The organism is Nocardia aurantia, from assembly GCF_009604425.1.
In the GTDB taxonomy this organism is placed as follows: domain Bacteria; phylum Actinomycetota; class Actinomycetes; order Mycobacteriales; family Mycobacteriaceae; genus Nocardia; species Nocardia aurantia.
The window spans coordinates 229,494-460,179 of record NZ_WEGI01000006.1 but is presented as its reverse complement, the minus strand read 5'-3'; the positions used below and the strand labels follow the sequence as shown (position 1 = coordinate 460,179).

The window sequence follows — 230,686 nt, the reverse complement described above, 5'->3', positions numbered from 1 at the left end:
GTGAACCCGTCGTAGAGCTGCGCGACGTCGACGTCGTCGGGGCGCAACGTGGTTCGCGTCCACAGGTGCGCGGCGGGGCCCAGCACCTGGGGTTCGTGGGTCAGTGTCGACTGGTCCCAGTCGATGCGTTCCACGATCTGGGTGCCGACCGCCTCCACCAGCACCGGCTTCACCGGCAGGTCGGCGACGGTGTCGATCGCGGAGACGATCACCGCGACCGCGCCGTCGCACGGCACGTCGCAGTCGTAGAGACCGAACGGGGTGGTGACCGGGCGCGCGGACAGGTAGTCGTCCATCGTCATCGGATCCCGGTAGATCGCAGTCGGATTCAGCTCGGCGTTGGCGCGCTGGTTCAGCGCGATCCAGCCGAGGGTCTCCTTGGTGGTGCCGTACCGGTGGAAGTGCCGCTGCGCGTTCTGCGCCAGCGTGTGCGCGGCGGACGAGGCGCCGAACGGGTACAGGTAGCTGCCGGTGCGGCCACCGCGGCCGGCCCGGATCTTGCCCTGCCGCATCAGGTCCGTGAAGGTGGCCTCCCACAGCGTGCGGAAACACAGCACGTGCCGGGCCATTCCGGTGGCGACGGCCATCATGGCCGCGGTCACCGAGCCGCTGGGGCCGAAGCTCTCCATGCCGCCGTTGTGCCAGGTGGGCCGCAGGCCGAGCGCGGCCTCGAGCGCGGTGACGCCGCCCTCGTTGAAGCCGCCCATCTCACCGCCGCCAGGATACGTTGCCAGGCCGTCGATGTCGGCCATCGTCAGGCCCGCGTCGGCGACCGCGCGCTCGCAGGCCTCGACGGTCAGCGCCAGGGCCGGGCGCATCAGCCGGCGGCCGATCTGCGACATGCCGATCCCGGTGAGCGCGACCTTGTCCTCGAATTTGTCCTGCGACAGCATCGGCCGGATGTGCTTGCCGAAATCCTGCGGTTCGATCTCGTCGCGCGGCAACGGATCCGGTTGCGCCGGTTGCTCGGCGGCGAGCAGGAACATCGGCAGCCACACGTCCTCGTGCTGCTCGAAGACGACCTCGACGCGCTGCCCGAGCTCCAACTGCTCCGGGTCGGCGTCGATGATGTTGGTGGTCAACCGGATCCGCGGATCGTCGGTGAGCGCGACCTGCGCGATGACGAACGGGGTCGGGACACCCGGCAGCGGGAACCGGTGGTTGATCGTGAATCCGGCGAGGGTGCCGGTGCCGGAGACGACGCGCACGCCCATGTCGTGTCCGTGGCAGTACCGGCAGACCGGCTGCGGCGGATGGATCAGGGACTCGCAGGAACGGCACTCCTGGATACGCAGTTGCCCGTCTTCGCCCGAGGTCCAGAAGAACTCGTTCAACAGGGTCAGCTGCGGCAGGGGACGCCCCGATGCGTCGGCCATGTCGTCTCCTCACTCGTTCGTGTGCGTGGATCGCCCCGTCGCCGCCGCGGCACGAACCGCGGCGGCGACGGGGCGAACGGGGCAGATCAGATCTGCGCCTGGTCCTTGCGGACGGTCACCGGCTCGGCGAGCTGCTGCTCGTCACAGATCTGCTGGAGCTTCTCCAGCGTCTCGTCCAGTCCGGCACCGATTCTCGGTCCCGGGGTGAACGTGGCCGGCAGGTGCCGCATGCCCTGGATGACGCCGATGGTGTCGTAGTGCACCGTCGCCGCCTCGTCGCAGACGTAGTCGGGCATCCGGTCCAGCACGGCCAGCAGCATCCGCTTGAACACCATGCGGGCCATGTTCGACCCGATGCACCGGTGGACGCCGAGACCGAAGCTGTAGTGGCGGTTACCCTTCCGCTCCATATCGATCTCGTCGGGATTCTCGAAGACCGAGGGATCCCGGTTCGCCATCGCCCAGGACAGCCACAGCCGCTCGCCCTCCTTGAACTGCTTGCCCGCGACCTCGACGTCGGCGTCGAAGGTGCGACCGTCGCCGGGGGCGGGCGTGTAGTAGCGGAGGAACTCCTCGGTGGCCGAGTCCAGAATCAGATCCCGTTCCTTGCTGAGCAATTCGCGGCTGTCCGGATTCTGGCCCAGGTACTCCAGGGAGTGGGCCGTCAGCGCGGTGGTGGTGTCGAAACCGCCACCGATGATCAGGCCCAGCATGCCCAGCGCCTCCACGTCGGGGAGGGGCTCGCCGTTCATGGTGGACTGGGCGACGGCCTTGATCATGCCCGGACGCGGATTCTGCTTCACCTCGAAGTAATTGGCGAGCAGATCCCGGCCCATCTCGGTGTGCAGGGCGGTGACTCGATCGATATCGGGCGAATCCGGCGGGGTGTACACGGCGGCGTGCACCGGCTCGTTGTAGACGACCCACTTCTTCAGCGGAATGCCGAGCATCGCCAGAGTGAGCACCGCCGGAACGATATTCGCCAGCTCGTCGACGAAGTCGATCCGGCCGCTCTCGATCTTCTCGTCGAGAGCGGCGCGAACGACCTCGTCCACGAACGGAATCCACCGATTCACCGCTGCCGGTGAGAGATACGGGTTGAGCGCGCCCCGCAGCTCCTTGTGCTCCGACCCGTCCATCTCCAGGATCCCGCCGCGCACGCCACGAGCACGCGCCGGGGTCGGAATCGAGATGCCCTTGTATCCGCGGCGGGTGCCGTCGAAATCGTTCTCGTTGGAGACGTGGGGGCAGCGGGCGAGTTCGAAGACCTCGCGGTTACCCGCCGCGACCCAGTGCCCGTCGTAGGTCTCCGACCACGCGACGGGGCACTTCTCCTGCATTTCGCGGGTGATATCGCTGAACTGCTCGCGATATTCCGCGGTGTGCCGATCGAAATGGAACGTCGGCTGTCGGTGTGCGGCCTGCTCGGTCACGGCGGGGCCGTTCTCCACGGTCACTGCTTGTCCTCTCAGTAGATGGAGATGGCCTGTTCCGGGCAGGAGTGCACGGCCTCGCGGACCGCGTCCTCCTGATCGGCGGGCACGTCTTCGCTCACCGGGGTCGAGTGACCGTCGATGTCACTGAGCTGGAACGCCTTCGGAGCGATCATGGCGCAGAGCGTGTGGCCCTGGCAGCGCTCCGGATCGACACGAACCTTCATCCATCTCTCCTAGACGTGGTAGTCGTACCACTTGAGGTAGCCACCGGCGTCCACCCGCTGCTGGGTGCCGGTGACGAACCGGGACTCGTCGGAGGCGAGGAACAGCACCATGTTGCTGATCTCCTCCGGCTCGATCCACGGCACCGGCATCGCCTGCTGCACGTAGAACGCCGGGGTCGCGTCCTCCTTGGTGGGGTGCTCCAGATCGGGCCGGAACGACTGGTACATCGGCTCGCTCTGCAACATGGGGGTGTTGCAGTTGGTCGGATGCACGACATTGGCCCGGATCTTGCGCGCGGCGAGATGGGTGGCGATGTCGTTGATGTACTGCGACAGCAGCCGCTTCGCCACCATGTAGGCGACGCCGCCCGGATCGGTGCCGACCTGCGGCTTGTTGGAGGCATCCATCAGCGCGGCGGTGGAACCGGTCGCGATGATCGAGGCGCCCTCGTCCAGGTACGGCAGTGCGGCCTGCACGGCGTTGATGACGCCGATCAGGTTGGTGTCGATGACATCCGACCACGCCTGCCACGCCGGGTTGCCCTTCATGCCGGCGATGCCGGCCTGGGCGACCACGATGTCCAGGCGGCCGAGCTCGGCGACGCCGCGCTCCAGCACGGCCTTCAGCGCCGGCGCCTCACGGACGTCGGCCTGCTCGGCGTGGATGCGGCGGCCGGTCTTCTCGACCAGGCGCACGGTCTCCTCGAGATCCTCCGGCCGCGACAGCGGGTACTGGATCGTCTCGATCTGCTTGCAGATGTCGATGGCGATGATGTCCGCGCCCTCTTCGGCCAGCTTGACCGCATGGCTGCGGCCCTGACCGCGCCCGGCGCCGGTGACGAAGGCGACCTTGCCCTCAACGCGTCCCACGGCTTGTCCTTTCCTTGTTCCTTATTGGACTGCCCACCTGAAAAGCTCAGTGGGAGAAGGGGTTACGTGTTGCGGCCGCCATTGACGCCGAGGATCTGCCCGGTGATGTACCCGGCGTCCTCGGAGACGAGGAAGGCGACGGCGGCGGCGATGTCGGCGGGCTTGCCGACCCGGCGCACCGGGGTGCGCTCGACGTGCTCGTCGATGGTCCCGCCGAGCAGGCCCTTCTCCTCCGAGCGCCGCAGCATGGGGGTGTCGATGAACCCCGGCGGCACCGCGTTCACCGTGATCCCGTGCGGACCCAATTCCAGCGCAAGGGATTTGGTGAGGCCGTTGACCGCCGACTTGGCCGCCACGTAGGCGGCCATGAACGGCTGGCCGGAATGCGTGCTCGAGGACGAGATGTTGACGATGCGTCCCCAGCCGGCCTCCAGCATGTCCGGCAGGACGGCCTGCACGCCGTGGAAGACGCCGTGCAGGTTGATGTCGATGATCCGCTCCCACTCCTCGAAGCTGAGGTTGCGGAAGCGGCGGTACTTCTCCATACCGGCGCCGTTGACCAGCACCGTGATCGGGCCCAGCTTGTTCCGGATCGAGGTGACCGCGGACGCGATCTCCTCGACGTTCGTCACATCGGCGCGATAAGCCAGATCGTCTGTCTCCGAAGGGTTCAGGTCGAGGATGGCGACATTGAAACCGTCGGCCCGCAGGCGCTCGACGATTCCCGCGCCGATACCCGACGCACCGCCGGTGACAATGGCAGTCTTGTCCGTCATGCCCAGGGTTCCTCTCCAGCGATGGTCGTGCGATGCATGGTCCGCTCGGATTTCGGGTCGTACGGCAGCGCGCGGTGCAGCATGCCGGTGTTGTCCCAGATCACGACGTCGCCCACGGTCCAGTCGTGGGTGTAGCGGAAGCGTTCCTGGGTGGTCCACTCCAGGAGTTCGTCGAGCAGCTCGCGGCTCTCCCCGGGCTCCATGCCCACGATGTGATCGGCGGTGGCGCCGATGACCAGGGAGCGGCGGCCGTCGGCGCGGTGCCACACCAGATCGGTCTCGTGGGTGGGCAGCCGCCGCCAGTCGGCCAGCTGCGCGTCGGTCGGCTCCGGATTGACCAGGCGCTGCGCGGCTTCGAAGCTGTGCACCACGCGCAGCCCGTCGTAGCGCTTCTTCTGCTCGTCGGTCATCGCCTCGTAGGCGGCGTAGGTGCTCGCGAATTCGGTACCGCCGCCGATCATCGCGACGTGGCGCGCGGTCAGCATGGTCGCCTTCGCCGGGACGTCATTGGTCGTGTCGTCGATATGCCAGCACAGGGTGCCCCGGAGATAATCCGCGGCGGGAGTCTTGGCGGGGTCCAGGGATACGGTGAAGACCTCCCGGCCGTGCGGCGCCAGCACCGTGCCGAGCCTGCGGCTGAACGCCACTTGTGCCTCGTCGTCGAGGTGCAGGCCGCGGATGAGCAGCACACCGCGCCATTTCAGCGCCTCCAGGCACCGGGTGATCACGGCGTCGTCGAGGCCTTCGACGCCGGTCACCTCCACCCCTAAGGCGGGGCTCAGTGCTGTAGTGTCGATCACAAGAATCTCCCTTTCGGATGTGAGAACCGTACTCTCGCGCGGAATGGCTACGCAAGGGCTGGCGCGATCTCACCGTCGAATAGCCGCGGAGATGCGGCGACGGCGAAATCGGCGGTCGTCGGCGGGGGTGTCGCGGGTCCTGGATTGTTGCTAGAGTCCGCCGCAGACGAATGTATCATTCTCCAATAACGAGAATGATGTTTCCATGTTGGAGGAGACGGGATGCCATCTCAGGACACAGCGGCGGCGACCTCGCCCGATGCCGCGATCAGCGCGGCGCCGGACGATGTGGTGAAGCGGTTGCTGATCGACGGACAACTGGTCACCGCCGAGCGCACGTTCCCTTCGATCAATCCGGCCACCGGTGAGATCTTCGGATATGCGCCGGATGCCTCGGTCGAACAGGCCGAGCAGGCGATCCTGGCCGCGCGCCGCGCCTTCGACACCACCGACTGGTCCACGAACGTCGCGTTCCGGCAGCGCTGCCTGGAGCAGCTGTATCAGGCGCTGCGCGACGACGTCGAGGAACTGCGGGAGCTGACCATCACCGAGGTCGGCGCCACGGTGGTGCTCACCAAGGGAAATCAGCTGGAGATCCCGATCGAGATCGTCCGCTACTACGCGGATCTGCTGAAGACCTATTCCTTCACCGAGGATCTCGGCGTCGTGGACGTGCGCGGCACCAAGCACCACCGCTGGCTGGAGAAGGAGGCGGGCGGCGTGGTCGCCGCGATCGCCGCCTACAACTACCCGCATCAGCTGGCGCTGGCCAAGCTGGCCCCGGCGCTGGCCGCGGGCTGCACGGTCGTGCTCAAGGGCGCGCCCGACACCCCGCTGTCCACGCTGGCCCTCGGCGAGATCATCGCCAGGACCGATATCCCGGCCGGCGTCGTGAACGTGCTCGGCGGCACCGAGATCGCCGTGGGCGAGCTGCTGACCACCCATCCGGCGGTCGACGCGGTGACCTTCACCGGCTCCACCCCGGTGGGCCGGAAGATCATGGCGGCGGCCAGCGATACCCTCAAGCGGGTGTTCCTGGAGCTGGGTGGCAAGTCGGCGGCGGTCGTGCTCGACGACGCCGATTTCCAGCAGGCCGCGCAGTTCGTCGGCTTCTCCATCGTCACGCACGCCGGCCAGGGCTGCGCGCTCACCAGCCGCATGCTGGTCCCGCGGCAGCACCACGACGAGATCGTCGAGCTGGTCAAGGCCAACTTCGGCATGGTCCGCTACGGCGACCCGCACAACCCCAAGACCTATATGGGCCCGCTGATCAGCGAGAAGCAGCGCGACAAGGTCGACGGCCTGGTACAGCGCGCGGTCGCCGAGGGCGCGACGCTCGCCTTCGGCGGTGAGAAGGTCGAGCCGGGCTTCTTCTACCAGCCGACCCTGCTCGCGAACGTCCACCCGGACAGCGAGATCGCGCAGGAGGAGGTGTTCGGCCCGGTGCTGGCCGTCATCCCGTTCGACGACGACGATGACGCCGTCGCGATCGCCAACAACTCGCAGTACGGCCTGTCCGGCGGCGTGTTCTCCGGCGATCAGGAGCGGGCGAAGGCCGTGGCGCGGCGCATCCGCACCGGCACCTTCAGCATCAACGGCGGCAACTACTTCTCCGCCGACGTGCCCTTCGGCGGTTTCAAGCAGTCCGGGATCGGCCGGGAGAGCGGTATCGCCGGTATGGAAGAGTTCCTGGAGATCAAGGCCCTGGCGGAGGTGGCCCAGAATGTCTGACAACGAACAGCCCGAGCGCAGCGGCCCGCTGGCCGGGATCCGCGTCCTCGAGGTCGCGATGTACGGCTTCGTGCCGTCGGCCGGTGCGGTGCTCTCGGATTGGGGCGCCGACGTCATCAAGGTCGAGCACGCGGTGACCGGCGATCCGCAACGCGGCCTGCGGCAGATCGGCAAGTTCAAGGTCGAGGGCGATCCGAATCCGAACGTCGAGCACGCCAACCGCGGCAAGCGCAGCATCGGCGTCGACATGTCGAATCCCGAGGGGCGGGCGGTGATCCACGAGCTGGCCAAGACCGCCGACGTGTTCCTCACCAGCTTCCTGCCCGCGCACCGGACCAAGTTCGGCATCGATGTCGACGACATCCGCGCGATCAACCCGAAGATCGTCTACGCCCGGGGCAGCGCGCTCGGTCCGCGCGGCGCGGAGTCCGGCAAGGGCGGTTTCGACATGACCGCGTACTGGTGCCGCGGCTCGGTCGCCGCGACCATCACGCCGCCGAACGTGGACGGCATGATCAACCCGCCCGGTCCGGCCTTCGGCGACACCATCTCCGGCACCAACCTGGCCGGCGGTATCGCCGCGGCGCTGCTGAAACGGGAACGCACCGGCGAGCCGTCGGTGGTCGACGTGTCGCTGCTGTCCAGCGGCCTGTGGTCGATGGGGCACACCATCGCGCTGTCGGCCTACGTGAAGGAGCCGCTGCAGGCCCCGCCGGTCGGTTCGCACGGCGCGCCGACCAATCCGCTGTCCGGGCTGTACGCCACCAAGGACGGCCGGTACCTGTCGTTCGTCATGTTGCAGCCCACCAAGTTCTGGGGCGACGTGGCCCGGCACATCGGCCGCCCGGAGCTCGCCGACGACCCGCGGTTCGCCACCGCGGCCTCGATCGCGGAGAACACCGAGGCGGGCGTGGCGATCCTGCGCGAGGCCATCGGGTCCCGCACCCTCGCCGAGTGGACCGAGAAGCTCGCCACCCTGTCCGGCCCCTGGGCGCCGGTGCAGGACGCGCTGCAGGCGGTCGACGATCCGCAGGTGCGGGCCAACGAATTCGTCCGGCAGGCAGGCGATCTCACGCTCGTCGCCAGCCCGGTGCAGTTCGACGTCACCGCGCCGGAGCTGCGGCCCGGGCCGGAGTTCGCCGCCCAGACCGAGGAGGTCCTGCTGGAACTCGGCCTGGACTGGGACCGGATCATCGCCCTCAAAACAGCGGGCGCGATCACTTAAGCCGCTGGGGAAGTCGCCATGCCGTACATCGCTTCGATAGGTACCTATCTGCCCTGCTGGGGCAGCCCGCACGCGCGCGTGCCCGGTGACGACGAGGATGCCATCACCCTCGCCGTCGAGGCCGGGCGTGCCGCGCTGGCCGGCGCCACGGCGGAGCGGGTCGTCCTGGTCAGCCGGGATCTGCCGCTGCTGGAGAGCAGCAACGCGGCGGTCCTGCTGGCCGGGCTCGGCCTGGACCCGGAACTGGAGGTGACCGAGCGGCTCGGCGGTGCGCCCGCCACGCTCGACGCGCTCAGTTCCGCCCGTCCCCGCACCCTGATCATCGGGGTGGACACCGATCCGGCCGGCGCCGCCGCCGCGCTGGTGGGGGAGCGGGGGCTACAGGTACGCACGGCCGCCCGGATCGCGCGCAGCCTGCCGGTCCGGACCCGCAACGCGGTCGGTATCCACGATTACGGCGATCCGCGACTGCTGCACGAGCGCGGCCTGATCGCCTCGCTCACCGCGGCCTGGGTCGACACCCCCGCGGCGGTCGCGGGGGTGGAGCACCGGGAGGCGGCGGCGCTGTGCGTCGGCGAACCGGCCCGGTTGCCCACCCTGGGCGCCAGCTCCGGCCTGTTCGCGCTCGCCGCGATGGCCGAATGGGGTCACACCGGACTGCTGGCCGGCATCGAGCAGGCCAGCCTGTCGGGAGTGACCGTCGCCGACGGGGTCCCGGCCGTGCACCGGCACGAGCCGGCCGCGCGGCCGGTGCCGGACGGTTTCGTGGTGCCCGGCGGCGACATCCCGATCTCGCTGGCCGCCTACGAGCGGGCCTTCGAGGCGAAGGTGCGCTGGGAGGCCGGAAAGCATTCCGGCAGTGCCGAATTGGACTTCCCGCCGCGTTACCGGGTCGGCGGCGACGGCACCCTGAGCACCGACTACACGCTGGTGCCGTTGCCGCGTACCGGCACCGTGTACACCGGTGTCACCGTGCAGGTTCCGGTGCCCGGACTGCGCAGCCCGTATTCGCTGGTGATCGTCGAACTCGACGACGTCGGCGTGCGCGCGCTGGTGAAGGTGACCGGCGCCGATCCCGGCGTTGTCGGCATCGGCGACCGCGGCCGGATGGTGTTGCGCCGGGTGGCGATTCGTTCCGGGGTGCCGGACTACGGCTACGCGTTCGAACCCGAGCTGGAAGGGGCGTCCTCTTGAGGAAGGTTGCCATCGTCGGCGCCGGAATGACGGCGTTCGCCGAGCATTTCGCGCTGGGCATCAAGGATCTGCTGCCGATGGCGTACTCGGAGTGCGCCGCCAGCGTCGACAAGGGTCTGGCCAAGACGGATGTGCAGGCGGCCTGGTTCGGCGCCATGGGCACCACCGACGGTTTCGCCTCCGGCATCCTCGCGGATGCGCTGGGGCTGCCCGACATTCCGGTCACCCGCATCGAGAACTCCTGTGCCACCGGCAATGACGCGATCCGCAACGCCCTGTTCGGAATCGCCTCGGGCGCTTTCGATGTGGCGCTCGTGGTGGGCGCGGACAAGGTCCGCGAGACCCCGTCGAAGAATCTGGTCTGGGAGTGGGAGGCGATGACCCGGGACCAGGCCTGGGACTACCCGCTGGGCCTGATCGCCCCCGCCGGTTTCGCCCTGCACGTGGCCCGCTACCTGCACGAGTCGCCCGCCACCCGTGAGCACATGGCCCAGGTGGCGGTGAAGAACCATCGGCACGGTGTGCGCAATCCCAAGGCGCGCTTGCGGTTCGAGGTCACCCTCGAACAGGTGCTGCAGGCCCCGACGGTGGCGTCGCCGTTCGGCCTCTACGACTGCGCCCCGCAGAGCGACGGCGCCGCCGCCGTCCTGCTGGCGGCGGCGGACGTGGCCGATCGCTACACCGATCGCCCGGTCTGGGTGCGCGGTGTCGGCCTGGGCCTGGATTCGGTGATGCACCAGCACAAGCGGGACATGACGACGTTCCCTGCGACCGTGCGCGCCGCGAAACAGGCGTTCGCGATGGCCGGGCTGACCCCGGGCGACGTGGACGTCGCCGAGGTGCACGACTATTTCACCGGCATCGAGTTGATGAGCTACGAGGATCTCGGCTTCGCCGACCGGTTCGAGGGCTACAAGCTGCTGGAGGCCGGGGTGACCTCCGTCGGCGGCGCGCTCCCGGTGAATCCCAGTGGCGGCCTGAAGACCAAGGGCCACCCGCCGGGGGCGACCGGCGTGGCCCAGTGCGTGGAACTGTTCCAGCAGCTGCGCGGCGAGGCCGCCAACCAGGTCGAGGGGGCCCGGATCGGCCTGGCGCACAACCTCGGTGGACCCACCGCGGTGTCGGCGGTCACGCTGCTGTCCGGCCCCGAGGAGTAGCGCCGACCGATCGGACCTCCCGATCGTATTGATCGCGATACGCGACCCCGATCGGTTCGAGGGCTGCAAGCTGCCGGAAGCCGGGTCACCTCGGTCGGCGGCGCGCTGCCGGGAAGCCGGGGCGGCGCACCCGATGTCGGGCCCGGGTGTCGCACCGGAAACGGCCGGGTCCACGGCGGCGCGACGGAACGACCGGGGCCGGGCCGGTGAAAGGCTCGTGAACAGCTGATTCGCCGGTCCAGGAAATCGCCCGGTCGGTCGGTTGGGCGTTCGGGTGGCCCGACAGCCGGGGCTGGACGGGCGCCGCCGGATCGGTCAGAATCGGGCGGTTCGGACGTATTTGTGCAGGATGGTGTGAAGTGTCGGGCGACCGGCGGCCGCGCTGGGGGAGCGCGCAGAGATTCGACCGCCGCAGGTTTCTCGGAATGAGTGCCTTAGCGGGTGCTTCGGTGTTGGCGGCTTCCGCCGCGCCGCGGCCGGTGATTCCCGCAGCGCCGCGGTCTGCGGTCGTCGATGCGACCGGCCCTGCGGTGGGGCCGCACGTGCGGACGTCGGTCGGAACGGTCCGGGGCCGGATGGAGGACGATATCGCGGTGTTCCGCGGGATCCCCTTCGCCGCGGCACCGGTGGGGGAGCGGCGATTCCAGGCCCCGGCGGCACATCCGGGCTGGTCCGGGGTGCGTGATGCCGGGGAGTTCGGGCCGCCACCGCCTGCGGTGTCGGGCAGTGTGCAGAACATCGCCGCGAATTCCGGTGCGGCAGCCGATGAATGGCTCACCGTCAACGTGTGGTCGCCCGACCTTCGCGCCCGTGGCCGGCCGGTGCTGGTGTGGATCTACGGCGGGGCCTGGTCCGGCGGCGCGGCGAGCCTGCCGGCCTACGACGGTCACCGCCTGGCCGCGCGCGGGGCGGTGGTGGTCGGTATCAACTATCGCGTCGGCGCCGAGGGCTTCCTGCACATGGCCGGCGCCCCGGACAACCGGGGACTGCTCGACCAGATCGCGGGCCTGGCCTGGGTGCGCGACAACATCGCGGCCTTCGGCGGCGACCCCGGGCGGGTCACGGTGTTCGGTCAGTCGGCCGGCGCCGGATCGATCGCCTGCCTGCTGGCGATGCCGGCCGCGTCCGGGCTGTTCCATGGCGCGATCTGCCAGAGCGTCCCGCTGTCGTCGCAGCGGCCCGAACTGGCCCGCGATATCGCGGATGTGCTTGCCGCCCGGCTGAACCGGAAGGCGACCGCGGCGGACCTCGGCACGCTGTCACCCACGGCACTGGCGGCGGGGGTATGGGCGGCGGCTCGCGACGGCGCCGCGAACCGGGCGCGCTGGGGGCCCGGGGTGGCGGTGACGGTCTTCCATCCCGTGGTCGACGGCGACGTGTTGCCGGAGGCGCCGCATCACGCGCTGGCCCGCGGCGCGAGCCGGGACATCCCGCTGATCGTGGGCCACACCCGCGACGAGTACCGGGTGTATCTGGCCGGTGCGGTCCAGCAGGTGGCCGCCGTCCGCACCGACGAGGCGCTGCGGCAGCTCGCACCGGTGGCCGACGGCGTGCGGGCCTATCGCGCGGCATATCCCGGTATCGCCGAGGGACAGCTGTACGAGATCGTGCATTCGGATTTCTATTACCGGATGCCGAGCCTGTTTCTGGCGCGGGCGCACACCCGCGGCGGCGGTACGTCGTATCTGTACGAATTCCGGGACGAGCGCACCGCGGGCGGTTCCGGGCACGGCGCCGAGGTGCCGCTGGTATTCGGCACCGGCCGACCGGATCCCGCCGCGGCGGTACTCGGCGAGCAACTGCGCGACGCGTGGATCTCGTTCGCCGCGAACGGTTCTCCCGGCTGGCCGGCGTACGGGCCGGACGCGGAACAGACCCGGCTGTTCGATATCGTGTCCGGCACCGGCCGCTATCCCGAGCAGGCGTCCGCGCGAATCTGGGCGGACCACCCGTTCGACCCGGTGAAAGCACCGGCACAACCCATCCGGTGACACTCGCGAGTGTGACGCGTGGCACGCCGGCAATGACCCGGTGAATTGTCGCCAAAACATTTGGCATAATTGCCTACAAAACGTGATCGTGGGGAGCACCAAGACGTGTCGGTGTCGGATATTCGCGAGTTGCAACGCGGGACGCAGGGCAAGGCCATTGCCGCCGAACGGCTCCGCCGTGCCATCCGGGCCGGCGAGGTGGCCCCCGGGCAGCGGCTGGTCGAGGCCGAACTCGTCGAACAGTTCGGCGTCACCCGCGGCAGCGTCCGCTCCGCGATCGATGAACTGACCGCCGAGGGCCTGATCGAGCGCATCCACAATCGGGGCGCCCGGGTGCGCGCGGTGTCGCGCCGCCAAGCCGTGGAGATCCTGGAGTGCCGCAAGGTCCTGGAAGGACTCATCGCGGCGAAGGCGGCCGAGCGCGCCACCCCCGCCGACAAGGAGCGGCTGCGTGACTATTCCGAGCGGCTGTCGACCGCGGTGCGCGACGGCGAGCCGCTGAAGTACTCGAGCCTGAACCACGAACTGCACGCCGTGCTGCGCGAGATCGCCGGGCAGAACGCCGCCGCCGACCTGATCTCCCGCCTGAACGCCCAGATCGTGCGGCACCAGTTCCAGGTCGCGTTGCTGCCCGGTCGCCCGCAGGTCTCCCTGGGTGAACATGTCGCGGTCGTCGACGCGGTCATCGCGGGCGACGCCGACGCGGCCGAGCGGGCGATGCGCGACCACCTCGACAGTGTGATCAAGGCACTCGCCCAGTTCGATTGATCCGTCGCAATCGCGTCGGATGCGGTTCCACCGCACGCATTTTCACCCCGGCCGGGCTTACGCGGTCCGCGTGACCGTGGAGCCCGATCGGCTGTTCGGACACGGACCGGGCGAACCCGGCCGGTAGGCCGCGAGGTCGGTCGTCGAGCCGATCGACGGAGTCGGCTGGGTGCGGCCGATGCGGGGCGCAGTCGGCTGAGTGAAGCCGGTGTCGAAGACGCAGCTGGTCGGATGGAGCTGTTCGAGCGGGGCTTGGTTGCGAGCTGGGCGGGCGGTTTCCGTCCGGTTCCAGTCGCTGGGCTACGGCGGGCCGATGATTCGACGGCAGGCGGTCCAGTCGGCCGCTGCCGGACAGGTCCGCCGATCATGTCGGTCGTAGCGGCGCGTGTCGGCGGTCCGCAACGTTCGGACCGGTGTGAACGCCTACCCCAGGGACTCAGTCGACGAAATTGTTGACAATCCTGCGGACACGCGCCTAACGTCGATGCGGAATGTGAGGCGCGCACTGTGTGCGCGCTCCGGTGCCCGATCGGCACCGGATCTCAGCGACGAGTCGAGGTGGGGCCTGTGCCGGGGAACGCGGTGGACGCGGCGGCGGATGGTGCGCCGCTGCGGGTGGCGGTGCTCGGACTGGGCGAGGCCGGATCCGCGTTCGCCCGCGATCTGGTCGCGGCCGGGGCCGATGTACGCGGATACGACCCGAAGGTCGCCGCACCCGCCGGGGTGCGGCTCCGGGAAAGCGATGCAGACGCAGTCCGCGATGCCGACCTCGTCTTCGATCTGACCACCGGCGACGAGGCCGAGGCCGCCACGCGCGCGGCCCTGCCCGGCCTGTCGCCCGGCACGCTGTGGGCGGAGGCCAACACGGTCTCCCCGGCGCTCAAGGTGCGGTTGGCCGAATTGCTCGACGGGACCGGCGCTTCGCTGGTCGATGTCGCGATCATGGCGCCCGTGCCGGGCAAGGGCCTGCGCGTGCCGATGTACGTCTCCGGCCCCGACGCCGACCGCTTCCGCACGATGCTCGCACCCTACGACGTCGTCGTCGAGCACATGCCCGGCCCGGTCGGAGTGGCGAGTTCGCGCAAACTCCTGCGCAGTGTCGTCTACAAGGGCCTGGCCGCCGCGATCGTCGAGGCGATGGCCGGTGCCCGCGCCGCCGGCTGCGAGGACTGGTTCCACGAGCATCTCACCACCGAATTCATCCGGTTCGAGCCCGAGATGGTCGACCGCTTCATCGAGGGCAGCTACACCCACGCGGTGCGCCGCGCAGAGGAAATGGCCGCTGCCGCAGAACAATTGACCGACCTCGGGATCGAGCCGCGCATCACGGCCGCCACCCGGGACTCGCTGCGCGCCCTCGCCGCGGGCACCGGCCCCGAAGCGCTCCCCGATGCCCGGCAGCACGGTGACACCGCGCCGACAGCCAGCGCCGCCGGTGCCGTGCCCAGACCGGCTGTCGCCGGCCAGGTCCCGCGACCGGCTGCCGCCGATGCGGAGAATGCGACGGTCCTCACGTCCCGGCGGGACGCGGCGAGTTCCGGGGAGCGGTCGACCGCTGCCGTGCTGCCGGAGGCGGCGGGTTGCGGGGACGGACCGGCTGCCGTCGAGCGACCGCAGATCGCGGGCTCCGGATAATGCCCCGTTCGGGTCGCTGAAACGTGGTCCGGCAGGTCCCCGCCGGATCGCATTCGGGTGGGGCCCGGCGGTGCGGATGAGGGCACGCCGGGCCTCACTCGAGGCCTGATGTGCAGACAATATCGTCGACGCCGAGGACAGCCGAGCGCTGCCGGCGGCAGAACACAGGAGGACATCATGAAGTCGGTCGTCGTGACCGATCCGCCGCGGGCCGCGCTCGCGGACGCCACCACGCTCGGTGAATACGGCACGGCCACCGTGCACGAGGCCGCGGGCCGGATCGGCTACCTCGGCCCCCGGTTGCGGCCCGCGTGGCCCGGCGCCCGCATCGGCGGGACCGCGGTGACCGTGTTGTGCTGGCCCGGCGACAATTTGATGATCCATGTCGCGGTCGAGCAGTGCCGTGCGGGCGACATCCTGGTCGTCGCCACCAACTCGCCGTCGTCCGACGGCCTGTTCGGTGAGCTGTTCGCCACCGCGTTGCAGCAGCGCGGGGTGCGCGGTGTGGTGCTGTCCTGCGGTGTGCGCGACGTCGCCGAACTGCGCGAGATGGGCTTCCCGGCCTGGTCGACGGCGGTCAGCGCGCAGGGTTCGGTGAAGGCCACCGCCGGCGCGGTCAATGTGCCGATCGTGGTGGAGGGCCAGGTGATTCATCCGGGTGACGTGATCGTCGCCGACGACGACGGCGTGGCCGTGGTGGCCCGCGCGACCGTTCCCGCGGTGCTCGAGGCCTCGCAGGCCCGGCTGGAGAAGGAGGAGCGCAACCGGCAGGCGTTCCGCCGCGGTGAACTGGGCCTGGACATCTACGGTATGCGCGCGAAGCTGCCCGATTTCGGCATCTCCTACGTCTCCTACGCGGATCACGTTGCGGGGGAGCCGAAGTGAAAGACCGGTCCGTGGCCGACGGGATCCCCGGTCTGTGGATGCGCGGCGGCACCTCGAAAGGCGGATACTTCCGCGCCGAGGATCTGCCCGCGGATCCGGCGGCTCGCGACGACCTGCTCCTGCGCATCATGGGCACCCCCGACCCGCGGCAGATCGACGGCCTCGGCGGCGCGACCTCGCTGACCAGCAAGGTCGCCGTGGTGTCACCCTCACAACGGCCCGGCGTCGACGTCGACTACCTGTTCCTGCAACTCGGCGTCGACAAGCCGACGGTCTCGGACAAGCAGAACTGCGGCAACATCCTCGCTGCGGTGGGACAGTTCGCGGTCGAAACCGGACTGGCCGGGATCGCGGCGGACGCCGAAACCTGTTCGGTGCGAATCTATCTCGTCAACTCCGACAGTATCGCCACCGCGACCTTCCCGGTCCGCGACGGCCGCCCGGTCTACGACGGCGACACCGCGATCGACGGCGTGCCGGGTACGGCGGCGCCGGTGCTGCTGGCCTTCGAGGACATCGCGGGCTCGGCCACCGCGGGCCTGTTCCCGACCGGGCGGATCCGCGACGAGATCGACGGCGTCGAGATCACCTGCGTGGACAACGGCATGCCGGTCGTGGTGGCCGAGGCGGCGGCGTTCGGGCTCACCGGCGCCGAGACCCATGCCGAACTGGCCGCCGACGCCGCGCTGCTGGAGCGCGTGGACGGGTTGCGGCGCAAGGCCGCCGCGCTGATGGGCCTCGGCGATGTGGCGGAATCGTCGGTGCCGAAGACGATCCTGGTTTCCCCCGGCCGCGCCGGCGGCCACGTCGGCACCCGCTCGTTCATCCCGGTGCAGCCGCACACCGCGGTCGGGGTGTTCGCGGCGATCAGCGCGGTCACCGCGTTGATGACGCCCGGCGCGGTCGGGCACGAGCTCACCGAGACCTGGCCGGCCGGGCTGTCCCGGGTGGATGTGGAGCATCCGTCGGGTCATCTGCTGGTCGACATCGAGCTGGACACCACCGTCACCCCGCCGGTCGTGCACCGGGCCGGCGTGGTGCGCACCGCCCGGAAGTTGTTCGCCGGGACGGTATTTCCCCGTGCCGCCACCGAGCGTGCCTGAACCGCAACACTTTTCCCGAGAAAGACTTGTCATTATGGCCCCCGGTCACGAGATCGCGCATCTGGCGCACGTCACGCTGCTCACCCCGACTCTCGAGGAGAGCGTCCGCTTCTTCACCGATTTCCTCGGGCTGGAGGTGGTCGGGCGTGACGGCGACGACGTCTATCTGCACGCCTGGGACGACTACGTGCACCACAGCCTGACGCTGCGCGGGCACCGGCACGCGGGCATCGCCCGGACCACGTTGCGCGCGTTCGGCCCGGAGCAACTGGAACGGCGGGTGGCGGCGCTGGAGGCGGCCGGTCGCGGAATCGGCTGGGTGGACGGCGAACCCGGCTTCGGCCGCACCTATCTGTTCACCGATCCGGACGGCCACGAGTTCGGTGTCTTCTACGACGCCGACTGGTACGAGCCCAGCGACGAGAGCCGGCCGGCGCTGAAGAATCAGGCCGCGAAATATCCCAGCGGCGGCGTCCCGGCCCGGCGGCTGGACCACGTGAACTTCCTCGGGCAGGTGCCGGTGGACAACCGGGACTTCCTGGCGGACGCGCTCGGCGCGATGACCACCGAGCAGATCGTGCTGAACGACGGCACCGTCGCGGCCGCCTGGACCACGTTCGGGAACAAGAGCTACGACCTGGTGTACACGAAGGACAATCTCGGCCTGTCCGGCCGGCTGCACCACATCGCCTTCGCCGCCGACAGCCGCGCGGACATCCTGCGCGCCTGCGACGTCGCCCTGGACCAGGGCGTGTTCATCGAGACCGGCCCGCACAAGCACGCCATCCAGCAGACCTTCTTCCTCTACGTGTACGAGCCCGGCGGCAATCGCATCGAACTGTGCAACGCCGGCGCCCGGCTGATCCTCGCGCCGGACTGGAAGCGGGTCGACTGGACCGAACTCGAGCGGGCCAAGGGCCAGGCGTGGGGCCTGAAGACCATCGAGTCCTTCCACACCCACGGCACCCCCACGGCGGCCGAACTGGACCACGAGGCGGAACTCGCGGGAACCGATCGGGCATAATTCGCTGGTAGATAGCTGTAGGCGTCGCCGGGTATCCGGCGGCGCCTCCCGTGTATGCGGACAACTGCATTGTCAACAATTGTGTTCATGGTCTTGCGCGCAATCTCGGACACAATATAGCCTCACTCGCAGTTGCTCGTTTCCTGAGGAAAGGGACAGGGTTGTCCTCGTTAGATCTGCGTGGCGGCGCATCACCCGCCGTCGGCCGGCTGGCCACCCGCGTCATCGCGGTGTGCTGGTTCCTGGTCCTTCTGGACGGCCTGGACCTGTTCGTCTACGGCGCGGTGCTGCCGGGAGTCTTCGACGACAAGGCGTTTCACCTGACCAAGGCCGCCGGTGGCGACATCGGTAGTTTCACCAATCTCGGCATGCTGCTCGGCGCGCTGACCGCCGGTCTGCTCAACGACCGCATCGGCCGCCGGTTGCCGCTGATGGGTGGCGTCACGATCTTCGCGCTCGCCTCCGCCGGCGCCGCGGCCGCGCACACCGTGCCCATATTCGGCGTCGCCCGGTTCATCTCCGGCTACGGTCTGGGCGTCCTGCTGCCCACCTGCCTCGCGCTGGTCCAGGAGTTCGCGCCGACGGCCCAGAAGAACCTCGCGGTGACCTTCGTGATGACGGCCCACCAGGCCGGCGGCGCGCTGGCCGGCGGACTGGCCCTGTCGGTGGTGCACCACCTGGGCTGGCGTTCGGTCTATTGGTTCGGCGCGCTCCCGTTGCTGGCCGTCCCGTTGATCTGGGCCCTGCTGCCCGAGTCGATGACCTTCCTGATCAGTAGCGGCCGCACCGCGCAGGCGAAGGCCCAGGCCGCGAAATACGGTGTGCCCCTGGAGTTCTACGCGCCCGAGGCCGGCGGTGAGAAGCGCCGCGGCGACGTCCGGCAGCTGTTCACCCGCCCCGTGTGGGGCACCACGCTGCTGTTCTGGGTGGCATCCTTCTTCGGCCTGCTGCTGGTCTACGGCATGAACACATGGCTGCCGACGATGATGCGCGGCCACGGCTACAACCTCGGCTCGGCCATCAGCTTCCTGCTGGTGATCAACCTCGGCGGCATCGTCGGCATGCTGGTCGCGGGCCCGCTGGCCGACCGCTTCGGCCCGCGCCGGGTCGCCCTGATCTGGTTCTCCTGCACCGCGATCGGCGTCGCGCTGCTGGCGGCGCACACCTCACAGTTCGTCACCTACGTGATCGTGTTCGTGACCGGTGGCTTCCTGTTCAGCGCGCAGACACTGATCTACGCGGGCACCAGCACCTACTATCTGCCGAGCGTGCGGGCCACCGCCCTGGGCTGGGTGTCCAGCGTCGGCCGGTGGGGCTCGATCTTCGGCCCCTGGTTCGGCGGTGTGCTGCTCTCGCACGGCTTCGACACGGCCGGATTCTGGGTGTTCGCGATCGCGGCAGTGGTCGCGGTGGTGATGATCTCCTTCGTCCGCCGCAACCCGGAAGTGGACGGCTGAGTCTTCGGCCTCCGCTCCGCTCCGGCGGGTTCGCGGCCCCTGAGTCTCGATCCTTCCCTCCTCCGCTCAGTCGCTGCGCTCCCTCGCTCCGTCGGTCCAGGATCGAGACGGGCCGCGAACAGCCGGGTGAGCCGACGGGGCGAACCGGCCGCTTCAGTGGGCTGGTCGCCGGAGGAAAAGCCGAGTCGTAGGGCAACCTTCGCAGGCGGGTTCGAGAATCCGGGCCACTCTGGGTCTATGGTGCTGTCGAGCCGATTGCGGTCCTGGGGGCGCGTCGGCCGGTCGGCTCCACTCTCGACACAGGCAGGTAGGCAGCATGCAGGGTTTCCCCGGTCCGCAGCGGATGCGGTGGCTCGTGCTGGTCGCGGCCGCCCTGACCGGCGTGCTGGTGGCGGTCACCGGGTGCTCGTCCGGCCATGCCCCGGCCCCGCCGCCCGCCTCGCCCGGGGTGACGACCGCGCCCCCGGCCCCGCCGCCGTCGGTGCCGCGACTGGCCGCGGGGGAGGAACTGCCGGTACAGATTCCGCGGATGGGCTGTCCCGACCTGAGCACCCACGACTTCAGCCGGCTGACCGAGGGCGCGGTCTCGATCGCGCTGGCGACGATGGTGTCGAAGAGTGACAGCACCCCTTACGACTACTGCCAGGTGGTCGGCTTCGTGGAACCGCAGATCGGATTCGAGCTGCGACTGCCGACCACCACCTACCGCGGCCGCTACCTGCAACAGGGTTGTGGCGGCTACTGCGGCGTGATCAACCTGGCGCTGCGGTCACCGATCAGCACCGGCTGCGCGCCGCTGACCGACGGCACCATGGTGGTCGGCCAGGACGACCAGGGCCACCGCGACACCGGTCCGGTCGACGTCTGGGCCACCGATCCACAACTGAAGGTCGATTTCGGCTACCGCTCCGAGCATGTCTTCGCCGCCGCCGCGAAGGCCGTGATCACCGCGTTCTACGGTGCGGCGCCGCGCTATTCGTATTACGACGGCTGCTCCGACGGTGGCCGCGAAGCCCTGATGGAGGCGCAGCGCTACCCCACCGACTTCGACGGCGTCCTGGCCGGCGCGGCCGCCTTCAACCAGACCGCGCTGAACGGTTTCGAGGAGGCGTACCTGTCGACGGTCGACTTCCGGCCCGACGGTTCGGTGATCCTGCCCGCCGCCAAGGTGGACGTGCTGCACGACGCGGTGATCCGGGAGTGTGCCGATCCCGATCTCGGCGCCGGCACCATCCAGGATCCGCGCTCGTGCGATTTCGATCCGGGCAGTATCGCGTGCCCCGACGGGCCGGACCGTCCCGACTGCCTGACCGGCGAACAGGTCGACGTGGTGCGCAAGATCTACACCGGCGTGGTCGATTCCGGTGGCACTCACCTGTACACCGGCGGCGAAGCGATCGGCTCCGAACCGCAATGGGTGGGCCTGATCGTCCCGCGCGACGGCCAGCGCCGCGAACAGATCCTGACATACCGCATCGGTGCCGGCTTCCTGCGCTGGCTCGGCACCTGGAAACCCGACCCGGGCAAGGTGATCGACGAATCGGTCTTCACCGTCGACAACCTGAAGGGCTACCTGGAATCGGTCGGCGGCCTCTACGACGCCACCGATCCCGACCTGTCCGCCTTCGCGCAGCGCGGCGGCAAACTCATCCAGTGGCACGGCTGGTCCGACGGCTACATCCCCCCGGTGGGCTCGATTACGTACCGCCAGGCCGTGATCGACAAACTCGGCAAGCAGATCGCCGACGGCTTCTACCGCCTCTACATGTTCCCCGGCATGTTCCACTGCCAGGGTGGCTACGGCCCCAGCCACACCGACCTGTTGACCCCCCTGCTCGACTGGACCGAACGCGACCGGACCCCCAACGCCGTGATCGCCACCAAGACCACCGCCGACAGCGACGGCCGCACCGCCACCAGTGGCCCTCTCACGCAACAGGATCCGAACGCCCGCCCCGTCACCGCCCGCCCGGTCTACCCGTACCCCACCCAGACCGCGTACAAGGGCTCCGGCGACCGCAACAACGCCGCCAACTACGCCGCGATCCTTCCCCAGCCCCACGACGACCACTACAAATGGGGCGGCGGCGATTTCCGCTCCGGCTACCAACTCTGGTGCACCTCCGACGGTCGCGAACTGTCCTGCAATCGCACCCACCCGTAGAAGTCGACCCGTGTCCGCCGAACCGTCTGTGTGACAAGCAATTCCGATCGGCCTCGGCGGACGTCGCAGCGCGACGGGTCAGGCGGAGGCGGACCCGGATGTCCGCCATCGCGCCGATCCCGCCCCCGTGAGCTGATCGATCGCGACATCGCGTCCGGTCGACACCATCAGCAGAGCGGCGACCGAACCCTCGATGACCGGACCGTCACCGGCCATCCACTCGGTGTCGGTGGCCGCGAGCCGGTAACCGTCGAATCGCTTGCGGGCGTGGGACGGCGCGCGGGTGTGCCAGAGCCGGTCCAGCGCGCATCGCGCGGCGGCGACCGGCACGGTGCGCACGAGTCCCAGCGGTACCGCGATGTCCTGCCCGTGTACCAGAACATCCATGAGCCGATCGTCCGGAGTCGTGCCGGCCGGAGTGGCGCGAGCGCCAACGGTGTCGCGGAGCTCGGCGAGAAGCTGGGCGCTGGTGCGAGTGCCGGCGCGCCGGATGGCGGTATCCCGGATCGCCCGATCGAGATTGCCACGGGCACGCGCCACATTGAACAGCAGCCACCCGATCGTCGGCCGGGACGACAACACCAGATGCGCGACGACATCGCGCACCCGCCAGTCGTCACACAGCGACGGCCGATCCCAATCGCTTTCGGGCAGCGCCGCGAGCATCTCGGCAAGGCTTGCGCGTTCGGCGTCGACCGCCGCCCAGATCTGCTCGGTGGTCATCGATGTAGCGGACATCCGCGTAGCTCCTTCTCCCGGTGCGTGTTCCAGTAGGGTAGGAATTCCAGCCGGGTGGAGGTTCCAGCAATTGTGACCGAGCTCATACGTCGCGATCAGCTGATCGGTATCGGCGAACTGGGCCGCCTGACCGATATACCGGTGCGCACCATCCGCTTCTACTGCGACGAAGGCCTGATCCACCCCCGCCGCAGCACCGGCAACCACCGCCTGTTCGATCAGGCGGCAGTGGACCGGCTGAGGTCGGTGCGCCGCCTGCGCGCACTGGGCCTCGGCCTGACCACGATCACCGCCGTCCTGAACGACGAGGTACCGATCAAGGATGCTCTTGCCGCCGAACAAGCCACGCTGAACGCCGAACTGAACGAACTGCTCTGGCGCCGAGCCTCTTTGGCCGCGGCACACGACGCGTCACCGGCCACCCGAACCGAACGCCTGGACCTACTCACCGCTATGGGTGACCGGCACCGCGCACACGACACTCTCGTCACATTCTGGCGCGCGCAACTGACGGCCGCCCCGGCGACCATGTTCGACGGCTTCGTCACCATGAACATCCCGAATCCACCAGTGAACCCGACCCCCGAGCAGGTGCTCGCTTACGCCGAACTGGTCTGCGCCGCAACCGATCCCGCATTGGCCCCGGCGATCTCGCGCCAGCTGTGGCGATCCGACCCCGCCGCAATCCGTCACCCTCGGCAACTCCTCACCGGACTCGCCGAAGCCTGCGCAGCCGTGGACCCACTCCTCACCGCCGGCATCCCACCCCGGCCGGGACCCGAACTGGACCGCTTCGTCGCCGCCCACGCCACCGCCCGCCGCGAAGCCGACACCCCCGGCTTCCGGCAACGAATCCTGCACAGCGCGAACGATGCCGACCCGCGCATCCGCCGATACTGGACCCTGACCGACAGAACCATTACGACGACAACCACCGGAGCCGCTTTGAATTGGCTGCACCGAGCCTTGGCGCAAATCTGACCGAGAAGCAGATGTGCCACGCCGGAAAACAGCGGTGCACCTGTTCAACGTGGCGCGAGGTCACCTGAGTATCTCATCAACTTCTCTCACCTTGAAAGCACGCTCCATCCACTTGTTGAGTTGGTCGACATCGGTGCAGGACCTGATTCGGTGCTCGTCGCTGGCGCAATACTCTATGTGGAGGAGTCTGAGGATCATCAGGACAACCTCCGCGAGAATCGCGGCCCTGGCTTGGTCGTCGGTCAGGAGTGCGGCTCTGCCGGCGATTCTACCGGCGCTGTGAAGGCCCCGGGCAAAATCGCTCCGGTAGTGCCATTCAGGGTCGCTCAAATTTTCTCCAGAATTCTCGTACGGTACCGCTCGAGGTGCTGATTGGTTTGTGCCGCACCGAGTTACGGTGAATTATTCGAACCGTGCAGCACCCAAGCTGAATATTCGATTCAGCACATCGAAACAACGGTGCCCCGCCGAAGCGTCGGCGAGGCACAGTGTTTCGAGTGGGTGGGTGGTTACGCGAACAGTTCTTCGGCTGTTGCCGCGTCGACGGCACGTGCGACCCACTTGTCGAGTTGGTCGGGGTCAGTGCAGGACCTGATTCGCTGCTCGTCGCTGTCGGAAACCGCTACGTGGCGGTATTTGAGGAACATGAGGATCGCTTCGGCTTTGCCCTCGGCTTTGCCCTCGGCTTTGCCCTCGGCGACGTAGCCCTGCGCGAAGTCGGTCTGGTAGCGATACACGCTGGCAGTCATTTTTTCCCTCCAGAGATTCCGAGCGGGGCCGGTCAATGCGTCGAGGACTCCATCAGCATACGCTTGCGCGCGCTGTGGGGTGGTCGCCGCCAACTTCGCCAGCTCGGTGCCGAGATGATCGAGTGCGGCATTGATATCGGGATCGTTGGCATGCCCTATTGCGGCCAGAACCGCCAGTTCGGGCTCGCCGGTCGTGTCGGTGTACTTGATCTTCAACCTTCGTGGCGTGGTGACCAGAGGCGACCAGAATGATTGCGGCTGGCCGGTGTCTATGCGCATGCGACACTGTTCGGCCGTCGTCTCGGTCGGGCTGACCACCAGCAGAGTGGTGGGACAGCGGTAGCGGTGGCGGATCCGGGCGTGGTACAGCGGCCAGACCCAGCGCTTGTTGGTGTCCGACTTGCGCTGCACCTCGATGACCACAGCCCAGATCGGCGGTCGGTCGGATTGTTCGTGCAAATGGATTATGACGGCGTCGCTTTTGCGGACCGTGGGTTGCGGGGCTATCTCGGTCGCATCCTCGGAACCCGATACCGCGGTCGAGTAGCTCGGCACCTCGACGCCGAGGTACCGCCGGAGGAGTAGCGCCGCCAAATCCGTGTTGGACCGGAAGAGGTGTATCAGGAATTCGTGCTGGAGTGTGTTGGCCACGGCCGGGGACTGTATACCGACTCGGCCGGTTTGCGCCAATTGTATTGTGTGCGAAAGTGTTTGAAACGAAAAAGGCAATTGGGAATGTGTGCGAGCGAATATTCGTGCTGTGCCCACGCGCATCATGAGACGACTGTGCCCCACCGAAATGATCGATGGGGCACCGTCTTTCGGGGAAACCCGCGAGAGTGCGGGATCAGTGTTGCGGAGCCGGAGGGGCGTGCCCGGACTGGATTTCGTTGAATTTCTGAGCGGTGACGGCGAGACCGACCGGGAGGCCGACGGCGACGCTGCCGATCATGCCGCCGAAGGCGGCGGTGGTGGCGGCGCCGGCGAGGCAGCCGCCGATCATGCCGGGGACGGTCAGGGCGGCGGCGGACATCACGGTTGCCATGCTGCCCAGGGTGATCGCGCCGATCGGGCAGCCGACGACGGTGCCGATCAGAGCGCCCGCGGTGCCGCCGACGCCGGCGGCCAGGCCGGTGTAGGCGCCGGCCGCGTGCCAGGCGGCGTTCAGGTTGCCGAGCGGGTCACCCGGGTTGGCGACCGGTTCGGGCGCGGCTGTGCCGGCGGCGATGTCGGTGTTGTTCGCGACCGTTTCCAGGGGGGCGCCGAGCATCGGGACACCGGCGGCGTCCTGCACCGCGACCTGGCCGTCGCGGGTGGTCACCGTGCCCGCGGGAGTGGCGAGGACCGAGGAGCCGTCGGAGGCGGCGCCGGTGAAGGAGACACCGGGGGCCACCTGGACGGTCAGTTTGTCGGTGTCGGTGGACTGGGTGGCGTCGGCGTGGGCGGCGCCACCGGCGACCGTCAGGGCGACGGCGGCGAGCGCGGTCACCGCCACCGTGTGCGTGATGTGCTTCATTGCAGGCTCTTTCGCGGTGGGACTACTGGTTGGTGGTGAGCGGGGCCGAGATCAGGCCCTCGGAGTGCAGGTGGTTGTACTGCTGGCCCGCCGCGTCGGCCAGCGCCGGGAATCCGGTGATCGCGCCGGCGAAGGTGCCGCCGAGACCGCCGAGGGTCACGCCGCCGAGGATGCAGCCGCCGACCACGCCGACCGGGGTCAGCGCACCGGCCGACACCAGGGCGGTGAGGGTGCCGCCGGTGATCGCGCCGAGTGGGCAGCCGATCACCACGCCCGCGGCGGTGCCGAACAGGGTGCCGTCGTGATTGGCGTTGCTGAACGCGCCGGTCAGCGCGCCGACCGCCTTGTCGTATTCGGCCTCGGGGTTCACGGCAGCGGGTCCGGCATCGGGTCTGCCCGGATCGGCGACGGTACCGGCGTCACGGCCCGTGACGGCTTCCGGGTCTGCGACGGTGCCGGGGTCGGCAACCGTGGCCGGGCCGGGGTCGGCAATTGCGAGGGGGCCAGCGTCGGCAATAGCGGCCTGGGTGTCGACGACGGTTACCACGCCGGTGTCGGGAGTGGCGGAGGCCAGGATCGGCGCCGGGGCGGGAGCGGCCGAGGCGGCGCCCATCGCACCGGCCGTGGCGGCGATGGCCAGGGTGGCGATCGCCGTGGCCCGGGAGATGCTGTGCATAACTCCTCATCTCTTTCTTCTCGAGGTTCCCGGTCCGGCACGGCCGGGAAGTTCGGATCGCCCCTTCGCTCGGGAATGCCGGGGGCATCGGGACGCGTCTGTACACCGCCGGATCGCGGGTTCGCGTCGGCGTGCGTGAAAGGAAGTGTGGCGTCAGGGTTTTCGAATATTCGGCTACGACGATTCTGGAAGGGAATCGGGCCGCGCATATCCGGGTCGGCCGTATTCGGTGAAACCGCCGGGACGCCAGGGGAATCGGGGGATCGGACGGTCCGGGAACCGGATCAGTTCCGGCCGCCCATCCGATCCTCGTCGGTCAGGTGTTCCACGGTGATTCCGGTGTCGGTGAAGGTCCGGGTCACATGACCCGAGGTGTACACCCACAGAATGCGCAACGGCGTATCGCCGACATTGCGGAACAGATGCGGCAGCGGCGACGGGATATAGGTGGTGTCGTATCGGGTCAGCCGGGTCACCTCGCCCTCGACCACGACCTCCGCCTCGCCGTCGAGAATCGTGACGTGCTCGTCACAGTTGTGCGAGTGCAGTGGCGCGCCCGACCCGACAGGATAGACACTGATGCCGCTGGTGATTGTGTTCTCGCCGGCCGCGGCGGCCGTGGTCACCAGCGGCGTGGTGACGACCGCGCCGCCGCGGTCCAGCAATGGCACCTCGGCCGCCTTGATGATCACCGTCACGGTTACCGCCTTCCGATTGCGTTCGATGCCGTCCGATGCTAGAGCGGCGCACCTGTACCGAACCGGTGACGGGCATCACCAGTAGTGCAGTCTTACCTTGCACCGATCGATCTGTTTCCCGCGCAATGCCCGGCATACCGTCGTGCCACAGCAACTCACCCGAGTGATCGGGCTCACGACGAAAGGGCACGGACATGAGGCTCCCCATCATCGCCGCCACGGAGATGACCGAGCGGCAGCAGGAGATCGCGTCGCGGATCGCCGGTCGTCGTGGCGCGGTGCGCGGCCCGTTCCGGGTCTGGCTGAACAGCCCCGAACTCTGCGAGAAGGTCGAGGCGCTCGGCGCGTTCTGCCGATTCGAATCCAGCCTTCCGCCGCATCTGCGCGAATTGTCGCTGCTGCTGGCCGCGCGGAACTGGGATGCGCAGTATTCCTGGAACGCGCACGTGGACAAGGCGATCGAATCCGGCGTGCCGGCCGAGGTCGTCGCGGCGATCGCCGAGAAACGGGAGCCGGTCTTCGACAACGCCGCCGATGCCGCGTTCTACCGGTTCGCCACCGAGATTCTGACGAATCATTTCGTGGGTGACGAAACCTTCGCGGCCGCCCTCGCGCATTTCGGTGCGCAGGGTCTGGTCGACACGATCGGCGCGCTCGGCAATTTCACCATGCTCGGCATGTGCCTCAACGCTTTTCAGGTCGATCTGCAGGCCGGCCGCACCCCGCCGTTCCCGGACATCCGCGGCTACGAACGGGTGACCGAGGCCGTCGCGGTCGGAGCGGGAGCGCCGGAATGACCCCGGTGTCCCCCAGCACGCTCGACCGGGAGGACACCGTGACCGCCGCACCCGCGACGACTGCCACACCGGCGACCGATACCGCCGTGGTCCGCCTGCGCGAGGTCTGTAAAAGCTTCGGCGGCGCGGTCGCCCTGAACAACGTCAGTCTCGATCTGTATCCCGGCGAGGTGCACGCGCTGATGGGGATGAACGGCGCGGGCAAATCGACGCTGGTGAAGGTGCTCTCCGGGGTGCACGGTCCGGATTCCGGCCGGATCGAGGTGGCCGGTCGGCCGCAGTCGGCGTGGAGTACCCGCCGCGCGCGGCGTCAAGGTGTGTCGATCGTGCCGCAGCGGCGCGAACTCGTCCTCGGCCTGACCGTCGCGGAGAACATCATGCTCGGCGACCTGCCCACCCGGCGATCCGTGGTGCGCTGGTCGTCGGTGACCGAGATCGCCCGGAACGCCTTGGCGCAGTTGGGGATCGACATCGACGTGACCCGGCCGGCGGGGGAGTTGACCGTCGCCGAGCAGACCATGGTCGAGGTGGCCCGCGAGGTGCGTCGCGGCGGCCGGGTGCTGATCCTGGACGAGCCCACCGCCTGTCTGGGCGCGGCGGCCGCCGCGCAGATCCGCGCGCTGGTGCGCCGGTTGCGCGACAGCGGGGTCGCGGTGGTGTTCATCTCGCACTACATCGACGAGGTGCTGGCGATCGCGGACCGGGTGACCGTGCTGCGGGAGGGCGCCGTGGTCACGAGCTATCCGGTCGGGGCGACCGACGAGGCGGGCCTGGTCCGCGACATGGTCGGCCGCGATGTGGTCTCGGTGCGCCCGGCCCGCGCGCCCGCACGGGACGAGATCGGTTTGCGGATAAGGGATCTGAGCCAGGGCCGGTTCCTGGACGGTTTCGACGTGGACGTGCGCGACGGCGAGATCGTCGCGGTGCTGGGCCCCGCCGGTGACGGCCAGTCGCGGCTGTTCGATCTGTTGTCGGGCCGGCGGCGGCCGGACCGGGGAACCCTGACCGTGGGCGGGAAGCGCGTGCCGCCCGGCCGGGTCGGCCGCTCGCTGGCCAGCGGATTGCGTTGCGTGACAGGCGATCGCCGCCGCCTCGGCCTGGTTCCCGAACTGTCGGTGGACGAGAACCTGGTGCTGGCCGAGGATCGGCTGGCCGGGCGGGTCGTGCAGCGCTGGGACCGGCTGGGCCGCCGCGCCGCCGCACTGCGTGACGAGTACCGGGTGGTCTCGCTGACCAGAAACCCTGCGGTGGACCGGCTTTCCGGTGGCAATCAGCAGAAGGTGTTGCTGGCCAAGTGGTTCGCCACCGAGCCGGCGGCCTGCCTGCTGGAGGACCCGACCAACGGCGTCGACATCGCCGCCATGGCCGAGATCCACACGCTCATCGACCGGCTCGCCGAACGCGGCGCGGCCGTGCTACTGGCCTCCTCGTCCTGCGACGAGGTGATGCGGCTGGCCGACCGCGTGATCATCGTCCGCGACGGGCGGGCGATCGCGGAACACAAGATCGACGACATCACTCGCGACGAGCTGATCGCCGCGGTTCTCGGAGGAGAAGGGGCATGAGCGGTCAAGGGCCGACGGCGGCAGCGGAGCGTAACCATGGAGGCCCTCCGTCCATGCCCGATGGATACAGCGTGAGCATCGGCGCTCAGGTGGGACAGCACGACAACTCCCACACGGGGGAGAGGGCCGCCGCGCCGGGGAAGGGGACCGGCGCGCCGGGGAAGGGGACCGGCGCGGCGGGGAACGGGAGCGGTGAGCCGGGGAAGGGGACCGGCGCGGCGGGCATCGCCGGCCCTCGCCGCCGGCCGTCCCTGCCGCACGTCCCGCACGCGGGCCTGCTGGTGGTCTTGGTCCTGATCGTGGTCTTCGCGGTCACCCAGACCGACGCCTTTCTCACCTCCACCAACCTGATCAACGTGCTGCGGCAGGTCAGCGTGGTCGCGGTGATCGCCGCGGGCCTGACCCTGCTGATGACGGCCGGCGGGATGGACTTCTCGATGGGCAGCAATGTCTCGGTTACCACGGCGGTGGCGGCCCAACTGGTCTCCCACGGACATTCGCCCTGGCTGGCGATCGTCGTGGCGATGGCGTTGTCCATCGCGATCGGCCTGGTCAACGGGCTGGTCGTGACGTACACCGCGGTGGCGCCGTTCGTCGCCACGCTGGCCAGTGCCACCATGCTGGACGGCCTCGCCCTGCTGATCATCAACGGCCTGAGCATCTCCATCGGCACCAGACTGTCCTGGCTGGGCAACGGCAAGACCTTCGGCCTGCCGCACCTGCTGATCGTGGCGGTGATCGTGCTCGCGCTGACCGCATTCGTGATGCGCTACACCAGCTTCGGCCGCGACGCCTTCGCCATCGGCGGCAACGAGGACGTGGCGCGGCTGTCCGGCATCCGGGTCTCGCGCGACAAGCTGCTGCTGTACGCGCTGGCCGGTGGCCTGTCCGGGCTGGCCGGGATCATGCTGCTGTCGCGGCTGGCGGCCTCGAGTCCCGGCACCGGCGGTCTCACCCTGCAATTGACCGCAGTGGCCGCGGTGGTCATCGGCGGCACCTCGCTGGCCGGTGGCAAGGGCAGCATTCCCGGCACCGTGCTCGGCGTGGTGCTGCTCGGCGTGGTCGCGAATGTGCTGAACCTGCTGCAGATTTCGAGCTTCTACCAGCAGATCTCGGTCGGCGCGGTACTGCTCGTCGCCGCGATCGCGAATCTGCTGCAACGCCGCCGGTCCTGAAGTCCCGGCCCGCCCGGAATCCACCGCGGGCCCGAAAACCTCCCGATCCCTTCGTAATTCCCTCCCTGTTCGACCGTGAAAGGCGCAATGATGCCCTCTCCCACCCTGTTCCGTTCCGTCGGCGCGCTCGCGGCCGTCGCGAGTTCGGTCGTCCTGCTCGCCGGCTGCGGTCCGGCCACGAGCGACGGCACCACGCTCGGCTTCGTCAACGGCGCCAACACCGAATTCCACGTCTGCCTGGAGCGGGCGATCAACGCCGAGGCCGGTGCCGAGAACGCGAAGGTGATCTCCGCGAACTCCAATCAGGACCCGGCCAAGGAACTGTCCAACATCGAGGACATGATCTCGCGCAACGTGCGGGCGCTGATCGTGCAGACGGTGAACGTGGACGCGCTGAAGGGTGATATCGACAAGGCAAAGAGTGCGAACATCCCGATCTACCTCACCTCGGTCCTGCCCGGCGACACCGGCAGCATCCTCGGCGCGGCCGTGGTCGACCTGAAGCAGGTCGGCGCGCTCGACGCGGGCTGGGTGGCCGGGGACGCGGGCGGCGCGCCGGCCGAGGCCGCGGTGATCGCCGGCGCCCCGGGCGCCGCGTCCGACCTGCTGGTGGGTGGATTCACGGCGGCGCTGCCGGCGAATGTGAAGGTGGTCGCCACTCAGCCGGGAATGTTCAATCGGTCGAAGGCCCAGGATGTCGCGGAGAACATGATCCAGGCGCATCCGGATCTGAAGTACGCCTTCGTCGCCAACGAGGACATGGCCTTCGGCGCGCAGCAGGCGTTCCGGGCGGCCGGCAAGAACGTGAAGATCGTGACCGTCAACGGCACCGACGAGGGCCTGGCGGCGGTGCGGAGCGGACAGTTCGCCGCCACGGTCGCCAACTCGGCCACCCTGATCGGGCAGACCGCGGTCAAGGACACCCTGGCGTTGCTGAACAAGCAGAACGTGGACAAGGTCGCGCGGATCCCGCTGACGCTGATCACCAAGGACAATCTCGACCAGGCGCTGCAGTACTGCCTGAAGTCCTGATCGGGAGTCGGAAAACCGGTCTCGACCTGGGAAGCTGCGACTTCCTCGAGAACCGGACGAATGTAAACAAAATTGCTCGAAATTAGGGTAGCCTAGTGATCCAGCACACGACCGGCGATCGCTGCGGGTGTGCTGGGCGCGGGTGCCGATCGGGTGGTGTTCGCGTGCTGGAACCGTGGCGGGCACCCTCTCGGGAGGGCATCGTGGCCCGCCGGGAAAGGTGTCATGGATCGTCTGCTCGTCATGCGCAGCTTCGTCACGGTGGCGAAGATCGGAAGTTTCAGCGGTGCCGCCAAGGTCCTCGGATCCTCGGGGTCGCTGATCTCACGGCACGTCGCCGATCTGGAGAAACAAGTGGGCGTGCGGCTGGTGAATCGCACGGCCCGTTCGGTCAGCCTGACCGAACCCGGTGTCCGCTACAGCGCCTTCGCGCAGCGCATTCTCGACGAGCTGGATGCCGAGGACGCGAATATCGCCCATCTGCACGATCGCGCCGAGGGCACCCTGTCGATCATCTGCCCCAAATGGATCGGCGGCCTGGATCTCGGCGACGCCATCGCGGCATTCTCCGTGGCGCATCCCAAGATTCACGTGCGATTCGAACTCGGCGGCATGTCCGACCGCACCTACGATTTTCTGGACAGCGGTTTCGATGTCGCCTTCCACACCCGCGATCTGCGCGATTCCAGTGTGCGACTGAAGAAGATCGCCTCGCTGCCGTTCGTATTGTGCGCCTCGCCGGGATATCTGGACGCGCACGGCAGGCTCACCCACCCCAACGAACTCAACGACCACGACTGCGTGGTGCACGAGAACGCCCCGGTGTGGCGAATCGGCAAGGGACACACCAGCACACTGCACAAGATCCGCAACGTCGTGTTCACCTCGAACTCCTACATCGCCATCCAGAAGGCGGCCGTGCACGGCCGCGGTATCGCGCTGATCCCGCACCGGCCCGCAGTGGAGGATCTGGACACCGGCGCGCTGGAGATCCTGCTGCCGGAGATTCCCATTCCGGAGCGGTCGCTGTACGCGATCTACGGTCCGGCGGCCCAGGCGCCGCGCAAGGTCGAGGTGTTCCTGGAATTCCTCGCCACCTGGTTCTCCGAGAATCCGATCCCGGCGTTCGAGGTCTGATTCCCCCGCCGGCCGCGACCGTCCGGTGGACGCACGACGCAAACAACGATTGCGGTGCGAGGGCTAGGTGACCGTCCGGCGAATTCCTACGATCGAACACGTGCCGATGAATTCGCCGGCACCTCCGCAGGAAGGTTTATCGCGTGGGAATCCAGCGTATCGAGTCCGCGCTCTACAGCGTCGCGGACCTGGACGAGTGCGTGCGTTTCTTCGACGATTTCGGCCTCGACCGCGCCGAGCGGGACGAGACCGGGGTGGTCTTCGAGACGCTCACCGGACAGACGCTGCGCCTGACCACCGCGGCCGATCCGGCGCTGCCGGCGCCGCTGGAACGGACCCCGACCATCCGCGAGGTGGTGTGGGGCGTCGACACCGCCGCCGGCCTGGCGGATCTGGTGGCCGCGGTGGCGGTGGACCGCGCGGTGCGCGAGACCGGCGCCGGTCCGGACACGGTGTACCACTTCGCCGACGAGACCGGCTTCGGCGTCGGCCTCACCCTGGCCCGGCCGCGCGCGCAGGCCCCGGAACCGCGCGCCGCCAACGTGTCCGGGACGGTGACCCGGTGGAACGGCCCGCTGCACAGTGTCGGCCGGGTCCGCCCGCTGCGGATGTGCCATGTGGCGCTGAACATTCCGAAGGCGGGCCGGGAGGCGGCGGTCGCCTTCTACGTCGACCGGCTGCGCTTCCGGCCCACCGACATCGTGAAACCGATGGGGGTGTTCATGCAGGCCGAGGGCGACGACGATCAGCACAACTTCCTGCTGTGCCATCGCCCGGACCGGGCCGGGGTCAACCACATCGCCTACGAGGTACCGGGTTTCGACGACGTGATCGAGGGCGGCAATCACATGATCGAGCGCGGCTGGCAGGAGGCGCGGCGGCTGGGCCGGCACACGGTGGGCTCCAACGTGTTCCGCTTCCTGCACGCCCCCTGTGGTGGCCGGGTCGAATACGCCGCCGATATGGACCGGGTGGACGCCGGTTACGAGACCCGCGTCCACGAAGAGACTCCGCCGCACCACATCTGGGTGCTGCGCACCAACCGCGACAACGCCGATCCGGCGCCGGCGTGACCCGCGCGGCGCTGCGTCCGACGCGAGAGAGAAGTCAGCACATGACCGTTGAGTATCCGCAGTTGCAGTTGTACATCGCCGGCGAGTGGGTCGACGGCGGGACCGGGCAGACCGCGCCGGTGATCGCCCCGGCGACCGAGGAGATCCTCGGCCACGTGCCGCTGGCGACGGCCGCCGACCTGGATCGCGCATTGGCCGCTGCCGCAACCGGTTTCCCGTTGTGGCGGGACACCCCTATCGTCCGCCGGACCGCGATCCTGCGCGCCGCCGCCGAACTGCTGACCCGCCGCGCCGACCGGGTCGCCCGGGTGATGACGCTGGAGCAGGGTAAGCCGTTCGGCGAGGCGCGCGGAGAGGTGCTGCGGGTCGCGGACGCGCTGCGCTGGGACGCCGAGGACGCGCGCCGGCACTACGGCCGGATCATCCCGTCCGAGCCGGGCACCGTGCTGTCGGTGCGGCACGAGCCGATCGGCCCGGTCGCCGCGTTCACGCCGTGGAACTTCCCGGCCGGTTCGCCGATGCGCAAGATCGCGGCCGCGCTGTCGGCCGGCTGCTCGATCGTGATCAAGGCGTCGGAGGAAACCGCCGGTACCGCCGTCGAATTGGTGCGCTGCTTCGCCGAGGCCGGTGTGCCCGAAGGGGTTTTGAACCTGGTGTTCGGTGAGCCGGCCGAGGTGTCGGCCCACCTGATCGCCTCGCCGGTGATCCGGCTGGTCGCCTTCACCGGTTCGGTGCCGGTCGGCAAGCTGCTGGCCGTGCGGGCCGGTCGCGAGATGAAGCCGACGCTGATGGAACTCGGTGGGCACGCGCCGGTCATCGTGGCCGCCGACGCCGACCCGGTCGCCGCCGCCAAGCGGGCCGCGTTCGCGAAATTCGTCAACGCCGGTCAGGTGTGCACCTCGCCGAGTCGATTCCTGGTGCACCACAGCGTGTTCGACGCGTTCACCGACACGTTCGTCGCGGCCGCCGAGGCGGTGGTGGTGGGCGACGGACTCCACGAGGGCGTCACCATGGGCCCGCTGGCCAACGAGCGGCGGCTGAAGGCGATGGACGAATTCGTCGGCGACGCGATCGCGCGCGGCGCGACGGTCCGCACCGGCGGCCACCGCCTGGACCGGCCCGGTTACTTCTTCGCCCCGACCGTGCTCACCGAGGTCCCGCTGGACGCGAAGATCATGGTGGACGAGCCGTTCGGCCCGCTGGCGCCGATCGTGCCGTTCACCGACCTGGACGAGGCGCTGGCGATCGCCAACTCGCTGCCCTACGGCCTGGCCGCCTACGGCTTCACGAATTCCGCGGCCACCGCGGAGCGGCTGGTCACCGGCTTCGAGGCCGGCATCCTCTCGATCAACCACTGCGGCGGCTCGGTGCACGAGGCGCCGTCGGGTGGGGTGAAGGAGAGCGGTCACGGCAAGGAGGGCGGCCCCGAGGGGCTCGAGGCGTACCTCGTCACCAAGCGCGTGTCGCACAAACTGGCGCTCTGAGGTACGAGATGCGTTATTGCCGTGTGGAAGTCGACGGCCGGCCGATGTCCGGCCGGGTGGACGCCGACCGGATCGTGCTGCTGGACCGCTCCCCGCTGGACGGCGCGCCGGCCGAGATCGGCGTCACCGTCGCGCTGGACACCGCGGTATTCCTGCCGCCGGTCATCCCGCCGGTGTTCTACGCCGTCGGCCTGAACTACAAGAGTCACATCGAACACGCGCTGGAGCACGGCTACCCGGCCGCCGCCGTGCCGCAACGGCCCGAGGTCGGCTACCGCGCGCAGAACGCGCTCACCGGCCACCGCGCCCCGATCGTGAAACCCGTTGACGTACAGGGGCGTTTCGAGGCGGAGGGGGAGGTGGTCGCGGTGATCGGCCGCCCCCTGCGCCGCGCCTCCTATGACGAGGCGCGCGACGCGATCTTCGGCTGGACCATCGGCAACGACGTGAGCGCGCGGGAATGGCAGCACGCCGACCGCTCGTTCTGGCGCAGCAAGAACGCCGACACCTTCAAGCCGATGGGGCCGTGGATCGAGACCGAGGTCGACCCGCTCGCCCAGACCACCACCATCCGCGTCGATGGTGGCGTCGAGGTCGAATTCCCTACCGGGGCAATGATCTTCGACCCGTACGAATACCTCGTCGAAACCTCGCGGTACATCACGCTGCAACCCGGCGACGTGCTCTGGATGGGTGCCGACGGCACCTGTCAGCTGAATCCCGGCGCCACCGTGGACGTCGAGGTGAGCGGGATCGGCATTCTGTCCAATCCCGTTGTCGCAGAAGAGAATATCGACACAGAAAGGTGCCGACCGTGACCGATGATGCCACCGTCGCCGAAACGACCGCGGTCGAGCCCAACGGCAGGATCCGGTACATCCACCACGTCAACTTCCCGACCACCGACATCCAGCGCACCAAACAGTGGTACTCGAAGGTGTTCGGGTTCAAGGGGATCATCCCCAAGAGCAACACCCGGGTGCTGCTGATGACCCTCGGCACCTTCGATCTGCACTTCACCCCGGTGGAGGAGATGGACCGGATGGCGCCGTACCACTTCGCCGTCGAGGTCGACGACTGGGACGGATTTCTGGCCCACCTGAAGCAGATCGGCGTCCGGCACACCCGCCCGGTGCGGCGGCCGGAGAACAACTCGCTGTTCTGCTACATCCACGATCCCGACCACACCATGATCGAGCTGGTCTACCACGCCAACCGTCCGGAATGAATCGGTAACGGCCACAAGGAGAATCAACATGCCGAAAGTCGTCACCCCGGACGGCACCAGTATCTACTACGAACGCCACGGCGCGGGCCCGGTGCTGTTCTTCGTACAGGGATCCGGTGGCCACCACGCGATCTGGTACCAGCAGGTGGTCGAACTGCGCGAGCGCTACACCGTCGTCACCATCGATCTGCGCGGATTCGGTAACTCCGACAAGTCGATGGCGGGTTTCGACGGCCAGGACTTCCCCGGCGACATCGTCGCCGTGCTGGAGGCCGAGGATCTGCGCGATGTCGTGCTGATCGGCCAGTCCGTCGGTTCGGTGGCCGCGCTGAAGGCCGCGCTCCTGCGCCCGGAGCGGGTATCCGGCGTCGTGCTCGGACATTCGCTCGGCGGCATCCAGCATCCGGAACTATCGGAACTCGTTGCGGCGCAACGGGCCGAGGCCGACAAGCTGCCGGTGATCGACCGGCTGATGAGCAAGCGCTTCCAGGAGAACGAGCGCGCGAAGCTGTTCCTGTTCCAGCAGATGGGCACCTTCAACGTCGCGACCATGGCCGATCTGCGCAACCTGTCGGCCAACGGCCCGAGCCTCGACGAGATCGCCGCCTCCGGTCTGGACATCACCTTCCTGGCCGGCGACCAGGACGCGGTGCTGTGGCCGCAGACCGTCCGCCGCGCACACGAACTGCTGCCCGGCTCGCGGCTGACGATCGTCCCCGGCGGCCCGCACTCGATGTACTGGGAACGCCCGGACCTGTACAACGCCGCCGTCGTCCGCATCCGGGAAGCCGTCTCACAGAAGGTGACCGCACACCGATGACGAAACTCACCACCGCCGAGGTCGACCTGATCATGGCCGAGACCGTGAAACGCGGTGCGGCGCTGGGCAAGGCGCTCAGCATCGCCGTGGTCGACGCGGGCGGCTACATCCTCCAGGTCAAGCGCACCGACGGCGCCCGGGTACTGACCCCCGGCATCGCCATCTCCAAGGCGCACAGCGCCGCGGTGATGGAGCGCCCCACTCGCAACCTGCACGCCTGGGCAGAGTCGAATCCCGGTTTCTTCGACAAGCTTTCGCACCTGAGCCTGTACCCGATCGTCGCGACCGAGGGCGGGGTCACGATCAAGCGCGACGGCGAAGTGCTCGGCGGCCTCGGGATCTCCGGCGGCACCCCCGACGAGGACGAGACCACCTGCAACGAGGTGCTCGAGGCGCTCGGCTACGAACTGGTCTTCCGCGCCTGGGGACAGTCGGCGCAGCAGATCGACGAGCAGGGGGAGGCGAAGTAATGGCCGACACCTACAAATTCCGAATCGACCACCACGGCAGCCTGATTCGCCCCGCGGAGTTGCTCGCCGCCCGCGCCCGCTACGAGGCGCGCGAAATCGGCGACGGCGACCTGCGTTCCGTCGAGGACCACGCGATCGCGGACGCGGTCCGGTTGCAGCGCTCGGTCTGGTTGTCGGTGATCACCGACGGCGATTTCCGGCGCGAGGACTTCCGCGGCGCGATCCTGGACACCGTCGGCGGCTTCCGTCGCGGTGACGACACCGACCAGCACGGCTACCGCCGCTGGACCGCCGTCGGCACCCCCCGGTCCGCGGGACCGGCCGACGATGTCGCCGCCCTCGCCGCCCTGGCGGTGGCCCCCGGCCCCGGCGTGGCGACCCCGGTCAAGGTCACCCTGCCGTCGCCGGCCTTCCTGGCCGCCCGCACCTTCGACCCGGAGCACCCGGGCCCGTGGGGGAGCGCCCAGGAGCTCGGCGAGGCACTGGCGGCGATCGTCCGCGCCGAGATCGAAGCGGTGATCGCCAACGGCGCCAAGCTGATTCAGCTGAACAACCCGGCATACGCCCGCGCCCTGTTCGCCCGAGGCACCGACACCCTCCCCCTCGACGACGCGATAGCCGTCGACACCCTCGCGGTGCGCCTCGACGCCAAACCGGCGGACGTCCGCATCGGCCTGAACCCGACCCACCGCGCGGCGGACCCGGTCGACAAGGCGGTCGCCGAGCGGTTGTTCGCCGAACTCCCGGTGGACCGCTGGGTGCTGCCCTACCACGCCGGCACCGACGCCGAGACGGACCTGCTGCGCGCGGTGCCCGCCGACCGTGACGCCTGCCTGGGCATCGTCGACGCCGAGAACCCCGAACTGGAGGACGTCGACGACATCATGCGCCGCATCGATATTGCCGCCGATCTGAAGGATGTCGAGGACCTCGCGGTCAGCCCCAACCGCGGCTTCGCCGACGTCGCCGCGACCCCCCGCCTCACCGCGGAAGAGCAGCGCCGCAAGCTGATTCACGTCGAAACCATCGCGCGCATGACCTGGGGCAACGAGCTCTAGGAACGGACGCCCCGGGCCCGACGCGCATCCTCGGGGCGGCCTCGCCGCGACTCGTGCCGCCCATCGGCCGCGGTCCGGCCGGACCGGCTGCGCGGCAGATGCTCGTGCCGCGATCTGCGGTTGTGCCGGGCGGGTTCGTGCTGCGCGAGCCCGGTCTCGCCTGGACCGGGCTCGCGCGGTAGCCGACCGTCCCGGACGGCATGGTCAAGGGGGCCGAGAGGGGCCGCGATCGACCGATCGCGGCCACTCTTCCATTCCGCCGCGATCCCTTCCGGATAACAGCTGAGCACGCCATCCGCGGAATGTCCCGGAAAGTCGGTATCGTCCCCTCCTGATCGGACGGTGGATACGCCGGAAACCGGTCGGCGGCACGAGAAATTGGCGGCGGAATCCACGACGGAGGTGCGTCCCGATGGGCTTGGCGAACGCGATCGACTGGCCGGCGGAATATCTACCCGGCCTGACCGACAATTTCGTGTCCAACGAGATTATCGTGGCGGGCCCCACGGCCGCCGACATCTGGCCGTATCTGGCCGACACTACGAAATGGCACACCTATTACGACAACGCCTCCGACATCACCTTCCCCGACGGCGGCGGCCCGATCCTCACCGAAGGCCTGCGATTCTCCTTCGCCACCTTCGGTTTCCCGCCCTTGGACGCCCGGGTCACCGAATGCGTCCCCCCGGCTCCCGCCACCCCCGCCCGCCTGGCCTGGACCGCCCATCAGGACGGCCCGCCCGAATCCCGTCTGGACGTCCTGCACGCCTGGCTCCTGGAGGACCTCCCCGGCGGCCGCGTCCGCATCCTCACCCAGGAATCCCAAAAAGGCGCCCCCGCAGCCGAATTGGCCCGGCAACACCCCAACCCCATGCTCAACGGCCACCAGGACTGGGTCGACGGCCTGATCCGCGCCGCCACCGGTGCGACCGCGGTCAGATAGCGTCGAGATCGGCGAACGGCACAACGACTTCGAACGGGTCGCTCAGACAGAGCGTGTCCTGATGAGTCGCCACGAGCCGATACGTATTGCTCGCCCGATCGAGCCGGTGCTCCTGAATGATCTTCGCCTTGCGCTCGGTGTCGAGATGGACGACGAGGTAGATCGGAATACCCTCGTCGGCGTATTCAGCTACCTTGTCGACCGTTTCGACATAACCGAATCCCGGCGAGACGACCTCGGCGACGAGCAGGACCTCGGAGGTGATGAGGTCGCGATCGTCGTGAAAGCACTGGTGCAGAGCCACAGCCGGTCGGCGGAACGAGAAACTCCGGCCGGTCGGCCGATCCCGGCGGAAGTGCATCTCGAAATCGGTCACCACTCGAGTGCGCAGTTCGGTCGGTCGGTTCGCGTCCAGGGCCTGTGCCAGACGTCGGGCCACAATACTGTGCTCGACTTCGCCTCGGCGGCAGAACATTACGTGCCCGTCGATCACTTCCAGCGACCTGCGGGTCTCCTCGGGGAGTGCCGCGTAGATCTCCTCGGTGAGCCGCAGCGACGCGGAGTCGGTGGTCCACACCGGCAGGGCGGTCATGGCGGGAGCATAACGTGCCGGGTTGAAGGCGACTGCGAGCTGCAGGGTGTACGGGACCGCCACAGCCGGCCGTGCTGTGACGGCGCCTGCGGGCCGATGTGCTGCGACGCGGCTCAGTCCAGCACGCTCCCGAAGCTCACCACTCGCTCGGTCAGGCGGGGGAATATCGTGCCGAGAATGTGTTCGGCGAAGTGTGGTGTGTTCTTGTGGGCCTCGAATCCGGATTCGTCGGCATATTGTTCGTAGATGGTGAATATCGCCGGGTCGGCCGGGTCGGTGTGCAGTATGTAGAGTAGGTTTCCCGGTTCCCGCAAGGTATGTGTGCGCATTTTTTCCAGCGCGGCACGGACTACTGCGGTATCCTCGGGCGCCACTCGGTAGCGGGCGATCACGGCATAGGGCACGGATACTCCTTCGTCGAACGTGCGATCCTCGCCGATTCCATCACGGCGGGAGCCGAATACAGGGTGCGGAGCCTGCAAGCAATGGATGCTCCCCGGACCGTGGTGGATACCGGACACGGTTTCTTATCGTGACCCGACGATGCGTGCTTCCCGCGTATTCATCCCGACGAGTTTCCGAAGGAGCGGCGATGCCCGTGCAGTCCGTGGAGTCGAACCGGACCTTGATCGGTGGGCAGTGGGTCGGGGCGGAGGACGGGATCGACGTGTTCGATCCGACCGACGTGCGGACGCCGATCGCGCGAATTCCGGCGCTCACCGTCGATGACGTGCGCGCCGCCTACGATGCCGCCGAGCGTGGCTTCGCGGTGTGGAAGGCGACCTCGCCGTTCGAGCGGGCGAAGGTGCTCATCCGGGCCGCGGGGCTGCTGCGGGAGCGGACCGGGGAGATCGCCGCCGACGTCACCGCCGAGAACGGGAAGACGCGCGCCGAAGCCACCGGTGAGGTAGGCAAGGCCGCGGATTTCCTGGAGTATTTCGCGGGGATCGCGCGGGCCGGGTACGGCACGCTGCTGCACGACGCGCGGCCGGACACCAAGGCGGGTTTCCAGCGGGAGCCGATCGGCGTGGTGCTGGCTATCACGCCGTGGAACGATCCGCTGATCACCCCGGCCCGGAAGCTGGCGCCCGCGCTGGCGGCCGGGAATGCCGCGGTGTTCAAGCCCGCCACCGAAACCCCTTTGTCCGGACTGCATTTCGCGCGGGCGCTGCACGACGCCGGGCTGCCCGCCGGCGTACTCAACGTGATCACCGGCCGCACTTCGCAATTGGCGGACGCGCTGCTGGACGATCCGCGGATCGCGGCGGTCACCTTCACCGGCAGCAATGCGGTGGGGGAGGCGTTACGGGTCCGGGTGGCCGCGCGCAACGTGCGATTCCAGGGTGAACTCGGCGGCAAGAACGCCTCGGTGGTGCTCGCCGACGCCGATCTGGAGTATGCCGCGACGACCGTCGTGGCGGCGGCGTTCGGGCAGGCCGGGCAGCGCTGCACCGCCACCAGCCGGGTGCTGGTGGAGCGGGCGGTGCACGATCGGTTCGCGGAACTGCTGCGCGAGCGGGTGGCGGCGCTGCGGGTCGGTCCCGGCTCCGCACCGGACACCGTGGTCGGACCGCTCACCAGTGCGGGACACCGCGACGGGGTGCTGGCCGCGATCGACAAGGCGGTCGACCAGGGCGCCCGGATCGATGTCGGCGGTACCGTGCCCGCGGACGACGCGCTCGCGCACGGCTGCTACGTGGTCCCGACCCTGCTCTCCGATGTCACCGCCGAGATGGACGTGTGGCGCGAGGAGGTGTTCGGCCCGGTGCTGGCACTGTGCCCGGTCGATGATCTGGACCAGGCCATCGCGGCGGTCAACGATTCCGATTTCGGTTTGGCCGCAGCGGTTTTCACCACCGGTCTGGCGGCCGCGCACCGGTTCGTCGACGAGGTGGAGACCGGGCAGGTGGCGGTCAACACCACCACCCCCGGCTGGGATGTGCACATGCCGTTCGGCGGATTCCGCGATTCCGGATCCCCGTTCAAGGAGCAGGGCGAGGAGGTATTGCGCTTCTACACCCGCGTGAAGACCTTCGCGATTCATTTCTGACCGCAGGAGCGGGTATGTCCCGGCCGTTCCGGGAGAATCCTGCCGAGTCGGAGAAATGTGGCGAGAGAGGACAACGTTTCATGGCTGAGGAAACCATCGGCATCATCGGCGCGGGCATCGTGGGCCTGGCGATCGGCCGGGAATTGACCCGGCGCCGGCCCGGCGCGCGGATCGTGATCGTGGAGAAGGAGGATCGGGTCGCGGTCCATCAGACCGGTCACAATTCCGGTGTCGTGCACGCCGGAATCTATTACACCCCTGGTAGTTTGAAGGCGACGCTGTGCAGCCGGGGGCGGGACCTGTTGCGCGAGTATTGCGCCGCGCGGGAGTTGCCCTACGACGAGGTCGGCAAACTGGTGGTTGCGATCGACGAGGACGACGTGGCCCGCATGGACGCGCTCGCCGATCGCGCGGGTGCCAACGCGGTGCCCGGCCTGCGCCGCGTCGGCGCCGCCGAGATCCGCGAGATCGAGCCGCACGCAACGGGTTTGGCGGCGTTGTACTCGCCGCACACGGCGATCACCGACTACACCCGGATCGCCGAGGCGTTCGCCGAGGACATCCGGCGGGCCGGCGGGGAGGTGCGACTCGGGTTCGAGGTGACCGGGATCCGCAACGTCCCCAACGGTTTACAGATCGCCTCGGCCACCGACGTGGTCCACGTGAACAGCCTGATCGTCTGCGCGGGCCTGCACAGCGACGCCGTCGCCGGCCTGGCCGGCGACACCCCGGGCCCTCGCATCATCCCGTTCCGCGGCGAGTACATGCTGCTGAAACCGGAGAAGGAGGCCATGATTCGCGGCCTGATCTATCCGGTGCCGGACCCGCGCTACCCGTTCCTCGGCGTCCATTTCACCCGCCGGGTCTCGGGCGAGGTGGAGGTGGGGCCGAACGCGGTGCTCGCCTACGCCCGCGAGGGCTATCGGCGGTCCACGGTGTCGGCGCGCGATCTGGCCGGTATCGCGGCCTGGCCCGGTTTCTGGCGAATGGCCCGGCAGCACTGGCTGACCGGTATCAGGGAAATGTACGGCTCGTTCTCGATGCGGGCCTACATGAAAGGCGCGCGGAAATACGTCCCGGAGATCGGCGTCCGCGACGTCGTGCGCGGCGGCGCGGGCGTGCGCGCCCAGGCGCTCGACGCCGACGGGTCGCTGGTGGACGATTTCCGCATCCATCGGCTCGGCCCCCTCACCGCCGTCCGTAATGCGCCGTCGCCCGCGGCCACCTCGTGCATGGCGATCGCGGAATACGTGGTCGACGTCATCGACGGCAAGAAAATACCCGCATAACGCGCAACAACCGTTTGCATTCCGCGGACTCCACGGCCGGTATTTTTCCGGCTAACGTCCGAATTGCCGCCGAAGCGAATTCATTCGGTCCCGGCAAGAGCCCGACACGAAGCGAGGAGAACAATGTTCGTCGTCGACACCCAGGTCCACATCTGGAAAGAGGAAACCCCCGATCGGCCGTGGGTGCCCGGCGCGCGCGAGCGGATTCGGCTCAACGGCCACCGCGAGGAGGCCTTCAGCTACGAGGAATGCCTGGCGCTGATGGACGAGGCCGGCGTCAACCGGGCCCTCATCGTGCCGCCGTCCTGGGAGGGCGACCGCATCGACTACGCCCTCGAGGCGTGCGAGGCGCATCCGGACCGCTTCGGCATCATGGCCCGCATCCCGCAGAACGACCCGGTCGAGGGCACCCGGTTGCTGCGCGAATACGCCGAGAACCCGCACGTGAAGGGCACCCGGCTGACCTTCCACCGGCCGCAGGACCGCAACTGGATGATCGACGGCACCAACGACTGGTACTGGCCGGTCGCCGAGGAGCTGAACATCCCGACGATGGTGCACGCGCCGGTCTGGAAGGCCGAACTCGGCGCCATCGCGGAGAAGCACCCGGGCCTGAAGATCATCATCGACCACATGGGCATCATGGCGCGCTGCGTCGACGACGCCATCGGCTACTGGGTCGCGGAAACCGCCGACCTGCACAACCATCCGAACATCTACGTGAAAGTGTCCGCGCTGCCGGGTTATTCGACCCAGCCGTTCCCGAACCTGAACATCGAGAAGTACGTGCGCGAGATGGTCGACAAGATGGGCCCGCAGCACTGCTTCTGGGGTACCGACATCACCCGCCTGCTCGGCCACGGGCTCAGCTACACCGACACGATCGAGCAGTTCACCAAGCATTTCGACTTCTCGCCCGAGGAGCTCGAGTGGATCATGGGCCGCGGCATCAGCGAATGCCTCGGCTGGCCGATCGAGGGCTGACCCACCGACCGCGACTACCGGAACAGGATTCGATGTGACCAGCGACAACTACACCCCCGACGGCGGCGACGCGGTCATCGCCGCCTTCGACGCGATCGGTTCGGACTACATCTTCTGCGCCTCCGGTTCGGAGTGGGCGCCGGTGTGGGAGTCGCTGGCGCGGCGGCACCGCGACGGCCTGCCGGCGCCGCGCTACCTGGACCTGCTGCACGAGACCGTGGCCGTGGGCATGGCCACCGGCTACGGTCTGGTGACCCGCCGGGCCCAGGGCGTGCTGCTGCACGCGGGCCCCGGCCTGTTGCAGGGGTCGATGGCGGTGCACGGCGCGCTGCTGGCCGGCGTGCCGATGGTGGTGGCCTCCTCGGAGTCGATCACCTACGGCGACGGCCCCGGCCCGGATCCGGGGGGTCAGTGGTACCGCAACCTGTCCTTCGTCGGCGGGATGCAGAGCATCGCGGCGCCGTTCACCAAGTGGGCCAACCAGGTCGGTTCGGTGTCGATCCTGCCCACGATGATCACCCGCGCCGCGGAACTGGCGCAGCGGGCCCCCGCCGGTCCGGTCTACCTCGACATCCCGGTCGAGGTGCTGCTCGACCCGTGGACCGGACCGGAGCCGAAACCGCTGGTGGCCAAGGGTTCCCATGTCAGCGCCACCGACGAGACGCAGCGGGTGCTGGATCTGCTGGCGCGAGCGGAGAATCCGGTGATCGTCACCGAGACCACCGGCCGCGAGCCCGGCGGCCTGCAGGCGCTGGTGGAATTCGCGGAGGCGTTGCGGATCCCGGTGATCGAGCCGAGTTCCGCTGTGTGCGCGAACTTCCCGCGCACCCACGAACTGCACGCCGGTGGCGACATCGGCCCGTTCCTGGACACCGCGGACCTGATCCTGCTGGTGAACTGCCGGGCTCCGTTCTACCCGCCGAGCCGGCGCCCGGCGAAGGCGACCGTCGTTGTGCTGGACGAGGTTCCGCAGCGGCCGCACATCGTCTACCAGGTGCTGTTCGCCGACGTCTATCTGGAGGGCGGGGTCGCCGCCACCCTGCGCGCGCTGGCCGGGCTGGCCCGCGAACAGGGCCTGACGGCCGCGGCTCTCGAAAGCACGCGGCGGGCAACACAATTGGCGCGGCACGCGGACGAGGTGCAGGCGATCGAACAGGCCGAGGCCCGCGCCGAGGCGGCGACCGCGATCGATCCGGTGCTGGTGGCCGCCACGTTGCGCCGGCTGCTCGCCGGCGAGGACCCGATCGTGGTGGACGAGACCATCACCCACAGCCGGGTGGTGCAGCGGCACCTGCGCCGCGAGACCCCCGACTCCTACTTCTACGTGCAGGGCGGTCTCGGCCAGGGCATCGCCGTGGCGCTCGGCGTGAAGCTGGCCGCCCCCGGCCGGACGGTGGTCTTCACCGTCGGTGACGGGTCCTACCTGTACAACCCGATCGTGCAGTCGCTGCACGCGTCCAAGGCCCACGACCTGCCGGTGCTGATCGTGGTGTTCAACAACGCGAAATACCTGTCGATGCAGATGAACCATCTGCGGTTCTATCCCGACGGCGCCGCGGTCGAGACCGGCGAATGGCTCGGCGTGGATCTGTCCACCCAGCCGGATCCGGCCCGGTTCGCCGAGCCGTTCGACTTCCACACCGAGAACGTCGATGCGGCAAGCGATCTCGAAGCCGCCCTGGACCGCGCGCTGAAATCCGTGCGCGGCGGCACCACCGCCGTCGTCAACGTCGCCGTCTCCCGCTGATCCCATCCGGAGTGTGATATCCGTGCCCCCAGCCAAAGTCGTCGTTCCCGCCCCGGAACTGACCACCTTCTTCGCCGAATTGTTCACCCGCGCCGGCACTTCCGCCGAGCACGCCGCCACCGTCGCCGAGGTGCTGGCGTGGGCCAGCCTGCGCGGCGTCGACTCGCACGGCGCCTCCCGGGTGCCGCGCTACCTGGAACTGCTGGATTCCGGTGAGGCGAACAAGAACCCGGACCTGCGGATCCGGTCCACCGCGGCCGCCGTCGCCGTGATCGACGCCGACCGCGCCCCCGGCCCGGTCGCGCTCACCGCGGCCGCCGACGAGGCGATCGCCCGCGCCCGCACCACCGGCATCGCGGCGGTCGGCGTCCGCCGCACCGTGCACACCGGCGCCATCGGCTACTACACCTCCCGCATCGCCGAGGCCGGCCTGATCGGCATCGGTTTCGTCGCGGGCATGCCGAACATGAGCTACACCGGCGTCAAGGGCGCCGCGGTCGCCACCAGCCCGCTCGCCATCGCCGTCCCCGCCGCCGTCCACAGCACCCCGCTGCTGGACATGGCGACCGCCGGCATCGCCCTCGGCAAGATCGCCCAATTCCGCAACGCCGGAAAGCAATTGCCGGAGGGCACCGCCGCCACCGCCGACGGCACCCCCACCACCGACCCCACCCTCGCGAAGATGCCCCTGCCGCTCGGCGGCGCCAAGGGCGCGGGCATGTCCCTGCTGTTCGAACTGCTGACCAGCGTCCTGGTCGGCGCGCCGATCCTCTCCTCCTTCCACAGCGACGACCCAGACGGCCGCGTCCACCGCCAGAACGCCCTGATCATCGCTCTGGACCCGGCCGCCTTCGGCGACCCGGCACAGTTCATCGCCGCCGTCGACACCACCCTCGACACCCTGAAATCCCTGCCCCGCGCCGACGAACAGACCGACATCCGCTACCCCGGCGAATCCTCCTCGGCCACAGCGCAACACCGCGCCACCACCGGAATCCCGGTCGCCGCCAAGGTCTGGGCGGAATTAGAGACCGCCGCCGAGAAACTCGGTGTCACAGTGCCCGCACCGGCGGGCTGAGTTCTCGCTCGCGATGGTGGTGGAGGTACCATAGCCATATGGTCATGAAGAAGACCACTGTGATGGTCGATGAAGAGGATCTTGCCCTGTTGAAGCAGGCCGCCGCTCGGGAAGGCCGGTCGGAGTCCGAGTACCTGCGGGAAGCTTTTCACCTGGTCGCACAGCGTGCTCGGCGCTGGTCCGAGGACTGGGACATTCCGGTGGTCGATTTCGGTCGGCCGATATCGGCCGAGGAGGTCCATCAGACCGTCACCGATGTCATTTCGGAGCGACATACGCGTCCAGCGCGCGAATGATCGTCATCGGCGACACATCGGGATTGGTCGCGGCATTCAATCCGAGCGATCCCGAGAGCGCCACGGCCCGTGTCACATTGGACCGCGCGGCGCTCACGGTGGTCTCGCCGTTGGTCCTGTTGGAGATCGAACACATCGTTACGCGGAATGTCGGTAGGCAGGCCGCATACCGCGTCGATGACTGGTTGTTGCGCGCGGAGGCCATCGGGCGCATCGAGTTGCCCGTGATCGCGGCGAGTACCTTTCGCCGGAGCCGGTCGATCCAGGAGCGCTACGCTGCGCTGTCGCTCGATCTGACCGATGCCACCAACGTGGTACTTGCGGAGATCTACGAGACCGATGCTGTGTTGACGCTGGATCGCAAGGGCTTTCGAGCGATCACTCCGTTGACGGAACATCCGGCCTTCCGATTGCTGCCCGACGACCTTTGACATAGGGCAACCGCGGCTGGCCTGGACACTATGTCCGGTGCGGCGACGTGAGTTTTGTCTCCGGCCCCAGCCGACGGGAATCGGCCCTGTGCCAGTGGCGTTGCGCGGAACAGGCGCCGGGTGCGGCGCGCGATGAGGTTTGTGGAGGTAGCGGGTTGGTCAGCACGGCGGCGGATCGGGTGTCGGATCGAGTGGCGCGGGAACATGCCGTGTCGACGTGGGCGCCGCTCTCGTCCCCGCTGTACCGGGCGCTGTGGATCGCGCAGATGGTGTCGAATCTCGGGACCTGGATGCAGACGGTCGGAGCGCAGTGGTTGCTGGTGGACAAGCCGCACGCGGCCGTGCTGGTGTCACTGGTGCAGGCCGCGACCACGCTGCCGGTGATGTTGCTGGTGGTGCCGTCGGGGGTGCTCGCGGATCTGCTGGATCGACGGCGGCTGCTGCTCGCCGCGCAGACCGCGATGGCGGTCCTCGCCGTGGTGCTGACCGTCGTCACCGCCGTCGGGCACACCACGCCGCTGGTCCTGCTGTCACTGCTGTTCCTGCTCGGGTGCGGTCAGGCGCTGGTGTCCCCGTCGTGGCAGGCCATCCAGCCGGAACTGGTGCCGCGCAGGCAGATTCCCGCCGCCGCCTCGCTGAGCAGTATGAACATCAACAGCGCGCGGGCGATCGGGCCGGCGCTGGCGGGTGTCCTGGTGTCGCTGGCCGGACCGACCGTGGTGTTCGGGCTCAACGCCCTGTCCTTCATCGGCATCGTGGCGGTGCTGTTCCGGTGGCGGCGGCCCATCGTCGCGCGTGACCTGCCTGCCGAGCGCCCGCTGCCGGCACTGCGCGCCGGACTGCGGTTCATCCGCTCGTCGCCCTCGATCCGGCGGGTGCTGTTGCGCTCGATCCTGTTCATCTTCCCGGCCAGCGCGGTGTGGTCGCTGCTCGCGGTGGTCGCCCACGACCGGCTCGCGCTCGGCTCCGGCGGATACGGCGTGCTGCTGAGCGCGCTCGGCGCCGGCGCGGTGCTCGGCGCGACCCAGATCGGCCGGTTGCGGCGTGTGCTGAGTACCACCGGGTTGCTGGCCCTGGCGGGTGTCCTGTTCGGCATCGGCGCGCTGGCCGCCGCCCTGGTCCCGTATCCGCCGCTGGTATGGCTGGGACTGCTATTCGCGGGCCTGGCCTGGATGGTCTCGATGTCGACCATGAACTCCTCGATGCAGTTGCTGCTCCCGGGCTGGGTGCGCGCCCGCGGACTGTCCATGTTTCAACTCGTGCTGATGGGCGGCCAGGCGATCGGCGCGCTGGTGTGGGGCGCGGTCGCCGGCACGGTCGGTCTCGTGCCGACCCTGCTGGTCAGCGCCGGACTGCTCGGCCTGTGCGCGCTGAGCACGCGCTGGTGGCCGGTCCGGGTCACCTCGCTGGACACCCGGCACGCGGAATTCTGGCCGGAACCGGCGATGGTCGTCGAACCCGAGCCGCGGGACGGACCGGTGCTGGTCCTGCGCACCTATCAGGTGCCCGCCGAACAGGCCGCCGACTTCACCGCCGCGATGGCCCGCGTCAGCCGCTCCCGGCAGCGCACCGGCGCCTCGCGCTGGCAGCTGTACCGGGATATCGGGGCCACCGACCGCTATATCGAGGCGTTCGTGGTGCGCTCCTGGGAGGAGCACATGCATCAGCAGCACGTCCGGCTGACCGCCCTCGACGAGTCCGCGGAGAAGCGCGTCGAGCAGTACACCGTGGGCGAGACCCGGACCATGCATCTGATCGCCGAACCGGTCGACGACATCCGCCCGGCCCGCCGCGGACTGTCGATCTCCCGCGCCCGCCACGATCGGGCCGAAGTGCTGAACCAGCGACACTGACCGCGCAGCGACGGCCTGTCCCGGTCCGCGGGCGTTGCAGAATGGGGAAATGGTTTCGGAATCGCGACGGCGGATCGAGGTGGCGGCGGCGGGGTTGCTGGCCCGGCACGGGTATCACGGGTTCGGGTTGAAGAAGTTGAGCGAGGCGGCCGGGCTGCCGTACGGGTCGATCTACCACCACTTCCCGGGTGGTAAGGAGGAGATCGCCATCGCGGCGATCACCGGGACGGGGGTGCTCTCGGGGCGGATGATCGCGGCGGCGCCCCGTGAGGTGTTCGCGACGACCGCCGCCCTGTTCGAGTTCATGGCGGGCAAACTGGGTGTCTCTGACTTCGCCGAGGGGTGTCCGGTGGGTACGCCCGCTCTGGACGGCGGCAGCGATGTGGCGGCGGTTCGTGCGGCCTGCGTGGCGGCATTCGAGGTGATGGAGCGGGCGTACGCGTCGCTGCTCGCGGATCTCGGGGTCGACGCCGACCGGGCTCGGGAGGTCGCGACGACCGTGGTGGCCGCCTACGAAGGGGCGACGATCCTGGCGCGGGTGCGGCAGTCGGACGCGCCGTTGCGCACGGTGGCCGAGGGGATGGAGCGGTTGATCCGAATAACGCTGGCCGAGGCCGGAATCGGGGAGCGATCCGCCCCGCGACCTTGACTGGAAAGAACGTTCTAGCGAGACTGTGGTCCATGAAGCGTTTGATGCTGACCGGACCGGGCGGGCTGGCCTGGGAAGAGACCACCGCTCCCGTGCTCACCGGCCCGGAACAGGCGCTGGTGCGCCCGGTCGCCCTGGCCACCTGCGATATCGATCGAGCGGTCTTGCGGGGCGCCTACCCCCTGCCGGGGCCCTATCCGTTCGGGCACGAGGGGGTGGCCGAGGTCGTCGCGGTCGGGGAGGAGGTGCGCCGGATCGCGGTCGGCGACCACGTCGTGGTGCCGTTCCAGATATCCTGCGGCACCTGTCCGGCCTGCCGGCGCGGGCGCACCGGCAATTGCGCGAGTCATCCGCGGATGTCGACGTTCGGCCTCGGCGCGCTGGGCGGGCTGGACTGGGGCGGGTTGTGGGCCGACCTGGCGCTGATACCACACGCCGACGCCATGCTGGTCCCGGTGCCCGCCGGAGTCGATCCCGCCGTCGTGGCCAGTGTCAGCGACAATGTTCCCGACGGCTACCGGGCCGTCGGGCCGCAGCTGGACGCCGACCCCGGCGCCGAAGTCCTGGTGCTCGGTGGTCCCGGTGCGCAGTCCATCGGACTCTACGCCGCCGGGCTCGCGGTCGCGCTGGGATCCGATCGCGTTGTCTACCTGGATGATTCGATCGAGCGCCTGGAGATCGCGCGCGCCCTGGGGGCCGAGGCCGTGGAGGGGGCGGCTGATACCCGGGTGGGCCGGTTCCCGATCACGGTGGAGGCCGGTGGCGGTACGACGGCGTTGCGCGCCGCGATCGACGCCACCGCCGCGGACGGCCGATGCACCAGTGTCAGTGTGCATCTGGGCGATGTCCCGCTGCCGATGCTCGCGATGTACTCGCGCTGCTGCACCCTGCACACCGGCCGCGCGCACGTCCGTGCCGCCATCCCGCGGGTCCTGGATCTGGTCGCGGCGGGTCGTTTCGATCCGTCGGTGGTCACCACCGTCACCACCACCTGGGAAGACGCCGTCGACGCGCTGCTCGAAACCCCGATCAAACTCGTCGCCACCCGCTGAGGATTCGACTCAGAATTCGTCGGCGCAGCCGCAGGAACCGCGCCGGGTCAGTTCGGCGGTCAGCCGCGTCACGCCGGGGTGGGTGGTGCGGCTGCCGATCTGTTCCAGCAGGAGGTCGACGGCCAGTTCGCCCATCCGGCGGGTGGGCTGGACCATCGTGGTGAGTCCGGGGCGGGTGTAGCGGGCGTACTCGATGCCGTCGAAGGCCACGACCGCCAGGTCGTCGGGAACCCGCAGCCCGGCATCGTGGGCGGCGCGCAGCATGCCCATCGCCTGGAGGTCGCTGGTGACGAAGACCGCGGTGGGGCGCGGGGCGGCGGCGGTGAGTTCGGCCAGCGCGTGGTAGCCCGCGGCTCCGCCGAAATCCGCGCGGAGCAGCGGGCCCTCCGGTAATCCGGCCTCCGCCAGGGCATTTCGGTAACCCAGTACTCGGTCCTCGGCGGTGGACACGTGCGGGCCGCTGAGGCAGGCGATCACGCGGTGACCGTGTTCGATCAAGTGCGCCACGGCATCTCGCGCGCCGGTCACCGAATCACACATCACGTGAGCACATCTCGTCGGATCGATGATGCGGTCGACCGCGACCAGCGCCATGTCCGACTCCTCGCAGGCGTCGGCGACGCCGGTCTCCCACGACGACGAGATCGCCAGCAGCCCTTCGACTCTGCGGTCGATGAAGGTGCGGACGTAGGCGCGCTCGCGTTCCTCGTCGCCGGCGGCGTTGCCGACGAACAGCGGATAGCCGCGGGCGAAGGCCGCCGCCTCGATCACCGCCGACAGTTCGGCGAAGAACGGGTTCGCGCCGTCGGGGATGACCATGCCCAGCGCGTGCCCGCGGTTCATCCGCAGGCTGCGCGCGGACACGTTCGGCCGGTAGCCCAGTTCGGCGATGGCCGCCTCGATGCGGGCACGGGTCGCGGGCGCGACCTGGCGCGGTCCGCCGTTGATCACGTAGCTGACCAAGGCGGGCGACGTACCGGCCAGCCGAGCGACGTCGGCTCGTGTGATTGCCATCGCGATCTTCCCTTCGCTGGATCCCACCCATCCAAGCATCGGATCGCCGCCGTGGCTGGTGAGGTCGATCACACGCGAAAGATTGCCTGCGACTCCAGGTTTCAGGTGTTGCGACCCCCGTTCACACCGATCACCTGACCGGTGATGTACCCGGCCTCCTCGGAACAGAGGAAGGCGCAGGCCGCGGCGATGTCGTCGGGCCGGCCCGCCCGCCGCACCGGGGTGCGGTCGGCGTGCTGGTCGACGGTGCCGCCGAGCAGGCCGTGCTCCTCGGAGTCGCGCAGCATCGGGGTGTCCACGAACCCGGGCGGGATCGTGTTCACGGTGATGCCGGCCGGACCCAGTTCCAGCGCAAGGGATTTCGTGAGACCGATCAATCCGGCCTTGGACGCCACGTAGTGCGTCATGAACTGCTGACCGGACTGCGCGCTGGAGGATGAGATGTTCACCACTCGGCCCCAGCCGGCGGCCACCATGTCCGGCACGACGGCCTGGGTGAGGTAGAACGGCCCACTGAGGTTGATCGCGAGGATGCGGTCCCACTCGTCGTCGGAGATGTTGAGAAACCGCTTGAATCCGGTGATTCCGGCGTTGTTGACGAGCACGGTCGCCGGACCGGCGGTGTCGCGCACGTGCCGCACCGCCGCGTTCACCTGTGCCCGGTCGGAGACGTCCACGCCGCCGAGAGCCGCGGCCCGGTGGCCCTTTTCGGTGATTTCGGCCGTGACCCGTTCGGCCGCTTCGGCATTCAGGTCCAGCACCGTGACGAGCATGCCGTCCTCGGCCAGCCGGTGCGCGATGGCGCGGCCGATCCCGGAGCCGCCGCCGGTGACGATCGCGGAGGTCATGCCACCGCCTCCTCGCCGGCCAGCGAGGTGCGGTGCATCAGGCGCGCCGAATGCTCGCCGTACGGGCGGGCCCGGTGCAGCATCCCGGTGTTGTCCCAGATCACGAGATCGCCCACCCGCCAACGGTGCCGGAGCACGAAGCGGGGCTGGGTCGCCCAGTCCAGCAACCGGTCCAGCAGTGCGCGGCCCTCGGCAGGATCCCGGCCGACCACCTCGTCCGCCGTGGAGCCCAGCACCATCGACCGGCGGCCGGAGCGCCGGGTCCACACCAGCGGATGTTCGCGAGAGGGGTTGCGGTCCCAGGCGGCTCGCTCCTTCGGCGACGGATCCGGGTACACCAGCAGTTGCGAGGCGGCGAAGCTGTGCACCACCCGCAGGTCGTCCAGTTCGGCCTTCTCCGAGTCGGGCAGGGCTTCGTAGGCGGCGTAGGTGTTGGCGAATTCGGTGTCGCCGGTGTCGTCGTCGGCGATCTGCCGGGCGGTCAGCAGGGTCGCCTTGTCGGGCACCGCGGCGGTGGTTCCGTCGATGTGCCAGAAGAAGGTGCCCTCCCGGTATGCCGCCAATTTGCTCTTGGAGGCGTCACGGGTGACCTTCTGGATCTCCGGATGCCTCGGGTCGCCACCCATCGGCAGGGGCACCACATCGCCCAGCAATCTGCTGAAGGCGACGAGTTCGTCGTCGTCGAGATGGGCTTCCCGATAGATCACCACGCCGCGGCGTTCCAGCGCGTCCAGACATTCGGCGGCCACGCCGGGGTCGACCAGCCGGCCCCCGGACAGGCCGTTGATCTCCACCCCGGTCGTGGGCGTCAATTCGGTGACGGTGTGTCCCATATCCGCCTCACACCGCGGGTTCGGAGACGGTGTCGAAGAACGAGGCGCCGGAATCGGGGATCCGCGGCTGTTTGAACACGTTCACCGGATAGGAGACCATCACCAGCGAGTACATCAGCCGCAGCAGCCGGGTTTCGGCGTCGGGCAGTTCGTTCAGGTCGAACGTGTTGAGATATTCGATGGCTTCCTCGGCGCGCGCGGCGATCGCGTCGTAGAACGCGTCGAGTTCTTCGATGGTGCTCGCCAGGCGGGTGTCGTAGCGTTCCTGGCGCGTGGCCTTGGCCCATGTCGGGACCCAGGGCTCGAGTTCGCTGAATGCTGCGGGGAGAATCGCGGTCGTCATCGCCTGCTCCTATTTCTTGCCGAGAGCCCGGTGGGCGGCCACCGTGTCCCGGACGACCTTGTGGAAGTTGCGGATCATCAATTCCTGATCCGACAAGTGGAATTGCCGGTTCGCGCGGGTCGCCAGCGCGGAATGCGTGGCCTCGACGGTGTTCGAGTCCTGCATCGCGAATTCGATGGTGGTCTGCGCGACCATCTCCTGCGCGATCCGTTCGGCGGCGTTGCGCGGGGGCTTGAAGTAGATGTCGAGCTCGTAGCTGTGCGAGCCGACCGACTCCGGCCAGTACTGGTAGGTGATGTAGAAACCGCGCGCCCAGATCTGCACCGAGAAGTTCGGGAACAACCAATAGGCGTCGTTGCTCCACGACTTGATCCCGCCCGGATTCAGCACGCTCGGCAGCTCACCGAGGTCCGGGATGTCGTCGGGTCCGAACAGGCCGGCGCGGAACAGCTTGTAGATCCAGCGCTGATCCCGTTTCGCGGGGCCGAGTTCGCCGGGTTTGCGCGGCGGCAGCGGCGGCGGGCCGGGCACCGAATTCAGCATGTGCGAGGTGAACAGGTCGTAGTAGTAGGCGTCCGGCGGCGGCACCAGTTTCTCCGCCTTCGACACGTCGGGGTTGATGAACCGGCCGTGCACGTACGGCGGGTGGTACCACTCCAGAATGGTGTCGATCGACAGCTTCCAGTTGCCCTTGACCCGGGTCTTGTAGGCATACCGCTCGGTCATCTGCTCGAACGGGTAGCTCTCCACCTCGCTGAACTTCGGGCCGAGGGCCGTGCGCAGCGGCTGGGCGTGCGGATCGAAATTCACGAAGACGAACCCGCCCCAGGTGTCGCAGTGCAACTGCGGCATGCCGAGGGAATCCTTGTCCAGGTCGAAGAACTGGTCCTCGTTGGTGACGTGCGCGACCTTACCGTCGAGCCCGTAGCGCCAGCCGTGGTATTTGCAGGTGAACTGGCGGCAGGAGCCCGCGGTCTCCTCGGCCGGATGTTCCTGCCACACCACCTTGTTGCCGCGGTGCGCGCACACATTGTGCAGCGCCTTCACGGTGCCGTCGGCCTGCCGCACGATCACGATCGAGCCGAGGCCCGCCAGTTCGCGGGTGAAGTAGCTGCCGGTGCGCGGAAGCTGTTCCATCCGGCCGACCTTCAGCCAGGACCGCTTGAACACCGCCTCCCGCTCGGCGAGGAAGAACTCCTCGGACACCGCGTCGTCGTAATCGACCGGGCCGGTGCCCAGTTCCGGATATTCGGGCGTGAACTTGCCACGCCCGGTGGCGAGTTTTTCCTGAATTGCCATGACACAACCTTTCTTTCGTCGTGGTTGGAGAGAATCGGCTCAGATGACGCCGGCGTCGCGCAGGCGGGTGATCTCCGCCGCGTCGCGATGCAGCAATTCGGCCAGCACCGCATCGGTGTCGGCCCCGAGGGCCGGTCCCAGCCAGCGGATCTCGCCGGGAGTATCGGACAGCGCGGGAATCACGCTCGGCACCGCCAGCGGCCCGATGCGGGATTCGGCGGTGGTGATGGTGCCGCGGTGGGCGAACTGCGGATCGTCGAAGATGTCCGCGATCGAATTCAGCGGTCCCGCGGGCACTTCGGCCGCCCGGCAGCGGGCCAGCGCCTCGTCCCGGGTCAGGCCGCCCGCCCAGGCGGTGACCAGGGCGTTCACCTCGTCCCGCGCCGCGAGGCGGGAAGCCTTGGGCCCGAATCGGTCCGGATCGGCCAGCGCGGGATCACCCATGGCGCGGGCCAATCGGGCGAACATCTCGTCGTTGGAGCACGCGATCGCGATCCAGCGATCGTCGGCGGTGCGATAGTGACTGTGCGGCACCACGTTCACGGTGTCCGCGCCCATCCGCTCCCGCACGAAGCCGAACTGCTGGTAGGCCGGCGCGATCTCGTCCAGCACCCGGAAGATCGGCTCGTACAACGCCATGTCGACGCACTGGCCTGCTCCGGTGGCCTCCCGGGCCCGCAACGCCAGCAGCACCCCGACCACCCCGTAGAGCCCGGCCAGGTAGTCGCCGAGCGAGGTGGAGCCGGGCGTCACCGGCGGTCCGGCGGGTTCGCCCGCCAGCAGCGACAATCCGGCGTAGGCGTGCGCGACCCGGGCGAAGCCGGGCTGATCGGCCAGCGGCCCGGACTGCCCGTAGGCGGACATGCGCAGCAGGATCGTGCGCGGGTTGATCGCCTGGATCTCCGGAAAGCTCAGCCCCCAGCGTTCCAGCACGCCGGGACGGAAGTTCTCGATCACCACATCGGCGTCGGCGACCAACTCCCGCAACAGTTCCCGGCCGCGCGGGTCGGCCAGGTTCAGCGTCACCGAGCGTTTGTTGCGGGCCTCCGACAGCCACACCAGGGTGTCGCCGCAGTCGGTCTCGGTGCCGAAGCGGCGCAGATGGTCACCGCTGCCGGGACGTTCGATCTTGACGACGTCCGCCCCGAACTCGCCCAGCACCGTCGCGCAGAACGGCCCGGCGATATAGGTGCCCAGGTCCAGGACCCGGACCCCGTCGAGCGCATGCATGTCACAAGCCTTCCGGCACAGTCGGTTTCGTCAGCCCTGCGGTCCGGGTTCGCCCTCGCCGCTCCACGGCTTGTCGTTCCACGCGCGGTCCAGCGGCTCCATCCGGCCACCGGCCGGGAAGAAGGCGCGCTGCGCGTAGGTCTCGAGGCCGATGCCGGCGTTCATCTGGTCGAGGAACGCCTTCTTGAGTTCGTGGGTGAACAGCTGACGGGTGTAGCGCAGCGTCAGCGGCGGCCGCTTCACCAGGTCGCGGGCCAGTTCCCAGGCCCGGTCCAGCAGTTGGTCCTTCGGATGCACCTCGGCGACCGCACCCCAGTCCAGGGCCTCCCGCGCCGACAGCTTCTTGCCGGTCAGCAGCAGGTATCGGCCGCGGTTGTGGCCGACCAGGAAGTTCCAGATCACGTGCTGCCCGTCGCCGGGCACCTGTCCGCGCGGGAAGTGCGAGACGTCCTGGAACCAGGCGTCCTCGGCGGCCAGCACGATGTCGCCCATCAGCGGGACCTCGGAGTGGATGTTGCAGGGCCCGTTGACCGCGCTGATCATCGGCACGTCCACGCTCAGCACGTTGAACATGAGATTGCGGTTGTACCAAGCCTTCTCGTCCAGCTTCCACAACCCGCGCTCACCGGGCATGGCCTGGTAGATCGGCGGGTCGATGAGCGACCCGTCGGGCATGAAACCCCAGTCGGCGTTGTAGTTCTCGCCGGTGCCGGTGTGGATCAGCACCTTGATCTCGCGGTCGCCCGCGACGTCGGCGAACGCGTCGGCCATGTCGTCGTGCGACTTCCAGTCCCAGACCAGGGATCCGCCGTCGGTGTGGCACTGCATGAACAGGATGCCGTCCGCGTCCAGTTCGAACTTGTAGTTCGCGTAGCGGTCCTTGTACTCGCTGTACCGCGTCCTCTTGACCATATCGGTCCTTCCATCGATTCCGGGTTGTCGTCGTGCGCCGGCTATTTGCCGGTGAGCAACTCGACGACCGGTGCGAACGCCGCGTATTCGGTCTGTTGCACCGTGATGTAGTTGGCGCCGTACATTTCTCGGCGTTCCAGCAGCTGGTCGACGACCTCCTCGACAGTGCCGGCCAGCACGTTCGGGTGGTCCGCGAGGCCGTCCGCCGGCGTCCGCAACATGGTCGCGAGCCCGGACAGCGCGGCGGCGGGATCGGTCGTGATCGTGGTGAAGAACGGCGAACTCTCGATGTCGATCTCGCCGAAGCGATCTCCGGCCGCGGCGCGGACGAAGTCGAGCCGCCGGACCGCCTCCTGCTGCGGGGTGCGGCCCGCCGCGTCGACCGCGTCGAAGGGCACATTGCTGATGCTGGCGATATCGGCCTCGCGGCCGGCCAGCGACAGCACCCGGCGGCGGCTTCCCCCGATCATGATCGGCGGATGCGGGCGCTGCACCGGCAGCGGCAGACCCGCGTAGCCCTGCGCGGTCACATGCTCGCCGGTGAGGTCGAGTTGTTCACCAGAGCAGTGCGCCTTGAACAGCTCGACGACCTCCTCGAGCTTCGAGATCCGTTGCGCCCCCGACTCGTACGGAATGCCCATGGCCCGGTACTCCGGCGCGCTCCAGCCGCCGCCGATGCCGAATTCCAGGCGGCCGTCGGAGAGCCGGTCGAGGGTGGTCGCCTCCTTCATCAGCACGCCCGGCACGTGGTAGTCGGCGCAGAACACGCGGCAGCCGACCCGCAGCGTGGTGGTCACCGCGGCCGCCACGGCCATCGCGGCGATGGGCGCGAGGTGCTGAGGTGGCCAGCGCGCTTCCTTGGCGGCGGGCCCCCTGCCCAGGTAGTGATCGGCGAGGAACAGCGTCGAGTAGCCGAGTTCCTCGATCTGCTGTGCGGTGTCGCGCCATTCGGTGGCCGAGGTGGCACGCGTCGCCTGGACGGCGAAGCGGAACGGTCTGGTCATGACGGTTGCCTTCGTTCGCGATTCGGATGCGGCATCAGCGGGCGACGTAGCCGCCGTCGACCGGGATCGCCGCCCCGGTCACGAACGACGATTCGTCGCTGGCGAGAAAGAGTGCGGCAGAAGCCAATTCGCCGGGCAGACCCCACCGGTTCATCGGTTGCGGCGGAACCATGTCGGTCGGCGGGACGCTGTCGTCGCCCGCGCCGGCCAGGCCGGTCCACGTCATGCCGGGACAGATCGCGTTCACCCGGATGCCCTGCTTCGCGTAGTCCAGCGCCGCGGACTTGGTGAGTTGCACGACACCGCCTTTCGCGGCGGCGTAGTGTGCGAGGTTCTTCCAGCCGACCAGCGCCGACGCGGAGGCGGTGTTGATCACCGAGCCGCCGCCGGAGGCCAGCATCGCCGGGATGCCGAACTTCATGCCGAGGAAGGCGCCCTTGAGGTTCACGGCCACGACGGTGTCGAAGGCGTCCTCGTCGAGCTCCGCCAGCGGCCCGCGCTGCCCGCTCATCCCCGCGTTGTTGAACAGCACGTCCAGGCGCCCGTAGGTGTTGACGGCGAGCTCGATCATGGCCCGGACCTCGGCGGAGTTCGCCACGTCCACGCGCACAGCGACCGCCGCCGGGCCGGGGAGCGCAACTCCGTGCCCGCCGACGATGCTGTGCGCTTCGGTGGCGGTGACGCCATCGGCGCTGGTGGCGATGGCGCCGTGCGTGCCGGTGGCGGTGGCGGTGGTGCTCCGCGGATCGGTGGCGGTGCCCTGCGCGTCCGCCGAGTTGCCGGGCGGCGCGGCGGCGGCGCTGCCGTGGGCACCGGTTTCGCCCGGACTGTGGATGTCAGCGGCGGCGCGGATCTCGGCGGCCGTCTTCTCCTCGCGGCCACTGATATCCGCGCACACCACCCGCGCGCCCTCGCGGGCGAACAGCAGCGCCGTCGCCCGGCCGATGCCGGATCCGGCGCCGGTGATCACCGCGACCCGCCCGGCGAGCCGTCCCGTACCCGCGCTCATCGCACGCCTCCGTCGGTCAATTCGGCCTTGCGCAAGACGTTTTCGGCCAGGCGCAGATGCCCGGCGTCGACCAGTTGCCCGTCCTGCCCGAGCGCCCCCACGCCGCCGGTCTGCGCGGCGCGGTAACCGTCGACCAGTGCCCGTGCGTGCTCGACCTCCGCCGGCGTGGGCGTGAACACGTCGTTGGCGATCGGCACCTGGACGGGGTGGATCGCCCACTTGCCGTCGAAGCCGAACAGCGCGGCGTGGCCGGCGTCGGCGCGGTAGCCGTCGGTATCGCCGTAGTCGGGGTAGGGGGAGTCGATCGCGTCGATGCCCGCCGCGCGGGCCGCGGCCAGCACCTGCATCCGCGCGAAATGCCAGAAGTCGCCCGGATACGCGCCGGCCGACGGCCGGAAATTGCCGCCGACCCGGGCGTGCAGGGCGGCCGACAGGTCGCCGACGCCGAAGATCATCGCCTCCAGCCGCGGCGACGCCTTCGCGATTTCGGCCGCCGCGAGCAGGCCGTCGGCCTCCTCGATCAGCACTTCCAGGCCGATCGGCTTCGTCAGGCCGAGCTTGGTCTCGAGCTGGGTGAGCATGACGTCCACCCACCAGACGTCCCGGGCGCTGCGCGCCTTCGGCACGATGATCACGTCGAGCGCCTCCCGCGCCCCGGTGACCACCTCGATGAGATCGTCGTGGCACCAAGGAGTGTCGAGGCCGTTGATGCGCACCGCGCGGGTGGTGCGCCCCCAGTCCAGTTCGGTGAAGGCGCGCACCGCGATTCCGCGCGCGGCCGCCTTCATCGACGGTGCGCAGGCGTCCTCCAGATCCAGGAACACCAGATCCGCGTCCGATCGCGCGGCGGCCGCGCACATCGACTCGTTGCTCGCCGGGGTGGCCAATTCGGATCGCCGGGCCCGGGGCGGTCGCCGTCCTGCATCGACGGTTGCTATGCGATCGCTTAATCCCGCGGGTTCGCCCGTGGGCCGGGGACGCTCGACTGCGGTCATCGGACCGGTCCTCCATCTGAGCTGAATTATGTTGCCGGACAACGGTTCACGGCTGTCGGCGGGATATCGACGGCCGATCCGGACCGCAGGGGGGCGGGACGGGGGCTGTCGGCCGTTTACTATGCAAGTGTTTAACACCGGGGGAGCGAGGTTGTCAAGGATCACACCGGCCGCGCGGGCGCTATCGGAATCCGGAACTGCCTGCACACGCCCCGTTCGCGGCGGTAGGGTGGGCGCTGTGACCGGCTCCGGGCCGGGCGGGGGGAAGCGACTGCTAGTCGATCGCCTAATGATAGATTCGACGAATGACGAGCACCGGGAACAGCGGCGCCGCGACAGCTGGGCACGACCAGGGGGTTCGATGAGTACACCGCGCAAGCGCCGCCGCGAGGGCGACACCGAGACACGTGATCAGTTGATCGCGGCCACCGCCGACATCATGCTCGAGGAGGGCTACGCCGCGGCCACCTCGCGCCGGGTGGCGGCGAAGGCCGGTGTCAATCCGGCCCTCGTCTACTACTACTTCCCGACCATGGACGATTTGTTCCTGGCCGTGTTCCGCCGCGGCGCGGAAGCGAATCTGGAACGCCAGCGCAAGGCCCTGGCCTCCGACAATCCGATGCGCGCGCTGTGGGAGGTGGCCACCGATCCGCACGGCACCGCGATGCTCATGGAATTCATGGCACTGTCCAATCACCGCAAGGACATCCGCGCCGAATTCGCCACGTACGCACAGCGATACCGGGAAAGTCAGATCGCCGCGCTCACGGTGATCATGCGCGGCCACGGCGTCGACCTCGACGCGCTGCCGCCCACGCTCCTGTCGGTGATGATCTCCAGCCTCGGCGCCACCCTCGTGAACGAGGCCACCCTCGGCATCGATCTGGGTCATCGGGATCTGGTGGAATTCGCGGAGGATTTCGTGCGGGTCTTCGAGGGCGTTCCGTGGTCGCGGACCGGCGGCCTGCCGGCCGGGTCGCGCGCGATCGGCGCCGAATCGGAGCCGGCGGCCGGCTGACGGCCCGGGTATCGGCGGGCAATTGTTTCGCCGCTAGAATCGCGGACATGCGGACTGCGGTGATTCGAATCAAGGTGGACCCGGCTCGGGAACTCACACCGGAACTGCTGTCGGAGCGCACCGACGCCTTTGCCGGGCAGGCGCCGCGGCACGGTATGGAGGTCTTCGAACGGCCGTCCGATCCGCGCCGGGAAATGCAGGTTCTGATGATCGGCAGCGACGGCGCCGCATTGCAGTCGGCGGTCACGAAATTATGCGTCGAAACCTTTCTGACCAGCCCGGAACCGGGGCCGGTCACCTTTATCAGCCGCGGCACCGACGACGATGTCCGCGGCGTCCTGGCCGGTTTCGGAATCAGCGGCGATATTTCCCGGGCGGATTCCGATGACGGTTTCGACGTGGTCACCGTGCGTATCGCCGCGAACGATCTGGCGCGCATTCCGGAAAGCCGCATCCATACCGCGCTCGAGGCCTCGCTGAACTGCGAGGTGAATATCGTCGAGGTGTGAGCGGCCGGGGCGATTCGGCCCCGGCCCTCGAATGTCCGGAATTCAGCTGCGCGCGAGGAAATCCAGAATCGGCGGCGCCGCCTGCACCCAGGTGTCGAATCCGCCGACGTCCTCGCCGCGGGCCCGCGCCTCGGTGGCGCGCTCCCAGGCGTCCTCCGGCCACGGCGGGTCGATCACCTCGGATCCGTCGATCAGGCAGTGCACCTCGAGCGAGGTGCGCTTGGGGTGGTCGTAGTCGTCCTTGCCGCCGCGGATGATCAGCGTCGGAACCCGGATGTCGGCGAACCGGTCGTCCGGCACGCCCGGGATGGTCTGGCCGGGCTTCGGCACGTAGGCCTCCAGCCAGCGCAGCATCAGCCGGTTGAACTCGGCGCGGTCCTGGTTCAGGATCCGCTCCCGGTTCTTGGGATTCGCCTCGATCAGCGTCTGCCATTCGGGCAGTGCCGCAACGGCTTCCATGCCCGACGACCGCACCGCCAGCAGAGTCGGCACCACATAGTAGGAGCCGAGCACGAACTGGCCCTGCACCCCGCCGACGATGTTCCACAGCACCAGTTTCCGGACCAGATCCGGGTGTTCGACCGTGGTGACGATGGAGTCGCGCGCGCCACCGGACCCACCGGCCAGGATCACCGGCCCGGTGTCCAGCGTGCGGAGCAGTTCACCCAGAACCGCTGCGCGCATGTGGGATTCGGTCGGCCCGAAGAACTGGACATCCGAGACGCCACAATTGGGCCGGTCCCACAACAGGACCCGGTAGCCACCGGCGACGAGCCCCTCGGCCAGCGGCCGCACCCCGCGAAAGTCCTTGCTGAACCGGCCACCCGGCGTGAGGACGATGAGATCGCCGCTGTCCCCGAGGATTTCGTATTCGACGTTGCCCCCGAGGATCTCGACCGAGGGCATCAGGCGGGCTCCCCGACGATCATCCGCACCGAGGTCTTGTCGATGGTGTCCGGCAGCGGGCCGAAATCGCCGTTGCGGGTGCGCACGCCGATCTCCTTGATCAGGCTGTCGATGTCGCCGTCGACCTCGTAGGTGGTGAGGTACTCGGGCCGCTTCTCCTCGGCGCCGACCGGGCGCAACCGGATCCGGGTGGCCGCGGTGACTGCCGGGATCTTCAACATGTCGGGGATGTGCACCCCCGTGTACCACTCGTTGAACTCGTCCTCTTTACCCGCGATCGGTGAAGCGAAGACAAGGAACTGCATGGGGTTCTCCCTCCAGCAACGTCGCCGAATAGGGCCATATGCCCTGTTCGAATACGCTACTTGCCGGTGATGAGAATCTCAATACGCATACAAGCGAACGACAATCTCGCAGGTAGGGGCGCTGCTGGGCCGCCGCGGCCGGGCCGCGGGAGGGAGCCCGTCGGCACCGACTGTTGAATGAGGTAAGGATTTCGAAGGAGGTGGTCGGGTGGTGAGCCGTGGCCGGCCGGGGGTGCCCGGATCGTTGCTGGTGGTGCTCGCGCTGTTGTCGGCGCTGGCGCCGTTCTCCATCGACATGTACCTCCCGGCGTTCACCCGGCTGGCCGCCGACCTGCACACCAGCGCCGCGAGTGTCCAGCTCACCCTGACCACCTTCCTGATCGGCCTGGCCCTGGGCCAGCTGGTGATCGGCCCGCTGTCGGACCGCCTCGGCCGCCGCCGCCCGCTGCTGATCGGCAGCGCGATCGCCCTGCTGGCCACCCTGGTCTGCGCCCTCGCCCCGAACATCTGGGTCCTGATCGCGGCGCGCTTCGTCCAGGGCTTCACCGGCGCCGCGGGCATCGTGATCAGCCGTGCCGTCGCCGCCGACCGGACCGCCGGAGCCGCCGCGGCCCGCATCTTCACCCTGTTCGCGAGCCTGAGCGGCTTCGCCCCCGTGGTGGCGCCGCTGCTCGGCGGCGCGCTGGCCCCGCACGGATGGCGACTCGAGTTCTGGGTGCTCGCCGCGATCTACGCGGTGATGTTCGCGGGCGCGCTGCTGGTGGTGCCGGAATCGCTCGCCCCCGAACGCCGCCACACCGGCGGTTTCACCAGCACCACCCGCGCGATCGCCGCCCTGCTCACCGACCGCGGCTACCTCGGCTACACCCTCGCCTTCGCCCTCGGCTTCGGCGCCCTGATGGCCTACATCTCCGCGTCCCCGTTCGTGATCCAGAACGTGCTCGGCCTGTCGACCACCGAGTACACGGTCGTCTTCGCCACCAACGCCCTCGGCATGGTCGTCGTCGGCGCACTGGCCTCCAGACTGACCGCCCGCGTCCGCGCGGAGGTCCTGCTGACCGTCGGCCAGCTGGTCATGTTCGGTTTCGGCGTGCTCGTTCTGATCCTGCTGCTGGCCGGCGCCCCCGCCGCCGCGGTCCTCCCCGCCCTGTTCGTGCAGGTCGCCGCCTTCCCCCTGATCGCCGGCAACGCCACCGCCCTCGCCGTCGGCCTCGCCCCGCACGCCAAGGGCACCGCCAGCGCCCTGATGGGCGCCCTCCAATTCACCCTCGGCGCCCTGGTCTCGCCCCTGGTCGGCCTCGGCGGTTCGGCCACCGGAATCCCGATGGCCGTCACCGTCGTCGCCAGCGCAGCGCTCGGACTGACCGCCCGCCTGCTCACGATCCGCGCCGGGCGCCCCGAACCGGTCCCCGCGGCCCACTGAGCAGTGGGTCGGTGCCACGAGCGGAATACGCCGTCGCCTCGCGTCCGATTCGCCGGGACTGTGGACCGCGCCCGGCACGAGCGGCGCGCCTTGTGAACTGACCCATGAGCCGGTGCTCGGGCGTATGCGGCCGGCCCGCCGGGAATCGGTGACCGGGCGGAATCGGTGCCGATCGGGTATCGGTCCGTGCGTGATCGGTGTTGGACGGGCATCACCTCAGGGGCTAATTTCGGGCGTGATCCCGCGCGGCCGTGACCGGCCCGCTCACCTCGCAGGAAGTTGACGATGACCGTTTCCGTCGGAGTGCCCGTCGTCACCGGGATGCGGGTCGTGCCGGTGGCCGGGCACGACAGTATGTTGCTGAATCTCAGTGGGGCGCATGGTCCTTACTTCACCCGGAATCTGGTGATCGTCGAGGACTCCGAGGGGAATACCGGGCTCGGTGAGGTGCCGGGTGGGGATGCGATCCGGCGGACGCTCGAGGAGGCGCGGCCTTTGGTGATCGGGCGGCGGGTCGGGGATCACCATGCGGTGCTCGCGGAGATGCGGCGGGTGTTCGGGGGGCGCGATGCCGGTGGGCGGGGTGCGCAGACCTTCGATCTGCGGGTCGCGGTGCACGCGGTGACGGCGGTCGAGTCGGCGTTGCTGGATCTGCTCGGGCGGCATCTCGGGTTGCCGGTGGCGGCGTTGCTCGGGGACGGGCGGCAGCGGGATCGGGTGCGGGCGTTGGGGTATCTGTTCTTCGTCGGGGATCGGAACCGGACCGATCTCGGCTATCGAGGGCCGGGCGACGAGGCCGCGGACGCCGACGAGTGGATGCGGTTGCGGCACGAGCAGGCGCTCGGTCCGGAGGCGGTGGTCCGGCTGGCCGAGGCCGCGCACGCCCGGTACGGGTTCGACGACTTCAAACTGAAGGGCGGCGTGCTGGCCGGGGCGGCGGAGGCCGAGGTGGTCCGGGCGCTGGCCGAACGGTTCCCGGCCGCCCGGGTGACGCTCGACCCGAACGGGGGGTGGCTGCTGCGGGACGCGATTGCGCTGGGGCGGCAGTTGGCCGATGTGCTCGCCTACGCCGAGGATCCGGTGGGGGCCGAGGACGGGTACTCGGGCCGGGAGGTGATGGCGGAGTTCAAGCGCGCCACCGGGTTGCGGACGGCCACCAACATGATCGCCACCGACTGGCGGGAGCTCGGCCACGCGGTGAAGGCCGACGCGGTCGACATCCCGCTGGCCGATCCGCATTTCTGGACCATGCACGGCTCGGTGCGGGTCGCGCAGCTGTGCCAGGCGTGGGGGCTGACCTGGGGGTCGCACTCCAACAACCACTTCGACGTGTCGCTGGCGATGTTCACCCAGGTCGCCGCCGCCGCGCCGGGCGATATCACGGCCATCGACACCCACTGGATCTGGCAGGACGGCCAGCGGCTCACCGTCGAGCCGCCGGTGATCAGCGGCGGATACCTCACGGTCGGCGACGCGCCGGGGCTCGGGGTGGAGCTCGATCCGGAGCGGGTCGCCGCCGCGCACGAGCTGTATCTGCGGGAGGGTCTCGGCGGTCGCGACGACGCCGTCGCCATGCGGTACCTGGTGCCAGGTTGGCGATTCGACAGCAAGCGGCCGGCGCTCTGCCGGGACTGATCGTCCGGGGAATTCGGCACCGAATCGGCATGGCCGCCAAGACAATCGAGTTCGTGGGCCTCGTGGTGTCCGCCGCCTCATACGACCGCGAAGGGTCCGGAGGCAGCGGCGTCGCGGACACCGTCCATGCCGGCCCGATGTCCGGGGAAGCCGAATATGCTCGCGCCCAGGAAGTTCCGGAATCCGGCCGGGTTCAGCCGAGCGCGGCGACGACCTCCCGGGCCATGGCCTGCTCACCGAGCGCGTTGGGATGCAGCGGCGCGATCGACGGCGTGCCGAACGACGGGATCAGCCCGTTCACCCACTGCTGCGCGGGAGCCGCGCACATGTCGTGACCCACGCTGGGCGCGGCGGTGTCGACGTACCGGGCGTCGTGCCGGGCCGCGGCGGTGCGCAGCAGATCGTTGAGGCGGTCGAGCACACCGCGCAGGTAGTCCACGTCGGCGGGCCAGACCGGTTGCTGCGGGCAGCCGCCGGGCGGGGAGACGGTCGGATACCCCACGACCACCACGGTGGCCCGGGGCGCGCGGGCGTGGATGTCGTCGAGCGCGCGGCCGTAGGTCGGAATCAGCGCGGTCAGCCGATCGCCCATCCCGTCGCCGCCGCCGGCGGTGAACGCCGCGGTGCACGACCGGCCGAAGGGCTGCGGCAGCGCGTTGAAGCAGTGCAGCGCCTGCCCCGCGAGCCCGATGTCGTTGCCGCCCATGGTCATCGTGACCAGGGTGGTGTCGGGGGTGACCGCGTCGAGCTGCGGCGGGCTCGCCGCGCCGCGGCCCGTCACCGGCGGCTGCGGGCGGTACAGGTTCGACAGGGTGGCGCCCCCGCAGGTCGCGTCGTGGAAGGTGCCCGCGTGCAGTTGCGCGGCGACCAGCGTGGGGTAGTCCACCTGCGATCGCATGCAGGTGTCCAGATCGCGTTCGGGGAAGATGCCCGCGCCGGCCGCGAACGAATCACCCAGTGCCACATAGTGGATCGCGGCCTCGTCGGCCGCGGCGGGACCGGCGAGCGCGGCGCCGCCGAGGGTCAGCGCGGCCGCCGCGGCCGTGTGCGCCAGCCGGCGCGTGATCGGTGTCGTGCTGCCGTGCATGCGCATTCGATCCCTACCGTTCGGTGTGCCGATGTGCAGTATGCCGAGTATGGGCGTTCCGCTCCAGCGGCCATCGGACATTCTCATCGTGGCGCGACGGACTTCACATCCGCGCCGGCGCCGGGCACGCCGAGCGTGGCGTCGTCGAAGCCGGATCGCAGCGCGGACAGCGCGGCGTCGAGGTAGACGATGAGGTCGGCCTCGGCCTCGGCCACCCACCGGTCGTAGGCGGCCCGGCACACTGCCAGCGTCGCGCGGCCGACGGCGAGCGCGGCCAGCGAATCCGGCGAGCCGCCGGTGCGCTGCGCGACGAATTCGCTGATCGCGCGCTCCCAGGCGTCGTAGTGCACGGCCGCGCTGGCGGCCAGTTCCGGCACCGATCCGAGCAGGCCGACCCGCGCACGCAGTTCCGGCACGTCCTCGGCGCTGTAGCTGTTGGCGGCGAGGACGGCCCGGCGTACCGCGTCCATCACCGACAGCTCGGCCGGCGATTCGGCGAGCAGGGTGCGGATGGTCGTGACTTCCTGGTCGAACTCGTTCAGCAGCACCGCCGCCTTCGACTCGAAGTAGCGGAAGAACGTGCGGGGGCTGACCCCGGCGGCGGCCGCGATCTGGTCGACCGTGGTCTCCTCGAAACCCTGCTCGGCGAACAGCCGCAGCGCGATGAGCTCGAGGTTGCGGTTGCTCGTCCGCCGGGGACGGCCGCGGGACCCGGGTCTTGTTTCTGTCACGTTGTGACATTATCTTACGAAGAGAACATGATTACCGTCACACGCGAAAAAGGAGGCCGACATGGCTGAGAACAAGGTCGACCAATCCACCGAACTGCTCGACGACCTGCTGGTCGAAGAGGTGTCGATCGACGGAATGTGCGGTGTCTACTGACCTGGACGCCGCCGCGGGCGCTGCCCCGGCGGCGCCCGCCCCGTTCGACCTCGAGGCCGCCTGGCAGGTGTCGGAGCTGGTGTCGATCCGGCCCGAACGGTTCGGCGCGATGCTCTACCACTTCGGGAACCGGCGGCTGTCCTTCCTGAAGAACCGCACGTTGTTCACGGTCCTGCAGGGCCTGGCCGAATCGGCCACCGCCCGGGACGCCTGTCTGGCGGCCGGGCTCACCGAGGCCGACCTGCCCGTCTACCGCACCGCCCTCGCCGCCCTCGCGGCCTCCGACATGATCCGGGAAAGGACCGATCCGCAGTGACCGCCACCCCGCTGCCCCTGGTCGAACAATTCCAGTTCGGGCTCGAATCGCCCATCTGCCTGACCTGGGAACTGACCTACGCCTGCAACCTGTCCTGTGTGCACTGCCTGTCCAGCTCGGGCCGGCGCGATCCGCGGGAACTGACCACCGCCGAATGCAAGTCGCTGATCGATGAGTTCGAGCGGATGCAGGTGTTCTACGTCAACATCGGCGGCGGGGAACCGACCGTGCGCCCGGACTTCTGGGAACTGGTCGACTACGCGACCGATCACCATGTCGGAGTCAAGTTCTCCACCAACGGTATTCGCATCACCGACGAGGCGGCCCGCAAGGTCGCCGGCAACAGCTATGTGGACGTGCAGATCTCGCTGGACGGCGCCACCGCGGAGATCAACGACGCGGTGCGCGGCGCGGGTTCGTACGCCACCTCGATGCGCGCGCTGGACCGGCTGGCCGCCGCGGGCGCGAAGGACATGAAGCTGTCGGTCGTGATGACCCGGCACAATGTCGGCCAGCTCGACGAATTCGCCGCCATCGCCGACCGTTACGGCGCGCAGCTGCGCCTGACCCGCCTGCGCCCCTCCGGTCGCGGCGCCGACGTGTGGGACGACCTGCACCTGCTGCCGGCCCAGCAGCGCGAGCTGTACGACTGGCTGCTCGGCCACGGCGAGCGGGTGCTGACCGGCGACTCCTTCTTCCACCTCGCGGGTTACGGCGAATCGCTGCCCGGCCTGAACCTGTGCGGCGCCGGCCGCGTGGTCTGCCTGGTCGATCCGGTCGGCGACGTGTACGCCTGCCCGTTCGCCATCCACGACAACTTCCTCGCTGGAAATGTCCGCGACACGGGCGGTTTCGAGCAGGTCTGGCGCGAATCGGAGCTGTTCACCGAGCTGCGCCGGCCGCAGACCGGCGGCGCCTGCACCTCCTGCTCCGCCTACGACAGCTGCCGCGGCGGCTGCATGGCCGCCAAATTCTTCACCGGCCTGCCGCTGGACGGGCCGGACCCGGAATGTGTTCGCGGACACGGCGAATCGGCCCTGGCCAATGCCGACCGGACCGATGCCCCCAAGCCCACCGGCGACCACTCGCATCGCGGCAAGAAGGTCACCCTCGGCCTGCCCGGTATGCCGCAGCGCGCCTGCGACGAGAACCCGCTGGCGGACTTCGCGGCCGGCCTGGTCGACACCGGTACCCGGAGCTGAATCATGTCCCGTCCCTCCGGTTCCGCCGTCCTGGCCGTGACCACCGCTGTCGCCCTCTCGGGTTCCGGTGCGGCCCTGGACAGTTCGGCAGCGGTGCTGTCGAACCTGGTGGAGCCGGGGAGCGGGTCATGACCCGCTTGGCCGACCTGACCTGGACCGATGTTCGCGACCGGGCGGCGGCGGGTGCGTTGCTGGCGGTGCCGATCGGCGCCACCGAACAGCACGGACCGCATCTGCCGCTGAGCACCGACACGGATATCGCTGTGGCCCTGTGCGATCGGCTCGCGCGGGCCCGCGACGACGTGCTGGTCGCACCGCCGGTCGCCTACGGCTCCAGCGGCGAGCACGCCGGATTCCCCGGCACCCTGTCGATCGGCCTCGAAGCGACCGAACTGCTGCTGCTGGAGCTCGGCCGGTCCGCCTGCGACACCTTCGATCACCTGTTGTTCGTCTCGGCACACGGCGGCAACACCACTCCGGTCGCTCGTGCCGTGGCCCGGCTGCGTGCGGAAACCCGTGACGTGCAAGTCTTCTCGCCGCGCTGGTCCGGCGACCCGCATGCGGGCCGCACCGAGACCGCGCTGCTGCTGGCATTGCGGCCGGAGGCGGTCCGGTCCGCCCGCGCGGTCCCCGGCAACACCAGGCCGCTCGCCGAACTGATGCCGGACCTCCGCTCCGGAGGTGTTCTCGCCGTGAGCGAGTCGGGGATCCTCGGCGACCCCACCGGCGCCACCGCCGCCGAGGGCCACACCCTGCTCGACACCCTGACCACCACACTGCTCCGGGAGGTGACCACATGGCGCGAACCATCCGCCGCCTGACGCACCGCACCGACGTGCCGACCGCTCGGGACACCGGGGCCGGGATCGGCCGATCCGAGGTCCCGGGCAAGCGCACCGGATCGCGACAGCGCCCCGGGTACCGCGCCGCCGGGTGGACCGCCGGGCGGTGCATCGAGGGCCGAACCGAATGCGCGGCACGCGAATCGTGGCCGTTCGCGAGCGGGCCGGGATCGACCGCGATCGATCCGGCGTCAACGGTGGCCGTGCTCGCCGGTCCGCCCGCGGCGTGCCGATCCGTGGCCGCGGCATGCGCGCACGGGCCGCGCGGTAGCGGGGGCGCGCCCGTCGCGACGCGGCTGCTCAGCCGTGACGAATTCCCGATGCTGCCGAGGGCGGATCGGAGTCGAGCAGCGCAGTCGAAGCGATCCGGTCGACTGCGCCACGAACGCTGTGGGTGGCGGCTTTCGACCATGTCTCCGCCGAGGAGCGCGGGCCGGCGCGCGCACGTTGTGAGGGAACACGAGGTGAGGGCATGACCGGGCCGGATTCGCAGGCGTCGCGGGTCGGACATCCGCAGCAGGGCGGCCGGGTGGCCGTGGTGACCGGGGCCGCGCGGGGGATCGGGGCGGCGACGGTACTGGCGCTGGCCGAGCGCGGGTGGTCGGTGGTGGCCGTGGACATGGCGGCCGACGATCCGCACCTGCCGTATCCGATGGGTACCCGCGCCGAGCTGGATGCCGTGGTGCTGGCCGCGAAAGAGGCTGGGGGACAGGCGGTGCCGTATGTCGCCGACGTGCGCGACACCGACGCGCTGCGCGGGGCCGTGGCGGCGGCGGTGGACAACTGGGGTGGGCTGGACGCGGCGCTCGCCGTGGCGGGCGTCATGACGGGCGGAGTTCCGTTGTGGGAGCAGTCCGTCGACGAGGAGCGGGTCGTCATGGACATCTGCCTGGGCGGGGTGATGAACCTGGCCCGGGCGGCGATACCGGCGCTACTGGCGCGGCCCGAGCCCCGTTCGGGGCGGTTCCTGGCGATCGCCTCGGCGGCGGCCACCAAGGGATTGCCGATGCTCGCGGCCTACTGCGCCGCGAAAGCCGGTGTGGCGGGACTGATCCGGGCGCTGGCCGCAGAACTCGGCAGCAGCGGGGTGACCGCGAACGCGGTCAGTCCGGGCTCGACCGATACCGCGATCCTCGCCGAGACCGCACGACTGTACGGACTGCCGGAACCGGGGCGGTTCGCCTATCAGCAGCCGGTGGGCCGGCTGCTGAAACCCGCAGAGATCGCGTCGGTGCTGGCATTCCTCGCCGGTGCGGAATCCGGCGCGATGACCGGTTCGATCGTTTCCGCGGATGGAGGGCTGTCACTGTGACCGAGAACTATGCGCTGGCTACCACGCTCAGCGCCATCGATCCGCTGCCGACCGGATTCCACGTGGTGCCGGACGCGAGCGTGCGACTGCTGCCCGGGAACCTCTGGTGGGGCGGAACCCCTTCGCGCGTCCTGAGATTGACCCCGGCCGGGAGCCGGCTGTGGCAGCAACTGGAGGCCGGGCCGGTGACCAGCCGGGCCGCCGGGGTGCTGGCCCGCCGGCTCACCGACGCGGGCCTGGCGCATCCGCGGCCGCCGCGTCCGGAGACCCGGCCCAATCTGACCGTGGTGATCCCGATCCGCGATCGCGCCGCCATGCTGGCGCGCTGTCTCGACGCCCTCGGCGAGGACTATCCGGTCGTGGTGATCGACGACGGCTCCGACGATCCCGTATCGCTGGCGGCGGTCGCCGACCGTCCCGGCGTGACACTGATCCGGCACGACCGCAACCGCGGCCCCGCGGCCGCGCGCAACACCGCGCTGCGCCGGGTCCGCACCGAACTGATCGCCTTCCTGGACAGCGACTGTGTGCCCGAACCGGACTGGATCGACAGTCTCGCAGGGCATTTCGCCGATCCGGTGGTGGCCGCGGTCGCCCCGCGCATCGTCACGCTGCCCACCGGGAAACACGCCCACCGCTGCGGGCTGGACCTCGGCGAGCGGCCGGCGCGGGTGCAGCCGCAGGGCGCGGTGGCGTACGTGCCCACCGCCGCGCTGCTGGTGCGCCGCGGCGCCGTGCTCGATGTCGGCTGGGACGGTGAGGCTTTCGATCCCGACCTGCGGGTCGGCGAGGATGTCGACCTGGTGTGGCGGCTGCACGAGGCGGGGTGGCGGGTGCGCTACGATCCGGCCGTGCGGGTCGCGCACGAGGAGCCGGCCGCGCTGCCGCGGCTGCTGGCCCGGCGCTTCCGCTACGGCACCTCGGCCGCGCCGCTGGCGCACCTGCATCCGGGCAGCGTGCCGCCGCTGATCGTGCATCCCTGGGCGGTGCTGACGGTGTTCGGGCTGCTGGCCCGGCGGCCGTCGCTGGCGCTGGCCGGGGCGATCGGCAGCGCCGCGACCGTCGCGGTGCCGCTCGATCGGGCCGGGGTACCGGCCGATCTGGCCCTCGGCGCGACGGCCTCCGGTATCCATCGCACGGCGATCGAAACAGGCAGGTACGCAACTCAATTCGCGGCGCCGCTGGTGCTGGCGGCGGCCCTGCCCGGCGGTCGCCGCCGGTGGGGGCGGCGGCTGGCCGTGGCCGCACTGCTGCTGGCCACCGGCCTGCGTGACGGCGCCGGGCGGCGCCCGCTGCGCACCGCCGCGCACCGGCTCGCCGACGACGTGGCCTACGGCGCCGGCGTCTACACCGGCTGCGTGCGGCACCGGACCTGGCAGCCGTTGCGCCCGAAATTCGTCCGACCGCGCATGCGGGGCAACTGAAGCGCGCGAAGGCATTCCATCGCGGCCGGAACCCGGCCGCGCCCGACAATTCTGCAACAAGGAGTTTTTCATGGCCGGAGGCTGGTTCGAGACCGTGGCCGAGGCGCAGCGGCGCGCCCAGAAGCGGCTGCCGCCGTCGGTGTACAGCGCGCTGCTGGCCGGTGCGGAGAAGGGCGTCACCTATCGGGACAACATGAGCGCCTTCGACGAGATCGGCTTCGCGCCCCTCACCGCCGGCATGTCCGGTAAGCGCGACCTGTCCACCACCTTTCTGGGACAGGAGATCTCGCTGCCGGTGATCATCTCCCCGACCGGGGTGCAGGCGGTGCATCCCGACGGTGAGGTGGCCGTGGCGCGGGCCGCGGCCGCCCGGGGGACCGCGATGGGGCTGAGCTCGTTCGCGAGCAAGCCCGTCGAGGACGTGATCGCCGCCAATCCGAAGACCTTCTACCAGCTGTACTGGATCGGGTCGCGCGACGACATGCTGCGCCGCCTGGACCGGGCCCGGCAGGCCGGGGCGCTCGCGATCATCCTCACCCTGGACTGGTCGTTCTCCTACGGCCGCGACTGGGGCAGCCCGCACATCCCGGAGAAGCTGACCTTCCGCGAGGCCATGCGCTTCGCGCCGGAGGCGCTGCGGCGTCCGGGCTGGCTGTGGTCGTTCGCGCGCACCGGGCACATCCCGGATCTGACCGCGCCGAACATGGCCGCCGCCGACGGCACGGTGCCGACCTTCTTCGGCGCGTACGGCGAGTGGATGAACACCGCGCCGCCGTCCTGGGACGACGTGCGCTGGCTGGTCGAACAGTGGGAGGGCCCGCTGCTGCTCAAGGGCGTCTACCGGGTCGACGAGGCGCGGCGCGCCGCCGACGCCGGGGTGGCCGCCATCTCGGTGTCCAATCACGGTGGCAACAACCTCGACGGCACCCCGGCCTCGATCCGTGCGCTGCCGGCGATCGTGGACGCGGTCGGCGATCAGCTGGAGGTCGTGATCGACGGTGGCATCCGCCGCGGCAGCGACGTGGTGAAGGCGGTGGCCCTGGGCGCCCGCGCGGTGATGATCGGCCGCGCTTACCTGTGGGGGCTCGCCGCCAACGGCCAGGCCGGGGTCGAGAACGTGCTCGACGTGCTGCGCGGTGGCATCGACTCGACGCTGCTGGCGTTGGGCCACAGCTCGATCCACGATCTGAGCCGGGAAGACGTGCTGCTACCCCCGGACTTCGTGCGCGCCCTCGGCACCGGCGACCGGTAGCGGGTGCACCGTGTCCGCGTCGCCGCTGCCGGGCCCCGGCGATTCGGCACCGCCGGGCCCCGGCGATTCGGCACCGCCGGGCCCCGGCGATTGGGCAGCACCGGGCCCCGGCGATTGGGCAGCACCGGGTTCCGGCGATTCGGCACCGCCGGGTCCCGGCGATCGGATACCGCCGGGTCCTGGTGATCGCATCCCGCCCGGCCGCGGTGATTCGACAGCGTCGGGCTCCGCTGCTCCGGGCCCCGTGCCTCCGGGGCTCGGGGAACCGTTGTGCTACACCGCCGATGAGGCGGCGGCCGCGGCGGGTGTCACGGTGCAACGCGCCCGCCGCTACTGGCGGGCGCTGGGCTACCCGCGGGCCCCGGACGGTGAGCTGGAATTCACCGTCTCCGATGTCGAATTGCTCCGCCTGATCACCGGTTACGTCACCGCCGGGGCCCTGGACGAGCCGGAATCGTTGCGGCTCACCAGGATTCTCAGCCGCGCGATCGGCTATCTGGCACAGCTGCAGATGGAGATCGTCGCCAGTCACCGGGACCGCTCCCGGGCCGTGGGCCGGGACGCGGTCGAGCAGTTGGTGCTGCGGATGCCCGAGGCGCAGTGGGTGCTCGGGCAGATGTGGCGGCGGCAGGTGTCCACCGCGATCGGCCGGTTGGACGAGACCGCCGAATCCGAGATGCCGGTCGCCGGTGTGGGTTTCGCGGACATCGTCGGTTTCACCGAACTGAGCCGGTCGTATTCGGACATCGATCTGAAGCGGCTGATCGCGCGGTTCGAGTACCGCGCCACCGAGATCGTCGCGGACTGCGGCGGCAACGTGGTGAAGATGCTGGGCGACGAGGTGCTGTTCACCACCGACACCGCGGTCGATCTGGCCGACATCGCCACCCGGCTGGCGGCCCGGTTCGCCACCGACTCGCTGATCCCCGGGGTCCGGATCGGGCTCGCCCACGGTTCGGTGCTGCCCTATCTGGGAGATGTGTTCGGCCCCACGGTGAATCTGGCCAGCCGGCTCACCGCCCTCGCCGAGCCGCACACCGTGCTGGCCGCCCCGGAGGTGGCCGGCGAACTGGCCGGGCATCCGGGCTTCGACCTGCTACCGCTGGGGGAGCGCGACATTCGCGGCGTCGGGACGCTGGAGCCGATCCGGGTGGAGCGCGCGCGGGACTGAGCCGGTCGGGCAACCGGACGGCCGCACTCGGGTGGAACGGCCGGGCGGGCGGCGACACGGGCGGAAACGGCCACGCGCGCAAGGGAAGCCCGTGTGGGCGCCGGTCGGAGGGTTCCGGCGCCCACACCCGCCACATGGTCCGGGTCAGCGGATGACGAACGGATTGCCCACCGGCGCACCGGTGTTGATCCACACGGTCTTGTTCTCGAGGTATTCCTCGACGGCGGCGATGCCGTTCTCGCGGCCGATGCCGGAGTCCTTGAACCCGCCGAAGGGGGCGAGGTAGCTCACCGCACGGTAGGTGTTCACCCACACGGTGCCGGAGCGGATGCGGTCGGCCATGCGGAAACTGCGGCCGATGTCGGAGGTCCAGACGCCGGCCGCGAGGCCGTAGCGCCCGTCGTTGGCGATCGCGACGGCGTCGTCCTCGTCGTCGAAGGGAATGACGGCGAGCACCGGGCCGAACACCTCCTCCTGTGCGATCCGCATCGAGTTGTCGACGCCGGTGAAGATGGTCGGCTCGACGAACCAGCCGTTGCCGCACTCCGGCCGATCGGCCGGGCCGCCGCCGAGAACCACCTGCGCGCCTTCGGCTTTCGCCACCTCGATGTAGTCGAGCACCTTCCGGTACTGCGGCACGGTGGTGACGGGGCCGACCTGGGTGGTCTCCTCGCGCGGATCGCCCATCCGCGCCGATTTCGCCAATTCCACGACGCGGCCGACGAATTCGTCGTGGATCGTGCGCTGCACCAGCAGCCGCGAACCGGCCAGGCAGGTCTGCCCGGTGGCCGCGAAGATGCCCGACACCACGCCGTTGACCGCGGCGTCGAGATCCGCGTCGGCGAACACGATGTTCGGTGACTTGCCGCCCAGTTCGAGGCTGACGTGCTTGAAGTCCTTGGCCGCCGCGGCTCCGATGAACCGGCCGGTGCCGTCCGAGCCGGTGAAGCTGATCTTGCGGATCAGCGGATGTTCGACCAGCGGCGAGCCGACGTCGGCGCCGAAGCCGGTGACCACGTTGATCACCCCGGGCGGCACGCCCGCCTCGTCGAACAGCCGCACCAGCTCGATGGTGGAGGCGGAGGTGAACTCCGACGGCTTGATCACCACCGTGCAGCCGGCCGCCAGCGCGGGTGCCAGCTTCCAGGTGAGCAGCATCAGCGGCGAGTTCCACGGCGTGATGATCCCGACCACGCCGATCGGCTCCTTCTTCGTATAGGAGAAGTAGCCCTTCTTGTCCAGCGGCAGCACCGTGCCCTCGATCTTGTCCGCCAGCCCGCCGTAGTAGTAGAACCACTGCGGCAGGTAGGAGACCTGCGTGAACATCTCGGCGTAGAGCTTGCCGTTGTCGCGGGTCTCCAGTTCGGCGAGCCGCTGCGCGTTCTCGGCGAGCACGTCGCCGAGTCTGCGCAGCAGCGCGCCGCGCTGACTGGCGGTGAGTTCCGGCCAGGGACCGGCGGTGAAGGCCCGGTGTGCGGCCGTGACGGCGGCGTCGACGTCGTCGGCGCCGCCCTTCGCGATCTGCGCCCAGGGGGTGCCCAGATAGGGATTATCGGTGGAGAACCACTCTCTCCCGAGAGGAGAATGATCCTTCCCGTCGATGAACATCGGATACTGCATCATGGGAACCATACTGGCGCAGGCGCCCGCTCAGCTGTTGGCCGGTGCCGTCTGCGGGGCGGCCGCGTGCTGCGATTGCAGCTGGTTGAAGGTCGATACACCGGTCGCGATGCCGACCGGCACGGCCGCGAGCACGCCGCCGACGGTGGCGCCGAGGCCGCCGACCGCGGTCGCGCCCACCAGGCAACCCGCGACGGCGGCGGGCAGGGTGAGGGTGCCGAGCGAGGCCAGCGCCATCAACGTACCGCCGGTGGCGATGCCGAACGGACAGCCGACGATGATCCCGACGACCGAACCGGCGAGCACGCCGACCCCCATCGCCAGACCCATCTGGCCGTTGGCGGTCTCGATGGCGGTGTGCAGGTCGGCGTTGTAGTCACCGACCGGCTGGGCCTGCTGGGCGACCGCGGCGGCGTCGGCCGGCTCGGCCACCGGCGTGGCGGCAGGCGCGGATGCCGCCACGCCGGTGTCGGTGGGCGCGATCGCCTGGACGGGAGCCCCGTACAGCGCGTTGCCGGCCGCGTCCTGGATGCCGATCTGGCCCGCGCGCATCGCGATGCTGCCCAGCGGCGTGTTGAGCACGGCCGCGTTCTGGGCCACGTTGCCGGTGTACTGCACGCCGGGGGCCAGATCGACGGTCATCGACTTCTGCTGGGGGTCCTGGGACACGGTGTCGGCGTTGGCCGTTCCCGCGGCGATCGCCACCGCCGCCATCGCGGTCAGGGCGGTCAGGGTCGCGCCCTGGGTCTTCACCTTCATGGTTCGCTCGTTTCTGGATAAGCCGGAGAGGGTGGTTACTGCGCATCCGGCAGCGGTTGCGCGATCAGGCCCTTGGAGTGCAGGTTCGCGTACTGCTGCCCGGCCGCGTCGGCCAGCGGGCCGGCGCCGGTGACGATGCTGCCGATGGTGCCGCCGAGGAATCCGGCGGTGCCGGCGCCGACCACACAGCCACCGATCGCCATGACCGGCGTGAGGACCGGTACGGCCACGACCAGCGAACCCGCGGTGACCGCGCCGAGGCCACAGCCGACGACGGCGCCGATGCCGGAGCCGATCACGCGGCCCATGGTGGAGTCGGTGCCCCACGCCATGGCGATCGCGTCGAATGCCTTGGTGTACTCGGCATTCGGATCCACCGGGCCGCCCGGGGCCGCGGGCTGGGCCTGATGCTCGTCGACCGGGCCGGCGGCGGGAGCGGAAACGGTTTGGGACACAAGCGGGTCGGCGACCGCGACCGCACTGTCCGTGCCGAACGGAGCCGCCGCGGCGGTGCCCGCGGTGACGGCGGACGCGGCGACAGCCAGCGCGAAAAGCGCTGTCACCCTGGAGACCTGGTTCATGGGTTCTGGCTCTCTCTCATGTGCGGTGCCGATGCCCGCAAATCATGAGTGATGCAGAACACATCTGAGAAATAATAATCCCGCATCCGGACATACTCGACTGTCATAACGCGAGAACATGATTATCAAACAGCCGATTGCCGTTCTGGCAAAACAGTATCCAGTTCTACCGCTCGGTGCCGGCGTGATCCTTCCAGCGCGCGGACGGCCATCGGCCCGTCTGGACCGCGGTGCGCACCTGCCGGACCAGTTCCTGGGCCACCACCTCGGCTGCCGCGGGTAATCGCCCGGTGCGCGGCATGCCGAGCACGACCGAGCGGCGGATCTCCGGCTCGCACAGCGGCGCCGCGCTGAGCAGCCCGGCCGACACGTCCGCGACGATGCCCGCGCCGGGCAGGATGGTCCAGCCGTGCCCGCCGAGCACGAACTGTTTCTGCAGCGCAAGGGAATTCGTCTGCACGCTGACATCGAAGAGGATGTCGTTGCGTGCCGCGGCGCCGTCGATGAGCGCGCGCAGCGCGTGGCCGGGGGCCGGCATCACCAGCGATTGCTCGGCGACCTCGGCCAGCGCGATCGGCTCGTCGGCGCGCAGTCCGGCCTCGGGCGGCGCCACCGCCCACAACTGCTCGGTCAGCAGCGGCGCGACGTTCACCGACGGGGTGTCGGTGAGGTTGTACAGCAGCGTGACATCGAGGTCGCCGTCGTCGAGCCAGCGTTGCAGATGGCCGGAATAGCCTGTGAGCATTCGCAATTCGATGTGCGGGTGATTCGCCTTGACCGCGGTGACCAGCGGTTCGGCGAGCGTGTCGATGGTGCTCTCCAGCAGTCCGACGGTCACCTGCCCGGCGACCTCGCCGCGCTGCGGCTGGATCTCCGCCGTGGCGCGGGCCAGTTCGCGCAGCGCCCGTCGCGCCCGCTCGGCCATGATCGCGCCCGCCTCGGTGAGTTGCATACCGTTGCGGGTACGTTCGAACAGCGTCACGCCCAGTTCGGTCTCCATCGCGCGGATCTGCCGGGTGACGGCCGGCTGGACCAGGTGCAGCAACTCCGCGGCGCGGGTCACGCTGCCGACCTCGGCGACGGTCACCAGTGCTTTCAGCTGTTTCAGGTCCACCGGGTCTCCTCATCGCGTCCCGGCATGGGAGCCATCAAGAGATGGTATTTCACATGCCTATCTATCAGAGTTCATGATGGTACTGCGGGCAGGGCGTCCGGATCCAGACCAGTCGGAAGAGTGATATGCACGAGTTGATCGAGGAAGAGGCCGCGATCGTCGCCGTGGTGCGCGATTTCGTCGACCGGGAGGTCCGGCCGGTCGTCCAGGAACTCGAGCACGCCAATGTCTATCCCGAGAAGCTCATCGACCAGATGAAGGATCTCGGCATCTACGGGCTGGCCATCCCGGAGCCGTGGGGCGAGGTCAAGGTGTCCACCCCCTGCTACGCCGCCGTCACCGAGGAACTGGCCCGCGGCTGGATGAGCCTGGCCGGTGCGATGGGCGGCCACACGGTGGTGTCCAAACTGCTCGTCGATTACGGCACCCCGGAACAGCGCGATCGCTACCTGCCGCGGATGGCCACCGGCGAGATCCGCGCGACGATGGCGCTCACCGAACCCGGCGGCGGCTCCGATCTGCAAGGCCTGCGTACCACCGCGCGCCGGACCGGCGCGGAGTACGTGGTCAACGGCTCCAAGACCTGGATCTCCAACGCCCGCAAATCCTCGCTGGTCGCCCTGCTGTGCAAGACCGATCCGGCCGCCCGGCCCGCGCATCGCGGCATCAGCATCCTGCTGGTCGAGAAGGGCCCGGCCTTCGCCGACCCGGTCGGTTTCACGGTGTCGCGCGACCTGCCGAAGCTCGGCTACAAGGGCGTGGAGAGCTGCGAGCTGTCCTTCGACGATCTGCCGGTGCCGGCCACCGCGCTGCTCGGCGGCGTCGAGGGCGAGGGCTTCGCGCAGATGATGCGCGGCCTCGAGGTCGGCCGCATCCAGGTGGCCTGCCGCGCCCTGGGCGTCGGCCGGGCCGCGCTGGACGATTCGCTGCGGTACGCGCAGCAGCGGGAAACCTTCGGCAAACCGATCTGGCAGCATCAGGCGATCGGCAACTATCTGGCCGACATGGCGACCAAACTGACCGCCGCTCGTCAGTTGGTGCAGTACGCGGCCCGTCGCTACGACTCCGGCGAGCGCGCCGACATGGAGGCGGGGATGGCCAAGCTGTACGCCTCCGAGGTGGCGATGGAGATCGCGCTGAACGCGGTGCGAGTGCACGGCGGCTACGGTTACTCCACCGAGTTCGATGTGGAGCGGTACTTCCGCGACGCGCCGCTGATGATCGTCGGTGAGGGCACCAACGAGATCCAGCGCAACGTCATCGCCCGCCAGCTGATCTCCCGGAACAGGATCGACTAGCTTGTCCGACAACGATTTCCGCCGGCCGCTCGACGGACTCCTGGTGGTCGCGGTCGAGCAGGCCGTGGCCGCCCCCTTCGCCACCCGCCAGCTGGCCGATCTCGGCGCCCGCGTCGTCAAGATCGAGCGCCCCGGTGCCGGCGACTTCGCCCGCGGCTACGACCGCACCGTGCACGGCGACTCCAGTTATTTCGTCTGGCTCAACCGCGGCAAGGAGAGCGTCGAGCTGGACCTGAAGGAACCCGCCGATCGCCGGGTGCTGGACGCGATCATCGCCCGCGCCGACGTGTTCGTGCAGAACCTCGTGCCCGGCGCCGCCGAACGGGCCGGGCTCGACGCCGCCACCCTGCGCACCGCGCGGCCCGAGCTGATCCACTGCTCGATCTCCGGCTACGGCCCCGAGGGCCCCTACCGGTCGAAGAAGGCCTACGACCTGCTGTTGCAGTGCGAGACCGGACTGGTGCTGTCCACCGGCACACCCGAGACGCCCGCGAAGGCCGGCTTCTCCATCGCCGACATCGCCACCGGCATGTACGCCTACAGCGGCATCCTCACCGCGCTCTACGACCGCGACCACACCGGCACCGGAGCGTCGCTGCACGTCGCGATGATCGACGCGCTGGGGGAGTGGATGAGCCAGCCCGCCTACTTCTCCCGCTACGGCGCCGAACCGCCCCGGCGAACCGAGGCGAAACACCCGTCGATCTCCCCGTACGGTCCGTACCGCACCGCCGACGGCACCGTCTTCCTCGGCGTCCAGAACGATCGCGAATGGCAGCGGCTGTGCCGCGAAGTGCTGAAACAACCCGAGCTGCTGACGGATTCGCGTTTCGGCAGCAATCCGGACCGGGTCGTCCACGACGCCGAACTGGCCGACCTGCTGGAGCGGGCCTTCGCCCGGCACACCAGCGCCGAGGTGGTCGAGCTGCTGGAGGCGGCCGGGATCGCCAACGCGCTGCTGCGCACGCCGGAGGAATTGACCCGCCATCCACAACTGGTGGCGCGCAACCGTTTCCGTGCCGTGGACCTGCCGGGCGGCAGCATGGACGCGATGCTGCCCCCGGTGATGTCGGATGCCTGGGAACCGGCCATGGGCGCGGTGCCGCCGCTGGGCGCGCACACGGCCGCGATCCGGGCCGAATTCGCCGATGCCGCCGAGGATACGCGGTGAGAGTTCTCCCGCGCCGCTGCGATCAGCGGCGATACTCGGTGGCCGGCGGTGGCCGCGGTGGTGGTGCGGTTCACGTGACCGTGGACACGGCAGTAACGGCGACGACAGGGGTACGGCGATGACGAACGAGGTGGTCGAGCGCAGCGAGGTGCTGCTGCCCGGCCCGGCGCAGGCATTGGCGGGGTTGCTGGGCGTGGCCGAGCCCGGCGCGGAACTGCCGCTGCTGTGGCACTGGATCTATCTGCTGGACCGCCCGGCGCAGGCCGATCTCGGCCCGGACGGACATCCGTTCCGCAACACCGTTCCCGCCCCGCCGGATCCGGGCCGGCGGCGGATGTGGGCCGGCGGGCAGGTGACCACGCACGGGCCGCTGCGGCTCGGCGAGGAGGCCACCCGGCACACCGAGGTGCTGAAAGTCGAAGATAAGCAAGGCCGTTCGGGCCCACTGACCTTCCTCACCGTCGGCCATCGGATCACCCAGGGCGACCGGCTCGTCGTCGAGGAACGCCAGGACATCGTCTACCGCGAGGCGGTGACCGGGCCGCCGCCGGAACAGGCCGAGACGGCCCCCGACCTGCCGATCGAGAACGGCGAGTGGGTCATCGACACCTCGCCGACGCTGCTGTTCCGCTATTCGGCGCTCACCTACAACGGCCACCGCATCCACTACGACCGCGACTACGCGCGCGACGTCGAAGGCTATCCCGGCCTGCTGGTCCACGGCCCGTTGCAGGCCGTCGCGATGGCCGAATCCGCCCGCGCCCGAGGGGCATCCGGCAATCTCGTCTTCGACTACCGGCTGCGCTCACCGCTGTTCGACCACCAGGGCCTGATCATCAACCACACCGAGAGTGGCGGGGAGGCAACGATATTCGCCCGCGACCGGAGCGGACGGCAGACCGCCACCGCCACCCTGCGCCGGACCGAGTGAGCGAACCGGATAAATGGGTCGTTCCGGTCACGCCGACCGCGTCCGCCGCTGAGCGCGCTGACCTACCATGGAATGATGTCAGACAAGATCGCGCACGTCACCGAGGGTTCCTTCGAGGCGGAGGTGCTCGGTTCCGAGGCACCGGTCCTGGTCGATTTCTGGGCCGAGTGGTGCCCGCCGTGCAAGGCGGTCGCCCCGATCCTCGACGAGATCGCCGAGGAATTCGACGGCCGGGTCACCATCGCCAAGGTCAACGTGGACGAGAACCCGTCCCTGCCGAATCAGTACGGCATTCAGGGCATTCCGACGATGCTGCTGTTCAAGAAGGGTGAGGTCGCCGCCACCCGGGTCGGCGCCGCCCCCAAGGGTCACCTCGTCGAATTCCTCGAATCCAACATCTGAACGCCGCAAATCGGTCATCGGAACGTATTCGGCGCGTTCACTTCTCGGCGTGTCGGTCGCCGAATAGCCAGCGCCACGGTCGAATCGGACGAATCGGAAGTCGACACGGTACCCGGTTGAGTGGGTTGCGGGGAGGTGGCCGTTAGGCTGTGCGCCCATGACCCCCATCGGATCCGAGAGCGACGACACTGGTGCCGAGCAGACCGGCACGGACGAGAATCGTCGCAGCTGGGCGTCTCGGCTCCAGAGTTTCCGGCCGGGGCCGCTGCATGCCTCGGTGGTGGTTTCCTGTGTGGTTGCCGTAAAGTCGTTCGCGATGTCGTTCGCGGCGTTGCACAGTCTCGCGATCCGCAACTACGTGCCACCGGACCTGGCGGCCAATGTGCCGACCGCCGTGGACGGGTTGATGGTCGGTTCCGTGATCGCCACCGCGTTCTTCCGCCGGCGCAGTCCGGGCTGGTGGTACGCGGTGATGTTGTTCGTCTCGTCGACGCTGGTGTCGGTCGCCGGGAACATCGAGTACGCGCGGGAGATCGGTGGCGACGGGGTCGCGGTCGCCATCCACGCGGGGATGCCTCTCACGATGATGTTCGCGGTGCATCTGACCCTGTTGTTGTGGAACAACGGGAAACACGACCGCGCGCCGGCGCTCGCGCCCCGGCCCGCGCCCGCCGTCGTCGAGGCCGAGACCGTGCGGCTCGTGCCGGTCGACCCGTTCATGGAGAGTGTGGCCGGCCATCTCCGCAATTTCGAACCGGCGCAACGGATCGCGGCGATGCGATTCGAACCCGGCCCCGCGAACACCCCGTACCCCGCCGACCCCCGGTATCAGGCACCGGCCGGCGAACGGGTCCGGACCTGACGTCCGGACGCACACCGCAAGCGAAAGTTCTTCCGTTACCGTCGAACTCGTCAATGGAGTGAGCAGATGCCCTCAGCAATGTGCCAGAACCTGGATGTCAACCAATTCCGTGAGGTGGCCGGACGATTGGCGACGATCATCCAGAACAGTCCGGATCGCACCACCGCGCTGAACCGATTCGTCGAGGCGGTCTCGGACGCGGATGTGTTCACCGACATGGTGATCAGCTACGCCGGCCGGTGGCTGGCCGAGACCAGCGGGCAGTCCGTGCTCATCGGCCCGGAGATGTTCTGGCAGTTGTCCGCTCCGGACATCCGGGCCGGCGGACTGGTCGGCGACGGGAGCGGCTGCGGTGAGAACGGCTGCGGTGAGCGCAGCCGGAAGATGTTGCTGGTCTGTGTGCTGGAGAGTCTCGCGCAGACCCACTGGCATCAGAACAACGTCGCCGAACATCGTTCGCCCGCAAGTGTTCTCACTGATCCGCGGATGGTCGCGAACGGGCTGCTGGACCACCGGATGGCGACCAACGGCGTCGGCTGACGCTACGCGGAGTTCTTCGGGCGGGCGCGGAAATGGGCGCGCTCGCCCTGCGAACCGAAGAGGCTGAGGAATTCGACCGGTTCTTCCGAGGCCGCGCCGAACCAGTGCGGCAGCCTCGTGTCGAATTCCGCGGCCTCACCGGGGACCAGAATGTGATCGTGGTCGGCGAGGATCAGCCGCAGCCGCCCGTTGAGCACGTACAACCACTCGTAGCCCTCGTGGGTGCGCGGCTCGGGGGAGCGGCGCAGGCCCGGCGGGATGATCATCTTGTACGCCTGGATACCCCCGGCGCGGCGGGTCAGCGGGATCATCGTGAGACCGTGCCGAGTGAGCGGGCGCATGTGCACCCGCGGATCGCCGGTCGGCGGGGCGTCGACCAGTTCGTCCAGGGTGACGCCGTGCGCGCGGGCCAGCGGCAGCAACTGCTCGAGCGTCGGCCGCCGGCCCCCGGATTCCAGCCGCGACAGCGTACTGACCGAGATGCCGGTGGCGGCCGAGAGCTCCGCGAGCGTGGCCTCCCGCTGGATCCGCAGCGCCCGTAACCGGGGCCCCACCGCGTCGAGTGTCCGATCCAGATCCTCCATGCCACCATTTTGCCACAACGGCAAATCTGTTTGCCAATTTCGCTACCCAATGGGCATCGTGGGGGCATGACGAACGACAGCTTTGACGTGGTGGTGATCGGCGGCGGGGCCGCGGGGCTCAGCGGCGCCCTGATGCTGGCCCGCTCCCGGCGCTCGGTGCTGGTGATCGATGCGGGTGCCGGGCGCAACGCCCCGGCCGACGCGGTGCACGGCCTGTTCGCACGGGACGGGGTGGCGCCCGCCGAACTGGTGGCCCGCGGCCGCGACGAGGTCCGCGGCTACGGCGGTTCCCTCGTGGCCGGCGAGGTCACCACCGTGACCGGCGCACTCGACGAGTTCACCGTCCGGCTCGCCGACGGCCGCAACTCGCGAGCCCGCCGGCTGCTGGTGACCACCGGCCTGGTGGACGAACTCCCCGACATCCCGGGCCTGCGCGAACGCTGGGGCCGCGACGTGGTGCACTGCCCGTACTGCCACGGCTGGGAGCACCGCGATCAGGCGATCGGGGTGCTCGCCTCCGGGCCGATCGCGATGCACGCGGCGCTGCTGTGGCGGCAGCTCAGTCCGGACGTGGTGGTGTTCACCGGCACCGGCGACGCCCCGGACGATCCGGAACGCCTTGCCGCCCTGGGCATCCGGGTGGTCCCCGGTGCCGTCGCGGCCGCGGAGATCACCGGGGACCGGATGACCGGCGTGCGCCTGACCGACGGTACCGTCGTCGCTCGCGACGCGCTGGCGGTGCCGACCCGCATGGTCGCCCGCGCGGCCTTCCTCGCCGATCTGGGCCTGCGCCCGGTTCCACACGCCAGCGGTATGGGCGTGCACATCCCGGTCGATGCCGCGGGCCGCACCGACGTGCCCGGCGTGTGGGCCGCGGGCAACGTGACCGATCTGTCCGCGCAGGTCGGCGGTGCGGCCGCGGCCGGCGCCTGGGCCGGCGCGCAGATCAACGCCGACCTGGTGACGGCGGACGCGGACCGCGCGGTCGCCGCGTACCGCGCCCGGGCGGGCGCACCGGCATGAACCGCCGCGCCCGCACGAGGGCGGCTCACCGCGGCAGCGGATGCGCCCGGAAGAAGTCCCACAGGAGCTGGTCGGCGCTGATCGAGTGGGTGGTGGGCCCGGTCAGCGCGTCCGGGAAGGCGTAGGCGCTGCCCGGCCAGGTGTGCCCGCCGCCGACCACCGAATACAACTGCACGGCACCGTTTTCCGGGCAGGGGTAGGTGGTGAGATCGACGTCCGGGGCGACGTGCGACTGGACGGGCGCACCGCTGCATCCGTTGCGCCGCGCCCAGGCGGCGGCGTTGTCCGGAATGCTCTGCGGCCCAGGGCCTTGCACGGCCGGCCCGCCGTTCTGCTGCACGACCGACCCACTACCGTCCGGCGACGGCAGATAGCGGGCGTTCGGCCCGACCCCGCCGGTGTAGGCGACGATCGGATCCGCGGTCCCGTGGAAGGCGATCACCGGCACCGGCCGGGTCGGCCGGCACCAGTCGAAGTCCTCCAGCCCCGCCACCGGCGCCACCGCGGCGATCCGATCCGAAAGCCGGCACGCCAGTGCGGAACTGGTGAAGGCGCCCATCGACAGCCCCGCGGCGTAGACCCGCCGCAGATCCACGCAGGCCGTCGCCTCGACATGGGTGATCAGCTCCGACAGATAGTCGATGTCGGGGTCGCCCGGGGCGAAAGCCCAACGCGGCAAACCGGGTTCGTCGAGCTGCGGCGTGACGGTCACGAATCCGTGCGTGTTACCGAACTCACCCAGTCCACTGCTCGCGTGCTCGATCTCCGCGGGTTCGAGATACCCGTGCAGATCGAGGACCAACGGCAGCGGACCATCGGCAGCGCCCGGCACATCGCGGATATAGTGCCCGGTCTGCCCGCCCGAGGCGAACTGCAGCGTGGCCGACCCGGCCGCGGCCCGATCCGCGGCACCGCATCCGGGGGACGCGACGGCCGCCGTATCCGCCTGTGCCGTGGACGTTTCGACGGCGGACAACACCGCCGCGCCGGCGACCACCGCCGCGAGCACCGCGCCGATCCGCCGCCACCGCGGCGAAGCCACCCGCCGGGCGGACATCGAAATTCTGAACATGAGAATGATGCTCTCACTCGTACCGGGCGCAGAATATCAGGAACCCTGATATTTGGGGCCGATCACAACGCCGCCGCCTGCCATCCCCGGTCCGGGCCGATCGTCTCGGAGATGTTGTCACGCGGTCCATCTCATCGAGTAACCGGGCTGCTTGCTCGCGGCAGCAATTCGGCGTGGCCTTCGACGATGCCGCGCACATCCGCGGGCACCACCCGGGTCCGGTCGCCGGCGGCCGGACCCGGGTCGGCTGGATACTAGTCCCGCGCAGCGTCTTCGGGCACGGCGTCCAGCGGCCGCCCGCGCAGGTGGTGGCTCAGGTCGCCGGTCAGGTGGATGTGGACGCGGCGTTCCACGAATCGCCATGTTCCGGCGTGCTTTTCGAAGCGGTCGTGGTAGCGGCCCGCCGCTATCGGTTGCAGCGGGAAATCCGGGAGGGCCTGGAAGACGGTGATGTAGGAACGGGCCGTGGCGGCGTCGCCGTCGAATTCGACGGCGATGTTGGTGGTGACGTGCTGGGTGCGCGGGGTGCCGTCCTCGTACACGATCACCGTGGCGCGGAGCATCCGCTCGACCGCCGCGCTGCCCTCGAGCGATCCGCCACCGCCGATGAACACCGCGTCGGCGAACAGGGTTCCGACACCGGCGAAATCGCCGGTGTCGACCAGTTCGGCGTAGCGGGCGATCAGGTTCGTCACGGCGGTCGTATCGCTGCTTGTGCTCATGGCAGCGAGGGTAGGCGGCCGGAGGGTCATTTCGGGAGGCGCGCCGCGATGCCGTCGAGCAGGAAATCGAGGCCCATGTCGAAGGTCCGGTCCGCGTCGACGTGGGCGGCGTCGCGAATCACCGTGGCCAGCCGGGGAAATCGGCCGGTGGCGAACATTCGCTGCAGATACGGTCCGAAGGCGGACTGCCACTGCCTCGTGTTCATCCCGGTGGCTCGTTCGGCGCGCCGTTCGGCGATCTCGCGGCGCACCGCGCCGATCACGTAGGCGTTCACGGCGTTGGTCACCGGCATGACGACGTCGATGTCGACGTCGCCGAGCCCGGCCACCACGGCCTCGCCCCGGGCCAGCGCATGGGGCCCGAGTTGCGGGCGGCCGCCGATCAGGTCGGCGAACCATTCGTGGCGGTGCACGGCCGCGCGAGTGCTCTCGGCCATGGCGCGCAGCACTTCTCGCCAGTCGTCGCCGGTCGGCCGGATCTCGGCGTACACCGTGTCGACCATCAGGTCGAGCAACTCGTCCTTGGTCGCGATGTAGCCGTACAGCCGCATCGGACCGACCTCCAGCGCGGCGGCGACCTTGCGCAGCGAGACGGCCTCCAGGCCGTCCGCATCGGCCAGCCGGATCGCCGTCGCGACGATTCGCTCTCGGCTCAACGGGGCCGGGACCGGCCGATTCGGCGGCTCCGGCCGCTCCCACACCAACATGCGCTGACAATACAACGCATGAACCGATACAGTGTCTCGAAAAATACAGTGTATCGGAGGCGGTCATGACCATCACCATCGTCGGAGCGGGACCGGGCGGCCTGGCTCTCGCCCGGATACTGCACCTCAACGGCCTCGAGGCCGTCGTGTACGAACGGGACGCCTCGCGTGAGGCTCGCGGTCAGGGCGGCATGCTGGACCTGCACACCGGGACCGGGCAGCGGGCGTTGCGGCTGGCCGGGCTGATCGACGGGTTCCGCGCGATCGCCCGCGGCGCGGGCCAGGACATGCGCCTGCTGGAAGCCGACGGCACGCTCCTGCTGCGGGAGGACACTCCCGACGACGCCCCGTTCGATCGGCCCGAGGTCGACCGCGCCGATCTGCGGGCGCTGCTACTGGATTCGATCCCCGCGGACACGGTGCGCTGGGGGCATGCGGTCGCCCACGCCGAGGACGGGCGGCTGTGCTTCACCGACGGCGGTACCGCGACCTACGACCTGCTGGTCGGCGCCGACGGGGCGGATTCCCGAATCAGGCCGCTGCTCACCGACATTCGCCCGGTGTACACGGGCCAGCACAGCATCGAACTCGGCATCCCCGAGGTCGATCGGACGCATCCCGAACTCGCGGAGATGATCGGCCGCGGCAACTTCTGGGTGTTCGGTGACCGGCAGGCCCTGGTGGTGCAACGCAACGGCGACGGCCGCGCCCGCGTCTACGCCAACTTCTATTCGAGCCCGGACACCGCCGAGAGTTGGTTCGCGACAAGGGAAATCCCGCTCGGCGACCCGGCCGCGGTCAAGGCCCGGCTGATCGATCTGTACGCCGGCTGGGACGCGCGGTTACTCGCGCTGATCGCCGCCTGCGACGACACGGTCCGGACCCGGTCGGCCACCACGCTCCCGGCCGGTCTGACCTGGCCGTCGAAACCCGGCGTCACGCTGCTCGGCGATGCCGCGCATCTGATGCGGGGGGCGGGGGAGGGCGCCAACACGGCATTGCTGGACGGCGCCCTGCTCGGCCTCGCGCTCGCGGCGCATCCGGACGACTTCCCTACTGCGGTAAGCGAATACGAGTGTGAGATGTTCGAACGCACCGCGGCCGCCGCTCGCATGTCCGCGGACATGTACGAAAAATTGGCGGCCCCGGACGCTGCGCAGCGGCTGCTGGCGTTCTTCCGCGGGGATTGAGGTGATGCGCTGGGGTCAGCCGTTCGGCCGGCCGCGCTCGCCGCGCCGCGAATCCTGGTCCCGCGTGCTCTCGGGCACCGAGAGGAATGTCGGCCGCATGTCGATGGGCACGGTGGCGGGCGCGCTGTCGATGTTCGCGTCCTCGTGACTGAACAGCTGCGCGCGGAGGGGTTGCTCGTCGCTCACGATCGTCCTTCTCGGTTGTCGGTACTGATGGGCCGCGCGTAGCCGGCGTACCGTGTGCGCGGTCCTGGCGATGATGGAGGTCTTCGTGCCGAATTCTCGCCGGATCTCGACCCGCGATACATCTCTACCGGGTGGTCGGCGAATGGGGCGCAACCGGCCGATTCCGGCCGCGTGTCGCGCGCCGAGAAGGAGGATCGCCGAATACCGCGCCGGGAGTGAGTCGAAGCGCTGGATGCACGAAACCCGCTCCGTCGGTGCGGGTTTCGTGCTGCCCGATGTTTCAGATGGGGCGGACGCTCTGGGCCTGCGGGCCCTTCTTGCCCTGGCCGATCTCGAACTCCACGCGCTGCCCCTCTTCGAGGGACTTGAAGCCGGAGCCGGAAATCTCGGAGTAGTGGACGAAAACGTCAGGACCGCCACCGTCTTGCGCGATGAACCCGAAGCCCTTTTCGCCGTTGAACCACTTGACACTGCCTTGCGACATATTTTGCTTTTGCTTCCTGTTTGTGAGCCGAGCGATCACGTCAACAACCCGTACCCGTCACCAGCATGTCATACTTCGGCGCGCCGGACGGAAACGGACCGTCGACGGCGCCGGTCGGCGACGTCCGTCGCCCTCCGGGCCGTCGAGGTTCGACCTGCGCCGACTACTTCAATTCGGACAGATCGAGGCCGAGCATGGCCAGCAGCTCCACGCACTCGGCGGCGTCCTGCGCGTGGACGGCCACCGTTTTCGCGGCCAGCGCGTTCCGCACGAGGTGTGCTGCCTTCTCGGCGGCGCGGACGTCCGCGAACGCGAGTGCCGTATCGGCGAGGGGGGTGCTTCGGACCGAGGTCAATGAAGGCTCCTTGCGAGTAGCCCCGACCGGATGCCTGGTGCCCGCGATCGAGGGCCGAGACTCGACCGGGTCCGGTTCGACGACCGGCGATCGGGTCCGACCGAAACGACGTTACCCGCTCGGCGGCCGCGGCACGCGATTACCGTCGCTCCCGAACCCCCGGACCGATCGGCCGCCGTGCCGAAATACGCCTCCGACGTCGGGGTTACGGCGTAGCGGCCGGATCGGGTGACGAGTCGAGGAGTTCGGCATGACCTCAACCCCCCGGCGAGCCGGTCACGCCGTGATCGTGGCGGTAGCGGCCCGGTGCGGTGCCGAACTGCTTCTTGAACGCGTGCGAGAAGGCGTAGGCGGTGGCGTATCCGGCCTGCTCGGCGATCACGGACAGGGGCTCGGCGGTGTCGCGGAGCAGGGCGGCGGACCGGGACAGCCGCCACCAGGTCAGGTAGCCCATCGGCGGCCGGCCCACCAGCGCCGCGAAGCGCCGGGTCAGGGTGGCGCGTGAGATGCCGATCTCGGCGGCCAGGCGGTCGTTGGTCCACGGCGCACCCGGATCGGTGTGCAGCGCCCGCAGCGCGGCCGCGGTGACCGGGTCGGTGAGCGCCGCGGGCCAGGTGCCCGTGCGGTTCTCGCTCATCCACGCGCGGATCATGTAGACCAGCAGCAGATCGAGCAGGCTCGGCACCGCGATACAGGAACCGGGGCGGCGCTGGTCGGCCTCGGACGCGAGAAGGTCGATGGCGGAACGGAGTTCGGGGTGATCGCCGAGCCGGGCCGGTAGGTGGATGATCGTCGGCAGTTCCGCGACGAGGGGATGCTGCCCGTGCCGGTGCAACCGATACTTGCCGCAGAGGGCCTCGAACTCCGCTGTGCCCGAGGATGTTCCGGCCGGCTGCTCGGCGCGCCACTGTTCGAACGGTACGGCCGGGGCGGCCGTGGGCCGCTCGGCGAGGACATGTCCGGTCCCGTGCGGCAACAGGATCGCGTCCCCGGTGCCCAGGCGCACCGGATCGCCCTCGTCGGGCAGCACCCAGCAACTGCCGCGCAGGACGATGTGGAACCCGGCGCCGGAATACGGGTCGAGCCGCGTGCACCAGTCGCGCTGCCGGGTGTGCAACCGGCTCGACGACGGTTGCCCCAGGCGCACGGCCGCGATCGCGTCGCTCAGCACATCCATGCCTCGAGATTACCGATACGCTCACCATTGAGCAGAACGCGTATCTCCATGAGTATCGGGCCCATTGATCGACTCGCATCGTGTTCCTAGGCTCGACGGCATGGAGAGTTCGCAGAGCATCGTGCTGGGCGATGTCGAGATGTTCCGGGTCGTCGAATGGCAGGGCCCGCTGATGCCCGGCCCCGACCTGCTGCCCGGCACCACCGATCGGACCTGGCGCGACAACGCCGGCTGGCTCGCGCCGGACCATTGGGAACCGGGCACGGAGCTGGTCGTGGCGGCGATCCAGACCTGGGTGCTGCGCAGTGCCGGTCGCACGATCCTGGTCGACACCGGCGTCGGCAACGGCCGCGAACGGCCCGGCCGCGCACTGTTCCACCGGCGCGAGGGCGACTTCCTCGAACGCCTGGCGCGGGCCGGGGTGCGTCCCGGGGAGGTCGACCTCGTGATCAACACGCACCTGCACGGTGACCACGTGGGCTGGAACACCCGGGACGCCGGCGGCGAGTGGGTACCGGCATTCCCCAACGCGCAGTATCTGATTCCGGCCGCGGACGACGAATACTTCGGTCCGGCGGGCGGTTACGCGGGCGGTCGGCGTCCCGACGACCGGCTCCTCTACGAGGACAGCGTCGCCCCGATCCACCGCGCGGGCCTGGCGCTGCGATGGGACGGCTCCCACCGCATCGACGACAACCTGATCCTCGAGTCCGCGCCCGGCCACACGCCGGGATCCTCGGTACTGACCCTGGAATCCGGCGCGGACCGGGCGATCTTCGTCGGCGACCTGGTGCACAGCCCGCTGCAGCTGCTCGACCCCTCGTGCAGCAGCTGCCTGTGCCTCGATCCGGAGCGGGCTGCCGTCACCCGTCGCCGCATCCTCGAAAAAGCCTCCGACCGAAGGGAATTGGTGATCCCGGCGCACCTCGGTGGCTCCGGGGCGGTGGAGATCCGCCGCACCGGTACGCGTTTCGAGCTCGGCGAGTGGGCGGCCGCGTCGGCCGTGCCGCGCTGACGCGGCCGCTACACCCGGCGCGCGGTGCCCACGACCAGTGGCACGATCGTCGACGCCGAGGTCGGCATCCGGGTGTGCTCGATCGCCTCGACCTCGAAATCGGTTGTGCCGAGCAGTGACTCGAAGTCGCGATTGGCGTGGCAGCCGTCGGCGAGGCGGCGCTGCACCGGGGTGAGCAGGTCCTGGAAGACCGCGCGCACTCCGGTGCCCCGGACGTGTTCGTGGAACAGGAACCGCCCGCCGGGTTTCAGCACCCGGTGTACCTCGCGCAGGGCGAGGGCCGGATCGCGTACCGAGCAGAACACCAGGGACGCGGTGACGGTGTCGAAACTCGCGTCCGGGAATCGCAGCGCGTGGGCGTCGCCGTCCACGATGGTGACCGGCACCGCCGGTGTGCCGACCAGCTCCGTCAGCCGGTCGCGCATCGCCGGATTCGGTTCGAGCAGAACCAGTTCGGGCAGATCGTCGGGGTAGTGCGGGACGGACAGGCCGTTGCCGGCGCCGATCTCGAGGGTGCGGCCGTGTGCGCGGGCGAGTTGCGCGCGGCGCATCTCGGCCTGCCCGGCCCGCTCGACGCGGGCCATGAAACCGGGATACCAGCGAGCGAAGAGGCGCTGGCCGAAGGTTGCGGTGGTCATGACCGTGAGTCTGACGCCTCGCGATATACCCCGTCATGGCCGTTTCCGGCCATCATGGATAGCCGGAACGGGTGATACGCGGGCGACGCCGCTCGCGATTACCTCTGGTCGTGGAAACTGTGCGAGGTGACATCGTGTTGCGGGTCGAGGATCAGGTCGTCCGCCATGTGCGGACCGGCGGCGGTGACGTCGCCTACTCCGCGGTGGGCAGCGGCCCGGCGCTGCTGGTCGGCGGCTGGTGGTGCAGCCACCTGGCCCTGAACTGGGAGGATCCGCTGTTCCGGGCCTATCTGTCCGGACTGGCCACCCGCTTCACCGTCCTCCGCTACGACCAGCCCGGCCGCGGCATGTCCGGTTCCGCCGACACCACGATCGATCTGCACGACGAGATCGCGGTGGTGACGGACCTGCTCGACACGCTCGGCGTCGAGCGGCTGGCCGTCCTCGGCGCCTCCTCGGGCGGCGCGGTCGCCGCGGGCCTCGCCGCCCGCCTGCCCGACCGCGTGCACCGCCTCGTGCTCTACGGCGCCTTCGCCCGGGGCGCCGACATCGCGCCGGAGAGCGCGCGCCGGGCCATGGTGAACACCATCTCCGCCCACTGGGGCCTGGGCTCGCGACTGCTCGCCGATGTCTTCGTCCCGGGCGCCGACCACACCGAGCGTGAGCGTTTCGCCCAGTTCCAGCGCCTGTCCGCGACCGCCGACCAGGCCGCGAGATCGCTGGCCGCCACCTACGAATTCGACGCCACCGACTACCTCACGGCCGTCACCGCGCCCACGACGGTGCTGCATCGCCGGGAGGACCGCGCCGTTCCCTTCGCGCTCGGCGTCGACGTCGCGCGCCGCATCCGCCGCGCCACCTTCGTGGAACTGCGTGGCGAGAACCACTTTCCGTGGCGCGGCGACGCCACCGCCGTGGCCGAGGCCACCCTCCGCGCCCTCGGCCACCCCGTCCGATCCCGCCCCGCCGTACCGGGCCCCGAGGCGCTCACCGACCGCGAGCGGGAGATCCTCCGCCTGGTCGCCGAGGGCCTCACCGACGCCCAGATCAGCGAACGCCTCACCCTGAGTCCCCACACCGTCCATCGCCACGTGGCCAACGCCCGCACCAAACTCGGTGTGCGCTCCCGGGCCGCCGCCGCCTCCGCCCTGCGCACCGATCGGCCGAGCGAGACCACCTGATCCCGGCCGGTGCTCACACCCGGGCCGGGGCCGCCGGTTCCGCCTTCGACCGGGCCGTCCACATGCGGCTCCAGCGGCGCCGGCCGCTCGGGAACAGCAGCAGCGGCAGGGAGACGACGAGCAGGGCGAGCAGCGCCCAGTCGCGGAGCTCGTCGAGCAGCGCGCGGACGAGGATCGGGACGCAGGCCACGAAGAGGAAGGCGCACAACACGACCAGCGGCCACAGTCCGTGCTGCCAGGCGCCGATCGCGCCGCACGCCGCCGCGACGCCGACCACGATCGCGACGCCGTTGGTGAGTTCGCGGACGAGTTTGTCCCGCCGAAGTGCTTGTCCTGCCATGGTTTCCGTCCTCCTGATGTCCGCCCGCCGATCCGGGCACGCGGCGCGTGCCGGTTCGTGAAGCGCGCTGATATCAAGGGGTATCGCGTCTTTCGCGCCGAACGCATCAATCCTCGAGGCGGTCCACCAGGCCCCAGCGCAGTGCGGTGCCGACCGGTAGCGCGGCGCCGCTGAGCATGAGCCAGGCGGCGCGCCAGCGGCCGACGCGACGCGGGATGCTCACGGTGCCACCGGCGCCGGGCACCAGGCCCATGCGGATCTCGGGCAGTTGGAAGACGGTCCCGGGGGCCGCGAGCACGGTGCCGGCGAAGGCCGACATCTCCGCGCCCGCGCCGATGCAGGGGCCGTGCACCCGGACGGTGACGCGGTCGGCCAGACTGTCGATGATCCGCCACGGCGCCCGATCCAGGCGGACCAGATAGGCGGCGACCAGATCGGTGGCGGTACCGAACTCGTCGAGATCACCGCCGCTGCAGAAGGCGGGCCCGGCGCCGCACAGGGTGACCGAGCCGATCGTCGGGTCCGAATCGGCCACCGTGAGGGCCGCGAGCAACTGCTCGCGCAGCCGCATGCTGAGCGCGTTGCGGCGCTGCGGGTGGTCCAGGATGATGTCGAGCCGGTCGTCCGCGCGCTCCAGCCGGACCAGATCCGTGTCCGGCCAACGGACCTCGCGGGCGGGACCGCGCTCGGCCAGCCAGCGGGCGAATTCGGAGCCGCCGAGCAGCATCGAGTAGACCGCCGCCTCGGCGGCCAGCGCGGGCGTGGTGGGCAGGCGGACGGTCTGCCGCAGCAACTGCCCGCAGGCGATCGCCGCGCGGGGGGAGTAGGCGGTGGCGGCGTGCAGGTCGGCCAGGGCCGCGTCCAGGTCGCCGACCGCGACCATCTGCGGCCACAGCGCCGACGCGTGGCGATCGGTGAGGGTGAGCGTGGCCGCGGCCAGCAGGGGCCGCAGCCGCGCGCTCGCGGGGCCGCGCAGGACGCCCACCACCAGCGGGAGCGCGCGTTCGATCCGGTCGGCGACGGCGGCGATCGTCTCGGGTGGTTCGGTGGCGTACCGATCCAGATCCACCACGACCAGCGGCCGGTCCGGCACACCGGCCGGATCGATGTCCAGACCGCCGTCCTCGAGTCGGCCGATCATGCTGCTCACGAGTCGATTGTAGGGATGTCGCCGCCGAGCCGGTTCGGCTACGCGGATACGGCGCGGGGACGGGGTCGTCGGTGGCCGACAAGGGCCTCGGACCCCGTCCCGCGCTCAACTCCGGTGACGCCTGCCGCCCGCGAACCCGGTGGGGTTGCGTATCGGGTTACCGGGCCCGGGGCGGCGATCCAGGTGGAAAGCGTTACCGCAGTTGGTCTTTCATCACCTTTCCGGTGGCATTGAGCGGCAGTTCGCCGAGCAGTTCGACGTATCTGGGTACCTTGTACCCGGCCATGCGCTCCCGGCTCCAGGTGATCAGTTCCTCGGGTGTGAGGGCGGCCTTCGCGACGACGAACGCCTTGCCGACCTGACCGAGCCGGTCGTCGGGTACGCCGATCACGGCGGCCTGCGCGACCGCCGGATGTTCCAGCAGGAAGCCCTCGATCTCCGCCGGGTAGGCGTTGAAGCCGCCGACGATGAACATGTCCTTCTTGCGGCCGATGATCCGGATGTGCCCGTCGTCGTCGCGGCTGCCCAGGTCGCCGGTGTGCAGCCAGCCGTCGGCGTCGACGGCCTCGGCGGTGGCCGCCGGGTCGTCGAGATAGCCCTGCATCACGCTGTAGCCGCGGACGAGCACCTCGCCGTCGTCGGCGATGCCGACCTCCACGCCATCGCAGGGGGTGCCGACGGTGGTGGCGATCTGCTCGAAGGTGTCCCCGGGCCGGGACGCGGTCGCGGTGCCGGCCTCGGTGAGCCCGTATCCGGTCATGATCGACCGGAACGGCAGTTCGCTGCGCACCCGGCGGATCAGTTCCACCGGGATGTCGGCGGCGCCGGTGACGGCCGCGCGCAGCGTCGACAGGTCGTGCGTGCCCGCGGCGGCGGCCTCGAGCAGCGAGTGGTAGAGCGTCGGCGGCCCCGGCAGCATCGTGATCCGCTCGCGCTCGATCAGCTCCAGCACGGTGTTCACGTCGAACACCGGGACCGGCAGCATGGTCGCGCCGCGGATGAACGAGCTGACCAGTCCCGCCTTGTACCCGAAGGTGTGGAAGAACGGGTTCACCAGCAGGTACCGGTCGCCCTCGCGCAGATCGGCGAGGTCACACCATTCCGCGTAGAGGCGCAGGGTCTGCAGATGGTTCATCATCACGCCCTTCGGGCGCCCGGTGGTGCCCGAGGTGTAGATGATGTCGGCGGTGTCGGTGCCCGCGTTGAGGCGCTCGAACGGCGATCCGGAGGCCAGGAAGTCCGATTTCAGGTCGAACACCGGCACCCCGGCCGGCGTCACGTACTCCTGACCCAGGAAACCCTGTTGCACCAGTACCGCTTTCGCGCCACTGCGGCGGATCACGTCGGCGGCCTCCTCGGCCCGGAACCGGGTGTTCACCGGTACCAGCATCCCGCCCGCGACGTGCAGGCCGAAGGCGGCGACGATCCATTCGACGGAATTCGGCGCCCACAGCGCCACGCGATCACCCCGGTCGATGCCGGCGGCCGCGTAGGCCCCCGCGGCCCGGCGGATGCGATCCACCAGTTCGGTGAAGCTCAGCCGCACCGGGCCGTCCACGACCGCTTCGGCGTCACCGAAGCGGTCGGCGGAGCTGAGGACCATCCCGGGGATGGTCTCCCATGCTGTCATGCTCTCGTCTCCCTCAGCGTCGTCGCTGCCCCCGGCCGGATCGGACTACAGGCCGAGCAGTCGAGCCAGGTTGCCGCCCATGATCTTCGCCTGATCCTCGACGGGCAGGTGCTGGAGCATGTCGGCGAAATGGGTCGGCTGGGCCAGGCCCTCCGGGTGCGGATAGTCGGAGCCGAACAGCACGCGGTCGACGCCGATCAGGTCGATCAGGTCGGTCACGCCCTCCTCGTAGAAGGGGCTGACGTGGATGCTCTTCTTGATGGCCGCGACCGGATCCTGCATGCCGAAGCCCTCGGGCGCCTTCTTGTAGACGTCGGCGAGGATGTCGAGCAGCGGCTTCAGCCAGGACGAGCCGTTCTCGATGACCGCGATCTTCAGCTTCGGGTGGCGGAACAGCGCACCGTGGCAGACCCACGACGCGACCGTGTCCTGCACCGGCCGCCACTCGTTGACCATGCGGAAGGTGTTGGTCTGGAACGGCAGCATCTCCGAGTTGGTGCCCTCCCATTCGGCGTCGAAACGCGCGTAACCGGAGTCGGAGGAGTGCATCGCGACCAGGATGTCGTGGTGGACGACCCGCTCCCAGAACGGATCGAACTCGGGCATCGCGAACGAGCGCGGGCCCTCGAAGCCGGGCACGGGGGCCGGGCGGACCAGGATCGCCTTGGCGCCGTTGGCGACCACCCAGTCCAGCTCCTCGATCGCCTTGTCGAGGATCGGCAGCGAGATGACCGGGGTGGTGAAGATCCGGTCCTCGTAGTTGAACTTCCAGGTGTCGAGCAGCCACTCGTTGAGCGCGTGCACGACGACGTGGATCAGCTTCGGATCGTCGCGCATGCGCTCCTCGACGAGGCTGGCCAGCGTCGGGAACATCAGGGTGCGCTGCACGCCCAGCTCGTCCATCAGCGCCAGGCGCGGGCCCGGCTCACGGAACGCCGCGGGGGCCTTGATCGCCGCGCCGAAGATCTCGCGGCGGCTCTTTCCCTCCGGGTTGCCGTTCTTGAAGTACTCCTCCATGGCGCCGGGGGCGGCGACGACCGAGAAGGTCGGGTTGGGGATGTAGTCACTGATGACACCCCGGACCGCGATCTTGGTGCGGCCGTTGACCTGGACGTACTGGATCGCGTTCTTGTACTGATCCGGCAGGAACTTGGTCAGCGACTCTTCGGTCTCGTAGAGGTGATTGTCCGCGTCGAACAGCGGATACGGCAACGTCGGCGCTGCGGTCATGAGATCCTCCTTTGCTTCAATTGAGAATCCTATTCTCAATATGGGAAGGCGTGCAAGTATCTTTGGCCTCCGCTTCGCTCCGGCGGGTTCGCGGCCCCTGAGTCTCGGTCCTTCCCTCCTCCGGTCAGTCGCTGCGCTCCCTCCCTCCGTCAGTCCAGGACCGAGACGGGCCGCGAACAAATGGGGTACGCCGCACGTGGGTCAGCGGTTTCGGAGGGTTTCGCGGATGCGGAACTTCTGGATCTTGCCGCTGGCGGTGCGGGGGAAGTCGTCCACCGCGAGGATCTCCTCGGGCCACTTCTGTTTGGCCAGGCCCTTGTTCGCGAAGTGTTCGCGGACCTGGTCCAGGGTCGGGAGGTCGGCGCCGGGGAGTAGGCGGATCACCGCGGCGGCGTGTTCGCCCAAGCGGGCGTCCGGGGCGGAGACCACCGCGACCTCGGCGATGCCGGGCATGCCGAGCAGGGCTTCCTCGACCTCGAGGGCGCTGATGTTCTCGCCGCCGCGGATGATCACATCCGATTTGCGGTCGGTGATGGTGAGATAACCGTCCTCGTCCAGGACGCCGATGTCGCCGGTGTGGTACCACCCCTCGTCGTCGAACATCTTCGCGGTCAGCTCGTCGTCGATGTAGCCCAGGCACAGGTCCGGGCCCCGGCTGATGATCTCGCCCTCCTCGGACAGCCGGATCTCCACGCCGGTGGACACGTTGCCGTCGGTGTAGAGGCGCTTCGCCGCCGGGGCGGTGTACCAGGAGGCGGTGATCGAGGGGTGTTCCGTGGTGCCGTAGGCGCGGAACACCGTGATGCCCAGCTCGGTGAGGCGTTCGGTGACCGCGACCGGGACCGCCGCGCCGCCCATGCCCGCGTATTTCATGTTGACCAGATGGTCGCGGGTGAAGTCGGGGTGATCCAGCAGGCTGGTCATGTAGTACGGCACGCCGCCGCCGACGATGACGTTGTGGGTGCTCATCAGTTCCAGCACGCGGCCGGGATTCCAGACATCCAGCAGATGGATCGGCCAGCCGCGGCGGACCGGGATGAGCAGCGCGTTGAGCATGCCGATGAAGTGGCCGACCGGTGCGCCGGTGAGCTGCCGGTCGAAGTCGTCGGGATAGCGCTCGGCCAGCTGGAAGGTCTCGAAGCCGAGGGTCTGGTGGCTGTGCACCACGCCCTTCGGATTGCTCGTGGTGCCGGAGGTGAAGGCGATCACCGCGGGACCGGCCGGATCGGTGTGCAGCACACCGGACATCGGCTCGTCGGCCAGCAGGTCGTCGAAATCGCGGCCGACCACGCCGACGATCGGCACGCCGGCGTCGAGGTCCTCGTCGTAGACCCGGTTGCCGAAGCTCTCCGCGCGCAGGAACACCTTCGGCTTGACCGTCTCCAGGATGTAGGAGACCTCTTTGCGCCCGTAGATGTGCACGATCGGGACGATCACCGTGCCCAGCATCGCCGCGGCCCAGAACGAGGCGGCGGCCTCCATCCAGTTCGGCAGCTGGAACACCACCACGTCGCCGGGACCGACGCCCCGCGCGTGCAGGCCGGCCGCCAGGCGACGGGCCACGAGCTCCACGTCGCGATAGGTCCCCTGATAGGGCCGGGTGTCGGAGTGCACCTCGAACACGTTGTCCGGCGTGGCCGCGAGACCGGCGGCCAGCAGGTCACCCAGCGTGTCGGAGGTCCACCACCCCTCCGCTACGTACTTCGCGGCCAGTTCTTCGGGGATCGTTCGCATAGAGTAATATTCTCATCACAGTAGAAGCTCAGTATCCAGTTCTGAGAATTGATTTCGCCGGACCGCATCCGGAGGGCATTCCGGGCGGGGTGAGCGACAAGCGGGAGACCGGGAGACACTGCATGGCGGACGTCGAGTTGGAGCTGGACAACGGGCTGGCGGTCATCACCATCGACCGGCCGCAGGCCCGCAACGCCATCGCCCAGACCACCATGGACGAGCTGGAGAAGGCTCTCGACGGCGCGGCGGGGGCGCGGGCGCTGGTCCTGCGCGGCGCGGGGGATCGCGCGTTCGTGTCCGGCGGTGACCTCAAGCAGCTGGCCGAGATCCGGACCCTCGAGGGCGCCGAGGAGATGGCCTGGCGGATGCGCCTGATCTGCGACCGCATCGCGGAGTTCCCGGCGCCGGTGATCGCGGCGCTCAACGGGCACGCGCTCGGCGGCGGTGCGGAATTCGCGGTCGCGGCCGACATCCGGGTGGCGGCCGACGACATCAAGATCGGCTTCAATCAGGCCGCGCTGGCGATCATGCCCGCGTGGGGCGGCGCCGAGCGGCTGGCGGCCCTGGTCGGCCGCGGGCGGGCGATCATGCTCGCCGGTGCGGGCACCATCCTGGAGGCGGCCGAGGCGCAGCGGTTCGGGTTGCTCGATCGGGTGTTCCCGCGCGAGTCGTTCGAGGAGGGCTGGCGGTCGCTGGCCCGCTCGCTGGCCACCGATTCGGCCATGTCGATCAAGCGCGTGGTCGGCGGGGTGCCGCCCGCCGAGGCGGTCGAGGCGTTCGCCCGGCTGTGGGTGGCCGACGCGCACTGGGTGGCGGCCGAACGGGTCATGAACCGCGGCAAGTGATCTCGCCGGCGCACGGGCGCCGGGATACACAACGGCCGCATCGGCGATCAATGCCGATGCGGCCGTTGCGCTTGTACGACCCGGGAGCGAGTGTGCCCGCCCGGGTCAGCGCGAGGAGTCCGGCGCGGCGCCGAACGGGGTCAGGAAGCTCGGCAGCGTGAACTGCGCGCCGAAGCCGCCGTTGGCTCCCGAGTTCGCGCCGAAGCTGGCACCCGGGTTCGCGCCGGGTGTGCTGTCCGAGTTCGAGTTCGGCGCGGTGCCCTGGTTCGCGCCCGGTGCCGTGCCCTGATTTGCTCCCGGCGCGTTGCCCGGACCGGCGCCCGGCGTTGTCCCCTGATTGGCTCCCGGTGCGGTCCCCGAGTTGGTGCCGTCGGAGTTGGCCGAGCCGTCCGAGGTCGAGCCCGGCGCGGACCGCGCGGTATTGCCGGTGTTCGTGCCGGAGGTGGTCCCCGACGCGTTGTCCGAGCCGGCCCCGGGGGCCGTGCGTGAGCTCATGCCCGGCGCGTTGTCCGAGTTCGCACCCGGTGTGCTGTTCGAATTCGCGCCGGGCGCGCTGTTCGAGTTCGCTCCCGGTGCCGTGTTCGAGTCGGCTCCCGGTGCGCTGTCCGTGCGTGCGCCCGGCGCGGTGTTCGGGTTCGCGGCCGGGGCGCCGTCCATGCCCGCGCTCGTCCCCGGATCGGAACCGGCGCCGGGATTCGCCGGGTCGGCGGCGGCCACCGTGGGGGCCAGCGCCAACAGTGCGGCGGTCGCGACGACCGCCAGGGTGGTGCGTGCCATGCCAGTGGAGCTCATACGAATTCCTTCCGTGCCCGTCGGAGTGGGAATAGATCGGATCGAGCTCAGAGCACGTCCGAGTCTGGTGGGCGGCCGGAGGCAGGTCAACCATCTCGATACCCCTGAAACAGGGTCGAGACCCAGCTACTCCGCGGCGTCCACCTGCGGCGCGACGGTGGCACGGGCATGGAAGAAGCGCGCGGCGAAGATCAGGATCACCGCGAAGACCAGGGGAATCGCGAAGCCGGCCCGGCGTGTCGTGGCGTCCGCGAGCCCGCCCACCACACCGCCGCCGACCAGCGTGCCCGCGTAGTTGAACAGATTCAGCCGCGCGATCACCGCGTCCAGGCCGCGTCCGCCGGTGAGTTCCCCGACCTCGCTGAAGCACAGCGGCGCGATCACCGGCAATCCGATTCCGGCGATCAGGAATCCGATCAGGGCCGTGATCGGTCCCGGCGCCGCGACGACCACCGCCAGGCCGACCGCGCCGACCACCGCCGACACCCGCACGACCGCGCGCGGGCCGAATCTCCGCACCCACAGATCGCCGGTGAGCCGGGTGATCAGCGACGCGCCCTGATACGCGGCCAGCGCGAGCGCGGCCGTCGCCGAGGTCGAGGCCAGATCGTCCTTCAGATACAGCGCCGACCAGTTGCCCACGGCCAGGTCGACCGCGAAGACCAGCGCCATCGCCACGCCGAACACGAAATAGGCGCGCAGCGGCAGGATGCCCGCCCGGCCCTGCTCACCGGGTTCGGATTCCGCCTGCCGGGTGCCGAGCAGCCGCGAACCGAACCCCTGCCCGGCGACCAGGACCACGATCGCGGCCGTGGCCAGCGCCTCCCCGAGCGTGACATGCAGCTTCTCGCAGCCGGACACGAACAGCGCCCCGAGGATCGAGCCGGCGCTCCAGGCGCCGTAGAACGACGAGAGCACGATCCTGCCGTACCCGTGCTGGATGAACACCGCCTGCATATTCGTACTGGCGTCGACGATGCCGACGGCCACGCCGTAACCGCCGAGCGCGGCGAACAGCACGCCGGTGTTCGGCGACACCGCGGCGCCGAGACCGGTGACGGCGATGAGGCCCAATCCGATTCGCAGCGCCGCCCGGCTCGACCACCGCACCGCCAGATGCTCGGCGACCACACTGCCCGCCGCCGCCAGCAGGGAGATCAGCACGACCGCGACCAGGATCAGGGTATCGGTGAGATGGAACCGCTCCTTCTCCTGCGGCAATTCGGTGAGTACCACCGCGAGGAAGAAGCCCTGTACCGCGAAGGCCACCGAATTGGCCACGCGCGCAGCGCGCAGCGGTGACGATACAGAGGTGTATTCGGTGGCCATCTGCGCAGCGTAGCCGCCGCGGCCGGGTTCGGTGCGGCGAGTGCGGCGGCCGGATCTTTGATAGCCCATCGCTATGCCGGACGCCGAATGCGCAGGCGCGGAACGGAGATGGTCACGCCGGGCTAGCGGTTGGGTAACAAAAGGTGACCGGATCCCCTGAACCGGACTCGGTTGTGCGGCAAGCTGGATGTAGCGGACCGCAACGGGTCGCGGGTGCACGGGTGTGTGAGGGGCGTGGTCGCGTGAGCACGAAGGAACAGGCCGGGATCGGGCGCACGCAGGTGGCGGTCGCCGCCGCCGAGCGGGCTCCGGATCTGCTGAATCTTCCAGCGGTCGAACCTAATCCGCGCGGGCATCGGCCCGGGCAGCGCTGCCGTGAGCCCGACTGCGGTGACTGCCGCTGGGATGTGCAGCGGATGAAGTACTGGTTGCGCGGCTGGCTGCTGGCCTGCGGCGCCGACGACGCCGAGGTGGACCGGTCGCTCGGAGCGCAGACCGCGGGATTGTTGTGGCACCGCGACTCTCGACTGTATGCCATCGAAGTACGCAGTGCCCCAGTATCTTTGGAACAGGCTCGGGAGCGCACCGCGCGGTTGCGGGCGGTCGGCTGCGACGAGGTGCTGTGGCTGTGCCCGCCCGGCTACTGGGTACCGCGGATCCAGGCGCTGGCCGTCGACGACTTCGCTCCCGACGGGTGCGGATATCAGGTGACCGCCGGCCTGCTGGAGACCACTCACAGCGGCCTGCTCACCCCATCGGCCCGCACGCGGACACTGCGGGAATTCATCGAGGACTGGGTCGCCGGACGGGTGGCCTGGGGTATTCGCGACGAGGACACGGGAGGTTGGGCCACGGTGACCGACTGGGAACAGCACACCAGCGCACAGGCGGCCGTCATCGCGCAGCAGCGCCGGGAGCTGGTCCACCAGCGCACCGCGCTGGCGCTGGCGCGCAAGGCGACTCGCAAGAAGGATCGCCAATTGGACCGGCTGCAGCGGGATCTGGCGGAGGCCGAGGAGGTGGCCCAGCGGCTGGCCGTCACCCGCCGCCGGCTCGACGACCACAACCGGGTCGACGCGGGCCTGCGCTACGCCATCGAGCGCGAGCGGGTGGCGGTGCGGCACTGGCAGTTGATCACCTGGTTCGCGGTGTTCATCGTCGTCACCTTCATCATGGCGGCGATGATCATGGCGCAGCGTTAGTCCGCGGCCCGGCTCGGTCCCGGACCGGCGCAGGGGAGAGCGCGGCGAAGGCCGATATCACCGCTCCAGGCGGAAGGGTCCGCGCTCCCAGCGCCAGCCGTGGCGCAGGGTCAGCGCGGTCATGTCGATCACGTCCAGGTCCGCTTCCTCGCGGTAGCGGCGGAATTCCGTCCAGTCCAGCGGACCTCGGGCCAGGCGATTGCGCAGCGGGTGCTCCCGGCGGGCCTCGACGGTGTGGTGCAACAGGTCCGGGACGCCGAGCCGGCTGCCGGTGAACACGAGCCAGCCCCAGCCCTGTTCGTGCGCCCGCGCGCGGGCGGCGTCGAGCTTCGCCCGGTTGCCGTGGAAGGCCAAGCGGCCCAACGGCACCACGTCGATCAGCAGCACCCGTCCGTCGGTGAGCCGGGCGCCGACGGTGGGGTGATGCAGCCGTTCCACGTCGTCGAGCCGGTAGCCGACCGCGATCGGCCGCTCGGTGAAGGTGGCCACCGACTCGCTCTCGTCCAGCATCCGCAGCAGCCGGGCCTCCAGCGCGGTGTCGAATGTCGTCTCCCGGCCCAGGGTGTCGGCGAACACGTGACCGCGCGCGTCGTCGTCGGCGTCGACCGTGCGGATCGGCAACTCCGGCAGGCCGGCCGCGGCGCCGCCCGGCCATTCGGCCCGGCGCAGCAGCGGAACCAGTTGCCCGGCAATCGGTTCGACCGGCCGTGGCTCGGCCGGATGCCAGCGTCCGCGCTGCTGCCAGCCCGCGATGCGCTGGAACACGAAGCCCGCGATCCGTTTGGCGTCCATCAGCGCGTGCCCGGCCAGCCGCAGTTTGAGATAGGCCAGATCCTGTCCGGCGATATCGCTGTCGGTGACATAGGTTTCGCCCAGCAGCGCCCGCACCAGGCGCTCGTCGCCCCAGCCCACCGGATAGCGCCGCGCGAACACCCCGACATCCGGATGCCCGGTGGCCCGCACCCGCCGTACCATCTGCCCGACCGCGCGGGTGTACAACTGCCGCACCCGATCTCGCGACAGGTCGTATCGCGCGCCGATCATCGTCAGCGTCTCCGGGCGCTCGCCGTCCAGCCCGAGGCGCGCGGTGATCAACTCGCCGTCGCGGGAACGCTCCTCGGCCTGTTCGGCCGCCATCACCGCGAGGATCTCGTCGATCTCCTCCAGCTCGAACGACAGACCGTCGCGCACATCGTCGAGCAGCCCCGTGGGCACCCTGTCCACTGTCGTCACCGCATCCCTCGCCTTCGCACGTTCTTTCGAAAGCCTAGGGCCGCAGCGCGCTTCCGGCCGGGAACTCCGGGCGTGTCGGCCGGGCCGGGCGGTCAGTCCAGCGGCGCCGAGCGCCACCAGTCCAGGCTGTCCGCCGGCGTGGGCAGGATCGACAGCAGCAGGATCCGCTCCCGATCCGGGCCGCCACGGAAAGCGGTGACGGTGTAGGTGAAACCGCTGGAGCCGATGCCGGACATCGTGTACGTGGTGTACATCCGCCCGTCCTTGCCGCGCTCGGCCCGGATGTTCGGCGGCAGTCCGGTCAGCACCGACCGCGCGGCGGCCGGGCTGTCGTAGAGGTAGTAGAGGTACTGCGCGGCGGGCCGGCTGTTCAGCGCGCCGGGACAGTTCGCCGCCGTGGTCCAGTCGCCGAAGTACGGCAGGCCGTCGAACTTCTCGTGCCGGTTGCCGGACTCGAAGGCGCACCAGGCGTCGCGGAATCCGCTGTCGCGCCCGCCGATTTCGGGCACCATCCGCGGAAAGGTGTTGTGCAGCACCGCCGCGACGGCCGGCGGCCGGGCGTCGTCCGCGGTGGTCGGCGGCGCGGCGACGGTCGGCGCGAACGACACCGCCGGCACGGTGACCGGCTCGGTCCCGGCCGCCGCCCCTCGCTGCGCGGAATTCGCCACGGCCACAATGGCCGTGGTCACCAGCGCCAGCGCCACGGCAGCGCCGGCGGTGATCAGCGCGGCCCGGCGGCCCGGCCGCACGCGCCGCCGTGGCGCCGGTGGGTCCGGTGGCGCCGACAGCGCCCGGCGGGCCGCCGCCGCGAAGTCCGCGCAGCGGGTGAACCGCTGCCGCGGATCCGGGGCCAGCGCGGTCGCCAGCACCGCGTCCATCGCCGCCGGTACCTCCGGCCGCAGCGCGTGCACCGGAACCGGTGCGGCGCCTCGCGAGTCGAGCAACCCCGCCGAATTGCCCACCGGATAGGGCACATTCCCGGTCAGCAGCCGATACAGCGTGCACGCCAGCGCGTACTGATCGGCCCGGTGATCGACCTCGGCGCCCGCGAGCTGTTCCGGCGGCGCGTACGCCAGTGTGGCGGTGAGATTCCCGGCGCCGGTGAGATGCGTGGTGTCGTCGCGCAGCCGCGCGATTCCGAAATCCGCGAGCAACACCCGATTTCCGGGTTCGGCGGCGATCAGGATGTTCTCGGGCCGGACGTCCCGGTGCAGAATCCCGCTGGCGTGCGCGTAATCCAGCGCATCGGCGATATCGGCGACGATCCGCACCGCCTCGGCGGCCGGCAGCACGCGGACGTCGAGCGCCCCGGCGTCGATTCCGTCCACATACTGCATCGCGATCCACAACCGGTCGTCCTCGGCCCCGCGATCGTGCACGGCCACGATGTTCGGATGATCCAGCCGGGCAGCCAGATCCGCCTCCCGCTCAAACCGGGCCCGGATCGGACGGTTCGCCCCCAACGCTCGATCGAGTACCTTCACCGCGGTGAGCCGGGGCAGCCGGGGATGGCGCGCCAGATAGACCTCACCCATACCGCCGCGCCCCAGCAACCGCTCGATCGTGAACCCGGCGAAGACCTGCCCCGGTTCCATCACCCCGAACCTCCTGCCCGGCCGCCCATCCCGCGGGTCGCGGTCCACGCCCCGCATCGTAGGCCGCCACCGGGCACCCGTGCCCGGCCGCGGCCCGCCGGACCGGAAGTTTCACAACCGGATCCCGGCCGTACCCGTATACACGGCTGCCCCGGACCGGTACCTTCTCCCATCCCGCTGGACTTCGGGCATCACGGTCCGCCGGGCGACCGACGAGGTGCGCTGGTCGTTCGCCGCGCCCCGCTGCCGGCTGAAGGGCGTGGTCCCGAATCCGGTGACCGGCCCTTGCGGTCAGGGCAGCGCGATGACCGGCCGCGGGCCGGTGCGCCGCCGATTCGGCGGCAGCAGTACCACTTCCAGTGCGGTCGCGCACGCGGCGGCCTGTTCCGCGAACCAGCCCAGTCGCTCGCCGGTGATCACCTCCGGCGACGAGCGCAGCGCCAGCGCGAAGCGGGCGTGATCGTCGGCGTCCAGCACCGGGACCGCGACCGTGCGCACGCCCGAGGCGGATTCCCCGTCGTTGAGGGCGTATCCGGCGGCCCGGACCCGGTTCAGCTCCTCGCCCAACGCGCGGGGATCGGTGATCGTGCGGTCGGTCTGCGGGGTCAGGGGCGTGCCGATCTCCCGGTCCGCCGCGTCCGACCAGGCGAGCAGCACCTTGCCCAGCGCCGTCGAATGCAGCGGCCGGCGCAGCGCGCGACCGTGATCGTTCGCCAGCGAACTGCCGACCAGGATCACCGCCCGCGCACCGACCCGCACGGCCAGATCCGCGGTGACGCCGGTGCGTTGCGACAGCGCCGCGAGTTCCGGTTCGGCGCGATGCAGGCCGCGGCGGTGGTAGGCGGCCCGGCCGAGTTCGGCCATGGTCGGGCCGAGGCCGTAGCGGGCGGTGTCGGGGTCCTGTTCCAGGAAGCCGGTCGCGGTCATGGCCCGCAACAGGCGGTGGGTCGTCGAGAGCGGCAGGTCGGTGCGGCGGGCCAGATCCGACGCGGACAGGTCCTGCGGACTGTCACCGAAACAGTGCAGCAGCGCCAACGTCCGATGGACCGCCTGGGCACCGTCCCGGGGTTTCGCCGAATCTCCGCTCACCCGTCGAGTCTCCCACAATGTGGAAGCATTTGATCTCGTTCTGCGACTTATAATCTCGCTGATTCCATAATATGGACTACCCGGGTGCCGTCGGGCAGCATTGGGCGCCGAGCGGTCCGCCCCCGGCGGATTCCGGAGCGGGCCGAACTCGCTTCCGCTCGTCCCGTTCGATTCCGCCCCGGAGGTACCGCGATGTCCGCTCCCGTCCCGCCCGAGACGCTGGACACGCTGTGGTTCACGCGGTGCCCAGTGCCGACGGCCACCGGTATCGCGGCCGATCGGGGTTGGCTGACCGCCGAATTCGCGGCCGACGGCCTCGCGGTGCGCTCACTGCAGGACGCGGGCCCGGGCGTGCTGCGCGACAGTCACTACACCCACGCGCTGACCGGTCTGTTCCGCGAGGGCGGCAACGTGCCGGCGCTGTGGGCGCGCGCCGGCGGTGAGCCGACCCGGCTGATCGGGCTGACCTGGATCGAGGAACGTCAGGCCGTCCTGGTCCGCCGCGGCCACGATCTCACCACGCCGGCGCAATTGGCCGGCCTGCGGGTCGCGATCCCGCGCCGGCCGATCGCCATCGACTTCTGGCGGGCCATGGCCCTGGCCGGATTCGCCGGTGCGCTCGCCGCCGCCGGGCTCACCCTCGGCGACGTACGGCCGGTGGATATCGACGCCGCGCCCGGCGCCGGCCAGTGGGTCGCCGAACTCGGGGCGTTGCGCGACGGCCGGGTGGACGCGGTGTACGTGAAGGGCGCACTGGCCGTCGAGGCGGCCGCCCGCCACGACGCGGTGGTCGCCCTCGATCTGGATTCGTTCCCGGACAAGGGCATTCGCATCAACAACGGCACACCGCGACCGGTCACCGTGCATCAGCGGCTGCTCGACGAGCATCCGGAGATCGTGAGCCGGTTCCTCGCGGTGCTGCTCGAGGCGGCCGACTGGGCCGCCGCCAACCCGGCCGACGTGCCGCGCATCCTGGCCGCCGAGACGGGGGCCGGTGCCGCCGGCGTCGCGGGCGCCTATGCCTGGACCGGCCACCCCGACCTGCGCCTCGATCTGTCCGGGCCGCGCCTGGAACTGCTTGCCCGCCAAGAACATTTCCTGCGCGACCACGGCTTCCTCGCCGCGCCGGTCGACGTCGCCGCATGGGCCGACCCGGCACCGCTGGCGGCCGCCACCGCACTCGTCTCGGCGCGCGCCGGCCGCCGTGTGATCCCTACCGAAGTTCGGAGTTCCTGATGACCGTCACCCGTGTCCTGGCCCTGGCGGCCGCCGTCGCCCTCACCGCCGTGGTGTCCGCCTGCTCGTCCACCGGCTCGGACGGCGCGACATCCACGGCCGGTACCGTCACGGTCCGCATTCCCGATCCGGGCAACTCCGGCGCGCTGGCCCTCGGCAAGAAGGACGGCAGCCTGGACGCCGCGCTGGCCAAGGTCGGCGCCAAGGTGCAGTGGACCGGCAGCGCCGGCCCGTTCGCCCCGGCCGCACAGGAATTGGACAACAACGAACTCGACCTGGCCGAGGGCTCGATCACCTCGGCGATCGCCGCCCTGGCGCAGAAGGCGGGCTTCGGGTTGTTCGCCGCTGTCGCACCCGACGCCGTCGGGGAGGGCATCCTGGTCAAGGATTCGTCGGCGATCAAGTCGGTCGCGGACCTGGCCGGGAAGAAGGTCGTGGTGTGGCACGGCGGGTCCAGCGAATATCTGCTGCTGCGGGCGCTGGCCCGCAACAACGTCCCGGCCGACGCGGTGACGCGGGTGTACCTGCAGCCCGGTCAGAGCGCGGCGGTGCTGCACTCGGGTCAGGTCGACGCGTGGGCCACCTGGGCCACCTACTCGGTCTCCGAGCGCGCCAACGCCGGTGAGCATTTCCTGGTGAACGGTGGCGACATCGGTTCGCAGAACTACGCGGTATGGGCGGTGCGCAACGAATTCGTGCAGCAGCATCCGGCCGTGGTGAAGGCGTTCTACGACTATCTGCATCAGGCCGAACAGCAGCAGGCCGCGCATCCGGAGAACTACCTCAACGTGTTCCATACCTCGGGCCCGGATGCCTTCGAGGGCCGGCAGCGGGATCTGGAGATCGAATTCCTGCGGGCGGGCAGGCCGGCCTCGGCGATCACCGCAGTGGACAAGGCGGCGTTCGCCGAGGTGGCCAAGTTCTTCGCCGATCAGAAGGTGCTCGACGGCGCCTTCGACGTCGAACCGCATCTGGTCGACGTCGGCGCGCTGGCGGACCGATGACCGCGGTGGTGGGCCGGGCGGGTACCGGCGGCGAGCCGGGCACCGGCGCGGTGGTGGCACCCGCGGCGACCGAATCGGACGGCTCGCTGATCACCCCGCGGGTCCGGGTGCCCCGGCCCCGGCCGCGCGGGGTGGCGTTCGCGCTGCGCGCGCTGGGCCCGCTGGTGATCCTGGCGGCCTGGTGGACTGCCTCGGCCACCGGCCTGCTCACCCCGGACCTGCTGGCCTCGCCGCCGGAGGTGCTGCGTGCGGCCGGAAAGCTCTGGGACAGTGGGCAATTGACGGACGCGCTGGCGGTGTCGCTGAGCCGCGCCGGAACGGGACTGTGCTTCGGCGTGCTCACCGGGCTCGTCCTCGGCGTGCTGACCGGCTCCTGGCGGCTGGGTGAGGATCTGCTCGACTCGGCCGTGCAGACGTTGCGGGCGCTGCCGTTCCTGTCGCTGGTGCCGCTGTTCATGGTGTGGTTCGGCATCGGCGAGTCGGCGCGGATCATCCTGATCGCGGTGGCCACCACCTTCCCGATGTACGTGTCGACCTTCGGCGCGGTCCGCACCACGGATCCGAAACTGCTGGAGGCGGCCCGCACCTTCGGCCTGAGCCGGCTCGCCGTGGTGGGCCGGATCGTACTGCCCGGCGCCCTCCCGGCGCTGCTGTCCGGGCTGCGCCTGTCGACGACCCTCAGCGTGATCGCGCTGATCGCCGCCGAGGAGATCAATTCCACTGCGGGACTGGGTTATCTGATGGCACAGGCGCAGAACTTCTCCCGCACCGACATCCTGTCGGTGATCATCCTGATCTACGGCCTGCTCGGCCTGCTCGCGGATATCGTCATCCGCGCGCTGGAACGGGTGCTGATGCCGTGGCGTACCACGGGAGGGATCCGATGAGCCTGTCCGGCACCGCGATCGCGCTGGAGAACCTGACCCGCGCGTTCGGCGCCCGCCGGGTCCTCGACGGCATCGGCCTGACCGTGCGCCGCGGCGAATTCCTGGCCCTGCTGGGCGCCAGCGGTTCCGGCAAGACCACGCTGCTGCGTATCCTCGCCGGACTCGACCGGCCCGACGCCGGCACGGTCCTCGTCCCGCGCGCCCGCACGGTCGTCTTCCAGGAACCACGCCTGATCCCGTCGCAGCGGGTGCTCGGCAACGTCACCATCGGGCTACCGCGCGGCGCGACGACCCGCGAGACGGCACGGGCCGCGCTGGCGGAGGTCGGGCTCGCCGACCACGCGCGTGCCTGGCCCGCCACCCTCTCCGGCGGCGAGGCGCAACGCGTCGCCCTGGCCCGTGCCCTGGTCCGCGAGCCCGAATTGCTGTTGCTGGACGAACCTTTCGCCGCCCTGGACGCGCTGACCCGCCTGCGGATGCAGGACCTGGTCGCCGACCTGTGCGCCCGCCACCACCCCGCGGTACTGCTGGTCACCCACGACGTCGACGAGGCGATCCGGCTGGCCGACCGGGTCGCGGTCCTGCGCGACGGCCGCCTGGTCACCGACGAGACGGTGACCGTCGCCCGCCCCCGTGACCCCGGCGACCCGGACTTCACCGCCCTGCGCCGCCGCCTGCTGGCCGACCTCGGCGTCACGGGGGTGCCCCAATGAGCGGTCAGGCCGGTCTGCTCGACGACGCGCGCGCGAGGCAATCGGAGTTGGTCCGGTTGCGGCGGGCGTTGCACGCCGAACCCGAAGTGGGACTGCACCTTCCGCGCACGCAGGAGAAGGTGCTGCGCGCGCTCGACGGGCTCGGGCTGGAGGTGCGCACCGGATCCGCGCTGACCTCGGTGGTGGCGGTGGTGCGCGGAACCGGTTCCGCCGCACCGGTTCTGCTGCGTGCCGACCTGGACGCGCTGCCGATGACGGAGCGGACCGGGCTGGACTACGCCTCGCGGATCCCCGGTGCGGCACATGCCTGCGGCCACGATCTGCACACCGCGATCCTGGTCGGGACGGCCGGGCTGCTCGCGGCGCGGCGCGATCGGCTCGCCGGTGACGTGATCCTGATGTTCCAGCCCGGCGAGGAGGGCCACGACGGCGCCGCCCTGATGCTGGCCGAGGGATTGCTGGAGGTGGCCGGAGCCCGGCCCGCCGCGGCCTATGCCCTGCACGTGGGGGCGGCCGCGCCGGCAGGCGTGTTCGGCCACCGTGCCGGACCCGTGCTGGCGGCGTCGGGCACTCTCGCGGTGACCTTCCACGGCGCCGGCGGCCACGGCGCGGCACCACATCTGGCCCGCGATCCGATCCCGGCGCTGGGCGCCGCCATCGGTGCGTTGCAATCCCTGGTCACCCGCCGATTCGACGCGCAGGACCCGGTGGTGCTCTCGATCGGCGCGGTGCACGCGGGTACGGCGGCCAACATCGTCCCGGAGACAGCCACGCTGACGGCGACCACCCGCGCGTTCAGCGCCGCGACCCACGCCCGGCTCACCGCGGCCGCGGCCGAGGTCTGCCACGGCATCGCCGCGGCCCACGGTGTCACCGCCACCGTCGAGGCGATCGACGGCTATCCGGTCACCGTCAACGATCCGGAGCGGACCGCCGCCGCGACGGATGTGCTCGCGGAGCTGTTCGGCCCGGACCGGGTGCGGCCGACGCCGCAGCCGGGCTTGTTCTCCGACGACATCGGCCGGGTGCTCGCCGAGGTGCCCGGTGCGATGCTGACCCTCGGTGCCTGTCCACCCGGCACGGACCCCGTGCACGCACCCGGAAATCATTCGCCCCGAGCGGTTTTCGATGATTCGGTGCTCGCGGACGGCGTGTCCGCACTGACCGGGCTCGCGTTGCGCGCCACCGGATCGGCATGACCGGCCTCCGGAATCCACCCGCCTCGCAAAGGATTCGACTTCCATGACGCATATCGTGCTGCCCGCCGAGGCGGCCGAACCGGCGCCCGCCCGGCTGCCGGCCCATCTCACCGATCTGCGCCCGCCGCCGGAGCGGTCGGCGCTCGCGCTGGCCCGGGCGGCCGATCTCGCGGGGCTGGCGGGCGTGCTGGTGCCGTTCGACCCCGAGGGTCCCGAATCGCTCGTCACCGCTGCGGCACTGCTGCGGGCGACCCGATACGTGCAGGTCGTCGCCGGATTCCACAGCGGCGCAACCACACCGCAGTACGCGGCGAAGTTGTCGGCCTCGTTGCAGCGCTTCTCCGGCGGCCGGTTCGGCTGGCACCTGGAGGCGGGCGATCCGGACCGCGAGCGGTTCGTGGCGGTGGCGCGCGAATTCTGGCATTCGCCGGATGGTTTGCCGAAGCCGTTGTCCGACAATCCGTTTCCGGCGGTGTACGTCGGCGGGATCGACGGCCGGGGTACGCCCGGTTTCGTCGAGGTCGGGCCCGATCCTGGCGAGGTGTTCCGGCTGGGGGAGAAGGAGTCCGCACATGTCGGTTGACATCTATTGGCGCATCGCGATGGAGGGTGACCAGACCTCGTTGCGGCGGCCCGGCAGCAGCCGGGGCGGGTTCGCTCCGCACCTGCCCGACGCGCTGGCCCCGGGCCGGCGCGGTGCCGGCTGGGACGGATTCAGCCACGCCGACTACATGGCGGAGGTGATCCGGTCCGCGGAGGATTCCGGATTCGTCGGCGGGCTGCTGCCGTCGTTCCCGCACACCGACGATCCGTGGGCGGCCGCGGCCACCCTGGCGGCCGAAACACGCAGCTGGCGTTTCATGGTCGCGTTCCAGCCCGGATTCCTGCATCCGGTGCAGGCGGCCCGGATGAGCGCCACGTTGCAGCGTGCGACCGGCGGGCGGCTGGTTTACAACATCATCTCCGGCGGCGGTGGTCCCGCGCAGCTGTGGTGGGGCGACGCCATCGTGCACGACGACCGGTACGCGCGCACCTCGGAATTCCTCGACGTCCTGAAGGGGGTGTGGCACGGCGACGGCGGCTTCCGGCACGACGGCCGGTTCTACCGGGTCGACGACGGTGGTCTGCCGGAACTGCTCGCCGGCCAGCCCTTTCCGGAGATCTACTTCTCCGGCTCGTCCCCCGCCGCGATCGACGCCGCGGGCCGGCACGCCGACTACTACCTGTCCTGGCTGGAGCCGTTCGAGGCGCTGGCCGCGAAATTCGACGCGGTGCGGGCCGACAGCCCCCGGCCGCCGAAATTCGCCGTGCGCGTGGACGTCCTGGCCCGCGAGACCGCGGACGAGGCCTGGGAGGAGATCCGGCTCGGCTGGGCCGCCGCACCGGAAATCGAACGAGCGGAGGGTGATTCGGTCGGCTGGCGGCGCAGCCAGGACTTCGCCGCTGGTACCGACCCTGCCGATCACCGGGCGCTCGAGGTGCAGCCCAACGTGTGGGGCGGATTCCATCGGCTGCGGCCCGGACCGGCTTTCGGCCTGGTCGGTTCCTACCGTGAGGTCGCCGAGCGGCTCGACGAACTGATCGACCTGGGGGTGGGCGCGTTCATCCTGGCCGGTGTCCCGCACCTGGAGGAGGCCCGCCGGGTGGGCCGCCACGTTCTGCCCCTGTTGAAAGACCGCACCGGAAAGGCGAATTCGCGATGACCATCCGCATCGGCTACTTCCCGCAGAACAACACCCTGTGGGTGCTGCGCCACCTCGGCATCCTCGAACGGACGCTGCCGGACATCGAATGGGTGGACCTGCGCACGCTGGACAACCCGCGGATCGACCCCACCGCGGGCCTGCCGTCGGGACACGGTGACCATCTGTTCGACGGCGGCTACGACGTCATCGGGACCGGATCCACGCCGCCGGTCACCGCCCAGGCGAAGGGCCACGACATCGTCTACCTCGCCGTCTCCGGACCGCGAGTGGAGAACGGCCGCTTGGTCGTCCACGCGGATTCCGATATCCGCGAGCCCGCCGATCTGCGCGGTAAGCGGATCGCGCTCGGCCACGGCTCCTGGCAGACCACCCTGCTGCTGCTGGCACTGGAGAAGGCCGGACTGGGCTGGGGCGACATCGTCCCCATCGACGCGTATGCCGATGCGGCGCAGCGATTCCTGGCCCGCGACGTGGACGCCTGGGTCGGCTCCTACCCGTTCCTGACCCGGGTCGAGCAACAGGCACAGCTGCGCGAGGTGATCCCGACCGACGGCTTGTTCAGTCACCGCTCGCTGTGGTTCACCAGCCGCACGTTCGCCACCGAGCACCGGGCCGAACTCGTCGCGATCATCGCGGCGCTACAGGCCGCCGACGAATGGACCCGGGACCACCCGGGCGAGGCCGCCGCGTTGTTCGCCGCCGACGACGGCCGCCCGGCGGCGGAGTGGGAGCACGCACTGCGCACCCGCCCGTGGGGCCTGCTGCCGATCGAGCCGGATTTCGTCGCCGAACAACAACACGCCGCCGACCTGTTCTTCGGCAACGGCCTGATCCAGCAGCGGATCCGAGTCGCCGACGCCGTGCTACCGGAAATCGGCGACGCGGTCCGCGCAGCGGCGGACCGCTGACCCGCGCAGGGCGCGTCGACCGTGTAACCGGCGGTCATTCGGCGGTGGCGGCGATCTCCGCCGCCACCTTCGCGAATGCGACGCCGCGCCGGGCGGCGATCTCGCGCAGCGCACTCAGTGCCGTCGCCCGGTCGCACTTCTGTTGTGCCATCACGACTCCCACCGCCCGCTCGATCGATGATCCCGACACCAGCGCGGTTCGGACCTGCGCCGCGGCGTCGGCCTGCCGCTGATTTTCCACCATCGCATCCAGCATGAGACTCACGTCCGTTCGACAATGCCGACTGTCAGAAGCGACTGTCCGGTCAGGGTTGTCTACGCCGGATACCCATTCGGCCGCCGCCCCGAACGTGATCGGATCCGCGGTCTCGGCCGGGACCGTAATCTCACCGGCCGCAAAGTCATTGGCGCCGTGCCGGTGGCGGCCGTCGGCGCGGCGATATCGCTGTCGCGCCACCGCCGCCGCACTGGTGGCGGCGGTCGGCGCGGCGATAACGTTGCCGTGACATCTGTTGGCGCCGAGGACGATCGGCGCGTCACACGCCGAGTAGATCCAGACTTCCGTGCCGGGCGACCGCGGCGGCGAGCCGGCCGGTGAGCCGCTCGATGACCGGCCGGACGACCGCGCGGGTGATGCCCCACAGATACATGCCGTACGGGAGGTAGGCGCGGTAGAGCCACCACGCGCGTTCCCGGCCCGGTGGGGTGACACCGTGGGTGGCGAGCCGCTCCAGATAGTGGTCGAGCAACTCGCGTTCGGTGGCGGCCAGCACGTCCGGATCGAGCACGGTCGCCAGGTGGTAGCCGACGTCGAGCGCCCAGATGCCGCGCTGTACCACCTGCCAGTCGATCAGCCCCGGACGGCCGTCGGCGAGCTCGTAGATGTTGCCGGTGTGCAGATCACCGTGCACCAGGCAGGCCGGATGTTCGGCGCGCAGGTTGTCCATGGCGGCCATCGCCGCGAGCAGCCGGTCGGCCCGGCGCACCGATTCCGGGATGTCGCCGGTGCGGCCGTCGTCCAGTAGTTGTTGCAAAGTGCCGGCGGGCAGGACCCGGGCCAGTCCGGCGAGCCGGGCCGGGAAGTGCTGCTGCAGATCGGCTTTCGCGTCGTTCCAGGTCGCCGCGTGCAGGGCCGCGAGCTGGTCCAGGGTGCCGGTGGCCTGTTCGGCGCTGTAGCCGACCAGCGGATCCAGGAATCGCGCGCCCGCGGCCACCAGATCGTGCATCAGCACCAGGGCGTGCCCGGTGTCCGGATCGACGGCGGCGTGCACGCACGGTGGGGTCCGGATCGGGAGCTGCCCGGCGGCCAGCGAATAGAAGTCCGCCTCGGCCCGGGTGGTGCGGCCCCGGGTGGCCGGATCGAAATATCCCTTGGCGCACAACGCCGGTGGGGCGTCGGTGGGGTCGCGGTATTCGACGTCGAAGCGCACCTTGGTGGCGACCGTGCGCAGCCGCTCGGTCACCTCGGCCCGCACCGGAACGGCATCCGGAAACCGTTGCGCCAGTACGGGTGCCAGCCATTGTGGGGACAGCACCACATCCTCGTCGTACGGTGCCACTCCGCCGGGCTGATTCATCGTAGATCCTCCGGATCGGGCAGGCCGAGCAATCGGCAGACGTGCGGGATATAGGGTCCGCGCCGCGACTTCACCGAGGGCAGTCGCAGCGAGCGGCCGGTGTGCAGGCTCAGCAGACCTGCCTTCAGGCCCGCGAACACCTCCTGCCACAGCAGGTTGTCGGCGCGCAGGCCGGTCAGCTCCTGCCAGCGGTCGATGGTCTCGGTACGGGTGCCGAGGCCCGGCAGGCGGGGGACATCCAGTGCGGTGCTGTGCATCTCGTCGAACAACAGCCACCAGGCCAGGTCGGCGACCGGGTCGGCCAGCGCGGCCTGCTCCCAGTCCATGACGCCGACGACCCGGAAGTCGTTGCCGAACATAATGTTTCCCATCCGGGCGTCACCCCAGGACAATCCGGGGGTGGTGCCGGCCGGCCGGTTGTCGGCCAGCCACCGCAGCAGGGTGGCGACGGTGCCCGGGATGTCGTCGCCGAGCGCCCATTCCGCGTACCGCTGCCAGTAGGCCAGCTGCTGTTCGTCGCCGGCGGCGCCGTGTTCGGGCCGGTCCACGAACGGCACCGCGCTCACCGGTATCCGGGTGACCGCCGTCAACTGCTCCATGGCGCTGTCCCACAGCACTCTTCGCTGTTCGGGCGAGGCTTCCGTGAGCCAGCCCTCGCTGTTGTAGACCGGCATGCTGACCGGAACCCGGCCGTGCATGCGGCGCATCAGGTAGAACGGGCGGCCGAGCAGCTCGGGATCCTCCTCGTACCAGAGGGCCTCGGGCACCCGCACGCCACCGTGCTCGCGCAACGCGACCAGGATGTCGTACTGAATCCGGAACTTCGGGTCGAAGAACATCTGATACTCGGGTGCGGGCGCGATGCGCAGCACGAACTCGTCGACCGCCGCGGCCGAACGAACTCGAATCAGGATGGTTTCGTTGGAGATTCCCGCACCGCGCGGGTAATCGAGGTCCTCGATCTCGACGGACGGGACCTCCAGCCGGGTAGCCAGCCACGGTTGTAGGACGGTCGCGGTGGTGTCGAGGTCGCGACCCTTGGAGAAGACAGGCGCCTGCTTCATTGCTCTCGCCTTTCGGATCATCGTGCCACCTGAGGGTAGAACAACGTTCTGATCTTCGGGCCGGAATCGAATATCTCATGATCAAAGTAGAACGTTGTTCCCAAACAGCGAGAGTCTTGTTACGCTCACGAAGCGTGAACGGATCGGATGCCGCATCGCGACGCCGGGGGGCGTGAATCGAAAAGTCGTGCGATGCACGGCAATCCGAGCTAGCCGAGGAGGCTGCATGGAACAGGGCGCGTTCGACGGAGTACGCGTCGTCGAGTTGGCGCAGTGGGTGTTCGTACCGGTAGCCGGTGCATTGCTGGCCGACTGGGGCGCCGATGTCATCCGGATCGAGCGACTGGACGGCGACCCGTATCGCGGGCTGGCCACCCAGGGCATCGGCACCGACCGCGGCGGCCCGAATCTGTCGGTGGCACTGGCGAACCGGGGCAAGCGCTCGGTCGCGGTGGACCTGCGCGAGGAAGCCGGTCTGGCCGTACTGCACGAACTGCTGGCGACGGCGGACGTACTGCTGACCAGTCTGCGCCCCGGCGCGCTGGCCCGGCTCGGCCTGGCTCAGCAGACGCTGCGTGACCGCTATCCCCGCCTGATCTACGCCCGCGGGAACGGTTTCGGGGTACGCGGACCGGACGCCGACCAGCCGGGCTACGACAGTTCGGCGTTCTGGTCCCGGGGCGGCCTCGCCTATCTGCTGACCCCCGGTGAGCGGGACTACCCGATCTCGCAGCGTGGCGCGATGGGTGATCGGAACGGGGCAGTGGCCCTCGCCTTCGGCATCGCCTCGGCCCTGCTGAAACGGACCCGCACCGGCGTCGGCTCGGTGGTCGACGTCTCCCTGCTCGGCATCGCGCTGTCGACGCTGTCGTCGGACCTGCTCGTCGCGCTCAACGGCGCCGCCCCCGAACCCGCCAGCGGCCGTGGCCCGCAGATCAATCCGCTCACCGCGACGTATCGGACCTCCGACGACCGGCACATCCAGCTGATGTTCCTGCAGGGCGACCGCTACTGGGGTGACTTCTGCCGCCTGATCGATCGGCCGGAACTGATCACCGACGAGCGGTTCGCGGACCTCGCCGCACGCCGCGCCCACAGCGCGGCCTGCATCGCCGAACTCGACGCCGAATTCGCCCGGCGCACCTTCGCCGAATGGAAGCGGCTGCTGTCGAAACTGGACGCGCCCTGGGCGCCGGTGCAATCCATGGCCGAGATCGTCACCGACCCGCAGGTGGTCGCCAACGGCTACGTCGGCGAGGTGGAACTCGAGGACGGCCGCACTTACCGATTCCCCAGGGTCCCGGTGCAATTCGACGAACAACCACCGGAGCTGCGCCGCGCCCCGGAACACGGCGAGCACACCGAGAGCGTCCTGCTCGAACTCGGCTACGACTGGGACCGGATCACCGCCCTGAAGTCCGCCGGAGTGGTCCCGTGACGAACCGCCCACTCCCGCAACCGGATCCGCAGTCGGCTCCCTACTGGGCCGCCGCCGCCGGTGGCGTACTGACCGTCGCGCGCTGCGCCCGCTGCGAGCGATACACCGTCCCGCCGGACGTGGTCTGCCCGCACTGTGGTTCCGGCACACCGAATTTCACCTTCACCCCGGTCAGCGGCCGCGGCGCCGTCCGCTCCTGGACCGTGGTGCGGCAGTCTTTCCTGCCCGGTTTCGATGCCGACCTGCCGTACGTGCTGGTCGACGTCGAACTGGCCGAGCAGTCCGAACTGCGCCTGATCGGCCGGCTGCTGGACGGCCCGGACGCACCCCTGCGCCTCGGCGCCCCGGTGCGGGTCGCGTTCGAGCATCCCTCGGCCGACATCGCCGTTCCCGCTTTCGAGTTGGCGTCATGAGCCGCGTACTCCCGGGCGCCGGGCCGGGGTGCCGCTCATGACCGGCCGCTTCCCCGCCCGCGACCGGGTCGCGGTCGTCGGCTACGCGCACAGTCCGGTCCGGCGGCAGGCGGACCGGCCGCTGGGGGCGCTGGCCGTCGAGACCGCCCGGGCCGCGATCGCCGATGCCGGACTGGCGGTCCGGGAGGTCGACGGGTTCGTCGGCTCCGCGCTGCTGCCCAGCGCCGGCGACCACACCAAGCAGGACGGCGTGAGCATCGTGTCGCCGAACTGGCTGGCCCAGCATCTCGGCGTCGATCCGCGCTACGCGGCCGGATTCGACGGTATCGGCCAGCTGACCGGCTCGGTGGCCATGGCGGTCAACGCGATCGCCGCCGGTGCCGCGGATTACGTTGTGCTGCACCGGGCTCTGCACAATCCGGGTGGCCGCTACCACGCCAACCCGATGCGCGAGGCCGCCGGTGCACAGCAGTGGACCGTGCCGCAGGGCTTCTTCGGGCCGCTGGCCACGATCGCGCTGCCGTACAACGAATATCTGCAACGGTACGGCGCGAAACGCGAGGCGATGGCGGCGGTGGTGACCGAGGCCCGCAAGAACGGGTCGCGGCTGCCCTGGTCCTATTGGGCCGGAAAGCCGTTGAGCACCGAGGAGTATCTGGCCGCGCCGCAGCTGTTCGACCCGGTCTGCAAATTCGACTGCGACATCCCGGTGGACGGCGTCGCGGCATTCGTGCTCACCTCCGCCGAGCGGGCCGCCGATCTGCCGCACCGGCCGGTGTACGTATCCGGCTACGCGTCCGGCGCGCCGACCCGGCGGCGGCTGCCGCAGCACTGGCCGCTGGACGACATCCTCGGCGGCGGCGCGGAAACCGCGCGCCGGTTGTGGGAGCACGCCGGAATCGGCCCGGACGCAGTCGATCTGCCGCAGGTGTACGACGGCTTCGCGCCGTTCGTCTGGTTCTGGCTCGAGGTTCTCGGCTTCTGCCCGCCGGGCGAGGCGCACCGGTTCGTCGCCGACGGCGGCATCGACAGCGACCGGCCCGGCGCGCTGCCCGCGCTGTCCGGCGGGGGAGCGCTGGGCAACGGCCGCATGCACGGCGTGCCGCAGATGCTCGAGTGCTACCTGCAATTGTCCGGCCGCGCCGGTGCACGGCAGCGCGAGGCGACCGTCGGGGTCGCCTGTCATTCCTCCCCGCATTTCGGCGGGGCGGTCGTCTACAGCTCGGTTCCATTGTGAGCGTTGGGAGTACCACCGTGGATCTGCTCCGCGAAGACCGCACCTACGTCGCCGGGCGATGGGTGTCCGGCCACGAGCCGATCGCCGTCGAGAACCCCGCCGACGAGAGTTCCGTCGGCACCGTCACCGCGACCCCGTGGCCGGAGGTGCGGCGCGCGATCGCCGAGGCGCGCCGCAGTTTCGACGCCGGGGTGTGGGCCGAGCTACCCGCCGCCGACCGGGCCCTGGTCCTGCGCCGGCTGCTCGATCACATCGAGGCCGCGCACGACACCCTCGTGCCGACCATGGTCGCCGAGGCCGGCCAGCCGCTGCGGTTCGCCGAATCGAGCCAGTTCCGTTCGGGTCTGGCGCTGGCGCGGCAGACGATCGACCTGTATCTGTCCATGCCGCACGAGCAGTCGGCCCCGGTGCCGGTGGACGATCTGGTGCGCGGCCGGGTGGCCCTGAGCATCCGGCGGCACGAGCCGGTGGGCGTGGTCGCCGCGATCACCCCCTACAACGCGGCGATCATCATGGCCTTCCAGAAGCTGATTCCGGCTCTGCTGGCCGGGAATTCGGTGATCCTGCGGCCCAGCCCGCTCACCCCGATCTCGTCGCTGATCTTCGGCGCCGCCGCCGAGGCCGCCGAACTGCCCGCCGGGGTGCTCAGCGTGATCACCGAAAGTGGTTCGGCGGCAGCCGAACTGCTCACCACCGACCCGGCCGTGGACATGGTGTCGTTCACCGGCTCCACCGCGGTCGGCCGCCGCATCCTGGCGCAGGCCGCGCCGACGGTGAAACGGGTCGCGCTGGAACTCGGCGGCAAGTCGGCGCAGATCTACCTGCCCGACGCCGTCGGCCGGGCCGCCACCGGCGCGATCATGGTGGTGGCCTCCACCGCCGGCCAGGCGTGCGTCGCGGCGACCCGGATGCTGGTCCCCGAGGACCGCAAGGCCGAGGTGCTCGAGGCGGTGACCGCCGCCTACGCCGCGATCAAGGTCGGTTCCCCGGCCGATCCGGCCGCCACCATGGGCCCGGTCATCGACGCCGGCGCGCGCGAGCGGTGCGAGCGCTACGTGGCCCTGGCCGAGAGGCACGGCGGCACAATCGCTTTCGGTGGCAAGCGGCCGCAGTCCCCGGACCGCGGCTACTACTTCGAGCCGACCGTGCTCGACCTGCCCGACAGCGCGAATCCCGCCGCGCGCGAGGAGATCTTCGGCCCGGTGCTCGCGGTGATCGGCTACCGCGACCTGGACCACGCGGTGGCGCTGGCCAACGACTCGGAATACGGCCTGTCGGCGCAGGTCTACGGCGCCGACGTGGCCGCGGCGGTCGGCGTCGCGCGCCGGCTGCGCACCGGGGCGGTGAACGTGAACACCGCCGTGTTCAGCGCCTACGCACCCAGCGGCGGCTACAAGCAGAGCGGCCTCGGCCGCGAACGTGGCCCGGACGGCATCCGGGCCTTTCAGGAAGTCAAGCACATGGCGATCGGAGAACTGGCGCGATGACCACCCTCGAAACCCCCCGCAGCACAACGGCCCCGGCCGCCCTCGACCTGGACTGGCTGATCTCGGTCGACGACCACATCCTGGAACCGCCGAACCTCTGGATCGACCGGGTCCCGGCGAAGGACCGGGATCGCGCCCCGCACATGGAGACCGACGCGAACGGCCGCGAGATGTGGGTCTACGACGGCAAGCGGCTGCCGACCTCAGGCCTGTCCGCGGTGGCGGGCAAGTCGAAGGAGGAGTTCAGCCCGGAACCGTTGCCCTACAGCGAGATGCGGCCCGGCTGCTACGACGCGAGGTCGCGCGTCGAGGACATGGATCGCGCCGGAATCCTGGCGTCGCTGTGCTTCCCGACCCTGCCCCGGTTCTGCGGCCAGCTGTTCATGGAGGCCTCCGACCGCGAGTTCGGCCTGGTCTGCCTGAAGGCCTACAACGACTGGCTGGTGGAGGAGTGGTGCGGCGCCGCGCCGGGCCGCTACATTCCGCTGATGCTGATCCCGCTGTGGGATCCGGCCCTGGCCGTCACCGAGCTGGAACGCATGGCGGCGCGGGGCGTCACCACCTTCGCCTTCTCGGAGAACCCGGCCCCGCTGGGCCTGCCGACGATCCACGACAAGGACCGCTACTGGGATCCGGTCATGTCCGCCGCCGACGACCTCGGCATGGTCGTCTCGATGCACGTCGGCTCCTCCTCACAGGTGCCGAAGATCGCGCCCGACGCGCCGTTCATGGCCAACCTCACCTGGGGAGCGATGCGCACCTCCGGCACCATGCTGTCGTGGCTGTTCAGCGACATGTTCGAGAAGTTCCCGAACGTGAAGATCGCGCTGTCGGAGGGCGAGATCGGCTGGATGCCCTACTATCTGGAGCGTGCCGAGCAGGTGCTCGACAAGCAGCGGCACTGGGTGAAGAAGGGCGCGCGGTTCCAGGACCACACCACCGGCGGCACCGCGAATCTGGACACCCTCGACATCCGGAAGACCTTCCGGGAGCACATCTTCGGCTGCTTCATCGACGACGAGCACGGCATCGCCAGCATCGACGCGATCGGCGAGGACAACATCATGTGCGAAACCGATTACCCGCATTCGGATTCCACCTGGCCGGACTGCATCGGCTTGGTGCGCAGGCGGATCGAGCACCTGCCGGAGGAGGTCCAGTACAAGTTGCTGCGCGGCAACGCCGAGCGGCTCTACCGGTTCACCCCCGCCCAGCCCCCGGCGCGGCCGCATGCCTGAGATCGCCCGCGATCACATGCCCGAGATCATCGTCGATCGGGCCCTGTGCATCGGCAGCGGCGTCTGTGTCGTCTACGCCCCGGCCAGTTTCGAGCACGACGACGACGCGAAGGCCGTGGCGCTGGATCCACCCGGCGACGAACTCGACGCCATCCGGGTCGCCGTCGAGGGCTGCCCCACCGGCGCGCTGCGCCTGACGCAATCCGCCTGACCACGCGCGGCGGGACCTCACTGGAAGTGTGAAAAATATGTTGTTGCAAGACAAATCGGCGATCGTCACCGGAGCCGGCAGCGGTGTGGGCCGGGCCTCGGCACTGCGATTCGCCGCCGAGGGGGCGCGGGTCGTCTGCGCCGACATCGACGCCGACGCCGCGAAGCAGACCGCGGATCTCATCGAAACCGCCGGTGGCACCGCGGTTCCCGCCGCGGCGGACGTATCCCGCGAGGACCAGGTCCAGGGCATGATCGAGACCGCGGCCGGGCAGTTCGGCCGCCTGGACATCCTGTTCAACAATGTCGGCGTCCCCACCCCGCGGCTCGGGGCGAAGCTGGAGGATCACACGCTCGAGGATTTCCAGCGCCTGGTCGCGGTCAACTTCGGCGGTGTCTTCTTCGGCTGCAAGCACGCCGTGCTGCGCTTCAAACAGCAGGGCGGCGGCGGGGTCATCCTCAACACCGGTTCGGTGGCGGGCCTGGTCGCGTGGGGCGGCTCGGTCTACGGGGCCACCAAGGGGGCCGTGCACCAGCTCACCCGCGCGGTCGCCATCGAGGGCGCCCCGTTCGGCATCCGCGCGAACGCGCTGTGCCCGGCGGGCATGCCCTACACCGGGTTCATGGCCGCCGGCGGCCTGACACTGGCCGATCCGGCGCACCTGGCCGCGGCGGCCGAGAAGGTCGGCGCCGCACACCCGCTGGGGCGTCCGATCACCGCCGAGGACTGCGCGGAGGCGGCCGTGTTCCTGGTCTCGGATCGCGCCGCCAACATCACCGGCGTCCTGCTGCCGGTCGACGGGGGATATGTCGCGAAATGACCACCACACTCGACATCTCCCGTGTCCGTGAGCTTTTCGATCTGCGTGGATCGTTCCTGGTGCAGACCGGCGGCGGCTACTCCGACGACCCGTATCCGGCCTGGCATCGGCTGCGGGCTCAGGCGCCGGTGCACGCGGGCACCGTGCACGAACTCACCGGTGTCGCGGAACCGCTGGTGTTCCATGGACTTCCGCATCCGGATCGCCCGCACTTCTCGGCCTTCGGCTACGAGGTGTGCAGCGCCGCCTATCGCGATCCGGTCACCTTCGCCTCCTCGCCGGACGCGGTCGGCGCGACCGGGGCGATCGGCACCGACAGCAGCATGCTCGTGATGGGCGGCGCACGGCATCGGCGTTATCGTGGGCTGGTGCAACCGTCCTTCGTTCCAGCGAAAGCCCAATGGTGGATTCGCAATTGGATCGAGGAGACGGTACACGCGCTGATCGACGAGATCGCCGGGCACGGCCGCGCGGAGCTGAATGTCGACTTCTGCGCGGCGATCCCGGTGCTCACCATCACCGGCAGCTTCGGTGTGCCCGTGGCGCAGGCCCTCGACATCCGGGCGGCGCTGCGCCGCCCCGGTGCGGTGGTCGAGATCCTCGCGCCGATCGTGGCCGCCCGCCGCGAACAGCCGGCGGACGACCTCATCAGCGTGCTGGTGCAGGCGGAGTACACCGACGACGACGGCGTCACCCATCGGCTGTCCGACGACGAGATCTACTCGTTCTCGGTGCTGCTGCTGACCGCCGGCTCCGGCACCACCTGGAAGCAGATGGGCATCACCCTCACCGCGCTGCTCCAGCGTCCCGAGATACTCCGCGCCGTGAACGAGGACCGGCGGCTGCTGCGCCCGGCGATCGAGGAGGCGCTGCGCTGGTCGCCGACCGATCCGATGTTCTCCCGATTCGTCACCGCCGACACCGAATTCCACGGCACGCCGCTGCCGGCGGGCTCGGTACTGCACCTGTGCATCGGCGCCGCCAACCGCGACCCGGATCGCTGGGAACGGCCGGACGAGTACGACATCGCCCGTCCGCCGAAGCCGTCGCTGGCCTTCGGCAGCGGCCCGCACACCTGCCTCGGCATGCACGTGGCCCGCGCCGAAATGCTCACGGGCATCGGCGCACTGCTGGATCGGCTGCCGAATGTGCGGCTCGATCCCGACGCGGAACCGCCCCGGCTGATCGGCATGTACGAGCGCGGCGCGACCGCCATTCCCGTCCGTTTCGACTGACCCATATCCGCACCGAGGAGTCGTGATGCCCGAAACACCGTACAGTCCACCGGATCTCAGCCTGCGCGGCGACGAGCACGTCCGCGCCTACCGGGAGTCCCGCGGCGAGCGCGGCTATATCTGGAACGGCGTGCCGATCCTGCTGCTGACCGCCACCGGCCGGCGCAGCGGCCGGCCGCGTACCTCGGCGCTCATCTTCGGCCGCGACGGCGACGACTACCTGATCGTGGCGTCCAAGGGCGGCGCGCCGGAACATCCGGAGTGGTACCGCAACCTCACGGCCCATCCGGAGGCCGAGATCCAGGTGCGTGACCGGCACATTCCCGTGGTCGCCCGCACCGCGGGCGAGGCCGAGAAGCCGCGGCTGTGGTCGATCATGACCGAGGTGTGGCCGAATTACGACTCCTATCAGGCGCGTACCGAACGCCCGATACCGGTCGTGGTGCTGACCCCGCCGTGAGGCCCGCTAGCATATCTCGGATGTCGTGGGCCGAGAAAGCCGCGGACCGGTCGCCCGCTGTGCGGCGGACCCGCAGCCGCAGCATGCAGCAGGCGAGCCTGATCCTGGACGCCGCGCACCGGTTGGTCCTGCAGAAGGGGGACGCCTTCACCACCCAGGAGCTGGTGAAGGAGGCCGGGGTCGCGCTGCAGACCTTCTACCGGTACTTCGCGAGCAAGGATCAGTTGCTGCTGGCGGTGTTCGCGGAGATGATCGCCGCCGGCTGCGTCCGCTCGGTGGAGGACGCGCGCGATCTGCCGGATCCGATCGCCCGGCTGCGCCACTACGTCACCTCCACGCTGCGCTCACTGGACGCGGAGGGGGACGACAAGGCCATGGCCCGGTTCATCGTCTCCACGCACTGGCGCTTGCAGCAGAACTTCCCGGAGGAGATGGCCGAGGCGGTGCGGCCGTTCGCGGCACTGCTGCTCGGCGAGATCCGCAAGGGTATGGCGGCGGGCGAATTGCGGCCCGCCGATCCGGAACGGGCCGCCTGGTTCATCAACGAACTGGTGCGCTCGGTCTACCATCACTACGCCTACGCCCAGCAGCCTCCGGCGACCCTGCCGGACGACCTGTGGGCGTTCTGCCTGTCCGCCCTCGGCGGCAGCCCCGCCTGATCCCGCGGGCGGGGTGCCGGGCGGTTCCGTGGCTCACGACGCCCCCCGAATCCGAGGCGCCACGCGACCCACGACAGCGCTGTGCGTATTCCGCGGCGCCGCACCATCTTCCGGGCGGCGCCGCGGAACGTCCTCAGGCGAGGGCGGTTTCGAGCAGCGCCACGGTCCCGGCCCAGGACGCCGCGTCGGCCTCTTCGTTGTACGAGATGCCTTCGCGCCCCATCGCATCCGCGTCGGGATCGGTGAAACCATGTGCGGCACGCTGGAATACGGTCAGGCTGTAGTCGGCGCCCGCGTCGGACAGTTCGCGTTCGAGCTTCTCGATATCCGCCCGTGGCGCATAGGGATCCCGCGCGCCGGCGTACACCGCCACATGCGCGCGCACCGTCCCGGCCTCGGCCGGCCGGTCGGTGCCGAGCAGGCCGTGATAGCTCACCACGGCCCGCACGTCCGCCCCGCTGCGAGCCAGCTCCAGCGTGCACTTGCCGCCGAAGCAGAAGCCGATGGCCGCCGTCCGCGCCGCATCGATCCCGGGGAGCGCGGCCAGTGCCGCGTGCCAGGCCACGATCCGCTCGCGCAGCCGCTCCGGCCGGCTCACCAGATCGGCGAACGGCCCGCCCGCCTCCTCGGCCGACCGGTGCTCCTTGCCGCCCCCGTACATGTCCACCACGAGCGCGGCGTAGCCGAGCCGGGCCAGCCGCGTGGCCCGCTCGCGCATCATGTCGTTCGGCCCGTGCGCGGTGTGGACCACGAGCACGCCGGGATGCGGCCCGGGCCCTTCGGGCACGACCAGCCCTCCGATGAGATCCGCTCCGTCGTGATGCAGCGGCACCGCCGCGAATTCCGTCACCGATCCACTCCTCCGTCACCTGCGAGCTCGATCACACGAGCTCCGACGAGAGTCTAATTCTCTGAATCAGAGAATCTCAATACACAAACGGTGCCGGGAGCATCAGTGGAATCGCTCGCGGAGCTTGCCTTTCACCAGCTTTCCGGTGGGCGTGCGGGGCAGTTCGCGGGCGAATTCGACACGGCGCGGCACCTTGTAGTGCGCGATCCGCTCGCGCAGGTAGCCGCGCAACTGTTCGGCCAGTTCCGGACCGGTCTCGACGCCGGGGGCCGGTTCCACGACCGCGAGCACCGATTCGCCCATCTCCGGATCCGGGACCCCGATCACGCCGACGTCGAACACCGCCGGATGCAGGGCCAGCGCGTTCTCGATCTCCTGCGGATAGATGTTCACGCCGCCGGAGATGATCATGAACGCCTTGCGGTCGGTGAGGTACAGGTACCCGTCGGCGTCCACGTAGCCGACATCGCCGGTGGTGGTCCACAGCGGGTGCTCCGGATGCCGCGACTCCGCCGACTTCTCCGGCGCGTTGTGGTACTCGAACGGCCAGTCCTCGCGCTCGAAGTAGATCAGCCCGGTCTCGCCGGTGGGCAGCTCGGTGCCGTCGTCGGCGCAGATGTGCAGGATGCCGATGCCCGGCCGCCCGACCGATCCGGGCTTGGCGAGCCATTCGGGGCTGGAGATGAACGTGCCGCCGTTGCCCTCGGTGGAGGCGTAGTACTCGTACAGCACCGGGCCCCACCAGTCGATCATCGCCTGCTTGACCTCCACCGGGCACGGCGCCGCCGCGTGCACCGCGACCTTCAGGCTCGACAGGTCGTAGCGCTCCCGAATCTCCTTGTCCAGCTTGAGCATTCGCACGAACATGGTCGGCACCCACTGACTGTGGGTGACCCGGTACCGTTCGATCGCGGCCAGCGCGCCCTCGGCGTCGAACCGGTCCATCAGCACCACGGTGCCGCCCAGCGCCTGCACCACGCCGCCGAAGCGCAGTGGCGCCGCGTGATAGATCGGCGCCGGCGACAGATAGACGGTGTCGGTGTCGAACCCGTACTGCGGCCCGAAGATCGCGACGTAGGGATCGCCCGGCTCGTGCACCTCACGGTCGGGCAGCGGCTGTTTGATCCCCTTGGGGCGGCCGGTGGTGCCGGAGGAGTACAGCATGTCGCCGCCGCGCGGCTGCCGCGGCAGCGGCTCGGGCGACACCGTCCGCAGTTCCTCCTCGTACGACCGGTACCCCGGGACGGAACCGTGGTACGCCAGGCGAATTCGCGCCTGCGGCGTGCCGTCCAGCACCTTCTCCGCGAGCGCCGAGAGGGTACCGCTGACGACGAGAGCCTGTGCGCCGCAATCGTTCACGATGTAGGCCGCCTCGTCGGCGGTCAGGTGGTTGTTCACGGCGGTGATGTACAGCCCCGATCGCAGTGCCGCCCAGTAGATCTCGAACACCCGGGGATGATTGTCGGCGATCACCGCGAGGTGGTCGCCGCGCCGCAGCCCGGCGTCGTACAGGAACCGCGCGAGGCGGGCGGAGTTCTCCTCGAGTTCCCGGTAGGTCAGCACCTCTCCGGTGGACGCGGAGATCGCGGCGGGTTTGTCCGGGAATCGCGAGACATAGGCACCGGGATACATGCAACTCCCAACTCGATTGTGGCGGCGAACACATGTTTCCGCGTCGGCAGTGACGTTAACCACCTCCGTTGTACACCGTCAAGAGATGATCTTGGCGGAGGTGTCGATTCCGGGCCGGGCCGTTCGAGGAGTAGGTGTGGGCCGAGCGGCCCGTCGGCACCGAAAGGACAGCATCATGCGCAAGGTCGTGGCCCTGGAGCACATCACCCTCGACGGATTCGCCTCGTCGGGCAAGGACCTCGGATTCGAATTCACCTTCGGTGGCTACAGCGAGGATCTGGCCACCTACGTTCAGGAGCACGTCCAGGCCGATTTCGACACCGCGATGTACGGGCGCGAGACCTACCTGGGCATGTACGGCTACTGGGCGGCGCAGCCGACGCCGGAGAGTTCGGCGAACGAGCGTACGCACGCCGAATGGGTCAACGCCGTGGACAAGGTCGTCTTCTCGACCACGCTGGCGGCGGCCGAGTGGAACAACACCCGGCTGATCAGCACGAACGTGGCGAAGGAGGTGCAGGCGCTGAAGGAGCGGGAGGGCGGCACGATCGCGATCTACGCCAGCCCGAAACTGGTGCATTCGTTCCTCGACCTCGGATTGATCGATGAATTCCGCATCATGATCCATCCGGTGACGCTCGGATCCGGTACCCCGCTGTTCCACGAGCAGGCGCAGGTGAATCTCGAACTGCTGGAAACCCGATCCTTCGATTCCGGGGTGGTATACGTCCGCTATTCGGTGCGCTGAGGCGATCCGGCGACAATTCCCGGACCCGGCGCGGCCCTATCGGGACAATGCCGCGACGGTCCGGGAATTACCGGATCTGATATAAGTTCTTGTTATCTCTGACCGTGCGAAGGCCCTCGCCGCACTGCGAACCGTGCGGCGAAAGTCGATGCCCGCAATGGAGAATTAAATTCCTGGTGACGAGAACGGTACTCTCGGGCGCGGTCGCCGGACAAGGACGCGACAGCCGGACGATCAGGCCCAATTCGGATTCCACGGTCGCGGCGCCAGGAATCGGGCGGGCCAGGTCCCGGACGTGGTCAGGTGTTTGACCTCCTCGCGCAGCACGTCGCCGACCTTGAACGCGAACTCGCGCGGGAGATCCATCCGCGCCGAGGACGCCACCACGATGTGCTGGGTCAGGGTCGGTTCGATCAGCGGCGCGTAGCGGACCTGTTCCCGCGCGAGCTCCGGTCCGCAAGCGGAGATCGGCAGCACCGTGTACACCTCGTCGCGTTCCACCAGATCGAGCATCACGGGCAGGGAATCGGTCTCGATCGCGGTGTGGACCTGCAACTTGAGTCGCAGCGCGGCGTTCTCGACGGTGCTGGCGATGCCCAGCGGCGAAGCGGGCAGGACCAGTGGCAGTTCGGCCAGGCGGGTGAAGGTGATCGGCCGGTCCGGCCGCAACCGCGAGCCGGGCCCGCCGACCACGACCAGATCCTCCACCAGCAGATCGCGAGCGAACAGACGTTCGTCGGTCACCTGATTGATCACCGCCGAGTCGATCCGGCCGCGCAGCATCTCCTCCACGAGGCTGCTCGCGCCGGCGACCGTCAGGTGCACGTTCACCTTCGGGAAGGCCGCGCGCAGGCCGATCAGCAGCGGACCGGCCAGCAGGGGGGCGACGGTCGGCGGCATGCCGAGATGCAGCGCGCGCTCGATGCGTGCCAGGGGCGATCCCGCGTAGTGCAGCGCCAACTCCAGTTGACGCAGCGGCGCGGCGGTGGAGGCTCGTAGTCGTTCGCCGTCCTCGGTGAGTTCCACCCCGCGGCGGGTGCGGTGGAACAGCGTGACGCCGAGTTCCTCCTCGAGCAGCCGGATCTGGCGGCTCAGCGCCGGCTGGGCCACGCCGAGGACCGTCGCGGCCCGGGTCATGGAACCCTCCTCGGCGATCCGCAGGAAGTACTTCAGCCGGTGGGTGTCCATCGGCGCACGGTAACACGTGCCATAACACGGTGATATGACTGACCGCCGAAATCAGTATTGGCCGGTGAAAAGTCCGGAGTCCTAATCTTCCACCACAGGATCTGCCGCATCGGGCCGAATCCGCATCCGCCGCCCGATGATCCGAATGTGCTCCGACGACGGAGCGGGAGAGGAGTTTCCGTGGAGACTCAGGAACAGGACTGGTCGCGGATATTGGGTTTCGACCGCCTGCCTTATCACATTGTCGACAAGCGCGTGAGTGATCTGCTGGATCTGCGCGGGAAGAAAGCCGTCGTCACCGGAGCGGGCGGCGACGGTCTCGGCCACGCCATCGCGACCCGGCTCGCCGGCTGCGGCGCGGATATCGCGCTGGTCGGCCGGACGTTCGAGAAGGTCGAGCGCCGGGCGAAGGAGATCGAGCAGCGCTGGGGTGTGCGCACGGTCCCGGTCAGGGCCGACATGTCCGATTGGGATCAGGTTCATCGCGCCGTCGCGGAGAGCAGGGACGCGCTCGGCGGCTTCGACATCATGATCAACAACCCGGTGATGGTGACCGCGGGTGCCTTCGACAAGCACACCAAGGCGGATATCGACATGACCGTGCTGGGCAGCCTGACCATGATGATGTACGGCGCGCACGCCGCGCTGGAACATCTGCTGCCGCAGGGCTCGGGCAAGATCATCAACATCGGCGCGGTCGCCGGGCGGGTGCAGCAGTCCGGGTTGACGGTGTATTCGGCCTGTAAGGCGGGTGTCATCGGGTTCACCCGCAACCTCGCGCACGAGTACTCCTCGCGCGGGATCAGCGTGATGGCGGTGGGTCCGGGCATCATGCTCAAGGACGATATGAGGCGCTACCTGCTGAATCCGGCCAACGACGCCGAGCGGGCCGGTCGCGACGCGATCGCCGAGTCGATCACCGAACGGGTCCAGCTCGGCCGCGCGGCCCTGCCCGAAGAGGTGGCGAACGTGGTGGCCTTCCTGGCCTCGGAAGCGGCGAGCTACATGTGCGGGCAGACGATCGACGTCGCCGGCGGACAGTGGATGGGCTGAGGCCGTGCCGACGATCGACGACATTCTGAAAACCGCTGTGGCACAGACGGGTCTGCACGATTTCGGTGACGACTCGTTCCGCGAGGGCCTCGGCGTCCTGCTGGATTCGCTGGAGCGCGAGGCGCGGCTCAACGCCACCGGTGAGAAGTTCCTGTACGACCGGATCGTGCTGCACCTGAGCCAGCGGTTGCAGGTGGAGGACTGGTACCGGCGCCATCCCGAGATCGACGACGGGCAGATCCTGGCGCCGCTGATCGGTATCGGACTGCCGCGCACCGGTTCCACGGCACTGTCGGTGCTGCTGGCCCAGGACCCGGGCGTGCGCTACATCCGCCGCTGGGAATCATCGCAGCCCTGCCCGCCGCCGTCCACGGTGACCGGCGTCGATCCGCGCATCCCACCGGACAAGGGCGAGATGGTCGGCACCCGATATCACGTGCCGATCGACGACAAGCACGGGCCGATGGAATGCCACGACATGATGGCACTGGACTTCAAGTCGCACATCTTCCACGCCTACGCGCAGGTTCCGTCCTACAGCAGCTGGCTGCTCGACGCCGACCTCACCTCGACCTTCGCCTACCAGCGGCGGGTGATGAAGCTGCTGCAATGGGGTGAGCCGCAACGGCCGTGGCGGCTGAAATGCCCCTCGCACGTGCTGTTCCTGAAGTACCTGAACACGGCGTTCCCCGACGCGCGCTTCGTGATGACCCATCGCGATCCGGCCGACGTGATCCTCTCGGTGGCCGAACTGTACGCCGACATCACCGGCCGGTTCACCGACGACATCGACCTGCCCTATATCGGCCGGCTCAATGTGGAGCACTGGTCGGCGGGGATGGAACGGACGGTGGCGTTCCGGGCGAACGGCGCCGACGACCGCTTCTACGACATCGACTTCCGGGCCATGCAGGCCGACCCGATCGGCGAGGTGACCGGCCTCTACCGGTGGCTGGGCGAGCCGGTGTCCGAGGAGTTCGCGGCCCGGATGCGGAACTGGTGGACCACCGCGGCGGCCGAGCGCGAGCCGAGTCACAAGGCCGATCCGGTGACCTACGACATCGACCTGGACCGGGTGCGACCGGCCTTCGCGGACTACGTGGCACACGCCGAACGCTGGACCGCGCACTGACTTTCGATCGGAAGGAGAACAATCCGATGACCATCGACACGACCGGCGGTATCGATCCCGCCCGCGAGTACGTCTTCGCCGACCGCCCGGACAACCCGGAGATGCGCGATTCGGTCAGCTTCTGGGTGTCCGACGATCGCGGTGAGCTCGGGCTGCCGCGCATCGGTGTGGAAGCCGTTGCCTCCAACTGGGATTCGCACGACATCCAGGTCAACGTAGCCTTCGCCGACGGCCGCGCGTTCCGGCTGCGCGAGACCAGCCCGGCGCGGCCACCGGCCGGACCGGACGGCCGGCCCACCGTGCTCGGCGCCGGTCCGCTGGCCTTCCGCTGCGTGCGGCCGTTCCACACCTGGGAGCTGACCTACGACGGAAAGGCGGTCAGCACAACGTCTTCCGACCTTGCCGCCGGGAAGACCGACGGACCGCTGGTCGACCTGTCCTTCCACGTGACCGCCACCATGGCGGTGCCGCCGTGGGTCCAGGGCGCACTGCGCACCGACGCCGGCGACAAGCTGAAGAATTCGGTCGAGGGCGACCTCATGGGCGGCCCTCGCTACGAGCAGCTGTTCCGCGCCGCCGGTTCGGTGACCGTGAACGGCGGTGCGCCACAGGAGTTCACCGGTAGTGGCCTGCGGATCCGCCGGCAGGGCGTGCGCCGGCTGGCCGAATTCTGGGGCCACTGCTGGCAGTCGGCGGTGTTCCCGAGCGGAAAGGCGTTCGGCTACATGGCGTATCCGCCGCGCGACGACGGGAAGCCCACCTTCAACGAGGGTTTCGTGTTCCTCGGCGAGGGCGAGCTGATTCCGGCCCGGGTGGTGCGCGCGCCGTGGCTGACCCGGTTGCGGGCCCTCGGCGAGGACGTGTCGCTGACACTCGAAACCGCCGACGGCATCGTGATTCCGATCGCGGGCGAGACCGTGGTCTCCACCCACGACGTTCACCACGACGACGACACCTACTCGATCAAGTCGCTGAAGCAGGAGAATTCCGACTTCCCGGCGCTGCAACAGGCGGGCGTCCGTTACCGCTGGGACGGCGAGGAGACCTACGGGATGCTCGAGCGATCCAACCCGCTGCACAAGATCGAGCGGGGCTGACCGTGCGCGGACTGCGGGAGAAGACGTACGTCGTCGCCGGCGGCGCGACCGGGATCGGGGCCGCCGCGGCGGCCCGGCTGGCCGAGGAGGGCGCCCTCGTCACCGTGGGCGACATCAACATCGCGGGGGCCGAGGCGACCGTCGAGCAGATCGCGCGGGCAGGCGGCCGCGCGATCGCGGTGGAGTTCGACCTCGCCGACGACAAGTCGGTGCAGGCCATGGTGGACCGGACGATCGCCGAATTCGGTGGCGTGCACGGCCTTTTCAACGTCGGCGCGGATCTGTCGCCGGCCAACATCGGCCGCGACAAGACCGTCCTGGAGACCGAATTCGACGTCTGGCAGCGCACTCTGGACGTGAACCTGCTCGGTTACGTCCGCACCGTGCGGGCGGTGCTGCCGCATCTACTCGACCGGGGCGGCGGCAGCATCGTCAACACCTCCTCCGGGACGTCGGTCGGCGGTGACCCGTCGCGGGTCGCCTACGGCGTCTCCAAGGCGGGTGTCAACCAGCTCACCCGGCACATCGCGATCAACTACGGCCGCCAGGGAATTCGCGCCAACGGCGTGATGCCGGGCCTGGTGATGGGCGAGACCGTGAAGAACCAGAACGATGTGGGGCTGCAGGAGATGTTCCTGACCGCGGGCCGCACCACCCGGCTCGGCGTACCCGACGATCTGGCCTCGGTCGTCTCGTTCCTGCTGTCGGACGAGGCCGAGTGGATCAACGGCCAGGTGTGGTTCATCGGCGGCGGCGCGCACCTGCGCAACTGAAGGACGGGCGAGATGACGAGCACGACACTCGAGAGCACCGGAGGGCTGACCCACCTGCAACGGCTGGAGGCGGAGAGCATCCAGATCATGCGGGAGGCGGTCGCCGAGAGCGAACGGCCGGTGATGCTGTATTCGATCGGCAAGGACAGCTCGGTGCTGCTGCACCTGGCGCGCAAGGCCTTTCATCCGTCGCGGCTACCGTTCCCGCTGCTGCACGTGGACACCACGTGGAAGTTCCGCGCCATGTACGAGTTCCGGGACCGGATCGCGGACTCCGCCGATCTGGACCTGATCGTTCACCGGAATCCGGAATGCGTTGCGCGGGGCATCAATCCGTTCGAGCACGGCTCGGCGCTGCACACCGAGATGTGGAAGACCGAGGGCCTCAAGCAGGCCCTGGATCTGCACAGGTTCGACCTGGCCTTCGGCGGCGCGCGCCGCGACGAGGAGAAGTCCCGCGCCAAGGAGCGGGTGTTCTCGCTGCGGTCGGCGCAGCACCGCTGGGACCCCAAGCGGCAGCGGCCGGAACTGTGGCGGCTGTACAACACCCGCAAGCGGCCGGGGGAGAGTCTGCGGGTGTTCCCGCTGTCGAACTGGACCGAGCTCGATGTCTGGCAGTACATCCATCTGGAGCGGATCCCGCTGGTGGACCTGTATTTCGCGGCGTCGCGGCCGGTGGTGGAACGCGACAGCGCGCTGATCATGGTCGACGACGAGCGGATGCCGTTGCAGCCCGGCGAGATTCCCGAGCGGCGCATGGTGCGGTTCCGGACCCTCGGCTGCTATCCGCTGTCCGGCGCGGTGGCCAGCACGGCGACCACGCTGACCGCGGTCGTGCAGGAGATGTTGCTGACCACCAGTTCCGAACGTCAGGGCCGGGTGATCGACCGCGACTCCACCGGCTCGATGGAGAAGAAGAAGCAGGAAGGGTACTTCTGATGACGCACCCCGAGTCCGAGAATCCGGTCGCCACCGCTCCGGAGGATCCGGTCGCTGCCGCTCCGGAGGATCTGGTCGCCACCGACATCGAGGAGTACCTGCGCCGCCACGAGCGGAAGACGATGCTGCGCTTCATCACCTGCGGCAGCGTCGACGACGGCAAGTCCACCCTGATCGGGCGGCTGCTCTACGACTCCAAGATGGTGTTCTCCGATCATCTCGCGGAACTCGAGCGGGATTCGAAGACCGTCGGAACCCAGGGCGGGGAACTGGATTTCGCGCTGCTGGTCGACGGCCTGGCCGCCGAACGCGAACAGGGCATCACCATCGACGTGGCCTACCGGTTCTTCACCACCGAGCGGCGCAAGTTCATCGTGGCCGACACCCCGGGTCACGAGCAGTACACCCGCAACATGGTCACCGGCGCCTCGACTGCGGACCTGGCGGTGATCCTGATCGACGCCCGCAGGGGCGTGCTGACCCAGACCCGCCGGCACAGCTACCTGGTCTCGCTGCTGGGCATCCGGCACATCGTGCTGGCGGTGAACAAGCTGGACCTGCTGGACTATTCGCGGGAGCGGTTCGAGGAGATCGAGACCGAGTACCGGGATTTCGCCGCGAGCATCGGCCTCGGCGACGTGGTCGCGATCCCGATGTCGGCGCTGCGCGGCGACAACATCCTGCAGCCGAGCCCGAACACCCCCTGGTACACCGGGCCGTCGCTGATCAACCATCTGGAGACGGTGGAGATCGCCGACGACCGCGACGCGCACCCGTTCCGGTTGCCGGTGCAGTGGGTCAACCGGCCGAATCCGGCTTTCCGCGGCTTCTCCGGCCAGATCGCCGGTGGCACTGTACGTCCCGGTGACCGGGTGCGGGTGGTGCCGTCCGGCCAGACGTCCACGGTGGCCCGGATCGTCACCGCCGACGGGGATCTCGACGTGGCGGTCGCCGATCAGTCGATCACGCTGACCCTCACCGACGAGATCGATGTGAGCCGTGGCGATGTCATCGCCGCCGCCGGCGCCGCACCCGAGGTCGCGGACCAGTTCGAAGCGCACCTGGTGTGGATGAGCGAGGAGCAGATGCTGCCCGGCCGCACCTATCTGCTCAAACTCGGCACCTCGACCGCCGTCGCGCAGGTGGGTCAGCCCAAGTACGCGGTGAACGTCAACACCCTGGAGCGCACCGCCGCGCGCACCCTCGGGCTGAACGAGATCGGTGTCGTCGCACTGCATCTGGACCGGCCGATCCCGTTCGATCCGTACGCCGGCAACCGCGACACCGGCGGCTTCGTCCTCATCGACCGGTTCACCCAGGACACGGTCGCCGCCGGGATGCTGCGCTTCGCGCTGCGGCGCGCGCACAACATCCACTGGCAGTCGGTGGAGGTCGACCAGCGGGCGCGGGCCCGCAGCAAGGGGCAGCAACCGGCGGTGGTGTGGTTCACCGGACTGTCCGGCGCCGGCAAGTCCACCATCGCGAACCTGGTCGAGAAACGGTTGCACGAGCAGGGTTTCCACACCTATCTGCTGGACGGCGACAACGTCCGGCACGGCCTGAACGCGGACCTCGGCTTCACCGACGCCGACCGGGTGGAGAACATCCGCCGGGTGGTGGAGGTGGCGCGGCTGCTGTCCGACGCCGGCCTGATCGTGCTGGCCTCGTTCATCGCGCCGTTCCGCGCCGAGCGGGCCCGCGCCCGCGAACGGCTCGGCGCCGGAGCCTTCTTCGAGGTGCACGTGGACGCGCCGCTGGCGGTGGTGGAGGCCCGTGACCGGAAAGGGTTGTACGCCAAGGCCCGTCGGGGCGAGCTGGTCAACTTCACCGGCATCGACTCGCCGTACGAGCCGCCGGAGGCGCCGGAGGTGCACCTGGACTCCGGCGGCACGCGGACCCCGGAGGAACTGGCCGACCTGGTGATCGAGCGCCTGCGCGCGGCCGGCGTCCTGCGGCCGCCTACCGCGCTATGACGTACGAGCCGCGGCCGTCACCGGCCGCGGCCCGCACGCGCGTCGTCACAGCCGTGCGCGCATCTGCTCGCAGACGCCGTGCACATCGGTGAGTTCGAGTGTGCGAGTACCGATGTCGAGACTTCCGGCGAAGGTGCCGTACGCCTGGAAGTAATCCATGGCCAGCACGCCGAGTTGCAGGTCGACGGTCTTGCGGCCCTCCGGGGTGAAGGTGACGTCCAGGCGGCCGTCGGCGGAGCGGATCCGCCACGGCGACAACGGCGCCGACGCGTCCCATCCGAAGTCGACGTCGGCCAGCGGCGCGGCCGCCGCGGCGGTCCAGATCGCGGATTCCTCCGGCTGCCCGGGCAGTTCCGGCCGGTCCACGAAGTTCGCGCCGACCGGGACGCCGTCGGCGAAGGTGCCGAACGTGCCCCAGGTCCAGACGGTGCGATAGGGGAGCGCGGACTTGTGCTCGTCCAGGATCGCGAGATCGCGGTCCGGGCGGAACACGAATTCGCGTTCGCCTACCCGTAGCGAGCCCTCGACGGGATACAGCGCCTTGTTCGTGTACATGGTGCCGCCGGGCAGCCGGGAACTCACCGACAGCGCGGGCGAGGCCGAGGCGGGCAGCAGGTCCAGCCGTCCGGTGAAGGCGGGCGCGTCGGTGGTGGCGGCGATATCGATCTCGATGCGGTGCCGATCGGCCGCGAACTCGTAGGAGAGCGCATATCGCTTGCGGCGCAACGCTACCGAGCTGCCGATCAGCCGTCCGGCGAACCGGACCGCACCGGGCGGCGCCACCTGCTCGTGCTGGTGGAGCACGCCGGTGGCCCGGTCGTGCACGTAGATCTCGGAGCTGGCGAGATATTTCGCGTCCTGGAGGATCATCGACGCGTAGATCTCCGGATGCAGCACGGTGAATCCGGCCCATTCCTTCAGCCGGGTGCGCCGCAGCCGGCGCCACGGGCCGCGGAACTCGTCGAGCGGGTTCACCGACACCGGCCGGGCGCCCAGCCGCCCGTAGTGCCGGACACCGTTTTCCACCAGACTGCGCGGTTCGAACATCCCCGCACTGTACATTGCCGCGCGGTTGCCGCGCGGTCGCCGGGGGTCTCAGGTCGGCCCGGAATCGAGGATGCGCCGATGCCCAGCACACGCAGCCGGGTCAGCGAGATGTCGTTGTCGCCCGCGACCTCGGTCAGTACCGCCATCGTCACGAATGCCGCCTGCGCCAGGCTGTCGACCAGCTCACTGGTCGAAGGGGTCGTTGGCGGGATTCGGGTCCGATCGGGTCGGCCTGGGCCGAGGCGCCGCACACCCCCGGCGGCCGGTGCTGACGCCATAGCACGGGATCCGAAGTCCGCCAAGGTGTTTACCGTGCGATGAACTGTGCCCGAACACTGTCCGCCCACGTTGGCAGAGCGCGGCCCGGCTCCGAGGATGGTGGGCACAGCAGATCGGGGGCTTTCGGTGGACCACCTTCTCACCTACGTCTTCGCCGTCGTCGGTGTCGTCGTTCCGGTGGTCGCGTTCTCGTGGGAGTTCATCCTGTCCGGGCGCAAGCGGCTCGGTTACCGGGTACAGGTGAACGATCTGGTCCGCGCCAGCGCCGACAGTGCCGAGGAGGCGGCGCAACTCGGCGTCCTGCAGCAACTGCTGCCGAAGAAGGGCGACGACGGGGCGAAACCGGCGAAGCTCGGCGACATGTCGATCGTCCTGCTGAAGATCGAGAACAACGGCTGGACCGAGATCGGCCACGAGGACTACCGGCACAGTGACGGCGCGAACTCCGGCATCACGTTCCGGTTCCCCGGCCGCACAGTCGCCGGCGTCGCGCTGACGGCGCCGAGCCGATCGATGAAATCCGTTCTGCGCGACCATACCAGCGGCGTGAAGACCGATCTGGAGGGCAGCGACGGCCTCATCGTGCTGCCCAGATTCGCACTGGGCCGCGAGGATTCGTACAAGATCATGGCGGTGCTGCGGCGCCATCCGGACGTGCCCAAGCACGGAGACGAGTTACCGCTGCCCGAGGTCGACGGCGGCATCCGGCGCGGCAAGGCCATCCGGACCGAGAGTCGCACCCGGATGTCGACCCCGTACGCCGCGCTGGTGACCCTGCTGGTCGCGGTGGTCGTCGTGCAGTTCGTCACCGGACTGATCACACCGCACACCGATCCGATGGACTGCGAGGCGGGCCGGCTGTCCCTGACCGGGTCCACCGCGATCGAGAAGGTCATGCAGGACAGCGCCGCGAGATATCAACAGCGTTGTCCCGGTGCGCATATCGACGCCACCGGCTTCAAGAGCAGCAACGACGGACTCCAGCGGCTCGACAGTGGGAAACCGGCCGATCCGGCCACGCAACTGGCCTTCACCGACGGCCTGAACACCGACCATCCGGCGCTGGTGGCCCGGCCGATCGCGTTCGTGCTGTTCACCCCGGTGATCAACCCCGAGGTGACCGGAGTGGAGAGCCTGTCGCGGCAGCAGATCGCGGATCTCTACGCCGGCAGGTACCTCAACTGGAGGGAACTGGGCGGACCCGATCTGCCGGTGCGGCTGGTCGGCCGGCACCGGAGTTCCGGCAGCCGTTCGGCATTCGAGCACGAGATACTGGAAGGCGATCAGCCGCCGGACAATTCGGTCGACTGTCATGCCGGAGCCGCCGCGCCGGAACCGCCGCGCTGCGAGGCGGACACCACCGCCGACCTGCTGACCCTGGTCGCGCGGACCCCGGGGGCGATCGGATACTCCGAAGTGGCTACGGCCGCAGCGGATTCCCGCATCCGCGTGATCGGGGTGGACGGGCACCGGGCCACCCGTGCGGAGGCCCTCGCCGGGGCCTACCACTTCGGCGCCTCCGAGTACGCCTACAGCGTCGGTGCGCTGCCGCCGGATTCGCTGGCGGCGGCCTTCCTGCGCTTCCTCGGCTTCGGTGAGGGCAAGGACATCCTCAGCAAGTACGGGGACGCCCCGTGCGCCGAGCTGACCGACCCCGTCGGCTGCCGCCCGTACCGCTGACCGTGCCCGGCTCGGCGGTACCGACGTCGAATTCAGCGGCGGTGCAGCGTGATCCGCGCGTTGTGCGCCGGACTGATCCCGGTGTGCAGCCGGCGCGGCGGCTCGACGTAGCCGGGCGTGACCTCGATGCGGCGGTGCCGCAGCACCGCCCGGAACATCACCCGTGCCTCGAACAGCGCGAACTGCGCGCCGAGGCAGCGGTGCGGTCCGCCGCCGAAGGCCAGCCAGGTGCGGTTCTGCGGCGGCTCCCCGAGGAAGCGCTCGGGCCGGAAGGCCAGCGGGTCCGGATAGTGCCGCGGCGACTCGTGGATCACCAGGATCGGCACGATCACCATGGCGTCGCGCGGGATCTCCACGCCGTTGATCACCGTGTCGCGCACCGCCCGCCGGCCGGTGAACGGGCTCGCGGGCCGCAGCCGCATCGCCTCGGCGACCACCGCGTCGAGGTAGGTGTCGAGCCGGTCGAGGTCGCCCGAGTCGGCGGCGGCGTCCACCTCGGCCATGGCCTCGGGATGGCCGGCCAGCAGCGCGGCGATCCAGCCGAGGGTGATCGCGGTGGTTTCGTAGGCGCCCAACAGGATTCCGCGCATGTTGCGGGCCAGCCCCGGATCGTCGTGCCGATCCGATTCGGTGCCCACGTACCGCGACAGCACATCGGTGCCGGTCCGGCCGGTGGCCCGCCGGTCGGCGATCTCCGCGAGGATCACCTCGTCGACCCCCGCCTCCGAGCGCCGCAACGGCGGATAGGGCGGGGTGTAGCCACCGAGGAACGGTGTGAGCATGGTGGCGGCGAGGAAGCCCCGGCTCTCGATCGCCCCGAACCACCGGGCCACCGCCTGCCGCAGCCGGTCCAGCCGATCCGGCGGCGTATCGCCGAACACGACACCCAGCAGCACGCCGATAGCGAGATCGTAACCGGCCCGGAGGAATTCGAACGGCCGGCCGACCGGCCAGCCCGGCAGTATCCGATCGACCACGTCGGTGATGAGGTTCTCGTACTTCAGGACGGCCTGGTGGTGGAACGCGGGCGCGAACAGCCGGCGTTCGCGGCGGTGCTCGTCGCCGTCGAGGAAGATCAGCGTCTCGGTGCCGAACACGACGTCGTGGCTGGACAACCGGCTCAGGACCCGCCCGAGTGAGAAGTCCTCCCGCGCGGCGAACAGAGCCCACACGTCGTCCATGTCGTGGGTGACCAGCATCGTCGGCAGGCCGGGCGGTGACACGACGAAGCGCTCACCGAGCGTGGCCAGCGGCGACCGGTGGGTGCCCGGCCGGATCAGGCCGCCGAGCTGGGTGAGGTCGCGGGTACGCACTCGGGGAAGATCACGCAGCGATATCGCGGAGGGTGACACCCCGACATCCTCGCGAACGATCTCGCTGCGGGCAATGCCCCTCGAATTACCGTCCCTGACAAAGGCTGTCGCGACGGTATATTGCCTCAGCAGATCGGGCGCCCGTGGCTCGAGCGCCTGGAATGCCCGGATGTGCCCGAGCGTCACGGCCCTCGGAAACGGGCTTTGCGCAAGGGATGTACTGATGGCCGGCACGTTGATCGAGACGCTGTTCGCACGGGGCGAGGAGCGGCCCGACGAGCCGGTCCACAAATTCCTGACCGACGGTGACGCGGACGGACCCGTCGAGGAGCTGACCTACGCGCGGCTGGGCAGGCGCACCCGGGCGATCGCGGCCGCCCTGCGGGAATCGCGGCCCGAGCGCGCCCTGCTGCTGTACCCCGCCGGCCTGGAATTCATCGAGGCGTTCTTCGGCTGCCTGGCGGCCGGGGTGGTCGCGGTGCCCGCACCGGTGACCGGATGGGAGAACCGCACGCTGCACCGGCTGCGGCGGATGGTCGCGCACGCCGACGTGCAGATCGTCCTCGCCCCGCAGCATGTGATCGACGAGGCGGCGACCCTGCGCGAACAGCTGCCCGAACTGGCCGGCCTGCCCTGGACGGCCACCGACACGATCCCGGACGACCTCGAAACGAGCTGGCGGCCGGTCGATCTCGACCCGGACGCGGACGCGTTCATCCAGTACACCTCCGGCTCCACCAGCGCCCCGCGCGGCGTGCGCCTCACCCACGCGAACCTGCTGCACAACCAGGCGGCGATCGCCGCCGGACTCGGCCACGACCCGGCCGTGCTGGAATCCCGGGACGGCGCCCTGTTCGTGAGCTGGCTGCCGATGTACCACGACATGGGTCTCATCGCGCCCGTCCTGCAACCGGTTCACCTCGGCGGATACTCGGTGCTCATGTCGCCGCTGCACTTCCTGCAGCGGCCCGAGCGCTGGCTGCGGGCGATCTCGGCCTTCGGCGCGCACACCAGCGGCGGCCCCAACTTCGCCTATGAGCTGTGCCTGCGGCGCATCGCGCCGGAACAGCGCGAGGGACTCGATCTGAGTCGCTGGCGGGTGGCGTTCAACGGCGCCGAACCGGTGCGCGCCACCACGGTGCGGCGCTTCACCGAGACCTTCGCCTCCGCCGGATTCCGTCCCGGCGCAATGCATCCCGTCTACGGACTGGCCGAGGCGACCCTGATCGTGACCGCGGCCGCACCGGCGCGGCCGCCGACGCTGTACGAGGTGCCCGGCCGCTACATCGTCGGCGATCGCGCGCACCACGCCGAACTCGTCGGCGTGGGAAGGCCGCCCGCCGGACTGGTGGTCGCCGTCGCCGACCCGGAGTCGGGCGCCGCCCGCGGCGAGGGCGAGGAGGGGGAGATCTGGGTCGCCGGAAACAGTGTCGCCGCGGGCTATTTCCGCGACGAGCAGGCCACCGCCGCCACCTTCGGCGCCACCCTGCCCGGCGACGACCGCCGTTACCTCCGCACCGGCGACCTCGGATTCCTCTCGGACGGGGAGCTTTTCGTCACCGGCCGGCAGAAGGATCTGCTGATCGTGGACGGCCGCAACCACTATCCGCAGGATCTCGAACTGACCGTCGAGACCGCGCATCCGGCGGTGCGTCCCGGCTGCGTGGCCGCCTTCTCGGTGGACTTCGGCATCGGCGGCGAGCAACCGGTGGTGGTGGCCGAGGTGCGCGCGGAGATCGAGGCCGAACCGGGCGAGATCGAGACGGCGGTGCGCGGCGCGGTGGCCACGGACCACGGTCTCACCCTCGCGGCCGTGGCGCTGATCCGGCCGGGCACGATCGCCAAGACCAGCAGCGGCAAGATCGCGCGCCGCGCCTGCCGGGACGCCTACCTCTCCGGCGAACTGGATATCGCCGTCGATTCCCTCCCGGCCCCGGAGGACGAACTCGACCCGCCCGTCCTCGAACCGCGGCCGGCCGCGGCCCCGGCCGATCCGCCCGGCTCGGCCGCCGCCATCCGCGCCTGGCTGGTCTCGGAGATCGCGAGCCGGTCCGAGCTCGATCCGGAGCGGGTCGACGTGCACCGCCCGCTGGTCGAATTCGGCCTGGGCTCCGCCGATCTGGTGGAACTGGTGGTCGATCTGTCGGATGTAGCCGGCCGCTTCCTCGACACCAACCTGTTGTTCGACCATCCGACGATCGCCGAGGTGGCCGCCGCGGTGGCGCCCGCGCAGACCCTCGCCGAGCCGGACGACGCCGCCCTCGAGGAGCCGGCGGCCCACGGCGGCGACGACGTCGCGGGCGAGCCGGACGACGCGATCGCCATCCTCTCGATGTCCTGCCGATTCCCGGGCGCCGTCGATTCGCCGGAAGCCCTGTGGCGGCTGCTGGAGAGCGAGCGCGACGGACTCGGTGAACCGCCCGCGGGCCGCTGGGACATCGACGGCCTCTACGATCCGGACCCGGCCGCCAGCGGCACCGCGTACACCTTCCGCGGCGGGTACGTCGACGGCATCGACCGCTTCGACGCGGCGTTCTTCGGCATCGGGCCGCGCGAGGCCGCGGTGATGGATCCGCAGCAGCGGATGATGCTGCAACTGGGCTGGGAGGCCATCGAACGCTCCGGCCGGGATCCGCGCAGCCTGCAGGGCAGCGCGACCGGCGTGTACCTGGGCCTCTACGGCACCGGATACCTCGCCGACGTCGCCCCGGAACAACTGAACGGCCAGGTCGGCACGGGCTTGTCGCCGAGCGTCGCCTCCGGCCGGATCGCGTACACCCTCGGGTTGCACGGCCCGGCGATCACACTCGACACGGCGTGCTCGTCCTCGCTGGTCGCCATCCACCTGGCCGCGCGCGCCCTGGTCGCGGGCGAATGCGAGCTGGCGCTGGCCGGCGGCGCGACGCTGCTCATGTCGCCGACCGCGCACATCGAGCTGTGCCGCCTCGGGGTGCTGTCCCCGTCCGGCAAGTGCGCCCCCTTCTCCGCCGACGGCGACGGCACGGTCTGGGCCGAGGGCGCCGGGCTGGTGCTGCTGAAACGGCTGCGCGACGCGCGGCGCGACGGTGACCGGGTACTCGCGGTGATCCGCGGTTCCGCGGTCAACCAGGACGGCCGCAGCCAGGGCCTCAGCGCCCCCAACGGCGCTGCGCAGGAACAGGTCCTGCGGCAGGCGCTGCGCGCGGCCCGGCTGGAACCGCACGACATCGACTATGTGGAGGCGCACGGCACCGGCACCGCGCTCGGCGACCCGATCGAGGCGCGGGCCCTGTCCCGGGTGTTCGGGCCGGGCCGCGACGCCGATCGGCCGCTGGGCATCGGATCGCTGAAATCCAACCTCGGCCACACCCAGGCGGCCGCCGGAGTGGGCAGCATCCTCAAACTCGTTCTCGCACTGAAACATCAGCAGCTGCCCGCCACCCTGGGCGCCGAGCGGCCGACGACGCAGATCGACTGGGCGAGCAGCGGTCTCGCGGTACAAGCCCGCACCGCCGCGTGGCCGCGCGGCGACCGGACCCGGCGCGCGGGAATCAGCGCCTTCGGGCTCAGCGGCACCAACGCGCACCTCATCCTGGAGGAGGCCCCGGACCCCGTACCCGTGGCGAGCGAAGCGCCGGAAGAAGCGGCGGCCGTAGATCTTCCGGAGCCGGAGGAGCGTGACGGCGTCCGCCTGCTGCCGCTGTCCGCGCGCAGCCGGGCCGCCCTGCAGGGGCAGGCGCGGCGCCTGCTGGATCTGGTGGTGGCCGACCCGGCACTGCGACCGGGCCCGGTCTCGCGCTCGCTGGCGTTGCACCGCACCCGGTTCGAGCGCCGGGCCGTGGTGGTCGCGCGGGGCCGCGACGACATGATCGGCGGTCTGCGCGATCTGGCGGAGGGCCGGTCCTCCGCCGATGCCGTCGTCGGATCCGGTCCCGTCTTCACCAGCGGCCGAACCGCTTTCGTGTTCCCCGGACAGGGCACCCAATGGGCGGGCATGGCGCGCGATCTGCTCGCCGACTCGGACGCGTTCCGCGCCGAATTCGAGCAGTGCGACAAGGCGTTCGGCGCGCACACCCGCTGGTCGCTGGTCGACCGCCTGATCACGCTGACCCCCGCCGACCTCGTCGACTTCCCGGTGGTGCAGCCGCTGTTGTTCGCGACCATGGTCGGACTCGCGGCCGCGTGGCGCGCGGTGGGGGTGATCCCGGACGCCGTGATCGGCCACAGTCAGGGCGAGATCGCCGCCGCCTACTGCGCGGGCGTCCTCGAATTGGGCGATGCCGCACGGCTCGTCGTCACCCGCAGCCGGCTGCTGGCCGGGATCGCCGAGCCCGGCGCGATGGCGATGATCGGCCTGCCGGTGGACGAGACTCGTGCCCCGATCGCCGAATTCGGCGGCCGGGTCTCCGTCGCCGCGGTCAACGTGCCGCGATCCACGATCGTCGCGGGCGAGCAGGCCGCCGTCGAGGAGTTGCTCGCGGAGATGGACCGCCGCGGCCACTACACCCGGATGGGCCCGGCCGGACCGGGTTTCGCCGGGCACTGTCGGCTGATCGACTCGATCCGCGAGCCGCTGACGGCCGAGATCGCGGGCCTGCGCGGAGAATCGCCGGTGACCACGTGGTATTCGACGGTGACCGGCGAACCTGTCGGGAGCGAGCCCGTCGGGCCGGACTACTGGTACCGCAACACCCGCGACACCGTGCGGTTCGCCCCCACCGTCGCGCGGATGATCGCCGACGGATTCCGATATTTCGTCGAACTCGGCGTACATCCCTCGCTGAGCCTGGCCGTCCGTACCGTCGCCGAGGAGGCGGGCCGGGACGTGGTGTCGGTCACCTCGCTGGTGCGTGAGGAGAGCGGACCCGTCTGCCTCGCGCGCGCCCAGGCCGAACTGCACGCCGCCGGGCACGAACTCGACTGGGCCGCGCTGGTTCCCGAACGCGGCCGGGTCGACCTGCCGACCTACGCCTTCGACGAGAAGCGGTTCTGGACCGACCCGGCGCGCCGCGGCGGCGCCACGCCCGGATCACCCGACATCGCCCATCCGATCCTGAACACCGTTGTCCCGCAACCGGATACCGGCGGCGTCACGCTGACCGGCCGGCTGTCGCGGCAACACCACCCGTGGCTCGCCGATCACGCCGGGGCGAACACGGTGCCGGTGCCGGGCGCGGCGCTGATCGAACTGGCCGTCCGGGCCGGGGACGAGGTCGACACCCCGGCGGTGCGCGAACTCGTGCTGCGGGAAGCGCTGCTGGTTCCCGAGCGGTCGGCGCTGCGACTCCAGGTGGTGGTCGGCGGCGCGGGCCCGGATCGGTGCCGCCCGGTGCGGCTGTTCGCCCGCGACGAACAGGACCCGTCGGCCGAATGGACCCTGCACGCCGACGGCATCCTCGCCGAGGAACCGGAAATCGTTCCCGTACAGCAGGATTCGACCGCATGGCCGCCACCGGGCGCAGTGCCGGCCGACCCCGGCGACCTGTACGCGCGACTGTCCGCCCGCGGTCACCGATACGGGCCGTCGTTCCGCGGCGTGCGCGCGCTGTGGCAGCGCGGGGACGAGATCTTCGCCGAGGTCGAACTCGCCGAATCCGCGCATCCCGACGCCGCCCGGTTCGGCATCCATCCCGCCCTGCTCGACGCCGCCCTGCACGGTACCGAGTTGCTCGCCGCCGACGGCGACAGTGCCCTGCTGCCGTTCGTGTGGACGGACGCGGTGCTGTGGGCCTCCGGCGCCACCGCGCTGCGGGTCCGTCTGACCCGATCCGGCGCCGACGCGGTGACGGTGTCCGCGACGGATTCGGCCGGGCGACCGGTCTTCTCGGCCGGCGCGGTACTGTCCCGGCCGATCGCCGCCGACCGCTGGGCGGCCGGCGCGCTGGCCCCCGCCCTGCGCCGCCTCTACCGGCTGGATTGGGAACCCCGTCCGCTGCCGGACCCGGTGCGCCCGGTGGCCTGGTTCGACTGGGAGCCCGGCGCCGAACCGGTCCCGGGCACGAACGCGATCCTGCTCACCGTGCCCGACGGAGCCACCCCGGAGCAGGTGCACGAGATCACCGGGCAGATCCTGCGTGCGTTGCAGGACATCCTGTCCGACAGCCGATTCGACTCGTCCACGGTGATCGTGCGGACCCGGTCGGCGGTCGGCCTCCCCGGCGAGGACGTCACGGGCCTGGCCGGCGCGGCCGTCTGGGGTCTGGTGCGCTCGGCCCGATCCGAGAATCCGGGCCGGCTGGTCCTGATCGACTCCACGGATCCCGTCCTCGATCTGGCCGCGATCCTGGCCACCGGTGAGGGGCAGGTGGCCGTCCGCGACGGCGCCTGCTTCGTCCCGCGGCTGATGCGATCGTCCGCGACCGCCGGTGCGCGACCGGACCTTTCGACCGGAACCGTGCTGATCACCGGCGCACCCGGCCGGCTGGGCTCCGAACTGGCCCGGCATCTGGTGGCCGGCCACGGCGTCCGGGATCTGTTGCTGGTCAGCCGCCGCGGCGAACAGGGGCCCGGCGCCGCCGCCCTGCGCGCCGACCTGGAACGCGGCGGCGCGCGAGTCCGCTTCGCGCCGTGCGACGTCGGCGACCGCACGGCCCTGGCGGAACTGCTCGACGGCGTGCCCCTGACCGGTGTCGTGCACGCGGCCTGCGTCCTCGACGACGCCACCCTCGGCGCGCTCACCCCCGCCCAGCTCGACGCCGCGCTGCGGCCGAAAGTGGATGCGGCACACCATCTGCACGAACTCACCGCCGACCGCGACCTGGCGCTGTTCGTGCTGTTCTCCGCCGCGGGCGGCCTCTTCGGCACCCCCGGCCAGGCGAACTACGCCGCCGCCAACACCTACCTGGACGCGCTCGCCGCGCACCGCGTCGCCCGGGGCCTCCCCGCCCGGTCCCTGGCCTGGGGCGCCTGGGAGGTCGACATGCTGGATGTGATGGCGCAGGCCGACATTCGGCGCATCGCCCGCGCCGGAGTGCGCGCCTTCACAGTGACCGAGGGCATGGCGTGTTTCGACGCCGCCCTGCGCACCGAGGCGACCGTGCTGGTCCCGCTGCTGCTCGACCCGGCCGCACTGCGCCGGGCCCAGGATGTGCCGCCGCTGCTGCGCGGCCTGGTCCGCCGGGCTCCGCGTCGCGCGGTCGCCGAACGCGCCGCCGGCGAGGCCGCCGCCTCCGATTTCGCCGGGCGGCTGCGCGCCGCGGGCCGCGATCACGCCGTCGCCCTGGCCGCGCGGGCGGTGGCCGAATGGACCGCGGATGTGCTCGGCCACACCGACACCGAGGCCGTCGCCGCCGAACAGAGCTTCCAGCATCTCGGCCTGGACTCGCTGATGGCGGTGGAACTGCGCAACAAGGTCCGGGAGCACACCGGCATCACCGTGCCGCTGGGAACGATTCTCGCCGAACAGAATCCGGCCGACCTCGCCGAATACCTGGTGAACGAGCTGCTGCGTCCCGGCCCCGGCGCCGCACCGGCCGCGACCCCGGTACCGGTGCCCGAGACCGAGACGCTGCCGGTCACCCGGGACATGATGCGCCTGCTGCGCACCGAGCAACTCGGCATCCCCGCCGCCGCACAGACCGGCGGAATCGCACTGCGCCTGCCGAACCCGGTCACCCGGCCCGACCTGGAGGCCGCCCTGCACCGCCTCGCGGCCCGGCACGCGGCCCTGCGCACCGCGATCCGCCCCGACGAGGAGCACGGCCGGGTACTGGAGATCCACCGCGAGCCCGGCGACGCACTGCTGCGCTGGTCCGAACTCGACACCGCCGACGACACCGTGATCGAGCGCCGCTTCGCGGAACTGATGGCGCGACCCTTCGACCCGGCGGTGGCGCCGCTGTGGCGATTCGAACTGATCGACGGCGGAAACGACCGCCGCACAGTGATCTTCGGCGCACATCACAGCATGAGCGACGTGCGGTCGATGCTGCAGGTGGCCGGCGAACTGGCCGCCGACCTGTCCGGTCACCGCCTCGACGACACCGCCACCAACCGTGACCTGCACCAACTGGTCGCCGCCCAGACGGCCCGGCCTGAGCACGACGACACCTGGCGGACCGCGTTCGCCGACGCCCGCCGCCTCGAATTGACCTGGGCCGCACCACGTCCGGAACAACGCAGCTACCGCGCCGGATCGGCCCTGCTGGAACTGCCCGCCGGACTGTCCGACCGCGTCGCCGACCGGGCCCGCGACCTCGGCATCACCCCCGCGGCACTGTTCCTCGGCGTCCTCTCGATCCTGCTGGCCCGCCGCCAGTCGGCGCACCACTTCGCGCTCGCCGTCCCGGTCGACACCCGCATGCACACCGACACCCGCGACGCGGTCGGCTATTTCGGTGTCCCCGTCCCCTTCCCGGCCGCCGTCGACCCCGGCGACCTGGTCTCGGACGTGCTGCGCCGCACCGGCGACCGGCTGCGCCGCCTGCTCGCCCCCGGCGCGGGATTCGGCGACACCCTCGCCGCGCTGGCCGCCGCCGGACTGCACCGCGACAATGCCCCCCTGATCGAGGTGTACTTCAACTACCTGCGCACCGACGCTCCGGCCGGCGCGGCCGAAATCCTCCCGGTGAGCACCGGTTACTCGGATCTCGACCTGATGGTCGCGGTCCTTCCCGACACCGGCCGGATCTGGTTCCTGTACAACAGCGACATCATCGACGCGGACAGCTGCACCGCCTTCGGCGCGCAATACCTGACCGCCGTCGCCGCCGCAGTGGCCGACCCGGCCGTTCCCGCGATCACCGGAACCACTGCGGCGCCTCATCTTCCGGGCCATCACATCGGTCTGGCCGCCACCTTCGCCACCGGCCGCCTCCCCGAACTGCTGCGAGCCGCCACCGACGACACCGAGCCCATCACCGTCGCCGAGGCCCCCTACCACCACGTACTGGCCTGCCTGCGAGACCCTTCCGGCGTCTTCGCCCAGCCGTCCACCGACCTCGCCGTGATCCTGCTGCGCGCCACCGATCTGGAACGCTACGGCGCGCTCTCCGACGAGCAACTGACCGAACTCGCCGCGGACTACCCGGCGGCCGTGCGCGCGGTGATCGACCGCACCCACCGACCGGTGATCATCGGCATCCTCCCGTCCGCGAATCCGCAGGACCGCCTGCGCGACTGGGAGAACCGGGTGAGCGACGGCCTGCGCGATGTCCCCGGCGTGGCCCTGCTGGCCCCGCACCGGTGGCACGACCGCCACCCGGTGGCGGATCCCTTCGACGAACGTAGCGACGTCCTGGCCCACCTGCCGTTCACCGTCGAATTCCAGGCCGCCGTCGCCCTCACCCTCGCCGACACCGTCCGCGCGGTGCGCGAGGCGCCACCGAAGGTGATCGTCGTCGACGGCGACGACACCCTCTGGACCGGAACCGCCGCCGAGATCGGCCCGGACGCGGTCGAATTCGACGCCCCCCGAGCCGAACTCGCGCGCCGCCTACGGCAATGGCGCGCGGCGGGCACCCTGCCGGTCCTGCTGACCAACAACGACGAGACCACCGTCCGAGCCGTCCTCGACCGCCCCGAAAGTCCCCTGCGCTTCGACGATTTCGCCCTGGTGTCGACTGGCTGGGAACCCAAACCCGACCGCCTCGAACATATCGCCGCCACACTGAATCTCGGCCTCGACACCTTCTGCTGCCTGGACGACAACCCCGTCGAGGTGGCCCGGATCCGAGCGGCCCTGCCCGAGGTCCTCACCGTAACCTGCCCGCCCGCCGCCGAACTGGACTCGTTCCTGCACAGACTGTGGCCGATGGTGCCGCTCGCCACCACCCCCGAGGACCGTCACCGCGCCGACCGGTACCACCAGGAGCGGGCCCGCGACCGGGCCCGCGCCGCAACGGAATTCGCCGAATTCCTGGACAGCCTCCACCTGGCGGTCGAAGTGACCCCGCTGACCACGGAGACCACCGAACGGGCCCGCCAACTGACCCGCCGCACCAACCAGTTCACCCTGACGGACAACCGCGACACCGCCTTCGAAGCCGCCGAGATCTGGACCGCCACGGCCCGAGACCGTTTCGGCGAATACGGCCTGATCTCGGTCCTGGCCCTGGACCCCGAAGACGACGTTCTGCACCTGCGCGCCTGGCACCTCAGCTGCCGCGTCCTGGGCCGAGGCGTCGAGGAACGCCTGCTGACCTGGCTGGCCGACCGCGCCGAAGCCCTGGGCGCCACCACGATCCACCTCACGGTCGACCACACCCCGCGCAACGAACCGGCCCGCCGCCTGGCCGCGAACCTCGGCGCCACGGTCACCGACGGCCATCCGGCCACGGTCACCACAACCCCGGACCGGCTGCGCGAGTACCGATCCTGGTCACCCCCCGACCCCGGCCGCACCCCGCCCCCTCAGCACAGCGGGCCGGAAATCCCACGGGATGGTGGGCTGGGAATCCCGCAGGATGGTGGGCTGGAATTCCCGCAGGGTGGTGGGCCGGGAACCGCGCAGGATGGTGGGCCGGGAATCCCGCAGGACGGCCGGCAGCGAATCCTGTACGACGGCGGGCAGCCCATCTCGGACGACGGTATGCGCCCGAGCCCAGACGACGGTGGGCAGGAGATCCGACAGGAGGCCGGGCGGCAGTTTCGGCACGAGGGTGGGTCACGAACTTCGGGTGACGACGCGGAGACCCGATGACTGAAACCAACGCCGTCCGCAACTCGTCGGTGGACCGCCGCAGCCGCGGCGAGGCACTGGACGCGGGCACTTCCGGCCTAGACGTAGCAGCGCTTCTCGCCCGGACCGGCCACGAGCCGCGGCCGGACCCGAACGGTACCGATGCCGTGCCTGGGCGACTGGGCGGTGAGGTCGTGTCTGATGGCGTGGCCGGGCGACTGGGCGGTGAGGTCGTATCCGATGGCGTGGCCGGGCGACTGGGCGGTGAGGTCGTATCCGATGGCGTGACCGGGCGACTGGGCGCTGAGGTCGCATCCGATGGCGTAACGGAGCGGCCGGGCGTCGAGATCGCGTCCGGTGCCGCAACCGCGCGAACGAGCCCTGGTTCCGTGTCCGATGCCACCACAACACGACCGGACTCGGAGGCCGTGCCTGATGCTGTAACCGCACGGCGGAGCGTCGAGGCCATATCCGATCCTCCGAGTGTCGGTGATATGCAGGCGTACTCGGCCACCGGTCCCGCGACCGCACGGGTGGACACCGATGCTGTCGCAGACCTCGAGGCACTCGGCGCGGCGATCACCGTGATCGCCAACCGATTCACCCCGACCCCCATCGACCCCGGCACCGACTTCTTCGACGCGGGCGGAACCTCGGTCGCCGCAGTCGAATTCGTCGCCGCGGTGTCCCGCGAACTGCACGTCGACCTGGACCTCGACACGGTGTTCTTCGACGCTCGCCCCCGTCGCCTGGCCCGCCGCTGGCTCGCCACCCGCGATGAAGCAACCGATGGAAATGTTTCGGAGACAGTTGATTCCGTGACGTCTGATGGTCGCGCTGCCACTACTGTGGTCCCGGGTTCCGGCGGATCGACGCCCGGCGCCGGAAAGGCGCCGGAGCCGACCGGCCCAGGCTCGGTGGTGCGCGCAGAGGGTGTGCTGCCCGGCCGTGCGGCGATCGATGCCGATACCGACGAGATCGCGTTGATGTTCGCGGATCTCGCGGCGGCCGATCGCCTGCCGTTGGTCGGTCGGCCGGATATGGTTGCGCCGCAGTGCATTCTGCTCACCGGACCGACCGGTTTTCTCGGCAGCCATGTGCTGCTGGATCTGTTGCGGCACAGCGACGCTCATGTCGTGTGCCTGGTGCGGGCCGCCGACGACGCGGCCGCCGCGGCGCGCCTCGAACAGGCTGTGCGCGGTTTCGCGCTCCCGTGGTCGCGGGAGGTGGCGCGGCGGGTGACAGCGGTCGCGGGTGATCTCCGGTCACCGCGGCTGGGACTGCCCGGGCAGCGATGGGAAAGCCTCGCCGCGGACGTGGATTCGATCGTCAATGCGGGTGCGGCAGTGGACTTCCTGCGTGGCTACCCCTCGCTGCGCCGCACCAACGTGCACGGTCCGCTGAACCTGGCCGAATTGGCCTGCACCGGACGGCCGAAACCACTGCACCACGTGTCCTCGCTCGCGGTGTTCAACGGCTCCGACGCCGCCACGCTCGGCGAGGATGATCCGATCGCCAACGTCGCGGAGCTGACCGTCGGCTACGACCGCTCCAAGTGGGCCGCCGAGACGGCCCTCCGTCGCGCGCGCGACCACGGCCTCACCGCGACGGTCCTGCGCCCGGGCGGGATCGGCAGTCACCCGGAGACCGGGGCGCACAATCCGCGCGACCTCAACTCCGGAATCACCGCGGCGCTCATGCGTTTTCGCACCGCACCCGGATTTCGGTATCTGAACGCGGCGCCCGTGGACTGGGTCAGCCGGGTGATCACGGAGATCGTCCTCACCCCCGCGGCGTGGGGGCATACCTACCATCTCAGCGGCGAACCGATGTCACTCGATCGCCTGATCGCCGAAACCACACTGGGCGGCATGGGCGTTCGCGTCCAGCACTGGGAGCAGTGGTGCGACGACGTGGTCCGAGCCATTCGGGCGGAAGGGCTACCCGAACTGGAACCGCTGGCGCAGGTCCTCCAGAGCCGTGTCGCCCGGCGGCAACTCGCCGCGATGATGACCGCCCCACCGGCCGCCACCACGCGCACTGACGCCTTCGCCGCGGCCCGGGGAATCCCGGCCCCGGTGACCGGTTCGCAGGCGCGCGGGCGCATGTCGGCCGCCCTGGCGGCCGTCGCCGCACCATCGGACACCCCGTATCTGCAATTCCGCGAAACCCTGACCGGCACAGTGACTCCGGTAGGGGAGACCGCCGAATACCCCTGCACGCTGCGTCTGACGCTGTCGATCGCCAACTCCGCACAGATGGTCACCACCCGCACCGTCGACATCACCGGTGAAATCGACTGTGCCGCACTGCACGACGCGCCGCTACCGGTGACCGGACAGGCCACGGTCCGGCCGCACGAGGGCACTCCGCTACGGCACGAATCGCGGCATCCGCTGATGCGATACGAACTCACCCTCGGTGATCCGCCGCAGCGATACCGATTGCGCGGCCACAAGTTCGCCGCCGCCGGTCGCGGCCTGGTCCGGCAACTCGGCACCATCGACATCGAGATCGGCACGGCCGAAACCGAAGTCGCCTACACCGGCCGCGTCGCCGTGCCCACCGACACCTACCTGGCCGATCAGGTCGACGGCATCCGGGTCGACCCGCGGCTGCCCGAGCGGCAACAGCGACTCGCGAAACTGTTGTGGCTCAGCTGGTTCGGCGGCCAGCTCGGTAAGGGTGTCGCGGAACCGCTGCTGCGGGCCGGGATCGATCTGCTGGACCTGCGCCGCGCGCTCACCCGCAAGGAGCCCCGCCGATGAATGCCGTTACGAAAGCAACTGTCGCCGAGCTGATTCCGTTCCGGACAGCCGACGGCCTCGACCTCGAACTGCGCCGGATGAGCGGCGACGGCCCCGCCGTCCTGCTCGTGCACGGTCACGGGGTGTCCTCGGAGATGTTCGCGCTCGACGAGATCCGCAATGTCACCGACGTGCTCGCCGACGCCGGATACCAGCCGTGGCTGCTCGACTGGCGGGGCAGTAGCCGGTTGCGCTACAACGAATTCGGCGACCCCTACACCTTCGACGATGTCGCGCTCTACGACATTCCGGACGCGGTCGCGCAGATCCGGGCCCGGATCGGCGACCGTCCGCTGTTCGTGGTCGCGCACTGCGTCGGCGCGCTGGCGCTGGCGCTGAGCCTCACCGCAGGCCGGCTGCCCGGCCTGGCGGGCGTGGTGGCGCAGGGCGTGTTCCTGACCCCGAAGGTCGGCAACGCGGTCCGGCTGCGGGTGTTGCTCGGCAGCGAACTGCTGGCCTCCCGGGTGCACCACCTCGACTCCGACTTCCGCAAGGTCGGGCTCTGGTCGCGCCGCACGCTGCTCTACGCCGCGCTCACCCGCAAGGGCGACTGCCCGGATCCGACCTGCCGGATGGTGCACCACGGCTGGGGGATGGGCGTGCGGCTGTTCGAACACGATCATCTGCATCCACGCACCCACGACCGGCTGGCCGACCTGTTCGGCCCGATCCCGCTGTCGGTGCTGCCGCATCTGCGGCAGATGGAGTTGGCACACGCCGCGGTCCGCTGGAACGACACGGACGAGCGGTACCGTGACCTGCCCGAGAACGCCCTGGACCAGGCCGACCGGATCGACTGCCCCGTGCTGTTGCTGTCGGGCAGCCGCAACGAGGCCTGGCAGGATTCGAACAGACTGTGTCGCGACGTACTCGCGGCCCGTGCCCCCGGCGTCGACGCCCGCTACGTCGAGATCCCGTCCTACGGCCACCTGGACACCTTCATCGGCCGGGGCGCGGCGCTGGACGTGTTCGGGCATCTCCTCGATTTCCTCGACGAGATCTCGGCGCGACGGGCTTAGACCGCACAACCGGAGGACGACAGCATGCGAATCACGTTGTTGACGGCGGGAACCCGCGGCGACCACCAGCCGTATCTGGCGCTGGCCGACGAATTCCGTTCCCGCGGGCACGATGTGGCGATCACCGCGACCGAGAACTACGCGGAGGTGGTGCGGCGCGCGGGTTTCGAACCGCACGTCATCCCGTTCAACTCGGCGGAACTGCTGGAGACGCCCGCCGCCAAACGTGCGCTGTCGTCCGGCAAGACCCTGCCCTTCGTGAAGATCATGCGGGACACGGTGCGGATCATCGCGGGCGAGCGCGGCGAGCAGATCCACGAAGTCCTCAGCGCCGCATGCGATTCGGCGGACGCGATCGTCACCTGCGCGTCGACGCTGCCGTGGGCGATGGAGCGCCGGGAGAAGACCGGGCAGACCGTGGTCGGCTGCCTGCCGTACCCGCTCGAGCGGACCGCCGAGTTCCCGTCGTCGTTCATGGTCAAGCGGATGGTGTCGCCACGGTGGCTGCGGCGGGCCAGCTACACCGGTTTCGAGACCGCCTACGGCCTCGCGTACCGGCGGGTCGATCGCCGGATGCGGGAATTGAACGGCCTGCCCGGCGGCCCCCGCAATCCCTTCCGCAGACTGCGCGACGACTCGATCCCGTTGGTGCACATGGTCAGTCCGATCCTGCTGCCGAAACCTGCAGACTGGCCGGACCGTTCGACGGTGGTCGGCGCCCCGATCATGCCCGAACGATTGCGCGCCGCCTGGGGCGAGCAGTCCCTCGATCCGGCGCTGACGGACTGGCTGGACGAGGGCGAATCGCCGATCTACTTCTGCATGACCGGCATGCCGGTCCTCGACCCGGCCGCCTGCACCGAACTGATCGCCGCGGTGTGCCGCCGGCTCGACGCCCGGGCTCTGGTCACCCTGCGCGGCGACGACCTGCCCTACGGCACCGGCCACGACCGGCGCGTCCACCTGGTGAGATCATTCGATTACGACCGGGTGCTGCCGCGCTGTCGCGCCGTCGTCCACCACGGCGGCAGCGGCAACACCCAGGACGTGCTGAGAGCGGGCCTGCCCGCAGTGGTGATCGGCGTGCACAGCGACCAGTTCTTCTACGGCTGGCGCATTTCCGCGCTCGGCATCGGCGACGACTTCCCGTACCCGCGCCTGACCGAGGATCGCCTGCACCGCGCCCTCGTTCGCGCCCTGTCACCCGAATCCGTCACCCGCGCGGCCGAACTCGGCGCCCTCGCCGCCGCCGAGAACGGAGTCGGCGCCGCGGCCGACACGATCGAACGCCTCGTCGTCGCCGCGACGGTGTGAGCGCGGATCCCGTGCACATCGCCCTGTTCAGCGACTTCCATCCGGACACCCTCGGCGGTGCGCAGACCGCCCTGCGCGCCCTGTCCGCCGGCCTGCGGAACGCCGGTCACCGGGTGACCGTATTCTGCCCTCCCGCAACGAATTCGGGAGGCGCCGAGACGGCGGATGCTACCGGCGCCGACATCCGGCGACCCGTGGATCCCGTGAACGGCACCGGCGTTCCGGATGTCGTGCGGTTGCGAGCCCAGCCCTTCTCGATGGCCAACGGCCTTCCGATCGTGCTGCCCACCCGCGCCGTCACACGCACGATCGACGCCGCCTTCACCGCCGGAGCGCCGGTCGATGTCGTCCACGCGCTGACCACCTACGGCTGCGGCGTCGCCGCGGTGCGCGCGGCGCGGCGGCACGGTCTTCCCCTCGTGCAGACGCTCCAGAGCCGCGACGATACGGTCATCGAAAAGTATTCACCCGCACCGTATTTCAGCGCGCTGACGATGCGCTTGCTGCACGGCCACTACCTACCCGGCCCTGCCGTGCCACGTGGCCTGGGTATCGGCCGTACCACCCGCCTCGCCTGGCGCCCGCTGCTCGCGCACGCCGCGGCCGCCGATCGGGTCGTCGCGCCCTCGCGGCACTTCGCCACGCGACTGTCACGCCACGGCGTCCGGACCCCGATCGATGTGGTGTCCAACGGTATATCCGACGAACTACTGGACGGGATCCTCGGCGGCGCGCGGGACGACAACGAGAATGCCACGCGCAGAACCGATCCCGCACCGGCCGGGCCACTGCGGATGGTGTGGTGCGGCCGCTTGTCCGCGGAGAAGCGTCCCCTGGAGGCGATCGAACTGGTGCGCCTGACCGCCGACTGCGTGCTGGACCTCTACGGCACCGGGCCGCTACTGGACCGGGCCCGCGCGGTGATCGCACAAGACCGCCTGGGGGACCGCGTACGACTGCACGGCGAGGTCACTCAGGCCGAGTGCCTACGCGCCATGCGCGCCGCCGACCTGCTGCTCCTCACCTCCGACTGCGACACCCAGGGCATGGTCCTGCTGGAGGCCGTCGCCACGACGCTGCCGGTCCTCTTCTGCGACCCCGACCTGTCCGAAACCCTGCCCGCCGGCGGGGCGTGTGCCACCGACGGGTCGATCCACGCCATGGCCGCCACGCTGCGCGAGCTGATCCGGGACCGCAGCCGGATCGACCACCTGCGAACCGCGCTGGCGCCCTTCCGCGACGAGCCGAGGCAGTCGCGGCACCTGAACCACATGCTCACCGTCTACAAGCAGGCACAGCAGCGCGGCCCGACATCGTTGTGATCCTATTGTCGATGCTCCAGGAATGCGACCGCATCAGCGTCGTCCGAGCCCTGGAAGAAACGTACCTGAAGCGGCTCGTCACTGTGCAGAATTCTCAGCAGCGGATCGAGTAGTTCTGGGAGAACATCCAGGATGACATAACGGGATTCGCTGAGGCCCGGCCCGGTGACAGGCCGCTGAAAAAAGATGTATCCGGCGGTGCTGTGATCGTTCACCAGCTCGATCCATCCGATGAAATCCGTATCACTGCCCGATCGGTACAATGCAGTACGGTAGCCGGTGACGGGATTGACCTGGCTGACCGGATAGTCGGTAGCCGTGAAACGCATGTGGTGATCGGCCCGCAATTCGTCGGGTAGTAATTGCTGATCCATAACACACCCCTTCTGATCGGTCCAGCGGACCGGGCTATTCGAACACCATCAGCCCCCGAGCTTCGTCAACGTTTGATTCGCCATTTCACCCTCCGGTTGATCGGGGACCGACCGGCAATCATTCTTCCGATCGGCGGAACGTCGGGTTCCGCTCGGTCGGCTTCGATCGGTGGTTATCTGGTCGAATAATCATGGAGTATGCGCAACCGGCTCGACGTTGTGTCACAAGTCGGTTGATGTGATTGTACGTCGGGTGATGGGTGTTGTCGTGGGTGATTCGCCAGAGATCCGGTTACCTCCGGATATGGCCGATCGTGACGGCCGTCCGACGCAGCTTGCCCCGAATTCGGCTGTCGGTATCGGGCACGAGATTCACGCCGATCGTCCCGGCGATCCGGTCGCAGACCGCTGTCACCGGGATCGAGTCGGTCCGGATATGTTCGCCGAACTCCGGTTTGCTCAACTGCTCGAGGCAGTAGTCGAGCTTGTCCACGGCGAACCGCTCACGGCGCAGCAGCAGATCGGCCCGGCCGACGGCCCGCAGGATCGGCGCGACCCCGAGCCCGCGATCGCGGAGACGGTCCAGCACCGTGTCCCGCTCGGCCAGCAACGCGAAATGCCGGACGTCGTGGCCGGCCGCGCGCAATCGGCCCACGGTCTCGGCGAAATACCGGGGGTCGGCGACGGTCATAGGCGCGATCACCACACCGTCGTGCCTGGCGAGCACATGATCGAGAACCTCGTACACGCCCTGCCGCCAGCTCGGGAAGTCCTGGAAGTCGCCGCGCAACGCGGGCGGCAGCATCCGGTGGAGTCCGAAGCCGACCTCCTCCGGATCGCACACGACACTGCCGGGCAGCCGCCGGCGCAACTCTTGCGCGGTCTGGGTCTTCCCGCCGCCGAAAGGTCCGTTGAGCCAAATCAGCATGGCTCCAACCTATCGGCGGGACGGTCCGTCCGGCCACTGTCGGCCCGCGTTCGCATCGCTGTGGTCCCTGTCGCTGTCGCTGTCGTGATCGGCGGATTCGGAGGTGATGTGGCACCGATCATCGTCTCCGGTCGCCGCACTCCTTGTAGGGGTTCGACACGCCCGAATGTGCTGGTAGCGGTGACTTTCTGCTGGCGTGTCCGATTCTGCGGCAGCTAGAATTAGCTCATGTGTTCGAGTCCGGAAGTAGCCGTTGCCGACCCTGCTGCGGAGGATGTTCTCTGTGCGCTGGAGGCTGCTGCCGTCCGGGTGTCGGAGCTGGCGACCGGGTTGTGGTCGAACCGGGATCGCCTGACGGTGATCCGGCGGGTGGAGGCGGTGGTGCGGATGCTGCCCGCCGTAAGCCTGGAATGGACGGCGCAGATGCGTGAGCAGTGGTCGAATACCGAGTTCCCGGCCAACAATCTGGTGGACACCCTCGCTGACACACTGCGTATCACCCCCGCCGAAGCCCGCGCCCGCTGGCGAGCCGCCGACGACCTCGCACCTCGCACCGCAATGACCGGTGAAAGCCTTCATCCACCACTTCCGGAGACCGCCGCTGCGTATCGCGAAGGTGTACTGGCCCCCGCGCACGTAAGCATCATTCGGGATGCGATGCACCGGTTACCGGCGGTGGTGGATGCCGCGGAACGGGCGGAAGCCGAAGCGATGCTGGCGGGTTTGGCGCGGGAGATGCGGCCGGACCAGTTGCGTAAGGTCGCCGACCGGCTCGACATGATCGTCAACCCGGACGGGACGTTCACCGATGTGGATCGGGAACGGCGCCGGACGTTCACAATGGGCCGCCAGGGCCCGGATCTGATGACCACGTGCACAATGGTCGTCGACCCGGAAACTCGTGCCCTGCTCGAGACGATCTTCGCCAAGTGGGCCAAGCCCGGTGTCCTCAACCCTGGCGACCCGGCACCGGTCACCGACGCCGAACCGGATGAGGCGGCGGTGCAACGTGATTCGCGTACTGCCGGGCAACGCCAGCACGATGCGTTCAAAGCCGTTCTGCGGAACTGTGTCGCTTCGGGTGAACTCGGGCAGCATCGTGGTCTGCCGGTGACGATGATCGTGTCGATGAGCCTGCAAGAGCTGGAGGACGCCGTCGCTCAGGTCACACCCGACACCCGCATCGCCACCGGCGCCGTGACTGCCAGGGGCAGCGCCACCGCTACCCGTAGCGCCACCGGTACCGCCGTCGGTGCCCCCGTGGCCGCAGGCGCGGGCGCGGGCGCAGGGACCGGCACCGCCGTCGGTACCCCCGCAGGCACGGGCACAGGGACCGGCACCGGCACCGGACCAGTCGTAGTCTCCGGCCCACCGGTAGCCACCGGCGGTGGCGCGATGATCTCCATCGGTGACGCCTTACGACTGGCGTCCCACGCCCACCACTACCTAGCCCTGTTCGACCACCACGACGGCCGCCCCCTCTACCTGGGCCGCACCAAACGAATCGCGACCGCGGATCAGCGAATCATCATGCACGCCCGCGACGTCGGTTGCACCTTTCCCGGCTGCACCAAACCCGGGTTCCTGTGCCAGGTACACCATCGGACCGACTGGGCCGCCGGTGGTACCACCGACGCCGACCAGTTGACGTTCGTGTGTGAACCGCACCACCAACAGGCCGGGACGAGCGCGACCGCGTGGAAAACCGGCACAGTCGAGGCCGGGAACCGCAATGCTGGTCGTACCCAATGGATTCCACCAGCACACATCGACCCGGCCCGGCAGCCCCGAGTGAACAGGTACCACCACCCGGGTGATTACTTCGCGCCCACCGCCGAGCCGGACTCCCGAAAACAGGCATGATCGGCCCTGCGTCCACCGCGAACCGCCCCGTCCCCGACGGAGGCGGGCAGCGGCCTACGGTCTCCGACCATACGACCGACGCCGGACCACGGCCTCGTCCTACTCGTCCCACTCCGGACCCAGCCGAAATGCTTGCAGGTCACGAGGTATGGGTGACATCCGGAAGCGGAAGCGCAACTGTCGTCCTGGATCGACAACGCCACCGGCGCACACCGCTGCCTTGACGGCGACGAGTCTCGCCTCAGCGGCCTGCCCCAAATGATATGGCCGGAATCGCTTGTGTGGGATGCGTGCGGAGAGCGCAGGTTCGATGTGCGGCCGGAGCACGCAGTCTCCGGCGCCCGACTGTACCCGTCAGCTGTTCCATTGTCGGCCCGCGACCGACGACCTCGGCCCCGTCCGGAACTTGTCGGTGCGATGACCTATGTTTGTCCCATCGCGACCGAACGGGAGGCTACAGGTGGTCTCGAAAATCATTGACCCACAAGCGGTTACGCTTGATCCGGCGCGCGTTGCCGCGCAGCCGATGGTGGCGGCGGTGGCGCCGCGCAAACTGGCGAAGGTGCCCTTCGTCGAGCTCGCCGACGGCCGGCTGCAGGGCGTGGTGTCCAGCGGCTCGGACATCGCCCGCGTCTACGTCGCCTCGATCACGGCGGGCACGCACGGGCTGAGCTGCAGCACCAACAACAATCGGCCGTGCGGTGGCCTGTCGGGCAATTACGCCTGCAAACATCTGCAGTCGCTCGTCGACGAGGCGGTGCTGCAGTACGGGGAGGACCGCGTCGCTCGGTATCTGCGGGTGGAGGTGCCCGAGGGCGGCTCGATCCTGCACAGCCTCAACGGAACTCGTGATCCCGCGCCGGCCGCGGCGGTCTTCGCCCGGTTCCTGCGGCACCTCACCTATCTGGAGCTGCCGGGTACCAGTACGCCGATACCCGAGTTGCACTGGTTCCCGGCGGGGGTGGGTCGCTGATGATGGGAGTGCAATTGGGCGCCCTGCTCGACGAGGCGCCCGCCGGCGTGGCCGAGGCACAGCAGGTGGTCGCCGATTTCGACGACGCGCTGGTCGACGGGTTCGCCCGGGTGGGGGAGCGGCAGTCCACGGCATTGCGGGCGCTGGCCGCCGCGGTCGCCGGATCGCCGCTGGGCGCGCCGGTCGCGGCGGCCGTCGCCGATCTGAGCACCGGCGTCGTCGGCCGGGAGCGGCTCGCGGCCCTGGCCGCCGCGCGCTCGGCGATCAACGGCGCCGTGCACGACGCACTGCTGGACCGGCTCGACACCGCGCTCGGCCGCACCCGCGCCGGCTGGGAGTCGCCGGACACGGGCCCGGCCGAGCACTTCGCCGTCGAAAGCAGCCGTGCCTGGCTGGCCGAGGTCGCCATCGCCGGCTGGTGCGGTATCGACGACGATCTCATGGCGTCCGCGGATCGCGCGGTCGAGGCGCTGCTCGCGGAGCCGTCGCTGCGCCGTCCGGCGGTGCTGCTCGACGGTCTGGCCGCCGAGTTGCGGGCCTGCGATCCGGTGGCCGCGATGGAGCGGGTGCCGGCCCGCCGCTGGGCCGACCTGTGGTCGCGCGCACTGCTGTTGTCCTGGCGCGGTACCGAATTCGAGACCGCACCGGTCTCCGGCCGGCTGCTGATCCTCGGCGCGGACGTGCACGAGCACGGCACCGCCGTCCAGGTGCAGGTGTACGCGGTCCTGGAGGCGTCGGGCGCCGCCCCGCGCCGGGTACGGATCAGTGTGGGCGCCGCCAAGGTCGACACCATCGTCGGCCCCACGGTCTGGCAGTTGCTGAGCGGGCATCCACACCTGTTGACGGCCCTGGCCGAGCACCGCGCCCTCGACATCACCGATATGCCGCTGTCCGCGAGCGGTGACCTGTGGTGGTACGACGACCGCGCGGCCGTCGGTACCGCCGCGGACCCGTTCGCCACCGCGACGGTGCAGTTCGCCGACGCGGTCGCCCCGGCCGTGCCGCCACTGGACCGCGACCCGGTGCACATCGCCGAACCGGTTTTCCTGGAGGGATACCGCGTCACCGACGGCGTGCTGTGCCTCGGCGAGCACGCCCTCCGGCTCGAACTCGACCGGCTGCCGGCATCGGGCCCGCTCACGCCGGTGGCGGTGTCGAACTCCGCGGCCTGTCTCGGCCTGCTGCGCTGGGACGCGGGCCAGTGGTCGCTGCGTCCGCTCGCGGTGCGCCGCAAGGTCAAGGGCGAGATGGTCACCATCCACGGCGGCGACTGGGCGCTGGGCCCGACGGATCCGAAAGTGGCCAAGGCGCAAGCGAAGTCGGGAGACTCGATCGCGGTCCTCCGGGAGCGAGCGGGAAGGCTGCTGCGCAAATGAGTACCGTATCCCCGCAACCGGCCGCCGCGGCCGGTCACGAGGCCCGCCGTCAGGTGCTGTACTGGCGCCTGCTGGCCGGCATCTTCGGCGACGAGCCGTCGCCCGCCCTGGAGTCGGCCGGTGCCGCGATCGTGAGGGACATCGGCCTGCCGCTGGTCGTGCTGGACCGCGGCGTCTCCATCGACAATGTGGTGCAACGGTTTCCGGATCTCGGGCCGGAATTCGAGCAGATCGACCTCGCCGGCTCCGAGCCCACTGATGCGCCCGAGCCCACCGATGCGCCCGGGGCCGCCGGCGCGCCAGAGCCCGCCGCTGATCCGGAAACTGACACGGCGGCAACGGATTCCGCTGAGGAACCGGAAACCGTAACGGCGGCGTCCGATTCCGTAGAGCCGTCGGAAACCGTCAAGGCGGCAACGGATTCCGGCTCCGATTCGGTCGTCGAGGTTGCCGGAACGGTCGGGGCCCGCGACGTCCGCACCGCCGCGCTGGCCTCCAAACTGCTGCTGAACATCTTCGCCACCGGTTCCGGCTCGGTGAGCGCGGACCAGTTGTCCGGCTGGCAGGCCGACGCGAGCTGGCTGCGCCGGGCTCTCGGCCCGGAGGGTTGCGATTCGGTGCGCGGCGTCCTCGCCGAACTGGAATCCGATCTGGTCGGCCGGATGCGGCTGCGCGAGGTGCTGGCCGATCCCCGGCTGGCCGCGCAGCTCACGCCGAGCATGTCGTTGATCGAACAGTTGTTGCGGGACAAGCACAATCTGTCCGGTGTCGCGCTGGCCAACGCCAAGGCGCTGATCCGACGCTACGTCGACGAGGTCGCGCAGGTGCTGCGCACCCAGGTGCAGCAGTCGAGCGCCGGCACGGTCGACCGGTCGGTGCCGCCCAAACGGATCCTGCGCAATCTCGACACCGACCGCACGATCTGGAAGAACCTGCCGAACTGGAATCCGGAGGACCAGCGCCTCTACGTCGATCGCTTGTACTACAAGCATTCCGCGAAGCGCACCACGCCCGCCCGGATGATCGTGGTCGTCGACCAGTCGGGTTCGATGACCGACTCGATGGTCAACTGCACGATCCTCGCCTCGATCTTCGCCGGCCTGCCCAAGGTGGACGTGCACCTCATCGCCTACGACACCCGCGCCATCGACCTCACCCCGTGGGTGCACGACCCGTTCGAGGTGCTGCTGCGCACCAATCTGGGTGGCGGCAACGACGGCCCGGTGGCGATGGCGATGGCACAACCGAAGATCACCGATCCGAGAAACACCGTGCTGGTGTGGATCTCGGACTTCTACGAGTTCGACCGCTCGCAACCGCTGTTCCAGAGCATGGAGGCGGTGTACCGGTCCGGGGTCAAGCTGATCCCGGTCGGCTCGGTCAACAGCTCCAACCAGCAGAGCGTCAACCCGTGGTTCCGCGAGCGGTTCAAGGCCCTGGGCACCCCGGTCATCTCGGGGCGCATCCAGAAACTCGTGGACGAACTCAAGAACTTTCTCGACTAGGAGACCGACCATGACCGAAATCCTGCGCGCCCCCGCCGAAGTCAAATACGCCGAGGAACTCGACTGGCTGGAGTCCGTCGACGACGGCCACAAGCCCTTCGCCTGGCGGTTGAGCCCGAAGATGGTGCGGCTGTTCATCCTCGGTTCCGAACGCGCCGACGGCCTGGACCGGCAGATCGAGCAGAAGTGGTTCGGCGACCGGAGTTTCGTCGAACGCAGCATCGTGACACTGGCCTCCGACCGCGGCCTGCTGCTCATCGGCGACCCGGGCACCGGCAAGAGCTGGCTGGCGGAACTGCTGTCCGCGGCGATCAGCCGCAATTCGACGCTGGTGGTGCAGGGCACCGCCGGCACCACCGAGGACCACATCAAGTACTCGTGGAACATCTCGATGGTCATCGCCAAGGGCCAGTCGCGGGAGTCGATGATCCCGTCGCCGATCATGACCGCGATGGAGCGGGGGGTCATCGGCCGCTTCGAGGAGCTCACCCGTTCCACCAGCGATGTGCAGGATGCGCTGATCTCCATCCTGTCGGAGAAGTACGTCTCGATCCCCGAACTGGACGACGACAATGTCGTGTTCGCACAGCCGGGCTTCTCGATCATCGCGACCGCCAACAGCCGCGACCGCGGCGTCAACGATCTGTCCTCGGCGCTGAAGCGCCGGTTCAACTTCGTGCGGATCCCGGTGGTGTCCAACAAGCGCAGCGAGGCCGAGATCGTGCGCTTCCGCACCTCGGAACTGCTGCGCCGGCACAGCATCGAACTGGAACTGCCGCCCACCCTGCTCGACATCCTGCTGGACAGCTTCGCCGATCTGCGGGCCGCGTCGGCCGCCGCGAGCGCCGACGACGACAAGCTGGAATCGGCGCTGTCCACCGCCGAGCAGATCGGCGTCCTGGAGGACGCCATCCTGCACAGCCAGTTCTTCGGCGACCGGCAACTGCGCGCGGAGACGCTCGCGGGATCGCTGATCGGTTCGCTGGCCCGCCGCCAGCCCGAGGACCTGGCCATTCTGAACAAATACCTGCACGGCGTGGTGGAACCGCGCACCAAGTCCGGAGGCCCGGACTGGCGGGAATTCCTCGAGGGTGGCCGCGCCGCGATCGCGAGGCTGTCGTGACCGTCTCGGAGCAGGTGGCCCCGGCCGCCACCTTCGCGGCGCTGCGGGACCAATTGGCCTCCGCGGCTGCGGCTTTCGCCGAGACCGGCGTCGCCGGCGACATCCTCACCGGCATGGTCGACGATGTGGACCGCGCGCTGTCGGAGCGGCTGGAAATCTTTCCGGTGTGCCATCATTCGCCGGCTTCCGGCCTCGCGATGGTGCGCCGCCTGCGGGAGAAGCGCCCGCAGGTCGTCTACCTGGAGCTGTGCGAGGACCTCCGCCCCCTGATCGACGAGCTGAGCAACTGCACCCTCCCGGTGGCGTTGCAGGCGTTCGCCAGCCGGATCGAGGGGTTCCCGGCCCAGTGGGCGCCGCTGTCGATCGTCGCCCCGATCACCGAGGCCTCGGCCGAATATCAGGCCATCGCCTACGCGCTGGACACTCCCGGAGTGGAGTTGGTCCTGGTCGACCGCTCCACCGACCACGTCTTCCAGTGGGCGCCACGGGAGGACGAAAACCCCGACCCCGCAACCGAACCGGAGTCCGGTGCCGCCCCGGACCCGGAATCGGGCCTGCACGGCGACGCGGTCGGCATCGAAATCGGTGATCTGCGACCACGTTTCGACGAACTGGAGCAGTACCTGCTGCACCACGGCAAGGTCCGGCACTGGTCGGAATGGTGGGACCAGTACGTCGAACAGCCGCTGGCCGGCGCCGACTACGACACCTACCGCCAGGTGATGGTGATGATCGGCAGCCTGTTCCGCCGGTTGCGGCGCGGCAGCACCGCGGTCGACGAGGACCGCGAACGCTACATGTGGACCCGCATGCGCGAGCACCTCGCCGCCACCGGCACCGACCCGGACCGCTGCCTGTACGTCTGCGGCGCCGCGCACGCGGCGAGCCGGGTCGAGCAGTTCGGCCTGGAATCGCGGGCCGAATTCGAGATCACCCCCCGCACCGAGACCGTCTGGCACTACGGCCTCATCCCGTCCAGCCACTCCGCCATCGAGGCCCAGTTCGGCCTGGCCGGCGGCGCGGTCTCGATCGCGGCCGCGACCTGGTCGAAAGCGTTGCGGCGCAGCAAGTTGCAGCCCTTCCGCCTGGCCGGCCAAGCAGGCACGAAGAAGCCGGCGAAGCGCAAGCCCATCACCACCACCCCCGCCCCGGCGGCCCCCGCCGACCGGCTCTCCGGCTTCCTGTCCACCCCGCCACTGCTGGACCCGCTGGACGAGGCCGAACTGCTCGAGTGGTCGGTGGACATCGCCCGGCTGGCCCGGCGCAACGGCTACCTGGCCAGCACCGCCGACGCCATCGCGGTGTTCGAGACCTCGATCCTGCTGGCGGGCATGCGCAACCGCACCCGCCCCACCCCCTACGACTTCCAGGATGCCGCGATCACCTGCATCGAGAAGGATCGGGTACCGGGCCGGCGCGACGTGAAGCGCCTGTGCGAGATCCTGCTCGGCGGCGACCGGATCGGTCAGGTCGGCTACGCGGCGCTGCCCCCGCTGGCCCGCGACGTCCTCGATCGTCTGCAACCCCTGGGCCTGGACCTGTCGAAACGCACCCTCCAGCGCGCCCTGCTGGACCTCCGCACCGACCCCCACCTGGCATCCTGCTCGGACCTGCTGTGGCTGCTGCGCAGACTCCTCCCGTCCGGCGCGGCCCGCCCCATCATGGGTTCCCGTGGCCTGGGCGAGAAGTCGATCCAGGAGAGCTGGGATCTGGGCCTCGGCAGATACCAGCGCTATCTGGTCGAACTCGGCTACGAGGGCGTCACGATCGAACAGGTCCTCGAACAACGACTCCGCAAGGCGGTCAACGAATCCGGCGCGACCGCCGCCGTCGCCCTGGCCGCCGTCGAGGACGCCCTGGTCTTCCTCGGCTCGGTCCGCCTCGCCGACGAATTGGGTTCCCGCGCAGTGGAACTGCTCGCCTCAGAACGCAGCGTGGACGACGCCCCCGAAGTCCTGCGCCGAATCCGCGCCCTACTGGACTACTTCCGCTCCACCGCGACCGGACTACCGGACTGGTGTGCGAGATTCGTGACCGCGGGCTACGCCCACTACTGCACCCTGCTCCCCACCGCCTTCGTCGCCGACGACACCGGCCCCGCCCAGGTCACCGCCATGCTCGGCTTCCTGTTCGGCATGGAGAACCTGGCCCTGTCCCTGGGCTGCGACCACACCCAGCTGGAACTGGCCGTCCAGCAATCCCACCCGGAGGCCCCCGCCAAGATCGCCCTCCTCTGGGCGGCCCGCTATCAACTGGGTCTCCTGTCCCTCCCGGAACTCCGCCACCGCTGCGACGACATGCTGGCGAACCCCCTGATCCTCCCCACCTTCCCCGACTACATCCTCGGCTTCGTCCAAGCCATGGACCCGGCCCCCACCCTGAAACCCTTCGTCGTCGAGATCCTGTCGAAATCCTTCGGCACCCTCCCCGACAAGGTCCTCCTCCCGTGGCTCCCCGGCCTGATCACCAACCTCCGCAACCACGCCGCCGACCTGGTCCCCACCCTCATCCGCGAAGCCGCCCGCACCTTCCCCCCCACCCTCCCCGCCCTCGACACCTGGACCCCGCCCTGGTCTGCGTCGGCGCCGTCCGTTCCGACCACTCCCGAGACTGCCGCGCCGAGTGGCCCGCTCACAACAATGCTGGCGGCCCATCCGGCGACATGTATCGCCCTCGCTACCCTATTGGGCTACGAAACCATATGGCAGGCGACATCTCTCACGCCGAAATCGCCGGTATCCATCCTGATCGATCGATACCCAGACGCAGGGAACGCTCTGGCCGCAACCCTGGGTTCGAACTGATTCGTCCGCACCCGCGCCGCCCGGCCCGCTCTCTGTGTGCCGCTGCCGGTCGGAGCCGTCAATCGGCTCCGGCCGGCACGATCGAGGTGGTGCACGGCGCCTTATTCAGATACCGGCGCATCCATGGGTCGGTCGAGCTCGGCAGTCGCCCGTTTGCGCGCAGCTCGATGCTTTCTGAGTCGATAGACAGCGGTCGTCGCAGAGATTCCCAAAACGCCGGTGACCAACGCCTGCAACGGATTGCCTCCGGCCAACTGCGCGGCCCTGGACATCAGCACGAACGCAACCATGGCGGCGCAAATCGCGACCCCTGCGATAACAATCAGCAGATTGAGTGTGACCTTGATATCCCAGTGTCCACTACCGAACAACTTCATCTGTCTGTCTAGGAAGTCCAAAATATGATCCGGACGATCATCGGCACGAACGTATGCCAGGCAATCCGGGCCATGGATCGCACAGATCACCTGTGCCTCTGCGTGCCGGACACCGTCCCCTTTCGACCCGGGCATCGACGACTACCTCCTCCAACTTCACGACGCCGAATGTTCCGGCTCGCTATCGACGATCTCTGTCGAAACCATCGTATCCAGGATGAAGGTCGATGATAATCACCGAAAGTTGACGTCCTCGATTTGCGGTGTCACCAGATAATGATATCCCCAATTTTAGGTGTCACCAGGTTTCGGGGACACCGAGATCGGGCAAACGCCGAAGCCGCATGCTCGGGTAGTAATCCCAGCATCATGGTTCGGGAATTATGCCATCAGCAATAGCGTTCTGCCGCATCTCGGACCTCGTATTGCAAGGGCGCCCGACTCTTTCGTATTTGTACTTCACCTTCTTGATGTGAGTCCAAACTGTGTTATTGGTTATACCCAGACTCTGGGCGATCCCCTTAGCGCCCTGCCCGTATGCATACAGCCGAAAAACCTCTCGTTCCTTGGGGGACAGCTGTGGAATTTTGCTGTCCGCGTTTCGGTACTTTTTGATTATACTTCTGATTTCCGCAGTTAGTTCCGGACCGGTAATTTTCAGTATGGCCGAGATGTCCGCGGCCAGCAGGCCCGAGGCGAACAGCTCGATGATCACCCTTTCCTGTGGTTTCCATTCGGGTGCATGTGGGTCGTGGTCTATGGATGCCGCCCAATCGGCGGTCGGCATCGGATCCCCGATGACACCGGCCCGCAACGCCTCTACGAGAACATCTCTGGAAGCTTTCTTCAGTACGATGCTGAGTACGCCGGCTTTGGCTGCTTGTTGCACCAGCCGTCGGTCATCTCCCAAAGTCAGGACAATCGTATTGGATATACCTGCATTTTGTAGCGCCATAACATTGTCCGCTGGTGTCGATTTGTCGGGAAGATGTGCGAGATCCAAGACTACCAGGTCGAGTTGCGTTGTTCGCTGTAGGAGCTGAGGCACTGTCTCTGCACCCATTGCGATCTCCAGGTCCGGGCAGTTCGAAACGGTCGCACTCAAGTAATCACGTATTATGTCCAGATGCCCCTCGACGAGTCCAATTCTTCTGGGTTTGTCTCGAATATTAAAATCTGTTTTCATAGGCGGCGATTCTCCGAATTCTGTTTTGGCGCGCGCACGGTGTGACGCGCAGGTATGTGCGGTTCAGTGCCGACCGCATTGTCGCATGATTCGCTCCTGGAGCGCAGCGTCCGTCACATCGTTCTCGCCCGGCCCGCCATATCGAAGTTGACGCGTCGAACTGTGGAGTTCGAGTATGAGACGACGGTGGCCAGGCTGGTACGGCCAGGTGGTACTATTCGGACGGTTATGCGGCCGTCCCGTGCACGGTTCAATTCGTCGGCAATCATACGGAGAATCTCGTGCCGGATCGTTTCGTCGACGTTGTCCATGCCTTCGTCGTCCAGCATGTTCACCTCCACACCCCGGTCGCGGGCTGCGGCCGAGGCGGGATCGACGAGGGGATGGACAAGACCGATCGCTCGTAAATGGTCCCGCAATTTTTCTGCGCGATTTCCGCATTGAGTACGCTCTTCCGAGGTGAGTGGAAGCGGGCGTGCAATGCGCAGCAACAGGGGCCGAGCTTCTCTGGCCAGATCACGAAGTTGAGCGTTGTTCGCGTCGATTGCCGTCGCCGCTGCCTCGGCTTTGGCATGTTCGTGAATCGAGCCTTTGCGCAGCCGATAGATTTCCTCTGCGGCCGGCCGGATTGTCTTGGCGAACATGGCGGCCATGATGATCGGGCCGAAATTGATGACAGAGTACGATATGCCGTACCCCGGCCCGGTGCCCGCGAGCGCCGACCATATTCCCGCGATGACTACAGTGGCCGTGATCATGATCCATGCCGACAATGTGCGGCCTCGTACACACATGAACGTTGCTACCGCTGTGAACCCGCTGGCAGGCCACAACTGGTGGATCGTAGCGGCATGCGGTGACGAAAGCAGCACCGCTCCAAGGGCAATCGGACCCAAGACGGCGATGACCGAAGCGACGGATACGGGAAGCGGATCACCGGGAGCCCATAATATTCCACAGACCGCCAACGCCAGGAGAACCAGTGCTCCGATTGTTTGCCACCACATCCCGGCAGCGGTTGCGTCCACCGCCAAAGCGACGACGCCAGCGTAGAAAAAGCCGGTGACCAGCCACGCTTGCGGAGACCCCATGCCGAGCAGCGCGCGGACATCGGATACTTCTTCAATCCTGGTCGCTTCGGGTTCTCGCCACAGCAGCGACACTGTCGTACCGCCACCGGGCGTGCTTGCGATATTCACCTCTCCGCCCTGCTGACGTGCCATGCGCTTCCGCATCTGTCCGAGCCCGAAACCTTCTTCGGCGATCGCTGGGTCGAATCCGATACCATCATCTGCTACCACCACACACAATCCGTCGTGTCGTGGCTCGATCCGCACTGTGCGTCTCGCTGTGGTGCCTGCATGCCGTAAGCTGTTCCTGACCGCCTCTCCGACCCCCATTCGTATCGCGTGGATGATTCGGGCCTCGAAGGCTAGTTTCGGTTCATAGGCATCGATAAGCACGAGGTCAGCCTCGGTATCGAATCTGCGAACGATCTCCTCGATTCGCTGCCTTGCTCCGTTCAGGCTAAGTAACTCTGTCGAACTTTCCTCCCCGATGATCTCGATATCCTGGTCCAGATCCTCGAGTATGTCCTCGGCATAATTACGGACCTCGTCGCCGCCGAGCGCAGCCATGGTCAAGCCGAATATGACGCCGTCATGCAGGAACGATCGCATCTCGATTCTGTCGGATTCGTGCTTTCGTAGGATCTCCGTGTGGGCGGCTGCCGCGTGCGCTGCCGCTCTGGTGGCGTCCAGAACGCGTGCGGTGTGCATTATTATCAGAATTCCAGCGACATACAGGAGTGAGAAACCGAAAGAGAATAGCCAATCCGAGAGGAGAGGCGACCTTATTTCGGTGGCCCGGAACTGACCCAGGTATTGGACGGCCGAGATATTCAGGAGCAGGTAGAGTATTGTCCACCTGGGTTTCCAGACGACGGCTCCCGACATCGCGGCCAGCGCGGGAATGGCGGATATCCACGGAGGACTGGATGTGAACCGGCCGTCCCAGGCGAGGAGCCACGTGCAAGCTGACAGTAGGTAAAGTGGTGGAATTATCCATGCGATACGATTGATCGCCTCGACCGACTCCCGATAACTCAGTACGAAAAGCGCGACGGGCGGGATGAAAACTGCCGCTACCGCTGCGGGAGTCCACCAAACGGCGAGAAAGCCCGCATTCGCCCGAATGTCTTTGAAGAGTAAGGGAAGGTAAATGATGTAGCCCAGGCCGATGAACCGAGCTACGAGCCTGGTGACGCGTGTCGTGTCATCGATATAGTTTCTTTCGAAAAACAATAATCGGATCGGACCGCCGATCAACCCGATCGCACCCTGGAACGATGCATAAAAACGGCTCTCTCGATTTTGCGACATGGTCTCCGTGTCGGTGCCGCCCATCGGACCCCCTCGTCGGTCGTTCGGAAGAGTGAATTATATCTGTATTCGCAGCCGTATGTGGTCCCCAATTTTCGGTGAGGCACCGGTCCGTGGCGAGGCGCCGTCGACCCAATGCGGGCAAAACAGAAATAAAACACCGATCGGTCGCTTGTTCGGGGATGTGGAGTAACTCCCCAACAATTGGGGATTGAGTGAGCCGACGCCGAAACCGTACTGTCTTCGTGAACTTGACGTCTATTTGCGGAGGGGCGATGGCGATCAGCCACATCAGGGCGCTTTCGGAGTTGTCTTCGAGAGGAATGAGGACCACGAGCAGCCGGGACTCGGTAGTGCGGGTGCACAGCGAGTCGCTCGGGCTCCGGCGGCGGCTGATCGGGACAGCGAGAGTATGCATGTTCGCCTTGATCGGGATCGTTGCGAAGACGGGGCTGGCACTGGGCACGAGATCGGCGACTGTTCGAGGATGCTCCCGATTCGTCGCCACGGTTTCCGACCCGACTCGCGCCGCAGGCGTGCTGGTTGTGCCCAATCACCGATCCACACTGGACGATCCGCTGATGTGGGGAGTATTGCCGTGGTCGATGCTGTTGCGGCCCCGACTGATGCGCTGGAGCCTGGGTGCTGCCGAATTATGCTTCACCAACGCAGTCACGTCGTCGATGAGTTCGCTCGCGCAGGTGCTGGCCACCGTCCGCGGTGACGGCATATTCCAGCCTGCGATCGACCAGGCGATTTCCGTTCTTGATTCCCGTGGTGTGGTGAATATCTTCTCGGAGGGAAGGATCAACCAGGGCACACCGACATTGCGGTTCAAGTGGGGAGTAGCTCGGCTCGTCGCGGAATCGGCGCAGCCCCCCCTACTCGTCCCGGTCTACTTGGGCGGCTTCGAAGACGTCGTGCCGCTGCCCAGGACTCGGTGGATGCCTTTCTGGCGAAAGGACATTCGCATCATCTTCGGCGCGCCGACCGATACCGCGCCACTTATTGCTGCGGCGCAGCGGACCTCCTCCTCGATCGAGGATTTCCGCAGCACGCTGGCAGCGCTGATCCGATCCGAGGTCGAGACGCTGCGCGCCGACCAAGAGGCATCCTAGCCAGTGGTGCAGCAAACGACTTTTCGCGTTCTCGCAGGATCAGCCGGTCGTCAGCTACCGATGATGGCGGGCATGCTCAGCGGTGCGATCGATGCGATGTCCACCCTCCAGCCCGCCGTCGAAGCCGCAGCGGGACAGGCCGTGTCGGTGCTGCGGCCGATCGTACTGGGTGTCAGCGGCGGTGCGATCGCAGCGGCCGCTGCGGCAATCGGTATGCCGGCCGCGCACATGCGCGAACTTGCGGTCCGATTCCCCGGCGAACAGGTACTGGGCCGTTCCAACGTGCGTTCGTTGATCGCACGACGGACTCTCTACCCGGCCGCCGATATCCGTACCGTGGCCAGGGCTGTCGTAGCAGACCGGTCATTCGCCGATTTCGCATTGTCCGACGCACCCGGGGAGCGGTCTGTGCACACGGGGAGGTCTTCCCTCATCATCACTGTTTTTTCAGCGCGGTGGGGCACTCTGTTCCTGCCCCAGGATCTGTGGCGGCTCGGTCTGGACGATATGCTCGTCGCGGATGCGCTGGTCGCGGCCACGCGGATTCCAGGCGTGCTCCCGCCGGCTCCCGGTTTGGACGATCTGTTCGATGGGGCGATTCACCACCGAGTGCCATACGAGGTATTTCTCCCGCATCATGCATTGGTTCTCGATTTGTACGGACCGAGGCCCTATCGGAGCCTGGGCGGCTTGGCGTTGCCTGCCGTTCACCCTGGGCTACCCCCGATCCCGTTCCGGCCCCGGCCCTTTCGTGACCCGGCAGTTCGAGAACGAACCATATTCGCCAATCTCCCTTACGGGTCTTCGCTGAAGTCGCCGGTACGGCAACCGGGGACGCTGTTCGATCTCGGTCGTCGGCTGGCGACCCGGTGGATGGCGGCACGAAACATCGACGAGTTGTCGAGACTCTTGGGCTTGCCGACGTTCGACCGGCGACCCGCGCATATTGCCAGGCCCGATCGGCCGAATCCGGCGCAAGCGGACGGCCTTTTGCAGCACTGGCGGTCGGAAATAACGCGATGACCTGTCCTTTGGAGATCGGAGTACCGAAATGAAAAAGTCCTTCAAGTTCGCGAACGTCTTCGCCGGCATCGTGGCGATTACGGCTCTGTCGATCCGCGATGCTCCGGCGCACGACGCGCCTTCGGTCGAATATGCCAGCCTCGGCGACAGCTTCAGTGCGGCAGCTGGAGTTCTGCCGCTCGTGCCGGACTCTCCGCTGATCTGCACGCGATCACAGCGTAATTTCGCTCATATCATCGCGAACAGGCGAAACTACGTTCTGACCGATGTGAGTTGCGCGGGAGCGGAGACCGCTGATCTTTACCGAGAGCAGGGATCGGGCATACCGCCTCAACTGATCGTGCTCAACGACCGGACCGACCTGGTCACCTTGACGATAGGTGGAAACGATCAGGCCGTTTTCGGCACTGCGGCAACGGGTTGCGCGCGTGAGCTGGCGAACCTTCCGCAGTTCGAGAACCCGTGTGAGAGTTTCTACGGAACCAGCTTCGTGGATTCGATAAAATCGACAACCTACCCTGATCTGGTACGCGCCCTTTCCACTATCCACTATGCCGCACCGCATGCCGCGGTTCTCGTAGTGGGTTACCCCTGGCTTGTCCCCGAGTCCGGCGACTGTATCCCACAGATGCTAGTGGCGCCCGCAGATATTCCCTATCTACGCAACTTGCAAGTGGTACTCAACGATGCCATACGGCAAGCGGCAGAAGCGACTGACTCTATCTACGTCGATATGTCTGTTGCATCGGATGGTCGAGATGCCTGTCAGCCTCGGGATCGCCGCCTCGTCGAGCCTATGCTGTTGCCCACGCAATTCATGCCACTTCATCCGAATCTCGAGGGACAGGAAGCGATCGCCGAGGAGGTCATGAAAGCTATCGACGAATGATTGGACGAGATCGCCTCGAACATAACCGCTCTGGTTCTCCGGCAATATGGGTCGATGACGAGTGACGAGTTCAGTGCTTCGGCGCACGACGAGGAACCGTGGTTGGAAAGCTGGCGCGGAGTGGCGCCGGAGGCCAAGGGAGAGCACGAGATTCGGCACGAGTCGATGGCGCGGTTCTATCGGAGAGAGCGTCTGCTGGGCGGCCGGAGGGCCGCGGACCTGGCCGCCGTTGGTGCGCCGCGTCCGGAAGGAATGACAGTTGCAATCTGTCGCTGCCGATGGATCGATTCCATCCAGATCCTCGTTCATAAGAAGGCGATTCAGGAACTCGGGTTGCGGCGTCGGGATGCTGACAGCCTGCTGACCGACATGGTTGCCGACCTGTTGGACAGCTCGAACGGCCAAGTCGTGGAAAACATCTACCCGGACGGTAATCCGCAGCTCGACCACGAGGACGGCATGGTCTTCGGCGCATGCCGCGTCCTGGCAGGCGACGATCCCCTTGCGAGGGTGTAGCGTGACCCAGGACAAGGGATTCATCGAGGCATACCGCGACGGTGCACTCGGCGGGCACACAACCGTGCTCACTCCCACGACATTCGTGAGTTTGGTGCGTGCCGCGCGCAACCCAGCACTGAGAATTCATCGAACACGCGGATAGGCCGGTGCTACGCAGAGCTACTGCCCAGCACCACCCGAACCGAGCAGGAAATCGAGAACCACGCAGCTCACTCGCCCGTCCACGGCCCGGCCGACCCACAGCGGGTACACACCGTCTCCGAGCCCGGCCCACATCGCGACGAAGTGCGGCCCACCGGAAGATATCGGTAACTCGACGACCACGCGCCCCTGATCGAGTTGCTCGACCACGAATCCCTCGAACTCGTTTTCGCTCAACGGCCCGAAGGTCGCGTCGAAGAGCGCCGCGGTGCCCGAGTCGACGCCCACCCCGTAGAAACCCCTTTCGCGCAACAACTCCGGATCCTCTCCGGGCCGTAACGCCATCTGCCATGCCGCGACGGGCCGGTCGTCGATGATCACCTTGACCGCCGCGACCCGGGGAAAATCCCCGGTCTCGGGAAAACGTAACAGCGACACCGCAACCGGATACGCTCCCGGCGGCACCGCCACCGTTCGCGGTGCGTTCTCGAGCCACCCGGCGTCCGCCGCGCTCAACTGCCCGGACGGAATGCGCAGCGGCCCGGCGGTGACGAGTTCCACGACGCCGGGTCCGCTGACGGTGTCGTGCCGTGCGCCCGCGACGAACAGTCCCTCGATTCCGTCGGCGCGCAACGGCCCTCGCCATTGCTGTGGCCGCTCGTCGTGAACGGCCGCCGCTCCGGCGAACTCGTGCCCCGCCACCGCCGCCAGCCCGGCGAACCCGCGCCAGTCACCGAACCCCGGCTCCGCGATGGTGAACACCCCCGCTGCGTCGCCGCGGTTCAGAACACGTGAAAGTGCCTCCACCACATCGGGTTCCGCGCCGTCAGCCGGAACCGCACCCACCGGCCCGCGACTCCTGCGCCCGACCTCGACCGTGCCCTCGGCCGAGAACGTGGTCACCACCTCGGCATCCCACGCTCCGGACTCGTACCGACCTCGGTCGGTGTACTCCCACCGGCTGTGCCGCAGGACTCGCAACCACCCGCCGGGATACGCCTCGAGATCGATCATGTGCGTCCGGAAGGCCCGATCGTCGAACACGTAGACCCGCCACGGCTGATGCGCCCAGCTCTTCCCCCAGTACTCGGCCAGCAGCACCGGCCGCCGCCGCGTGGTCAACAGCACCGAGTACGCCTCGCCCGCGTCGTGCAGGCGCGCGGTCAGCGCGGGGGACATCGGCGCGGGATGAGTCGTTCCCCGCCACTGACCCCAGTGCTCCCCGTACGAGACCTCGAGACTGTCGATCAACACAACGTCACCCTATGCCCGCGGCGTATCCATTCCCGCACACGGGAGACCGCCGAACGGACCGGGCCACATCCCACGCGGCCGTCCCGTGGCCGCTGGCGAGTACCGTCGGCCCGGATCCGTTGCGTCACTGCGATATCCGGCCCCTTACCGCCGCGGCCGCGAGCGTGACCTGTGGCGATGGAGACGGAAACACCGGTGCCGGACGGCACGCGGAAGCGATGGCCGTCGAACGTCCTTACGGCAGTTCCGGATCCGCCGGGGGCTCGGCCGCGGGCACCGCCGTGGGGCGGCGGGGCGGGAGGCCCGCGGCGCGGTAGATCGCGTCGATGACGGTCATGGTGGCGACCGAATCCTCCGGTGGGGTGTCGATCGGGGTGCCGTCGAGTATCGCGGAGACGAAGGCGTCGAGTTGGTAGGCGTAGGTCGAGCGGCGCGGGAAGCGTTCGGTGCGGCGGCCGCCTTCGGTGCGGACCGAGAAGCGGTGGAACGTCTGCGGCATGGCGGGATTCAGGATGCGGAGCTCGCCGCGGTCGCCGATGATCCGGGCGCTGATCCGCAGCAGGTCCTGGGACCACATCGAGCAGCGGATCAGTCCGGTGTGGCCGCCGGGGAAACGTAGTTCGGCGGTCATCGCCCGGTCGATCAGGGGGCCGTGCAGGAGAGCGCGGGCCGAGACGACCTCGGGTTGTTCGCCGCCGTAGACCCGGGCCATGTGCACGGCGTAGCAACCGGCGTCCATGGTGGCGCCGCCGGCGAGGTCGTAGTCGTAGCGGATGTCGCGGAATCTCGGCAGTGGGAAGCACATCGCCGTTTCCACGTGGCTGAGTGTGCCCAGTTCGCCGGAGGCGACGATCTCCTCGACGCGCCGTGTCAGGGGGTGATAGCGGTAATGGAACGCCTCCATCACCACGCGGTCGGAAGCCTGTGCGAGACGGGCGATCTCGCGCGCCTCGGCCGCGTCGGCCGTGAACGGCTTCTCGCACAGCACATGTTTGCCGGCCGCCAGCGCCGCGCGGGTCCACCGGCCGTGCAGTCCGTTGGGCAGCGGGATGTAGACCGCGTCGACGGCGGGATCGGCGAGCATGGCCGCGTAATCGTCGTGCACCACCGGGATTCGATACTTCTCGGCGAACTGCCGGGCGCGCAACGGATCACGGGCCGCGACCGCGGTGACTTCGGCCTCCGCGTGTGCGCGGGCGGGTGTGACGAGGGCTGCCGGTGCGATGCGCGCCGCTCCGAGAATGCCGATCCTGACCCGGCGTGCTTCGGTCATGCCGACACAGTACCGCCGCACGAGGATTCGGCATCCCGGGAGCGAATCCGGCGGGCGAACCCCGTCCGGCACCGCGGGCGGCGCGTCCGTGCCACGGTGGCGCAACCGCGTCCGTGGTGCGGGGAATCAGCTCCCGGAGTCGCCCGCGGACCGCGCGGCCGCGAGTTCGGGCAGCGCGGTGTCCGCCGGCTGCGGCTCCCGGTACAGCCCGACGGCGACCCCGACGAACACCGCGAGCGTCAGCCACACATAGGCATTGTGGTCGAGGACGGCGAACGGCGGCCGGTTCGGCAGCCCGAACACGTTGTCGATGTGTAACCCGACCAGTTTCATGACACCGTCGGACACCACCACCGCGACCACCGCGAGGCTCCCGGCCGTCACCACGCCCGGCCGGCGGATCGCCAGATCGGCGAGGCAGATCAGCAACGGCGCCAGCCACACCCAGTGATGCGTCCAGCTGAACGGGGACACCACCGTGCTGGTCAGCCCGCACAGCACGACCGCGGGCAACTCCCGTCCGGTCGCCCACAGCCGCCGCGCCAGCATCAGGCAGGCCACCGTGACCGCCGCGGCACCGAGCAGCCACAGCGCCTGCAGCGCGGTGCCGGCGCCGACCGCGCGGGCGATCATGCCGCGCAGCGACTCGTTCTGCGAATTCTGCGGCACCCCGACCCGCTCCGGATCGGCGAACGCGCCGCCCCAGAAGGTCAGCGAGTCGTGCCACATCGCGATCGCGCCGACCACCACGGTGACCACGATCGCGCCGACCGCGGTGGCGGCCGCCCGATAGCGTCGCGTGGCGAGCAGATAGAGCACGAAGAACACCGGGGTGAGCTTGACGGCGGCCGCGACGCCGGTCAGCGCGCCCTTCCAGCGCGACGAGTCCGGCAATGCCAGGTCGACGAGCACCAGCAGCAGCAACAGAATGTTGACCTGGCCGAACGCCATCGTGGAGCGGATCGGCTCGATCCACAGCAGCAGCGCCGCGATCAGCGGTCCGGTGGCGAGCAGCCGCAGGTCACGCCGGTAACCGAGCAGCGACAGCGCCGCCCACGCCGAGCCGACGAGCATCGCGAAGTTGAGCAGCCCGCCGATCCAGGTGAAGACCAGCCCGTGCATCGCCACCAGCGGCACGAACAACAGCGCGGCGAACGGCGTGTAGACGAATTCGAAGACACCGCGGGTGTGCCCCCGCAGCGGACTGTCGTACACCGAGATCCCGTCCACGACGCGCTGCCCGGCGATCTGATACGTGCCCAGATCGACCAGGTGCATCATCGTCTGCGGCGATGTGAGTACCTGGTCCAGGTAATAACCACCGGCCGGTAATGCCAGCGCCGCCAATACCCAGATCACGGTCAGGGGAATCGTGCGCGCCGGCGCACTAGGTTCCGCGTCCACCACCGGTTCGGACGTCGACAACGACATGCTCACCCCCGCATCTAGAGGCCTCCGATTTTCCGGCCCGCGGCAGTGACGATGACATTTCGGCCGCCATCGGCATCGAACCTACGCTGCGGGCACCCGCCGAAACTTACCAGCGCGGAATCGGTGCGATGCGGGTGGGTCGGCGGTCCGCCCGGATCGGCCCGGCCCGGTCGCCGATACTCGGCCCGAAAGCGATTGCGGCGCAGCGCCTATCGCCGGCGCAGCGGCTCGTTCCGCGGGGCCTCGTGGTCTTGACTGATTGTGCTTTACAGGTGACAGTAAACGAAACTGCGCCGTCTTGTAACGGGGATCGTGATGACCACTGTCGAAGAGTTCCGCACGCGAGCCCGGGAATGGCTGCGTGCCAACGCGAAAGCCTTCGATGCGGAGGCCGGATCCGACCCGGAGGGCGGCGGTGTTCCGCTCGCGGCGTCGAAGGATTTCCAGAAGCGGCTGTGGGAGGCGGGTTTCGCCGGGATCATGTGGCCGGTCGAATACGGCGGCCAGGGTCTCGGGGTCGCCGAGTATCTCGCCTTCAGCGAGGTGGCCCGCGATTTCGTGCTGCCGGTGATGCCGTTCGTGATCGGCCTCGGCATGCCCGGACCCACCCTGCTGGAACTCGGCACCGAGGAGCAGAAGCGCCGTCACCTGCCGCCGATGTTGCGCGGCGAGGAGATCTGGTGCCAGTTGTTCTCCGAGCCCGACGGCGGTTCGGATGTGGCGAGCCTGCGCACCTCCGCGGTCCGCACCGAGACCGGCTGGCGGATCAACGGCAGCAAGGTCTGGACCTCCGGCGCGCAGTTCAGCGATTTCGGCGCGCTGCTGGCCCGCACCGATCCGACCGTGCCCAAACATCAGGGCATCACGATGTTCATCGTGGACATGCATCACCCGGGCGTGACGGTCCGGCCGCTGCGGGTCGCCACGGGCCACTCGCCGTTCAACGAGGTGCATTTCGAGAATGTCGACGTGCCCGCCGACGCGGTGATCGGCGCGGTCGATCGCGGCTGGCAGGCCGCGGTGGTGATGCTGCGCAACGAACGGGTCTCGCTGGGCACCGGTCCCCGGTCCCGGTCGAATCCGCTCGGTTTCGACGCGTTGCGGGAACTGGCCCGCGCGCGTGGCCTGGACCGGGATCCGGCGGTGCGCCGCCGCCTGGCCGAGATCCACGCGAACGAGTCGGCGCTGGCCGCCTACGGCCGGGTGCTGCACGAGGAGACCACCGCGGGCCGCAACATCGGCGCGCGTGGTTCCGCGGCGAAGCTGGCCGGCGCCGCGCAGCAGCTGTGGGCGTCGGATCTGGCCCAGGAGATCCTGGGCGACGATCTGGTGCTCGGATCCGAGGACGTCGCGCCGGTGGCGCTGGCGATCCTCACCGCACCGGGCATGGCGACCGCCGGCGGCACCAACGAGATCCAGCGCAACATCATCGGCGAGCGCGTGCTCGGGCTGGCCAAGGATCCGGGCGTGGACCGCGACCTGCCCTTCAACCAGCTGCGTTTCTCCCGCTGAGCGCCAGCGGACCCGTCGACCCGAAGGACCGGCCTTGACCCTCATCGACACACCCGAACAGCAGGCGCTCGCCGATGCCGTCCGGCGGTTCGTCGCCGAGCGGACCCCGCGCTCGGCGGTGCGCGACACGGCCTTCGGGCCGGCCGCCTACGATCCGGCCGTGTGGCGCGGCCTGGCCGCCGACCTCGGCCTGGCGGGCCTGATCGTCCCCGACGAATTCGGCGGGCAGGGCGGCACCGCGGCGGATCTGGCCGTGGCGCTGCGTGAGCTCGGCGCCGGTCTGGTGCCCTCGCCGCTGCTGGCCTCGGCCGTTCTCGCGGCCGGCGCCCTGCTGGCGCTCGACGACGCCGCGGCCTGCAAGCAGTGGCTGCCGCAGCTGTCCTCCGGTGCGGTCGTCGCCACCCTGGCGGTATCGGAACCCGATGTGCGCGAATGGATTCCGGCGTGGCCCGCGACCACGGCGACGGTGTCGGCGGGCGCGGTCACCCTCACCGGGATCAAGTCGGCGGTGCTGCACGCCGCCGACGCCGACGTGCTGCTGGTGACCGCGACCGGACCCGACGGCGTGGCCGTTCATCTGGTCGAGCGCGGGGCCGCTGGCCTGCTGGTGCATCCCGAACAGTGCCTCGACGCGACGAAGAGCCTCGCGACGGTCCATTTCGACGGCACGCCCGCGATCACGCTGGCCGGCGACGCGGGCGCCGCCCTGGACCGGGTGGCCGACCTGGCGAATCTCGCGGTCGCCGCCGAGCAGGTGGGCGCCCTGCGCGCGGCGCTGGATCTGACCGCCGAGTACGCGAAGATCCGCTACAGCTTCGGTCATCCGATCGGCGCCTATCAGGGCGTCAAACACCCACTCGCCGACATCTACACCGACTGGGCGCTGGCCGATGCCGCGGTGCGCCGCGCGGCCGAGGCGGCCGAGCTCGACCCCGAAGCCTTCCCGGCGGCGGCCGCGGCCGCCCGGGTGGTCGCCTCCCCGGCGTACGTGAACGCCGCCAAGAACACCATGCTGCTGCACGGCGGTATCGGGTTCACCTGGGAACACGACGCGCACCTGTACTACCGGCACGCGATCGCGAGCAATGTGCTGCTCGGCGGGCCCGACTACCAGAAGGACCGGCTGGCCGACAAACTCGCGGTGTGATGCCCGGCCACGGTCGGGGCCGTGGGTGACAATATCGGCAGGTCGTCGTCCCAGCGCCGGAGGTGCCATGTCGCTGTCCCTGTCCCAGCTGTTCGCGCTCGATTCGCTGCTGTCGCCGGAGGAGCTCGAAATCCGTTCCACCGTAAGGAAATTCGGTGAACAGCGGATCCGCCCGCAGATCGCGCAGTGGTTCGAGCGGGGCGAGATCCCGGTGCGGGAACTGGCCGTGGAGCTGGGTTCGCTCGGCGTGCTGGGCATGCATCTGCAGGGCTACGGGTGCGCGGGGACGAGCGCGACCGCCTACGGACTGGCCTGTCTGGAGCTGGAGGCGGTCGACTCGGGTATCCGCAGCCTGGTCTCGGTGCAGGGCTCGCTGGCGATGTTCTCCCTCCATCACTGGGGCAGCGAGGAGCAGAAGCGGCAGTGGCTGCCGAGGCTGGCCGCGGGCACCGCGATCGGGTGTTTCGGCCTGACCGAACCCGATTTCGGGTCGAATCCGGGCGGGATGCGCACGCACGCGAAGCGCGACGGCGGCGACTGGGTCCTCAACGGGACGAAGATGTGGATCACCAACGGGTCGGTCGCCGATGTCGCCGTGGTGTGGGCGCGGACCGAGGAGGGCATCCGCGGTTTCGTGGTGCCGACCGGCACGCCCGGATTCTCCGCGCCGGAGATCCGCTCCAAACTCTCGCTGCGGGCGTCGGTGACCTCGGAACTGGTGCTCGAGGACGTCCGGCTGCCCGATGCGGCGATGCTGCCGCTGGCCCACGGCCTGCGCGGGCCGCTGACCAGCCTGGGGGAGGCCCGGTTCGGCATCATCTTCGGCGCGCTGGGCGCCGCGCGCGACTGCCTGGAGACCGCGGTCGAGTACGCGCGCTCCCGGCGGGTGTTCGACAAGTCGCTGGCGGCCTATCAGCTGACCCAGGCCAAGATCGCCGATATGGCGCTGGAGGTGGGGAAGGGGCATCTGCTGGCCTACCACCTGGGCAGGCTCAAGGACCGCGGCGAGCTGGGCGCCGATCAGGTGAGCCTCGGCAAGCTCAACAATGTGCGGGAGGCGCTGGAGGTGGCCCGGCAGTGCCGGACGATCTTGGGCGCCAACGGAATCACGCTCGAGTATCCGGTGTTGCGGCACGCGAACAATCTGGAATCGGTGCTGACCTACGAGGGCACCTCGGAGGTGCATCAGCTCACGATCGGCAAGGCGCTCACCGGCGAATCCGCCTTCCGCTGAGCATCAGTCGCGCATCACCCGCTCGCGCAGGCCGTCGAGGGTCTTCGACAGGATGCGCGACACCTGCATCTGCGAGACCCCGAGCTCCTCGGCGATCTCGCTCTGCGTCTTGTATTCGAAGAATCGCATGGTCAGCACCCGGCGCTCGCGCGCGGGCAGGGCCGCCAGCAGCGGTCGGACCGCCAGGAACTTGTCGATGTGCTCGTAGGATCCGTCGGTCTCGCCGAGCACCTCCATCAGCGACAACGGGGAGTTCTCGCCGTCGTTGCCGGACACCGCCTCCAGCGATGTGGTCTGGTAGGCGTTGCTCGCGATCAGCGCCTGGGTGACCTCGGTGAGGTCGACGTCCAGTTCCGCGGCGATCTCCCGCGCGCGTGGCATGCGGCCCAGCCGCTGCGCGAGATCCTCGATCACGCCGCTCAGTGATCCCTGAATCTCCTTGGTGCGCCGGGGAACTCGTACCGACCAGGTGTTGTCGCGGAAATGCCGCCGGACCTCGCCCATGATGGTGGGCACGGCGAAGGCGAGGAAGGGGGAGCCGCGCGAGGCGTCGAAGCGGTCCACCGCCTGCACCAGGCCCAGGCTCGCGACCTGCAGCAGATCGTCGAAGGTCTCGCCGCGACCGGCGAAGCGGCGCGCGATGTGCTCGGCCAGGGGCAGACATCGGTCGATGATCCCGGCCCGCACCGTCTCCCGCCGCGGATCGTCGGGGGAAAGCGCTGCGAGAGCGGCGAATTCGGGCTCGATGTCGTCGTAACTGTCGCGGCGCGACCGGCCGCGGTCACCCGGCATCGCCGTCACCTCGCCGCCTGGTGAATTCGATGACCACAGGATGACCGAGACCGCTTCCGTCGGTGTCGGTTTCGTGCACGACGAGGGTGTCGGTGATCGTCCGCAGCACATGCCAGCCGAAGCTGTCCTCGTCGATCATCCCCAGCCGGGTGGCGAGTCCGATGACCCGCACCGTCATCCGGTCGCCGTCGAAGTCGAATTCGCATTCGATCGACGAACCGGGCACGGCCGCCGGCAGCAGGCAGGTCGCGATCTCGTCGAGGGCGACGCGGATGTCGGTCACCTCGTCGAGTGCGAAATCGGCCATCAGCGTGACGGTCTCGGCCAGAGCCCGCAGCATCGTGAGTTGCTCCGGCACGGCGTCGACCCGGACACCCACCGGTGATGTCCGGGTACGCGATTCCAGCGACCACTCTCGGTCCGGCACGTGAATCTCCCTTCGCGCGAGCCGGGCCGTGACGCTCCGGGCTCTCGGCATCTAGTTCCGCACCGCCTCGTACACGGTCGTATAACGTCGAAAGATCTCTGCCACAATGGCTTTCGAGATCGCATCGTGGAACTGCCCGGCGATCGCGGCGTCGAACTCACCGTCCACCCGGGCGACGCGGATTCGGCCGCAACCCGCCTCGGAACCCGGGGTGAGTTCGGCCGGGCCGGCGTCGACCGCATGGTCCAGAACGGCAACAGCAGACATGGTGAATACCTCCGAAAGGAATATTCTGTGTTCGCGCGAACGGATCTCGGCATGCGAACCGAGTTCTCCTGCGGGACCGGGATCCGGAGTGCCGCGACGCACCTGCCGAATCCGGCACATTTCCGCGCGACCACGATCGGCTATGGACTCAACCTCTCACCATTATGCCAGCTGTCGTAGCCGTAGGGGCAGAACCGCGTCCCCCCGGCCCGCTCGGGGCCGGGGGAACACCGGTCGTGTGATCAGCGGTTCTGCTGATGCGCGTGCTGGCGCGCCTCGTCCGCGCGGGCACGCGCACGCTCGGCCTCGGCCTGCGCCTCGTAGCGGGCGGTCTGGCGCTGCGCCTCGGCGCGGTCCTGCTGGGCCGCTCCCTCGCGGCGCAGCTCCTCCTTGTGCAGTGCCGCGCCGGCCACTTCCTTGGCCCGGCCCTTCACATCCTCGACGATGCCCTCGATACCTTCACGGATACCGCTCTTCTCATGTTCCGTCACAGCATTTCACCTCCGGATTGTCGATTTGCGGTGACACTGTTCGCCTACCCCGCCTCATCGGTGGAAAACGGTCCGGTGGGCCCGATCACGGTCCGGGTGCCGCGGTTCGCCGGATCCGCCGCCGGTCGGCGGTACTGTCGGCGGATGGCGTACTACCGGCAGGTGGGGCAGATCCCCCCGAAGCGGCACACGCAGTTCCGTGCCGAGGACGGCGCGTTGTACCGGGAGGAGCTGATGGGGGAGGAGGGTTTCGTCGGCGACTCGGCGTTGCTGTACCACCGGCACATCCCGTCGGCGGTGCTCGCGGCGACGGAATGGGAGCCGGGAGATCTGTCGCTCACCCCGAATCGGCCCCTGATCCCGCGCCATCTGCGGCTGCCCGACCTGTTCGCGGCGAGTGACAGCGCCGCGGTGGATGTGGTGACCGGTCGCCGCCTGGTACTCGGCAACGACGATGTCCGGATCTCCTATGTGGTGGCGGGCGCGCCGTCGCCGTTGTACCGCAACGCGATCGGCGACGAATGCGTCTATCTCGAATCCGGTTCCGGCACAGTCGAAACCGTCTTCGGGGTGCTGCCGTTCCGCCCGGGTGACCACGTGGTGGTGCCCCGCGCGACCACCCACCGGTGGCTGCCGGACGCGGGAGAACCGGTGCGGGCGTACGTGATCGAGGCCAACAGTCACATCACGCCGCCGGCGCGCTACCTGTCGCGGTTCGGCCAGCTGCTCGAGCAGGCGCCGTACTGCGAGCGCGATCTGCACGGGCCGGCCGAGCCGCTGCTGCGGACCGGGACCGAGGTCGAGATCCTGGTGAAGCACCGCGGCCCGCGGGGCGTGACCGGCACGCGCCATGTGGTGCCGCATCACCCGTTCGACGTGGTCGGCTGGGACGGCTGCCTGTATCCCTACACCTTCAACATCGCCGATTTCGAGCCGATCACCGGCCGTATCCACCAGCCGCCGCCGGCGCATCAGCTGTTCCAGGGCGCCAACTTCGTGATCTGTAACTTCGTGCCGCGGAAGGTGGACTACCACCCGCTGGCGATCCCGGTGCCCTACTACCACTCGAACGTCGACTCCGACGAGGTCATGTTCTACTGCGGCGGGGACTACGCCGCGCGGCGCGGTTCGGGGATCGCTGCGGGGTCGGTGAGCCTGCATCCGGGCGGGCACAGTCACGGGCCGCAGCCCGGTGCGGTGGAGCGGTCGCTGGGGGCCGAGTTCTTCGACGAGCTCGCCGTCATGGTCGACACCTTCCGGCCGCTGCAACTGGGCGAGGGCGGGGTGGCCGCCGACGACGGCGACTACGCCGGGAGCTGGTCGAGGGCCGGCTCATGACCTGGGCGCCGGTGCCGCCGGGTTCGGGTTTCGGGATCGGGAACCTGCCCTACGGGGTGTTCGTGCCGCCGGGCGGGCGGGCGCGGGTCGGGGTCCGCATCGGCGATCACGTGCTGGATCTGCGGGCCGCGCTGGGCGAGGAGGAGTTCGCCCGCGCGTCGCTGAACGAGTTCCTGGCCCGGGGCCGGGAGTTCTGGACCGCGACGCGGCGCCGGATCGTCGGACTGCTCACCGATCCGGAGCAGCGCGACCGGCTGGTCGATGTGCTGTATCCGGTGTCCGATGTGGTGCTGCGGTTGCCGATCGAGGTCGCGGACTACGTGGACTTCTACGCGAGCGAACGGCACGCGACGAATCTCGGCGCCATCCTCCGCCCGGATTCCGCTGCGCTGCTGCCGAATTGGAAACATCTGCCGGTGGGTTACCACGGCCGGGCGGGCACCGTCGTGGTCTCCGGCACCCCGGTGACCCGGCCGTGCGGGCAGCGCCGGTCGGCGGCCGGCGCGGCGCCGGTGTTCGGCCCGTCGCAGCGGCTGGATGTCGAGGTCGAGGTCGGGTTCGTCGTCGGCACGCCGAGCGCGCTCGGCAGACCGGTGCCCGTCGAGGATTTCGAGCGGCACGTGTTCGGGATCTGCCTGCTCAACGACTGGTCGGCGCGCGACATCCAGGCCTGGGAGTACCAGCCGCTCGGGCCGTTCCTCGGCAAGTCCTTCGCCACCTCGATCTCGCCGTGGATCGTGCCCCTGGACGCGCTGACCGCCGCCCGGGTGCCCGGTCCGCCGCAGGACCCGGAACCCCTTCCGTACCTGCGGGATTCGCAGCCATGGGGTCTGGATCTGCGGTTGGAGTTCGCGCTGAACGGGCACATCGTGTCGCGGCCGCCGTACGCGCAGATGTATTGGACTCCCGCGCAGCTGCTTTCGCATCTGACCTGCAACGGCGCGAGCCTGCGCACGGGTGATCTGTTCGCGTCGGGCACGGTGTCGGGCCCGGTGCCGGAGGAGTACGGTTCGCTGATCGAGATCACCTGGAACGGTGCGCATCCCGTGCGGCTGCCCGACGGTGGAACGCGGATCTTCCTGGCCGACGGCGACGTGGTGACGTTGCGCGGCACCGCCCCCGGGCCCGGCGGTGCCACGATCGATCTGGGCGCGGTCACCGGCCGCGTCGGGCCGGCCGGCGTTCACCCCAGATGAGCGGACAGCAACCAGGCGGGAATGGATTTGCGGCCCTTCGGTTCGTCGCGCAGTCCCGCGTAGCGCATGCGCAGATCCTCGGTGAACGTGTCGAGCAGCTGGGGCGGCAGATCGGCGTGGATCCGGGCCGGCCGGATCTCGTCGACCACCCAGTACCGCGACACCGCGTCGCGTAGTTCGTCGGCGGTGACGGGCGCGGGCCCGTCGCCGGTGAGCGCCGGGAAACCGGCCCGGTCGAAGACCAGCGCGTAATAGGAGGCGCCCGGCGCCGCGGCGCGGGCGATGGACCGCTGGTAGCCCTCGCGCGCCGCGACCGGGATCGAATGGAACAGCGTGCTGTCGACGATGGTGCCGAACCGCCCGTCGTAGCCGGTGAAGGCGCTGATGTCGGCGACCTCGAACGAGGCGTTGCTCAGCCCGCGCCGGGCGGCCTCGGCCCGGGCCAGGTCGATGGCCGTCGGCGACAGATCCAGTCCGACGGTGGTGAAGCCCCGCTCGGCCAGATATATCGAGATGGCGGCCTCGCCACAGCCGACATCGAGCACGTCGCCGTGGAATTTTCCCTGCTCGATGAGGGCGGCCAGTTCCGGCTGCGGCTCCCCGATGCTCCACGGCGCCTTGGCGCCCTCGCCGAACGGCCCGCCGGTGCCCCGATAGACGGCCTCGAACTCGAAATCGTCAGGCATGGTCATAGCCAACGACTATCAATTGTCGCGGGGAGGGTCAAGGGTTCATGCCCGATTCGTCACCGGCGCGCATATCACCGCGCGGCGGGCCGGACCTCGCCGAGCTTACCGGTGGCGACGTCGAAGACGAAGCCGCGCAGCGAGGTCGTCTTGGTGACGAACGGGCTGGCCTCGATGCGCCGGATCGATTGGCGCACATCCTCGTCCAGGTCTCCGAACGCCTCCGCGGCCCAGGCCGGCTTGATGCCGACCTCGTCCTGGACGGCGCGCTTGAAGTCGTCGTCGGTGAAGGTCAGCATGCCGCAGTCGGTGTGATGGATCAGGATGATCTCGGTGGTGCCCAGCAGTCGCTGGCTGATCGCCAGGGAGCGGATCTCGTCGTCGGTCACGACGCCGCCCGCGTTGCGGATGACGTGCGCCTCACCCTCTCGGAGGCCGAGGATCCGGTAGACGTCGAGCCGGGCGTCCATGCACGCCACCACGGCGACGTGCTTGCTCGGCGGCAGCGGCAGCGGCCCGGTGAAGCTCGCCGCGTACTCGGCGTTGTTGGCCAGGAACTCGTCGGTCACGGTCATGTGCGCCTCCGTCGAAGTGGGATGTGCGTACCTCCGCATGAACAGTGGTGGCTGCTCGCCGTTTGCGCGAGATATTCGCGCAGGCTGAGGCCAAGGGTTTACCGTGACCGATCCGCCGTCGTGCCGTCAGCGGATCGGGTTACCCCGGGGGATCGACCCGCAATTCGACGGCGCGGGCTCGCCCGCCAGCCGGTGATCGAGCCAGTCGATCTCGGCCTGCAACGCCAGCGGCGCGGCCGAAATGTGGCTCAGTGGACCGTATTCCACGTAGTCGACGGCGGAATTGCCGTCCTCGCAGTACTGGCGGGCGAGGGCGCGCACGTCACCGGCCACCATCACCGCGTCGCCGGCGCCGATCCCGGCCCGGCCGCCGTCGGTGCCCTCGAGCACGCCGTTGGCGGCCTGCCCGATGAACATCGGGATCGTCGGCGTCGGCGCGGCGCCGAGGTTGATCCGCTTCGTCACCTCGGCGTACGGCGGAACCGACTGCGGGTCGGCGTATTCCGGTTTCACCAGTTGCGTCCACGTCAGCCCCGGGTACTGGAACAGCACGTTGGCGATCGAGGCGGACTCCAGCTGTGGCAGCAGCCGTTGCGCGTACGCGCTGAGGTACGGGCCGAAGTCGACATCGTAGGCGCGCGCGACGCCGAGGATCGCCATGCCCGCGACCCCCGCCCAGCCGATGCTGCCGTCGACGTAGAGCAGATTGCGCGCCGGGTCGACGAGCACCCCGCCCTCGGCGGCGCCGACGAGCTGGTCGCCGACCTCCGGGGCGTACGAGGGGGCCAGCGCCGCAGCCCAATTCGTCGCGATCGCGCCGCCGGAATACCCGAGCAGCCCGATCCGGGTGGCGGCGTCGATGCCGGTGCCCTCGACCCGCGCCGCGGCCCGGATCGAGTCGAGCGTGTTGTACCCGTACTCCGGCCCGGCGGCGAAATCGGCGCGCTGCCCTTCGGTATCCGGCAACAGCACCGGCAGCCCGCGGGCCAGCAGTTGCGCGACGTAGAAGCCCTCGGCGGCATTGACCGACTGCCCCAGGCTCACCCCGCCCGCGACGGCCCGCGAGGGGCTGTCCTCCGGGTTCAGCGAGTCGTAGAACGACTGATAGGACACCGCCGCGCCCGCCCGCCGCGGGCCCGGCGGCAGCAGCACGGTGGTGATGTTCGAGGCGGGCCGCCCCTGCGCATCGGTGGACCGGTACCGGATCTGGATCGCCGTCACCGGAACGGGCAGTCCCACAAGGTGATACGGCAGCGTCCGGGAGTCCAGCACGCTGCCGGCCGAATATCCCGCGATCCCGCTGTCGTCGTACGAGAAGAAATCCCCGGGCGCGGCCTGCGCCGCCGCCACGCACCCGCACTGCACCACCGCGGTGGCGACCATCGTGGCCAGCAGCCGCCGCGCCCGCCGCCCCGCCCGTGAACCCGGCCCGCCGTTCACCCGTCCGGCAATCGTCATCGATCCAACCCTCCCCGTACCGCCAGGGCTGCACTGCGCCCGCCAGCTTTGTTACCTGCCGGTAATTTCCGGCCTCAGCAGCTTCCATCACCGGCCCCGGCGTCGTCAAGAGCAACTTCGTTCCCGCACTCGCTGCGGGAACGCTGTTCGGGCGCACCCGCTTCCGGCGGGGGACCGCCGTGTTGCGGGTGGTTCGCCCGGCATGCGGCGACCCCGGCTCGGGCCGCCTCAGCGGGTGCGGTGGGGCATCCGGACGTGGCGACTTCCGGAGGTGGCCGGCAACGGCCTGTCCGCGGCATCCGTGAGGTGTCCGCGACTCCGGCCGGATCGGTTGCGCCGCAGCGACTATCGCGGGGGATCCGGGAGAGCGATGTTCAGCGCGGCGGCGAGGTCGAGGGTCCGGCGGGGGGTGTTGCAGTGCCGTTCCAGGCCCGGTAGATCGAGGTTGCCGCGCCGGGCCTGGAACAGGATCGGACCGGCGGGGTTGCGCCGGATCTCCTCGGTGCCGAGGCGCGCGGCGAGGTCCCGGGCCGCGACGGCGAGCGCGGGCAGGGCGGCGTGGATCCGGCCGGTCCAGTCCGCGACCTCGGAAAGCCAAGCGCGCGTAGCGGGTTCGGACGACGGTGACGAGTATTGCGCGACGGACTCGTCGATCTCCGCCCACTTGCGCTCGGCCCACGGCGCGGCTTTCAGCACCGGCAGCTGCCATTCCCGCCGGGTTCGCGACCAATGGTCGGCCTGCGCCGCGACGGCATGAATCGTCTTGTCCGGCAGGCTGATCGCGGTCAGCGCGCCACCGTGACAGGCGCCGGTGTCGAGGCCGAAGATCCGGTCGTCACGCACGAGCGGGACGTCGCCGACCACCAGATGACCGAAGGCGATCGGAGTGTCGTCGGTGTAGCGATCGTGCCAGGAGCCCTCCGGGAACAGAGTCTCCAATTCGCGCGTCCCACGGGTGGTGCCGCTGAGGATCTCCTCGCGCTGCTCGGCCAGCGGAATGCCCGGCACCATCGCGGCGTGCACGACCCGGACATGGTCGTTCTCGAAGTGGTACGGCAGCGTGCGCATCCAGTCGACCATCTCGGCATAACGATGGCCGGCCTGTAATCGGGTGATCTCCTGGGAGTAGGAGAAGATGCCCCGGACGTGCTTGCGCTCGTGATTGCCCATCAGCGCAACCGAATTCGGGCGATTGCGGAACCAGTCGACCACCTCGAACGGCTTCGGCCCGCGATCGACCAGATCGCCGACCCCGACGAACGTATCGTCCGCGGCAAGTCCGACTTTCGCGACCAGTTCGAGCAGTTCGTCGAAGCAGCCGTGGATGTCACCGACGACCACCGTACGCTGCATGTGCACAACGGTAACGGCGACCGGATCCCGCGAGCAACGGATTTACCGCGCCGGCCCGGAGCAAGCTTGTCGAGGTCGCCGAGAACCTCGTCGTGCCAGCCGATCTCGGCCCGGAACCGCATCCGAGCGTGCTCGACGACGAGGTCGTCGGCGCGGGTCCGGTCCGGCCGGTGGCGCTCGAGCTGATGTTCGATCCGGGAACCGGCAGTCCGTAGCGTCGCGATGCGGTCCTCGGGACAGCCGCGCGGCACCTCCCGATCGAGGTCGGCGCCGCCACGTCGTCGACCCGATCCTGGAACCTCCGATCGGCTAACGTGAGTGATATGGGGGAGTCGTGCCCGATCTGTGCGAAGCATCGCGGCCTGGGCCCACTGGTGGGCCCGGTGATCTTCGCGGGCGAACTCGTTGTGGTCAGTCATCGGCCGCTGACCGAGGGTGCGCCGATACCGGGCTATCTGTTCGTCGAAACCCGGCGGCACGCACCGACTCTGGCCGACCTGACCGGCGCCGAGGCCGCCGCGGTGGGCGGGGCCGCCGCGCGGGCCGCGTACGCGTTGCGCAGCGAACTCGAACCGGAGTTCGTCTTCTCCGCGATCACCGGCCGCAGCGTGCCCCACTTCCATCAGCATGTGTTCGCCCGCCCGGCGGGCACACCGGCGACCATCCCCTGGTACGACGTCGGGTCGTGGGAAGACGGCCCGCGAGTAAACGATTCGTCTCTGGCCGCGTTGTGCGCCCGCCTGGCAACACATTTCGAGCAGCCGTGGCCCGGCTGAACCGGTCGGCCGTCGCCGCGCCGGCCCCGAGCAATCAGCCTGTGCGAGTGGGCGTCCGGCGGGTCCAGCCGGCGTCGAGGGCGGCGGTGTGGAGGGCGTCGAGGCCGAACGCGGCGACGGGGCCGAGGGCGCCGGTGCCGAGCAGGCCGCCGTCGAGCGCGGTGCGGGCCGACCAGGCGAGCATCGCCGCGGTGAAATCGTAGGGATCACCACCGGCGAGGGTCACGGTGGCCGATGTCCGACCGGCCGCGTCGCGCGCCTCGGCGACCACCCAGGACCGGGTGCGGCCCCTCGACTGCGCTCCGGGGCCGCCCTTGGAGCCCGGGACGATCCGGGCCAGCGCGCCGTCGAACCCCCGCTTGAGCGGAGGTACCTTCGCGACGGCCGCGGTCAGCGGGGAACCGGCGCGCAGTGCGTGGGCGGCAGGGCGGGGCAGGCCGAGGTACACGTCGATGTCACGCAGGTCCGGGTGGGCGCCGGGCAGCGCGAGATGTTCCGATCCGGGGACCGACACCCCCGTACGGCTGGTTCCGGCGACGTCGAACGAGCGCAGGTGGGCACCGGAGCGTTCGGTGACGAGCCGGCCGCCGCGCAGCGCGAAGCCGGGTTCGAAGAGCATGCCGGCGATGGAGGCGCGGGTGCCGGCGCTGGCGCCGGGATGGTCCATGAAGTAGCCGATATCGGCGCGGACCGCGCCGGGCGCCTCCCGCAGCGCCAGGCCGGCCGCCAGATTGCCTGGCACATAGTCGAATCCGAATGCGGTCAGCAGGGCTACCCCGGCGGACCGGGCCCGGTCGTCGTGCTCGAACACGCTGCGGATGAACGGGCCTTCGCCGGTGGAGTCGATGTAGTGGGCGCCGGCGGAGATCGCCGCGGCCAGTGCCGGGCCGCCGTAACGCAGGAACGGCCCGACCGTGGTCACCAGCACGTCGCCACGATCGAGCAGCGCCCGCACCGACGCGGGATCGGTGACGTCCGCGACCGCCGTCGGCGCACCGCCCAGGCCGGCCGCGAGTTTCGCCAGCGCGGTGGCGTCGCGTCCGGCCAGCACCGGCGAAACACCTTGCGCGGTGAGGACTTCGGCGGTCAGGCGGCCGGTGTAGCCGGTTGCCCCGAACACGACGATCTTCGGCATTGCGGTCCTCTTCGAATTCGTCCGGCTACGAGGCCGGGACGGTCAGCCGATCGTCGGCGACCAGATGGGTGATGGCGAGATCGCGGGACACGATGCCGGGCCCGCTCGCCCGGACCGGGCCGACCGCCCGCAGCAGTTCGACCAGGGTCAGATGATCCGCCGGATGGATGCCCGCGGTGGGATGGAAATCGACCGAGACAGTGGCGGTTCCGAGCGCGCTGGTGACGGCGAGACGGTAGCGCAGCGGGACGTCGGCGCCCCCGCGGGTGCGGATCGACCGGTAGCCGAGCCGCTCGCCCAGGGTGTGCCGCGCGCCGGCGTCCTCGGCGTGCAGGACCGGGGATTCGGCGCTCACATCGGGGAACGCGGCGGCCTCCAGCACGCGGAGTCCGGCGAAGTAGTAGCCGGGTAGTGCGTCGCCCGGCACCGTATTCCACGGATACACACCGCCATCCGGGAGGTCGATCTCCTCGGTCAGCTCGATCCGGGTGATCACCTGTGCCGTGGCCGCGAGCGAGCGGGTGAGCCGGGCGGCGACCGCCGACTGGAAGCCACCGGCCGCGTGCAGGGTGGCCGAGCCGGTGCGGCAGGCCTCGCGGATCTCGTCCAGGGCCAGCGCTTCGAGGGGGAGCGCGGTGACCACGTCGCGGCCCGCGCGCAGGTGCGCGGCGATTTCCCCGCCGTCGGCGGTCAGGTGGATGACCACGGCGGCCGAAGAGGGTTGCCCGGCAACGATTTCCGGGCGCGCGGCGATCCGCTCGGCCAGTGGTCCGGTGCCGAGTACCGCGACCGGGAGCGGGGTGGTCATGCCGCCTCCGGGCGGAATCGGGGGCTCAGATCGGGCGTCGCGACACCCGGTGGCGCCGCGCACAGTTCCGGGACCACATCCAGCATCGCCTTGACCGAGATGTCGGTGACGGCGGCCCAGTCGCCGCTCGAGGTCTCGTCGTCGAGTTCGTTGCGCAGCTCGATCCGGGCCGGGCTGCCCGCCAGCGTGATCACGTGCCCGCCGGACGCGCTGCGCGGATGGTCCGAGCCGAAGTGGGCATTGCCGGCGCCGACGTGCCAGCATTCCGCGTTGGTCATGAACAGCCGGTCGCCGAGGTAGCCCCGGTAGGTCATGTGGATGGCGCCGACCGAACCCGGTTCGATGACGCTGCCGCCCGCCTCCACCCGGACCCGCGCCGGGACCGGATACACGTGCCGCTCGACCCGTACCCGATCCGCGCCGACGCCGAACAACGCATGCGCGACGTTGGCGAGCACCGCGTCGAAATAGAAGTGCTGCATGAGCGCGATGGCGTGGTCGGAGTCGACCGCGCCGAGCGGCATGCCGAAACCGAGGCTCGCCAGCCCGCCCCACATGCCGTCCGGTGCCGCCGACAGATCACCGACCTCGAGAAAACCGACCTCGCTCACCTCGTCCAGCAGCCCGGCGAGGCGGAGCAGCAGTTGCTCGACCATGAGTCCCGGATGCAGGCCCGTCCCGTGCAGCGAGACCCCGCCCCGCAGGCACGCGGCCTGGAGCCGGTCGCCGGAGGCGCGGCGCGGAATCGCCCGATCCACCACCGAGGCCGCCAGCCGGTCCAGTACCGGCCGGGCGAACCGGGCCGGTCTCGAATCCACCACGCGCATCAGCGTTCTCAGCGCCGAGAGGGCGGTGGGCAACTGTGGCCCGAAGGCGTTGCCGGTCACCCGCATCCGCGACACCGTGCGCAACACCTCCAGCGGCGAACGCGTTTCGGAGAGCCAGGTCGGCATGGCCGGATTGTGATAGGACGCCGCCGACACCACGTTCTTGCCCGACTCCAGCAGATCCAGCACATCGGCGTCCGCGCCCTGCACCAGTGCGGGCGTGGTGGGCGTGTGCACCACGCAATCCGCCTCCAGCGCGAGAATTTCCGCCTTGGACGTGGTCGCCGTGATGCCCACCGGCGGTAACCCCACCAGCTCGCCGATGTCCCTGCCGTGTTTGTGCGGGCTGAACACCTTCACCCCGACGACGTCGAAGTCGGGCGATCGCAGCGCCGTGCGCAGCGCTCGGCCGCCCATGTCACCCGGACCCCAGATGATCAGCCGATGCCGATGTGTCACCACCGCCTCCTCGCCGTTCGCGGTATGCCCGGCACGTCATGATACAACGAGACTTTAAATCTCTTATCATCTCGCGAATCGTGAATCGGTCAGCGGTTCTTCCACTGCGGAGCGCGGCGGGTGGTGAACGGGCGTACTGCTCGGGGGTGCGGCCGGATCGGGCGCGCCGCGCGTTCTCGAACAGCGCGTAGTGGGTCGTCGCGTCGGTGAGACCATGTGCGGCCGAGTAGCGACCGACCATGCCGGACAGTCCGTAGCCACGGTCCTCCAGTTGCCCGCCACGGGTTTCGGTGAAATCGGGCCGTGGCTCGCCGGCGGCGAGGTGCCGCACCGTGGGGATCGCCTCGGAACCGAAAACCAGTGCGACGCTGGAGGTTCCGTCCGCGATGGCCTGCGCGGACGCGGTCACCGGATGCTGGGAGGACTGGCCGCCGCCGACCTCGAGGACGGCGCGGGCCGGATCGGCGCCGACCCGGTCGGCCACCGAGCGCGGGTAGTTGTCCGACTTGCAGAGGGCAATTGTCCGGACCGGCCGACCGATCTGCCCGGGTTCGATCACGGAACGGTCGCGCCACCGGTGGATCGCAACCGGATGAGTACCGAACCCGGATCCCGCAGAGCCGACAATGAAGACATGGTGCCTCCACGATCCGGTCCCGGGGCGGTACGGCGAATTTCACCCCGGCCGGGCGCGATACCGACGGTGATCTACGGGACGGCCGTGTACGTGCTGTTCCTGGTTGTCTTCCTGTACGCGATCGGCTGGGTCGAGGGCCTGGTCGTCCCGCGCACGATCGACGAGGGCCCGGCGGCGTCCACCAGGGCCGCGGTCGCGATCGATGTGCTGCTGCTGACGGTGTTCGCGCTGCAACATTCCGTGATGGCCCGGCCGGTGTTCAAGCGGCGGTGGACGCGGATCGTTCCCGCGCCCGCGGAACGCTCGACCTACGTGCTGTGCGCGTCGGCGGCCCTGGCGCTGGTCATGTGGCAGTGGCGTCCCATCCCCGAGGTGATCTGGGACGTGTCCGCCGGGCCGGCCCGGATCACGGTGTACGCGGTCTCCTTCGCCGGCTGGGCCCTCGCGCTGACCGCCACGTTCGCGATCGATCACGCCGCGCTGTTCGGGCTGCGCCAGGTGTTCGGCTATCGCGCCGGAACATGGCCCGCGGCAACGGAATTCCGTACTCCCGCGCTGTATCGAACGGTGCGCCATCCGCTCTACCTGGGCTTTTTGATCGCGTTCTGGGCCGCGCCGACGATGACCGGCGGCCGATTGCTGTTCGCCGCCCTCACCACCGCCTACATCCTCGCCGCGGTGCCCTTCGAGGAGCACGACCTGGTCGCGGAATTCGGTAACCGTTACCGGGTCTACCGCCACCGCGTCCCCGCCCTCGTACCGTTCCCGCACCTGCCGCAGACCTCCCACCCGCTCCGGCGCGGCCACTGACCTCCGCGACTTGACCTTGTCACGATGACAAGGCCTCTACTGGCCGTCGGAGGTGGTTTCCATGAACCCGATACGAGACCCGCGGCTGCACGGCCTGGCCGCGGCGAATTCGTCCGTGCGATTGCGGGCGGCGCTGGCCGTCGGCACCGATCCCGGGCCCGGGACCGTCGACGCGTTGCTGGAGCGCTGCGCGGTCGAGCCGGACTTCTTCGTCCGCGACATGCTCACCTGGGCGCTGACCAGGCTCCCGGCCGAGCTGACCGTGCCGAAACTGTGTGCCGAACTCCGGTCCGGACGCGCACAGGCGCGCAGTCAGGCGTTGCATACACTGTCCAAGATCGGAGACCGGGCCGCGTGGCCCGCGATCACGCCGGCACTGCTGCACGACGCCGACGCCGAGGTCGCGCGCAGTGCCTGGCGTGCCGCCGTCGTGCTCGTGCCCGAGGAGGGGAGGGCCGCGTTGGCCGCCGAACTGGCCACCGGCCTCGGCCGCGGCGACCGGGAGACGCGACTGAGCCTGAGCCGCGCGCTGGCCGCGCTCGGCGACGCGGCCGAACCGGTCCTGCGCGAGGCGGCGGACAGTTCCGACCCGGCCGTGCGGGCGCACGCGAACGCCACGCGGCGGGTGCGCGACGATCCCGAGGCCGGCGCGGAACTCGCCGTCGACGCGGCGAAACGGGTCGCCGCGCTGGGCCCCGATCGGAACGAGGACGCCGCGTGCTGATCGGTGAGGCCGCCCGCCGCTCGGGTGTGAGCGCCCGGATGCTGCGGCATTACGAATCGCTCGGGCTGGTGCGGCCGACCGGTCGCACGGTCGGCGGGTATCGGGAGTACTCGCCGGCGGACATCCGGCGGATCTTCTACGTGGAAGGGCTCCGATCGCTCGGTCTGTCGCTGCGGCAGATCGGGCGGGCCCTCGACGATCCCGAATTCGCCCCGGCCGATCTGGTCGGCGACCTCATCCGCGAGAGCGAGCAGCGGCTGAGCCGGGAACAGGAACTGCTGGACCGGTTGCGCGCGGTCGGCGCGGCCGATCCGGCCGGCTGGCCGGATGTGGCGCGTGTGGTGGACCTGCTGCACGGGCTGGGTTCCGACAGTCCCGGGCGGCGGCAGCAGGCCGTGCTGGCCGCGGCCGAACCGGTGACCGTGCCCGCCGAACTGCTGGCCGAGGCGGCCCTCACCGAGGCGGATCCGAATGTCGCCGGCGCGCTGCGCTGGGCACTGGCCCGCGCCGGTGGCGAGGGTGTCGCGAGCCTCGCCGCCGGGCTGTCGGCCCCGGATCCCGGCGTCCGCCGCCGCGCGGTGCTGGCCCTGGCCGAGGTGCCCGGCGACGAGACCACGGCCGTGCTCGGCGACGCGCTCGCCGATTCCGACCCCGCGGTCCGCCGCGGCGCCGCCCTGGCCTTGGGCGCCCGGGGCGTGACCCGCGCGGTGCCGGCCCTGGTCGCCACGGTGGTCGAGGGCCCGAACGACGTGGAGGCGGCCGAACTGCTCGGCGCGCTGGCCCGGGATCCGATGTGGGCGGGCCGGATCCTCTCCGCGCTGGACGACGAATTCGCCTCGCATCCAACGGATTCGGCAGTTCGGATGCGACTCACCCAGGCGCTGGCCGAGCTGCCCGGTACCATCGCGTTGAACACCCTGCGGCGTTTGGCGCGCGACGACGAACGGCCGGTGGCCCTGCTCGCCGCCGCTCTCGCCGCGGCGCTGGAGGATCGTCCGGACGAGCGGTCCGGGTGAACGCCGAGTCGATTCGTCACATAGATGTACGGCCGGACGGCACGTCCGTTCACCGGCCCGCGGCCTGCTCGTCGCACTCTGGTCGTGATTCACCGGACCCGGGGACACCGGCCCGGGCGCAACCGGCAATGATGAAAGCCCCTACGGCCAGTGAGGCAGGCGAATGCAGTCCGTGACGATGGACAGCGCGGTGGCTCCGCGTGGCAGCGAATACGCCGTACTGATGAGGCGGGTGCGCCAGGCGGGTCTGCTGAATCGGCGGTTGCGGTTCTACGCCTGGCGGACGGCGCTGGTGGCGGCCGCGCTCCTCGGTGGCTGGACGGTCTTCGTGCTGCTCGGCGACTCGTGGTGGCAGCTCGCCGTCGCGGTGTTCCTGGGCATGGTGTTCCCTCAGTTCGCGTTCCTGGGCCACGATGCCGGTCACCGGCAGATCTTCGCCACGCGGCGGGCCAATCACCTGTACGGGGCGATCGCGGGCAATCTGGCCATCGGCGTGAGCATCGGCTGGTGGACCAGCAATCACAATCGCCACCATGCCCACCCGAACACCGAGGGTGAGGATCCGGACATCATGGGCGTGCTGGCCCATTCCAGCGAACGCGCCCGGGCCGACCGGAGTTTCCGCCGGCTGATCTTCCGCTACCAGGCGTGGCTGTTCTTCCCGCTGCTGCTGCTCGAGGGCTTCAGCCTGCACGGTGCGAGCGTGCGGGCGCTGCTGAGCTGGCCGCTTCGGCACCGGGCCGCGGAGGCGGCGCTGCTGCTCGCGCACGCCGTCCTGTATCTGGGCCTGGTGTTCCTCGTCCTGTCCCCGGTGAAGGCGCTGGTGTTCATCGTGGTGCAGCAGGGCGTCTTCGGCCTCTACATGGGCTGCACCTTCGCGCCGAATCACAAAGGGATGGAGATTCTCTCGGCCGGCGACGCCACCGACTTCCTCCGCCGCCAGGTGCTCACCTCACGAAATGTGAAGGGCGGCCCGGTGACCGACGCGGCGCTGGGCGGGCTGAACTACCAGATCGAGCACCACCTGTTCCCGTCCATGCCCCGGCCCAATCTGCGCCTGGCCCGGCCGCTCGTGCAGCAGTTCTGCGCGGAACAGGGCGTGCCCTACCGCGAGACCGGCCTGCTCGACTCCTATTCCGACGCCCTGCGCTACCTCGACACCGTCAGCCGGGCCGCCCGGGGTCAGTAGTACACCGGCCCGGGGACGCCACCGCCGGCGGCGATCGCGTCGCCGGTGATCGCGACGCTGCGCGGCGAGGCCAGGAAGGTCACGACATTCGCGACGTCCTCGGCATCGATCACCCGGCGCAGTGAGTTGCGGGCCGCCTCGGTTTCCAGTTCGGAGACGGATTTCCCGGACCGGGCCGACTGCGCGGCCAGTCGTTCGGCGAGGCGTTCGGTGCGGGTCAGGCCGGGATGCACCACGGTCACGTTGACTCCGTGCGGGCCGAGTTCGTCCGCGAGATTCTTGGTCAACGCCGACACACTGACGTTGCGGATGGTCTGCGCGATCGAATTCGCCTGCCGGGCACCGAGTCCGCTGATATTGACGATGCGGCCCCAGCCCTGCGCGACCAGATGCGGCGCGACCGCTCGCGCGGTGCGCAGATAACCGAGCACCTTGATCTCCACCTCCCGGCGGACGATGTCGTCGGCGGTCGCCGCCAGATCGGTGCTCGCGCCCGCGCTCCACGGCGTCGCCGCCGAATTGACCAGGATGTCGACGCCGCCGAGTTCGGCGACGGTCCGCTCCACCAACCGCCGCACCTGCTCGTCGTCACCGGTATCGGTCGCGATGCCGAGCACCCGGCGGCCCGATTCCGCGGTCACCGCCCGCGCCGCCGCCGCGAGCGGTTCGGCGGATCGCGCCGCGATCACCACGTCGACGCCCTCGGCCGCCAGCCCGCGCGCCACGGCCAGCCCGATACCCCGGCTGCCGCCGGTCACGATCGCGCGCTTCCCGTCCAGATCCAGATTCACGCCGTCGACGCTAACAAGCAGCCCGCCCGCGGTGACCCATCCCGCTCCGGCTGATCCGAACTCCGCGTGGCCACACCGGAACTCGCTGTCGTGGGGTTGCGATCACGCTGAACACAACGCCGGCCGCGGCCGCCGCTCGCCGCGCCGGCCCTGCCGCTGTCCGCGAAATTCGGCGTCATCTCCGATCAGGACTTCGCCCGGTGGGGGAGCCGGCTGCGCGACACCGGCGCGATCCACGGCCCGCTCGATCCGAGCAAGTTCTACACCAACAGGTTCAATTCGCCGGCCCGGTCGTCCTGATCGGCGGAATGTGCCGCAGCTGTGTGTCGAGGTCCGGCAGCCGGATGATCCCGTCGGGGGTGGCCGGCTCACGCCAAGCCACGATCTGATCGGGCCGGACCAGGACCGCCCCGGTGGCGGTGATCCCGAGGCGGTCCGGTTGCGAGATGTGGTGCACCGGAACGTCTGCCGTATCGGGTAGCGCCGCGGCCGGGCCGGCGAGGACGGTGTATCCGGTGCCGATCAGGTCGAGGGTGGACCGGCCGTCGCCGGTCCGGACGTGCGGCAGGCGGGTACCGGGCTGGGCCGTGAGATCCAGGCGGTCCGTGGCGGCGGTCGTGCCGTCGGGGACGAAAGCGCCTGCCGGATACTGATATCCGAGGATCAGGGCGAGCGGATCGGCGAGCGGGGTGCCGTCGGTGGACGCCGAATGCATATCGCGCAGATTGCCGGTGCGGATACTGGACTGGTCGGCGGTGAACCAGCCGGCCGGATGCCGTTCGGCGTGATAGCTGTCCAGCAGGACCGGCGGGGCCTGGCCCGATCGGACCATGGCCAGTTTCCAGGCGAGGTTGTGCGCGTCCTGGATTCCGGTGTTCGCGCCGGCGGCGGCGTAGGGCGGCATCACGTGCGCCGCGTCGCCGATCAGGAAGATCCGGCCCCGGGAGAATCGGTCGGCGACGAACATGCCCGGCTCCCAGGCCAATACACTGAGGATCTCGATCTCGGGATCGGGGCTCCCGATGGCGGTGCGGACCGTCGCGGCCCAGTCACGACCGGGATCGCCCGCCGCGGTGGTGTAGATCCAGCGCCGTTCGCCGTCGATACTCGCGAATGCGCCGGTGGCGTGCGGATGTTCGATCTGGCACAGGTTGAACGGCTTGTCCCGCACCAGGTTTCGCAGATCGGCGGCGAAGTAGACGTTCACCGCGCTGCCGAGGGTGCCGCGACCGGAGCGGGTGATGCCGAGTTGCCGGCGGATCGGGCTGTGCGCACCGTCGGCGGCGATGACGTACGGGGTTGTGACCGTGACGGTTTCACCGTCCGGGCCGCGCAGGGTGGCGCTGACGGCGTCGTCCGATTCGGTCAGGGCGAGCAGTTCCGTGCCGAAACGCACGTCGACGCCGCGTTCTTCGGCGATGCCGCGCAGCACCGGCTCGAGCAGGTCCTGGGCGCACAGGCAGGCGGTGGCCGGGGTGATCGCGTCCCAGTCGGGTGTGCCGCCCGGCAGGGTGAACTCCAGGAGCTCCGCCTCGGCCAGTGTGCGCCCGGCGGCCATCCGGTAGTGACCGGCCAGGGTGCCGCCCGCCGCGTGCACGGCCTCGTCGATCCCGATCTGCCGGAACAGTTCCATCGTGCGGATGTTGATCCGCCGGGCCTTCGGCTGCGGTGAGGTGCCCGGGTGCCGCTCCACGAGCATCGCCGGAACCCCTTGGTGGGCAAGGAAAAGCGCAGCGGACAGGCCCGCCAGGCCGCCTCCGGCGATCAGCACCTCAGGTGAGTGTACAACGTTTTCCATGAGAACGTTGTACACTCACTGCTGGTATCGAGCAACCCGACGACGAGGAGTCCTTCATCGCCACCGACGACGCGCCCGGCGCACTGATCTGGACCCTGCCGGAACCGCCCGGCCGGGCCATGACCACGTTGAGCCGGCAGAAGATCCTCGACGCGGCGCTGGCGATCGCGGACGCCGAGGGCGCGGACGCGATCACCATGCGACGGGTGGCCACCGAGGTGGGGGCGCGGACACCGATGGCGCTGTACCGGTACGTCGGCAGCAAGGACGGCCTGGTGGACCTCATGCTCGACGCGGTCTACGGCGAGATCGCGCTGCCGGAGCCGTCGGGGCGGTGGCGGACGGATGTCGAGACGCTCGCGCTCGCGACCTGGCGGGCCGTCACCGGTCACCTGTGGTTCGGCAAACTGATCCACACCCGCCCGCCGTTCGGGCCGAACGCGCTGCGCTACTTCGACTTCCGATTCGACGTGCTGGAGCGCGGCGGGGTCTCTCCGGACATGGCGAGCCGGATCACCGCGGCCGTCGACGGCCACATCTTCGGCGCCGCACTGCAAGTCGCGGAGGAACACGCGATGCGCAGCCGCATCGGCAACCCGACCGACGCCGAGCTGAAATCGACCGCCGGCCCGCTGCTGGACGCCATGCTGGCGAACGGGCGGCACCGGGCCTTCGCCCGATGGTTCCACGCGCACGATCCGGACGTGCTGCACGACAACGTCGAATACACCCTGAGCTGTCTGCTGGACGGTTTCGCGGCCAGACAGGCGTAGGGCCCGTTCGAAATCCGGCCACGCTCTCAGCGACGCGCCGTACAGTTGCGGTGGCGCTGCTGCGAGAGGTGTGAACCGTGCAACCGAATTCCGAACCGCCGCTGGAACCGGCCGCGAACGAGCGGCTGTCCCATGCCGGGCGGATCTTCACCTCCGACCTGTCGGTCAACGAGTTCGCGCTGCTGCACGGCGCGGAGTTCGAGCCGATCGACCTGGTCATGGGCGTGTCCGTGTACCACGTCGGCTTCCAGTTCGCCGGTCTGCGGCAGCAGGCCGAACTGCAGGTGCTCACCGAGGCCACCTATCGCGCGCGCTGGAATGCCATGGCGCGCATGCAGGCCGAAGCCGACGCGTTGCGCGCCGACGGCATCGTCGGGGTGCGGTTGCAGTGGCGGCACGTGGGCGGCGAGGCCAACCACCTCGAGTTCATCGCCGTCGGCACCGCGGTGCGGTACGTCCCCGAACCGGGACGCTTCCGGCGGCCCAACGGCCAGGCGTTCACCAGTCACCTCTCCGGTCAGGACATGGTGACGCTGCTGCGCTCCGGATTCGCGCCCGTGGCCTTCGTCATGGGCAACTGCGTATTCCACGTCGCGGTACAGGGTTTCATGCAGTCGATGCGCCAGATCGGCACCAATGTCGAGATGCCGCAGTGGACCCAGGGCAACTATCAGGCGCGCGAGCTGGCGATGTCGCGGATGCAGGCCGAGGCCGAGCGGGACGGCGGCATCGGGGTGACCGGCGTGCACTTCCAGATCGAGAGCTACGCCTGGGGGCACCACACGGTCGAGTTCTACGCGGCGGGCACCGCCGTGCGCCGCACCGGCGAGGCCGAGACGATCACCCCGCAGTTCGTGCTCCCGATGAGCGACTGACCCATGGCCGCAACGAGTTTCGATCCGGGGCGGGCGGCCGCCGTGATCGCGGGGGCGCTGCACGGTCCCGGCGGGCCCGGGCTGGTGTTCACGGTGTTCGCCGCCGTGCCCGGCGCGATCCGGACGCCGGCCAAGCGCGGGCTGTTGCGGTCCGCGCCGGAACGCCTGCAACTCGGCGACTGGCGTTACGAGGTCACCGCGGACGGGCGCATCCGGGCGGCCCATCTGGTCAACGGGATCGTGCTGGCGGAGGAGGTGCTCACCGCGGCCGCGGTCGGACCGCACCTGGCGCGCGCCCTGACCGAGGTCGTGGACGGCTTCGGCCCGCCGGCGGTGCCGCAGATCGAGGCGGCGCTGGAGATCCTGGCGACGGCCGGCTGAGCGGCGCCGGGACCGGTTCGATCCGGGAAACGAGTTGGCGTAGCCGGACCGCGCGTAGAAAACTTGTCCGATGCCCGATCTCGATGACCTGCTCGCCGGTTTGACCCCGAAGGAACGCGCGGCGGTGGACGTACTGGACGCACAACGTCTCGAGCTCGAGCGGAACCGGATGGGCCCGTCGGCCGCCGCCACCCTGACGGCCCCGATCCACGGGGTGTTCGCCCGGCTGCGCATGTGGGATCGGCTCGTTCGCGACATGGCGGACCACTGGGCCGCATGCGATCGCTACCTGGTCCACGAATATCTGAACATGCTCGCGGTGCGGGACGGCATCGAGCAGAACATCGAACGAATGCCGCCACGCCTCCGCGGTAAAGTCGAGAATGTCGTCGGTGAACTGGACGGCCGATTCCGGGAAATGACGGAGGACGACGGGGGAGCCGAATTGTCCCGCTATTCCAAGAAAGTCGCGGCCGGCGCCGACCTGTCCTGGTGGTGGACGCGGAAACCGAAAGTACTGCCGAACGGCTGGTGAGTTCCGTACATCGGGTTCAGCGATCCACGATGCGTCACCCGTAGGTTTCGAGGAAATCGATCAGTTGCTCCTCGAGTTCGCCCGCATCCTCCAGTGGTTTGCGTTTCGCCTCCAGGAGAATCACGACGGCCTTGCTCGTTTTCTGAATCGTGAGATGGCACATGCGATTCGAACCGGTGATCCGGCCGCGCTCCGGCGATTCGGCGGAATACACTTGTCCCGCGATCCGGAGGCCGTCCGGCAGCGGCACCCGGGGATCGGCCAGCGGCGCCTCGAGTGCGGCGAATTCGCCCGCGGTGACCGAGAACCCGGCGCTCGCCGCCCATTGCCGGCCGTCGAGTCCGAAGATCGCCGCGTGACTGAACGGGCCGTTCGAGATCAGCTGCTCGTCGACGTGTTGCTGCCAGGTACCGGCGGGGCGCTCGTCCGGGAACAGCCGCCGGCGGACCCGCGGCGGCGGCCCGGCGGCCCGCCCACCTGCGACGCAGACCAGATCCAGGTGCTGATCGAGGCACAGCTTCAGCCAATCGCGCACGTCGGCGACGTAACGCATGATGTCGAGCGGCACATCGCCGCGCCGCAGCCCGGCGAGAAGCGCGTAGACCTCGGGGATCTCGTCGTAGGGCAGACAGCCGACCCCCGACTCGTAGGACTGCGTGGGCACCCCCGTGATCCCCTGGTGCACGAGCCCGGATATCGAGAATTCGATGCCCGCCTCCGCCAGCGCGCCGTCGACCCGTCCGAACCAGCTCGGCCGGATCGAATCCCAGCCGCCCAGCGGCCGGCCGTGATGCCGGATCAGCGCCTCGAGCAGTTCGATGTAGAGAAAGTCGTGGAGATAATCCTCCCGGATATCCAGACCGTCGTCGTTCACGCCGGCGACCATATGGCGCAATGCTTCCCGAGGTGTGAGATCGTATTTTTCCCGCGCCCATTCCCCGGCCAAGTCGTCGAGCTCCGGCCCCAGTGTATTCTCCAGCGCCGCCACTGCGTTCGCGTCACCGGTTCGAAGCTGCCGCATGACATCCGCCAGCCGCACGGCATACGACCCGATAGTCGTCCCACCCATGGTCACTCCCTCAACCCGGCATATTCCGGCACTTCCCGCAATCGGTGAATCGACGATATCCGAGACCACCGACAAGTCCGGGCACCCCGTGCCGAGACGTTCTGCCACTGCCGATCCCACACGCCGCCCCTTCCGGATCCCGCTGCCCCCCAACAGAATATCGGAGATTCGGTACGCGGATCCGGCGGATCGAGCGGCTCGGATCCCGGCGTCGGCTATCCGGCGAACTCGGCGTGCAGTTCGGGGAGGAAGCGGGAGAGGTGATTCATCTCCTGGCCGCAGTGCAGCATCAGGTCGCGGGCCATGTCGAGGCCGGGGAGCAGGTCCGACGGGTCGGCGGCGGCGCCGCGGGCGATCGCGCGGGCGGTGCGCAGCGGGTCGGGGGTGTGGGCGCCGTAGTGGCGGAGGTGGAAGCGGCTGCGCATCTCGCAGCCGCCGGGGATCGGGCGGACCTGGTGGGCCAGCCAGCCCAGATCGACGGGGGCGACACTGCTGCCGACGCGGCCGAAGACGATGGTGTGGCCGTCGGGGACGGTGAAACCGTGGGCGATCGGGTCGTGGAAGGCGATCGCGAGTTGCTGCAGTTTCGGGCCGATGTATTCGTCCACGTACGAGATGTTCCCGAGGTAGCGGGCGCGGTCGGGCATCGGGTGGTCGAGCCGGTCGGCGGCGACCTCGGCGTACAGGTGGGCGTCGGGATGCCAGAGTTTGTAGCGGGCGGATTCGAGCAGGTGCCAGCCGAACCACCAGTCCCACATCGCCGCGGTCACGCGCGGCATCTCGGTGCGGGCCGCGACCCACACGAGGCCGGATTCGGTCTGCCCGTAACCGGTTTCGATCGGGGCGTAGCCGGTGGGCGCGAGTTCGGTGGTCAGCGCGTCGAACGGCGGGATGCGGTCGGGCGGCACCGGCGGTCCGGCGTAGGCGTCGGCGACGACCGGCTGCGGCGGGTCCGTGCGGTCGGCCAGGTAGTGGGCGTAGGGCTGGGCGCGGTCGCGCGCGGAATAGCCCGGGTAGCGGGCATTGTCGGCGGCGTCCGGCGGATCCGCGAGCGCCGGGGCGGTCGCCGCGGCGGTCAGCGCGCCTAGGGCGGCGACGGACAGGGTCAGTGCGCGCCGTCGCGTGACCTTCGGAGTTCCCACGGAAACACGCTAGCAGCGGCGATGTTCCGGCCGGTGCGGGCTGTGAGAGTGCACAAGCGTGGTGGCGCGACCGGGGTCGCCGGCGGACGGCGCGACCGGGCATGCGGCCGTAGTGTGCTGGGCGGCAATGTCTTCCGGGACACTGTGATGGTGCCGGGTACGGCTGTCCCGGCGTCAGCGCCGCGCCGGCACGAGATCGGCGATCACGCGCCGCAGTTTCCCGGTGCTGCTCGAATCACCCAGGCGCAGAGCGGTATTGGTGGCGGCGACGGCGGCGTCGAGCTGGAAGACGATCAGGTCGAGGTCGGCTGGGGCGCGGGTGGGGGCGGCGTGGGCGAGTTCGGTGGTGAGGGTGGCCAGCCAGGCTCGGCGCTGGGCGGTCAGGGCGTCGCGGATCGGGCCCGGGCGGCTGTCGAATTCGGGCAGGTTCGCGTTCCAGAAGCAGCCGCCGGGCAGCAGCGGTCGTTCGATGTAGGCGATCCAGGCGTCGAGCAGCGCGTGCAGGCGGACCGGGCCGGGCCCGGTGGCGTGGGCCGGGCGGACCACCTCCTCGGCGAAGACCAGGCCGGCGGTTTCGACCGTGGCCAGTTGCAGGCCTTCCTTGGTGCGGAACAAGGTCTGGATGCCGGCCTTGCTGACGCCGAGTTCGTCGGCCAGGCGCCCGAAACTGAGGCCGCCGAGGCCGTCCAGCGATGCGACGTCGACGGCGTGCCGCGTGACCGTTCGGCGGGATCGGTCGCCGCGCAGCCGGCGGCGGTCGCCGGCCTCGCGCGGGGGCCCGGCCGATGTCACAGCACTTGCTCGACGTGGTAGGCGACTCCGCCCTCGACGACGTAACCGGTGCCGACGGCGACGATGTCGTTGAGCCAGCCGTACCGGATCGAACCGGTCTCGAACAGCGGATTGGTCCGGAAATAGTAGTCCGCCGGATCGACCAGATGCCGGGTGGCGCGGTCGGCCATCGCGGTACGCACGTGCGGGGGGATCAGCCAGCGGCCCTGATAGGTCATGTGGACGAGATCGCCGTCGTCGGTGCGCAGCGCGAGTCGGACGTCGAGCAGCATCGTCCCGTCAGGGCGGATCAGCGCCCAGTCGCCACCGTCGGCGAGCACCTCGCCACGCAGCCGGGGGCCCTCGAACGTGCCACCGGCCGCGCCGTACAGCACCCGGCGGCCGAGCGGCCCGGCGTCGCCGAACTTGACCGGCGGCTTCAGATCGACGACGAGATCGAAAAGGGTTGTGGTCCGGGTCGTTTCGACCTTGCGGACGCGGGTGTCGGTCACGGGCGAGCTCCTGCGGGTTCGGTGGCGCCGAACAGCGTGTGCCGCACGGCATCGGTGGACACTCCGGACTGCGCGCACAGGTCGGCGAGATCGAAATGGAAGCTCTCACCGGCGATCCGGTCATCGGCGAAGGTGAAGGTGATGAAAACCGCGATCTCGGCCCGGCGGCCGTTGGGGATGACGCCGAAACGGTTGCCGGTCATCGTCATCCGGGCGGTGCCCCAGCAGACCAGGGTGGCGCCGTCGTCGGCGTGCCCGGACAGCTCGACGTGATAGTCCGGGAACGAGGCGAAGAACCGCCGCAGCGCCCGCTCGTTCTCCGCGAGACCGCGGGCCGTGGTGCCGAAAGCCGGTGTCACCAGCTCCATGTCGGGGTGGAAGAGGGCCAGTGCGGCGGGAACGTCCTGCCGGCTCTTGGCGGTGGCGAGCGCCTGGGCGAGTTCGAACATCCGATGACCGTCCATGCCCCAAAACATACATACGACCGTATGTAATTTCAACGGCGCATTGTGTGCTCACACCATCGATCGGCCCGGACTAGAGACGATCGGCTCGAATGCCGCCGCTCGATTGACTCGATGAAACGCTCATCGTATCTTCGGTTCAGTTCGGCGCGCGGAGCCTCGGAAGCCGAAGCGCCGGAACCGCTATCGACGACAGAGGTGGTCGGATGGACGACGGTCGCAGCTATGTGGTGATCGGCGGCGGGCTGGCCGGTCTCGCGTCGGCGGTCTGGCTCGCGGAGGCGGGTAAACGGGTCACGGTGCTGGAGCGGCGTGCCCGGCTCGGCGGCCGGACCCGCGCGATGACCGTCACCGGTGTTCCCGACCCCGCCGACAACGGACAGCATGTGGTCGCGACCGGATACGAGCACCTGTTCCGTTACCTGACCAGCGTCGGCACGGCGGACGCGGTGGAATTCCCGCACTCGGGCAGCCTGCGCTGGCCGGGCGGGCGGGTGACGGCGCTGCACACCCGCGGCGTGCGATCGATCGGCACGCTGTTCGGCGCGCACCCGGATGCCGGTGCCGCCGAACGACTCCGGGCCGCGGTGGCGACCGTGCGGCTGATCCGGCAGGCGCTGCGGCCACCGGCCGACCTCGCCGACCTGAGCACCGGCCAGTGGTTCGAGCGGATCGGAATGCCCGCGAAAGCGCGAGTGGCGCTGTGGGATTGGCTCGCCTTGGGCATCGCGGCCGAACCGGTGCAACGGGGTTCGGCCAAGGTCTTCGCGGGCGTGCTGGCCACCGCGGTGCGGCTGGGCCTGCGCGACCGGCGCGCGGTCAGCATCGGTTATCCCACCGTGGATCTGGACACGCTCTACATCGCCGGCGCCGAGCGGGTGTTCCGGGAGCGTGGTGTCGAGGTGCGGTATCGCGCGGCCGCGCGGCGGATCGTGGTCGCCGACGGGACGGTGCGCGCGGTGCTGCTCGACGACGGTACCGAGATCCCGGCCGACGCGGTGGTGTGCGCCGTGCCGAACTCCCACATCCGCGGACTGCTCGACGATCTGCCCGAACATCCCGAAATCTACGCCGCGGCGGACAAATTGGGTGTCACCCCGATCGTGAGCACGAATCTCTACCTGGACGGCCCGCTCGGCACGAAGGCGGCGATGGAGGCGATCATCGGCGGCGCCGGCGTCATCGACGAGGTGTTCGACCGGCAGCGCATGCACCGCCGCCCCACCGACGGCGTGTGGCTGTACTGCCTCACCACCAGCGGCGCCTACGAGCAGATCCACCGGAGCCACGACGAGATCGTCACCGAGCAGCTGGACCTGCTGCGCCGGTACTATCCCGACGCCGCGCAGCGGAAGGTCGTGCACGCGCAGGTGGTGAAGATGCCGGAGGCGACCTTCTCGCAGGTGGTCGGCACCGACGCGCTGCGCCCGGATCAGCGCACGTCGGTCCCGGGTTTGGTGCTGGCCGGGGATTGGACGCGCACCGACTGGTCGGCCACCATGGAGTCCGCCGCGCAGAGCGCGGCCCGCGCGGTCGGCGCGCTGCTCGAATTGCCGCCTGCCTGAGCACGTTCCGGCTAGCGCTCGCCGGCCGCCGCAGGGGTGGTGTGGTACTCGGCGAGTGCGAGGCGCCGCGTGCGGCGGCGGTAGGCGTACATCGAGCCCGACCAGTTGTTCGTGTTCAGCGGCCGGCCGTCGGCCTCGGTGACGTACCAGCTGTGGCAACCGCCGGTGTTCCAGACCGTCGTCGACAACCGCCGGTGCAGTGTGTCCTGGAACCGGTCGAAGACCTCGGCCCGGACCTCCAGATAGCCCGTGCGCGCGACCTGTTCCACGGCGTCGACGATGTAGTTCATCTGGCTCTCCAGCATGTGGACGATGGATCCCGATCCGACATTGGTGTTCGGCCCGTACATGAGGAAGAAGTTCGGGAACCGGGGCACGGTCAGCCCCAGGTAGGCTCGCGGGCGCCGCTGCCACGTGGTGGTCAGGTCGGCCCCGTCGAGCCCCTCGACGCGCATCGGGGCGACGAAGTCGTGGGAGCGGAATCCGGTGGCCAGGATGATCGTGTCGGCCCGGTGCAGGCCGCCGTCCGCGGTCCGCACCGCCCGCGCCTCGATCCGCGTGATCGGTTGTGTCACAACGTGCGTGTTGCCGCGGTTCAGGGTCTCGAAGTAGTCGCTCGAGGCGAGGATGCGGTTGCAGCCGAGTTCGTAGCGCGGCTCGAGGGCCGCGCGCAGCGCGGGATCCCGGATCTCGCGGCGGTGGTGGTGGCACCACCTCCGGATCGGCCAGCCGAGCAGCCGGCGTCCGTACGGGGAGATCAGCATCGGGTTGAGCAGGGCCTCGAAGCACAGGAATACGCCGAGGCGAGGCAGCCGCTGCAACAACGGGAACCGGCGATTGGCGAGCTTGCGCAACCGCGAGTACTCCCGGTCCGGTTTCGGCCCCAGCCAGTGCGCCTGACGCTGGAAGACGGTCAGCGACCGAGCTCGCCCGGCCACGTGCGGAACGAATTGGATTGCGCTGGCGCCCGTTCCGACGACAGCCACGTCCCGGTCGCGGAAGTCGCAGTCGTGGTCCCAGCGCGCGGAGTGGAACACCGTCCCGGTGAAGTGCTCCAGGCCGGGGATCTGCGGCACGGCAGGCCGGCTGAGCTGCCCGCACGCCGCCACGAGGACGTCGGCGGTCGTCCGCTCACCGTCGCGAGCGGTGAGGACCCAGTGCCGGGCCGCGGGATCGTAACGCGCCGAGACGATCTCGGTGCGGTAGCGCAGATGCGGCTCCAGCCCGAAGTCCGAGGCGCAGTCCTGGAGATACCCCAGGATCTCCGGCTGCTCGGCGAAGCGCCGCGACCAATCCGGATTGGGCCGGAACGAGTACGAGTACAGATGTGAGGGTGCGTCGCAGGCCGCGCCGGGATAGGTATTGTCCCGCCACACCCCGCCCACGCCCGCCGCCTTCTCGAAGATGGTCAGATCGGTGAAGCCGGCCCGTTTGAGCCGGACGGCGAGGCCGAGTCCGCTGAAACCGCTGCCGACGATGGCGATCGAGGGTCGGCGTTCGTTGTTGCCCACATCCACTCCCGTTGTGGCCGTACACAGGAGCGCGCCTGCTCCGACACGATCGTCCGCCGAATCCGGACCGCGGGTGGTGGATTTCCCGGAACCGCCACTGCCACAACGGTCGTGCGCCACCCGGCTCGGCCGCCGTGCCTTCGCGGAAGGTGCTGCCGCGGTTACTGTTCCGGGTCCACACAGCCGGGTGATCATCGTCACACGCGCGATCCGCGTACCGTCCCTTTGCCGGAACTGTCCGGAATCAGTAACGTTGGTCAGCGGACCGCATGGGGGCGGGAGGCCGGTCGGGTTCTCTGGGCGGCGGGGCGATCGAGAGGTTCAGCGCTCGGTCGTGAACCTACGGGGGTGTTGATCATCGAGTCCGAATCCCGTGTCGTGGTCGGCCCGGAGGCCGGGCGGACCGCCACCGCATCGCAATCCGTCACCGTCGCAACGCGATCGGGGATCGAATCGGTGCCGATCGGCGCGCTGTTGCCCGCCGACTCACCTCGGTCCGTCGAAATCGACGAATCCCACGTCCACCGGTTGATGTCGGCCGGCGATCTGCCGCCGATCATCGTGCATCGGGCCACGATGCGCGTCATCGACGGTGCGCATCGGGTGCGGGCGGCCGCGCTGGCGGGCCGGACGCACATCGACGTCCGATATTTCGAGGGCACCGAGGCCGCGGCCTTCGTGCTCGCGGTGAGGTCGAATACCGGTCACGGCCTGCAGTTGTCGCATCGGGACCGGGTGGCCGCCGCGCGGCGGATCATGCGGGCGTTCCCCGTCTGGTCCAATCGCAGCGTCGCCGTGGTGACCGCGCTGTCCGCCAAGACGGTGGCGAACATCCGGCGTACAAGCGCGGATATTCCACAGTCGAACACCAGGGTCGGGCTCGACGGTCGTACCCGGCCGGTCGATTCCACCGGCGGCCGCCGCCGTGCCGCGGCCTATCTCGAGGCGCATCCACGGGCATCTCTTCGTGAGATCGCCTCGGCCGCCGGAATTTCCATCGGAACAGCACGCGATGTCCGGAATCGTGCCGGTGCGGCACGGGAGGCGGTCCTGCTCGTGCCCGAGCCGCCGGTCGTGGCCCGGCCGGCCGAGCCGCTGACGCTGCTGCACCGGGATCCGGCGCTGCGGCACAGTGAAACCGGGCGCCTGCTGTTGCGATTGCTCGACAACCGGATGGTGCTGGCCGGGCAGGGGGAACAGATCATCGCGCAACTGCCCGCCCACACCCTTCCGATCGTGACCGCCGCGGTGCGGCAATGCATCGAGACCTGGCAGGCGTTCGTCGACGAGGTGGATCCCGCGGCCCGCGACGCGCTGCGCGCTTCCTGATCCGCTCATTTCTCCCGGCCGTCGTGCCGGCCGGACTTGTCGTGCGCTCACGGCAGACCGGCCGTGCCCGCGCCGGTGCCGCACGCACGTCTCCGAGTTCCAGTGCGTCGCAATGCAAACAACATGTTACTGTCCGATTGTCTAATAGTACGTATCCTGTTGAACAGTAGTACCGGTCTCTAAGCTCGCTCGTGAGTCGAGGAGGTCGGCGATGACAAACAATTCGCCCGCACTGTTGGATAGAACGGACGTCTCGGACGAGACCGAACGCTGGCTGGCCAGGATCGGGCGGCTGGTGCCGCTGATCCGGGAACACCGGCAGCACAACGAAAGCCGGCGCTTCATGAGCCCCGAGGTCTTCGAGGCACTGCGCGCCGCCGGTGTGCACCGCATGCTGATCTCGCGCGAATTCGGCGGCGCCCAGGTCGAATTGGCCACGGGCTCGGCCGTCGTCCAGGAACTGGCGCGCCACGATCCGTCACTGGGCTGGCAGATGGGCGTGCAGGCGGCCATCGGCCGGCTGTCGGACTATCTGCCGGAACCGACGGCCCGCAAGATGTTCAAGGATCACGCCGGTCTGGTGGTCGGCTCGGTCAACCCCACCGGCCGGGCCGAGCCGGTCGACGGCGGATACACCCTGAGCGGCACCTGGGCGTTCGCCAGTGGTTCCGCGCACGCGGACTGGCTGGTGTGCGCGGCCGTCGTCACCGAGAACGGCCGGCCGCGGATCACCGGCGGCGGCCCCGGGATCCGAATGTTGTTCGTGCCCAAGGACGAATGCCGCATGCTGGACACCTGGTACACGCTCGGGCTGCGCGGCACCGGCAGCGAGCACTACGAACTCGACGAGACATTCGTCCCGGACGAGTTCGTGGTCGATCAGGCGGACATGTTCCGGCCGCCGGACGAACGGCCTTCGCGCGGATACGCGATAAGTTATTACGACTTCGGCTTGTTCGGCTCTGCCTCCACCGCACTCGGTATCGCACGCGGCGCACTCGCGGAGTTCAAGACACTCGCCACACGGAAGACCGCGACGGCCGCGACCAGTGCGCTGGCCGAGGGACATGTCGTGCAGGAGCGGGTGGCTCGCGCCGAGATGCTGGTACGCGGCGCCCGATTGATGCTGGCCGACGCGGCCTGGCACGCGGCCCGGCACGGTACCGCGGGCGATCCGCTCAGTGCCCTGGTCCGGCTGGCCGCGGCCACGGTGGCCGAGAACACCGCCGCCGCAGTCGATATCGCGTTCGAACTGGCGGGCAGCAGCTCCCTCTACGAGAGCAGCATGCTCGAGCACTACTTCCGCGACATCCACACGGCGGTCAAGCACATCACGCTCTCGCACACCAATGTCGAGATGGTGGGCCGTTATCTGCTCGGTGGCGAATTGTCGATGCGGCGCTGATCGCCGAAGCCTCCGATCCACAACTCCCGAGACAACCGGAAGGTTCACGCCGTGCAAACCATGAAGGCCGTTCAGCTCGTCGCGCCCCGCAAGACCCTGCTGGTGGACGTCCCCAAACCCGAGACGCCGGTCGACGGGGTGCTCATGCGGACCCGCTGCGTCTCCATCTGCTCGACCGACATCTCCTTCTTCGAGGGACATCTGTTCCCGTCGGAATACCCGATCATTCTCGGCCACGAATATCTCGGCGAGGTCATCGAGATCGGGGCGCGATTCGACAATCCCGATATCGCAGTGGGAGATCGCCTGGTGTATTGGGGGCAGACCGATTTCGGCGGCTTCGCCGAGTATCGGACCCTGCGGCCCATCTTCTCCGGCGAGGTCAAGGAGGACACCTTCTGGGCCGACCGGGATTTCGCCGACGATCGCCGGGCCGCGGCGGTCAAGGTACCGGCCGAGCTCGGCGACCTGCAGGCGTCGTTCATCGAGCCCACGACCGGTGCGCTGCGGGCGATCCTGCACAATCCGCCGCGCGTGGGCGACCGGGTGCTCATCCTCGGCACCGGGCCGATCGGGATCATCGCCGGCAGCGTGATCAGCCGGGTGCTCGCCCCGAATTCGGTGGTGTCCGTGGACGCCAACCCGCAACGCAACGCCCATGCCGAGACCCATTTCTCCCAGCGTGCGTTCCTGCCCGACGAACTGATCGACGAGGTGCCCGACAGCAGCTTCGACTACATCTTCGACGCCCTGCCCACCGTGCAGGTCGATGACGAGCAGAAGGACCCGCGCCGGGTGGCGATGCGGAAACTGCGCGCGGGCGGCAGATACGTGCTCTACGGCGCCTCTCAGGAGATGCAGAAATTCGACACCTGGCTGATGCTGGCCAAGGGGATCACGGTCACGTCGGCCTCGTTCGACGTCAGCGCCTTCCCGATGCACAAGACGGCCAACGTGATTCGTTCCGCGATGCAGATGCTGCTGAACAAGGTGGTCGACGGCGAGCGGCTGCTGTCGACGGTCTGCCGCTTCGACGATTACGACCGGCTGACGAACATCTTCGAAACCTACCGCCACACCACCGATCTGAAGACGGTCGTGGATTTCCGTGCGTAGCCCGGCGCAGCGCCCACCCGGAAGGGGGGAACCGATGACGGTCGCGGCGGACGACTTTCGCCGGGTCATGTCGAGGGTGCCGGCCCCGGTCACCGTGGCCACCACGGTGGATCACGGTGGCCGGCGGTGGGGCTTCACCTCGAGTTCGTTCGGGTCGTTGTCGATGAGCCCGCCGCTGGTGCTGGTCTGCCTGGACAAGCGGGCGAGCACACACGAGGCCTTCACGGGCGCCGGGCATTTCCTCGTCAACGTGCTCGCCGACGGGCAGTCCGAGATCGCGCGGCGGTTCGCCACCTCCGGTATCAACCGGTTCGGCGCGGGCGACACCGAGACGGCGGAACTCGGCCTGCCCGGTATTCCCGAAGCGGTCGCACGGGTGGCCTGTGCGATGTTCCAGGTGGTCGACGGCGGCGATCACAGCATCCTCATCGGCCGGGTCGTGGCGACGTACGTGGCCGATCGGACCCCGCTGGTGTACGTCGACCGTGGCTTCGCGCTGCCCGGCCGGCGCCACGGCGACACCTGATCCAGAAAAGCCCGCAGGAGAGGAGAATTCGAGTGCGGCCGCTGCGAATCGCGCTGCTGGGCACGGAACACGTGCACACCGCCGACCATCGCGCGGCCGTCACCGCGTGCCCGGATGCCGAACTGTGCCACACACTCGACGAGGCCGACGCCGCGGTGATCTGCTCGACGACCGCTCGCCACGGCGAATGGCTGCGGATCGCCGCGACGGCGAATCTGCCTGTCCTCGTGGAGAAGCCACTGGCGGCGAGCCTCGCGGAGACCACCGCCCTCACCGCATCGGTGGGCTCGGGCGCGGCGGTCGTCGCGATGTTCCTGCGTTGCGCGCCCGCGTTGCACCGGGTGCGGTCGGTGCTGGCCACCGGCGCGCTGGGTGAGATCGTCGGCGCGCGACTGAGTTTCGGCCACCCGGGACTGCCGGACGGGATGTTCGAGGGTACGGCCGCCTGGATGCTCGACCCGGCCCGGGGTGGCATCGGGGCCTTCGCCGACCTCGGTATCCACCTGATCGATCTGCTGCTCTGGCTACGTCCGGACGCGCCGATCGCGGTGCGCGACGCCCGGTTCCGTATGCCCGCGGGCATGGCGGTCGACTCGTCGGGCGTGGCGGTGTGCGACTGGGGCGCGGTGCCGGTCACGCTGGCGGCCGGCTGGACGACCCGTCCCGGCGGACTGCGGCTGCGGGTCGACGGCACCCGGGACCGGCTCGTCCTGCGTGACGGTCTGCTGGCGGTCGGCCCCGATGTCGAACGGCACGCCCCGCAGGCGGCCGGGGATGCGACGCGGGCCTTCCTGGCCGGCCTGCGTGGCCGGTCGATGTGGCGACCGCCCACCGCGGCGGACGTGCTCACCTGCGCGTCGGTCCTCGAAGGGGTGTCGGTGGCCGCCCGGCGTGCGTGAGGAGGCCGAACCCGCTGCGCGCGGGCATGTTCCGGGTCAGCGTGCGGCGATGTGACTGTCGCCCTGGTCGTTCCGCGCGGCGGCGGCGAGCAGGACGTCCAGCATGCCCGGGAAGCGCGCGTCCAGATCCTCCCGCCGCAGCGACAGCAGGTTCTCCCGGCCGGCGGGCCGCTGCCAGATGACGCCGCTGTCGCGCAGCACCCGCCAGTGATGGGTCAGCGTGGATTTCGAGAGGCCGTCGAGAATGCTGCCGCAGGACCGTTCGCCGCTCTCGGCGAGCACTCGTACTATCTGTAGCCGCAAGGGATTTCCCAGTGCGGACAACACGTTCTCGAGCAGGATCTGGTCCCGTTCCGGGTGCTGAGCGATCATCCGACGGCGCGGGCCCACAGCGCGTGCTGCCGCCCTCTCCTTCCGGTCTGTGCGGGCCGGGGCGCGAGGGTCCCGGCCGAGCGGGTTTCCACCACTATATGCCGATCATCAGTGGATATACGTACTGTCGAACACCTGGTGAGCCGGGTCACCACCTGCCGTCCACCGCGCGGCGCAGCGCGTCCTTCTCCAGCACCGCCTCGATCAGCAGGCGCTCCAGCCGGGCATTCTGCTCCCGCAGCCGCTGGAGTTCCCGGCTCGTCTCGGGTCCGGCGCCGGCGTACTGCCGGCGCCAGTTGGACAAGGTCGCCACCGATACCTCCAGCTCCGCCGCGATCTGGTTCCGAGAGGCGCCCGCCGCCGCCAGTACCTCCGCGCGGCGCAGCTTGTTCACGATCTCCTCGGGCGAATGCCGCTTCCGGCCTGCCATGTCCCGATCGCCTCCGCTCGCACTCGAACTGCCCGGGCGCTTGCCCTTCGGTCCATTGTACGGAAACATACGAACTATCAAACAGTCGAGCAGTCGACGACGCCTGCCTGGATCGAAAGGTTCGCGAGAACGTATGTCCACCGCACGCATTCCCCATCAGGAGACCGCCGGCGGCCACGCGCCGCGGCTGGGTCTGTCCCTCACACTGCTGGCGCTCGCGCAGCTGATCTTCTCCCTCGACATCAACATCGTGTACGTGGCGCTACCGGATATCGGTCGCGCCCTTGGCTTCTCGAACCAGACCCAGCAATGGGTGGTGAGCGCCTACGTGGTGTTCGCCGGTGGCTTCCTGCTGCTGGGCGGCCGGGCCGCCGATCTGCTGGGCCGCCGCCGGATGTTCGTCCTCGCGCTCACGCTGTACGCGGTGTCGTCGCTGGCCGGTGGCCTGGCGACGACACCCGCGGTCATCATCGTGGCGCGTGCGGTGCAGGGCCTCGGCGGCGCGCTGCTGCTGCCGTCCACCCTGTCGCTGATCAATACGCTGTTCGAGGAAGGGCCCAAACGCAATCGGGCACTCGCGGCCTGGGGCGGCGCGGGGGCCAGCGGGCTCACCGTGGGCGCGCTGCTCGGCGGCGTGCTCACTCAGGCGTTCGGCTGGTCGGCGGTGTTCTTCGTGAACGTCCCGCTGGCCGGGGCGGTGGCGCTGGCCGCGCTCGTCGTCATCCCGCGCGATCCGCGCGGGCACGAGTCGCGCCGCTTCGACATCCCGGGCGCGGTCACGGCCACCGGCGGCGCGACGCTGCTCGTGTTCGCGCTGGTGCAGGGTCCGGAGACGGGCTGGTCGAACCCGATGATCGTCGGGGCGTTCGTGCTCGCGGCGGTGCTGCTGGCGGCTTTCGTCACCCTGGAGGCGCGAAGTGCCGATCCGCTCATGCCGTTTCGGCTGTTCCGCAATCGCAGCCTCATCGTCGGCGTGCTGACCACCGCGATCTACATGGCGACCTTCGGTGCGCTGCCGTACTTCCTGACGGTCCTGTTCCAGAGCGTGCACCAGTATTCGGCGCTGCGGACCGGGCTGGTGTTCCTGATCCCGTCGATCGCCATCGCCACCGGCACCCAACTGGGGGAGCGGATGACCACCCGGCTCGGCACGCGCACCACCCTGTTCCTCGGGTTCGGGATCGGTGTGGTCGGGACGGGCGTTCTGGCACTTGGCTTCTCGACCGGAGCCACCCTGTCGGTCGCGGTACCGGGGCTGATCGTGTCCGGGGTCGGTCAGGGCATCACCTGGACGGCGATGTGGATCGCGTCGGCCGTGGGCGTTTCGCCCGAGGAGCAGGGTGTGGCCAACGGAATGGCTTCGACCACACTGAATCTCGGCAACGCGATCGGCCTCGCGGTCCTGATCGCGATCGCCGATTCCGGGTTGCCGGATCGATCCGGTGACGCGCTGCGCGGCAGTCTGGCCGACGGCAGCCGGACCGCGGTGATCCTCGCGGCGGCCGGCATGGTGCTGGGGCTGCTCGTCTCGCTGACCCTGCCCCGCCGCGCGGCTCCGGTGGTGTCGCCGCCGGCGACGGAGGCGGTGCCCGCTCCGGCATCGTGATTCTCCCGAAGGCAGATGGATACCGAAGATATTGAAAGCAGGTAATTGGTCGATATCGTGGTGACCTCGCGGATTTCGTATGCTTGGTGGAGACGGTTTCTGTCGGATCGGCCGTGCAGGAAGGTACTCCCGCGGTGGACAGTCGTGAGGTCATCGAAACGGCGCGGAAATGGTCGGCCGCCATTGCGGGCTGCCATCCGCTGCCCTCGACTGCCTGGGACGGTATCGAGAATCGGATGGCCGGATGGATCGCCGAACTGGACGCCGCGCTGTCGGCGGACCGATTCGATCCGGAGCCGGGCCATCGCGTCGGAGTCGCGATGGCCCGTGCCCAGCTGACCACTCCGGCGGTGCTGGGGCCGACCTCGTCGGTGCTGGTCGACCTCGCGGAACGGTCGGCGGGCCCGGAAGCGACCCGCCGGCTCGGCGCCCTGACCGGGGAGTTGAGCCGGGGGTACACCACCGAACTGCTGGCCTCGCGCACCAGCCGGTTGCAGACCGCCGAGGAACTCTTCCACGTCGTCTTCGACAATGCCGCGGTGGCGATCGCGCTCTACGATGTCGACGGCATCACCATCGACGCGAATCCCACCACCGAGCGAATGGTCGGAATGGCGCGGGAGGACATCATCGGAATGTCCGGATTGGATTTCATGGCCGCCGGTGACCGGGAGAAGTTACGGCTGTGCGTCACCCGGCTGATGAAACGCAAGCAGGGTACCGCGCATTTCGAGGGCCGATTCTGCCGCGCCGACGGCACGATCGCGTGGGGGTCCTGGACCATGACGCTGGTGCACGGCAAATCCGAGCTCGACATGTACATCGTCGCGGTCGGCGAGGACATCACCGAGCGCCGCGCGCTGCAGGAGGAACTGCAGTGGCAGGCGCATCACGACTCGCTGACCGGCATGCCCAATCGGCGGTGCCTGCTGGAACGGGTGCAGGCCATCGTCGACGAGGCCGAGCCGGAGGCCAGCCTCGGCGTGTGCTTCATCGATCTGGACTCGTTCAAGATGATCAACGATCGTTACGGCCACAACGTGGGCGACCGGGTGCTGATCGAGGTCGGCCGGCGACTCGACGCCGCACTGGCATCGCCCTCGGTGATGCTGTCCCGGATCGGCGGCGACGAGTTCGTCGTGCTGCTCTCGCCGCCGTGCGATGCCGAGCGGGTGAACGACGCGGCCGGCGTCGCGCTCGCGTCCCTGCGGGAGCCCATCCCGATCGGCGCGGACGACTCGTTGTCGATCTCGGCGAGCGTCGGCGCGGTCCTGACCCCGATCGACAAGGTCGACACCGAGAAACTGATCGATGACGCGGACACCGGGCTCTACCTGGCGAAGGCCAGCGGGCGCGACACCTGGGTGCTGAACCGGATAGGTGACGGGCGTCCGGAAAATTGACCGATCGGTTTTTAGAGCTCGGTGACGCTGGCGGCCGTGCCAGTAGCGAGCCGTCGGCTGTTCGCCCGGCGCGTGCTCGAGTGCCGGCGTGGGGTGTCAGGCCGGAGCGATGTGCTCGAATTTCGGGGTGCTCGCCGCGGTCGAGCAGGGCTGGGGCGCCATTATGGTGCTCACCGAGCCAGCCGCCGACTCCGATCTGGGCGCCGGCCGTAGCAAGCCGTCCAACAGGCGGGTGCGCGCGCCGCCGCTGTGTTCCGAGGGGGCGATCGGAGTTCCGGGGCGCGATGCCGATTCGTGTGGATTCGGACAGATTCGTTGCGGCCGTGGCCCGTCCGGCGGGGACGCTTCATATTCTGTTGTGGCGCTGCCATTCCGGCAGCCGCGCAGCAGAGGAGGATCAGGCGCGTGCGAGACGTCCTGAACGCAGTGTTGAGCGTCGGTGTCACCGTCGCCGCGGTCACCGGGGTCGGTATCGGCGCGACCGCCGCGGCCGGCGAACCGGCCGCACCTCCGGCCGGGCAGTGCGCCTGGCAGGGTGAATTGTCGCCGCGCACGATCGGGCAGGTGAACTTCGCGCTGCCCGATACCGGTGCGTGGTACTGGATCATGCCCTACGAGGTGCGGCCCGGGACGACGATCACGCTGACCGGGCAGTTCCCGCGGGCGCGATACATGTCGTTCAACACCTACGACGGCAGGTTCAGCAGCTTCACGACCGGCGGAGTCGCTTCCGCGTTGCCCGACTACCGGATCGCACCGGATCCGGGCACCGACAACCCGTGGCAGCATCCGGGCGGCGCCGGAACCTACACGGTGAACGTCACCACCGATCCGAATGCGCCCAACGCGCTGGCTTTGTCGCCCGCCGGCGCGACCAGCGGCCGGGGCTACCTCATCTTTCGCGAGTATCTGCCCGCCGGTGACGCCGCGTCGGTGCGCCCGCCCGAGGTGCGGATCAGTGATGGCGCCGGAACCCGCACGCTCGCATCGTGTGTCGGCGACGGGAACGGACTGCTGGGCACCGTCACGTCGGCGCTCGGCGAGGTCGGTATCAGCCGGCGCGACAAGTCCTCCGGCACAACGGAATTCCGGCGGGCCAGTGGCGCGGGCGCATTTCCCAACGTCGACAACGCCTATCTGGCCGCCACCTTCACGCCCGCCGCCGACGGCCGGGTGATGGTCGTGCGCGGCCGGGCGCCGAAGACACCCGGCGGAACCGAGCCGGTGGTGTGGCCGCCCACATCCGGCGCCGAGGTCCGGTACTTCTCGTTCTGTACCAATCTCGCGGTGCTGCCCGGACCGGTCGTGGTGGACACCGCCGCCGACGGGGCGATCGACAACGGCTGCCGCACCGACGAACAGACCGTGCTCGACGCGGCCGGCGACTACACCTACGTGGTGGGCACCGAGGCACAGCGCGCCGAGATCGAGGCCATCCCCGGCGCGACGTTCGTGCCGACGTCGAGCCGGCACCCGTCCACGCCCGAGGCGATGCTGATCCGGAACATGCTGCCTACCGGTGAGTTCCCGCACGCGGTGCAGAACGTGCCGGTCGACGGCACGTCCGAGGAGGCCGCCGCGGTCATGGGGCCGTACTACCCGCACGCCACCCTGTGCACGATCGCCGCCGTGCGGGACGGCAGCTGCCCGGGCGCGTGACCCGCGTGCCGTCGCCGGGCGGCCGTGCCGATCACGGCTGCCCGGCCACGGCTGCCCGGCGGCCGGCGCGTCAGTGTGCCGGAACGGCGGGCCGTCAGTGTGCCGGAATGGCGGGCCAGGCGTCGCCCTGCGGAAGCGGGTGGCGGAAGATCCGGGCGGCATTGCCGCCCGCCATGGCCATGGCCTCGTGCTGCGGGATGTCGGCGAACCGCTTGCGCAGCAACTGCTGTGAGTTCGGCCAGGTCGAATCGGCGTGCGGGAAGTCGGTTTCGAACATGATGTGATCGACGCCGATCATGTGCCGCTGATCGAGCGTGCCCGGGTCGTCGAGCATGCAGAAATAGAAGTTGCGCCGCAACGCCTCGCTCGGGGTCACGTCGTACGGCCACGAATCGGTGCCCGCGCCCGAATGTTCCAGCACGTAGTCCAGGCGGTTGATCGCCATCGGCACCCAGCCGATGCCGCCCTCGCTGAGCGCGATCTTCAGATCGGGATACCGCGCCGGGATGCCCGCCCAGACCCAGTCGATCGCGGCGCAGAAGGCGCCGGCCGGGAACAGCGAGGTCTGCACGTTCAGCCCGCCGCCCGGCGAACCCTGCAACACGAAACCGCTTGCGCCGCAATGCAGGGACAGAACCGTCTCGGTCTCCTCGCAGGCCTTGAAGAACGGTTCCCAGTGCTTGTGGTCGGTGATCGGCGGCAGCTTGAGCAGATGCGGCGATTCCAGGAACGACACCGACGTGAAGCCGAGTTCGGCGTTGCGGCGCACTTCTTCGCCCGCGAGCACCGGATCCTTGAACCACGGCAACTGCATCGGGATGAACCGCTCCGGATACGCGCCGTGCCATTCCTCGAGCATCCAGCTGTTCCAGGCCCGGACCGCGGCGAGCCCGACCTCGGTGTCGTTGTTCATCGACAGCACCCGGCCGGTGAAACCCCAAGCGCCGGAAGGGAAGCACAGCGACGCCCAGATGCCGTCCACATCCATGTCCCGGACCCGCGCATGCACATCCCATGCGGCGCGGCGCATCTCGTCGAAGTTGAGCGGGTCGAGGCTCCACTCGGACTGCGGGCGCCCGGCCACCACGCTCATCCCGTTGTCGCGATAGAGCCGGTCCCGGTAGACCCACGCCTCCGAGCCGTCGGGCGTCGTGATGACCTGCGGCGCCCGGTCCCGCAGCTTCGCCGGGAAACGTTTCACGAAGATGTCGGCGGGCTCGGTGAGATGGTCGTCCACCGAGATGATCGAGTAACTACGCTCCTGCGGTTCCGGATCCGGAAGCAGTTGCCAGTTCGGCCTCGGCATCGTGCGCTCTCCTCTGTCTGATCCCGGCCCTCGGTCGTCGCAGCCCCGGTCCGGTACCGGCGGCGGGCCTTGTACCCCTCCAACTTCTCAGTAAGCGCTCACTTATGCAAGACGGTGCGGGGAGGCGGTTTCGCAGGGGTTCGGATTCGCGGCCGGCGCGCGCAGCCGGGGAAGCGGCCGACATCGTGTCGGCCGGAGCCGGCCCGAAGCGGCCAGTGCCGGCCCGAGGCGGCCAGCCAGCGCCCGAGCGGGCAGCCCAGGTCGGC

The 230,686-nt window shown here is 69.4% G+C and carries 216 protein-coding genes (1 of these 216 running past the window's edge); 126 read left to right on the top strand and 90 right to left on the bottom strand.

Features of this window, described 5'->3' with window-relative positions; all coding sequences use genetic code 11:
- From NRB56_RS16195 to NRB56_RS16170, 6 genes are all read right to left on the bottom strand, one after another.
- Positions 1-1,376 carry the 5' portion of a thiolase C-terminal domain-containing protein gene (locus NRB56_RS16195; protein ID WP_153342894.1) on the bottom strand. Its footprint begins 292 nt before the window's first position, so only the first 1,376 of its 1,668 coding nucleotides appear in the window; it begins with the start codon at positions 1,374-1,376; the stop codon falls past the left edge of the window.
- 86 nt (positions 1,377-1,462) lie between these two features.
- Positions 1,463-2,833: a cytochrome P450 gene (locus NRB56_RS16190; RefSeq protein WP_319943071.1), complete on the bottom strand. Its 1,371-nt coding sequence runs from the start codon at positions 2,831-2,833 to the stop codon at positions 1,463-1,465.
- Positions 2,834-2,844: 11 nt separating this feature from the next.
- Positions 2,845-3,036 (bottom strand): ferredoxin, encoded by a 192-nt coding sequence (locus NRB56_RS16185; protein ID WP_153342889.1) that lies wholly within the window; start codon positions 3,034-3,036, stop codon positions 2,845-2,847.
- A gap of 9 nt (positions 3,037-3,045) precedes the next feature.
- On the bottom strand, positions 3,046-3,906 hold the full coding sequence (locus NRB56_RS16180) for a mycofactocin-coupled SDR family oxidoreductase (protein ID WP_319943070.1): 861 nt from the start codon (positions 3,904-3,906) through the stop codon (positions 3,046-3,048).
- A 62-nt stretch (positions 3,907-3,968) separates the two neighbouring features.
- A complete protein-coding gene (locus NRB56_RS16175; protein WP_153342887.1) occupies positions 3,969-4,682 on the bottom strand; it encodes an SDR family NAD(P)-dependent oxidoreductase in 714 nt (237 codons plus the stop codon).
- Complete coding sequence (locus NRB56_RS16170; RefSeq protein ID WP_319943069.1) at positions 4,679-5,482, bottom strand: TauD/TfdA dioxygenase family protein; 804 nt, start codon at positions 5,480-5,482, stop codon at positions 4,679-4,681. The genes NRB56_RS16175 and NRB56_RS16170 overlap by 4 nt, the downstream gene beginning before the upstream one ends.
- Before the next feature lie 222 nt (positions 5,483-5,704).
- On the opposite strand from NRB56_RS16170, the gene NRB56_RS16165 reads away from it, so the two are divergent.
- The 12 genes from NRB56_RS16165 to NRB56_RS16110 all read left to right on the top strand — a co-directional run bounded on the left by NRB56_RS16165 (position 5,705) and on the right by NRB56_RS16110 (position 21,816).
- Positions 5,705-7,213 carry an aldehyde dehydrogenase family protein gene (locus NRB56_RS16165; protein ID WP_153342885.1) on the top strand — a complete coding sequence of 503 codons (1,509 nt, stop codon included), beginning with the start codon at positions 5,705-5,707 and terminating at the stop codon, positions 7,211-7,213.
- Positions 7,206-8,438, top strand: a complete 1,233-nt coding sequence (locus tag NRB56_RS16160; RefSeq protein ID WP_153342883.1) for a CaiB/BaiF CoA transferase family protein — start codon at positions 7,206-7,208, stop codon at positions 8,436-8,438. Before NRB56_RS16165 ends, NRB56_RS16160 begins: the two co-directional genes overlap by 8 nt.
- 18 nt (positions 8,439-8,456) lie before the next feature.
- Positions 8,457-9,632 (top strand): OB-fold domain-containing protein, encoded by a 1,176-nt coding sequence (locus NRB56_RS16155; RefSeq protein ID WP_153342880.1) that lies wholly within the window; start codon positions 8,457-8,459, stop codon positions 9,630-9,632.
- Entirely contained in the window at positions 9,629-10,789 is a 1,161-nt protein-coding gene (locus tag NRB56_RS16150) for a thiolase C-terminal domain-containing protein (protein ID WP_153342878.1), read from the top strand. The genes NRB56_RS16155 and NRB56_RS16150 overlap by 4 nt, the downstream gene beginning before the upstream one ends.
- A 479-nt stretch (positions 10,790-11,268) precedes the next feature.
- Positions 11,269-12,780 carry a carboxylesterase/lipase family protein gene (locus NRB56_RS16145; protein ID WP_319943085.1) on the top strand — a complete coding sequence of 504 codons (1,512 nt, stop codon included), beginning with the start codon at positions 11,269-11,271 and terminating at the stop codon, positions 12,778-12,780.
- A 105-nt stretch (positions 12,781-12,885) separates the two neighbouring features.
- Complete coding sequence (locus NRB56_RS16140; RefSeq protein WP_319943068.1) at positions 12,886-13,548, top strand: GntR family transcriptional regulator; 663 nt, start codon at positions 12,886-12,888, stop codon at positions 13,546-13,548.
- A gap of 567 nt (positions 13,549-14,115) precedes the next feature.
- Entirely contained in the window at positions 14,116-15,183 is a 1,068-nt protein-coding gene (locus tag NRB56_RS16135) for an NAD(P)-dependent oxidoreductase (protein ID WP_319943067.1), read from the top strand.
- 177 nt (positions 15,184-15,360) lie between these two features.
- Complete coding sequence (locus NRB56_RS16130) at positions 15,361-16,068, top strand: 4-carboxy-4-hydroxy-2-oxoadipate aldolase/oxaloacetate decarboxylase (protein WP_153342873.1); 708 nt, start codon at positions 15,361-15,363, stop codon at positions 16,066-16,068.
- Positions 16,065-17,171: a 4-oxalomesaconate tautomerase gene (locus NRB56_RS16125; RefSeq protein WP_319943066.1), complete on the top strand. Its 1,107-nt coding sequence runs from the start codon at positions 16,065-16,067 to the stop codon at positions 17,169-17,171. The genes NRB56_RS16130 and NRB56_RS16125 overlap by 4 nt, the downstream gene beginning before the upstream one ends.
- Positions 17,172-17,205: 34 nt before the next feature.
- Positions 17,206-18,195 carry a VOC family protein gene (locus tag NRB56_RS16120; RefSeq protein ID WP_153342871.1) on the top strand — a complete coding sequence of 330 codons (990 nt, stop codon included), beginning with the start codon at positions 17,206-17,208 and terminating at the stop codon, positions 18,193-18,195.
- A 161-nt stretch (positions 18,196-18,356) separates the two neighbouring features.
- A complete protein-coding gene (locus NRB56_RS16115) occupies positions 18,357-19,652 on the top strand; it encodes an MFS transporter (RefSeq protein ID WP_153342868.1) in 1,296 nt (431 codons plus the stop codon).
- Between the two features lie 316 nt (positions 19,653-19,968).
- A complete protein-coding gene (locus NRB56_RS16110; protein WP_153342866.1) occupies positions 19,969-21,816 on the top strand; it encodes a tannase/feruloyl esterase family alpha/beta hydrolase in 1,848 nt (615 codons plus the stop codon).
- Between the two features lie 78 nt (positions 21,817-21,894).
- Here NRB56_RS16110 and NRB56_RS16105 read toward each other — a convergent pair whose 3' ends face one another.
- A complete protein-coding gene (locus NRB56_RS16105; protein WP_153342864.1) occupies positions 21,895-22,554 on the bottom strand; it encodes a maleylpyruvate isomerase family mycothiol-dependent enzyme in 660 nt (219 codons plus the stop codon).
- Positions 22,555-22,626: 72 nt separating this feature from the next.
- On the opposite strand from NRB56_RS16105, the gene NRB56_RS16100 reads away from it, so the two are divergent.
- Positions 22,627-23,535, top strand: a complete 909-nt coding sequence (locus NRB56_RS16100) for a MerR family transcriptional regulator (protein WP_153342861.1) — start codon at positions 22,627-22,629, stop codon at positions 23,533-23,535.
- Positions 23,536-23,595: 60 nt separating this feature from the next.
- Here NRB56_RS16100 and NRB56_RS16095 read toward each other — a convergent pair whose 3' ends face one another.
- The 5 genes from NRB56_RS16095 to NRB56_RS16075 form a co-directional block, all read right to left on the bottom strand.
- Positions 23,596-23,865 (bottom strand): hypothetical protein, encoded by a 270-nt coding sequence (locus NRB56_RS16095; RefSeq protein WP_153342859.1) that lies wholly within the window; start codon positions 23,863-23,865, stop codon positions 23,596-23,598.
- A 179-nt stretch (positions 23,866-24,044) separates the two neighbouring features.
- Positions 24,045-24,935 carry a hypothetical protein gene (locus NRB56_RS16090; RefSeq protein WP_153342857.1) on the bottom strand — a complete coding sequence of 297 codons (891 nt, stop codon included), beginning with the start codon at positions 24,933-24,935 and terminating at the stop codon, positions 24,045-24,047.
- A gap of 196 nt (positions 24,936-25,131) precedes the next feature.
- The gene (locus NRB56_RS16085; protein ID WP_153342855.1) at positions 25,132-25,800 is read right to left on the bottom strand and encodes a hypothetical protein; all 669 of its coding nucleotides are present in this window, start codon (positions 25,798-25,800) and stop codon (positions 25,132-25,134) included.
- A gap of 22 nt (positions 25,801-25,822) precedes the next feature.
- A complete protein-coding gene (locus tag NRB56_RS16080; protein WP_153342853.1) occupies positions 25,823-26,476 on the bottom strand; it encodes a hypothetical protein in 654 nt (217 codons plus the stop codon).
- 284 nt (positions 26,477-26,760) lie between these two features.
- Positions 26,761-27,174: a cupin domain-containing protein gene (locus NRB56_RS16075; protein WP_319943065.1), complete on the bottom strand. Its 414-nt coding sequence runs from the start codon at positions 27,172-27,174 to the stop codon at positions 26,761-26,763.
- A 194-nt stretch (positions 27,175-27,368) separates the two neighbouring features.
- Here NRB56_RS16075 and NRB56_RS16070 point away from each other — a divergent pair, with 194 nt between their 5' ends.
- The 13 genes from NRB56_RS16070 to NRB56_RS16010 all read left to right on the top strand — a co-directional run bounded on the left by NRB56_RS16070 (position 27,369) and on the right by NRB56_RS16010 (position 39,956).
- Positions 27,369-27,971, top strand: a complete 603-nt coding sequence (locus NRB56_RS16070; protein ID WP_153342851.1) for a carboxymuconolactone decarboxylase family protein — start codon at positions 27,369-27,371, stop codon at positions 27,969-27,971.
- Positions 27,968-29,536, top strand: coding sequence for a sugar ABC transporter ATP-binding protein (locus NRB56_RS16065; protein ID WP_153342849.1), 1,569 nt, complete (start codon positions 27,968-27,970; stop codon positions 29,534-29,536). Before NRB56_RS16070 ends, NRB56_RS16065 begins: the two co-directional genes overlap by 4 nt.
- A gap of 71 nt (positions 29,537-29,607) precedes the next feature.
- Positions 29,608-30,711 carry an ABC transporter permease gene (locus tag NRB56_RS16060; RefSeq protein WP_319943064.1) on the top strand — a complete coding sequence of 368 codons (1,104 nt, stop codon included), beginning with the start codon at positions 29,608-29,610 and terminating at the stop codon, positions 30,709-30,711.
- A gap of 90 nt (positions 30,712-30,801) precedes the next feature.
- Positions 30,802-31,743: a sugar ABC transporter substrate-binding protein gene (locus tag NRB56_RS16055; RefSeq protein ID WP_227837763.1), complete on the top strand. Its 942-nt coding sequence runs from the start codon at positions 30,802-30,804 to the stop codon at positions 31,741-31,743.
- Between the two features lie 225 nt (positions 31,744-31,968).
- On the top strand, positions 31,969-32,880 hold the full coding sequence (locus NRB56_RS16050) for a LysR family transcriptional regulator (protein ID WP_153342846.1): 912 nt from the start codon (positions 31,969-31,971) through the stop codon (positions 32,878-32,880).
- Positions 32,881-33,023: 143 nt separating this feature from the next.
- Positions 33,024-33,953: a VOC family protein gene (locus NRB56_RS16045; protein ID WP_319943063.1), complete on the top strand. Its 930-nt coding sequence runs from the start codon at positions 33,024-33,026 to the stop codon at positions 33,951-33,953.
- Positions 33,954-33,994: 41 nt separating this feature from the next.
- Positions 33,995-35,437, top strand: a complete 1,443-nt coding sequence (locus NRB56_RS16040; RefSeq protein WP_153342844.1) for an NAD-dependent succinate-semialdehyde dehydrogenase — start codon at positions 33,995-33,997, stop codon at positions 35,435-35,437.
- Between the two features lie 8 nt (positions 35,438-35,445).
- Positions 35,446-36,255: a fumarylacetoacetate hydrolase family protein gene (locus NRB56_RS16035; RefSeq protein ID WP_227837761.1), complete on the top strand. Its 810-nt coding sequence runs from the start codon at positions 35,446-35,448 to the stop codon at positions 36,253-36,255.
- Positions 36,252-36,665, top strand: a complete 414-nt coding sequence (locus NRB56_RS16030) for a VOC family protein (RefSeq protein ID WP_319943062.1) — start codon at positions 36,252-36,254, stop codon at positions 36,663-36,665. Before NRB56_RS16035 ends, NRB56_RS16030 begins: the two co-directional genes overlap by 4 nt.
- Positions 36,666-36,693: 28 nt before the next feature.
- A complete protein-coding gene (locus NRB56_RS16025; protein ID WP_153342842.1) occupies positions 36,694-37,485 on the top strand; it encodes an alpha/beta fold hydrolase in 792 nt (263 codons plus the stop codon).
- Positions 37,482-37,955, top strand: coding sequence for a GlcG/HbpS family heme-binding protein (locus NRB56_RS16020; protein ID WP_153342840.1), 474 nt, complete (start codon positions 37,482-37,484; stop codon positions 37,953-37,955). The genes NRB56_RS16025 and NRB56_RS16020 overlap by 4 nt, the downstream gene beginning before the upstream one ends.
- Entirely contained in the window at positions 37,955-39,013 is a 1,059-nt protein-coding gene (locus NRB56_RS16015) for a uroporphyrinogen decarboxylase/cobalamine-independent methonine synthase family protein (protein WP_153342838.1), read from the top strand. The genes NRB56_RS16020 and NRB56_RS16015 overlap by 1 nt, the downstream gene beginning before the upstream one ends.
- A gap of 412 nt (positions 39,014-39,425) precedes the next feature.
- A complete protein-coding gene (locus NRB56_RS16010) occupies positions 39,426-39,956 on the top strand; it encodes an SRPBCC domain-containing protein (protein ID WP_153342836.1) in 531 nt (176 codons plus the stop codon).
- Here NRB56_RS16010 and NRB56_RS16005 read toward each other — a convergent pair.
- Positions 39,949-40,548: a Uma2 family endonuclease gene (locus tag NRB56_RS16005; protein WP_153342835.1), complete on the bottom strand. Its 600-nt coding sequence runs from the start codon at positions 40,546-40,548 to the stop codon at positions 39,949-39,951. The genes NRB56_RS16010 and NRB56_RS16005 overlap by 8 nt on opposite strands.
- A gap of 113 nt (positions 40,549-40,661) precedes the next feature.
- Complete coding sequence (locus NRB56_RS16000; RefSeq protein WP_319943061.1) at positions 40,662-41,069, bottom strand: putative quinol monooxygenase; 408 nt, start codon at positions 41,067-41,069, stop codon at positions 40,662-40,664.
- Between the two features lie 71 nt (positions 41,070-41,140).
- Between NRB56_RS16000 and NRB56_RS15995 the strand changes: the two genes are divergently transcribed.
- The 10 genes from NRB56_RS15995 to NRB56_RS15950 all read left to right on the top strand — a co-directional run bounded on the left by NRB56_RS15995 (position 41,141) and on the right by NRB56_RS15950 (position 51,977).
- Positions 41,141-42,598, top strand: a complete 1,458-nt coding sequence (locus tag NRB56_RS15995) for an aldehyde dehydrogenase family protein (protein WP_153342833.1) — start codon at positions 41,141-41,143, stop codon at positions 42,596-42,598.
- An 80-nt stretch (positions 42,599-42,678) separates the two neighbouring features.
- Positions 42,679-43,887: an L-2-hydroxyglutarate oxidase gene (lhgO, locus tag NRB56_RS15990; protein ID WP_153342831.1), complete on the top strand. Its 1,209-nt coding sequence runs from the start codon at positions 42,679-42,681 to the stop codon at positions 43,885-43,887.
- Between the two features lie 123 nt (positions 43,888-44,010).
- Entirely contained in the window at positions 44,011-44,871 is an 861-nt protein-coding gene (locus NRB56_RS15985; RefSeq protein ID WP_153342829.1) for an amidohydrolase family protein, read from the top strand.
- Positions 44,872-44,905: 34 nt separating this feature from the next.
- On the top strand, positions 44,906-46,618 hold the full coding sequence (locus tag NRB56_RS40145; protein ID WP_319943060.1) for a thiamine pyrophosphate-dependent enzyme: 1,713 nt from the start codon (positions 44,906-44,908) through the stop codon (positions 46,616-46,618).
- Between the two features lie 22 nt (positions 46,619-46,640).
- Positions 46,641-47,696: an Ldh family oxidoreductase gene (locus NRB56_RS15975; protein ID WP_319943059.1), complete on the top strand. Its 1,056-nt coding sequence runs from the start codon at positions 46,641-46,643 to the stop codon at positions 47,694-47,696.
- A 38-nt stretch (positions 47,697-47,734) separates the two neighbouring features.
- Entirely contained in the window at positions 47,735-47,992 is a 258-nt protein-coding gene (locus NRB56_RS15970) for a ribbon-helix-helix domain-containing protein (RefSeq protein WP_153342827.1), read from the top strand.
- Entirely contained in the window at positions 47,989-48,423 is a 435-nt protein-coding gene (locus NRB56_RS15965) for a PIN domain-containing protein (RefSeq protein WP_153342825.1), read from the top strand. The genes NRB56_RS15970 and NRB56_RS15965 overlap by 4 nt, the downstream gene beginning before the upstream one ends.
- Positions 48,424-48,578: 155 nt before the next feature.
- A complete protein-coding gene (locus NRB56_RS15960; RefSeq protein WP_153342823.1) occupies positions 48,579-50,276 on the top strand; it encodes an MFS transporter in 1,698 nt (565 codons plus the stop codon).
- 49 nt (positions 50,277-50,325) lie between these two features.
- On the top strand, positions 50,326-50,925 hold the full coding sequence (locus tag NRB56_RS15955) for a TetR/AcrR family transcriptional regulator (protein ID WP_153342822.1): 600 nt from the start codon (positions 50,326-50,328) through the stop codon (positions 50,923-50,925).
- A gap of 32 nt (positions 50,926-50,957) precedes the next feature.
- Positions 50,958-51,977 (top strand): zinc-dependent alcohol dehydrogenase, encoded by a 1,020-nt coding sequence (locus NRB56_RS15950; protein ID WP_153342820.1) that lies wholly within the window; start codon positions 50,958-50,960, stop codon positions 51,975-51,977.
- Positions 51,978-51,986: 9 nt separating this feature from the next.
- Here NRB56_RS15950 and NRB56_RS15945 read toward each other — a convergent pair whose 3' ends face one another.
- From NRB56_RS15945 to NRB56_RS15895, 10 genes are all read right to left on the bottom strand, one after another.
- Positions 51,987-52,991, bottom strand: coding sequence for a LacI family DNA-binding transcriptional regulator (locus NRB56_RS15945; protein ID WP_153342819.1), 1,005 nt, complete (start codon positions 52,989-52,991; stop codon positions 51,987-51,989).
- A 101-nt stretch (positions 52,992-53,092) separates the two neighbouring features.
- Positions 53,093-53,839 carry an SDR family NAD(P)-dependent oxidoreductase gene (locus NRB56_RS15940; protein ID WP_153342817.1) on the bottom strand — a complete coding sequence of 249 codons (747 nt, stop codon included), beginning with the start codon at positions 53,837-53,839 and terminating at the stop codon, positions 53,093-53,095.
- Positions 53,836-54,672, bottom strand: a complete 837-nt coding sequence (locus tag NRB56_RS15935; RefSeq protein ID WP_153342816.1) for a TauD/TfdA dioxygenase family protein — start codon at positions 54,670-54,672, stop codon at positions 53,836-53,838. Before NRB56_RS15935 ends, NRB56_RS15940 begins: the two co-directional genes overlap by 4 nt.
- Before the next feature lie 7 nt (positions 54,673-54,679).
- Positions 54,680-55,015, bottom strand: coding sequence for a hypothetical protein (locus NRB56_RS15930; protein WP_153342814.1), 336 nt, complete (start codon positions 55,013-55,015; stop codon positions 54,680-54,682).
- 9 nt (positions 55,016-55,024) lie between these two features.
- Complete coding sequence (locus NRB56_RS15925) at positions 55,025-56,314, bottom strand: aromatic ring-hydroxylating oxygenase subunit alpha (protein ID WP_153342813.1); 1,290 nt, start codon at positions 56,312-56,314, stop codon at positions 55,025-55,027.
- A gap of 39 nt (positions 56,315-56,353) precedes the next feature.
- On the bottom strand, positions 56,354-57,544 hold the full coding sequence (locus NRB56_RS15920) for a CaiB/BaiF CoA transferase family protein (RefSeq protein ID WP_153342811.1): 1,191 nt from the start codon (positions 57,542-57,544) through the stop codon (positions 56,354-56,356).
- 30 nt (positions 57,545-57,574) lie between these two features.
- Entirely contained in the window at positions 57,575-58,456 is an 882-nt protein-coding gene (locus NRB56_RS15915; protein WP_153342809.1) for an enoyl-CoA hydratase/isomerase family protein, read from the bottom strand.
- A 41-nt stretch (positions 58,457-58,497) separates the two neighbouring features.
- Complete coding sequence (locus NRB56_RS15910) at positions 58,498-59,460, bottom strand: TIGR03621 family F420-dependent LLM class oxidoreductase (protein WP_153342807.1); 963 nt, start codon at positions 59,458-59,460, stop codon at positions 58,498-58,500.
- Positions 59,461-59,494: 34 nt separating this feature from the next.
- Positions 59,495-60,469, bottom strand: coding sequence for an SDR family NAD(P)-dependent oxidoreductase (locus tag NRB56_RS39015; RefSeq protein WP_227837759.1), 975 nt, complete (start codon positions 60,467-60,469; stop codon positions 59,495-59,497).
- Positions 60,466-61,356, bottom strand: coding sequence for an HpcH/HpaI aldolase/citrate lyase family protein (locus NRB56_RS15895; protein ID WP_153342806.1), 891 nt, complete (start codon positions 61,354-61,356; stop codon positions 60,466-60,468). The genes NRB56_RS39015 and NRB56_RS15895 overlap by 4 nt, the downstream gene beginning before the upstream one ends.
- A 469-nt stretch (positions 61,357-61,825) precedes the next feature.
- Here NRB56_RS15895 and NRB56_RS15890 point away from each other — a divergent pair, with 469 nt between their 5' ends.
- Both NRB56_RS15890 and NRB56_RS15885 read left to right on the top strand, forming a co-directional pair.
- Entirely contained in the window at positions 61,826-62,482 is a 657-nt protein-coding gene (locus NRB56_RS15890; RefSeq protein ID WP_153342804.1) for a TetR/AcrR family transcriptional regulator, read from the top strand.
- Positions 62,410-62,991, top strand: a complete 582-nt coding sequence (locus NRB56_RS15885; RefSeq protein ID WP_319943058.1) for a hypothetical protein — start codon at positions 62,410-62,412, stop codon at positions 62,989-62,991. Before NRB56_RS15890 ends, NRB56_RS15885 begins: the two co-directional genes overlap by 73 nt.
- 42 nt (positions 62,992-63,033) lie before the next feature.
- Here the strand turns inward: NRB56_RS15885 and NRB56_RS15880 are convergent, their stop codons facing one another.
- Positions 63,034-63,897 carry an alpha/beta fold hydrolase gene (locus NRB56_RS15880; RefSeq protein ID WP_194290874.1) on the bottom strand — a complete coding sequence of 288 codons (864 nt, stop codon included), beginning with the start codon at positions 63,895-63,897 and terminating at the stop codon, positions 63,034-63,036.
- Positions 63,897-64,202 carry a DUF4286 family protein gene (locus NRB56_RS38355; RefSeq protein ID WP_194290873.1) on the bottom strand — a complete coding sequence of 102 codons (306 nt, stop codon included), beginning with the start codon at positions 64,200-64,202 and terminating at the stop codon, positions 63,897-63,899. Before NRB56_RS38355 ends, NRB56_RS15880 begins: the two co-directional genes overlap by 1 nt.
- A 208-nt stretch (positions 64,203-64,410) precedes the next feature.
- On the opposite strand from NRB56_RS38355, the gene NRB56_RS15875 reads away from it, so the two are divergent.
- Positions 64,411-65,625, top strand: a complete 1,215-nt coding sequence (locus tag NRB56_RS15875) for a multidrug effflux MFS transporter (protein WP_319943057.1) — start codon at positions 64,411-64,413, stop codon at positions 65,623-65,625.
- Between the two features lie 285 nt (positions 65,626-65,910).
- Positions 65,911-67,260: an enolase C-terminal domain-like protein gene (locus NRB56_RS15870; RefSeq protein ID WP_153342802.1), complete on the top strand. Its 1,350-nt coding sequence runs from the start codon at positions 65,911-65,913 to the stop codon at positions 67,258-67,260.
- Between the two features lie 193 nt (positions 67,261-67,453).
- On the opposite strand, the gene NRB56_RS15865 is transcribed toward NRB56_RS15870, so the two are convergent.
- Both NRB56_RS15865 and mftR read right to left on the bottom strand, forming a co-directional pair.
- Entirely contained in the window at positions 67,454-68,347 is an 894-nt protein-coding gene (locus NRB56_RS15865) for an SGNH/GDSL hydrolase family protein (protein WP_153342800.1), read from the bottom strand.
- Between the two features lie 83 nt (positions 68,348-68,430).
- Complete coding sequence (gene mftR, locus NRB56_RS15860; protein ID WP_319943056.1) at positions 68,431-69,078, bottom strand: mycofactocin system transcriptional regulator; 648 nt, start codon at positions 69,076-69,078, stop codon at positions 68,431-68,433.
- Positions 69,079-69,139: 61 nt separating this feature from the next.
- Between mftR and mftA the strand changes: the two genes are divergently transcribed.
- The 9 genes from mftA (at position 69,140) to NRB56_RS40140 (ending at position 76,751) form a co-directional block, all read left to right on the top strand.
- Positions 69,140-69,232, top strand: coding sequence for a mycofactocin precursor MftA (gene mftA, locus NRB56_RS15855; protein ID WP_019927611.1), 93 nt, complete (start codon positions 69,140-69,142; stop codon positions 69,230-69,232).
- Positions 69,222-69,548, top strand: a complete 327-nt coding sequence (gene mftB / locus NRB56_RS15850) for a mycofactocin biosynthesis chaperone MftB (RefSeq protein WP_319943055.1) — start codon at positions 69,222-69,224, stop codon at positions 69,546-69,548. Before mftA ends, mftB begins: the two co-directional genes overlap by 11 nt.
- Positions 69,545-70,750: a mycofactocin radical SAM maturase gene (mftC, locus tag NRB56_RS15845; RefSeq protein ID WP_319943054.1), complete on the top strand. Its 1,206-nt coding sequence runs from the start codon at positions 69,545-69,547 to the stop codon at positions 70,748-70,750. The genes mftB and mftC overlap by 4 nt, the downstream gene beginning before the upstream one ends.
- A 3-nt stretch (positions 70,751-70,753) precedes the next feature.
- Positions 70,754-70,882, top strand: coding sequence for a hypothetical protein (locus NRB56_RS39715; protein WP_264767027.1), 129 nt, complete (start codon positions 70,754-70,756; stop codon positions 70,880-70,882).
- Positions 70,879-71,571 carry a mycofactocin biosynthesis peptidyl-dipeptidase MftE gene (gene mftE / locus NRB56_RS15840; RefSeq protein ID WP_153342798.1) on the top strand — a complete coding sequence of 231 codons (693 nt, stop codon included), beginning with the start codon at positions 70,879-70,881 and terminating at the stop codon, positions 71,569-71,571. Before NRB56_RS39715 ends, mftE begins: the two co-directional genes overlap by 4 nt.
- 493 nt (positions 71,572-72,064) lie before the next feature.
- Entirely contained in the window at positions 72,065-72,904 is an 840-nt protein-coding gene (locus NRB56_RS15835; protein WP_153342796.1) for a mycofactocin-coupled SDR family oxidoreductase, read from the top strand.
- Positions 72,901-74,328, top strand: coding sequence for a mycofactocin biosynthesis glycosyltransferase MftF (gene mftF, locus NRB56_RS15830; protein WP_319943053.1), 1,428 nt, complete (start codon positions 72,901-72,903; stop codon positions 74,326-74,328). The genes NRB56_RS15835 and mftF overlap by 4 nt, the downstream gene beginning before the upstream one ends.
- Positions 74,329-74,398: 70 nt before the next feature.
- Positions 74,399-75,580 carry a pre-mycofactocin synthase MftD gene (gene mftD / locus NRB56_RS15825; RefSeq protein WP_153342794.1) on the top strand — a complete coding sequence of 394 codons (1,182 nt, stop codon included), beginning with the start codon at positions 74,399-74,401 and terminating at the stop codon, positions 75,578-75,580.
- A 244-nt stretch (positions 75,581-75,824) separates the two neighbouring features.
- Entirely contained in the window at positions 75,825-76,751 is a 927-nt protein-coding gene (locus NRB56_RS40140) for an adenylate/guanylate cyclase domain-containing protein (RefSeq protein ID WP_153342790.1), read from the top strand.
- Between the two features lie 144 nt (positions 76,752-76,895).
- Here the strand turns inward: NRB56_RS40140 and NRB56_RS15810 are convergent, their stop codons facing one another.
- The 4 genes from NRB56_RS15810 to NRB56_RS15795 form a co-directional block, all read right to left on the bottom strand.
- Positions 76,896-78,374 (bottom strand): aldehyde dehydrogenase, encoded by a 1,479-nt coding sequence (locus tag NRB56_RS15810; protein ID WP_153342788.1) that lies wholly within the window; start codon positions 78,372-78,374, stop codon positions 76,896-76,898.
- Between the two features lie 27 nt (positions 78,375-78,401).
- Positions 78,402-79,130, bottom strand: a complete 729-nt coding sequence (locus NRB56_RS15805) for a hypothetical protein (protein ID WP_153342786.1) — start codon at positions 79,128-79,130, stop codon at positions 78,402-78,404.
- Positions 79,131-79,165: 35 nt separating this feature from the next.
- The gene (locus tag NRB56_RS15800) at positions 79,166-79,693 is read right to left on the bottom strand and encodes a hypothetical protein (protein WP_153342784.1); all 528 of its coding nucleotides are present in this window, start codon (positions 79,691-79,693) and stop codon (positions 79,166-79,168) included.
- Between the two features lie 184 nt (positions 79,694-79,877).
- Positions 79,878-80,825 carry a LysR family transcriptional regulator gene (locus tag NRB56_RS15795; protein ID WP_319943052.1) on the bottom strand — a complete coding sequence of 316 codons (948 nt, stop codon included), beginning with the start codon at positions 80,823-80,825 and terminating at the stop codon, positions 79,878-79,880.
- 125 nt (positions 80,826-80,950) lie between these two features.
- On the opposite strand from NRB56_RS15795, the gene NRB56_RS15790 reads away from it, so the two are divergent.
- The 6 genes from NRB56_RS15790 to NRB56_RS15765 all read left to right on the top strand — a co-directional run bounded on the left by NRB56_RS15790 (position 80,951) and on the right by NRB56_RS15765 (position 86,029).
- Positions 80,951-82,123, top strand: coding sequence for an acyl-CoA dehydrogenase family protein (locus tag NRB56_RS15790; protein ID WP_194290872.1), 1,173 nt, complete (start codon positions 80,951-80,953; stop codon positions 82,121-82,123).
- A 1-nt stretch (position 82,124) separates the two neighbouring features.
- Complete coding sequence (locus tag NRB56_RS15785; protein ID WP_153342782.1) at positions 82,125-83,294, top strand: CaiB/BaiF CoA transferase family protein; 1,170 nt, start codon at positions 82,125-82,127, stop codon at positions 83,292-83,294.
- A 118-nt stretch (positions 83,295-83,412) separates the two neighbouring features.
- A complete protein-coding gene (locus tag NRB56_RS15780; RefSeq protein WP_153342780.1) occupies positions 83,413-84,225 on the top strand; it encodes an FAS1-like dehydratase domain-containing protein in 813 nt (270 codons plus the stop codon).
- Between the two features lie 75 nt (positions 84,226-84,300).
- Complete coding sequence (gene trxA, locus NRB56_RS15775; protein WP_153342778.1) at positions 84,301-84,627, top strand: thioredoxin TrxA; 327 nt, start codon at positions 84,301-84,303, stop codon at positions 84,625-84,627.
- A 157-nt stretch (positions 84,628-84,784) separates the two neighbouring features.
- Positions 84,785-85,489 carry a DUF2637 domain-containing protein gene (locus NRB56_RS15770; RefSeq protein ID WP_153342776.1) on the top strand — a complete coding sequence of 235 codons (705 nt, stop codon included), beginning with the start codon at positions 84,785-84,787 and terminating at the stop codon, positions 85,487-85,489.
- A gap of 66 nt (positions 85,490-85,555) precedes the next feature.
- On the top strand, positions 85,556-86,029 hold the full coding sequence (locus NRB56_RS15765) for a hypothetical protein (protein WP_227837756.1): 474 nt from the start codon (positions 85,556-85,558) through the stop codon (positions 86,027-86,029).
- A 2-nt stretch (positions 86,030-86,031) separates the two neighbouring features.
- Here the strand turns inward: NRB56_RS15765 and NRB56_RS15760 are convergent, their stop codons facing one another.
- Positions 86,032-86,613 (bottom strand): helix-turn-helix domain-containing protein, encoded by a 582-nt coding sequence (locus NRB56_RS15760; protein ID WP_153342774.1) that lies wholly within the window; start codon positions 86,611-86,613, stop codon positions 86,032-86,034.
- 66 nt (positions 86,614-86,679) lie between these two features.
- Between NRB56_RS15760 and NRB56_RS15755 the strand changes: the two genes are divergently transcribed.
- Positions 86,680-87,636, top strand: coding sequence for an NAD(P)/FAD-dependent oxidoreductase (locus tag NRB56_RS15755; protein ID WP_153342772.1), 957 nt, complete (start codon positions 86,680-86,682; stop codon positions 87,634-87,636).
- Between the two features lie 25 nt (positions 87,637-87,661).
- Here the strand turns inward: NRB56_RS15755 and NRB56_RS15750 are convergent, their stop codons facing one another.
- From NRB56_RS15750 to NRB56_RS15740, 3 genes are all read right to left on the bottom strand, one after another.
- On the bottom strand, positions 87,662-88,708 hold the full coding sequence (locus NRB56_RS15750; RefSeq protein ID WP_153342770.1) for an alpha/beta hydrolase family esterase: 1,047 nt from the start codon (positions 88,706-88,708) through the stop codon (positions 87,662-87,664).
- A 254-nt stretch (positions 88,709-88,962) separates the two neighbouring features.
- On the bottom strand, positions 88,963-89,430 hold the full coding sequence (locus NRB56_RS15745; RefSeq protein ID WP_153342769.1) for a nuclear transport factor 2 family protein: 468 nt from the start codon (positions 89,428-89,430) through the stop codon (positions 88,963-88,965).
- A gap of 26 nt (positions 89,431-89,456) precedes the next feature.
- Positions 89,457-90,137 (bottom strand): TetR/AcrR family transcriptional regulator, encoded by a 681-nt coding sequence (locus NRB56_RS15740; protein WP_153342767.1) that lies wholly within the window; start codon positions 90,135-90,137, stop codon positions 89,457-89,459.
- A 65-nt stretch (positions 90,138-90,202) separates the two neighbouring features.
- Between NRB56_RS15740 and NRB56_RS15735 the strand changes: the two genes are divergently transcribed.
- Positions 90,203-91,327 carry an FAD-dependent oxidoreductase gene (locus NRB56_RS15735; RefSeq protein ID WP_153342765.1) on the top strand — a complete coding sequence of 375 codons (1,125 nt, stop codon included), beginning with the start codon at positions 90,203-90,205 and terminating at the stop codon, positions 91,325-91,327.
- 15 nt (positions 91,328-91,342) lie between these two features.
- Here NRB56_RS15735 and NRB56_RS15730 read toward each other — a convergent pair whose 3' ends face one another.
- From NRB56_RS15730 to NRB56_RS15715, 4 genes are all read right to left on the bottom strand, one after another.
- Positions 91,343-91,513 carry a hypothetical protein gene (locus NRB56_RS15730; protein WP_153342763.1) on the bottom strand — a complete coding sequence of 57 codons (171 nt, stop codon included), beginning with the start codon at positions 91,511-91,513 and terminating at the stop codon, positions 91,343-91,345.
- 280 nt (positions 91,514-91,793) lie between these two features.
- Positions 91,794-91,997, bottom strand: a complete 204-nt coding sequence (locus tag NRB56_RS15725) for a cold-shock protein (protein ID WP_153343102.1) — start codon at positions 91,995-91,997, stop codon at positions 91,794-91,796.
- Between the two features lie 163 nt (positions 91,998-92,160).
- Positions 92,161-92,352 (bottom strand): hypothetical protein, encoded by a 192-nt coding sequence (locus tag NRB56_RS15720; protein ID WP_153342761.1) that lies wholly within the window; start codon positions 92,350-92,352, stop codon positions 92,161-92,163.
- A gap of 256 nt (positions 92,353-92,608) precedes the next feature.
- Positions 92,609-93,529 carry an AraC family transcriptional regulator gene (locus NRB56_RS15715; RefSeq protein ID WP_153342759.1) on the bottom strand — a complete coding sequence of 307 codons (921 nt, stop codon included), beginning with the start codon at positions 93,527-93,529 and terminating at the stop codon, positions 92,609-92,611.
- Positions 93,530-93,629: 100 nt separating this feature from the next.
- On the opposite strand from NRB56_RS15715, the gene NRB56_RS15710 reads away from it, so the two are divergent.
- On the top strand, positions 93,630-94,544 hold the full coding sequence (locus tag NRB56_RS15710; protein ID WP_153342757.1) for an MBL fold metallo-hydrolase: 915 nt from the start codon (positions 93,630-93,632) through the stop codon (positions 94,542-94,544).
- Positions 94,545-94,552: 8 nt separating this feature from the next.
- On the opposite strand, the gene NRB56_RS15705 is transcribed toward NRB56_RS15710, so the two are convergent.
- A complete protein-coding gene (locus NRB56_RS15705) occupies positions 94,553-95,182 on the bottom strand; it encodes a class I SAM-dependent methyltransferase (protein WP_153342755.1) in 630 nt (209 codons plus the stop codon).
- Positions 95,183-95,292: 110 nt separating this feature from the next.
- Between NRB56_RS15705 and NRB56_RS15700 the strand changes: the two genes are divergently transcribed.
- Positions 95,293-96,363 carry an alpha/beta fold hydrolase gene (locus tag NRB56_RS15700; protein ID WP_319943051.1) on the top strand — a complete coding sequence of 357 codons (1,071 nt, stop codon included), beginning with the start codon at positions 95,293-95,295 and terminating at the stop codon, positions 96,361-96,363.
- Between the two features lie 13 nt (positions 96,364-96,376).
- Here the strand turns inward: NRB56_RS15700 and NRB56_RS15695 are convergent, their stop codons facing one another.
- The 5 genes from NRB56_RS15695 to NRB56_RS15675 form a co-directional block, all read right to left on the bottom strand.
- A complete protein-coding gene (locus NRB56_RS15695) occupies positions 96,377-96,703 on the bottom strand; it encodes a hypothetical protein (RefSeq protein WP_153342753.1) in 327 nt (108 codons plus the stop codon).
- A 106-nt stretch (positions 96,704-96,809) separates the two neighbouring features.
- Positions 96,810-97,844 carry an enoyl-CoA hydratase/isomerase family protein gene (locus tag NRB56_RS15690; RefSeq protein WP_153343098.1) on the bottom strand — a complete coding sequence of 345 codons (1,035 nt, stop codon included), beginning with the start codon at positions 97,842-97,844 and terminating at the stop codon, positions 96,810-96,812.
- Positions 97,845-98,046: 202 nt separating this feature from the next.
- Positions 98,047-99,483, bottom strand: coding sequence for a FadD3 family acyl-CoA ligase (locus tag NRB56_RS15685; RefSeq protein ID WP_153342751.1), 1,437 nt, complete (start codon positions 99,481-99,483; stop codon positions 98,047-98,049).
- A gap of 45 nt (positions 99,484-99,528) precedes the next feature.
- Complete coding sequence (locus NRB56_RS15680; RefSeq protein WP_153342749.1) at positions 99,529-100,713, bottom strand: amidohydrolase family protein; 1,185 nt, start codon at positions 100,711-100,713, stop codon at positions 99,529-99,531.
- Between the two features lie 201 nt (positions 100,714-100,914).
- Positions 100,915-102,447 carry an AMP-binding protein gene (locus tag NRB56_RS15675; protein WP_153342747.1) on the bottom strand — a complete coding sequence of 511 codons (1,533 nt, stop codon included), beginning with the start codon at positions 102,445-102,447 and terminating at the stop codon, positions 100,915-100,917.
- A gap of 122 nt (positions 102,448-102,569) precedes the next feature.
- On the opposite strand from NRB56_RS15675, the gene NRB56_RS15670 reads away from it, so the two are divergent.
- On the top strand, positions 102,570-103,292 hold the full coding sequence (locus tag NRB56_RS15670; protein ID WP_153342745.1) for an enoyl-CoA hydratase/isomerase family protein: 723 nt from the start codon (positions 102,570-102,572) through the stop codon (positions 103,290-103,292).
- Positions 103,293-103,397: 105 nt separating this feature from the next.
- Here NRB56_RS15670 and NRB56_RS15665 read toward each other — a convergent pair whose 3' ends face one another.
- Entirely contained in the window at positions 103,398-104,084 is a 687-nt protein-coding gene (locus NRB56_RS15665; RefSeq protein WP_153342743.1) for a hypothetical protein, read from the bottom strand.
- A 126-nt stretch (positions 104,085-104,210) separates the two neighbouring features.
- A complete protein-coding gene (locus NRB56_RS15660; RefSeq protein ID WP_153342741.1) occupies positions 104,211-105,413 on the bottom strand; it encodes an MFS transporter in 1,203 nt (400 codons plus the stop codon).
- A 242-nt stretch (positions 105,414-105,655) separates the two neighbouring features.
- On the opposite strand from NRB56_RS15660, the gene NRB56_RS15655 reads away from it, so the two are divergent.
- Positions 105,656-106,615: a competence protein CoiA family protein gene (locus tag NRB56_RS15655; protein ID WP_319943050.1), complete on the top strand. Its 960-nt coding sequence runs from the start codon at positions 105,656-105,658 to the stop codon at positions 106,613-106,615.
- A gap of 57 nt (positions 106,616-106,672) precedes the next feature.
- Here the strand turns inward: NRB56_RS15655 and NRB56_RS15650 are convergent, their stop codons facing one another.
- The 3 genes from NRB56_RS15650 to NRB56_RS15640 all read right to left on the bottom strand — a co-directional run bounded on the left by NRB56_RS15650 (position 106,673) and on the right by NRB56_RS15640 (position 110,532).
- A complete protein-coding gene (locus NRB56_RS15650; RefSeq protein ID WP_319943049.1) occupies positions 106,673-107,830 on the bottom strand; it encodes a hypothetical protein in 1,158 nt (385 codons plus the stop codon).
- Between the two features lie 110 nt (positions 107,831-107,940).
- Positions 107,941-109,443 (bottom strand): serine/threonine-protein kinase, encoded by a 1,503-nt coding sequence (locus NRB56_RS38350; RefSeq protein ID WP_227837754.1) that lies wholly within the window; start codon positions 109,441-109,443, stop codon positions 107,941-107,943.
- A 291-nt stretch (positions 109,444-109,734) separates the two neighbouring features.
- Positions 109,735-110,532: an IclR family transcriptional regulator gene (locus NRB56_RS15640; RefSeq protein WP_319943048.1), complete on the bottom strand. Its 798-nt coding sequence runs from the start codon at positions 110,530-110,532 to the stop codon at positions 109,735-109,737.
- A gap of 192 nt (positions 110,533-110,724) precedes the next feature.
- Between NRB56_RS15640 and NRB56_RS15635 the strand changes: the two genes are divergently transcribed.
- The 8 genes from NRB56_RS15635 to NRB56_RS15600 are packed head-to-tail and all read left to right on the top strand — an operon-like array spanning position 110,725 to position 118,185.
- Positions 110,725-111,768: an ABC transporter substrate-binding protein gene (locus NRB56_RS15635; protein WP_153342737.1), complete on the top strand. Its 1,044-nt coding sequence runs from the start codon at positions 110,725-110,727 to the stop codon at positions 111,766-111,768.
- A complete protein-coding gene (locus NRB56_RS15630; protein ID WP_153342735.1) occupies positions 111,768-112,772 on the top strand; it encodes an ABC transporter substrate-binding protein in 1,005 nt (334 codons plus the stop codon). The genes NRB56_RS15635 and NRB56_RS15630 overlap by 1 nt, the downstream gene beginning before the upstream one ends.
- Positions 112,769-113,659 carry an ABC transporter permease gene (locus NRB56_RS15625; RefSeq protein WP_153342732.1) on the top strand — a complete coding sequence of 297 codons (891 nt, stop codon included), beginning with the start codon at positions 112,769-112,771 and terminating at the stop codon, positions 113,657-113,659. Before NRB56_RS15630 ends, NRB56_RS15625 begins: the two co-directional genes overlap by 4 nt.
- Positions 113,656-114,372 carry an ABC transporter ATP-binding protein gene (locus NRB56_RS15620; RefSeq protein ID WP_153342730.1) on the top strand — a complete coding sequence of 239 codons (717 nt, stop codon included), beginning with the start codon at positions 113,656-113,658 and terminating at the stop codon, positions 114,370-114,372. Before NRB56_RS15625 ends, NRB56_RS15620 begins: the two co-directional genes overlap by 4 nt.
- The gene (locus tag NRB56_RS15615; RefSeq protein WP_194290870.1) at positions 114,369-115,571 is read left to right on the top strand and encodes a M20 metallopeptidase family protein; all 1,203 of its coding nucleotides are present in this window, start codon (positions 114,369-114,371) and stop codon (positions 115,569-115,571) included. Before NRB56_RS15620 ends, NRB56_RS15615 begins: the two co-directional genes overlap by 4 nt.
- A 43-nt stretch (positions 115,572-115,614) precedes the next feature.
- Positions 115,615-116,154 carry an LLM class flavin-dependent oxidoreductase gene (locus NRB56_RS15610; protein WP_153342728.1) on the top strand — a complete coding sequence of 180 codons (540 nt, stop codon included), beginning with the start codon at positions 115,615-115,617 and terminating at the stop codon, positions 116,152-116,154.
- Entirely contained in the window at positions 116,144-117,274 is a 1,131-nt protein-coding gene (locus NRB56_RS15605) for an LLM class flavin-dependent oxidoreductase (RefSeq protein ID WP_153342726.1), read from the top strand. Before NRB56_RS15610 ends, NRB56_RS15605 begins: the two co-directional genes overlap by 11 nt.
- Positions 117,271-118,185, top strand: a complete 915-nt coding sequence (locus tag NRB56_RS15600) for an ABC transporter substrate-binding protein (protein ID WP_153342724.1) — start codon at positions 117,271-117,273, stop codon at positions 118,183-118,185. The genes NRB56_RS15605 and NRB56_RS15600 overlap by 4 nt, the downstream gene beginning before the upstream one ends.
- A 34-nt stretch (positions 118,186-118,219) precedes the next feature.
- Here the strand turns inward: NRB56_RS15600 and NRB56_RS15595 are convergent, their stop codons facing one another.
- The 3 genes from NRB56_RS15595 to NRB56_RS15585 all read right to left on the bottom strand — a co-directional run bounded on the left by NRB56_RS15595 (position 118,220) and on the right by NRB56_RS15585 (position 120,826).
- The gene (locus NRB56_RS15595; RefSeq protein ID WP_194290869.1) at positions 118,220-118,429 is read right to left on the bottom strand and encodes an ANTAR domain-containing protein; all 210 of its coding nucleotides are present in this window, start codon (positions 118,427-118,429) and stop codon (positions 118,220-118,222) included.
- Between the two features lie 292 nt (positions 118,430-118,721).
- Complete coding sequence (locus NRB56_RS15590; RefSeq protein ID WP_153342720.1) at positions 118,722-119,762, bottom strand: phosphotransferase family protein; 1,041 nt, start codon at positions 119,760-119,762, stop codon at positions 118,722-118,724.
- Positions 119,759-120,826, bottom strand: coding sequence for a phosphotransferase family protein (locus tag NRB56_RS15585; RefSeq protein ID WP_153342718.1), 1,068 nt, complete (start codon positions 120,824-120,826; stop codon positions 119,759-119,761). Before NRB56_RS15585 ends, NRB56_RS15590 begins: the two co-directional genes overlap by 4 nt.
- A 226-nt stretch (positions 120,827-121,052) precedes the next feature.
- Between NRB56_RS15585 and NRB56_RS15580 the strand changes: the two genes are divergently transcribed.
- The 10 genes from NRB56_RS15580 to NRB56_RS15535 are packed head-to-tail and all read left to right on the top strand — an operon-like array spanning position 121,053 to position 130,024.
- On the top strand, positions 121,053-122,264 hold the full coding sequence (locus tag NRB56_RS15580) for a CaiB/BaiF CoA transferase family protein (protein ID WP_153342716.1): 1,212 nt from the start codon (positions 121,053-121,055) through the stop codon (positions 122,262-122,264).
- The gene (locus NRB56_RS15575; RefSeq protein ID WP_319943047.1) at positions 122,261-122,677 is read left to right on the top strand and encodes a Zn-ribbon domain-containing OB-fold protein; all 417 of its coding nucleotides are present in this window, start codon (positions 122,261-122,263) and stop codon (positions 122,675-122,677) included. The genes NRB56_RS15580 and NRB56_RS15575 overlap by 4 nt, the downstream gene beginning before the upstream one ends.
- Positions 122,678-122,714: 37 nt before the next feature.
- Entirely contained in the window at positions 122,715-123,914 is a 1,200-nt protein-coding gene (locus NRB56_RS15570) for a thiolase family protein (protein ID WP_153342714.1), read from the top strand.
- Positions 123,911-125,401 carry an aldehyde dehydrogenase family protein gene (locus NRB56_RS15565; RefSeq protein ID WP_319943046.1) on the top strand — a complete coding sequence of 497 codons (1,491 nt, stop codon included), beginning with the start codon at positions 123,911-123,913 and terminating at the stop codon, positions 125,399-125,401. Before NRB56_RS15570 ends, NRB56_RS15565 begins: the two co-directional genes overlap by 4 nt.
- Positions 125,398-126,639, top strand: a complete 1,242-nt coding sequence (locus NRB56_RS15560; RefSeq protein ID WP_153342712.1) for an amidohydrolase family protein — start codon at positions 125,398-125,400, stop codon at positions 126,637-126,639. The genes NRB56_RS15565 and NRB56_RS15560 overlap by 4 nt, the downstream gene beginning before the upstream one ends.
- Positions 126,632-126,850 (top strand): ferredoxin, encoded by a 219-nt coding sequence (locus tag NRB56_RS15555; RefSeq protein WP_227837752.1) that lies wholly within the window; start codon positions 126,632-126,634, stop codon positions 126,848-126,850. Before NRB56_RS15560 ends, NRB56_RS15555 begins: the two co-directional genes overlap by 8 nt.
- 37 nt (positions 126,851-126,887) lie before the next feature.
- A complete protein-coding gene (locus tag NRB56_RS15550) occupies positions 126,888-127,670 on the top strand; it encodes an SDR family NAD(P)-dependent oxidoreductase (protein ID WP_153342710.1) in 783 nt (260 codons plus the stop codon).
- On the top strand, positions 127,667-128,905 hold the full coding sequence (locus tag NRB56_RS15545) for a cytochrome P450 (RefSeq protein ID WP_153342708.1): 1,239 nt from the start codon (positions 127,667-127,669) through the stop codon (positions 128,903-128,905). Before NRB56_RS15550 ends, NRB56_RS15545 begins: the two co-directional genes overlap by 4 nt.
- A 25-nt stretch (positions 128,906-128,930) precedes the next feature.
- Positions 128,931-129,365, top strand: a complete 435-nt coding sequence (locus NRB56_RS15540) for a nitroreductase family deazaflavin-dependent oxidoreductase (protein WP_153342705.1) — start codon at positions 128,931-128,933, stop codon at positions 129,363-129,365.
- 59 nt (positions 129,366-129,424) lie between these two features.
- Positions 129,425-130,024: a TetR/AcrR family transcriptional regulator gene (locus NRB56_RS15535; protein ID WP_406603486.1), complete on the top strand. Its 600-nt coding sequence runs from the start codon at positions 129,425-129,427 to the stop codon at positions 130,022-130,024.
- A gap of 133 nt (positions 130,025-130,157) precedes the next feature.
- On the opposite strand, the gene NRB56_RS15530 is transcribed toward NRB56_RS15535, so the two are convergent.
- Entirely contained in the window at positions 130,158-130,874 is a 717-nt protein-coding gene (locus tag NRB56_RS15530; RefSeq protein ID WP_319943045.1) for a dienelactone hydrolase family protein, read from the bottom strand.
- Positions 130,875-130,976: 102 nt separating this feature from the next.
- Positions 130,977-132,506, bottom strand: coding sequence for an acyl-CoA synthetase (locus tag NRB56_RS15525; protein ID WP_153342703.1), 1,530 nt, complete (start codon positions 132,504-132,506; stop codon positions 130,977-130,979).
- Positions 132,507-132,681: 175 nt separating this feature from the next.
- On the opposite strand from NRB56_RS15525, the gene NRB56_RS15520 reads away from it, so the two are divergent.
- The gene (locus NRB56_RS15520) at positions 132,682-133,254 is read left to right on the top strand and encodes a dihydrofolate reductase family protein (RefSeq protein WP_153342701.1); all 573 of its coding nucleotides are present in this window, start codon (positions 132,682-132,684) and stop codon (positions 133,252-133,254) included.
- A 234-nt stretch (positions 133,255-133,488) separates the two neighbouring features.
- On the opposite strand, the gene NRB56_RS15515 is transcribed toward NRB56_RS15520, so the two are convergent.
- Positions 133,489-134,442, bottom strand: a complete 954-nt coding sequence (locus tag NRB56_RS15515) for a LysR family transcriptional regulator (RefSeq protein ID WP_153342699.1) — start codon at positions 134,440-134,442, stop codon at positions 133,489-133,491.
- A 180-nt stretch (positions 134,443-134,622) separates the two neighbouring features.
- Here NRB56_RS15515 and NRB56_RS15510 point away from each other — a divergent pair, with 180 nt between their 5' ends.
- From NRB56_RS15510 to cysN, 6 genes are read left to right on the top strand one after another with little or no spacing between them, the layout of a single operon-like run.
- Positions 134,623-135,495, top strand: a complete 873-nt coding sequence (locus NRB56_RS15510; RefSeq protein ID WP_319943044.1) for an SDR family NAD(P)-dependent oxidoreductase — start codon at positions 134,623-134,625, stop codon at positions 135,493-135,495.
- 4 nt (positions 135,496-135,499) lie between these two features.
- The gene (locus NRB56_RS15505; RefSeq protein WP_319943043.1) at positions 135,500-136,627 is read left to right on the top strand and encodes a sulfotransferase family protein; all 1,128 of its coding nucleotides are present in this window, start codon (positions 135,500-135,502) and stop codon (positions 136,625-136,627) included.
- 26 nt (positions 136,628-136,653) lie between these two features.
- Entirely contained in the window at positions 136,654-137,724 is a 1,071-nt protein-coding gene (locus tag NRB56_RS15500) for a hypothetical protein (protein ID WP_153342697.1), read from the top strand.
- A gap of 2 nt (positions 137,725-137,726) precedes the next feature.
- On the top strand, positions 137,727-138,497 hold the full coding sequence (locus NRB56_RS15495; protein ID WP_319943042.1) for an SDR family NAD(P)-dependent oxidoreductase: 771 nt from the start codon (positions 137,727-137,729) through the stop codon (positions 138,495-138,497).
- A 12-nt stretch (positions 138,498-138,509) separates the two neighbouring features.
- The gene (cysD, locus tag NRB56_RS15490; protein ID WP_153342695.1) at positions 138,510-139,436 is read left to right on the top strand and encodes a sulfate adenylyltransferase subunit CysD; all 927 of its coding nucleotides are present in this window, start codon (positions 138,510-138,512) and stop codon (positions 139,434-139,436) included.
- Positions 139,436-141,409 carry a sulfate adenylyltransferase subunit CysN gene (gene cysN / locus NRB56_RS15485; protein WP_153342693.1) on the top strand — a complete coding sequence of 658 codons (1,974 nt, stop codon included), beginning with the start codon at positions 139,436-139,438 and terminating at the stop codon, positions 141,407-141,409. The genes cysD and cysN overlap by 1 nt, the downstream gene beginning before the upstream one ends.
- Before the next feature lie 45 nt (positions 141,410-141,454).
- On the opposite strand, the gene NRB56_RS15480 is transcribed toward cysN, so the two are convergent.
- A complete protein-coding gene (locus NRB56_RS15480) occupies positions 141,455-142,456 on the bottom strand; it encodes a DUF2804 domain-containing protein (RefSeq protein ID WP_227837750.1) in 1,002 nt (333 codons plus the stop codon).
- 375 nt (positions 142,457-142,831) lie between these two features.
- On the opposite strand from NRB56_RS15480, the gene NRB56_RS15475 reads away from it, so the two are divergent.
- Complete coding sequence (locus NRB56_RS15475; RefSeq protein ID WP_153342689.1) at positions 142,832-144,415, top strand: substrate-binding domain-containing protein; 1,584 nt, start codon at positions 142,832-142,834, stop codon at positions 144,413-144,415.
- Positions 144,416-144,447: 32 nt separating this feature from the next.
- Here the strand turns inward: NRB56_RS15475 and NRB56_RS15470 are convergent, their stop codons facing one another.
- Positions 144,448-145,728 carry a cytochrome P450 gene (locus tag NRB56_RS15470; protein ID WP_319943041.1) on the bottom strand — a complete coding sequence of 427 codons (1,281 nt, stop codon included), beginning with the start codon at positions 145,726-145,728 and terminating at the stop codon, positions 144,448-144,450.
- 223 nt (positions 145,729-145,951) lie between these two features.
- On the opposite strand from NRB56_RS15470, the gene NRB56_RS15465 reads away from it, so the two are divergent.
- The 5 genes from NRB56_RS15465 (at position 145,952) to NRB56_RS15445 (ending at position 162,787) form a co-directional block, all read left to right on the top strand.
- Positions 145,952-156,346, top strand: coding sequence for a type I polyketide synthase (locus NRB56_RS15465; protein ID WP_194290868.1), 10,395 nt, complete (start codon positions 145,952-145,954; stop codon positions 156,344-156,346).
- A gap of 473 nt (positions 156,347-156,819) precedes the next feature.
- A complete protein-coding gene (locus NRB56_RS15460; protein ID WP_153342685.1) occupies positions 156,820-159,093 on the top strand; it encodes a thioester reductase domain-containing protein in 2,274 nt (757 codons plus the stop codon).
- Positions 159,090-160,151, top strand: coding sequence for an alpha/beta hydrolase (locus NRB56_RS15455; RefSeq protein ID WP_153342683.1), 1,062 nt, complete (start codon positions 159,090-159,092; stop codon positions 160,149-160,151). The genes NRB56_RS15460 and NRB56_RS15455 overlap by 4 nt, the downstream gene beginning before the upstream one ends.
- A gap of 24 nt (positions 160,152-160,175) precedes the next feature.
- Complete coding sequence (locus NRB56_RS15450; protein ID WP_153342681.1) at positions 160,176-161,465, top strand: glycosyltransferase; 1,290 nt, start codon at positions 160,176-160,178, stop codon at positions 161,463-161,465.
- Positions 161,462-162,787 (top strand): glycosyltransferase, encoded by a 1,326-nt coding sequence (locus tag NRB56_RS15445; protein WP_319943040.1) that lies wholly within the window; start codon positions 161,462-161,464, stop codon positions 162,785-162,787. The genes NRB56_RS15450 and NRB56_RS15445 overlap by 4 nt, the downstream gene beginning before the upstream one ends.
- Positions 162,788-162,789: 2 nt before the next feature.
- Here NRB56_RS15445 and NRB56_RS15440 read toward each other — a convergent pair whose 3' ends face one another.
- Together NRB56_RS15440 and NRB56_RS15435 are read right to left on the bottom strand one after the other, a co-directional pair.
- The gene (locus NRB56_RS15440) at positions 162,790-163,161 is read right to left on the bottom strand and encodes a hypothetical protein (protein ID WP_153342679.1); all 372 of its coding nucleotides are present in this window, start codon (positions 163,159-163,161) and stop codon (positions 162,790-162,792) included.
- A gap of 292 nt (positions 163,162-163,453) precedes the next feature.
- On the bottom strand, positions 163,454-164,089 hold the full coding sequence (locus NRB56_RS15435; protein ID WP_153342677.1) for an AAA family ATPase: 636 nt from the start codon (positions 164,087-164,089) through the stop codon (positions 163,454-163,456).
- Between the two features lie 228 nt (positions 164,090-164,317).
- Between NRB56_RS15435 and NRB56_RS39000 the strand changes: the two genes are divergently transcribed.
- The 6 genes from NRB56_RS39000 to NRB56_RS15400 all read left to right on the top strand — a co-directional run bounded on the left by NRB56_RS39000 (position 164,318) and on the right by NRB56_RS15400 (position 173,733).
- Positions 164,318-165,952, top strand: a complete 1,635-nt coding sequence (locus tag NRB56_RS39000; RefSeq protein WP_227837749.1) for an HNH endonuclease signature motif containing protein — start codon at positions 164,318-164,320, stop codon at positions 165,950-165,952.
- 538 nt (positions 165,953-166,490) lie between these two features.
- Entirely contained in the window at positions 166,491-166,925 is a 435-nt protein-coding gene (locus NRB56_RS15420) for a hypothetical protein (protein ID WP_319943039.1), read from the top strand.
- Positions 166,925-168,301: a hypothetical protein gene (locus tag NRB56_RS15415; RefSeq protein ID WP_153342673.1), complete on the top strand. Its 1,377-nt coding sequence runs from the start codon at positions 166,925-166,927 to the stop codon at positions 168,299-168,301. The genes NRB56_RS15420 and NRB56_RS15415 overlap by 1 nt, the downstream gene beginning before the upstream one ends.
- Entirely contained in the window at positions 168,298-169,806 is a 1,509-nt protein-coding gene (locus NRB56_RS15410; RefSeq protein WP_153342671.1) for a vWA domain-containing protein, read from the top strand. The genes NRB56_RS15415 and NRB56_RS15410 overlap by 4 nt, the downstream gene beginning before the upstream one ends.
- A gap of 10 nt (positions 169,807-169,816) precedes the next feature.
- Complete coding sequence (locus NRB56_RS15405; RefSeq protein ID WP_153342669.1) at positions 169,817-170,929, top strand: ATP-binding protein; 1,113 nt, start codon at positions 169,817-169,819, stop codon at positions 170,927-170,929.
- Positions 170,926-173,733, top strand: a complete 2,808-nt coding sequence (locus NRB56_RS15400; RefSeq protein WP_319943038.1) for a DUF5682 family protein — start codon at positions 170,926-170,928, stop codon at positions 173,731-173,733. Before NRB56_RS15405 ends, NRB56_RS15400 begins: the two co-directional genes overlap by 4 nt.
- A gap of 101 nt (positions 173,734-173,834) precedes the next feature.
- Here the strand turns inward: NRB56_RS15400 and NRB56_RS15395 are convergent, their stop codons facing one another.
- From NRB56_RS15395 to NRB56_RS15385, 3 genes are all read right to left on the bottom strand, one after another.
- Positions 173,835-174,245 carry a hypothetical protein gene (locus NRB56_RS15395; RefSeq protein WP_153342667.1) on the bottom strand — a complete coding sequence of 137 codons (411 nt, stop codon included), beginning with the start codon at positions 174,243-174,245 and terminating at the stop codon, positions 173,835-173,837.
- 232 nt (positions 174,246-174,477) lie between these two features.
- A complete protein-coding gene (locus tag NRB56_RS15390; RefSeq protein ID WP_153342665.1) occupies positions 174,478-175,296 on the bottom strand; it encodes a DNA-binding response regulator in 819 nt (272 codons plus the stop codon).
- 113 nt (positions 175,297-175,409) lie between these two features.
- Positions 175,410-177,701: a sensor histidine kinase gene (locus NRB56_RS15385; RefSeq protein ID WP_153342663.1), complete on the bottom strand. Its 2,292-nt coding sequence runs from the start codon at positions 177,699-177,701 to the stop codon at positions 175,410-175,412.
- A 392-nt stretch (positions 177,702-178,093) separates the two neighbouring features.
- Between NRB56_RS15385 and NRB56_RS15380 the strand changes: the two genes are divergently transcribed.
- From NRB56_RS15380 to NRB56_RS15365, 4 genes are all read left to right on the top strand, one after another.
- Positions 178,094-178,795: a lysophospholipid acyltransferase family protein gene (locus NRB56_RS15380; protein ID WP_194290867.1), complete on the top strand. Its 702-nt coding sequence runs from the start codon at positions 178,094-178,096 to the stop codon at positions 178,793-178,795.
- A 72-nt stretch (positions 178,796-178,867) separates the two neighbouring features.
- Positions 178,868-179,818, top strand: a complete 951-nt coding sequence (locus NRB56_RS15375; RefSeq protein WP_153342660.1) for a patatin-like phospholipase family protein — start codon at positions 178,868-178,870, stop codon at positions 179,816-179,818.
- Between the two features lie 28 nt (positions 179,819-179,846).
- Positions 179,847-180,707, top strand: coding sequence for an SGNH/GDSL hydrolase family protein (locus tag NRB56_RS15370; RefSeq protein ID WP_153342658.1), 861 nt, complete (start codon positions 179,847-179,849; stop codon positions 180,705-180,707).
- Between the two features lie 54 nt (positions 180,708-180,761).
- A complete protein-coding gene (locus NRB56_RS15365; protein ID WP_153342656.1) occupies positions 180,762-181,223 on the top strand; it encodes a Panacea domain-containing protein in 462 nt (153 codons plus the stop codon).
- A 162-nt stretch (positions 181,224-181,385) separates the two neighbouring features.
- Here NRB56_RS15365 and NRB56_RS15360 read toward each other — a convergent pair whose 3' ends face one another.
- From NRB56_RS15360 to NRB56_RS15350, 3 genes are all read right to left on the bottom strand, one after another.
- Complete coding sequence (locus tag NRB56_RS15360) at positions 181,386-182,621, bottom strand: DUF4241 domain-containing protein (protein WP_153342654.1); 1,236 nt, start codon at positions 182,619-182,621, stop codon at positions 181,386-181,388.
- Positions 182,622-182,856: 235 nt separating this feature from the next.
- Positions 182,857-183,894 (bottom strand): Gfo/Idh/MocA family protein, encoded by a 1,038-nt coding sequence (locus NRB56_RS15355; RefSeq protein WP_153342652.1) that lies wholly within the window; start codon positions 183,892-183,894, stop codon positions 182,857-182,859.
- A 126-nt stretch (positions 183,895-184,020) separates the two neighbouring features.
- The gene (locus tag NRB56_RS15350; protein ID WP_153342650.1) at positions 184,021-185,325 is read right to left on the bottom strand and encodes a glycosyltransferase 87 family protein; all 1,305 of its coding nucleotides are present in this window, start codon (positions 185,323-185,325) and stop codon (positions 184,021-184,023) included.
- Between the two features lie 315 nt (positions 185,326-185,640).
- On the opposite strand from NRB56_RS15350, the gene NRB56_RS15345 reads away from it, so the two are divergent.
- From NRB56_RS15345 to NRB56_RS15335, 3 genes are all read left to right on the top strand, one after another.
- Complete coding sequence (locus NRB56_RS15345) at positions 185,641-186,837, top strand: acyl-CoA dehydrogenase family protein (protein ID WP_153342648.1); 1,197 nt, start codon at positions 185,641-185,643, stop codon at positions 186,835-186,837.
- A gap of 34 nt (positions 186,838-186,871) precedes the next feature.
- The gene (locus tag NRB56_RS15340) at positions 186,872-187,984 is read left to right on the top strand and encodes an acyl-CoA dehydrogenase family protein (protein ID WP_153342646.1); all 1,113 of its coding nucleotides are present in this window, start codon (positions 186,872-186,874) and stop codon (positions 187,982-187,984) included.
- 67 nt (positions 187,985-188,051) lie between these two features.
- Positions 188,052-189,218: an acyl-CoA dehydrogenase family protein gene (locus tag NRB56_RS15335; RefSeq protein WP_153342644.1), complete on the top strand. Its 1,167-nt coding sequence runs from the start codon at positions 188,052-188,054 to the stop codon at positions 189,216-189,218.
- A gap of 3 nt (positions 189,219-189,221) precedes the next feature.
- On the opposite strand, the gene NRB56_RS15330 is transcribed toward NRB56_RS15335, so the two are convergent.
- The 4 genes from NRB56_RS15330 to mbp1 all read right to left on the bottom strand — a co-directional run bounded on the left by NRB56_RS15330 (position 189,222) and on the right by mbp1 (position 191,195).
- Entirely contained in the window at positions 189,222-190,010 is a 789-nt protein-coding gene (locus NRB56_RS15330) for an RNA polymerase sigma factor SigF (protein WP_153342642.1), read from the bottom strand.
- Positions 190,000-190,437 carry an anti-sigma factor gene (locus NRB56_RS15325; RefSeq protein WP_319943037.1) on the bottom strand — a complete coding sequence of 146 codons (438 nt, stop codon included), beginning with the start codon at positions 190,435-190,437 and terminating at the stop codon, positions 190,000-190,002. Before NRB56_RS15325 ends, NRB56_RS15330 begins: the two co-directional genes overlap by 11 nt.
- A 51-nt stretch (positions 190,438-190,488) precedes the next feature.
- Entirely contained in the window at positions 190,489-190,704 is a 216-nt protein-coding gene (locus NRB56_RS15320) for a hypothetical protein (RefSeq protein ID WP_153342640.1), read from the bottom strand.
- Between the two features lie 242 nt (positions 190,705-190,946).
- A complete protein-coding gene (gene mbp1 / locus NRB56_RS15315) occupies positions 190,947-191,195 on the bottom strand; it encodes a microaggregate-binding protein 1 (RefSeq protein WP_319943036.1) in 249 nt (82 codons plus the stop codon).
- Between the two features lie 144 nt (positions 191,196-191,339).
- Here mbp1 and NRB56_RS15310 point away from each other — a divergent pair, with 144 nt between their 5' ends.
- Both NRB56_RS15310 and fahA read left to right on the top strand, forming a co-directional pair.
- Complete coding sequence (locus NRB56_RS15310) at positions 191,340-192,533, top strand: homogentisate 1,2-dioxygenase (RefSeq protein ID WP_153342638.1); 1,194 nt, start codon at positions 191,340-191,342, stop codon at positions 192,531-192,533.
- A complete protein-coding gene (fahA, locus tag NRB56_RS15305) occupies positions 192,530-193,729 on the top strand; it encodes a fumarylacetoacetase (protein WP_153342636.1) in 1,200 nt (399 codons plus the stop codon). The genes NRB56_RS15310 and fahA overlap by 4 nt, the downstream gene beginning before the upstream one ends.
- Here fahA and NRB56_RS15300 read toward each other — a convergent pair.
- From NRB56_RS15300 to NRB56_RS15285, 4 genes are all read right to left on the bottom strand, one after another.
- Positions 193,717-194,421: a class I SAM-dependent methyltransferase gene (locus NRB56_RS15300; RefSeq protein ID WP_153342634.1), complete on the bottom strand. Its 705-nt coding sequence runs from the start codon at positions 194,419-194,421 to the stop codon at positions 193,717-193,719. The genes fahA and NRB56_RS15300 overlap by 13 nt on opposite strands.
- Positions 194,422-194,489: 68 nt before the next feature.
- Positions 194,490-194,990, bottom strand: coding sequence for a beta-class carbonic anhydrase (locus NRB56_RS15295; RefSeq protein ID WP_153342632.1), 501 nt, complete (start codon positions 194,988-194,990; stop codon positions 194,490-194,492).
- A gap of 126 nt (positions 194,991-195,116) precedes the next feature.
- Positions 195,117-196,448, bottom strand: a complete 1,332-nt coding sequence (locus tag NRB56_RS15290) for a lipase family protein (protein WP_153342630.1) — start codon at positions 196,446-196,448, stop codon at positions 195,117-195,119.
- A gap of 345 nt (positions 196,449-196,793) precedes the next feature.
- The gene (locus tag NRB56_RS15285) at positions 196,794-197,801 is read right to left on the bottom strand and encodes a metallophosphoesterase family protein (RefSeq protein ID WP_153342628.1); all 1,008 of its coding nucleotides are present in this window, start codon (positions 197,799-197,801) and stop codon (positions 196,794-196,796) included.
- A 92-nt stretch (positions 197,802-197,893) separates the two neighbouring features.
- Between NRB56_RS15285 and NRB56_RS39710 the strand changes: the two genes are divergently transcribed.
- Positions 197,894-198,016: a hypothetical protein gene (locus tag NRB56_RS39710; protein WP_264767026.1), complete on the top strand. Its 123-nt coding sequence runs from the start codon at positions 197,894-197,896 to the stop codon at positions 198,014-198,016.
- 99 nt (positions 198,017-198,115) lie between these two features.
- On the top strand, positions 198,116-198,577 hold the full coding sequence (locus tag NRB56_RS15280; RefSeq protein ID WP_227837747.1) for an HIT family protein: 462 nt from the start codon (positions 198,116-198,118) through the stop codon (positions 198,575-198,577).
- A gap of 34 nt (positions 198,578-198,611) precedes the next feature.
- On the opposite strand, the gene NRB56_RS15275 is transcribed toward NRB56_RS15280, so the two are convergent.
- The 4 genes from NRB56_RS15275 to NRB56_RS15260 are packed head-to-tail and all read right to left on the bottom strand — an operon-like array spanning position 198,612 to position 202,290.
- Positions 198,612-199,712 (bottom strand): saccharopine dehydrogenase family protein, encoded by a 1,101-nt coding sequence (locus tag NRB56_RS15275; protein WP_153342626.1) that lies wholly within the window; start codon positions 199,710-199,712, stop codon positions 198,612-198,614.
- Positions 199,713-199,737: 25 nt separating this feature from the next.
- A complete protein-coding gene (locus NRB56_RS15270) occupies positions 199,738-200,520 on the bottom strand; it encodes a hypothetical protein (protein WP_153342624.1) in 783 nt (260 codons plus the stop codon).
- Positions 200,517-201,806: a hypothetical protein gene (locus NRB56_RS15265; RefSeq protein WP_153342622.1), complete on the bottom strand. Its 1,290-nt coding sequence runs from the start codon at positions 201,804-201,806 to the stop codon at positions 200,517-200,519. The genes NRB56_RS15270 and NRB56_RS15265 overlap by 4 nt, the downstream gene beginning before the upstream one ends.
- Complete coding sequence (locus tag NRB56_RS15260; RefSeq protein ID WP_194290866.1) at positions 201,766-202,290, bottom strand: hypothetical protein; 525 nt, start codon at positions 202,288-202,290, stop codon at positions 201,766-201,768. Before NRB56_RS15260 ends, NRB56_RS15265 begins: the two co-directional genes overlap by 41 nt.
- A gap of 150 nt (positions 202,291-202,440) precedes the next feature.
- Here NRB56_RS15260 and mddA point away from each other — a divergent pair, with 150 nt between their 5' ends.
- The 4 genes from mddA (at position 202,441) to NRB56_RS15240 (ending at position 206,182) form a co-directional block, all read left to right on the top strand.
- Entirely contained in the window at positions 202,441-203,253 is an 813-nt protein-coding gene (gene mddA / locus NRB56_RS15255) for a methanethiol S-methyltransferase (protein WP_153342620.1), read from the top strand.
- A gap of 61 nt (positions 203,254-203,314) precedes the next feature.
- Positions 203,315-203,977 carry a HEAT repeat domain-containing protein gene (locus tag NRB56_RS15250; protein WP_153342619.1) on the top strand — a complete coding sequence of 221 codons (663 nt, stop codon included), beginning with the start codon at positions 203,315-203,317 and terminating at the stop codon, positions 203,975-203,977.
- Positions 203,971-204,993 (top strand): HEAT repeat domain-containing protein, encoded by a 1,023-nt coding sequence (locus tag NRB56_RS15245; RefSeq protein WP_319943035.1) that lies wholly within the window; start codon positions 203,971-203,973, stop codon positions 204,991-204,993. Before NRB56_RS15250 ends, NRB56_RS15245 begins: the two co-directional genes overlap by 7 nt.
- Positions 204,994-205,156: 163 nt before the next feature.
- Positions 205,157-206,182, top strand: a complete 1,026-nt coding sequence (locus tag NRB56_RS15240) for a fatty acid desaturase family protein (RefSeq protein WP_153342618.1) — start codon at positions 205,157-205,159, stop codon at positions 206,180-206,182.
- Here NRB56_RS15240 and NRB56_RS15235 read toward each other — a convergent pair.
- Positions 206,176-206,973, bottom strand: coding sequence for an SDR family NAD(P)-dependent oxidoreductase (locus NRB56_RS15235; RefSeq protein ID WP_319943034.1), 798 nt, complete (start codon positions 206,971-206,973; stop codon positions 206,176-206,178). The two genes, NRB56_RS15240 and NRB56_RS15235, sit on opposite strands and share 7 nt — an antisense overlap.
- A 274-nt stretch (positions 206,974-207,247) precedes the next feature.
- Positions 207,248-208,744 (bottom strand): FAD-dependent monooxygenase, encoded by a 1,497-nt coding sequence (locus NRB56_RS15230; protein ID WP_319943033.1) that lies wholly within the window; start codon positions 208,742-208,744, stop codon positions 207,248-207,250.
- A gap of 146 nt (positions 208,745-208,890) precedes the next feature.
- Here NRB56_RS15230 and NRB56_RS15225 point away from each other — a divergent pair, with 146 nt between their 5' ends.
- The 4 genes from NRB56_RS15225 (at position 208,891) to NRB56_RS15210 (ending at position 211,335) form a co-directional block, all read left to right on the top strand.
- Positions 208,891-209,544 (top strand): TetR/AcrR family transcriptional regulator, encoded by a 654-nt coding sequence (locus tag NRB56_RS15225; RefSeq protein ID WP_153342614.1) that lies wholly within the window; start codon positions 208,891-208,893, stop codon positions 209,542-209,544.
- A gap of 101 nt (positions 209,545-209,645) precedes the next feature.
- A complete protein-coding gene (locus NRB56_RS15220) occupies positions 209,646-210,419 on the top strand; it encodes a heavy metal-binding domain-containing protein (RefSeq protein ID WP_153343062.1) in 774 nt (257 codons plus the stop codon).
- Positions 210,420-210,422: 3 nt separating this feature from the next.
- Complete coding sequence (locus tag NRB56_RS15215) at positions 210,423-210,800, top strand: DUF5073 family protein (protein WP_153342612.1); 378 nt, start codon at positions 210,423-210,425, stop codon at positions 210,798-210,800.
- A 70-nt stretch (positions 210,801-210,870) separates the two neighbouring features.
- Complete coding sequence (locus tag NRB56_RS15210; protein WP_153342610.1) at positions 210,871-211,335, top strand: hypothetical protein; 465 nt, start codon at positions 210,871-210,873, stop codon at positions 211,333-211,335.
- 34 nt (positions 211,336-211,369) lie between these two features.
- Here the strand turns inward: NRB56_RS15210 and NRB56_RS15205 are convergent, their stop codons facing one another.
- From NRB56_RS15205 to NRB56_RS15185, 5 genes are all read right to left on the bottom strand, one after another.
- Positions 211,370-212,404, bottom strand: a complete 1,035-nt coding sequence (locus NRB56_RS15205; protein WP_153342608.1) for a profilin — start codon at positions 212,402-212,404, stop codon at positions 211,370-211,372.
- Between the two features lie 215 nt (positions 212,405-212,619).
- Positions 212,620-213,546, bottom strand: coding sequence for a DAPG hydrolase family protein (locus NRB56_RS15200; RefSeq protein ID WP_319943031.1), 927 nt, complete (start codon positions 213,544-213,546; stop codon positions 212,620-212,622).
- Between the two features lie 174 nt (positions 213,547-213,720).
- Complete coding sequence (locus NRB56_RS15195) at positions 213,721-214,338, bottom strand: TetR/AcrR family transcriptional regulator (RefSeq protein WP_319943030.1); 618 nt, start codon at positions 214,336-214,338, stop codon at positions 213,721-213,723.
- Positions 214,335-214,829 carry a DUF3237 domain-containing protein gene (locus NRB56_RS15190; RefSeq protein ID WP_319943029.1) on the bottom strand — a complete coding sequence of 165 codons (495 nt, stop codon included), beginning with the start codon at positions 214,827-214,829 and terminating at the stop codon, positions 214,335-214,337. The genes NRB56_RS15195 and NRB56_RS15190 overlap by 4 nt, the downstream gene beginning before the upstream one ends.
- Positions 214,826-215,293 (bottom strand): ester cyclase, encoded by a 468-nt coding sequence (locus NRB56_RS15185; protein ID WP_227837745.1) that lies wholly within the window; start codon positions 215,291-215,293, stop codon positions 214,826-214,828. The genes NRB56_RS15190 and NRB56_RS15185 overlap by 4 nt, the downstream gene beginning before the upstream one ends.
- 206 nt (positions 215,294-215,499) lie before the next feature.
- On the opposite strand from NRB56_RS15185, the gene hpnE reads away from it, so the two are divergent.
- Entirely contained in the window at positions 215,500-216,858 is a 1,359-nt protein-coding gene (gene hpnE / locus NRB56_RS15180) for a hydroxysqualene dehydroxylase HpnE (protein WP_153342604.1), read from the top strand.
- A gap of 11 nt (positions 216,859-216,869) precedes the next feature.
- On the opposite strand, the gene NRB56_RS15175 is transcribed toward hpnE, so the two are convergent.
- The gene (locus tag NRB56_RS15175; protein ID WP_319943028.1) at positions 216,870-218,369 is read right to left on the bottom strand and encodes a flavin-containing monooxygenase; all 1,500 of its coding nucleotides are present in this window, start codon (positions 218,367-218,369) and stop codon (positions 216,870-216,872) included.
- A gap of 348 nt (positions 218,370-218,717) precedes the next feature.
- On the opposite strand from NRB56_RS15175, the gene NRB56_RS15170 reads away from it, so the two are divergent.
- From NRB56_RS15170 to NRB56_RS15150, 5 genes are all read left to right on the top strand, one after another.
- Complete coding sequence (locus tag NRB56_RS15170; RefSeq protein ID WP_194290865.1) at positions 218,718-219,698, top strand: ParB/RepB/Spo0J family partition protein; 981 nt, start codon at positions 218,718-218,720, stop codon at positions 219,696-219,698.
- Between the two features lie 211 nt (positions 219,699-219,909).
- Positions 219,910-221,103 (top strand): acyl-CoA dehydrogenase family protein, encoded by a 1,194-nt coding sequence (locus tag NRB56_RS15165; protein ID WP_153342600.1) that lies wholly within the window; start codon positions 219,910-219,912, stop codon positions 221,101-221,103.
- A 60-nt stretch (positions 221,104-221,163) separates the two neighbouring features.
- Complete coding sequence (locus tag NRB56_RS15160; RefSeq protein WP_153343052.1) at positions 221,164-222,219, top strand: zinc-dependent alcohol dehydrogenase; 1,056 nt, start codon at positions 221,164-221,166, stop codon at positions 222,217-222,219.
- A gap of 34 nt (positions 222,220-222,253) precedes the next feature.
- Entirely contained in the window at positions 222,254-222,745 is a 492-nt protein-coding gene (locus tag NRB56_RS15155) for a flavin reductase family protein (protein WP_153342598.1), read from the top strand.
- A 32-nt stretch (positions 222,746-222,777) separates the two neighbouring features.
- A complete protein-coding gene (locus tag NRB56_RS15150; RefSeq protein ID WP_194290864.1) occupies positions 222,778-223,644 on the top strand; it encodes a Gfo/Idh/MocA family protein in 867 nt (288 codons plus the stop codon).
- 36 nt (positions 223,645-223,680) lie between these two features.
- Here the strand turns inward: NRB56_RS15150 and NRB56_RS15145 are convergent, their stop codons facing one another.
- Positions 223,681-224,016, bottom strand: coding sequence for an ArsR/SmtB family transcription factor (locus NRB56_RS15145; RefSeq protein WP_153342596.1), 336 nt, complete (start codon positions 224,014-224,016; stop codon positions 223,681-223,683).
- A gap of 148 nt (positions 224,017-224,164) precedes the next feature.
- Positions 224,165-224,446: a transposase gene (locus tag NRB56_RS15140; protein ID WP_194290863.1), complete on the bottom strand. Its 282-nt coding sequence runs from the start codon at positions 224,444-224,446 to the stop codon at positions 224,165-224,167.
- 133 nt (positions 224,447-224,579) lie between these two features.
- Between NRB56_RS15140 and NRB56_RS15135 the strand changes: the two genes are divergently transcribed.
- The 3 genes from NRB56_RS15135 to NRB56_RS15125 all read left to right on the top strand — a co-directional run bounded on the left by NRB56_RS15135 (position 224,580) and on the right by NRB56_RS15125 (position 229,114).
- Complete coding sequence (locus NRB56_RS15135; RefSeq protein WP_153342592.1) at positions 224,580-226,052, top strand: MFS transporter; 1,473 nt, start codon at positions 224,580-224,582, stop codon at positions 226,050-226,052.
- Positions 226,053-226,186: 134 nt separating this feature from the next.
- The gene (locus tag NRB56_RS15130; protein ID WP_153342590.1) at positions 226,187-227,455 is read left to right on the top strand and encodes a diguanylate cyclase domain-containing protein; all 1,269 of its coding nucleotides are present in this window, start codon (positions 226,187-226,189) and stop codon (positions 227,453-227,455) included.
- A 405-nt stretch (positions 227,456-227,860) separates the two neighbouring features.
- Positions 227,861-229,114, top strand: a complete 1,254-nt coding sequence (locus tag NRB56_RS15125) for a hypothetical protein (RefSeq protein ID WP_153342588.1) — start codon at positions 227,861-227,863, stop codon at positions 229,112-229,114.
- A 94-nt stretch (positions 229,115-229,208) separates the two neighbouring features.
- Here the strand turns inward: NRB56_RS15125 and NRB56_RS15120 are convergent, their stop codons facing one another.
- Entirely contained in the window at positions 229,209-230,420 is a 1,212-nt protein-coding gene (locus NRB56_RS15120; protein WP_153342586.1) for an amidohydrolase family protein, read from the bottom strand.
- Positions 230,421-230,686 lie beyond the last annotated feature (266 nt).

Coding starts and splice junctions, on each gene's coding strand:
- NRB56_RS16185 (WP_153342889.1), bottom strand. CDS start 3,036: ATGAAGGTTCGTGTCGATCCGGAGCGCTGCCAGGGCCACACGCTCTGC.
- NRB56_RS16175 (WP_153342887.1), bottom strand. CDS start 4,682: ATGACGGACAAGACTGCCATTGTCACCGGCGGTGCGTCGGGTATCGGC.
- NRB56_RS16165 (WP_153342885.1), top strand. CDS start 5,705: ATGCCATCTCAGGACACAGCGGCGGCGACCTCGCCCGATGCCGCGATC.
- NRB56_RS16160 (WP_153342883.1), top strand. CDS start 7,206: ATGTCTGACAACGAACAGCCCGAGCGCAGCGGCCCGCTGGCCGGGATC.
- NRB56_RS16155 (WP_153342880.1), top strand. CDS start 8,457: ATGCCGTACATCGCTTCGATAGGTACCTATCTGCCCTGCTGGGGCAGC.
- NRB56_RS16130 (WP_153342873.1), top strand. CDS start 15,361: ATGAAGTCGGTCGTCGTGACCGATCCGCCGCGGGCCGCGCTCGCGGAC.
- NRB56_RS16120 (WP_153342871.1), top strand. CDS start 17,206: ATGGCCCCCGGTCACGAGATCGCGCATCTGGCGCACGTCACGCTGCTC.
- NRB56_RS16110 (WP_153342866.1), top strand. CDS start 19,969: ATGCAGGGTTTCCCCGGTCCGCAGCGGATGCGGTGGCTCGTGCTGGTC.
- NRB56_RS16105 (WP_153342864.1), bottom strand. CDS start 22,554: ATGTCCGCTACATCGATGACCACCGAGCAGATCTGGGCGGCGGTCGAC.
- NRB56_RS16085 (WP_153342855.1), bottom strand. CDS start 25,800: ATGAAGCACATCACGCACACGGTGGCGGTGACCGCGCTCGCCGCCGTC.
- NRB56_RS16080 (WP_153342853.1), bottom strand. CDS start 26,476: ATGCACAGCATCTCCCGGGCCACGGCGATCGCCACCCTGGCCATCGCC.
- NRB56_RS16070 (WP_153342851.1), top strand. CDS start 27,369: ATGAGGCTCCCCATCATCGCCGCCACGGAGATGACCGAGCGGCAGCAG.
- NRB56_RS16065 (WP_153342849.1), top strand. CDS start 27,968: ATGACCCCGGTGTCCCCCAGCACGCTCGACCGGGAGGACACCGTGACC.
- NRB56_RS16055 (WP_227837763.1), top strand. CDS start 30,802: ATGCCCTCTCCCACCCTGTTCCGTTCCGTCGGCGCGCTCGCGGCCGTC.
- NRB56_RS16050 (WP_153342846.1), top strand. CDS start 31,969: ATGGATCGTCTGCTCGTCATGCGCAGCTTCGTCACGGTGGCGAAGATC.
- NRB56_RS16040 (WP_153342844.1), top strand. CDS start 33,995: ATGACCGTTGAGTATCCGCAGTTGCAGTTGTACATCGCCGGCGAGTGG.
- NRB56_RS16035 (WP_227837761.1), top strand. CDS start 35,446: ATGCGTTATTGCCGTGTGGAAGTCGACGGCCGGCCGATGTCCGGCCGG.
- NRB56_RS16025 (WP_153342842.1), top strand. CDS start 36,694: ATGCCGAAAGTCGTCACCCCGGACGGCACCAGTATCTACTACGAACGC.
- NRB56_RS16020 (WP_153342840.1), top strand. CDS start 37,482: ATGACGAAACTCACCACCGCCGAGGTCGACCTGATCATGGCCGAGACC.
- NRB56_RS16015 (WP_153342838.1), top strand. CDS start 37,955: ATGGCCGACACCTACAAATTCCGAATCGACCACCACGGCAGCCTGATT.
- NRB56_RS16010 (WP_153342836.1), top strand. CDS start 39,426: ATGGGCTTGGCGAACGCGATCGACTGGCCGGCGGAATATCTACCCGGC.
- NRB56_RS16005 (WP_153342835.1), bottom strand. CDS start 40,548: ATGACCGCCCTGCCGGTGTGGACCACCGACTCCGCGTCGCTGCGGCTC.
- NRB56_RS15995 (WP_153342833.1), top strand. CDS start 41,141: ATGCCCGTGCAGTCCGTGGAGTCGAACCGGACCTTGATCGGTGGGCAG.
- lhgO (WP_153342831.1), top strand. CDS start 42,679: ATGGCTGAGGAAACCATCGGCATCATCGGCGCGGGCATCGTGGGCCTG.
- NRB56_RS15985 (WP_153342829.1), top strand. CDS start 44,011: ATGTTCGTCGTCGACACCCAGGTCCACATCTGGAAAGAGGAAACCCCC.
- NRB56_RS15970 (WP_153342827.1), top strand. CDS start 47,735: ATGGTCATGAAGAAGACCACTGTGATGGTCGATGAAGAGGATCTTGCC.
- NRB56_RS15965 (WP_153342825.1), top strand. CDS start 47,989: ATGATCGTCATCGGCGACACATCGGGATTGGTCGCGGCATTCAATCCG.
- NRB56_RS15955 (WP_153342822.1), top strand. CDS start 50,326: ATGGTTTCGGAATCGCGACGGCGGATCGAGGTGGCGGCGGCGGGGTTG.
- NRB56_RS15950 (WP_153342820.1), top strand. CDS start 50,958: ATGAAGCGTTTGATGCTGACCGGACCGGGCGGGCTGGCCTGGGAAGAG.
- NRB56_RS15945 (WP_153342819.1), bottom strand. CDS start 52,991: ATGGCAATCACACGAGCCGACGTCGCTCGGCTGGCCGGTACGTCGCCC.
- NRB56_RS15940 (WP_153342817.1), bottom strand. CDS start 53,839: ATGACCTCCGCGATCGTCACCGGCGGCGGCTCCGGGATCGGCCGCGCC.
- NRB56_RS15935 (WP_153342816.1), bottom strand. CDS start 54,672: ATGGGACACACCGTCACCGAATTGACGCCCACGACCGGGGTGGAGATC.
- NRB56_RS15930 (WP_153342814.1), bottom strand. CDS start 55,015: ATGACGACCGCGATTCTCCCCGCAGCATTCAGCGAACTCGAGCCCTGG.
- NRB56_RS15925 (WP_153342813.1), bottom strand. CDS start 56,314: ATGGCAATTCAGGAAAAACTCGCCACCGGGCGTGGCAAGTTCACGCCC.
- NRB56_RS15920 (WP_153342811.1), bottom strand. CDS start 57,544: ATGCATGCGCTCGACGGGGTCCGGGTCCTGGACCTGGGCACCTATATC.
- NRB56_RS15915 (WP_153342809.1), bottom strand. CDS start 58,456: ATGGTCAAGAGGACGCGGTACAGCGAGTACAAGGACCGCTACGCGAAC.
- NRB56_RS15910 (WP_153342807.1), bottom strand. CDS start 59,460: ATGACCAGACCGTTCCGCTTCGCCGTCCAGGCGACGCGTGCCACCTCG.
- NRB56_RS39015 (WP_227837759.1), bottom strand. CDS start 60,469: ATGAGCGCGGGTACGGGACGGCTCGCCGGGCGGGTCGCGGTGATCACC.
- NRB56_RS15890 (WP_153342804.1), top strand. CDS start 61,826: ATGAGTACACCGCGCAAGCGCCGCCGCGAGGGCGACACCGAGACACGT.
- NRB56_RS15880 (WP_194290874.1), bottom strand. CDS start 63,897: ATGCCCTCGGTCGAGATCCTCGGGGGCAACGTCGAATACGAAATCCTC.
- NRB56_RS38355 (WP_194290873.1), bottom strand. CDS start 64,202: ATGCAGTTCCTTGTCTTCGCTTCACCGATCGCGGGTAAAGAGGACGAG.
- NRB56_RS15870 (WP_153342802.1), top strand. CDS start 65,911: ATGACCGTTTCCGTCGGAGTGCCCGTCGTCACCGGGATGCGGGTCGTG.
- NRB56_RS15865 (WP_153342800.1), bottom strand. CDS start 68,347: ATGCACGGCAGCACGACACCGATCACGCGCCGGCTGGCGCACACGGCC.
- mftA (WP_019927611.1), top strand. CDS start 69,140: ATGGCTGAGAACAAGGTCGACCAATCCACCGAACTGCTCGACGACCTG.
- NRB56_RS39715 (WP_264767027.1), top strand. CDS start 70,754: ATGTCCCGTCCCTCCGGTTCCGCCGTCCTGGCCGTGACCACCGCTGTC.
- mftE (WP_153342798.1), top strand. CDS start 70,879: ATGACCCGCTTGGCCGACCTGACCTGGACCGATGTTCGCGACCGGGCG.
- NRB56_RS15835 (WP_153342796.1), top strand. CDS start 72,065: ATGACCGGGCCGGATTCGCAGGCGTCGCGGGTCGGACATCCGCAGCAG.
- mftD (WP_153342794.1), top strand. CDS start 74,399: ATGGCCGGAGGCTGGTTCGAGACCGTGGCCGAGGCGCAGCGGCGCGCC.
- NRB56_RS15810 (WP_153342788.1), bottom strand. CDS start 78,374: ATGATGCAGTATCCGATGTTCATCGACGGGAAGGATCATTCTCCTCTC.
- NRB56_RS15805 (WP_153342786.1), bottom strand. CDS start 79,130: ATGAAGGTGAAGACCCAGGGCGCGACCCTGACCGCCCTGACCGCGATG.
- NRB56_RS15790 (WP_194290872.1), top strand. CDS start 80,951: ATGCACGAGTTGATCGAGGAAGAGGCCGCGATCGTCGCCGTGGTGCGC.
- NRB56_RS15780 (WP_153342780.1), top strand. CDS start 83,413: ATGACGAACGAGGTGGTCGAGCGCAGCGAGGTGCTGCTGCCCGGCCCG.
- trxA (WP_153342778.1), top strand. CDS start 84,301: ATGTCAGACAAGATCGCGCACGTCACCGAGGGTTCCTTCGAGGCGGAG.
- NRB56_RS15770 (WP_153342776.1), top strand. CDS start 84,785: ATGACCCCCATCGGATCCGAGAGCGACGACACTGGTGCCGAGCAGACC.
- NRB56_RS15765 (WP_227837756.1), top strand. CDS start 85,556: ATGCCCTCAGCAATGTGCCAGAACCTGGATGTCAACCAATTCCGTGAG.
- NRB56_RS15760 (WP_153342774.1), bottom strand. CDS start 86,613: ATGGAGGATCTGGATCGGACACTCGACGCGGTGGGGCCCCGGTTACGG.
- NRB56_RS15755 (WP_153342772.1), top strand. CDS start 86,680: ATGACGAACGACAGCTTTGACGTGGTGGTGATCGGCGGCGGGGCCGCG.
- NRB56_RS15750 (WP_153342770.1), bottom strand. CDS start 88,708: ATGTTCAGAATTTCGATGTCCGCCCGGCGGGTGGCTTCGCCGCGGTGG.
- NRB56_RS15745 (WP_153342769.1), bottom strand. CDS start 89,430: ATGAGCACAAGCAGCGATACGACCGCCGTGACGAACCTGATCGCCCGC.
- NRB56_RS15740 (WP_153342767.1), bottom strand. CDS start 90,137: ATGTTGGTGTGGGAGCGGCCGGAGCCGCCGAATCGGCCGGTCCCGGCC.
- NRB56_RS15735 (WP_153342765.1), top strand. CDS start 90,203: ATGACCATCACCATCGTCGGAGCGGGACCGGGCGGCCTGGCTCTCGCC.
- NRB56_RS15725 (WP_153343102.1), bottom strand. CDS start 91,997: ATGTCGCAAGGCAGTGTCAAGTGGTTCAACGGCGAAAAGGGCTTCGGG.
- NRB56_RS15715 (WP_153342759.1), bottom strand. CDS start 93,529: ATGGATGTGCTGAGCGACGCGATCGCGGCCGTGCGCCTGGGGCAACCG.
- NRB56_RS15710 (WP_153342757.1), top strand. CDS start 93,630: ATGGAGAGTTCGCAGAGCATCGTGCTGGGCGATGTCGAGATGTTCCGG.
- NRB56_RS15705 (WP_153342755.1), bottom strand. CDS start 95,182: ATGACCACCGCAACCTTCGGCCAGCGCCTCTTCGCTCGCTGGTATCCC.
- NRB56_RS15695 (WP_153342753.1), bottom strand. CDS start 96,703: ATGGCAGGACAAGCACTTCGGCGGGACAAACTCGTCCGCGAACTCACC.
- NRB56_RS15690 (WP_153343098.1), bottom strand. CDS start 97,844: ATGATCGGCCGACTCGAGGACGGCGGTCTGGACATCGATCCGGCCGGT.
- NRB56_RS15685 (WP_153342751.1), bottom strand. CDS start 99,483: ATGACAGCATGGGAGACCATCCCCGGGATGGTCCTCAGCTCCGCCGAC.
- NRB56_RS15680 (WP_153342749.1), bottom strand. CDS start 100,713: ATGACCGCAGCGCCGACGTTGCCGTATCCGCTGTTCGACGCGGACAAT.
- NRB56_RS15675 (WP_153342747.1), bottom strand. CDS start 102,447: ATGCGAACGATCCCCGAAGAACTGGCCGCGAAGTACGTAGCGGAGGGG.
- NRB56_RS15670 (WP_153342745.1), top strand. CDS start 102,570: ATGGCGGACGTCGAGTTGGAGCTGGACAACGGGCTGGCGGTCATCACC.
- NRB56_RS15665 (WP_153342743.1), bottom strand. CDS start 104,084: ATGAGCTCCACTGGCATGGCACGCACCACCCTGGCGGTCGTCGCGACC.
- NRB56_RS15660 (WP_153342741.1), bottom strand. CDS start 105,413: ATGGCCACCGAATACACCTCTGTATCGTCACCGCTGCGCGCTGCGCGC.
- NRB56_RS38350 (WP_227837754.1), bottom strand. CDS start 109,443: ATGGAACCGGGGCAGGTCTTCGCCGGGTTCACGATCGAGCGGTTGCTG.
- NRB56_RS15635 (WP_153342737.1), top strand. CDS start 110,725: ATGTCCGCTCCCGTCCCGCCCGAGACGCTGGACACGCTGTGGTTCACG.
- NRB56_RS15630 (WP_153342735.1), top strand. CDS start 111,768: ATGACCGTCACCCGTGTCCTGGCCCTGGCGGCCGCCGTCGCCCTCACC.
- NRB56_RS15625 (WP_153342732.1), top strand. CDS start 112,769: ATGACCGCGGTGGTGGGCCGGGCGGGTACCGGCGGCGAGCCGGGCACC.
- NRB56_RS15620 (WP_153342730.1), top strand. CDS start 113,656: ATGAGCCTGTCCGGCACCGCGATCGCGCTGGAGAACCTGACCCGCGCG.
- NRB56_RS15615 (WP_194290870.1), top strand. CDS start 114,369: ATGAGCGGTCAGGCCGGTCTGCTCGACGACGCGCGCGCGAGGCAATCG.
- NRB56_RS15610 (WP_153342728.1), top strand. CDS start 115,615: ATGACGCATATCGTGCTGCCCGCCGAGGCGGCCGAACCGGCGCCCGCC.
- NRB56_RS15605 (WP_153342726.1), top strand. CDS start 116,144: ATGTCGGTTGACATCTATTGGCGCATCGCGATGGAGGGTGACCAGACC.
- NRB56_RS15600 (WP_153342724.1), top strand. CDS start 117,271: ATGACCATCCGCATCGGCTACTTCCCGCAGAACAACACCCTGTGGGTG.
- NRB56_RS15595 (WP_194290869.1), bottom strand. CDS start 118,429: ATGGTGGAAAATCAGCGGCAGGCCGACGCCGCGGCGCAGGTCCGAACC.
- NRB56_RS15590 (WP_153342720.1), bottom strand. CDS start 119,762: ATGAATCAGCCCGGCGGAGTGGCACCGTACGACGAGGATGTGGTGCTG.
- NRB56_RS15585 (WP_153342718.1), bottom strand. CDS start 120,826: ATGAAGCAGGCGCCTGTCTTCTCCAAGGGTCGCGACCTCGACACCACC.
- NRB56_RS15580 (WP_153342716.1), top strand. CDS start 121,053: ATGGAACAGGGCGCGTTCGACGGAGTACGCGTCGTCGAGTTGGCGCAG.
- NRB56_RS15570 (WP_153342714.1), top strand. CDS start 122,715: ATGACCGGCCGCTTCCCCGCCCGCGACCGGGTCGCGGTCGTCGGCTAC.
- NRB56_RS15560 (WP_153342712.1), top strand. CDS start 125,398: ATGACCACCCTCGAAACCCCCCGCAGCACAACGGCCCCGGCCGCCCTC.
- NRB56_RS15555 (WP_227837752.1), top strand. CDS start 126,632: ATGCCTGAGATCGCCCGCGATCACATGCCCGAGATCATCGTCGATCGG.
- NRB56_RS15550 (WP_153342710.1), top strand. CDS start 126,888: ATGTTGTTGCAAGACAAATCGGCGATCGTCACCGGAGCCGGCAGCGGT.
- NRB56_RS15545 (WP_153342708.1), top strand. CDS start 127,667: ATGACCACCACACTCGACATCTCCCGTGTCCGTGAGCTTTTCGATCTG.
- NRB56_RS15540 (WP_153342705.1), top strand. CDS start 128,931: ATGCCCGAAACACCGTACAGTCCACCGGATCTCAGCCTGCGCGGCGAC.
- NRB56_RS15525 (WP_153342703.1), bottom strand. CDS start 132,506: ATGTATCCCGGTGCCTATGTCTCGCGATTCCCGGACAAACCCGCCGCG.
- NRB56_RS15520 (WP_153342701.1), top strand. CDS start 132,682: ATGCGCAAGGTCGTGGCCCTGGAGCACATCACCCTCGACGGATTCGCC.
- NRB56_RS15515 (WP_153342699.1), bottom strand. CDS start 134,442: ATGGACACCCACCGGCTGAAGTACTTCCTGCGGATCGCCGAGGAGGGT.
- NRB56_RS15500 (WP_153342697.1), top strand. CDS start 136,654: ATGACCATCGACACGACCGGCGGTATCGATCCCGCCCGCGAGTACGTC.
- cysD (WP_153342695.1), top strand. CDS start 138,510: ATGACGAGCACGACACTCGAGAGCACCGGAGGGCTGACCCACCTGCAA.
- cysN (WP_153342693.1), top strand. CDS start 139,436: ATGACGCACCCCGAGTCCGAGAATCCGGTCGCCACCGCTCCGGAGGAT.
- NRB56_RS15480 (WP_227837750.1), bottom strand. CDS start 142,456: ATGTTCGAACCGCGCAGTCTGGTGGAAAACGGTGTCCGGCACTACGGG.
- NRB56_RS15475 (WP_153342689.1), top strand. CDS start 142,832: ATGGTGGGCACAGCAGATCGGGGGCTTTCGGTGGACCACCTTCTCACC.
- NRB56_RS15465 (WP_194290868.1), top strand. CDS start 145,952: ATGGCCGGCACGTTGATCGAGACGCTGTTCGCACGGGGCGAGGAGCGG.
- NRB56_RS15460 (WP_153342685.1), top strand. CDS start 156,820: ATGCAGGCGTACTCGGCCACCGGTCCCGCGACCGCACGGGTGGACACC.
- NRB56_RS15455 (WP_153342683.1), top strand. CDS start 159,090: ATGAATGCCGTTACGAAAGCAACTGTCGCCGAGCTGATTCCGTTCCGG.
- NRB56_RS15450 (WP_153342681.1), top strand. CDS start 160,176: ATGCGAATCACGTTGTTGACGGCGGGAACCCGCGGCGACCACCAGCCG.
- NRB56_RS15440 (WP_153342679.1), bottom strand. CDS start 163,161: ATGGATCAGCAATTACTACCCGACGAATTGCGGGCCGATCACCACATG.
- NRB56_RS15435 (WP_153342677.1), bottom strand. CDS start 164,089: ATGCTGATTTGGCTCAACGGACCTTTCGGCGGCGGGAAGACCCAGACC.
- NRB56_RS39000 (WP_227837749.1), top strand. CDS start 164,318: ATGTGTTCGAGTCCGGAAGTAGCCGTTGCCGACCCTGCTGCGGAGGAT.
- NRB56_RS15415 (WP_153342673.1), top strand. CDS start 166,925: ATGATGGGAGTGCAATTGGGCGCCCTGCTCGACGAGGCGCCCGCCGGC.
- NRB56_RS15410 (WP_153342671.1), top strand. CDS start 168,298: ATGAGTACCGTATCCCCGCAACCGGCCGCCGCGGCCGGTCACGAGGCC.
- NRB56_RS15405 (WP_153342669.1), top strand. CDS start 169,817: ATGACCGAAATCCTGCGCGCCCCCGCCGAAGTCAAATACGCCGAGGAA.
- NRB56_RS15395 (WP_153342667.1), bottom strand. CDS start 174,245: ATGCCCGGGTCGAAAGGGGACGGTGTCCGGCACGCAGAGGCACAGGTG.
- NRB56_RS15390 (WP_153342665.1), bottom strand. CDS start 175,296: ATGAAAACAGATTTTAATATTCGAGACAAACCCAGAAGAATTGGACTC.
- NRB56_RS15385 (WP_153342663.1), bottom strand. CDS start 177,701: ATGGGCGGCACCGACACGGAGACCATGTCGCAAAATCGAGAGAGCCGT.
- NRB56_RS15380 (WP_194290867.1), top strand. CDS start 178,094: ATGTTCGCCTTGATCGGGATCGTTGCGAAGACGGGGCTGGCACTGGGC.
- NRB56_RS15375 (WP_153342660.1), top strand. CDS start 178,868: ATGCTCAGCGGTGCGATCGATGCGATGTCCACCCTCCAGCCCGCCGTC.
- NRB56_RS15370 (WP_153342658.1), top strand. CDS start 179,847: ATGAAAAAGTCCTTCAAGTTCGCGAACGTCTTCGCCGGCATCGTGGCG.
- NRB56_RS15365 (WP_153342656.1), top strand. CDS start 180,762: ATGACGAGTGACGAGTTCAGTGCTTCGGCGCACGACGAGGAACCGTGG.
- NRB56_RS15355 (WP_153342652.1), bottom strand. CDS start 183,894: ATGACCGAAGCACGCCGGGTCAGGATCGGCATTCTCGGAGCGGCGCGC.
- NRB56_RS15350 (WP_153342650.1), bottom strand. CDS start 185,325: ATGTCGTTGTCGACGTCCGAACCGGTGGTGGACGCGGAACCTAGTGCG.
- NRB56_RS15345 (WP_153342648.1), top strand. CDS start 185,641: ATGACCACTGTCGAAGAGTTCCGCACGCGAGCCCGGGAATGGCTGCGT.
- NRB56_RS15335 (WP_153342644.1), top strand. CDS start 188,052: ATGTCGCTGTCCCTGTCCCAGCTGTTCGCGCTCGATTCGCTGCTGTCG.
- NRB56_RS15330 (WP_153342642.1), bottom strand. CDS start 190,010: ATGCCGGGTGACCGCGGCCGGTCGCGCCGCGACAGTTACGACGACATC.
- NRB56_RS15320 (WP_153342640.1), bottom strand. CDS start 190,704: ATGTCTGCTGTTGCCGTTCTGGACCATGCGGTCGACGCCGGCCCGGCC.
- NRB56_RS15310 (WP_153342638.1), top strand. CDS start 191,340: ATGGCGTACTACCGGCAGGTGGGGCAGATCCCCCCGAAGCGGCACACG.
- fahA (WP_153342636.1), top strand. CDS start 192,530: ATGACCTGGGCGCCGGTGCCGCCGGGTTCGGGTTTCGGGATCGGGAAC.
- NRB56_RS15300 (WP_153342634.1), bottom strand. CDS start 194,421: ATGACCATGCCTGACGATTTCGAGTTCGAGGCCGTCTATCGGGGCACC.
- NRB56_RS15295 (WP_153342632.1), bottom strand. CDS start 194,990: ATGACCGTGACCGACGAGTTCCTGGCCAACAACGCCGAGTACGCGGCG.
- NRB56_RS15290 (WP_153342630.1), bottom strand. CDS start 196,448: ATGACGATTGCCGGACGGGTGAACGGCGGGCCGGGTTCACGGGCGGGG.
- NRB56_RS15285 (WP_153342628.1), bottom strand. CDS start 197,801: ATGCAGCGTACGGTGGTCGTCGGTGACATCCACGGCTGCTTCGACGAA.
- NRB56_RS15275 (WP_153342626.1), bottom strand. CDS start 199,712: ATGCCGAAGATCGTCGTGTTCGGGGCAACCGGCTACACCGGCCGCCTG.
- NRB56_RS15270 (WP_153342624.1), bottom strand. CDS start 200,520: ATGACCACCCCGCTCCCGGTCGCGGTACTCGGCACCGGACCACTGGCC.
- mddA (WP_153342620.1), top strand. CDS start 202,441: ATGGTGCCTCCACGATCCGGTCCCGGGGCGGTACGGCGAATTTCACCC.
- NRB56_RS15250 (WP_153342619.1), top strand. CDS start 203,315: ATGAACCCGATACGAGACCCGCGGCTGCACGGCCTGGCCGCGGCGAAT.
- NRB56_RS15240 (WP_153342618.1), top strand. CDS start 205,157: ATGCAGTCCGTGACGATGGACAGCGCGGTGGCTCCGCGTGGCAGCGAA.
- NRB56_RS15225 (WP_153342614.1), top strand. CDS start 208,891: ATGACCACGTTGAGCCGGCAGAAGATCCTCGACGCGGCGCTGGCGATC.
- NRB56_RS15215 (WP_153342612.1), top strand. CDS start 210,423: ATGGCCGCAACGAGTTTCGATCCGGGGCGGGCGGCCGCCGTGATCGCG.
- NRB56_RS15210 (WP_153342610.1), top strand. CDS start 210,871: ATGCCCGATCTCGATGACCTGCTCGCCGGTTTGACCCCGAAGGAACGC.
- NRB56_RS15205 (WP_153342608.1), bottom strand. CDS start 212,404: ATGGGTGGGACGACTATCGGGTCGTATGCCGTGCGGCTGGCGGATGTC.
- NRB56_RS15185 (WP_227837745.1), bottom strand. CDS start 215,293: ATGGACGGTCATCGGATGTTCGAACTCGCCCAGGCGCTCGCCACCGCC.
- hpnE (WP_153342604.1), top strand. CDS start 215,500: ATGGACGACGGTCGCAGCTATGTGGTGATCGGCGGCGGGCTGGCCGGT.
- NRB56_RS15165 (WP_153342600.1), top strand. CDS start 219,910: ATGACAAACAATTCGCCCGCACTGTTGGATAGAACGGACGTCTCGGAC.
- NRB56_RS15160 (WP_153343052.1), top strand. CDS start 221,164: ATGAAGGCCGTTCAGCTCGTCGCGCCCCGCAAGACCCTGCTGGTGGAC.
- NRB56_RS15155 (WP_153342598.1), top strand. CDS start 222,254: ATGACGGTCGCGGCGGACGACTTTCGCCGGGTCATGTCGAGGGTGCCG.
- NRB56_RS15145 (WP_153342596.1), bottom strand. CDS start 224,016: ATGATCGCTCAGCACCCGGAACGGGACCAGATCCTGCTCGAGAACGTG.
- NRB56_RS15140 (WP_194290863.1), bottom strand. CDS start 224,446: ATGGCAGGCCGGAAGCGGCATTCGCCCGAGGAGATCGTGAACAAGCTG.
- NRB56_RS15135 (WP_153342592.1), top strand. CDS start 224,580: ATGTCCACCGCACGCATTCCCCATCAGGAGACCGCCGGCGGCCACGCG.
- NRB56_RS15120 (WP_153342586.1), bottom strand. CDS start 230,420: ATGCCGAGGCCGAACTGGCAACTGCTTCCGGATCCGGAACCGCAGGAG.